At 39.9% G+C, this 212,113-nt stretch carries 203 protein-coding genes, 1 tRNA gene, 3 pseudogenes, 1 riboswitch and 1 other annotated feature; of the genes and pseudogenes, 51 read left to right on the top strand and 156 right to left on the bottom strand.

All coding sequences use genetic code 11. The annotated features are described in order from the left end of the window. The 5 genes from OMU_RS08175 to rpsL all read right to left on the bottom strand — a co-directional run. On the bottom strand, positions 1-484 hold a 484-nt coding region (locus OMU_RS08175), incomplete at its 3' end, for an IS91 family transposase (protein ID WP_040005453.1). Positions 485-652: 168 nt separating this feature from the next. Then, entirely contained in the window at positions 653-1,840 is a 1,188-nt protein-coding gene (tuf, locus tag OMU_RS08170; RefSeq protein WP_016179470.1) for an elongation factor Tu, read from the bottom strand. A 164-nt stretch (positions 1,841-2,004) separates the two neighbouring features. Then, positions 2,005-4,089, bottom strand: a complete 2,085-nt coding sequence (gene fusA, locus OMU_RS08165; protein ID WP_016179469.1) for an elongation factor G — start codon at positions 4,087-4,089, stop codon at positions 2,005-2,007. 80 nt (positions 4,090-4,169) lie between these two features. Then, positions 4,170-4,640 (bottom strand): 30S ribosomal protein S7, encoded by a 471-nt coding sequence (gene rpsG, locus OMU_RS08160; RefSeq protein WP_016179468.1) that lies wholly within the window; start codon positions 4,638-4,640, stop codon positions 4,170-4,172. Positions 4,641-4,684: 44 nt separating this feature from the next. After that, the gene (rpsL, locus tag OMU_RS08155) at positions 4,685-5,098 is read right to left on the bottom strand and encodes a 30S ribosomal protein S12 (RefSeq protein WP_010742744.1); all 414 of its coding nucleotides are present in this window, start codon (positions 5,096-5,098) and stop codon (positions 4,685-4,687) included. A gap of 412 nt (positions 5,099-5,510) precedes the next feature. Here rpsL and rpiA point away from each other — a divergent pair, with 412 nt between their 5' ends. The 3 genes from rpiA to OMU_RS08140 all read left to right on the top strand — a co-directional run bounded on the left by rpiA (position 5,511) and on the right by OMU_RS08140 (position 7,190). Further along, on the top strand, positions 5,511-6,191 hold the full coding sequence (gene rpiA / locus OMU_RS08150; RefSeq protein ID WP_016179467.1) for a ribose-5-phosphate isomerase RpiA: 681 nt from the start codon (positions 5,511-5,513) through the stop codon (positions 6,189-6,191). Between the two features lie 126 nt (positions 6,192-6,317). After that, positions 6,318-7,004 carry a 2,3-diphosphoglycerate-dependent phosphoglycerate mutase gene (locus OMU_RS08145; RefSeq protein ID WP_016179466.1) on the top strand — a complete coding sequence of 229 codons (687 nt, stop codon included), beginning with the start codon at positions 6,318-6,320 and terminating at the stop codon, positions 7,002-7,004. A gap of 102 nt (positions 7,005-7,106) precedes the next feature. After that, positions 7,107-7,190 (top strand) — tRNA-Leu (locus OMU_RS08140). A 49-nt stretch (positions 7,191-7,239) separates the two neighbouring features. On the opposite strand, the gene udk is transcribed toward OMU_RS08140, so the two are convergent. The 3 genes from udk to OMU_RS08125 form a co-directional block, all read right to left on the bottom strand. Then, positions 7,240-7,866 carry a uridine kinase gene (gene udk / locus OMU_RS08135; protein WP_016179465.1) on the bottom strand — a complete coding sequence of 209 codons (627 nt, stop codon included), beginning with the start codon at positions 7,864-7,866 and terminating at the stop codon, positions 7,240-7,242. A 70-nt stretch (positions 7,867-7,936) separates the two neighbouring features. Further along, positions 7,937-8,623 carry a YjjG family noncanonical pyrimidine nucleotidase gene (locus tag OMU_RS08130; protein WP_016179464.1) on the bottom strand — a complete coding sequence of 229 codons (687 nt, stop codon included), beginning with the start codon at positions 8,621-8,623 and terminating at the stop codon, positions 7,937-7,939. A gap of 11 nt (positions 8,624-8,634) precedes the next feature. Next, positions 8,635-9,351 carry a 16S rRNA pseudouridine(516) synthase gene (locus OMU_RS08125; RefSeq protein ID WP_016179463.1) on the bottom strand — a complete coding sequence of 239 codons (717 nt, stop codon included), beginning with the start codon at positions 9,349-9,351 and terminating at the stop codon, positions 8,635-8,637. Positions 9,352-9,833: 482 nt separating this feature from the next. On the opposite strand from OMU_RS08125, the gene OMU_RS08120 reads away from it, so the two are divergent. From OMU_RS08120 to OMU_RS08110, 3 genes are all read left to right on the top strand, one after another. Next, positions 9,834-10,451, top strand: coding sequence for a 50S ribosomal protein L25/general stress protein Ctc (locus OMU_RS08120; protein ID WP_016179462.1), 618 nt, complete (start codon positions 9,834-9,836; stop codon positions 10,449-10,451). A 210-nt stretch (positions 10,452-10,661) separates the two neighbouring features. Beyond that, positions 10,662-10,985 carry a DUF960 domain-containing protein gene (locus OMU_RS08115; protein WP_016179461.1) on the top strand — a complete coding sequence of 108 codons (324 nt, stop codon included), beginning with the start codon at positions 10,662-10,664 and terminating at the stop codon, positions 10,983-10,985. Positions 10,986-11,107: 122 nt separating this feature from the next. Beyond that, positions 11,108-12,496 (top strand): MATE family efflux transporter, encoded by a 1,389-nt coding sequence (locus OMU_RS08110; RefSeq protein WP_016179460.1) that lies wholly within the window; start codon positions 11,108-11,110, stop codon positions 12,494-12,496. Positions 12,497-12,499: 3 nt separating this feature from the next. Here the strand turns inward: OMU_RS08110 and OMU_RS08105 are convergent, their stop codons facing one another. The 4 genes from OMU_RS08105 to rpsO form a co-directional block, all read right to left on the bottom strand. Next, on the bottom strand, positions 12,500-13,033 hold the full coding sequence (locus tag OMU_RS08105) for a hypothetical protein (RefSeq protein WP_016179459.1): 534 nt from the start codon (positions 13,031-13,033) through the stop codon (positions 12,500-12,502). Between the two features lie 176 nt (positions 13,034-13,209). Beyond that, positions 13,210-15,213 carry a KUP/HAK/KT family potassium transporter gene (locus OMU_RS08100; RefSeq protein ID WP_016179458.1) on the bottom strand — a complete coding sequence of 668 codons (2,004 nt, stop codon included), beginning with the start codon at positions 15,211-15,213 and terminating at the stop codon, positions 13,210-13,212. Positions 15,214-15,597: 384 nt separating this feature from the next. Then, on the bottom strand, positions 15,598-17,721 hold the full coding sequence (gene pnp / locus OMU_RS08095) for a polyribonucleotide nucleotidyltransferase (protein WP_016179457.1): 2,124 nt from the start codon (positions 17,719-17,721) through the stop codon (positions 15,598-15,600). A 395-nt stretch (positions 17,722-18,116) separates the two neighbouring features. Further along, complete coding sequence (gene rpsO / locus OMU_RS08090; protein ID WP_010742732.1) at positions 18,117-18,386, bottom strand: 30S ribosomal protein S15; 270 nt, start codon at positions 18,384-18,386, stop codon at positions 18,117-18,119. 268 nt (positions 18,387-18,654) lie between these two features. Here rpsO and def point away from each other — a divergent pair, with 268 nt between their 5' ends. Beyond that, entirely contained in the window at positions 18,655-19,218 is a 564-nt protein-coding gene (gene def / locus OMU_RS08085; protein ID WP_016179456.1) for a peptide deformylase, read from the top strand. 176 nt (positions 19,219-19,394) lie between these two features. Here def and OMU_RS08080 read toward each other — a convergent pair whose 3' ends face one another. The 3 genes from OMU_RS08080 to OMU_RS08070 are packed head-to-tail and all read right to left on the bottom strand — an operon-like array spanning position 19,395 to position 21,510. Continuing rightward, entirely contained in the window at positions 19,395-19,922 is a 528-nt protein-coding gene (locus OMU_RS08080; protein ID WP_016179455.1) for a transcription repressor NadR, read from the bottom strand. A 1-nt stretch (position 19,923) separates the two neighbouring features. Further along, positions 19,924-20,757 (bottom strand): chorismate mutase, encoded by an 834-nt coding sequence (locus OMU_RS08075; RefSeq protein ID WP_016179454.1) that lies wholly within the window; start codon positions 20,755-20,757, stop codon positions 19,924-19,926. A gap of 54 nt (positions 20,758-20,811) precedes the next feature. After that, the gene (locus OMU_RS08070; RefSeq protein WP_016179453.1) at positions 20,812-21,510 is read right to left on the bottom strand and encodes an NAD-dependent protein deacylase; all 699 of its coding nucleotides are present in this window, start codon (positions 21,508-21,510) and stop codon (positions 20,812-20,814) included. 356 nt (positions 21,511-21,866) lie between these two features. Beyond that, positions 21,867-22,040: riboswitch (Lysine riboswitch) on the top strand. Positions 22,041-22,164: 124 nt separating this feature from the next. Here OMU_RS08070 and OMU_RS08065 point away from each other — a divergent pair. Continuing rightward, positions 22,165-23,763, top strand: a complete 1,599-nt coding sequence (locus OMU_RS08065) for an ABC transporter permease subunit (protein WP_016179452.1) — start codon at positions 22,165-22,167, stop codon at positions 23,761-23,763. A gap of 27 nt (positions 23,764-23,790) precedes the next feature. Next, positions 23,791-24,534, top strand: coding sequence for an amino acid ABC transporter ATP-binding protein (locus tag OMU_RS08060; RefSeq protein WP_016179451.1), 744 nt, complete (start codon positions 23,791-23,793; stop codon positions 24,532-24,534). A gap of 17 nt (positions 24,535-24,551) precedes the next feature. Here OMU_RS08060 and OMU_RS08055 read toward each other — a convergent pair whose 3' ends face one another. Beyond that, positions 24,552-25,157: a TMEM175 family protein gene (locus OMU_RS08055; RefSeq protein WP_016179450.1), complete on the bottom strand. Its 606-nt coding sequence runs from the start codon at positions 25,155-25,157 to the stop codon at positions 24,552-24,554. Positions 25,158-25,552: 395 nt separating this feature from the next. Here OMU_RS08055 and OMU_RS08050 point away from each other — a divergent pair, with 395 nt between their 5' ends. Then, positions 25,553-26,803, top strand: coding sequence for an IS110 family RNA-guided transposase (locus OMU_RS08050; protein ID WP_002346915.1), 1,251 nt, complete (start codon positions 25,553-25,555; stop codon positions 26,801-26,803). Positions 26,804-27,098: 295 nt separating this feature from the next. Next, on the top strand, positions 27,099-28,601 hold the full coding sequence (locus tag OMU_RS08045) for a helix-turn-helix domain-containing protein (RefSeq protein WP_016179449.1): 1,503 nt from the start codon (positions 27,099-27,101) through the stop codon (positions 28,599-28,601). A gap of 1,138 nt (positions 28,602-29,739) precedes the next feature. Here the strand turns inward: OMU_RS08045 and OMU_RS08040 are convergent. The 9 genes from OMU_RS08040 to ispE form a co-directional block, all read right to left on the bottom strand. After that, entirely contained in the window at positions 29,740-30,459 is a 720-nt protein-coding gene (locus tag OMU_RS08040; protein WP_016179448.1) for an ABC transporter ATP-binding protein, read from the bottom strand. Between the two features lie 4 nt (positions 30,460-30,463). Then, positions 30,464-32,890: a hypothetical protein gene (locus tag OMU_RS08035; RefSeq protein ID WP_016179447.1), complete on the bottom strand. Its 2,427-nt coding sequence runs from the start codon at positions 32,888-32,890 to the stop codon at positions 30,464-30,466. Positions 32,891-33,044: 154 nt separating this feature from the next. Then, positions 33,045-34,016, bottom strand: coding sequence for a ribose-phosphate diphosphokinase (locus OMU_RS08030; RefSeq protein ID WP_016179446.1), 972 nt, complete (start codon positions 34,014-34,016; stop codon positions 33,045-33,047). A gap of 97 nt (positions 34,017-34,113) precedes the next feature. Then, complete coding sequence (gene glmU, locus OMU_RS08025) at positions 34,114-35,481, bottom strand: bifunctional UDP-N-acetylglucosamine diphosphorylase/glucosamine-1-phosphate N-acetyltransferase GlmU (RefSeq protein WP_016179445.1); 1,368 nt, start codon at positions 35,479-35,481, stop codon at positions 34,114-34,116. 159 nt (positions 35,482-35,640) lie between these two features. Continuing rightward, a complete protein-coding gene (gene purR, locus OMU_RS08020) occupies positions 35,641-36,459 on the bottom strand; it encodes a pur operon repressor (RefSeq protein WP_016179444.1) in 819 nt (272 codons plus the stop codon). Between the two features lie 336 nt (positions 36,460-36,795). Next, positions 36,796-37,626, bottom strand: a complete 831-nt coding sequence (locus OMU_RS08015; RefSeq protein WP_016179443.1) for a metal ABC transporter permease — start codon at positions 37,624-37,626, stop codon at positions 36,796-36,798. Then, complete coding sequence (locus tag OMU_RS08010) at positions 37,599-38,279, bottom strand: metal ABC transporter ATP-binding protein (protein WP_016179442.1); 681 nt, start codon at positions 38,277-38,279, stop codon at positions 37,599-37,601. The genes OMU_RS08015 and OMU_RS08010 overlap by 28 nt, the downstream gene beginning before the upstream one ends. A gap of 17 nt (positions 38,280-38,296) precedes the next feature. Next, positions 38,297-39,262: a metal ABC transporter substrate-binding protein gene (locus tag OMU_RS08005; protein WP_016179441.1), complete on the bottom strand. Its 966-nt coding sequence runs from the start codon at positions 39,260-39,262 to the stop codon at positions 38,297-38,299. A gap of 332 nt (positions 39,263-39,594) precedes the next feature. Continuing rightward, the gene (ispE, locus tag OMU_RS08000; RefSeq protein WP_034875525.1) at positions 39,595-40,446 is read right to left on the bottom strand and encodes a 4-(cytidine 5'-diphospho)-2-C-methyl-D-erythritol kinase; all 852 of its coding nucleotides are present in this window, start codon (positions 40,444-40,446) and stop codon (positions 39,595-39,597) included. A 177-nt stretch (positions 40,447-40,623) separates the two neighbouring features. On the opposite strand from ispE, the gene OMU_RS07995 reads away from it, so the two are divergent. Beyond that, positions 40,624-41,028, top strand: a complete 405-nt coding sequence (locus OMU_RS07995; RefSeq protein WP_016179439.1) for an Hsp20/alpha crystallin family protein — start codon at positions 40,624-40,626, stop codon at positions 41,026-41,028. A 44-nt stretch (positions 41,029-41,072) separates the two neighbouring features. Here the strand turns inward: OMU_RS07995 and mprF are convergent, their stop codons facing one another. Further along, positions 41,073-43,634 carry a bifunctional lysylphosphatidylglycerol flippase/synthetase MprF gene (mprF, locus tag OMU_RS07990; RefSeq protein ID WP_016179438.1) on the bottom strand — a complete coding sequence of 854 codons (2,562 nt, stop codon included), beginning with the start codon at positions 43,632-43,634 and terminating at the stop codon, positions 41,073-41,075. Between the two features lie 391 nt (positions 43,635-44,025). Between mprF and OMU_RS07985 the strand changes: the two genes are divergently transcribed. Further along, entirely contained in the window at positions 44,026-44,325 is a 300-nt protein-coding gene (locus OMU_RS07985; RefSeq protein WP_016179437.1) for a bacteriocin immunity family protein, read from the top strand. 129 nt (positions 44,326-44,454) lie between these two features. On the opposite strand, the gene rny is transcribed toward OMU_RS07985, so the two are convergent. The 8 genes from rny to yfmF form a co-directional block, all read right to left on the bottom strand. After that, entirely contained in the window at positions 44,455-46,011 is a 1,557-nt protein-coding gene (gene rny / locus OMU_RS07980) for a ribonuclease Y (RefSeq protein ID WP_016179436.1), read from the bottom strand. Positions 46,012-46,264: 253 nt separating this feature from the next. Next, on the bottom strand, positions 46,265-47,314 hold the full coding sequence (gene recA / locus OMU_RS07975) for a recombinase RecA (RefSeq protein WP_016179435.1): 1,050 nt from the start codon (positions 47,312-47,314) through the stop codon (positions 46,265-46,267). Between the two features lie 124 nt (positions 47,315-47,438). Further along, positions 47,439-48,686, bottom strand: coding sequence for a competence/damage-inducible protein A (locus OMU_RS07970; protein WP_016179434.1), 1,248 nt, complete (start codon positions 48,684-48,686; stop codon positions 47,439-47,441). Between the two features lie 123 nt (positions 48,687-48,809). Continuing rightward, a complete protein-coding gene (gene pgsA, locus OMU_RS07965; protein WP_016179433.1) occupies positions 48,810-49,391 on the bottom strand; it encodes a CDP-diacylglycerol--glycerol-3-phosphate 3-phosphatidyltransferase in 582 nt (193 codons plus the stop codon). A 34-nt stretch (positions 49,392-49,425) separates the two neighbouring features. Beyond that, positions 49,426-50,289: a RodZ domain-containing protein gene (locus OMU_RS07960; RefSeq protein ID WP_016179432.1), complete on the bottom strand. Its 864-nt coding sequence runs from the start codon at positions 50,287-50,289 to the stop codon at positions 49,426-49,428. 125 nt (positions 50,290-50,414) lie between these two features. Next, the gene (gene ymfI, locus OMU_RS07955; RefSeq protein WP_016179431.1) at positions 50,415-51,140 is read right to left on the bottom strand and encodes an elongation factor P 5-aminopentanone reductase; all 726 of its coding nucleotides are present in this window, start codon (positions 51,138-51,140) and stop codon (positions 50,415-50,417) included. Positions 51,141-51,168: 28 nt separating this feature from the next. Next, positions 51,169-52,467, bottom strand: a complete 1,299-nt coding sequence (gene yfmH / locus OMU_RS07950) for an EF-P 5-aminopentanol modification-associated protein YfmH (RefSeq protein ID WP_016179430.1) — start codon at positions 52,465-52,467, stop codon at positions 51,169-51,171. After that, positions 52,460-53,722, bottom strand: coding sequence for an EF-P 5-aminopentanol modification-associated protein YfmF (yfmF, locus tag OMU_RS07945; protein WP_016179429.1), 1,263 nt, complete (start codon positions 53,720-53,722; stop codon positions 52,460-52,462). Before yfmF ends, yfmH begins: the two co-directional genes overlap by 8 nt. 410 nt (positions 53,723-54,132) lie before the next feature. Between yfmF and mscL the strand changes: the two genes are divergently transcribed. Next, positions 54,133-54,579, top strand: coding sequence for a large conductance mechanosensitive channel protein MscL (gene mscL / locus OMU_RS07940; protein WP_016179428.1), 447 nt, complete (start codon positions 54,133-54,135; stop codon positions 54,577-54,579). Between the two features lie 28 nt (positions 54,580-54,607). Here mscL and OMU_RS07935 read toward each other — a convergent pair whose 3' ends face one another. The 13 genes from OMU_RS07935 to OMU_RS07875 form a co-directional block, all read right to left on the bottom strand. Then, a complete protein-coding gene (locus OMU_RS07935) occupies positions 54,608-54,853 on the bottom strand; it encodes a Veg family protein (protein ID WP_010782106.1) in 246 nt (81 codons plus the stop codon). A 105-nt stretch (positions 54,854-54,958) separates the two neighbouring features. Next, on the bottom strand, positions 54,959-55,516 hold the full coding sequence (locus OMU_RS07930) for a sigma-70 family RNA polymerase sigma factor (protein ID WP_016179427.1): 558 nt from the start codon (positions 55,514-55,516) through the stop codon (positions 54,959-54,961). 69 nt (positions 55,517-55,585) lie between these two features. Then, positions 55,586-56,113: an NYN domain-containing protein gene (locus tag OMU_RS07925; protein ID WP_016179426.1), complete on the bottom strand. Its 528-nt coding sequence runs from the start codon at positions 56,111-56,113 to the stop codon at positions 55,586-55,588. Then, a complete protein-coding gene (gene rlmB, locus OMU_RS07920) occupies positions 56,113-56,943 on the bottom strand; it encodes a 23S rRNA (guanosine(2251)-2'-O)-methyltransferase RlmB (RefSeq protein ID WP_016179425.1) in 831 nt (276 codons plus the stop codon). The genes OMU_RS07925 and rlmB overlap by 1 nt, the downstream gene beginning before the upstream one ends. Then, a complete protein-coding gene (locus OMU_RS07915; protein WP_016179424.1) occupies positions 56,933-57,331 on the bottom strand; it encodes a Mini-ribonuclease 3 in 399 nt (132 codons plus the stop codon). Before OMU_RS07915 ends, rlmB begins: the two co-directional genes overlap by 11 nt. Next, complete coding sequence (cysS, locus tag OMU_RS07910; RefSeq protein WP_016179423.1) at positions 57,331-58,740, bottom strand: cysteine--tRNA ligase; 1,410 nt, start codon at positions 58,738-58,740, stop codon at positions 57,331-57,333. Before cysS ends, OMU_RS07915 begins: the two co-directional genes overlap by 1 nt. Beyond that, positions 58,733-59,266: a serine O-acetyltransferase EpsC gene (epsC, locus tag OMU_RS07905; RefSeq protein WP_016179422.1), complete on the bottom strand. Its 534-nt coding sequence runs from the start codon at positions 59,264-59,266 to the stop codon at positions 58,733-58,735. The genes cysS and epsC overlap by 8 nt, the downstream gene beginning before the upstream one ends. 254 nt (positions 59,267-59,520) lie before the next feature. Beyond that, positions 59,521-59,721, bottom strand: a binding site (T-box leader). Then, positions 59,718-61,175 (bottom strand): glutamate--tRNA ligase, encoded by a 1,458-nt coding sequence (gene gltX, locus OMU_RS07900; RefSeq protein WP_016179421.1) that lies wholly within the window; start codon positions 61,173-61,175, stop codon positions 59,718-59,720. (Overlaps the previous feature by 4 nt.) A 104-nt stretch (positions 61,176-61,279) precedes the next feature. Then, positions 61,280-62,434: a PIN/TRAM domain-containing protein gene (locus OMU_RS07895; RefSeq protein ID WP_016179420.1), complete on the bottom strand. Its 1,155-nt coding sequence runs from the start codon at positions 62,432-62,434 to the stop codon at positions 61,280-61,282. 90 nt (positions 62,435-62,524) lie between these two features. Beyond that, positions 62,525-63,898 carry a DNA repair protein RadA gene (gene radA, locus OMU_RS07890; RefSeq protein ID WP_016179419.1) on the bottom strand — a complete coding sequence of 458 codons (1,374 nt, stop codon included), beginning with the start codon at positions 63,896-63,898 and terminating at the stop codon, positions 62,525-62,527. Positions 63,899-63,926: 28 nt separating this feature from the next. Further along, positions 63,927-64,433, bottom strand: coding sequence for a dCTP deaminase/dUTPase family protein (locus OMU_RS07885; RefSeq protein WP_016179418.1), 507 nt, complete (start codon positions 64,431-64,433; stop codon positions 63,927-63,929). A gap of 109 nt (positions 64,434-64,542) precedes the next feature. Next, on the bottom strand, positions 64,543-66,342 hold the full coding sequence (locus OMU_RS07880; protein ID WP_016179417.1) for a glycerophosphoryl diester phosphodiesterase membrane domain-containing protein: 1,800 nt from the start codon (positions 66,340-66,342) through the stop codon (positions 64,543-64,545). 449 nt (positions 66,343-66,791) lie between these two features. Beyond that, the gene (locus OMU_RS07875; RefSeq protein ID WP_016179416.1) at positions 66,792-67,748 is read right to left on the bottom strand and encodes a cation diffusion facilitator family transporter; all 957 of its coding nucleotides are present in this window, start codon (positions 67,746-67,748) and stop codon (positions 66,792-66,794) included. Between the two features lie 138 nt (positions 67,749-67,886). On the opposite strand from OMU_RS07875, the gene OMU_RS07870 reads away from it, so the two are divergent. After that, positions 67,887-68,258 carry a TIGR02328 family protein gene (locus OMU_RS07870; RefSeq protein WP_016179415.1) on the top strand — a complete coding sequence of 124 codons (372 nt, stop codon included), beginning with the start codon at positions 67,887-67,889 and terminating at the stop codon, positions 68,256-68,258. Here OMU_RS07870 and OMU_RS07865 read toward each other — a convergent pair. Next, entirely contained in the window at positions 68,248-68,994 is a 747-nt protein-coding gene (locus tag OMU_RS07865) for a TIGR03915 family putative DNA repair protein (RefSeq protein WP_016179414.1), read from the bottom strand. The two genes, OMU_RS07870 and OMU_RS07865, sit on opposite strands and share 11 nt — an antisense overlap. Positions 68,995-68,999: 5 nt before the next feature. After that, entirely contained in the window at positions 69,000-70,295 is a 1,296-nt protein-coding gene (locus tag OMU_RS07860; RefSeq protein ID WP_016179413.1) for a putative DNA modification/repair radical SAM protein, read from the bottom strand. A gap of 262 nt (positions 70,296-70,557) precedes the next feature. Between OMU_RS07860 and OMU_RS07855 the strand changes: the two genes are divergently transcribed. Continuing rightward, positions 70,558-70,773: a zinc ribbon domain-containing protein gene (locus OMU_RS07855; protein ID WP_016179412.1), complete on the top strand. Its 216-nt coding sequence runs from the start codon at positions 70,558-70,560 to the stop codon at positions 70,771-70,773. 47 nt (positions 70,774-70,820) lie between these two features. Here OMU_RS07855 and OMU_RS07850 read toward each other — a convergent pair whose 3' ends face one another. After that, complete coding sequence (locus OMU_RS07850) at positions 70,821-72,134, bottom strand: C39 family peptidase (protein ID WP_016179411.1); 1,314 nt, start codon at positions 72,132-72,134, stop codon at positions 70,821-70,823. A 484-nt stretch (positions 72,135-72,618) separates the two neighbouring features. On the opposite strand from OMU_RS07850, the gene OMU_RS07845 reads away from it, so the two are divergent. Genes OMU_RS07845 through OMU_RS07835 form a run of 3 tightly spaced genes read left to right on the top strand, consistent with a single transcriptional unit; the run spans position 72,619 to position 74,463 of the window. Continuing rightward, positions 72,619-73,083, top strand: a complete 465-nt coding sequence (locus OMU_RS07845) for a helix-turn-helix domain-containing protein (RefSeq protein WP_016179410.1) — start codon at positions 72,619-72,621, stop codon at positions 73,081-73,083. After that, positions 73,080-73,829, top strand: a complete 750-nt coding sequence (locus OMU_RS07840; RefSeq protein WP_208855691.1) for an ABC transporter ATP-binding protein — start codon at positions 73,080-73,082, stop codon at positions 73,827-73,829. The genes OMU_RS07845 and OMU_RS07840 overlap by 4 nt, the downstream gene beginning before the upstream one ends. After that, positions 73,819-74,463: an ABC-2 transporter permease gene (locus OMU_RS07835; protein WP_016179408.1), complete on the top strand. Its 645-nt coding sequence runs from the start codon at positions 73,819-73,821 to the stop codon at positions 74,461-74,463. Before OMU_RS07840 ends, OMU_RS07835 begins: the two co-directional genes overlap by 11 nt. A 61-nt stretch (positions 74,464-74,524) precedes the next feature. Here the strand turns inward: OMU_RS07835 and OMU_RS07830 are convergent, their stop codons facing one another. Together OMU_RS07830 and OMU_RS07825 are read right to left on the bottom strand one after the other, a co-directional pair. Then, the gene (locus tag OMU_RS07830) at positions 74,525-74,836 is read right to left on the bottom strand and encodes a hypothetical protein (protein WP_016179407.1); all 312 of its coding nucleotides are present in this window, start codon (positions 74,834-74,836) and stop codon (positions 74,525-74,527) included. 163 nt (positions 74,837-74,999) lie between these two features. After that, complete coding sequence (locus tag OMU_RS07825) at positions 75,000-75,839, bottom strand: aldo/keto reductase (RefSeq protein WP_016179406.1); 840 nt, start codon at positions 75,837-75,839, stop codon at positions 75,000-75,002. A gap of 183 nt (positions 75,840-76,022) precedes the next feature. Between OMU_RS07825 and OMU_RS07820 the strand changes: the two genes are divergently transcribed. Continuing rightward, entirely contained in the window at positions 76,023-76,316 is a 294-nt protein-coding gene (locus OMU_RS07820; protein WP_016179405.1) for a hypothetical protein, read from the top strand. 16 nt (positions 76,317-76,332) lie between these two features. On the opposite strand, the gene OMU_RS07815 is transcribed toward OMU_RS07820, so the two are convergent. Together OMU_RS07815 and OMU_RS07810 are read right to left on the bottom strand one after the other, a co-directional pair. Next, entirely contained in the window at positions 76,333-76,716 is a 384-nt protein-coding gene (locus OMU_RS07815; protein ID WP_171030573.1) for an MmcQ/YjbR family DNA-binding protein, read from the bottom strand. 117 nt (positions 76,717-76,833) lie between these two features. Then, positions 76,834-77,277, bottom strand: a complete 444-nt coding sequence (locus OMU_RS07810) for an ImmA/IrrE family metallo-endopeptidase (protein ID WP_071879937.1) — start codon at positions 77,275-77,277, stop codon at positions 76,834-76,836. A gap of 503 nt (positions 77,278-77,780) precedes the next feature. On the opposite strand from OMU_RS07810, the gene OMU_RS07805 reads away from it, so the two are divergent. From OMU_RS07805 to OMU_RS07795, 3 genes are all read left to right on the top strand, one after another. Further along, positions 77,781-78,959: a sensor histidine kinase gene (locus tag OMU_RS07805; RefSeq protein WP_016179402.1), complete on the top strand. Its 1,179-nt coding sequence runs from the start codon at positions 77,781-77,783 to the stop codon at positions 78,957-78,959. A gap of 1 nt (position 78,960) precedes the next feature. After that, positions 78,961-79,578: a response regulator gene (locus OMU_RS07800; protein WP_016179401.1), complete on the top strand. Its 618-nt coding sequence runs from the start codon at positions 78,961-78,963 to the stop codon at positions 79,576-79,578. 82 nt (positions 79,579-79,660) lie between these two features. Then, positions 79,661-80,104, top strand: a complete 444-nt coding sequence (locus OMU_RS07795) for a hypothetical protein (protein WP_016179400.1) — start codon at positions 79,661-79,663, stop codon at positions 80,102-80,104. A gap of 302 nt (positions 80,105-80,406) precedes the next feature. On the opposite strand, the gene OMU_RS07790 is transcribed toward OMU_RS07795, so the two are convergent. From OMU_RS07790 to OMU_RS07760, 7 genes are all read right to left on the bottom strand, one after another. Further along, the gene (locus tag OMU_RS07790) at positions 80,407-81,123 is read right to left on the bottom strand and encodes an ABC transporter permease (RefSeq protein ID WP_233421593.1); all 717 of its coding nucleotides are present in this window, start codon (positions 81,121-81,123) and stop codon (positions 80,407-80,409) included. Between the two features lies 1 nt (position 81,124). Next, the gene (locus OMU_RS07785) at positions 81,125-82,045 is read right to left on the bottom strand and encodes an ABC transporter ATP-binding protein (RefSeq protein WP_016179398.1); all 921 of its coding nucleotides are present in this window, start codon (positions 82,043-82,045) and stop codon (positions 81,125-81,127) included. A 78-nt stretch (positions 82,046-82,123) separates the two neighbouring features. Then, positions 82,124-83,032, bottom strand: coding sequence for a sensor histidine kinase (locus OMU_RS07780; protein ID WP_016179397.1), 909 nt, complete (start codon positions 83,030-83,032; stop codon positions 82,124-82,126). Continuing rightward, positions 83,033-83,734 (bottom strand): response regulator transcription factor, encoded by a 702-nt coding sequence (locus OMU_RS07775; RefSeq protein ID WP_016179396.1) that lies wholly within the window; start codon positions 83,732-83,734, stop codon positions 83,033-83,035. 664 nt (positions 83,735-84,398) lie between these two features. Continuing rightward, positions 84,399-85,451, bottom strand: coding sequence for a glycosyltransferase (locus tag OMU_RS07770; RefSeq protein ID WP_016179395.1), 1,053 nt, complete (start codon positions 85,449-85,451; stop codon positions 84,399-84,401). Positions 85,452-85,665: 214 nt separating this feature from the next. Beyond that, positions 85,666-87,042 carry an MATE family efflux transporter gene (locus tag OMU_RS07765; protein ID WP_016179394.1) on the bottom strand — a complete coding sequence of 459 codons (1,377 nt, stop codon included), beginning with the start codon at positions 87,040-87,042 and terminating at the stop codon, positions 85,666-85,668. Between the two features lie 80 nt (positions 87,043-87,122). After that, positions 87,123-87,542 (bottom strand): MarR family winged helix-turn-helix transcriptional regulator, encoded by a 420-nt coding sequence (locus tag OMU_RS07760; protein ID WP_016179393.1) that lies wholly within the window; start codon positions 87,540-87,542, stop codon positions 87,123-87,125. 446 nt (positions 87,543-87,988) lie between these two features. Here OMU_RS07760 and OMU_RS07755 point away from each other — a divergent pair, with 446 nt between their 5' ends. Next, on the top strand, positions 87,989-88,990 hold the full coding sequence (locus tag OMU_RS07755; RefSeq protein WP_016179392.1) for a thermonuclease family protein: 1,002 nt from the start codon (positions 87,989-87,991) through the stop codon (positions 88,988-88,990). 107 nt (positions 88,991-89,097) lie between these two features. On the opposite strand, the gene OMU_RS07750 is transcribed toward OMU_RS07755, so the two are convergent. From OMU_RS07750 to OMU_RS07740, 3 genes are all read right to left on the bottom strand, one after another. After that, the gene (locus tag OMU_RS07750; protein ID WP_016179391.1) at positions 89,098-90,174 is read right to left on the bottom strand and encodes a zinc-ribbon domain-containing protein; all 1,077 of its coding nucleotides are present in this window, start codon (positions 90,172-90,174) and stop codon (positions 89,098-89,100) included. A gap of 169 nt (positions 90,175-90,343) precedes the next feature. After that, positions 90,344-91,111 carry an SDR family NAD(P)-dependent oxidoreductase gene (locus OMU_RS07745; RefSeq protein WP_016179390.1) on the bottom strand — a complete coding sequence of 256 codons (768 nt, stop codon included), beginning with the start codon at positions 91,109-91,111 and terminating at the stop codon, positions 90,344-90,346. Between the two features lie 103 nt (positions 91,112-91,214). Further along, positions 91,215-91,601 (bottom strand): carboxymuconolactone decarboxylase family protein, encoded by a 387-nt coding sequence (locus OMU_RS07740; protein WP_016179389.1) that lies wholly within the window; start codon positions 91,599-91,601, stop codon positions 91,215-91,217. A gap of 97 nt (positions 91,602-91,698) precedes the next feature. Between OMU_RS07740 and OMU_RS07735 the strand changes: the two genes are divergently transcribed. The 5 genes from OMU_RS07735 to OMU_RS07715 all read left to right on the top strand — a co-directional run bounded on the left by OMU_RS07735 (position 91,699) and on the right by OMU_RS07715 (position 96,269). After that, the gene (locus OMU_RS07735; RefSeq protein ID WP_016179388.1) at positions 91,699-92,067 is read left to right on the top strand and encodes a MerR family transcriptional regulator; all 369 of its coding nucleotides are present in this window, start codon (positions 91,699-91,701) and stop codon (positions 92,065-92,067) included. A gap of 507 nt (positions 92,068-92,574) precedes the next feature. Further along, the gene (fitA, locus tag OMU_RS07730; RefSeq protein ID WP_016179387.1) at positions 92,575-93,522 is read left to right on the top strand and encodes an iron chelate ABC transporter permease FitA; all 948 of its coding nucleotides are present in this window, start codon (positions 92,575-92,577) and stop codon (positions 93,520-93,522) included. Then, positions 93,519-94,487 carry an iron chelate uptake ABC transporter family permease subunit gene (locus OMU_RS07725; RefSeq protein ID WP_016179386.1) on the top strand — a complete coding sequence of 323 codons (969 nt, stop codon included), beginning with the start codon at positions 93,519-93,521 and terminating at the stop codon, positions 94,485-94,487. Before fitA ends, OMU_RS07725 begins: the two co-directional genes overlap by 4 nt. Next, positions 94,484-95,242 (top strand): iron ABC transporter ATP-binding protein, encoded by a 759-nt coding sequence (locus tag OMU_RS07720; protein ID WP_016179385.1) that lies wholly within the window; start codon positions 94,484-94,486, stop codon positions 95,240-95,242. The genes OMU_RS07725 and OMU_RS07720 overlap by 4 nt, the downstream gene beginning before the upstream one ends. 61 nt (positions 95,243-95,303) lie before the next feature. Continuing rightward, positions 95,304-96,269 (top strand): siderophore ABC transporter substrate-binding protein, encoded by a 966-nt coding sequence (locus tag OMU_RS07715; protein ID WP_016179384.1) that lies wholly within the window; start codon positions 95,304-95,306, stop codon positions 96,267-96,269. Positions 96,270-96,317: 48 nt separating this feature from the next. Here OMU_RS07715 and OMU_RS07710 read toward each other — a convergent pair whose 3' ends face one another. The 11 genes and pseudogenes from OMU_RS07710 to OMU_RS07660 all read right to left on the bottom strand — a co-directional run bounded on the left by OMU_RS07710 (position 96,318) and on the right by OMU_RS07660 (position 105,270). Then, on the bottom strand, positions 96,318-96,977 hold the full coding sequence (locus tag OMU_RS07710) for a Crp/Fnr family transcriptional regulator (protein WP_016179383.1): 660 nt from the start codon (positions 96,975-96,977) through the stop codon (positions 96,318-96,320). 34 nt (positions 96,978-97,011) lie between these two features. Then, a complete protein-coding gene (locus OMU_RS07705; RefSeq protein WP_016179382.1) occupies positions 97,012-97,548 on the bottom strand; it encodes a ferritin family protein in 537 nt (178 codons plus the stop codon). A gap of 1 nt (position 97,549) precedes the next feature. Next, a complete protein-coding gene (locus tag OMU_RS07700; RefSeq protein ID WP_016179381.1) occupies positions 97,550-97,780 on the bottom strand; it encodes a heavy-metal-associated domain-containing protein in 231 nt (76 codons plus the stop codon). A 32-nt stretch (positions 97,781-97,812) separates the two neighbouring features. Next, positions 97,813-99,723, bottom strand: a complete 1,911-nt coding sequence (locus OMU_RS07695; RefSeq protein ID WP_016179380.1) for a heavy metal translocating P-type ATPase — start codon at positions 99,721-99,723, stop codon at positions 97,813-97,815. 278 nt (positions 99,724-100,001) lie between these two features. Continuing rightward, positions 100,002-100,412 (bottom strand): NAD(+)--rifampin ADP-ribosyltransferase, encoded by a 411-nt coding sequence (gene arr, locus OMU_RS07690; protein WP_016179379.1) that lies wholly within the window; start codon positions 100,410-100,412, stop codon positions 100,002-100,004. A 65-nt stretch (positions 100,413-100,477) separates the two neighbouring features. Then, positions 100,478-102,036: pseudogene (locus OMU_RS24065) on the bottom strand (WD40/YVTN/BNR-like repeat-containing protein). Positions 102,037-102,137: 101 nt separating this feature from the next. Next, a complete protein-coding gene (locus OMU_RS07680) occupies positions 102,138-103,028 on the bottom strand; it encodes a sulfite exporter TauE/SafE family protein (protein WP_016179376.1) in 891 nt (296 codons plus the stop codon). Positions 103,029-103,237: 209 nt separating this feature from the next. After that, a complete protein-coding gene (locus OMU_RS07675; protein ID WP_016179375.1) occupies positions 103,238-103,603 on the bottom strand; it encodes a VOC family protein in 366 nt (121 codons plus the stop codon). Then, on the bottom strand, positions 103,596-103,946 hold the full coding sequence (locus OMU_RS07670; protein WP_016179374.1) for an iron chaperone: 351 nt from the start codon (positions 103,944-103,946) through the stop codon (positions 103,596-103,598). Before OMU_RS07670 ends, OMU_RS07675 begins: the two co-directional genes overlap by 8 nt. A gap of 62 nt (positions 103,947-104,008) precedes the next feature. Further along, positions 104,009-104,317 carry a hypothetical protein gene (locus tag OMU_RS07665; protein ID WP_016179373.1) on the bottom strand — a complete coding sequence of 103 codons (309 nt, stop codon included), beginning with the start codon at positions 104,315-104,317 and terminating at the stop codon, positions 104,009-104,011. Next, entirely contained in the window at positions 104,317-105,270 is a 954-nt protein-coding gene (locus tag OMU_RS07660) for a helix-turn-helix transcriptional regulator (protein WP_016179372.1), read from the bottom strand. Before OMU_RS07660 ends, OMU_RS07665 begins: the two co-directional genes overlap by 1 nt. A 166-nt stretch (positions 105,271-105,436) precedes the next feature. Here OMU_RS07660 and proC point away from each other — a divergent pair, with 166 nt between their 5' ends. Then, complete coding sequence (gene proC / locus OMU_RS07655) at positions 105,437-106,249, top strand: pyrroline-5-carboxylate reductase (RefSeq protein WP_016179371.1); 813 nt, start codon at positions 105,437-105,439, stop codon at positions 106,247-106,249. 87 nt (positions 106,250-106,336) lie between these two features. On the opposite strand, the gene lpdA is transcribed toward proC, so the two are convergent. From lpdA to OMU_RS07600, 11 genes are all read right to left on the bottom strand, one after another. Continuing rightward, positions 106,337-107,728, bottom strand: coding sequence for a dihydrolipoyl dehydrogenase (lpdA, locus tag OMU_RS07650; protein ID WP_016179370.1), 1,392 nt, complete (start codon positions 107,726-107,728; stop codon positions 106,337-106,339). Positions 107,729-107,740: 12 nt separating this feature from the next. After that, positions 107,741-108,958, bottom strand: coding sequence for a dihydrolipoamide acetyltransferase family protein (locus tag OMU_RS07645; protein WP_016179369.1), 1,218 nt, complete (start codon positions 108,956-108,958; stop codon positions 107,741-107,743). Between the two features lie 13 nt (positions 108,959-108,971). Then, positions 108,972-109,949, bottom strand: a complete 978-nt coding sequence (locus tag OMU_RS07640; RefSeq protein WP_016179368.1) for an alpha-ketoacid dehydrogenase subunit beta — start codon at positions 109,947-109,949, stop codon at positions 108,972-108,974. Between the two features lie 126 nt (positions 109,950-110,075). Continuing rightward, positions 110,076-111,080 carry a thiamine pyrophosphate-dependent dehydrogenase E1 component subunit alpha gene (locus OMU_RS07635; protein WP_016179367.1) on the bottom strand — a complete coding sequence of 335 codons (1,005 nt, stop codon included), beginning with the start codon at positions 111,078-111,080 and terminating at the stop codon, positions 110,076-110,078. A 15-nt stretch (positions 111,081-111,095) separates the two neighbouring features. Beyond that, a complete protein-coding gene (locus OMU_RS07630; RefSeq protein WP_016179366.1) occupies positions 111,096-112,052 on the bottom strand; it encodes a sugar-binding transcriptional regulator in 957 nt (318 codons plus the stop codon). A 547-nt stretch (positions 112,053-112,599) separates the two neighbouring features. Further along, positions 112,600-112,872 carry a PTS sugar transporter subunit IIB gene (locus tag OMU_RS07625; protein WP_016179365.1) on the bottom strand — a complete coding sequence of 91 codons (273 nt, stop codon included), beginning with the start codon at positions 112,870-112,872 and terminating at the stop codon, positions 112,600-112,602. Positions 112,873-112,881: 9 nt separating this feature from the next. Continuing rightward, entirely contained in the window at positions 112,882-113,619 is a 738-nt protein-coding gene (locus OMU_RS07620; protein ID WP_016179364.1) for an SDR family NAD(P)-dependent oxidoreductase, read from the bottom strand. A 97-nt stretch (positions 113,620-113,716) separates the two neighbouring features. After that, positions 113,717-113,995, bottom strand: coding sequence for a PTS sugar transporter subunit IIB (locus OMU_RS07615; RefSeq protein ID WP_016179363.1), 279 nt, complete (start codon positions 113,993-113,995; stop codon positions 113,717-113,719). Beyond that, positions 113,988-115,400, bottom strand: coding sequence for a PTS galactitol transporter subunit IIC (locus tag OMU_RS07610; RefSeq protein ID WP_016179362.1), 1,413 nt, complete (start codon positions 115,398-115,400; stop codon positions 113,988-113,990). The genes OMU_RS07615 and OMU_RS07610 overlap by 8 nt, the downstream gene beginning before the upstream one ends. A 21-nt stretch (positions 115,401-115,421) precedes the next feature. After that, complete coding sequence (locus tag OMU_RS07605) at positions 115,422-115,886, bottom strand: PTS sugar transporter subunit IIA (RefSeq protein WP_016179361.1); 465 nt, start codon at positions 115,884-115,886, stop codon at positions 115,422-115,424. Next, positions 115,879-118,020 (bottom strand): BglG family transcription antiterminator, encoded by a 2,142-nt coding sequence (locus OMU_RS07600; RefSeq protein ID WP_016179360.1) that lies wholly within the window; start codon positions 118,018-118,020, stop codon positions 115,879-115,881. The genes OMU_RS07605 and OMU_RS07600 overlap by 8 nt, the downstream gene beginning before the upstream one ends. A gap of 188 nt (positions 118,021-118,208) precedes the next feature. Between OMU_RS07600 and OMU_RS07595 the strand changes: the two genes are divergently transcribed. Then, positions 118,209-119,240, top strand: coding sequence for a zinc-binding dehydrogenase (locus tag OMU_RS07595; RefSeq protein WP_016179359.1), 1,032 nt, complete (start codon positions 118,209-118,211; stop codon positions 119,238-119,240). Between the two features lie 158 nt (positions 119,241-119,398). Here OMU_RS07595 and OMU_RS07590 read toward each other — a convergent pair whose 3' ends face one another. The 10 genes from OMU_RS07590 to OMU_RS07545 form a co-directional block, all read right to left on the bottom strand. Further along, positions 119,399-120,046 carry a class II aldolase/adducin family protein gene (locus OMU_RS07590; protein ID WP_016179358.1) on the bottom strand — a complete coding sequence of 216 codons (648 nt, stop codon included), beginning with the start codon at positions 120,044-120,046 and terminating at the stop codon, positions 119,399-119,401. Then, positions 120,040-120,552, bottom strand: coding sequence for a hypothetical protein (locus OMU_RS07585; RefSeq protein WP_016179357.1), 513 nt, complete (start codon positions 120,550-120,552; stop codon positions 120,040-120,042). Before OMU_RS07585 ends, OMU_RS07590 begins: the two co-directional genes overlap by 7 nt. A gap of 29 nt (positions 120,553-120,581) precedes the next feature. Next, entirely contained in the window at positions 120,582-121,952 is a 1,371-nt protein-coding gene (locus OMU_RS07580; RefSeq protein WP_016179356.1) for a PTS galactitol transporter subunit IIC, read from the bottom strand. A gap of 38 nt (positions 121,953-121,990) precedes the next feature. Continuing rightward, positions 121,991-122,275, bottom strand: a complete 285-nt coding sequence (locus tag OMU_RS07575; RefSeq protein WP_016179355.1) for a PTS sugar transporter subunit IIB — start codon at positions 122,273-122,275, stop codon at positions 121,991-121,993. A gap of 13 nt (positions 122,276-122,288) precedes the next feature. Beyond that, positions 122,289-122,762, bottom strand: coding sequence for a PTS sugar transporter subunit IIA (locus tag OMU_RS07570; RefSeq protein ID WP_016179354.1), 474 nt, complete (start codon positions 122,760-122,762; stop codon positions 122,289-122,291). Further along, positions 122,763-124,706 carry a BglG family transcription antiterminator gene (locus tag OMU_RS07565; RefSeq protein ID WP_016179353.1) on the bottom strand — a complete coding sequence of 648 codons (1,944 nt, stop codon included), beginning with the start codon at positions 124,704-124,706 and terminating at the stop codon, positions 122,763-122,765. Positions 124,707-125,274: 568 nt separating this feature from the next. After that, positions 125,275-126,999, bottom strand: a complete 1,725-nt coding sequence (locus OMU_RS07560) for an ABC transporter permease/substrate binding protein (RefSeq protein WP_016179352.1) — start codon at positions 126,997-126,999, stop codon at positions 125,275-125,277. Continuing rightward, positions 126,992-128,191, bottom strand: coding sequence for a quaternary amine ABC transporter ATP-binding protein (locus OMU_RS07555; RefSeq protein ID WP_016179351.1), 1,200 nt, complete (start codon positions 128,189-128,191; stop codon positions 126,992-126,994). The genes OMU_RS07560 and OMU_RS07555 overlap by 8 nt, the downstream gene beginning before the upstream one ends. 179 nt (positions 128,192-128,370) lie before the next feature. Then, positions 128,371-129,711 (bottom strand): FAD-binding oxidoreductase, encoded by a 1,341-nt coding sequence (locus OMU_RS07550; RefSeq protein ID WP_016179350.1) that lies wholly within the window; start codon positions 129,709-129,711, stop codon positions 128,371-128,373. A 193-nt stretch (positions 129,712-129,904) separates the two neighbouring features. Continuing rightward, positions 129,905-130,552, bottom strand: coding sequence for a GntR family transcriptional regulator (locus tag OMU_RS07545; RefSeq protein WP_016179349.1), 648 nt, complete (start codon positions 130,550-130,552; stop codon positions 129,905-129,907). 345 nt (positions 130,553-130,897) lie between these two features. Here OMU_RS07545 and OMU_RS07540 point away from each other — a divergent pair. Beyond that, positions 130,898-132,069, top strand: a pseudogene (locus OMU_RS07540) (NupC/NupG family nucleoside CNT transporter). 49 nt (positions 132,070-132,118) lie between these two features. Here OMU_RS07540 and OMU_RS07535 read toward each other — a convergent pair. The 15 genes from OMU_RS07535 to rbsR all read right to left on the bottom strand — a co-directional run bounded on the left by OMU_RS07535 (position 132,119) and on the right by rbsR (position 144,546). After that, entirely contained in the window at positions 132,119-133,975 is a 1,857-nt protein-coding gene (locus OMU_RS07535; protein ID WP_016179346.1) for a BglG family transcription antiterminator, read from the bottom strand. Positions 133,976-134,068: 93 nt separating this feature from the next. Then, complete coding sequence (locus OMU_RS07530) at positions 134,069-135,373, bottom strand: PTS sugar transporter subunit IIC (RefSeq protein ID WP_016179345.1); 1,305 nt, start codon at positions 135,371-135,373, stop codon at positions 134,069-134,071. A gap of 6 nt (positions 135,374-135,379) precedes the next feature. Further along, positions 135,380-135,670, bottom strand: a complete 291-nt coding sequence (locus OMU_RS07525; protein WP_016179344.1) for a PTS sugar transporter subunit IIB — start codon at positions 135,668-135,670, stop codon at positions 135,380-135,382. Positions 135,671-135,881: 211 nt separating this feature from the next. Next, positions 135,882-137,276 (bottom strand): glycoside hydrolase family 1 protein, encoded by a 1,395-nt coding sequence (locus OMU_RS07520; RefSeq protein ID WP_016179343.1) that lies wholly within the window; start codon positions 137,274-137,276, stop codon positions 135,882-135,884. Continuing rightward, entirely contained in the window at positions 137,269-137,604 is a 336-nt protein-coding gene (locus OMU_RS07515) for a PTS lactose/cellobiose transporter subunit IIA (protein WP_016179342.1), read from the bottom strand. The genes OMU_RS07520 and OMU_RS07515 overlap by 8 nt, the downstream gene beginning before the upstream one ends. A 178-nt stretch (positions 137,605-137,782) precedes the next feature. Continuing rightward, positions 137,783-137,917, bottom strand: coding sequence for a hypothetical protein (locus OMU_RS23895; protein ID WP_002302374.1), 135 nt, complete (start codon positions 137,915-137,917; stop codon positions 137,783-137,785). 43 nt (positions 137,918-137,960) lie between these two features. Further along, complete coding sequence (locus OMU_RS07505) at positions 137,961-139,265, bottom strand: IS91 family transposase (RefSeq protein WP_071879978.1); 1,305 nt, start codon at positions 139,263-139,265, stop codon at positions 137,961-137,963. A gap of 130 nt (positions 139,266-139,395) precedes the next feature. After that, a complete protein-coding gene (locus tag OMU_RS07500) occupies positions 139,396-139,710 on the bottom strand; it encodes a hypothetical protein (protein ID WP_016179340.1) in 315 nt (104 codons plus the stop codon). A 10-nt stretch (positions 139,711-139,720) separates the two neighbouring features. Further along, entirely contained in the window at positions 139,721-140,050 is a 330-nt protein-coding gene (locus OMU_RS07495) for a hypothetical protein (RefSeq protein ID WP_016179339.1), read from the bottom strand. 193 nt (positions 140,051-140,243) lie between these two features. Then, a complete protein-coding gene (locus OMU_RS07490; protein WP_016179338.1) occupies positions 140,244-140,546 on the bottom strand; it encodes a DUF5960 family protein in 303 nt (100 codons plus the stop codon). Positions 140,547-140,597: 51 nt separating this feature from the next. Continuing rightward, a complete protein-coding gene (locus tag OMU_RS07485) occupies positions 140,598-140,999 on the bottom strand; it encodes a hypothetical protein (RefSeq protein WP_016179337.1) in 402 nt (133 codons plus the stop codon). Positions 141,000-141,215: 216 nt separating this feature from the next. Further along, complete coding sequence (gene rbsU / locus OMU_RS07480) at positions 141,216-142,103, bottom strand: ribose/proton symporter RbsU (RefSeq protein ID WP_016179336.1); 888 nt, start codon at positions 142,101-142,103, stop codon at positions 141,216-141,218. A gap of 24 nt (positions 142,104-142,127) precedes the next feature. Continuing rightward, the gene (rbsD, locus tag OMU_RS07475) at positions 142,128-142,523 is read right to left on the bottom strand and encodes a D-ribose pyranase (RefSeq protein WP_016179335.1); all 396 of its coding nucleotides are present in this window, start codon (positions 142,521-142,523) and stop codon (positions 142,128-142,130) included. 16 nt (positions 142,524-142,539) lie between these two features. Beyond that, positions 142,540-143,445, bottom strand: coding sequence for a ribokinase (gene rbsK / locus OMU_RS07470; protein ID WP_016179334.1), 906 nt, complete (start codon positions 143,443-143,445; stop codon positions 142,540-142,542). 108 nt (positions 143,446-143,553) lie between these two features. Continuing rightward, positions 143,554-144,546 carry a ribose utilization transcriptional repressor RbsR gene (gene rbsR / locus OMU_RS07465; RefSeq protein ID WP_016179333.1) on the bottom strand — a complete coding sequence of 331 codons (993 nt, stop codon included), beginning with the start codon at positions 144,544-144,546 and terminating at the stop codon, positions 143,554-143,556. Positions 144,547-144,827: 281 nt separating this feature from the next. Here rbsR and OMU_RS07460 point away from each other — a divergent pair, with 281 nt between their 5' ends. After that, complete coding sequence (locus OMU_RS07460) at positions 144,828-145,754, top strand: alpha/beta hydrolase (RefSeq protein WP_016179332.1); 927 nt, start codon at positions 144,828-144,830, stop codon at positions 145,752-145,754. 201 nt (positions 145,755-145,955) lie between these two features. Here the strand turns inward: OMU_RS07460 and OMU_RS07455 are convergent, their stop codons facing one another. The 26 genes from OMU_RS07455 to OMU_RS07330 form a co-directional block, all read right to left on the bottom strand. Beyond that, entirely contained in the window at positions 145,956-146,918 is a 963-nt protein-coding gene (locus OMU_RS07455) for a sugar-binding transcriptional regulator (protein WP_016179331.1), read from the bottom strand. A gap of 148 nt (positions 146,919-147,066) precedes the next feature. Continuing rightward, positions 147,067-147,420, bottom strand: a complete 354-nt coding sequence (locus OMU_RS07450) for a PTS glucitol/sorbitol transporter subunit IIA (RefSeq protein WP_016179330.1) — start codon at positions 147,418-147,420, stop codon at positions 147,067-147,069. A 27-nt stretch (positions 147,421-147,447) separates the two neighbouring features. Then, positions 147,448-148,521 (bottom strand): PTS glucitol/sorbitol transporter subunit IIB, encoded by a 1,074-nt coding sequence (srlE, locus tag OMU_RS07445; protein WP_016179329.1) that lies wholly within the window; start codon positions 148,519-148,521, stop codon positions 147,448-147,450. Positions 148,522-148,534: 13 nt separating this feature from the next. Then, positions 148,535-149,068, bottom strand: a complete 534-nt coding sequence (gene srlA, locus OMU_RS07440) for a PTS glucitol/sorbitol transporter subunit IIC (protein WP_016179328.1) — start codon at positions 149,066-149,068, stop codon at positions 148,535-148,537. Between the two features lie 18 nt (positions 149,069-149,086). Then, positions 149,087-149,464 (bottom strand): transcriptional regulator GutM, encoded by a 378-nt coding sequence (locus OMU_RS07435; protein WP_016179327.1) that lies wholly within the window; start codon positions 149,462-149,464, stop codon positions 149,087-149,089. 57 nt (positions 149,465-149,521) lie between these two features. Continuing rightward, complete coding sequence (locus OMU_RS07430; RefSeq protein WP_016179326.1) at positions 149,522-150,772, bottom strand: NAD(P)H-dependent oxidoreductase; 1,251 nt, start codon at positions 150,770-150,772, stop codon at positions 149,522-149,524. Positions 150,773-151,296: 524 nt separating this feature from the next. Continuing rightward, positions 151,297-151,938 carry an L-fuculose-phosphate aldolase gene (locus OMU_RS07425; RefSeq protein WP_016179325.1) on the bottom strand — a complete coding sequence of 214 codons (642 nt, stop codon included), beginning with the start codon at positions 151,936-151,938 and terminating at the stop codon, positions 151,297-151,299. Between the two features lie 53 nt (positions 151,939-151,991). Further along, entirely contained in the window at positions 151,992-153,047 is a 1,056-nt protein-coding gene (locus OMU_RS07420) for a s-methyl-5-thioribose-1-phosphate isomerase (protein ID WP_016179324.1), read from the bottom strand. A 90-nt stretch (positions 153,048-153,137) separates the two neighbouring features. Continuing rightward, positions 153,138-154,385: an S-methyl-5-thioribose kinase gene (mtnK, locus tag OMU_RS07415; protein ID WP_016179323.1), complete on the bottom strand. Its 1,248-nt coding sequence runs from the start codon at positions 154,383-154,385 to the stop codon at positions 153,138-153,140. 358 nt (positions 154,386-154,743) lie between these two features. Then, entirely contained in the window at positions 154,744-155,769 is a 1,026-nt protein-coding gene (locus OMU_RS07410; RefSeq protein WP_016179322.1) for an NAD(P)-dependent oxidoreductase, read from the bottom strand. Beyond that, positions 155,762-156,607 carry a rhamnulose-1-phosphate aldolase gene (gene rhaD / locus OMU_RS07405; protein WP_016179321.1) on the bottom strand — a complete coding sequence of 282 codons (846 nt, stop codon included), beginning with the start codon at positions 156,605-156,607 and terminating at the stop codon, positions 155,762-155,764. The genes OMU_RS07410 and rhaD overlap by 8 nt, the downstream gene beginning before the upstream one ends. Before the next feature lie 25 nt (positions 156,608-156,632). Continuing rightward, on the bottom strand, positions 156,633-156,815 hold the full coding sequence (locus OMU_RS07400) for a hypothetical protein (protein WP_016179320.1): 183 nt from the start codon (positions 156,813-156,815) through the stop codon (positions 156,633-156,635). Positions 156,816-156,840: 25 nt separating this feature from the next. Beyond that, positions 156,841-157,536: an L-ribulose-5-phosphate 4-epimerase gene (locus OMU_RS07395; RefSeq protein ID WP_016179319.1), complete on the bottom strand. Its 696-nt coding sequence runs from the start codon at positions 157,534-157,536 to the stop codon at positions 156,841-156,843. A gap of 15 nt (positions 157,537-157,551) precedes the next feature. Beyond that, positions 157,552-158,613 carry a galactitol-1-phosphate 5-dehydrogenase gene (locus tag OMU_RS07390; RefSeq protein ID WP_016179318.1) on the bottom strand — a complete coding sequence of 354 codons (1,062 nt, stop codon included), beginning with the start codon at positions 158,611-158,613 and terminating at the stop codon, positions 157,552-157,554. A 21-nt stretch (positions 158,614-158,634) separates the two neighbouring features. Beyond that, entirely contained in the window at positions 158,635-160,056 is a 1,422-nt protein-coding gene (locus tag OMU_RS07385) for a PTS galactitol transporter subunit IIC (protein WP_016179317.1), read from the bottom strand. A 314-nt stretch (positions 160,057-160,370) separates the two neighbouring features. Then, complete coding sequence (locus tag OMU_RS07380) at positions 160,371-160,673, bottom strand: PTS sugar transporter subunit IIB (RefSeq protein WP_016179316.1); 303 nt, start codon at positions 160,671-160,673, stop codon at positions 160,371-160,373. A 21-nt stretch (positions 160,674-160,694) separates the two neighbouring features. Continuing rightward, positions 160,695-161,153, bottom strand: coding sequence for a PTS sugar transporter subunit IIA (locus OMU_RS07375; protein ID WP_016179315.1), 459 nt, complete (start codon positions 161,151-161,153; stop codon positions 160,695-160,697). A gap of 229 nt (positions 161,154-161,382) precedes the next feature. Then, a complete protein-coding gene (locus tag OMU_RS07370) occupies positions 161,383-163,473 on the bottom strand; it encodes a BglG family transcription antiterminator (protein ID WP_016179314.1) in 2,091 nt (696 codons plus the stop codon). A 252-nt stretch (positions 163,474-163,725) separates the two neighbouring features. Beyond that, positions 163,726-164,784 carry a zinc-binding dehydrogenase gene (locus OMU_RS07365; RefSeq protein WP_016179313.1) on the bottom strand — a complete coding sequence of 353 codons (1,059 nt, stop codon included), beginning with the start codon at positions 164,782-164,784 and terminating at the stop codon, positions 163,726-163,728. A 13-nt stretch (positions 164,785-164,797) separates the two neighbouring features. Then, a complete protein-coding gene (locus tag OMU_RS07360) occupies positions 164,798-166,066 on the bottom strand; it encodes a PTS galactitol transporter subunit IIC (protein ID WP_016179312.1) in 1,269 nt (422 codons plus the stop codon). Positions 166,067-166,187: 121 nt separating this feature from the next. Next, complete coding sequence (locus OMU_RS07355; protein ID WP_016179311.1) at positions 166,188-166,478, bottom strand: PTS sugar transporter subunit IIB; 291 nt, start codon at positions 166,476-166,478, stop codon at positions 166,188-166,190. Between the two features lie 75 nt (positions 166,479-166,553). Then, positions 166,554-167,027 (bottom strand): PTS sugar transporter subunit IIA, encoded by a 474-nt coding sequence (locus tag OMU_RS07350; RefSeq protein WP_016179310.1) that lies wholly within the window; start codon positions 167,025-167,027, stop codon positions 166,554-166,556. Continuing rightward, positions 167,027-169,102 carry a BglG family transcription antiterminator gene (locus OMU_RS07345; protein WP_016179309.1) on the bottom strand — a complete coding sequence of 692 codons (2,076 nt, stop codon included), beginning with the start codon at positions 169,100-169,102 and terminating at the stop codon, positions 167,027-167,029. The genes OMU_RS07350 and OMU_RS07345 overlap by 1 nt, the downstream gene beginning before the upstream one ends. Positions 169,103-169,511: 409 nt before the next feature. Further along, positions 169,512-170,972 carry an aldehyde dehydrogenase family protein gene (locus OMU_RS07340; protein ID WP_016179308.1) on the bottom strand — a complete coding sequence of 487 codons (1,461 nt, stop codon included), beginning with the start codon at positions 170,970-170,972 and terminating at the stop codon, positions 169,512-169,514. A gap of 188 nt (positions 170,973-171,160) precedes the next feature. After that, positions 171,161-171,568: a DUF4809 family protein gene (locus OMU_RS07335; protein ID WP_016179307.1), complete on the bottom strand. Its 408-nt coding sequence runs from the start codon at positions 171,566-171,568 to the stop codon at positions 171,161-171,163. After that, positions 171,561-172,238 carry an HAD family hydrolase gene (locus tag OMU_RS07330; protein WP_016179306.1) on the bottom strand — a complete coding sequence of 226 codons (678 nt, stop codon included), beginning with the start codon at positions 172,236-172,238 and terminating at the stop codon, positions 171,561-171,563. Before OMU_RS07330 ends, OMU_RS07335 begins: the two co-directional genes overlap by 8 nt. 445 nt (positions 172,239-172,683) lie before the next feature. Between OMU_RS07330 and OMU_RS07325 the strand changes: the two genes are divergently transcribed. Then, the gene (locus OMU_RS07325) at positions 172,684-173,724 is read left to right on the top strand and encodes a hypothetical protein (RefSeq protein ID WP_016179305.1); all 1,041 of its coding nucleotides are present in this window, start codon (positions 172,684-172,686) and stop codon (positions 173,722-173,724) included. A gap of 150 nt (positions 173,725-173,874) precedes the next feature. On the opposite strand, the gene OMU_RS07320 is transcribed toward OMU_RS07325, so the two are convergent. After that, the gene (locus tag OMU_RS07320) at positions 173,875-174,447 is read right to left on the bottom strand and encodes a TMEM175 family protein (RefSeq protein ID WP_016179304.1); all 573 of its coding nucleotides are present in this window, start codon (positions 174,445-174,447) and stop codon (positions 173,875-173,877) included. 165 nt (positions 174,448-174,612) lie between these two features. On the opposite strand from OMU_RS07320, the gene OMU_RS07315 reads away from it, so the two are divergent. Continuing rightward, entirely contained in the window at positions 174,613-174,807 is a 195-nt protein-coding gene (locus OMU_RS07315) for a hypothetical protein (protein ID WP_016179303.1), read from the top strand. A 41-nt stretch (positions 174,808-174,848) separates the two neighbouring features. On the opposite strand, the gene OMU_RS07310 is transcribed toward OMU_RS07315, so the two are convergent. Beyond that, positions 174,849-175,667 carry a ZIP family metal transporter gene (locus OMU_RS07310; protein ID WP_016179302.1) on the bottom strand — a complete coding sequence of 273 codons (819 nt, stop codon included), beginning with the start codon at positions 175,665-175,667 and terminating at the stop codon, positions 174,849-174,851. 289 nt (positions 175,668-175,956) lie between these two features. Between OMU_RS07310 and spxB the strand changes: the two genes are divergently transcribed. Then, positions 175,957-177,678, top strand: a complete 1,722-nt coding sequence (spxB, locus tag OMU_RS07305; protein ID WP_016179301.1) for a pyruvate oxidase — start codon at positions 175,957-175,959, stop codon at positions 177,676-177,678. A gap of 38 nt (positions 177,679-177,716) precedes the next feature. On the opposite strand, the gene OMU_RS07300 is transcribed toward spxB, so the two are convergent. Beyond that, positions 177,717-178,094, bottom strand: coding sequence for a PTS sugar transporter subunit IIA (locus tag OMU_RS07300; RefSeq protein ID WP_225844228.1), 378 nt, complete (start codon positions 178,092-178,094; stop codon positions 177,717-177,719). A 139-nt stretch (positions 178,095-178,233) separates the two neighbouring features. Between OMU_RS07300 and OMU_RS07295 the strand changes: the two genes are divergently transcribed. Next, on the top strand, positions 178,234-179,853 hold the full coding sequence (locus tag OMU_RS07295; RefSeq protein WP_016179299.1) for an ABC-F family ATP-binding cassette domain-containing protein: 1,620 nt from the start codon (positions 178,234-178,236) through the stop codon (positions 179,851-179,853). A gap of 48 nt (positions 179,854-179,901) precedes the next feature. Here the strand turns inward: OMU_RS07295 and OMU_RS07290 are convergent, their stop codons facing one another. Next, positions 179,902-180,867, bottom strand: coding sequence for an AEC family transporter (locus OMU_RS07290; protein WP_016179298.1), 966 nt, complete (start codon positions 180,865-180,867; stop codon positions 179,902-179,904). Between the two features lie 352 nt (positions 180,868-181,219). On the opposite strand from OMU_RS07290, the gene OMU_RS07285 reads away from it, so the two are divergent. After that, on the top strand, positions 181,220-182,113 hold the full coding sequence (locus OMU_RS07285) for a LysR family transcriptional regulator (protein ID WP_016179297.1): 894 nt from the start codon (positions 181,220-181,222) through the stop codon (positions 182,111-182,113). Between the two features lie 53 nt (positions 182,114-182,166). On the opposite strand, the gene OMU_RS07280 is transcribed toward OMU_RS07285, so the two are convergent. The 15 genes from OMU_RS07280 to OMU_RS07210 all read right to left on the bottom strand — a co-directional run bounded on the left by OMU_RS07280 (position 182,167) and on the right by OMU_RS07210 (position 200,243). Continuing rightward, a complete protein-coding gene (locus OMU_RS07280; protein WP_016179296.1) occupies positions 182,167-183,033 on the bottom strand; it encodes a DegV family protein in 867 nt (288 codons plus the stop codon). Positions 183,034-183,107: 74 nt separating this feature from the next. Beyond that, positions 183,108-184,400, bottom strand: a complete 1,293-nt coding sequence (locus tag OMU_RS07275; protein WP_016179295.1) for an adenylosuccinate synthase — start codon at positions 184,398-184,400, stop codon at positions 183,108-183,110. Positions 184,401-184,590: 190 nt separating this feature from the next. After that, complete coding sequence (gene dnaB / locus OMU_RS07270) at positions 184,591-185,952, bottom strand: replicative DNA helicase (RefSeq protein WP_016179294.1); 1,362 nt, start codon at positions 185,950-185,952, stop codon at positions 184,591-184,593. A 128-nt stretch (positions 185,953-186,080) separates the two neighbouring features. Continuing rightward, the gene (gene rplI / locus OMU_RS07265) at positions 186,081-186,533 is read right to left on the bottom strand and encodes a 50S ribosomal protein L9 (protein ID WP_016179293.1); all 453 of its coding nucleotides are present in this window, start codon (positions 186,531-186,533) and stop codon (positions 186,081-186,083) included. Further along, positions 186,530-188,494 carry a DHH family phosphoesterase gene (locus tag OMU_RS07260; protein ID WP_016179292.1) on the bottom strand — a complete coding sequence of 655 codons (1,965 nt, stop codon included), beginning with the start codon at positions 188,492-188,494 and terminating at the stop codon, positions 186,530-186,532. The genes rplI and OMU_RS07260 overlap by 4 nt, the downstream gene beginning before the upstream one ends. A 184-nt stretch (positions 188,495-188,678) precedes the next feature. Beyond that, positions 188,679-188,912 carry a 30S ribosomal protein S18 gene (gene rpsR / locus OMU_RS07255; protein WP_010747412.1) on the bottom strand — a complete coding sequence of 78 codons (234 nt, stop codon included), beginning with the start codon at positions 188,910-188,912 and terminating at the stop codon, positions 188,679-188,681. Between the two features lie 23 nt (positions 188,913-188,935). Then, positions 188,936-189,442 carry a single-stranded DNA-binding protein gene (ssb, locus tag OMU_RS07250; RefSeq protein WP_016179291.1) on the bottom strand — a complete coding sequence of 169 codons (507 nt, stop codon included), beginning with the start codon at positions 189,440-189,442 and terminating at the stop codon, positions 188,936-188,938. Positions 189,443-189,486: 44 nt separating this feature from the next. Next, positions 189,487-189,789, bottom strand: a complete 303-nt coding sequence (gene rpsF / locus OMU_RS07245) for a 30S ribosomal protein S6 (RefSeq protein ID WP_010742561.1) — start codon at positions 189,787-189,789, stop codon at positions 189,487-189,489. A 183-nt stretch (positions 189,790-189,972) separates the two neighbouring features. Beyond that, on the bottom strand, positions 189,973-192,486 hold the full coding sequence (gyrA, locus tag OMU_RS07240; protein WP_016179290.1) for a DNA gyrase subunit A: 2,514 nt from the start codon (positions 192,484-192,486) through the stop codon (positions 189,973-189,975). Positions 192,487-192,563: 77 nt separating this feature from the next. Continuing rightward, a complete protein-coding gene (gene gyrB / locus OMU_RS07235) occupies positions 192,564-194,513 on the bottom strand; it encodes a DNA topoisomerase (ATP-hydrolyzing) subunit B (protein ID WP_016179289.1) in 1,950 nt (649 codons plus the stop codon). After that, positions 194,514-195,632: a DNA replication/repair protein RecF gene (recF, locus tag OMU_RS07230; RefSeq protein WP_016179288.1), complete on the bottom strand. Its 1,119-nt coding sequence runs from the start codon at positions 195,630-195,632 to the stop codon at positions 194,514-194,516. It abuts the gene before it with no gap. Then, a complete protein-coding gene (gene yaaA, locus OMU_RS07225; RefSeq protein ID WP_010747417.1) occupies positions 195,619-195,861 on the bottom strand; it encodes a S4 domain-containing protein YaaA in 243 nt (80 codons plus the stop codon). Before yaaA ends, recF begins: the two co-directional genes overlap by 14 nt. A gap of 233 nt (positions 195,862-196,094) precedes the next feature. Further along, on the bottom strand, positions 196,095-197,225 hold the full coding sequence (gene dnaN, locus OMU_RS07220) for a DNA polymerase III subunit beta (RefSeq protein WP_016179287.1): 1,131 nt from the start codon (positions 197,223-197,225) through the stop codon (positions 196,095-196,097). A gap of 246 nt (positions 197,226-197,471) precedes the next feature. Beyond that, the gene (dnaA, locus tag OMU_RS07215; RefSeq protein ID WP_016179286.1) at positions 197,472-198,797 is read right to left on the bottom strand and encodes a chromosomal replication initiator protein DnaA; all 1,326 of its coding nucleotides are present in this window, start codon (positions 198,795-198,797) and stop codon (positions 197,472-197,474) included. Between the two features lie 486 nt (positions 198,798-199,283). After that, complete coding sequence (locus OMU_RS07210; protein WP_002330482.1) at positions 199,284-200,243, bottom strand: IS30 family transposase; 960 nt, start codon at positions 200,241-200,243, stop codon at positions 199,284-199,286. A gap of 235 nt (positions 200,244-200,478) precedes the next feature. Here OMU_RS07210 and rpmH point away from each other — a divergent pair, with 235 nt between their 5' ends. The 13 genes and pseudogenes from rpmH to OMU_RS23355 form a co-directional block, all read left to right on the top strand. Then, positions 200,479-200,613 (top strand): 50S ribosomal protein L34, encoded by a 135-nt coding sequence (gene rpmH, locus OMU_RS07205; RefSeq protein WP_006703104.1) that lies wholly within the window; start codon positions 200,479-200,481, stop codon positions 200,611-200,613. A gap of 137 nt (positions 200,614-200,750) precedes the next feature. Continuing rightward, positions 200,751-201,086, top strand: a complete 336-nt coding sequence (rnpA, locus tag OMU_RS07200; protein ID WP_016179285.1) for a ribonuclease P protein component — start codon at positions 200,751-200,753, stop codon at positions 201,084-201,086. A 17-nt stretch (positions 201,087-201,103) separates the two neighbouring features. Then, positions 201,104-201,925, top strand: coding sequence for a YidC/Oxa1 family membrane protein insertase (locus OMU_RS07195; protein ID WP_016179284.1), 822 nt, complete (start codon positions 201,104-201,106; stop codon positions 201,923-201,925). A 36-nt stretch (positions 201,926-201,961) separates the two neighbouring features. Then, complete coding sequence (gene jag / locus OMU_RS07190; RefSeq protein WP_016179283.1) at positions 201,962-202,726, top strand: RNA-binding cell elongation regulator Jag/EloR; 765 nt, start codon at positions 201,962-201,964, stop codon at positions 202,724-202,726. 254 nt (positions 202,727-202,980) lie between these two features. Then, on the top strand, positions 202,981-204,378 hold the full coding sequence (gene mnmE / locus OMU_RS07185; protein WP_016179282.1) for a tRNA uridine-5-carboxymethylaminomethyl(34) synthesis GTPase MnmE: 1,398 nt from the start codon (positions 202,981-202,983) through the stop codon (positions 204,376-204,378). 15 nt (positions 204,379-204,393) lie between these two features. Continuing rightward, positions 204,394-206,295, top strand: coding sequence for a tRNA uridine-5-carboxymethylaminomethyl(34) synthesis enzyme MnmG (gene mnmG / locus OMU_RS07180; protein WP_016179281.1), 1,902 nt, complete (start codon positions 204,394-204,396; stop codon positions 206,293-206,295). 884 nt (positions 206,296-207,179) lie between these two features. After that, positions 207,180-207,893, top strand: coding sequence for a 16S rRNA (guanine(527)-N(7))-methyltransferase RsmG (rsmG, locus tag OMU_RS07175; RefSeq protein ID WP_016179280.1), 714 nt, complete (start codon positions 207,180-207,182; stop codon positions 207,891-207,893). A 71-nt stretch (positions 207,894-207,964) separates the two neighbouring features. Continuing rightward, positions 207,965-208,732: a ParA family protein gene (locus OMU_RS07170; protein ID WP_016179279.1), complete on the top strand. Its 768-nt coding sequence runs from the start codon at positions 207,965-207,967 to the stop codon at positions 208,730-208,732. Beyond that, positions 208,719-209,609, top strand: coding sequence for a ParB/RepB/Spo0J family partition protein (locus tag OMU_RS07165; RefSeq protein WP_016179278.1), 891 nt, complete (start codon positions 208,719-208,721; stop codon positions 209,607-209,609). Before OMU_RS07170 ends, OMU_RS07165 begins: the two co-directional genes overlap by 14 nt. Positions 209,610-209,645: 36 nt before the next feature. Further along, the gene (locus tag OMU_RS07160; protein ID WP_016179277.1) at positions 209,646-209,843 is read left to right on the top strand and encodes a DUF951 domain-containing protein; all 198 of its coding nucleotides are present in this window, start codon (positions 209,646-209,648) and stop codon (positions 209,841-209,843) included. 29 nt (positions 209,844-209,872) lie between these two features. After that, positions 209,873-210,973, top strand: coding sequence for a redox-regulated ATPase YchF (ychF, locus tag OMU_RS07155; protein ID WP_016179276.1), 1,101 nt, complete (start codon positions 209,873-209,875; stop codon positions 210,971-210,973). 14 nt (positions 210,974-210,987) lie between these two features. Then, on the top strand, positions 210,988-211,692 hold the full coding sequence (locus tag OMU_RS07150) for a DUF1129 domain-containing protein (RefSeq protein ID WP_016179275.1): 705 nt from the start codon (positions 210,988-210,990) through the stop codon (positions 211,690-211,692). Between the two features lie 167 nt (positions 211,693-211,859). After that, positions 211,860-212,113 (top strand): annotated as a pseudogene (locus OMU_RS23355) (ISL3 family transposase); the annotation flags it as partial.

Below are 212,113 nucleotides of genomic sequence, written 5' to 3'. Positions count from 1 at the left end.
CATGCGGATTGTATTCTAGCTGAGAACCGAAGGTGTGGAGTGTTGCCACAACCCCAGCTTGTATATGGTGCTTTCTAAAAAAATCTAATAGTATCCGTGCAGCTTCATCCATTAATCCTTTTAAAAGCTCCTTACGATACTTCTCCTTCAGAAAAATCTCACGTAAACCTTCATCGATCGTGAAGATGACGTGTCGATGCGTCACTGTAAACAGATCATTCGCCGCAACCTCTGCCCACCGTTGACTTTCCCCAGTTGCACAAGTTGGACAAAATTTCCCTTTACAACGAAAAGCCACTTTCTTTACATCATGGCATCCTTCACAGACAAATAGACGATAACCTTTTTTAAGGTCACCACAATCGCGAAACTTCTTCACTTCTCTTTTCACAACGGATCGAATCCTTCTTGTGTACCTTTGATTGAATTTCTCCCAGTTTTGATATTCATCAAAGAAAATGGCGTGTAAAATATTGGGTTTCATATCTCCAGTTTAATAGGAAAAAGACCAGATGAAAAGCGGTCAAAAGATTGATGTATCAATCCTTTGACCGCTTAAAATGTTATACTTCCTTTAATGTTAAAAAAAGAGTCACCGATTATCGGTGACTCTTTTACGTCCGAGCATAATAAATTTAAATTGTAAGGTTGATTAAGCTTTGATTGAAGTTACAACGCCTGAACCAACTGTACGTCCGCCTTCACGAATAGAGAAACGAGTTCCGTCTTCGATCGCGATTGGGTGGATTAATTCAACTTCCATAGTTACGTTATCACCAGGCATTACCATTTCAGTACCTTCTGGTAGATCAACTACACCAGTTACGTCAGTTGTACGGAAGTAGAACTGAGGACGGTAGTTAGTGAAGAATGGAGTATGACGTCCACCTTCTTCTTTAGTTAGAACATAAACTTCTGCAGAGAATTTTGTATGTGGAGTGATTGAAGCTGGTTTAGCCAATACTTGTCCACGTTGGATATCTTCACGTGCAACACCACGTAACAAAGCACCGATGTTGTCACCTGCTTCAGCGTAGTCTAACAATTTACGGAACATTTCAACACCTGTAACAGTTGTTTTAGCAGTTTCGTCAGCGATACCTACGATTTCAACTTCGTCACCAACGCGAACTTGTCCACGTTCAACACGACCAGTTGCAACAGTACCACGACCAGTGATTGAGAATACGTCTTCGACTGGCATCATGAATGGTTTGTCAGTATCACGAACTGGTGTTGGGATATATTCGTCAACAGCAGCCATTAATTCTAAGATTTTTTCTTCGTATGAAGCGTCGCCTTCTAAAGCTTTCAACGCTGAACCTGCGATAACTGGAGTGTCGTCGCCTGGGAAGTCGTATTCAGTTAATAAGTCACGAACTTCCATTTCAACTAATTCAAGTAATTCTTCATCGTCAACCATATCCATTTTGTTTAAGAATACAACGATGTAAGGAACACCAACGTTACGAGATAACAAGATGTGTTCACGAGTTTGAGGCATAGGGCCATCAGCAGCAGATACTACTAAGATAGCTCCGTCCATTTGAGCAGCACCAGTGATCATGTTTTTAACGTAGTCCGCGTGTCCTGGGCAGTCAACGTGAGCATAGTGACGGTTGTCAGTTTCATACTCAACGTGAGCAGTGTTGATAGTGATTCCGCGTTCGCGTTCTTCAGGAGCTCCGTCGATTTGAGCGTAATCCATAGCTTGCGCTCCGCCTTGTTTAGCAAGTACAGTTGTAATTGCAGCTGTTAAAGTAGTTTTACCATGGTCAACGTGTCCGATAGTACCAATGTTAACATGGGGTTTTGAACGGTCAAATTTTTCTTTAGCCATTTAAAATGTTCCTCCTAAGTAAATGAGTTTAGTTTTTTATCTGATAGGTCCGCATCACAAAAGCGATGCGAGCCCATATCATCAGTTAATTATTTTACATGAAACGTTGTTAAAAATACAGTTCTTTTGGAAAAAGCCGTCAAAAATCAATTGACTTTTAAGAATTATTCAGCTTTACCGCCATTTTTCTTAATGATTTCTTCTTGAACTGATTTCGGTACATCTTCATAGTGGTCAAAGACCATCATAAATGTTCCGCGTCCTTGTGTAGAAGAACGAAGTGTTGTAGCGTAACCAAACATTTCAGCTAACGGCACAATAGCGTTAACGATTTGTGAGTTACCATGTGCTTCCATACCTTCAACACGTCCACGACGAGCAGTTACATGACCCATCACATCACCTAAGTAATCTTCTGGAACAGTAATCGTAACTTTCATCATCGGTTCAAGGATTGATGGATTAGCTTTCTTCGCAGCAGCACGTAGCGCCATAGAAGCAGCTACACGGAAGGCCGTTTCATTTGAATCGACATCATGGTAAGAACCATCATAAAGTTTAGCTTTAATATCAACTAACGGGTAGCCAGCTAATACACCATTAGCCATCGCATCTTCTAATCCTTTTTCAACAGCTGGGATGTATTCACGAGGAACCACACCACCGACAATTGCGTTTTCGAATTCGAAGCCAGCACCTTCTTCGTTTGGTGTAAATTCGATCCATACGTGACCGTATTGACCTTTACCACCAGACTGACGTACAAACTTACCTTCCGCATTTGTAGCAGAACGGAATGTTTCACGGTAAGATACTTGAGGCGCACCTACGTTAGCATCTACTTTAAATTCACGACGCATGCGGTCAACCAATACGTCTAAGTGAAGTTCACCCATACCAGCGATTACAGTTTCGCCAGTTTCAACGTTTGTTTCAACGCGGAATGAAGGATCTTCTTCAGCAAGTTTTTGTAAAGCAACACCCATTTTATCTTGGTCAGCTTTTGATTTAGGTTCAACAGCAACTTCGATAACTGGATCAGGGAATTCGATTGATTCAAGGATAACTGGCGCTTTTTCGTCACACAATGTATCCCCAGTTGTTGTGTCTTTCAACCCAACAGCTGCAGCGATATCGCCTGAGTAAACCGTTTCGATTTCTTTACGCGTATTCGCATGCATTTGTAGAATACGTCCGATACGTTCACGTTTACCTTTAGAAGCATTCAATACGTATGAACCAGAATTTAGAACACCTGAGTAAACACGGAAGAATGTTAAACGACCTACGAATGGGTCAGTCATAACTTTAAACGCAAGTGATGAGAATGGAGCAGAATCATCAGCTGGACGTTCCGTTTCTTCGTCTGTTTTAGGATCGAAACCTTTGATCGCAGGTACATCAGTTGGCGCTGGAAGATAGTCAATGACTGCATCCAACATCAATTGAACACCTTTGTTCTTGAAGGCTGAACCACATAGTACTGGGTAGAAATCTACTGCTAGAGTTGCGTTACGAATTCCTGCTTTCAATTCTTCTTCAGTGATTTCTTCACCTTCCAAGAATTTCATCATTAGGTCTTCATCAGTATCAGCGACTGCTTCAACTAATTTTTCACGCCATTCTTCAGCTTGTTCTTGATATTCAGCAGGAATTTCAGTTTCTTGAATTTCCGTACCTAAATCGTTTGTATAGATTTCAGCTTTCATTTTGACTAAGTCAATAATTCCAGTGAAATCATCTTCCGCACCAATTGGTAATTGGATTGGATGAGCATTTGCTTGCAAACGATCATGTAAAGTGCTTACTGAGTAAAGGAAGTCCGCACCAATTTTGTCCATTTTGTTACAGAATACGATACGTGGAACGCGGTATTCTGTTGCTTGACGCCAAACCGTCTCTGTTTGTGGTTCTACACCTGATTGTGAGTCCAAAACAGTTACTGCACCGTCAAGTACACGTAATGAACGTTGAACTTCGATTGTGAAGTCCACGTGTCCTGGGGTATCAATAATGTTTACGCGGTGACCCTTCCATTGCGCTGTAGTAGCGGCAGATGTGATTGTGATACCACGTTCTTGTTCTTGTTCCATCCAGTCCATTTGAGAAGCGCCTTCGTGGGTTTCTCCAATTTTATGAATTTTACCAGTGTAGTATAAAACACGCTCTGTTGTTGTTGTTTTACCAGCGTCAACGTGAGCCATGATACCGATATTACGAGTGTTTTCTAGAGAAAATTCTCTTGCCATTTCTTAGTTTGCTCCTCTCTTAAATTAAATTTAGCGTTGTTTGGTCAGAAATCTGTTGACCTTTGTCAGCAGAAAAAATCTTACCAACGATAATGAGCAAATGCACGGTTGGCTTCCGCCATTTTGTGTGTATCTTCGCGTTTTTTCACAGAAGCACCAGTATTATTAGCAGCATCCATGATTTCTTTTGCTAAGCGTTCTTCCATTGTGTGTTCGCCGCGTAAACGTGCGAAATTCACAACCCAACGCAAGCCTAAAGTAGTACGACGCTCTGGACGCACTTCAACGGGAACTTGATAGTTAGAACCCCCAACACGGCGAGCTTTAACTTCTAATACAGGCATAATGTTTTCCATTGCTTGTTCAAAAACTTCCAATGGATCATTTCCTGTTGATTCTTTAATAGTACTAAAAGCGTTGTATACGATATTTGAAGCAGTACCACGTTTGCCGTCAACCATTACACGGTTGATTAAACGAGTTACTAGCTTAGAGTTATACATAGGATCTGGCAAAACATCACGTTTTGCAATCGTTCCTTTACGAGTCATACGTAACTCCTCCTTCCGAAAATATGTCTTATCTATTCGTTTGATTAAGCTTTAGGTTTCTTAGTACCGTATTTAGAACGGCTTTGTTTACGATCGTTAACACCGGCAGTATCTAGTGCGCCACGAACGATATGGTAACGTACCCCTGGCAAGTCTTTTACACGACCACCACGTAATAGAACAACACTATGTTCTTGTAGGTTATGGCCGATACCTGGAATATAAGCTGTTACTTCGATCAAGTTTGACAAACGAACACGAGCATATTTACGCAATGCTGAGTTGGGTTTCTTAGGTGTCATAGTCCCCACACGTGTACAAACTCCACGTTTTTGTGGTGAGTTCACGTTTGTTTGAGCTTTTTTAAAGCTGTTATATCCTTTGTTCAATGCTGGTGAATTTGATTTTTCCACCTTTGATTTACGAGGTTTACGTACTAATTGATTAATTGTAGGCATTCCTTGTTTCCTCCTTCCTCGATCCGCTTTCTAGTACCACACATCCTGGTGGTTCTTTTTCAGCGATAAAAAATAATGCATCCCTGCATTCTCTATCAAGCGTACTTCGACACAGTCAGCACGTCTCTATCGAGAGACCTGTTCACAAAGCACCTTTGATAGCATACCATGATTGATTTTCACTGTCAACAAACTACTTAAAGTTTTTTTCTTCTTTATTAATATCGTATTTTTGTGTTTTCGAAATGACTTAAAATAAGAAAAAATTTATTCTTAATACTATACTCCCTATCCCATGAAGGAGCGCTGTGTAAAGCACATCCACTTTTTTGGTCTTTTTTACTGAAAAGGCTATCTTTTTTCTTTTTTTGCGATTACAATGGACATAACTTAGCAGAAGGTGGGATTTTCAATGAATTTGAAAGAGTTAGTTGGGATCGAGGCAGCAAAGTTTGTCAAAGATGGAATGACCGTTGGATTAGGAACTGGGTCAACAGCTTACTATTTAGTGAAGGAACTTGGGCGTCGAGTAAATGAAGAAGGTTTAAAAATCACTGGTGTCGTGACTTCTTCTAAAACAGAACAACAAGCTAAAGAATTAGGAATTCCGTTAAAAGCAATCGATGATGTAGAATCAGTCGATCTTACTATTGATGGCACGGATGAAATCAGTGATGATTTCCAAGGAATCAAGGGCGGAGGTGCTGCACTGCTTTTCGAAAAAGTAGTAGCAACTTATTCCAAAGACTGCATCTGGATCGTAGACGAAAGTAAAATGGTCAATAAATTGGGAAACTTTCCCTTACCAGTCGAAGTAGTGCCCTTTGGCAGTCACAATGTCTTCCGTTTATTTGAATCAAAGGGATATAAACCAACATGGCGGATGACTGACTCCAACGAACTTTTAACAACAGATGGCGGACATTATATCATTGATCTACATCTAGAGGTTATCGAAGATCCTCACGCCTTAGCAGCCGAACTGGATAAGTGCGTCGGGGTAGTTGAGCATGGATTGTTTATTGATATGATCTCACGCGTAATCGTCGGGACACCAGAAGGTCCAAAAACTTTGGAAGTTCCAAAGAAATAATAAAAAATCCTTGTAAAGCTTGTGTTTTGATAAAAAACACACTCAATTTAATGGAAATCACGGCAGAAACATTGTACAATGAATCAGGAATTGAAAATTTCAGAAATTTCAAAAGGAGAGAATGTTATGCCAAAATTAGTTTTTTCTCGTCACGGCTTAAGTGAATGGAACAAGTTGAACCAATTTACAGGCTGGGCAGATGTTGATTTGGCGCCAGAAGGTGTCGAAGAAGCAAAAGAAGGCGGACGTAAAATCAAAGAAGCAGGAATTGAATTTGATGTAGCTTATACATCTGTTTTAACTCGTGCAATTAAAACTTGTAACTATATTCTTGAAGAATCTGATCAACTTTGGGTACCAACTGTAAAATCTTGGCGCTTAAATGAACGTCATTATGGTAAATTACAAGGATTGAACAAAAAAGAAACCGCTGAAAAGTATGGTGACGAACAAGTTCATATCTGGCGCCGTTCATACGACGTATTACCTCCATTAATGGAAGCAACTGACGAAGGTTCAGCAGCTCAAGATCGCCGTTACTCTATGTTAGATCCTCGCGATATCCCTGGTGGCGAAAACTTGAAAGTTACTTTGGAACGCGCGTTACCTTTCTGGCAAGACGAAATCGCTCCTGCTTTGAAAGACGGTAAAACTGTTTTAGTTGCTGCACATGGTAACTCTTTACGTGCATTAGCTAAACACATCGAAGGTATTTCTGACGAAGATATCATGGACTTAGAAATTCCTACAGGTCAACCACTTGTTTATGACTTGAACGACGACTTGACAGTTGCTAAAAAATACTACTTATAAAATTTTCTCCCGACTCAATAGCGAGTCGGGTTTTTTGAGACTTATCGACGTTATCTCTGGCACAAAAAAATTTTTGTGCTAAAATAAATAAGTAATTCCCTTGCGGTCGTGGCGGAATTGGCAGACGCGCTAGCTTCAGGCGCTAGTGGTAGCAATACCGTGGAAGTTCGAGTCTTCTCGGCCGCATAACAAATACGTGAAAAGAGCAAAGCAGGAAGTTTCTGCTTTGCTCTTTTTACTCATGATTCAAAAAACTTGCTACTTTAGTTGCAATCAAATCGATCGCTACGTGATTTTCGCCGCCTTCTGGCACGATTATATCCGCATAACGTTTTGTTGGTTCGATAAACTGATGATACATTGGCTTCACCACTGTCAAATATTGATCAATAACCGATTCCAATGTTCTTCCGCGCTCGTTCATGTCACGTTTAATTCGGCGAATAATCCGAATATCATCATCTGTATCTACATAAATTTTGATATCCATTAAATCACGTAAACGTTCATCTTCTAAAATCAGAATTCCTTCTAATATGATGACTTCTTTAGGCTCCTGTACATAAACCTCAGCGCTGCGCGTATGTGCCACATAATCGTATATTGGCACTTCCACTGATTGATATTTTGTTAAATCCTTTAAATGTTCAATCAATAAATCTGTATCAAACGCAAAAGGATGATCGTAGTTCGTTTTTAATCGTTCTTCAAAGCTGATATTGCTTTGGTCTTTGTAATAAGAATCATGCTCCAACATCATAATTGAATGATCGGGAAACCGGTTGTAGATCGCACGGCTAACACTCGTTTTCCCACTACCTGAACCGCCCGTTACACCAATGATGATCGGTTTGTTTTTCATGCAAGTAAAACCTCTTTCGTTTTTCATTAGTCCTATTATAGCGAAACAACGTCAAATTGCTATATAAAACTTAAAAATCATCTAAAATCTGATAGAGGTCCGTCAATTTTTTTATCTGAAACGTTGGTCTAATTTCTTTCGTTTCATTTTCATGAGGATTCATCCAAATCGTGTCGATCCCAGCAACCTGCCCACCTTTAATATCTGAAGTTAAAGAATCACCGATAATCACGGTTTTTTCTTTGTCGAATCGAGGAATTTCCGCAAAAACGATGTCGAAAAATTCTTTCATTGGTTTATGAACACCCATTTCTTCAGAGATAAAGAATTTTTTGAAATAAGGTGCAAGTCCTGATTTTTCTAGACGCTGATGCTGAGTTACAGAAACACCATTTGTTACTACATAAAGATCTTTTTTCTGACTCAAACTTTCTACAACTTCTAGGCTGTTTGAAATCAACTGATGTCCTTGATTCAAATAGTAGCGATAACGCGCCTCTGTTTTTGGCCCATCAACTTCTCGTTCATATTGTTCAAAAAATAGGCGGAAACGATTGTCTAGTAATTCTTGGCGTGATAGCAGTCCTGCTTCATGATCGCGCCAAAAACCTTGGTTCATTTTTTTGTAATTGTTCTTCACAGATAAAGAAGGCTCCACTCCCATATCTTGAAACAATTGACTTAATGCTTGTTCTTCCGCTGCCTTAAAATCCAGCAACGTATCGTCGATATCAAATAAAATTGTCTCGTATCCCATCTTCAAACCTTCTATCTAAAATATGATTTTAATTGTTTAAGCTCTGCCAATGTTAACGAACGGTAATTACCTACTGCTAAATTTGTTGGCAAAATTAATGGCCCCATTGCAATACGGGTCAAGCTCGTAACTTTTTTCCCACAAGCCAAAAACATTTTTTTGACTTGATGAAATTTTCCTTCTTTGATCGTAAGTAAAACTTCCGACTGGTCTGGATCAGATTGTAAAATCGCTAAACGCGCTGGCTGACAACGAATTCCTCCGTGAAAAACAATCCCTTTTTCAAATGCTAACACGTCCTCAAATGTCACTGTATCGTTGATTGTGGCACGATATGTCTTTGCAACTTTAGCATACGGCTGTAAGAGATCGTAACCTAGTTGACCATTGTCAGTCAATAACAACAACCCGGTCGTATCACGATCCAAGCGACCTACTGGATATAAATCTGCTGGACGCTCTCCTTCTTTCACCAGTTCTATAGCTGTTTGAAATTTATTATCCCTTTTCGCTGTTACAACGCCGGCTGGTTTATTTAATAAGTAATACACGTGATCCGTTTGCAATTTCTGCCCATCTACTTGAATCTCATGGAGTTGACTATCGACGTTGCGCCACTGGTTCAGCTCAACTTCACCATCGATTAAAACCTTTTTCATTAGAAATAAACGTTTCATTTCTTTTCGTGTTGTTTTTAAGTTCTGCTCAATCACTTTGTCTAATCGCATGGTAAAACTCCTTCAATATTGTTGGACTCATTATACCGAATTTCAAAAAGAGACAAAACCCTCACACTCTTTCTTGATGTTTTTATTCACTTTCAAAAGCAAAAGTATTGCTATCAAGAAAACAACTCTCAAAAACTAATGACACATTTGAACTTCTAGCCCCGTTAACATACTATTTACCAACTACGAAAAATTCCTTACTTAAATCGTCAACAGACATTATACTTGCATTTTGATTAGATAAGTCCTAGAATTTAATTATACGAGTCAGAGATTCGTATGATTAAGTGAATCAAAGGTTTCTCATACACAGCGTTATGACCTGGTAGAGAAAGTTGAACGTAGACTTTTTTTGGACAGTTGTGTAGACGACTGTCTTTTTGCGTTTTTTCGCAAAGCCATTGTGCTGAGAATAACCCGTCACTTAAATAAAATCTGTCTGAACAACCACAGACAGTCACATTTTAAGGAGGAATTTGGTTATGGCAGTATCATTGAAAGTAGAAGAAAGAGCAACTCGTCCCCGTTCCATTCGCAACAAATTGCGTCACGAAGGAAAAGTTCCTGCAGTCGTTAATGGGTACAAGATAGAAAGTACACCTATCTCAATTGATGAACGTGAATTTTCAAAATTGTTACGTGAAAATGGTGCGAATACTGTTTTCGCCATTGAAATTGGCGGTAAAAAGGTGAACACACTATTACGCGACTCACAAGTTGATACCTTTACTCGTCGTTTAACGCATATTGAATTATTATCTGTAAACTTGTCAGAAGAAACTGAAGCTGAAACAGAAATTAACTTAGTTGGTGAATCTGTTGGTGTGAAAGCTGGCGGTGTATTAACTCAAACGCTTTACACAGCCACTGTTTCTGCAACACCAGAAAAATTACCGGAAGGCATTGATGTAGACATCTCTGGATTAGAAATCGGCCAATCAATTTCTGTAGGTGATCTACCTAAGAATGATGATTACACAATCGTAACTGATGCAGAAGAACAAATCGTTGCTGTCCAAGAAGCGCAAGAACTACCTGAAGAAGATGAAGCTGCTGAAGGCGCTGAACCAGAAGTTATTGGTGAGTCAACAGCAGAATAAAAATTTAATGCGATGGCCTGCTTTTCTAGCCGGTCATCTTTTTTTAAACTACAAAAGTCTGGTTCCTTCCTTTAAAAATTTAGAATTTTTTACTTTTTCTTATAGACTAAGCGTAATAAGTGGTTTTTTCTGAAAAAAAGAATTACAATAAGTCACTACAAAGCTTACTCGTACTTTAAGTAAGTGATTCCAACTAAAGGAGGAAAATCTATGTTTGAAACATTTGATTCTAAAAAAAGTCGTTATGCCTCTGTCGGTGTGGTATCCAGCTTGCCAGGCGAGCTGATTGATAGTATCTGGTATATCATTGACCTAGACTTAAAGGGCTTGATCCCATTAGACAATATCTTAAGTTTTGACCTGATCAATAATGATGGTCGTGTTACGATGCACTTCTCCCAAGAAGGAAGTAGCGTCGAAATGGGAATAGATCTCCCATTTGGTTATTCTAATGACTTCCCTCAAGAAGTTTATGCCTACGATGACGGCAGCCGTCAGACGATCCTTTTGCCGCACGAGATCCGGCAACGTTAATTTCAGAGACAACCTTTCTTAAGGGTTGTCTCTTTTTTCTTAACTTTTTATTCAAGACACTTGCTTTCAGAAAATTTTATGGTAATATCAATCAGAAAATTTTATTAGAAAGCGGGAAAAAGATGAAAGAATTAACTCGAGGAAATCCGGCAAAGCTGATCATTTTATTCGCCTTGCCTTTGTTTATAGGAAATGTTTTTCAGCAATTTTACAGTATGGTTGATATGATCGTAGTAGGTCAAACGTTAGGCAAAGATGCTTTGGCTGCTGTCGGAGCAACTAGCAGTGTCAGTTTTTTAATTATTGGTTTTGCACAAGGTTTAACTTCTGGTCTCTCTATTATTACGGCTCAGCGTTTCGGTGCTAAAGATGCTCAGGGCGTGCGAAAAAGCTTTGCTACTTCGATTTTGATTAGTCTTGGTGTAACAGTTGTTTTGACAACGTTAAGCCTGCTGTTCTTACGTCCCTTATTATTGCTCATGCAGACACCGCCAGAATTGCTAGATCAAGCGCAAGATTTTATCTCTATTCTTTTAGGCGGGATCTTCGCATCAATGGCATTTAATCTTTTGTCAAATATGGTACGTGCCTTAGGAGATAGTCGTACACCGCTATTCTTCTTGGCCTTTGCGGTAGTAATCAACGTTGTCTTAGATCTAATCTTCATTATTTATTTCCATATGGGAGTTGCTGGTGCGGGTTATGCGACGGTCATCGCTCAAGTTGCAGCAAGTTTGATGTGTGTGTGGTTTATCCGAAGAAAAATCCCTATATTACAAATCAATCGTAAACATTTTTCTCTTAACAAAGAGGACTTTCGCATACACTTGAACTCAGCTTTGCCTATAGGATTCCAATCATCAATTATTGCAATTGGTGCTGTCATTTTGCAATCTGCATTGAATACGTTAGGAACAGACGTCGTTGCTGCGCAAACTACTGCAAGTCGAATTGATCAGCTTGCAATCTTACCAATGATGTCATTCGGAATTACTATGGCAACTTTTACTGCTCAAAACTATGGGGCAAAAGAATATGGACGAATTTTACTTGGTGTTAAGCAATGTTTGGTAATGAGCGGTATATTTAGTATTTTCGTTGGTGTTTTAGTGATTACCTGCGGACATTATTTCGTCGCTCTTTTCGTTAATCCTAGCGAAGTACACGTATTTCAACTGACACAAACCTATTTTATTATTAATGGTTCCTTGTATTGGGTCTTAGCAATATTGTTCATCCTCCGCTATACTCTGCAAGGATTAGGGCAAGCAAAAATCCCGACTATTGCCGGGATTATGGAACTTGTTATGCGTTCCTTCGCTGCCATTATTCTGACACACTCTTTTGGTTTTGCTGGAGCAGCCTTTGCGTCACCATTGGCTTGGATGGGATCAACTGCTGTCTTGTTGACTTCCTACTTTAAAGCAATGCGCCACTTGAGAAAGTTAGATCAAGAACAGGCACAAGAACGAGCAATGCAACTAGAACTAGAAATGGAAGGTGAGGCCTAGGCCTCACCTTTTTGCTAACTGTTGATACACATCCAGCATATCCTGTGAAAATCCTGAGGTGAAACCTCTTGCAACATCAATAATTTGGTTACATTTAGCAAAATAGTGGTGGAAAAAAAGTTCCGAACCATCTTCTAAAATCCGCGCTACCGCTGAAGCGTAGTTCGTAATCAGTAATTCTTTCATCTCTCCATCTGATTCTCCAAAGATGCCGAGGAAATCTAGTCCGCATTCGACAAAAAACAATTCAATTTCGATCAATGCTCGCTGATTTTGGCAATTCTTACGAAATTGACGCAACAGCTCTTTAGCTTGTGTCAAAGAACGATCAATTTTACCGTGTGGAAAAAAAGCCCGTTCTAGTTTTTTCTTAGTGGTTTCAGCGAATCGCATTCCATAATCATCATCCAAAAGAGTTGAATCCACGATTTGTTGAGCAACTTCTGAATGTTTGTATATCTGACAGATTAATTCACTTAATTGTTTTTCATCGGCTTCTTGCAGCCTTTCTCGTAACCCCGAAATTGTCATTTCCATCTCTCAGCCCCCTTTGTTCATTCTATTTTAATCTTAATTTAACTTATTTCAAATAAAAAGAAAAGAGTTTTTGACTTCTATCTCAGCCAAAAACTCTTTATTTGAATAAACTTTTTGAACAAATCTTCTAAATAGATGATTCGAATGAGCAAATTATACATTAGACTAGGGACTCACTATTCTTTTCGTTCTTTCAGCCATGTTTTTTTCGTTTCGCCGACAATTAACGGCACTGTTTCATAAGTAACCTCACTATACTCAATACCGAACCAGCGTTCAGGCGTAACTGTATGACGTTTGATTGCTAAACGTGCTTGCATAACTTGTCGATCCCATTTGTCGATTCTAGTCGTATTGGATAATTCTTCCTGAATCATGACAAAACGAAAATCCCCTACCTGACGTCCAGGAGTTAACGAGTAATGCTGCGGTTGTTTAGGCAAACGGCCTTGTTTCATCAAATCATGAATAACTTGACGCAAATAGACGTTTACATCCTGAGCGATTCGAAAACCTAGATACAATTTAACCTTTACAATAAAATCAGTTCCCATCATATCAATACTATATTCTTCTGTATATGGTTCATCTGTTACTTCTACATTTACAAACCAGTATACTTTTGCCCGTTTTAATCGTTTATCCAAAATCGAATAAATAAATTGCTGCGGGATTGCATCGCCTTCTAAACGTGGGACCAAAAAAACGACGTTGGTTTGATAATAGGGAATTCTGTCATCATCATGAAGCTCTTGTAATTGCGGCAGATAGTCTTTGAAATAAACATCTTGGCTCGCATCTTCTTGAACTTGATTACTGCGATGCCAAATATACATCACACTTAATATCAGCAATGCCATTGCCACCGCCACAAAACCTCCATGGAAGAACTTGGTGACGCTGGATATAAAGAAGAAGCCTTCCAATATACCAAAAAAGAGTAGCATTAAACCAGCTAAAATGCGCGAGGTTCCACTTTGTAATAGATAATGATACAACAAGAAAGTCGTCATTAACATCGTTACCGTAATTGATAGACCATAAGCCGCTTCCATATGACTTGATGTGCGGAAAGTCAAAACAATCAATGAACATGCAGCCCACAAGATCATATTGATCGCCGGAATATACATCTGACCAATACTTTTTCCTGGATAAATAATTCGCATTCTAGGCAACAGTTTCAGCTTAATCGCCTCAGACACTAGTGTGAATGACCCAGAAATCAAAGCCTGAGAGGCAATGATAGCAGCAATCGTCGCAAAGATGACACCAAAGATCATCCACCCGTCAGGTAAAATTTGGAAAAATGGATTTAAATTTTCAATTCCTTCAATCGAGGCATTGCCCTTTGAGTGTAAAATCCAGGCTGCTTGTCCTGCATAATTTAACATTAAGCAAAGCAAAACGTACGGCCAGCTAAAATGGATATTTTTCTTTCCCACATGCCCCATGTCAGAATATAAGGCTTCGGCACCGGTCGTTGCTAGGAAGATACTTCCTAAAATAAAGATTCCCATCTTATTGTCAGGATTGAATAATAGGTGGATCGCATAATAAGGATTCAACGCTTTAATTACGCTAAAATCATATGGGATATTTAAAATACCCATCAGCCCTAAAAAGGTGAACCATAAAAACATGATCGGTCCAAAAGCTTTCCCAACAAAATCCGTACCAAAACGTTGAATTAAAAATAGGAAAAGCAAAATAACTAACGTGATGATTACGATGATATTTTGATTGTTCCCAAACTCCTGATAAAAATCAGGAATCCCCCGCAGTCCTTCAATCGCTGTCGTTACCGTTACCGCAGGTGTTAATACGCCATCAGCCAACAGCGCGGCACCACCAATCATAGCTGGAACAATTAAGTATTTTCCACCTTTACGTACTAATGTATATAAAGAGAAGATTCCTCCTTCACCATGGTTATCCGCTCTCAAGGCAATCAACACATATTTGACCGTAGTTAACAGCATGACGGTCCAAAAAACTAATGAGACTGCACCTAGTACAAAATCTTTAGTTACGGTGCTCAGTCCACCATTTTCCTCTAAAATAGCTTTCATCACATATAACGGACTCGTCCCAATATCGCCGTACACGACTCCCATCGCAATCAGCAATCCCGCCGCTGAAAGCTTTTTGATATGATCATGATCTTTCTTTTTTTCCATTCCGCACACTCCTGTTAAGCAACTCATTGAATCGGTATTGATTCTCTATTAAAAAAGTTTCAGGTTTCTTCACCAAAATAGACAAGTTCTTCACATATTTAGACAATAGTTTCTTATCCTCGTACTAAACCTCAACTGAAAACTATTAAATATTTTTTAGCTGATATCACTTAATTACACTGCAAAAAGTACGACTGACAAAAAAAGACCTAAACAACAGTTTTCACTATTGTTTAGGTCTGGCAAATTATCTCTTAGACCAGCGCTGCGCACTAGTTGTTGATCTAAAAGCATAGAGCTTACTCTATGTCGCTACTCCCCTAAAACTTATCAGTATTATCCAGTTTACAGCGAGAATTGTCAAAGAATAACCTCAATGACATACTATTTTTCTGCTTTTTTGCTTTCTTCTTCCTTCAATAAGGCTTTACGAGAAGCATTTACACGACCTTGACGATCGATTTCTGTCACTTTTACTAATACTTCATCGCCTAATTTTACGACATCTTCCACTTTATTCACGCGCTCATTTGCAAGCTGTGAAATGTGAACCAATGCATCTTTGCCTTTAATCAAGTTTACAAAGGCTCCAAATTTCTCGATACGAACAACTTTTCCTAAGTACACTTCGCCGACTTTGACTTCCTTAGTTAACTCTTCAATGATCTTAATCGCTTTTTTGATCATATCTGCATCAGAAGAAGCAATGCTAACGTTACCCTCTTGATCAATATCAATTTTTACACCAGTTTCTTCGATAATACCATTGATTGTGTCTCCGCCTTTACCGATGACTGTTTTGATCTTATCTGGATCGATTTGGATCATTTCAATCTTCGGTGCGTACGGACTTAATTCTTTACGTGGCTCAGCAATCGTTTCAGTTAGGACTTCTAAGATTTCCATCCGCGCTTGTTTTGCTTGCGTTAATGCTTCAGAAAGAATTTGTTCAGTGATTCCTTGGATTTTGATATCCATTTGCAAAGCTGTGATTCCATCTTTTGTACCAGCAACTTTAAAGTCCATATCGCCAAGATGGTCTTCCAATCCTTGGATATCTGTCAAGATCGTATAGTTTTCACCATCGGAAACCAAGCCCATTGCGATACCAGCAACTGGTGCTTTGATTGGCACACCAGCATCCATTAACGCCAATGTACCAGCACAGATACTTGCTTGAGAAGAAGAACCGTTTGATTCCAATACTTCCGCTACTAAACGGATGGTGTAAGGGAAATCTTCTTCGCTTGGAATAATTTGGGCTAATGCACGTTCACCCAATGCTCCATGGCCAATTTCACGACGACCTGGTGAACCAGCACGTCCAGTAGAACCAACAGAGAATTGCGGGAAGTTGTAATGATGGATGAATCGTTTACTTTCAACTGTTCCTAAACCATCAATGATTTGATGTTCACCTAAGGGTGCCAAAGTACAAGCAGATAATGCTTGCGTTTGTCCCCGTGTAAATAAGCCTGAACCATGAACACGTGGTAAAATACCTGTTTCAGCAGCCAACGGACGAATTTCATCTAATTTACGTCCGTCTGGGCGAATTTTATCGATTGTAATCAATTCACGAACCACATCTTTTTCAAGATCTTCCGCGATTTGTTTTACTTCTTTTGTTAATTGCGCTTCATCTTCATGATCCGCAAATTTCTCAGCGTAAACTTCTTTGACCGTTTCTTTGACTTTTTCGATTTCGTCTTCACGTGCCAATTTATCCATTGTCATTACAGCTGTTTTCATTGTTTGATAGTAGCCGTCAAAAATTTCTTTTTTCAGTTCAGGATCAACTTGTAATAAAGAAACTTCCATTTTCTCTTTGCCGACTGCAGCTACGATCTCAGCTTGGAAAGCCACCATTTCTTTGATTGCATCAAATCCGAATAGTAATGCGCCAAGCATGTCTTCTTCAGAAACTTCTTTGGCGCCAGATTCTACCATGTTAATGGCTTGTTTGGTCCCAGCAACTGTTAAATCGATATCTGATTCAGCGTGTTGCTCGACAGTCGGATTCAATACATATTCCCCATTCACGCGACCCACATCGACACCAGCGATTGGTCCGTCAAACGGAATATCTGAAATGGCTAGAGCCAACGAAGAACCAAACATCGCTGCCATTGCTGGAGAGCAATCCTGTTCTACACTCATCACAAAGTTCGTTACTTGGACTTCATTACGGAATCCATCTGCAAACATCGGACGAATCGGACGGTCAATTAAACGGGCAGTCAAGGTTGCGTCTGTACTTGGACGACCTTCACGTTTGATGAAACCGCCAGGGATTTTACCCACTGCATACATTTTTTCTTCATAGTTAATGGTTAATGGGAAAAAGTCGGTATCTTTTGCTTCTTTTGAGGCAACAGCTGCACTCAATACGACTGTGTCGCCATAGCGAACTAAAACTGCGCCATTGGCTTGTTTAGCAAGTTGACCGATTTCAACTTGCAGAGGGCGTCCGCCCCAAGTGGTTTTGAAAACTTGTTTTTCTGACATAACTTCTCCTTTTCCCTTTGACCAGTGCGACGCTACTAAACAAATGGAAACAGCGAAAAACTTCGCTTCTTGCATTTGGTTAGTAGAGTGACAACACGCCAATCAAAGGTTTTTTATTTTTTCTGAGTCAAGCTCAGGATTGTCTCTGCTAAATTTACTATAATCAAACCTTGCGAACTGGGGAAAGTTTAATTAGCAGCTAGCTCATTACTACTGTATGAATTTTTCTAACGTAAAAATTCAGTTGGTTTTCGTACGCATAACATTAGGCTAAACTACCTGTTCAATACAATGGCATAAAACTATTGCTAGAACTCACACTTTCGCTACTGCGAAAAGCCTAACTGTCAAAAAAAGTGAGATTCCTAGGAACCTCACTTTAATAGTAGTACGAATTAACGACGTAGTCCTAGACGTTGGATTAATTCACGGTAACGTTGAACTTCGTTCTTACGTAGGTAAGCCAACAAGTTACGACGATGACCAACTTTTTTCATTAGACCGCGATATGAATGGTGGTCTTTTTTGTGGACACGTGCATGCTCATTTAGTTGATTGATTTCTTCCGTTAATACAGCGATTTGTACTTCTGGAGAACCAGTATCTCCTTCATGGCGAGCAAAGTCATTGATGATTTCGTTTTTACGTTCTTTTGATAATGCCATGTTTTTTCACCTCTTCCTTTTTTTCTTCCTACGACTGAGTAGAGCGTTGGTGAATCGCCCAACCAAGTGATAGGTGGTGCGCTATGCACACTCTAACACTTTACTCGATTTGTATTAAAAAATCAAGCTGTATACCAATTTAACGCTTATTTCTAGAATCATTACAATTTTTTTAAAGAACCGTATTCATGAAAACAGTTTTTTTACCTTACTTACTTTTTGTGTTAAACTAACGTGATGAAATCATGTCTTGAGAGGAGATTTTTTAATGATCACAATGGATGATATTATTCGGGAAGGCCATCCGACTTTACGGGCAGTTGCCAATGAAGTCCCGATTCCTCCAACTGCTGAAGATGTGGAGCTTGGAAAGGAAATGCTGCAATTTCTAAAAAATAGCCAAGATCCTGTAAAGGCAGAAGAATTGAATCTACGCGGAGGTGTGGGTTTAGCAGCTCCCCAATTAGATATCTCAAAACGAATTATCGCAGTTCATGTTCCTAGCGTTGATCCTGAAAAACCGGAAAACGGCATTAGTACGGTGATGTATAATCCAAAAATCTTGAGCCACTCAGTTCAAGAAGCTTGCTTGGGAGAAGGCGAAGGCTGCTTATCAGTCGATCGTGAAGTGCCTGGATATGTCGTTCGTGCCGCGCGTATCACTGTTTCTTATTTTGACGAAAAAGGCGAGAAACATAAAATTCGTCTAAAAAACTATAATGCGATCGTGGTCCAACACGAGATTGATCATATCAATGGCATCATGTTCTATGACCATATCAATGAAAAAAATCCGTTGCACTTAAAAGATGGCGTCTTAGTTATCGAGTAACCGCTAATTCGTTTTTAAGGTGTTCATTTTCCGATGAAATTTGAATGTTTTTCTCACTATGCATATCATCGAACTAAACCACTTGTTTCTTTTAAGGGACTTAAACCGTTAATTAGTCTCACATAAGAGGATAAGAGGTGGCTGTAAAAAAGTTCGACTGTCAAAAACCGTCACGTTTACACGTGACGGTTTTCTTCATATAAAATACCCTTTTCTGAAAGTGCTTGTTTAATTTCGGTTAAATTCTCTATTGCTTCATATGCGATGGTATGTAGATGAATCCCTGCGGTCAACTCAGACAAAAGAGTCACTTCGAGTCTTTTTGCTTCTGCAACAAAGGCCTCCACATCTTGTTGAGTGGTCAAATGCAAGCCTCCAACCAGCTCTCCATACAACGGATGCTCAACTACTACATCAATAACTTCACCACCGTGTGCAACGATTGTGTGTAATTCTTCTGCCGTCTGTTCAGGAGAATGCTGAACGGCAATTTTGCTGATTAATTTCGCCGATTCGCGTTCTAACAAATACCCTCGAGCAGTAGCGATGATATTCTCCCCTGCGGCTCGTAATAAGGCTACATCGCCGACTACGATCTGACGACTCACACCAAATTCTTTTGCAAAGCTTGTAGCGCTGATCGGTTTTTCAGCTTGTTGCAGCGCCTTTAAAATCTCGGCTTTACGTCTATCGCCGTCGATCATATTATCTCAACCGCCCTTCTTGATAGTTTCTTGACTGTTTCATAATATCTTTGAAGGTTTCAACAATTGTCTCACGATAATTCTCATCTTTCACTAAATCCGAAACCTTTTGTAAAACCGCCTCTTCACGACTAGTATCTAAAACAGCTTTCTTTGTTTCAGCTTTATACGCAGTGACTTCGCTGACAGCTGACATCCGTTTTTCTAAAAGCGTCACGATTTCTTGATCAATCCGATCAATTTTTTTTCGTGCATTAGTCAGTGCATCATCTTTGTTTTCCTCTTCGATCGTTTTGATGATTCGCGCCGGATTTCCACCAACCACTACATTATCTGGGAAAGATTTAGTTACAACAGCGCCCGCGGCTATAACTACATTATCCCCTACTGTTACTCCTGGAGTCACTATGGCTGAGCCACCAATCCAAACATTATTGCCGATGGTGATCGGCTTGCCAAACTCCTGCCCGCTATTACGTTTTCCAGGTTCTAACGGATGACTTGCCGTATACAATTGAACATTTGGTCCAAACATACAATTATCACCGATTGTAATCGGACAAATATCTAAAAAGACATTGTGGAAATTACAATAAAAATTCTCACCTACAAAAATATTGTAGCCATAATCAAAAGAAATCGTTGGTTCTACATAGACATGGTTCTTTGTCCCGCCAAACGCTTGTTTTACGAATTCTTCACGTTTTTCTCTATCTGATTCTTGATTAATCGCACGTAATCTTAAACGAGCATCTCTTCGATCGGCCACTAATTCAGGATCGCCTGCAAAATACAATTTACCAGCAATCATTTTTTCCTTCTCCGTTAACTCCACACAGTTCCCTCCCAATTGATCATAAATCGTTATTATCCCGCAGCGACAAAATCGCTATACTTTTTCAAAAACTGCTGTTCCATCCGTCTGGACAAAATAATATTCGCCAGCTAATTGAATCGGGGTTTGGTTGATTACAACTAGTTTCGCATCTTTGCTTTTTTCATAAATTAAATCACAAAATGGATGAACTTGAAAGCTTGTTCCTGCAATCACTATAAGCTCGGCATTTTTTACAGCTCCGATTGCCTGCTGGATGACTGACTCTTCAAATCCTTCGCCGTACAAAACAATTTTCGGACGAATTTGACCACCACAGTCTTTATGACGATCGCTTTGCAGATAATCTTGCCACGCTACTGACCGCTGACACTTGCGACAATAGCACTCGTAAAGCGAACCATGGAAATTCACCAAGTGTTGACTTCCAGCAGCCGCGTGCAGGCCATCGATATTTTGCGAGACCACCCAGACATCCTTCGTCTTCTCCATTTGTGCCATCTCACGATGAATACTATTTGGTCGTGCTTCTTTATGATACAAATGTTTGACGAATTGATAAAATTTTTCTGGTTCACGAACTAAACACTCATTACTTAATAGGTATTCCGGTGCTTCAAGACCATGATAAACGCCTTGTAACGAACGATAATCCGGCACACCTGAAGGGGTAGAAACGCCTGCGCCTGTTAAAAATGTGATTTTTCTGTTTTCTTGAATTATCTTTACTGCTTGATCAACTGTGATCTCCATTTTCGTCACCTCAAGAATCAGTATAGTATAAATTTAGAGGAAAATAAAAAGTCCTTATCTGAATAAATGAATCCTTTGTTAGCGATTTGTGATTTTATCCCTTAATCAACATTTTTTTAGAAAACCGCTCTCGATTAGTCGGTTAAATGGAGAAGGGCTGTCAAAACGATAAAATTTATCTTTTTATTCTTAAAAAGCTTCTTTAACGTATTTCTTTGTCTTTCTGAACAATTCAAATGGAATAATTTAAAAAATTCAACCACCTTTTTTGTTTATTCCAAATAATTTCCATTGACTTTTTCATTCTCAGCCTTTAGACTGTGAAACATAATAACTGAATACGAGATGCCTCAGAACAATGAGGTAGAGGTCGCGAACCTTATTAACCCTATGGAGTGTAGAGACACGTTGAAATAGGACTAGGAAGTTTCGCCGAAATGTACAAAATTCTCTTTATTTTGTATGTTGGGACGCAAGCGAATAACTTGCGGACTGTCTTAGCAGTGATGCTAAGTTGCGCTATGTTTTTGTGAGAGGGAACATCATCTTCTTATTATCTGCAAGCGGCCTTATACACGAATCGGCGGCTTTTTTTGTTGCAGATTTTCAAAGACAGCCCTACCCAATCTCGTAATTTCAAGAAAGGGAGAAATTATGAATAGAAAAAAATTTTCAGTTATCGCACTCATCGCATTATTTATTTCATTTCTAGGAGCCCCATTAGTCACTCGGGCAGATGAAAAAACACCTGAAGGAGAATTGCGGGTCGGCATGGAGGCTGGATACGCTCCTTTCAACTGGACACAAAAGGATGATCGGAATGGCGCCGTGCAGATTCAAGGCGATAAAGCCTACGCTGGCGGCTATGACGTACAAATGGCGAAAAAAATCGCTGATAAAATGCATCGTAAACTAGTCGTGGTAAAAACCGAATGGGATGGTCTGTTACCAGCACTTCAATCTGGGAAGATCGACGCGATTATTGCTGGGATGTCTCCCACAGCTGAACGGCGAAAAGAAGTTGACTTTTCTGATCCATATTATGAATCACAATTAGTTATTGTCACCCGCAAAGATACTAAATATGCCAAAGCAACTTCGATCAAAGATTTTGCTGGTGCAAAGGTCACCGCGCAATTGAGTACGTTTCATTATGATGTTATCCCTCAAATCCCTGATGTCAACAAACAGGAAGCCATGGATAACTTCCCAGCAATGCGGGTCGCTTTGGAGTCAGGCACAATCGATGGGTACGTCAGTGAACGACCTGAAGGCGTGACTGCGGAAAGTGTTAACCCTGATTTAAAAATGGTCGAATTCGACAAAGCCAATGGATTCCAAACTAACCCAGAGGATGTGCAAGTTTCTGTCGGGATGCGAAAAGGAGATCCTGATATGGCCCAAGTTAACCAGATCCTGGCGGACATCTCACAAGACGAGCGTGTCGAAGTTATGGACCAAGCCATTAAAGATCAACCAGCTACCGATGAAACGCAAAGCGCTTCAGGTAAAAAAGAGAATGTATTTGTTCGTATTTTGAAACAGAACGGTTCGATGTTCTTGCGTGGTACGGGTATGACCCTATTACTTGCAATCGTTGGGACGACTGTTGGTACATTGATTGGTTTACTTGTCGGCGTCTTTCGAACCATTCCAGAATCAGACAACAGCGCAAAACGCGGGCTGCAAAAAGTCTTTGGCTGGTTACTAAATGCCTATATCGAGATTTTCCGTGGAACACCCATGATCGTTCAATCTGCCGTAATTTATTACGGAATTGCGATGGCCTTTGGAATTGATTTAAACCGAACCGCCGCTGCCTTATTTATCGTTTCAATCAATACTGGTGCTTACATGTCTGAAATCGTTCGTGGCGGAATCTTCGCTGTTGATCAAGGTCAATTTGAAGCTGCACACGCCATTGGTATGACCCATGGCCAAACGATGCGTAAGGTTGTCCTACCGCAAGTATTACGAAATATTTTGCCAGCAACTGGAAATGAATTAGTAATCAATATCAAAGATACCTCTGTTTTAAGTATCATTTCTGTTTCCGAATTGTTCTTCCAAGGAAAATCAGCAGCTGGAACAAACTATATGTTCTTCCAGACCTACTTCATCATTTGTGTGATCTATTTTGTATTGACCTTCACAGCGACTCGAATCTTACGAGCAGTTGAGAAAAAAATGGATGGTCCATCAGCTTATGTGCGTTTAGACGATGTTGATGTAGCTGTTGGGGAAGATAAATAATCAGTAAATCATTAAGGAGGAACAGTTATGAGTAGTATCATTGAAATCGAACATTTGAAAAAAAGCTTCGGCGATAACCTCGTCTTAAAAGATATCAGTATGAACGTCAACAAAGGAGAAGTTGTAACCATTATCGGTGCGTCTGGTTCGGGGAAATCCACTTTCCTACGCTGTATCAATTTATTAGAAACTCCTACAGATGGTAAGATCATGTATCAAGGAGAGAATGTTTTAGCTCCCGGATACAATTTACCAAAATATCGGACCCATCTAGGAATGGTGTTCCAGTCGTTCAATCTCTTCAACAACATGAACGTTTTGCAAAACTGTATGAGTGGCCAGGTAACGGTTCTAGGTCGCAAAGAAGCTGAAGCGAAAAAGGTCGCATTAGATAATTTGGAAAAAGTAGGCATGGATCGATTTGTCGATGCAAAACCCGCGCAACTATCTGGTGGTCAAAAACAACGAGTTGCAATTGCCCGCGCTTTATCCATGAACCCAGAAGTTATGCTGTTTGATGAACCGACATCTGCCCTTGATCCAGAAATGGTTGGTGATGTGTTACAGATTATGAAAAAATTAGCAGAAAGCGGTTTGACGATGGTAATCGTTACTCATGAAATGGCTTTTGCTAAAGAGGTTTCTGATCGTGTCATCTTCATGGATCAAGGTGTGATCGCTGAACAGGGAGCGCCTGAAGACATTTTCGGCAATCCTAAAGAAGCACGGACTAAAGAATTTTTACACCGTGTATTACATCCACAAGCTTAAAAAAACGGCAGAAGTTCTCAGCTTCTGCCGTGATTTTTTTGCCCCGATACCTTTTGATAGTATTCATCTGCTTTACGATAAGAAACCACCCAAATGCCAGAAACCAAAAAGCGACCAAAGATTCCAATTGGCGGAAAAATAAAAACACCTGCCAAAACAGCTAAGTTAATCAACATGGATAATTTGCTTCGTTGATCTCGTTTTAAAATAGTCGCCACGTGGCTGGTAGGGCTATTTGCTTTAATCAATTGCTTTGATAATATACCGTATGAAAAGCTCCACATCGTGAAGACCACTACATAAGAAAATTCTGGCCAAAAATGGTTTGGATTACGACCCACCCAACTGGTTACTGCTGGGCATAAAGTCAGCCAAAATAACCAAAAAATATTTGCCCAAATAACACGATAATTTATTTTTTCAGTCATTTGCATCATGCGATGGTGGTTCACCCAGATGACAGCAACAAAAATAAAACTAACAATATAGGCGAACAGTGTATTGGTTATGCTTAATAAGGAAGCTAGTGATGGTGCATCTGGTATTTGAATATTTAAAACCAGGACGGTCAAAACGATCGCAACGACACCATCGGTAAATGCTTCTAAACGCGACTTTGTCATTTTTTCACCTTCTCGTAATATATATTTTGAAGAAACTTTCATTCCTTCAATCGCCCTTAGGGGCTATTCCTAATATGTTTAAATAAAATAACGATTACTACTTGGATACTGTAGGATATTCCTGAATAATAAGTCTTGGAAAGGACTTACGGGAAGACGCTATCACCTTCTGCAGTTTTACTGCGACAGAAAGTCTGTGACCCGAACCGTTGGTATAACCTCCAACACACTAGCTGAGTCCATTGACCTCTACCAATCCTAGTAGAGATTGGGTGGCTTAGAGGTTTAATGAATGAAACTCTATTATGCGAGGCTGTCGTTAGACAACGTGATTCTGGGATATCCCACAGTACCCAAGCAATTTCCGAATAATCAATGAAAGGAGGTCCTTCCACATGAAACTATTTGTCGGTTTAGACGTTAGTTCTGAAAAATTAGATGCTTGCTTTATGACAGACGATTCAACTTGCTCTGTTTTAAAAGAAGCATCTTATGGAAATAGTCAACTTGGCGCAAGCCAGATCAAAGAATACATTCTCGAATTTTCTCAAAAATTTGAGATAGAGAGCTTAGTGATTGGAATGGAGGCCACATCTTTATATAGCTTTCATCCAGCTATGTTTTTTAAAGAAGATCTTGAGTTAAATCAATTGAACCTTATGGTTTCAGTTGAACAACCAAATAAAATTAAAAAGTATCGTGATATTTTTGAAGAAAACAAAAACGATCAAATTGATGCTTTTTATATCGCTGACTATTTTCGCATCCAAAGGCAAGTCAACTCCATCATTAAAGAGGAAGAATACCTTGCCCTCCAACACTTAACTAGAACGCGTTATCAGCTAATTAAACAGCTGGTTCGTACAAAGCAACACTTTATCGAAAACATTTATTATAAATGCAACACGCTTTCTAAAGAACTAAAAGCAGAAGGTGGATCCGTTTTAAGTGCCACATTAGTAACTCTAATGACGGAAGATTACACAATGGACCAACTTGCCGAACTGTCATTAGAAGAGTTTGCGAACCTAATTCAAAAACTAGGGAAGTATCGTTTTAAAAATCCCGAAGGAATTGCAAAGGCAATTTCTAAAGCCATACGTAGTTCCTACCGGTTAGGAAAAGTCCATCAGGACTCTGTAGATATTGTTTTGGGTGTTCTAGCCAAAGAAATTCGTAGTCTTGAAAAGTTAATTAAAGACTTAGACAAAGCCATTGACGATTTAGTCGTTGTGCTACCTGAATATCAATGTTTAACCAGTATTCCAGGAATCGGTCCTGTTTATGCTGCGGGTATACTCGCTGAAATTGGCCCTATCAATCGCTTTTCAGATGAAAGCAAATTGGCTAAATATGCCGGTTTATATTGGCGACAGAACCAATCAGGTAACTCTGAGTATGAAAATACTCCTATGGCCAAACGAGGCAATCGTTATCTCCGTTATTATCTAGTTGAAGCCACCAACTCCGTAAGGAGATACGAGCCTGAGTACCATGCGTATTATAAGAAAAAATACGCTGAAACACCCAAGCATAAACACAAACGAGCCATCGTACTAACCGCAAGAAAATTTACGCGTCTGGTGGATACGCTACTACGTAACCATCAACTCTATATGCCACCAAGGAGCGTGATAGATAAATAACAGTATGTTATTGACGCTAATCCTTGGAAGTACCCGAAAAAATTTTTAATTTTGGTCGGGTTTAGTTCAGTGCGCTTCAAAAATTAACTACCTTTAAAAATCTTTTGAAAAATTATCTTGACTTATTACCACTAGACTTTCTTAGAATAGCATGAAAATTGTTTTTCCCTATATAATATTACTCACTTTTTATCGGTTAATAACTGACAGGTTTTGGTAAATAAAGTACAATAAAGAAGAAATATGCTTAAAAAAATTCAGATTAATGACCGAATTTAATAAAGGAGGAAAACAGATGTTATATGAGGAACTTATGTTTGATGCGTCGCTCCTCTTGCGTTTTAATATTTTTAAATACTTAAACCAATCTACCAAAAAGATTTTAGCGATTAGTCAATTGTCAGAAGATTTAGATTTAAATTACCAGCAAAGCGTCATTGAACTGAATGAAGTAGATCAGGAATTAGCAGAAATACGACCGGATCACGAAACAATTATGATGCGTGCCGGCAAACTGAATCTAGAAAACCTCAATGCCACGGTTGATGAATATCGTTATCACTTACTGCAGCAAGCAGTGCCATTCCAGTTCATCCTATACTTCTTAAATGATGCGAATCCAACAATCGAACAATTTTGTGAAAAGTATTTTGTGAGTCGTTCCACAGTTTCTCGGAAAATCGATAAATTGAAAAAACACTTGAAACGATTCAATATTCGCTTTACATATACAGAGGCCGGTATGTCCGGCGATGAACGTTTGATTCGTTTAGCTTTATTTGATCTTTTATGGCTGGGAACTCGTGGAATTGAATGTCCAATAAATGTTGACAAACATCAATTAACTAAAATAATTGATACCTATAAAGACTATTTTCCGTTATCACAAACTTACTTTGGTACTCAAGAAATCAAATTATTTACTAGCATTAATATGGTGCGAGTACAGAAAAAGAAATTCACAAAATATGATCCTCGCTACAATTTTTTGATGAAGGATAATCCATATTATGATTTCACATCATTACGCGATCTAATTGACATGCCAATGACAACACGTCAATTAAAGGGTGAAACCAGTTTTATTTATTTCTTAGCTCATTATTCACCTTTCTATACGATTCGTGACGATCAAAGTATGAAACAAGCACTCCATGATTTTGATTCACGTCCAAATCCAGTAAATGATTTTGTAACGGAATTTCGGAACTTTGCTAAGAAAGTCTTATTCCCGGATCGGCCCGACATCATGGATGATCCATTGGTTGTTTCAAATATGTTGAATATCACCTTTGGTTACTTTATTTTCCGCCAGCCATTCCCAAGCATGATTGAATTAGTCTTAGACCCAAATGCTAAACAAACTCGCGGTGAATATATTTTATTCCAGAACATTCAAAATTTCATGCAAATGACGAAGGAAAATCCATCCTACAGCTTTATAAGTTCGGTTCATCCGATGATTACTCGAGCCTTTAAGCGTTTGTTATTGCCTTACTTTAATCAATTTCCTTACGCACATAATCTAAAAGTTGGTATTGCATTAGAGCATAATGCGATTTTCGTTCGTGACTTGTATCGTTTCCTTGAGGATCTGCGCTTCATTGATGCTGAGCCATACGATGTATCACTGAAGGATGATTATGATTTGATTATCAGCTCTTCCTCACTATTAAGAAAGGAAAAACCAAATATTCCGTTATTCCAACTGGATTTTCCTTATACAAAAAACGAGCTTGTTCCATTATATTTAGAATTGCGTAATATTTACGACAAGAAAAACCGTGTTTATGAATAATTGCTATTAAAAACGAGAGAGCCATGACAAAAGTCTTGTCATAGCTCTTTTTTCTGAATAAACGATGTTCTTGATGTTCCAGAAGTAGCTATTTAGAAAAATAAGCCAAAATCTCACATAAACTCGAAAAGCAACGAGTAGGTACCATTCAACATCCCTTCCTACATCATTGTATTTTTGGAAACTCCTTTTTGAAGCTGACCACTTCAGTCACAACCTCTTTACCTTTTATTTTTCATTTCATAAAATTATTGGGATAAAGAATTATAACAACTCCTTTTAGTTAATATAATTGGATAATTTATAAAATTCTAAAATAATGGTGTGAAACCCTATAAGTTTTTCTGTATTTTATTTTTTATAAATTAATGGTTTCGCTAGTCTTTCGTCATATTTTATTCATAAGTAGTTGCTATTATATAAGCATACCAACAAACAACCCTAACACTTTTTCATTTTTTAACTCCTTTGCTCATCGGCCACCCACCGATGAGCTCTTTTTTTGTTTAGATTTGTTCTATGATTCCTTTAGAAGTTTAGCTGCACAATGAAATAAAGCTTCAACATATGAATGAAATAACTATATAAGGGGATTTAATTATTTTTTTGATCTAACTATTAATGAATAGCTCAATTTTATTTCGACCTATTTTTTTAAATCTTCTACCAAGCTTCGTTCATAAATAATTCACATATCGTTGCTATTATATAAGCATACCAACAAACAACCCTAACACTTTTTCATTTTTTTAACTCCTTTGCTCATCGGCCACCCACCGATGAGCCCTTTTTTTGTTTGCTCCTTCAAATGATCAACAAGGCTAATTAAACGATCCACGTGTACTACGGAGAAACCTCATTTATTTCACTGTTTACTGCTCAATGTCTACTGAACTTTATTTCGACCTATTTTTTTTAATCTTCTGCCAAGCTTCATTCATAAATAATTCACATATCGTTGCTATTATATAAACATACCAACAAACAACCCTAACACTTTTTCATTTTTTAACTCCTTTGCTCATCGGCCACCCACCGATGAGCCCTTTTTTTTGTCTTTTTGGCAGGTTGCCAGTAGTAGTAATAAAAACAAGAGAGCGCCTGATATTCAGGGCACTCTCTTGTTTTTATCTTTCAATTAAACTTCCAACATTTTCTCTGCGATTTGAGCTTCGCTTCCAGCAGTATTGATTAGTCGATCATAGATTTGACCGTCCTTTAAAAAGATGACCTCTCTAGCCGCTTGAGCAACTTTGCTGTCATGAGTGATCATGACAATGGTGATGCCTAATTCTTGATTAATACGCTGAAAAATGTTGATTACTTCGGCTCCCGCATTGCTGTCTAAATTCCCAGTTGGCTCATCCGCTAAAATAATTTGCGGCTGATTTATCAATGCTCGGCAAATCGCAGCTCGTTGTTTTTCTCCTACTGACAACTCGTGAGGAAGTTTTCCCAATAGATGTTCAATTCGCAGCACTTGAAAGAATGGCTGCATTCGTTCTTCCGATTTTGTAACGTCTTGCTTATCCAAAATTGCGGGTAAAAGAATATTTTCCCGCACAGTGATACTTTCCATCAAATTGAAATCCTGAAAAACGAAGCCAATCTTTCTTCTGCGAATGTCAGAAATTTCATCTGGAAAAAGTTCATGCGTTAGTCTTTCCTCAAAAAAGACATCTCCAGTGGTTGGTGGGTGCATCAGCCCCAATATTTTCAATAATGTGGTTTTCCCACAACCAGAACGCCCCATGATACAAGTAAAATCGCCAGGGGCGATCAGCAAATCGATTCCCTTTAAGACTTCTTGCTGTCCATAATTTTTAGTAATATTTGCGGCTTTGATAATTGGCGTCATTTGCTTACCTCCACTTTTCAATTCTGCGGTAGATCAAACTTGCGATAGTTCCCCATACGAATAAGTAAATCCCAAAATCCAATAAAAAGATACCTCCGAACTGCAGCCATTCTGACATCGAGAAGAAGCGCAGTCTTCCCATGATTCCGATAAAACCCAGACTGAGCAGAAAACCAACAGCTAATGGCAAGACTGTGAAAAATCCAACCTGACGTTTCAAAACACTTCGCTGTTCTTTCTGTCTCATACCTAATTGATCCAACAGTCGTCTGCGTTCGATCAAACGAGTTTCTTCGCTTTCAAATTTGGCTACTATCAATCCCACACTCATGAAGATGCAGATGACTATAGTAAAGATTAAAAGCAAGACTTGTAGATAATTTTCAGAGACAACATTACTTTTCCGTTGCGTCTTTTCATATACAGGTTCGATCGTATCATCCCAACGCTTGTCGTCTACATATTTTTGATTTAAAAAATTTAATGCATGAGCAATTTTTTTATCTCTGTGAATCAAAAACAACTGATTTGGTTGATCTTTTTTAGATAAAGTCGCAAATTCTTCATCTGCAACAACTAGAATATTTTCCTGTAATCCACGTTGAAACATTCCAGTTAGTATCAAGCGTTCTTGGCTTTTGATTGTACGCATCGGGAAAATCACATCGACATTGGTTGTGTTGTAGCTCTCTAATGGTGTCCCAATTCGTAACCGCGATCGAACGCTTTGCGGGTCCCAATCGATCGGTTGTCCACGGATACTAATTGCCTGTTGATAAACGACATGCCACTGCCCTTTTTTTAAATGTAAAGGTTGTTTCTCCAAATCATTTGCCTGTCGTAGTTGTTGATAAGTTGTTTCAGACACTCCAATATGCTGTCCTTGAATAAACATCACCGGCCGCACTGTACCAAAAACTTCCCATTCCGGATCACCGTCCACAGACGTTACTGGAAAGAAAGGATAGCTTTTCCACAGGGCCTTTTCCTGATTCAACGATTTTTCAACTTGTTGAAATTCTGTTGATTTGACCTTCGCTACCACATCATACGGAAATAAATTGTCGACAGCAGTTTGTTGAAAAGTGACCACGCGAGGCAGAAAGATCCCCGCTATCAAAACTTGTAAAAGGGACACTAACATGAGAACATTGATACTTTTGTGAAAACGATAGAATAAATCATTGCGAGAAAGCAGGAGGGTGATTTTTTCCCGTCTACGTTTTACATAAAAACCGCCAATACCAAGGAAAAGCCCCCACAAAGCAATGATTAGCGTACTAATAACTAACAAGGTTTCAGCAGATTTTCTTCGATGAAACCACCAGAAAGTAACAGCTAACGCCAGCAAACCGATTAACAGAAATACTGGTGACAAACGATGATTTGGACGGTCTGCTTTGGTTTGCTCCCGAGGTTTAAATTGAATTAAGCGTAAGATTTTTTCCTGATGAAAAGCCATCGCTAAAATAATTAACCCTGTGTACAACAATAAAGCCCAGCCAATACTAGTAAATGCTCTAGTAATTAGCAAGCTAAGGCTTCCCCCAAACACCACACCCGACAAGGCACAAAGACTAAACTCTTCAATCAACATAATTAGAAACGTTTTTTTGCGGATTCCCAGCTGAATGAATAATTCCATGTGCTTTGCCTTAAAATCAATATATAAGCCGTCCATAAATGATAAGAACAATAATAACAAGATTAGAAGAACACCGCCGGATTCGATTAAAATACGTAGGAGTCCCGTTTTATTGAAAACTGTCTCTTGGGTGTGACTGCCGCTAAATTTCTGATAGGCGAAAAAAAGAATTACTAATGAAAAGAAAACTAATGTGTTTGCAAAGATTATCAAAAAATAATTTTTTCGATAGAAATGGAAATTTTTTCGAATAACCTGATGAAACAAAGGCGGATACTTTCCCGGAAAAGCCAAACGTCGTTTACGATCTTCGTTGCGCTGTTTTTCGATTTTTTGCGACTCAGCATATTTTCGATCTCGCTCGATTTTATCATCCAAATAGCGATTTAAAAGAAATTCTAACGCTCCGATTATAAGAAGCAGAACCAACCAAATGCTGCTTGAATAGAATTGAATGAAAATAAAATAGAAGAACATTGTGAAATAGAGCCAGGCAACTTTAGCAGATTGCAAGAGGACGATTTTTCGATGGCAGGTTAACAATAAGCTGTCAAAGACGTAGGCTAGCAGTAATAACAGAAACGCACCTGTGCCAACTAATACACCGATGCCTGAAGAAAACTCCGTTTGCCAAAAATGCAGAAAATTTCCGCTAATCAAGCTGCGAATCCAGACCTCAACCAAGCTGAATCGCTGATTCACACCACCGATTATTTTAAGAAATACAGCGATTATTAGCATTCCATAGCCCGCAGCCATAGAAATCCGATCCATTCTTTTTTGCATGTTGTCCTCCCCAGTTTCCTTCTTCTACTTATTATCATATCAGAAGAAATCAAGTGAGAAAGCGTTTAATCAAATTTCTTTAATCAGCAAAATTTTCAAAAATAGTTTAGACACAAAAAGAGGCACCCCAGCTGGAGTACCTCATACAATAGATTTATTTTTTATGTGTTTCAAATAGTGGGCTAACTGGTTTGTTCTCGTGGATACGTTTGATTGCATCTCCCATTAATTCACCCACACTGATTTCATCGATCTTATCGATTTTACGTTCGTCAGATAAGTAGATTGAATCTGTTACGACTAAATGCTCGATCGCAGAATCTTGGATTCTTTGCATTGCTGGACCTGATAACACCGGATGAGTACATGAAGCGTAGACCTGTTTTGCGCCAGCTTCTTTCAACGCATTGGCAGCTAGAGTAATCGTTCCTGCAGTATCAATCATGTCATCGATAATGACACAGGTTTTGCCGTCTACTTTACCAATAATGTTCATCACTTCCGCAACGTTCGCTTTCGGACGGCGTTTGTCGATGATGGCAATTGGTGCTTTTAAGAATTCTGCTAATTTACGTGCACGTGTAACCCCGCCATGGTCAGGTGAAACAACCACGACATCGTCGCCGCAAATACCTTTTTCTAAGAAGTAATCCGCAATCAATGGTGCACCCATTAAATGATCCACAGGGATATCAAAGAACCCTTGGATTTGCGAAGCATGGAGATCTAAAGTCAATAAACGTGTCGCACCAGCTTTTTCGATCATGTTTGCAACAAGCTTAGCAGTAATTGGTTCCCGCGCACGTGCTTTACGATCCTGACGGGCATAACCATAATAAGGCATTACGACGTTGATTGTTTTGGCACTCGCACGTTTCAAGGCATCAATCATAATCAAAAGTTCCATCAGATTATCATTTACCGGACTACTTGTAGACTGAACAACATAAACATGACAGCCACGAATACTTTCTTCAATGTTTACTTGAATTTCACCATCGCTAAATTGGGTAACAGAACTTTTTCCTAGTTCAACACCAACTTCTTCAGCAATTTTCTCAGCTAAGGGACGATTTGAATTCAAAGCAAAAATTTTCAATCTTGGATCAAAATAATGTTTCGACATGGGGACCTCCACTTTCTTTTTAAGCATACGCTACCGATTATATACCATTTCAAATAAAATACTAGTCATTTCCTTTTAAGAAATCAAGAGAATTCCCTTAAAATGGCAATCGACTCGCATAACCTTCTTTGTTTACTTGGCGAGCACGAGCAATTGCCATGTCGCCTTCAGCAATATCGTCAGTAATCGTTGAACCTGCTGCTGTCACACTATTCTCAGCAATAGTAACTGGCGCAATAATATTGGTTCCCGAACCAATAAAGACGTGATCTCCTACGTTGGTGTGATGTTTGTTCTTTCCATCGTAATTAACAAAAACAACACCGCAGCCGACATTGATATCTTTTCCAAGAGTTGCATCACCAACATAAGTTAAATGGCCTACTTTGGTATTTTCACCAATCGTGGCTTTTTTGATCTCTACGTAATTCCCGATATGAGCATTTTCACCAATATCTGATTTTGGACGCAAGTGTGCGTGTGGACCAACGTCCGCATTTTTTCTCACAATTGCTTCTTCGATGACAGAAGATTTGATTTCCACCTTGTCTTCAATTGTGCTATCAACAATTTTCGAGTGAGCACCAATAATACAGTCAGAGCCAATCACTGTATTTCCTTGGATTTGCACTCCTGGCTCGATAATGGTATCAGAACCGATCTCGATACCAGCATCAATATATGTCGTCGCAGGATCAATGAATGTCACGCCATTAACCATGTGCTGCTTATTAATACGGCGACGCATCAATTCATTCGCATTCGCTAAAGCGATTCGATCGTTGACACCCAGCGATTCTTCAAAATCATCCGTTTTATAAGCTGCAACCGTTTGACCGTCATTTTTTAAAATTTCAACAATATCGGTTAAGTAGTATTCACCTTGTGCATTATTGGTGCCTATTTTTTCTAATGCCGCAAATAACTGTTCATTATCAAAGCAATAGGTTCCTGTATTGATTTCTTGAGTTCGCGCTTCTTCTGGAGTCGCATCTTTTTGTTCAACAATTTTTTCCACGATGCCGACATGGTCGCGTAAAATGCGTCCGTAGCCTGTTGGATCTTCTGCATGAGCAGTCAGAATCGTCGCACTAGCCTTTTTGCCTTGATGATAATCAAATAGATTATTCAATGTTTGCGTGGTAAGTAATGGTGTATCTCCGCTAATGACTAAAGTTGTCCCTTGTTTGCCCTTTAAAAATTCTGCCGCTTGCATCACCGCATGGCCTGTTCCAAGTTGTTCTGCCTGTAACGCATATCGGCTACGATCACCCAATTGTTCCTTAACCATTTCCGCGCCATGACCAACAATCGTTACGATGTCTGTTGGCTGTGTCTCAACCACCCGTTCAATAATGTGTTCCACCATTGGTTTTCCTGCAACTGGATGCAAGACTTTGTATAATTTTGATTTCATGCGGGTTCCCTTACCCGCTGCTAAAATAATCGCATAACGGTTTTCCAAAAGAAGTCACTCCTATTTCATTCTATTCATTTTAAATTTACCATTGATATTTGAAATCCGTAGTCCATTTTACTAGCCACACGCAAAAAAGGCTAGCTCATTAGACTCTCTCAAAGAAAAAAACTAGAGAGAGTCTTAAAAACCTAGCATTCTTATTGTCTATTTATTGAAGCAATTACCAGGTACAACACTGATAGTTTTCGTACTAGTATCAACGTCTTGAACAAATAGCAACGAATTATAGTCGTCAATAGCCCGCTCGCCTTTAAACTTAGACTCAGCAAAGACAGTAATTCCTACAAGTTCTGCTTCAAATTCTTCAATCAGGCTCTTCATTCCATTGACGGTACCTCCGCCCTTCATGAAATCATCCACAATCAAAACCTTTGAACCGCGTTTTAAGCTGCGCTTTGACAGCTCCATTTTTTCGATCCGTTCTGATGAGCCAGAAACATAGTTCACACTAACTGTCGAACCTTCTGTAATTTTCGAGTCGCGACGAACGATTACGAATGGGGCATTCAAATAATAAGAGACTGCTTGCGCGATTGGTACGCCTTTAGTAGCAACCGTCATGACTGCATCAACTTTTTTATCTAAATATTGCGCCGCAATGATTCGTCCAACTTTACGTAATAAGTCAGGCTGACCCAACATATCAGATAGATATACATATCCGCCTGGCAATAAACGATCCTCTTCAGACAAACGCTCAGCCAAAGATTCGATATATTCCTGTGCTTCTGCATCCGTAATACTTGGTGTAAAGACAACACCGCCGGCAGCACCAGGAATCGTTTCTAGAAAGCCTGTTCCTCGTTCCTTGAAGGTTTTCTTTACAATTGCTAAGTCTTCACTGATAGAAGATTTGGCTGAACCGTATCGAGCCGCAAAAAAAGTCAATGGGATCAAGTCATGTGGATGATCCAACAAATATTGTGTCATGTCGATTAATCGTTCACTTCGACGCACTTTCACGTAATTCACTCCTATTTCGTATTAATGTATTTTTTCTTGGTGAAAAAGGTTGATGCTCAAAACGAATACCATTCCACTAATGAACTAAAGTTCAAAGTGGAACTGGCATCCTATTTCGTATTAATGTATTTTTTCTTGATGAAAAAAGGTTGATGCTCAATGCCTATCATCGCTTAACTCTTATAAAGAAAAAGCAGATGATCGCCTATTCTGATTTATCGTTTCCCATTATAAGGGTTTAGCTGATAAAATTCGAGCATTTTCTTGTTTTAAAGTTTAAAAGTTCGGAATTTATTAATTATTTTGCAAAAAAAGAGGAAAAGCTTTCGCTTTCCTCTAATTTTGCATCTGTTTTCGTTGAACCAAGATCCGCAACTGACGGATTCCATTGATTACTAAAAACAATAAGATAAAACCAAGTGTGATCGTCGCACCCGGCGGTGTATCTAAATAATATGAACCAGTCAGACCACCAATCATTCCAATAAAGCCAACAAGCACGCTGACGAAGATCACAATGTTAAAACTTTTTCCTACCCGCATACCGATTGCCGCTGGCAATACCATGATAGCTGAGATTAACAAGGCTCCTGCGATTGGAATCATAATTGCAATAGCTACTCCCGTCACAACATTGAAAATCATCGACATCATACGAACAGGCAGACCATCAACAGCCGCGATATCTTCATCAAAGGTCAATACATACATAGGTCGCTTGAATAGCAGGAATAAAATACCGACTAAAACAAAGAGAATTCCTAAAAAGATAACCTGTTGCCAAGTAATCGTCACGATCGAACCAAATAGATACGATTGGATGCTGACTGCCGAGCTTCCCGGAGCCAGGCTCATTAATACCAATGCGATGGCTAGGCCGGCTGCCATTAAGATCGCAATGGAAATTTCCGAATAAGAGCTATACATATTCTGTAAATATTCCATGATGATTGCGGCAACAACCACTACTAACAACGTTGTTCCCGTCGGATTCAAATTCAAGAAGAAGCCTAATGCTACTCCTGCCAGCGAAACGTGGGATAGAGTATCCGCCATTAACGACTGTCGTCGAATCACTAGAAAGACTCCCAACATTGGAGCGATTCCGGCGATAAAAATCGCGGCTAAGAAGGCACGTCTCATGAATTCATATGAAAGCAACGCCATTTTGAATTCTCCTTTCGCACCAATCGAATGTGGCGATCAATATATTTTTTGGTGTCCTCATGATCGTGGGTAATCATTAAGATACTTTTACCGTGCACATGAGCACTGTGGCGCAGTAAATTATAAAAATCATTGCGGGATTTTTCATCCATTCCCGTTGTCGGCTCATCTAGAACAAATAAATCCGGATCTTTAGCAAATAACCGTGCCAAACTGATTCGCTGTTTTTGCCCACCAGATAATTCTCCTACCTTCTTGTGACGCATATTCCACATATCTACTGACTCCAACGCCTTTTGTACATGTTCATGGTCGCGTTCAGATAACTTTTTGAACCATTTTCCTTGTGGATAGCGGCCAGATTCCACCAATTCTAAAACGGTACTAGGAAAACCGGCATTGAACGATGCTACTTGTTGTGGAATATAGCCGATACTCAATTTTTTCCCTTCGGCATTCTTCTTTGCAATCATAACTTTTCCGCTACTCGGCTTTAATAGCCCTAATGTCGCTTTGATCAATGTCGATTTTGCGGCACCATTTTCTCCCGTTAAAATGACAAATTCGCCAGGGTCCACACGATAGGACACATTTTCTAATACAGGTTCGTTGTCATAATAGAATGAGAGGTCTTCTACCTCGATATACGACATTTTTTTCGCTCCTTTTACTAATGAATACTTTCCTTCAATGCGGTCAAATTCTCACGCATAACAGAAAGATAGTCTTCACCATCTTTGATTTGCTTATCTGTCAAACTCTCTAATGGATTCAAGACTTCCAATTTCACGCCAGTTTCTTTAGACAAAGTCTCGGCAACTTTTGAAGAAGCATTCTCTTCAAAATAAATGACCTTCACTTGGTTGTCATCCACATAATGTTTCAACTCGCTCAGACGACTTGGTGACGGTTCTTGATCGGGGGAAATGCCGGCAATCGCTTCTTGGGTTAACCCATACTGGTTAGCTAAATAGCCAAATGCCGCATGCTGCGTCACAAAGGTTTTATTCTTCGCGTCCTTAAATGCTGTTTGAAACTCTTCATCTAATTTCTTTAATTCATCAATATAGCTTGCCGCATTTTTTTCAAATGCTGCTTTGTCATCTGGATATTTTTTACTTAGCTGATCACGGATTGTTTCGACTTCCTTGATTGCCAAAGCAGGATCCAACCAAACATGGGGATCTAATTCATGTGAATGTCCGTGTTCTTCATGTTCCTGAGTGTCATGATCATGTGCTTCTTCGTGGTCATGCTCTGTGCCTTCCATCAATTTGATATCTTTAGAAGCTTGAATGATTTCCGTTTGTTTCGTATCAATCGTATCCGTCAAATTATCTGTCCACGTTTCTAGCTCTGGACTATTATAGACAAAGACATCAGAATCTGAAATTTTTGCCAAATCTTTGGCTGATGGTTCAAAATCATGGGGTTCGGTACCTGCAGGAATCAGCAATTCTACATCGCCTTTATCTCCTACCACCTGTTTGGTGAATTCGTACATTGGGTAAAACGTCGTCATCACCTGAATTTTTTCATTGGATGAGGCCTCTTTTTTCTCTTGTCCACCGCAAGCAGTCAGCAAAACAGATAGTACCACAGTTCCTAGTAAAAGTAGTCCTTTTTGCATCTTCATCTATCTAAACACCTTCTCTTCTCGTTTTAAGACAAAGATTAATTTAACAGATGTTTTTCTATCCGTCAACACAAAACGTAAAAATTACGATTTGAATACGAATAAGGCTGATAAACCGTAATATAAATGATATTTCATTCATATGAAGGATCAAACCTGTATTCGTTTTTCTTTTCAGCAAACGTTATTTTATCCATTGAATGAAACTTTATCTAACACATCATAGAAGATAGCCGTCTACTTTTTTGTTTAAAAGCCACTTTGTTTCAAAACTGTTAAAATGAAAAAAGCACCTTTCCAAAAGTTGGAAAAATGCTTTAGTCGCAGATTTTTTACTTTAATGTCCGCACTAGATATACTTCATCACAAAAACCTTTCAGTGCATTGAACACATGCTTCGCGCGGGAATACTTATGACACAGCGCATACACCGTAGGACCACTGCCGCTCATCATCGCAGCATCTGCGCCATATTTCAGCATACGATCTTTTAGCTGCTGGATGATCGGATGCTTTTTAATTGTTACGACTTCCATCGAATTCCCTAAGTTTTGGGTCATCTTCTGGTAATCATTTTCTTCAATAGCTGAGACCAGCGCTGGAATATCCGGATGATATAAATCCTCCATTACAATCTTAGCAAAAATCGTGCGTGTCGATACACTCATCCGCGGCTTAACCACCACTACCCAACACTGCGGCATTGGAGCAATCGGGGTCACTTTCTCACCAAAGCCTTCGACTAACGAGGTTTGTCCATATACACAATAGGGAACATCTGAACCAACCTCAGCACCTAAGCTAGCCAATTCCTTAACTGATAATCCCAAATTCCATAAACGGTTTACCGCTCGTAAAGCCGCCGCTGAATCCGTTGAGCCGCCGCCTAAACCGGCCGCTACAGGAATTTCTTTATGAATTTTGACCCGTAAGCCCTGTTTTATCTCAAAGCGCTCCTTAACCAGTTCTAGCGCTTCATAAACATGATTCTTTTTATCGGTGGGTAAAAAAGCCTTATTGGTCTCAATGATGATTTTATTTTCCGGAATTTCTTCCAAATACAAACGATCTGCTAGGTCGATGCTGGCCATGACCATCGCCAATTCATGCAAGCCATCTGGTCGTTTGCCTAAAATATCGAGGCCCAAATTGATTTTCGCTGGGGCTTTCTCCATAATTTCCATTTTCTCACCCGTTCAAATTTTTCACTAGACGATTCTATCATAGCCCATAATAAATGTATAGATAATTCATTCTAGCATAGGCGCCCTAAATTAGTTGAATAATTCCACCTGAGGCTTTACCATGAAAGAAAGAACAATGTTGCACGCCGGGATAATATAAAATAGGAGGAATACCAGATGAATCTACTGCCGAAAAATAATTGGTTAGATGGAGAAGAATTAGTAGGCAAGCTGATGAACACGTTTTGGGATGACCGAAAAATGAGTGTCGATATTCGCGATATGGATGATCACTATGAAGTCAAAGCGGATCTGCCAGGATTTGAAAAATCAGAAATTTCCGTGAACTATACGAATGAGATACTTTCGATTGATGCCGAACACACGAGCGAAAATGAAGTTAAAGATGATGGTCGTTTTGTCCGCCGAGAACGCTCCAGCAGTGCATACCACCGTCAATTTGTAGTGAAAAGCATTGATGAAGAAAAAATTAGCGCAAAATTTGAAAATGGTGTGCTCACGTTGATACTCCCCCGAACGGATTACGAAGAAAAGAAAGGTACATCTATCACGATTGATTGAAGTACGCATGAATGAAAAAGACGAGCCGTAACGGGCTCGTCTTTTTATACTTCGATCATTTCTTCTGAAATCGTGACACCTTTGTTCTTTCCTCGACCAATTAAATAAAGTAATTGTAAGGCTGAGAATAAAAAGCTGCTATCCTTCATATAAGCGAAATATCTTGGTCGCCATCGATCCACATAAACCGTTTTTTCCTCTGTAACCTGTTGAAAAGCATAAATCGAATGACCATATTTATAGATCAAATTCATGATCCGCTCTCCTAAAAAAGCAAAAGAAGTCTCGCCAACTTTGGCTAAAGGCGCCATGCCTTGATATACTTCACAATATCCTTGTCGTTTCAACTCATCCATCAAATGCAGCTTTAGAAAAGTCGGCAGCTCATTCGGTACATCGTTTCGGAAACGTAAAAGATCAAAGGACGCCTTCTCCTTATTGATTGGCTGTTCAGTGATAAATCCGACAATCCGATTTTGCGGATCACGTGCAATTCCAACATTACTTGTTTCAATGTACCCACGATCAAAGCGGCCTACTGAGAAACATTTTTCCTTTTCACCATTCAACCATTCATCTGAAATTTCCTCTAGCTCCTCAAAAACTTCCTCTGGCAGATTTTCAAAATAAATAAATTGATACCCCTCGTTTGTCAAGCGTTTAAATTCAAAGCGATCAGAAAAAACATCATGTTTATGACGAGTGAAATCCGTAACCCCCGTCTCACCGATCTTATCAAAATGAAAGCCTAAATCATGTAGAAGTAGAACGTACTCTTCTGATATTTTATAAAAGGCCAGCTGATAGCCCAACTTATCTGCATGTTCCATAAAGGCAAAAGTAGCCGCCTGCCATTTTTCAGGATTGCCCACAGGATCGCCCAGAACAAAACACTTATTTGCTCGCGTCTGAAAACCAAAAACGATTTGATCGTTGCCGTTTTCTTGATAATAAAAATACTGATAGCCCGATACTCGTAAATAATGACTAGCAGGCGTGCCGCCATAGCGATTGATTAAATAGTTGAAGCGTTTCTCATCCCAAGCAGCTCCCAGTTTTGTCTCACTTTGCGTTAAATATTGATAGAGGATCGCTAAACATAAAATTGATAAAATCAATCCGACTAAACCGGAGAACCATATTTCTTCTGACGGGAAGGCAAAATATTTCGCCGATAACCGTTCCGTACTCCAGATCTGACCACTGTGATAGCCTGCTACCGCATAAAAAATGAAGAGCAGACCGAATAAAATTCCATCAAAAACCAACGCTCCCCAAGAATACACAAACCGTTCTCGGTAAAATTCCCGTCGAGACATCCAGACGATCAATAAAATCACCAGATAAACAACAATCAAACGAACAGATGCTGTCCGCGCTACCGTATTAATAATCCCAAAGATCAATAATAAGATTGTTGGCCAAAATGCCCGCTTTACTTTTTGCGAGATTCCTCTAGCAAATCCCAGAAGCAAGAAACCAATCAATAAGTTCAATGTCTGATCCAGAAAATCAAAGGAGAACGGCAGTAGTACTTGAAATAGGCGGCTGATATTAGATAAGTTTGTTAATGTAGATAATAGAATCATCATAATTCCAGCAAAATAAACGGCACTGACCATAATGACATGAGCAAATTTTTGTGAAAGCACACGCGGCAGATTATCAAAATAACGATTCATTTTGACACTGGTATTAGTCAAAAAAATTATGATACCCGTTATAAAAGGAACTAGGTAATAAAATATTCGATAAAACAAGATCCAAACGACCGCTGTACTTTGATTCAACCCGAGATGCCCCAAACCCAAAATCATCATCACATCAAATGTTCCCGCGCCACCTGGCACCATCGTCAGCATCCCTAGACCAGTCGCAATCACAAACATTGGATAAATATCACCGATATTCAATTTCACACCCATCAAATAGCCAACCGATAAGAAGACTATCAGCGCACCTAACCATTGGCCCAATGATGCTAAATACAATTCAAAAATTTGTTTCAGCCGAAACTCTTTAAAAATCGTACGGCGTCGACTATAAACAAAAATTAATAAAAGCGGCGCAAAAGCACCACCTGCTAATAACCAAAAACGATAACGCACAAAGGGATTTTGTGTTCGAAAAATAATCAAATCTAAAGACGTAATGAAGGCCATGATGGAAAGCCCCGCTAGCATGAAAATAGCAATCTTGGAGATCACAGCCAGTACTTTTTTCTTCTCCATCCCCTTACCGTAAAAACTAGAGCGCAGACTCACTCCGACCACACCGCCGAATCCGGCCAAATTATTGATTGTATTAGTGGTCCAGGCAGAAACTAGCCATTCTTTAAAATTCATTCGCGGACGTCCCGTCGCTTCGAGTGTCGTGATTGCCACGTGATCATATAAAAGCATGGGCAGAACACCACAAAGGCCGATCCCAAACATACTTAATAATGCTACTTGATCCTGTTGCTTGATCGTTTGCCAAACGGTTTGCCAACTCATTCCATGAGCGATATTTTTCACTTGATTCGCCACGAAAAATAAAACAATCCCAAAGAAGATGATTTTTAATAATGTAGCATGCCGTTTGAACCAGCGACTGATTGTCGTCATCCTTTTACTCCCATTCTTTCTTTTCTTGTACTCTATTTTAAATGAATTCTTGCTTTGAAGCTATCCTTTTAAATAAATGAAGCGTTTTTTAAATAGCAGTGTCTATTTTTTCTAAAAACCCATGTTTCTTTGCTGCTATAAGCAACATCACACTAATACAGCGGCTATTTATTAGCATAATGACAGTACTTTTTATTTTAGAATAATTTTCTGACGTTCAAGATATTTGAGTTGAAGCTTTCTCCTAAAATATTGAATAGGCTAACAGTGGCAAATAATGAGGAGTTAGCGTATCTTGTGATTATATCCTTACTCAAGAATTTAGGCAAAGCCAGCAGACCAAAGAGTAATCTACAGTCTCCTCCTTGAGTAAATAATTAAGGAGTGAAACATGATGTCAAAACTAAACTGGTTCTCAGGTGGAAAAGAACGCAGCGATCAAGCTCTCGCACTCATTACAGAAATCCTAAGAGAATTAGACACAGATCAAAATAGTCAAGCACTACAAAAAGTATTAGCTAACTATCAAAATGAATTAAGAAAAGAAGAACGCCCTATTCCATGTATTCTGAGTCAAATGAATGTAGAGATTTCCAACATCTTAAACAAAAAGGCTATTTCCTTATCCACTAAGCAAGCAAAGAAATTAAAGCAGCTACTTACCTTATCATACATTCGTTATGGCTATTAATAGAGATTTTTTTCGCTTGGTTATCAGTCGCTGAGTTATCCAAGCTGAAACGTCTAGAACGAAAAAGAAATAAGAGCTCAATCTTTCCCATAGGCGATTGAACTCTTATTTGGTTACTAAGTCTGTTGACTATTTTGCATAGTCGGTTGCTCGTGTCTCACGAATAACCACTACTTTAATATGTCCGGGGTAATCCAATTCGTCTTCAATTCTGCGACGGATATCGCGAACCAAACGAACAGAATCCAAATCAGAAATTTCTTCTGGTTTGACCATAACACGTACTTCACGTCCGGCTTGAACTGCGAAGCTAGAATCAACTCCATCAAAACTATTTGAAATGTTTTCTAAGTTTTCTAAACGACGGATATAGTTTTCTAAAGATTCACTCCGCGCACCTGGTCGAGCAGCTGACACTGCATCGGCAGCGGCTACTAAAACAGATATCACTGAAGTTGCTTCTGTATCTCCATGGTGAGAGGCAATTGCATTAATCACGACCGGATTTTCACGATATTTCGCGGCTAATTCAGCGCCAATTTCAACGTGAGACCCTTCAATCTCGTGGTCTAGTGCTTTACCAATATCATGAAGCAATCCTGCGCGTTGGGCTAACTGAACATTTTCACCAAGTTCTGCAGCTAACACACCGGTTAATTTCGCTACTTCAATCGAGTGATTCAACACGTTTTGACCATAGCTGGTACGGAAATGCAAACGACCTAAAATCTTGATCAAATCTGGATGCAGGGTATGCGCACCAACTTCAAAGGCCGCTTGTTCCCCGTATTCGCGAATACGTTCATCCATTTCTTTGCGAGATTTTTCAACCATTTCTTCGATCCGTGCCGGATGAATCCGGCCATCTTGAATCAATTTCTCTAACGTCATCCGAGCAATTTCCCGTCTGATTGGATCAAAGCCGGATAAAACAACCGCTTCTGGTGTATCATCAATAATTAAATCGATCCCCGTCAATGTTTCTAATGTTCGAATATTACGGCCTTCACGTCCAATGATGCGACCTTTCATCTCATCATTTGGCAATGTAACCACCGAAACAGTCGTTTCAGAAACAGCATCAGCACCACAGCGTTGAATCGCCATCGCTAAAAGATTCTTCGCCTTGCGATCAGCTTCTTCCTTGGCACGTTGCTCAGATTCCTTGACCATAACGGTTAACTCATGGTTCAATTCCTCTTCGGTTCTCTTCATAATTACTTCTTTCGCTTCATCCTTCGTTAAAGAAGCAACCTGTTCCAATTTTGTTTGTTGTTCATTAATCAGTTGTTCTACATCTTTTTCTCGCTCGTCAATTAATTGCTGTCTAGCACTGATCTTTGTTTCTTTTTCTTCCAGTGAGTGCTCACGCTTCTCTAGAGAATCATCTTTACGATCTAAAGTCTGTTCTCTTTGAAGCAAGCGATTTTCTTGTGATTTTAATTCTTGTCTGCTTTCTTTCAACTCACTTTCAACTTGTGCGCGATACTGCTGGTTTTCTTCCTTGGCTTCCAACAAAGCTTCTTTCTTCAAGGTTTCCGCTTCTTTATTTGCATGCGTAATGATCCCTCTAGCTGTGTTTTGTGCCCCATCAATTTCTTTTTCATGGCGTGCTTTTGCGACCATGAAACCCAAACCAAGACCGACAATTAAACCGATGATAGCGAGGAGAATAGGAACTAACATTAAATCCACCTCCGTACTATCTTATTTACCTATCTGTAGTTTTTTGATAAACGAATGTCAAATTATCAATATGCCTACTTGCATATGTGTGAGAGTCACACAACTTTATTCTAATGTTTGTCTGATAGCGTGTCAACTTTATTTCTCTTTTGCCAGATTCAACAATAAAGCGCTTTGATCCGCTGTAAAATAGTCCGCAAAAAAACACTAATGATCGGACAAATATGCCTCATCATTAGTGTTGATTTGTTTTTTATTCATCTAAAGGCAATTCTTCCTGACCCGCTTCTTCAGCTTCCGTCACATCGCCTTCTTCACCGATACCATAAGCTGCACGTACACGTGTCGCAACTTCTGCCATCATTTCTGGATGATCCGCCAAATATTTCTTAGCGTTTTCGCGTCCTTGTCCAATCCGATCTTCTTTATAGCCATACCAAGCACCGCTCTTGTCGACGATGTCTTGTTCCACAGCCATATCTAACAATTCGCCTTCTTGCGAGATTCCGAAGCCGTACATAATATCAACTTCAGCTACCTTGAATGGTGGCGCTACTTTATTCTTAACGACTTTGATCTTGGTACGATTACCAACGATATCCGTTCCATTTTTCAATTGCTCCGCACGACGTACTTCTAAGCGTACGGTTGCGTAGAACTTCAATGCACGTCCACCAGGCGTTGTTTCAGGATTACCAAACATAACACCGACTTTTTCACGAATTTGGTTAATAAAGACGGCGATAGTCTTTGTTTTGTTGATAGAGCCTGACAGCTTGCGCAATGCTTGTGACATCAAACGAGCCTGCAGACCAACGTGCGCATCACCCATCTCGCCATCGATTTCAGCACGGGGGACTAGCGCGGCCACCGAGTCAATAACGATAATATCGACTGCGCCACTTGAAACTAAAGCATCTGCAATTTCTAAGCCTTGTTCCCCAGTATCTGGTTGTGATAGCAGCAATTCATCAATGTTTACACCTAGACGTTGTGCGTATTGAGGGTCCAACGCGTGCTCGGCATCAATAAAGGCTGCCGTCCCGCCATGTTTTTGAACTTCTGCAATCGCATGCAGTGCAACCGTTGTTTTACCAGAACTTTCTGGACCATATACTTCGATGATTCGTCCACGAGGGTATCCACCAACACCTAACGCAACGTCCAATGCCAAAGAACCGCTTGGAATTGTTGAGATTTGCTGATCGACCTTTTCTCCTAATTTCATGATCGAACCTTTACCATAATTCTTTTCAATCTTCTTCATTGCAGCATCTAAGGCTGCCTTGCGATCATTTGCCAATAGCTGATCCTCCCTATTTCTTATAATCAATATGCTTTACACATCATTATTGCTTTTTCAATATCCCTAGTTTATCGGTTTGAAATCAAAAAAGCAAGCAAAAAACGAACAAACATTCGCTTTTTTAACTTTTGTTTAGAATTGCTCGCCGTACCATGTCTAAGCCCTTCATGACGGAGCTATGGCGGACATACGAACGATCCCGAGTAAAATGATTTTCACTAATCAACGTCTCACCATCTTTTTGAGCCAACGCAATATAAACCGTTCCCTTAGGTTTTCCTTCCAGCTCGTCAGGACCCGCCACTCCGGTAAAGGACAGAGCAAAATCTGTTTCTGCTAAACGCAAAGCTGCTTCTGCCATTTCCTTCGCACATTCTTCACTCACCACGCCGACACTTTCTAGTAGCATCGGATTGATACCTAGAAAGCTTGCTTTAGTTGTCTCGGAATATGTGACAAATCCCCCTGGAAAGACCTCAGAGACGCCAGGAATCGTACCTAAAGTCGCTTGAAATTCACCAGCAGTTAAGCTTTCTGCTGCTGTGATACTCAGCTGTTTTTCTTTCAGCAAGTTCACCACAACTTCGACTAAGCTGTTCTCTTCTCCATAACCATAAAAGAACTCGCCGACTTTTGCCATGATCTCCGCTTCTGTTTGATTTAATAAAGCATTTGCTGAGATCTCATCCTCTGTTTTCGCTGTGATCCGCAAAGTCACCTCGTTTGGCTTTGCGTAAGGTGCGATTGTGGGATTAGACTGGTGTGTAATCATCTCCGCTAAGTCGGTCACTAATTTCGATTCTCCGATTCCGAAGAAACGCAGTACCCGAGAAGTAAGCTTTTCCGTTGTTGGAAATTCTTTTTCTAACAATGGTCGGGCTTGTTCCAAGAACATTGGCTTTAATTCGCTTGGTGGTCCTGGCAATAAGATATAATTGTTTTTCTTGCCTTTATATAAACAACCAATGGCTAAGCCAGTACGGTTCGGTAACGGAATCCCATCTTGCAATGTTTCGATCTGACGTAAATTATTCGGCGTCATCGTACTTTGTCGTTGGATAAAGAAGCTGTTAAGGGCTTCTAATCCTGCTTGATTTTGTACTAATGGCACTCCGACGTGCTCGGCCAAAACATTTTTCGTTAAATCGTCATCCGTTGGTCCTAAGCCGCCGCACAAGATAATCAATTCACTACGTGTATCTGCTAATTGCAGTAACTCTTCTAAACGCTGCGGATTATCCCCTACAACGGTGTGATAATAAACCTCAATTCCCACATCCGCTAACTTTTCTGACAAGAATGTTGCATTGGTATTCACGACTTGTCCTAATAAGAGCTCTGTGCCCACGGCAATAATTTCTGCTTTCATTTATTCCTCTTCTTTCTAAGATACGCAATTTTTCTCCACTATAACAGAAAGTACAACAGAAAAAACAGAAAAAACGACCAGTAAGATAGATTTTCCTATCCTACTGACCGTAATTTTGATTTTTTACATTGAACCTTTAAATATCGCTGTGTTTTTAGCAAAGTAGTCATAACCTGAATAAACGGTAAAGAATAAGCAGATATACAACATAATTTGATCCATTGGGATACCGATAAAGTTAAATGGCACATTGTTTAAATAAAGCAATACAATTCCGACCATTTGTGTCGCAGTCTTAATTTTCCCTGGCATTGCAGCTGCCATAACACCGCCGCCTTGTTCAACAATCAATAAACGTAACCCCGTTACCGCCAACTCGCGACAAACAATAATAGCAATTACCCAAGAAGGGGCTTTTCCTTGTTCGACTAAAATAATAAACGCCGTCATCACCAGCATCTTATCTGCCAAAGGATCTGCGAATTTTCCGAAGTTGGTGACCAAGCCATCGCGACGAGCAATTTTCCCATCAAGATGGTCGGTATAGCTGGCTATCGCGAAAATAATCGCACCCACCAGTTGAGTCACTGCTAAATCAGTATTACCAACCTGCAATGTGCCCCAATCCCACGGAGCTAAGACGACGATCATAAAGATTGGAATCATGAAAATCCGAATGACAGTCAGTTTATTTGGTAAATTCATTATGAATTCCTCCTAATTCAATTTAAACACAGCCCTAAGATGCGTAGGCAATATTCAACGTAATATTCTTTTGCAACAACGAGTTCCCAGGTTGGAAATCAAGGGCTTGATCGTTGATTTTTACTTCTGCGTATTTTGCCATGCCAACAGTGATCACTGCTTGAGCCGTATCAGCAGGAAGCTCAGTTGTTTCAGATTCACCTTTCTCCAAGGTCTTCTGATACGTCAACGCGCCATTGACTTGGACACCGACCCATACGCGTTCTGTTCCAGTGAAACTAATTTTTAACGGTTTTTCCGCATGCTCCACTTTCATCGTCGCCGCGTTCGTCGTATTATTTTCCATCGTGAAGGCCATTTTTGGTTTTTCTGGCTCCTTTGAGGATTCCACTGGTTTCGGTTGTGAAGATGAAACTTTTTCTGCCACGGATGATGAGACATCTGAGCGTTCAACTTGAACGGAACTATTTTCTGGAATAATTGCGGTTTCTTGATGATCCAGCCAAGTCATATAACCGACCACCGAAATAATCGCTAGTGCCACCAATCCCAACAGAATCATCGGCAAGGTCGCTTTAAAACGAGCCCGCGTCGGACTTTCAACATGCTTATTTTTTCTCAGTCCATCAACGGTTTCTAATTCAGGATAAGTCGGCATCGGACGATCCTTACCATCCAGAACATCAATCAAATAATTACCGTCAAGTTTGACCTCATCTGCATATTGACGAATAAATGTCCGCAAATAATAATCACTAGGCAATTCATGGAAGTCATTTTCTTCTATTGCCAGCAAATAACGTTTTTGGATTTTTGTGCGTTGCTGCAGCTCATCTAAACTGATTTTTTTATCGATCCGGGCTTTACGTAGTGTTTCTCCAATATTAATACTAGCCACTTGGTTCTCTACTCCTAATTCATATTAGTGAGATTATCTTATTAAGAAAATAATCTTAGTTTTTCATCACGTCTATCATACTTTTTTCCTATTTAAAGTTAGGCAAAGAATTGATATCTTCGTTCCTATTCCAACCAGCCGCCCGTAACAGGCAATACAATGCCTGTGGTATAGCTAGCTTCTTTTGAAAATAAGTAATTGCAGGCTGCGGCGATTTCTTTGGGGTCAGCCAATCGTCCTAAAGGAATTTCCGAAATCAACTCTGTCAGCTCTTGCGGCTCCCAATTATCATTCATTTTCGTTTGGACAGCACCAGGTGCCACGACATTAACAGTGATTCCTAAAGTTGCGACCTCTTTGGCGTAAGCTTTTACAAACGCTTCTTGCGCGCCCTTTACAGCACTATAGACGGTCTCCATGCTGCTTCCACGATGTCCATAAACTGATCCGATAAATACGACACGGCCATTTCCATTTTTTGCCAATTTCTCCTGCAAACTCTGTAACAAAAGTAGCGGTGTTTTCAAATGAACTTGCCATAACGCATCCATTTGATCTGCTTTCGTCTCTGGAAGCAACTCGTAAAAAGTAAAGCCTGAGGCAAAAACAATCCCATCCACTTGAAATAAGTGTTCAAGAAAGCTCGGAACTTCTGTTTCCTTCAACATGTCTAAGGATACCATAAAAAAATCTTGCTGAGGATAACGTTTCTGTAAGTCTGAAACGAAATTTAAAACTTTTTCTTTTTGTTGATTATAGTGGCAATAGAGGGACCAGCCTTGCCCCGCTAGTTTTTCGCAAACAGCTTGACCGATATCCCCGCTCGCCCCCATTACTAACGCATAAGGCATTCTATCCCTCCTTTTTACTAATACTTTTTTAACTAGGAATATTCTTCTCCATATAAAATCGCGTGAAGGCTTCTTCTTTGATGAATAATTTACCCGCAGCCAAAACATCTGTCAATTCGATTTCTTGAATGATTTCGGGCATATCAAACAGCGTCCATTCACCATACAATGACTGGGTAAATTGATTGGCAACATACTCTAATGAGTTCAAAGATTGGAAATATTTTCCTAACATTTTTTTCTTCAAAAGCGTCAGATTTTTCTCATTAACTTCTGGATCGCTGTCAAAATGCAGTAAAATCTCCGTCAAGCGATCTGCTAGCATTTGCGGATTTTCACTATCGCCGCCAAAATCCGCAAAATGGAAGCTGCGGTCTAATGAAAATTCGTAGCCAAAGCTGTCGTCTAGTAACCCCTCATTATATAAGCGTAAATAGTTTTGTGAAGTCGTCCCTAATATCATTTGGAATAAAAGGTCCATCGAAATTTTGAAGATCAGACGTTCCTTATTGTCTTTTGGTAATTCTGCCAAACCTTTGATCCCGACAATTGCTTTCGGTATTGTAATTGGCATCTTTTCTTCACTGCGTTTAATGATTTCATCAGGTGATTCCTGTGGAAACCGGCGTTGGATCGGTTCTGGAGCTTCAAAAGTTTTCTTCGCTTGGTTTTCCCGAATGAAGGCCATTAAGGCTTCAGGCTCCAGATTTCCCACGACAAATAGCGTCATATTGCTGGGATGATAAAACGTATTGTAGCACGTGTATAGATCCTCAGCTGTAATTTCTGCAATCGAATCAATCGTTCCTGCAATATCAATATGCAGAGGATGCTTCGGATACATATTTTTTAAAATAGCGAAAAACTGCTGCCATCCCGGATCATCTTGATACATTTGAATTTCTTGCCCAATGATTCCTTGCTCTTTTTGCACAGACTCTTCCGTAAAATACGGAGCTTGCACAAAATCTAGCAAAGTTCCTAAATTCAATTTCAATTGATCAGTCGTCGAAAATAGATAGCTTGTGCGAGTAAAGCTGGTAAAGGCGTTTGCCGATGCCCCTTGCTCACCAAACTTTTGAAACACATCGCCATCTTCCTTTTCAAACATCTTGTGTTCTAAAAAGTGAGCGATCCCATCAGGAACTTTGATGTACTCTGTTCCGCCACGTGGGATAAACTCATTGTCGATCGAACCGTAATTGGTGCTAAATAGGCCGTACGTCTTGTGATATCCAGCCTTTGGCAACAAATAGACCGTTAAGCCATTTGGCAAAATTTCCTTGTATAAGATTTCATTGATTTTTTGATAGGCTACTTTATCCATTCTGTTGTCCTCCATCTAAAAAGAAGATCGCCTGCAGACGAATTTTTTTCGCGACTTTCTGTACATCTTTTGGTGTCACAGCAGCTAAACGTCTCAGCCATTCTTCGTCTGTTAATTTACTTTGCGGCAGCCACTGCGCCAAGTAAGTCGTCTCAATCGCATTTTGCATACTGTCTAAGCCTAGTAAGTAATGATTTTTCAACATCGCTTTCGTTTGCTGGAAAGCCAAATCAGTGAAATTACCAGCTTGTAATTCGAGCAGCTGTTCCTCAATCAAGCGTAAAACTTTTTGACGGTTGTCGCTATTAATTCCCGTTTGTACCTGCAAATAACCGCGGAATGTATCAAAAGAGCTTGAGGCATAATAAGCTAAGCTTGCCTTTTCTCTGACATTCATAAATAATTTCGAATGAGGAAACCCGCCGAACAAGCCATTAAAGACCAGCAGTGCAAAACGGTCAGTATCTTCGTAATAAACATCGGTTGAATACGCCAGATTCAATTTCCCTTGTGTCACCGTTTCTTGAACTTGCTGTTCGCGAATCACATTATCACTGGCTTGATAATAATAAATAGCCGGGAAGCTTTCTTTTCGCTCGGCAAAAGGCAGCTCTTTGAACAGCTCGGCTATTTCCGCTTCCTCCACATCACCAATCACAAATAAATCTACTTGATCTTGTGTAATCATCTCCTGATAATATGCCGCAAGACCTTCGTTTGTCTCACTCTCTAAATCATCTACTGTACCAAAGCTTGGTAATTTTTGCGCCTCATCCGTAAAATAGGTCTCTTTGATCTTTAAGGAAGCCATTGTCTGCTTGTCTTCCTGCAATGTCTCGATATAGCTTTGCAAATTTTCTTTTTCCAGCTGAAACGTTTGTTCATCGAATTTTCCATCCTGGATATTAGGGTAAAATAGAATCTCCTTCAAAAAATCCATTGCAGCGGGTAACAGCTTTGGATCATCAACGTATTTTCCATTGACAATGCCTAAACCAATGTCTAACCAATGCAGATTCCCTTTGCGTCCAACATTCAACCCGAAACTGGCACCGTAAAGCTCGGCTAATTGTCCGCTCAATTTGGTTTGATCTGGATAGCGCAAAGAATTGGTCTCCAATAAGTTCGCCAAAAGGGCTCGTTTAGTCATGATTTCTTTGGTTAAACGGGTGGTAAAGCGCCCGTAGATTTGAATTGTTTTGTATTTCTTTGTCGCAATAACGTGCAGCCGCACGCCCTTCTTAAGTTCGATCATTACAAAGCTCCTTTTTTATGCTAATCAATTATTTTTTTCAAAGAAAAATAAGCTTGATTTTCAAGCTAGATATTCTCCGCTAAAAGGAACCCTCCCCAATACTTCTATAAAAACGAAAAAAGGGTCTTCCTTTGTCTTTATCACTAAAGCTAATTATAGCACAGGCGAGCTCCAAGATTCGAAATCTGCGCTAACCGATAGTCTGTTTTATTTCAAATTTTTTTCTTCTTTCGCTATACTAAAAATTAAGGAAAAATTCTCATCCAACTTCGCTGGCTCCATTTCTGTTTTTTGATTATACGAAGTGATGTCTATCGTAAAAAGGAAAGTATATTTGGGAAAAGCTTATCTGATAAGAAGATAGTAAAACGTTGGATGGTATACAATTTGCAAATAAGGAGGAAGACCCTATGATTAAAGAATTTAAAGATTTCTTGATGAGAGGCAATGTCATTGATCTTGCTGTTGGTGTTGTAATCGGTACTGCATTTACTGCAATTGTGACAAATATTGTTAATGGATTAATTACACCGTTGGTTGGGCTGATCGTGTCATTGTTTACGAAAGGAAAAGATTTGAACGAGGCGATGTCCGTTTTGGATTGGAAACCAGTTAAAGGCGTGACCTTTGCGTTTGGTGATGTAATTAGTGCATTGATCACCTTTATTATTACTGGTTTTGTTTTATTCCTGATTGTTAAAGCTGCAAACAAAGCAAAAAGCAGTATTTCTAAAGAAGAAAAAGAAGAAGAGGTACCAGTACCGACAGCTGAAGAATATTTAGCAGATATTCGTGATCTTTTAGTTGAACAAAATAAAGCAGCTAAAGAAACACAAAAGAACGTCGAAGACAAATAAAAACCATGGAGCATACGCTCCATGGTTTTTAAATTGCTTCTGTTAAAAATTCGATCTCTACTGTGCGAGTCAATACATCGGAATAGCTGTATGAAACACGTTCGAAAGAATTTTCTTCTGGGTCCAAATCAACCACAAATACGGAAGGATATGTCTCAGTTAAGATTCCCTTGCGTTGCGTTTGACGCTTGCGTCCCGTCTGAGCAACAAGCATAATCGGAGCACCAATACGGTCTTCCAAGTTTTTCTTGATAGACGCTAAAGTTGTTGGCATACAGTTCACCTCAAAATACATTATAGCACAAATCTAAAACTTTTCAATGTTATCATAAGATAAAAAAATATGCAACTTTATACCTTATTAAGCTGAATGCAGCCCTTATTCATCTAAATCATATAGTTTTTTCTTTAATTTGTTCTTTGCCCGATTCAACGCGTTACGGATCGCCTTTTCTGATTCATTTAGAAGCTGAGCGATCGTCGAGGGCTCCTCACCCTTGAGATAGTAATACAAGGACCGATTTTCTAATGAAGACAGTGGAACTTCTCCAGCTAGTAACATCTCACTAATAAATAGATTTTCTTCCATGTACTCATGATATTGAAAGTGTTCATCAAAAGCCTCCATATCAGCTTTATCCATTGATACAGCCTGTTGTTGGGCAAATCGTTTTTGAGCTTGCTGACGACGCAAGAGAGAACGAATTCGATTTTCAAATATCATCTTGTAGTATAAGCCAAACGTTGTTCCACGACCCTTACAGTAGCTCTGCAGGGCATCATTCAGTGCGATTCGTCCCTCCTGCAGCCAGTCATCAAAATCAAAATCACGAATCGAATAACGGGATTGCATACTATAGACAATCGGTAAATATTGACTAAACATTTCTTCAAAAGCGGCACCATCAATTTTTTCATAACGCGTTGATTCTTTCATTTTTACACCCCTCTCAACAAATAAAAGCATACACGCTTTATAAGTCAGAGAGGGGTGTCGACAATCAATTTATTTTTTTTTGCTTAATTCGTCCAGTTTTTGTGACAATTTTTGCAATTGTTCATTATTCCACGGGGAATTACGTCGAAAATTTTTAAAATGCGTATCTTTTGTATCCCCGGTAATCACAGCCTCGGTTTGCTGGACAGACTTGTACAACTCACGCGCAGAAGTTCGCAATGCCCCCTGCGAAAAAATGGTCCATTGTTCAGCAAGATCACTCGTTGCTACCGTTACTTGAGTCAAGCGATCATTCAATTCTCCAGCAATTCGTTCAATATAACTATCTGCGGTCTCATCCTCTTTTGTGAAAACAACAGTCAGCTGATACTTCTGGTAGCTTTGGGTAATTCCTGGAACAAATTGCGCATCGAAAACAACAATTGTTTCCAATCCTTGGTACTTAGCATAGTTAGACAAACGAAATAGCAATGCTTCGCGTGCTTCTTCTAGACGCTCTTGGTTTTTTAATGCGGTCAACTCAGGCCATGCACCAATCATATTGTACCCGTCAACGATCAACAATTGCCTTTTCATTACAATTCACTTCGCTTTCGGAAAACTTCATACATCAATAGACCCGCAGCAACTCCTGCGTTTAAGCTCTGCACATGTCCTGTCATAGGGATCGTTAACATCTCATCAACTTCCTTTTTCAGTCCAGCACTCATCCCTTTGCCTTCATTACCGATGATTAAAGCGATCGGTCCTTCCACCTTCCATTGACGATAGTCCGTTCCTTCCATGTCTGTTCCGAAAATCCAATATCCTGCATCTTTTAACTGCTTAATACTTTGGGCCAAATTCGTTACTCGAGCAATCGGCACGTATTCTACTGCACCGGTCGAAGCCTTCGTCACAACTGGCGTAATACCTACTGAGCGATGTTTTGGAATAATTACGCCTGACACGCCACTGGCATCGGCCGTCCGCAAAATCGAGCCAAAATTATGTGGGTCTTCTAAACTATCCAAAATCAACAGGAAGGGCGCCGCTTCTGAAGTATTTTTTGCTAACAAGTCCTCCAAGGTCAAATATTCATAAGGAGTAATTCCTAAAACGATTCCCTGATGAACACCGCCGTCGCTTAATGTATCCAGTTTTTGTTTAGGTACCCACTTCACCGGAACCGCTTGTTCCTTCGCTAAAGCTTTCAACTGCTCAATCTTGTCTCCACGCGCATCCTCTTGCATAAATAATTTATTGCCTCGACCAGCTTGAAGTGCCTCCACACTGGCGTGATGACCAAAAACAAAATTATTCTCTTCTGTTTCAACTGTTTCCGTCTCTTTGCGGCGATCTTTAGACCGATCATTTTTCCGCTGATTCCGGCGATCATTTCCTCGACGCTGCTTCTTATCCTTCATTTGTTTCGCCCGCTTTCTCTAAACACCATGCGATCAATTCTTCTAATCGCTCTTTTCGTTCCAATAAGTGTAGATAACCCATTAATGCTTCAAAACCCGTAGACATACGATAGGTCATGATGTTAGTATTTTTTGCTGATGTGTAACTTTTGGCATTTCGTCCACGTCGGTAGATTCCCTGCTCTTCTTCTGTCAGCATACCATCATCGAGCATTTTTTGGATCAACATTGCTTGGGCTTTGGCGGAAACAAAATGAGTCGCCATATGATGCAGCTTATTCGGACGTGTCTGGCCCTCACGGACTAGATAATCCCGTACATAAGTTTCATAGATTGCGTCACCAACATATGCTAGTGCCAATGCGTTTAATTGTTTATAATCTGTCATTATACTCGTCTCCAGCGGACGCCTTGTGGGGTGTCTTCTAAAATAATTCCTTGTTCTTTTAATTGATCGCGAATTTCATCACTGCGAGCAAAATTTTTGTCTTTACGAGCCTGATTCCGTTCTTCAATCAATTGATCAATCTCTTCATCCAATAAACCAGCAGTTTGGAATTCTATTCCAAAAACAGTCAACATTTTTGTGTACTCGTCTAGTGCTGTCGCTAAGACCGCTGCCGAAACCCTTTCTTGCTCACTATAATTATTCAGCCATTTAGCCAATTCATAAACAACCGTGATCCCATTGGCCGCATTGAAATCATCGTCCATCTCTTCAACAAAACGATCCTTCAGCACCTGTAGCTCTGTAAGCTTTTCCTGAGCATCAGCCAACGCTGCTTCCGCTTTATCTTGACGGAAGGCCGCATTTTCAAAGGCAGTACGTAATTTTTGCAGATTGGCCTGAGCATCCTTCATGGTTGCTTCACTATAGCGAATTGGGCGACGATATTGTGTCGTTGCCATAAAGAAGCGTAAAACCTGAGGATCGATTTCTTTGACTAAGTCGTGAACAGTTACAAAGTTTCCTAGCGACTTGCTCATTTTCGCATCGTCTTCTCCAATGGTTACATAGCCATTGTGCATCCAATAGTTCGCAAAACGTTGCCCTGTTTTGGCTTCACTTTGGGCAATTTCGTTCTCATGATGAGGAAATTCCAAGTCTTGTCCACCGCCATGAATATCAATCGTGTCTCCCAAGTGTTTTGTCGCCATCACTGAACATTCGATGTGCCAGCCTGGTCGTCCTTCACCCCAAGGAGACTCCCAAGAAATTTCATCCGGCTTCGCACTTTTCCATAAGGCAAAATCCAATGGATCCTCTTTAATTGCTTGCTCCGCACCAGTCCGTTGGCTCGCACCAACCTCTAATTCATCAATCGATTGATCACTCAATTCGCCATAATGTTCGAATTTCCGAGTACGGTAATAGACGTCCCCGTGTGCTTCGTAAGCATAGCCCTTTTCAATCAGGGTCTCGATAAATGCTAAAATATCAGGAATATGATTGATTACACGCGGATGCAATGTCGCTGGCTTTACATTCAGCGCTGCAGTATCCTCTTCAAAGGCTGCAATAAAACGATCGGCTACTTCTGGTGCAGTAATCGATAACTCCTTCGCAGCTTTGATAATTTTGTCATCAACGTCGGTAAAGTTCGATACAAAATTCACCTCATAGCCGCGATATTCAAAGTAACGACGAATGACATCAAATGCAATCGTACTACGGGCATTCCCGATATGAATATAGTTATAAACAGTTGGTCCGCAGACATACATTCGGACTTTATTTTCCTCGATTGGTTTAAAAATTTCCTTTTCACGTGTCAACGTATTGTGTATTTTAATCATGTTGAACCTTCTTTCCATGTAATCTTGCTACTTTTGCTGGTACACCTACCGCAGTTGCATCCGCAGGTATATCTTCTAAGACAACAGCCCCCGCACCGATTTTACTTCCTGCCCCGATTTCGATTGGCCCTAAGATCTGAGCATTCGCCGAAATAAAAGCACCTTGACGTACAGTGGGATGCCGCTTGCCAGTATCTTTTCCTGTTCCGCCTAATGTTACGCCATGAAACAACACAACATCTCGCTCAACCTCCGCCGTTTCACCAATCACCACACCCATTCCGTGATCAATAAAAACACCAGGAGCGATCTTAGCACCAGGATGAATCTCAATCCCCGTTAAAAAACGCCAAAATTGCGAATGGATTCGAGCCAACAAAAACCACTGATGCCGATAGAGAAAATGTGAAAACTTATGAAAAAACAACGCGTGAACACCTGGATATGTAAGCACAACCTCTAAGCCAGTCCTAACTGCCGGATCATTTTTCTTCGCTGCTGCAATCGCTTCTTGCCACCATCCCATTTACCTCAACTCCTTTTTTATTTTTAGACTTTTATCCATAAAACATTCAACACATTTCCAATTCCCTGCTATTAGGCTATCTCCAATTAAAGAACTCATTTTTCCAAAAACCAGAAAAATGATCTTATAGTCGTTTCGCATACGATTCCGCTAAACTACGCATCTGTTAGTTTAGTTAAAAATCCTTATTTGACCCTTGTACAACACAAAACTGCAAAAAGCGTAACTCGCAAAAAAGCGTCTTTTGAGTTTCCTCAAAAGACGCTTTAACGTGGTCCCACTTTTGTTTGCAGTTTATCTGCCTCAAAACAGGTAACGTCTGTGAAACGTCCTTAGCTACATATCGCTAAGACCACTCGGAGGTGCATTTCGTAAGCGTTGATTTGACTGCTTCCACCACCCGCAGCCTCTCTGAAAAATCGTCACCTACTACTTCTTCTCTTCTTTGTGTTTACATTACTTGATCTAAATGTGCTAAGGCTTTTTCTTTGCCTAAGATTTCTACTGTTTCTGGCAGTTCTGGTCCGTGTACTACACCGCTGACAGCTACACGAATTGGCATCCAAAGATTCTTACCTTTAATTCCTGTTTCTTTTTGAACAGCCTTAATTGATGCTAAAACATTAGCAGCATCAACTGTGTCTAAACTTTCTAGCTGAGCTTTGAAGGCAGCTAAGACAGTTGGGACGCCTTCGCCGGCTAATACTTCTTTAGCAGCATCGTCTAACTCAAGATGATCTTGGAAGAACAAGCTTGAAACTTCGGTAATTTCCGCAGCGTAGCTCATTTGCGGTTGATATAAGCTGACTACACGTTTCACCCAATCCTTACGTTCAGGCGTTGGATTTTCTTCGACTTTACCAGCCTTGATTAAATATGGCAAGCATAATTCAGTTAATTTATCCAAATCCATCGCTTTGATGTAATGGTTATTGACCCATTCTAATTTTTTCTGATCAAATGCTGCTGGTGATTTACTTAAACGATCAGTATCAAAAATCTTGATCAATTCATCTTGCGGGAAGATCTCATCTTCACCAACTGGCGACCAGCCAAGCAACGCAATAAAGTTGAACATCGCTTCTGGCAAATACCCTAATTCGCGATATTGTTCAATAAATTGCAGAATGCTTTCATCACGTTTACTTAGTTTTTTGCCGGTTTCAGTATTGATAATCAAGGTCATATGACCAAATGTTGGACGCGGCCAACCAAAGGCATCGTAGATCATTAATTGTTTTGGTGTATTGGCAATATGATCATCGCCGCGCAGTACATGCGTGATTTTCATTAAATGATCATCTACCGCTACTGCAAAGTTATATGTTGGCATACCATCACGCTTTTGGATGATAAAGTCGCCGCCGACATTATCCGATTCAAAGTTGATCTCGCCTTTAACCATATCCTCAAACGTAAAGCTGGTATTGCGAGGGACACGGAAGCGAATAACTGGTTCTAGGCCTTGTGCTTCTTTTTCTGCTTGTTCCTCAGGTGTTAGATTGGCACATTTGCCTGAATAATGAGGCATTTCGCCGCGTGCACGTTGCGCTTCACGCTCAGCCTCTAGCTCTTCAGAAGTACAGTAGCATTTGTATGCCAAATTGCTCATCAATAATTGATCAATTAACGGCTGATAAACGTCGCGTCGTTCTGATTGACGGTAAGGACCATATTTCCCAGGATTTTCAGGGGATTCATCCCAATCAATCCCTAACCAAGCCAAGTTTTCTAATTGGCTTTTTTCGCCGCCTTCGATATTTCTTTTTAAGTCAGTGTCCTCGATCCGAATGATGAATTCTCCATCATTGTGGCGAGCAAATAGATAATTGAACAAGGCTGTTCGGGCATTTCCGATGTGTAAGTGTCCTGTTGGACTTGGTGCGTAGCGCACACGAATTTTCGACATATAATAGTTCCTCTTTCCCGCTTATTTAGCAAATGGATTGATTGTACAATTTGCTACTCAACACAAATTGTACAATCAATCCATTGTTTAGTAAAGCTACACTGCTATTTTGCTGCTTTCTCATTTGTGTAGTCTAACTTCTTTTCAGGTGAATCATCTTTAATGTTGCGGCTAGAATGAGCCGGTTTAGCAAAAATCATTCGTCCGGCAGCCGTTTGCAGGGCACTTGTTACGACAACTTCGATGTGTTCATTCATATAATGTTGTCCATCTTCCACCACTACCATTGTGCCATCATCCAAATAAGCGACTCCTTGTTGTCGCTCTGTTCCGGCTTTTACAACTAGGACGTTCATGTTTTCGCCTGGGATCACAACTGGTTTCACCGCATTCGCTAAAGCATTGATGTTCAAAACAGCGACATTTTGGAACTCTGAAACCTTATTCAAGTTGTAATCGTTCGTTACGATGACCCCATCCAACAATTTAGCCAGCTTGATCAATTTACTATCGACTTCGCTGATATCTTCAAAATCGCCATCGTACATTTCAACGGCAATACCTTCTTCTTTTTGCAAAGCATTCAGGATATCCAAGCCGCGACGTCCTCGGACACGTTTCAAACTATCGCCAGAATCAGCGATATATTGCAATTCATACAAGACAAAGTTCGGAATCATTAGGACGCCTTCCAAAAAGCCTGTTTTCGCAATATCATAAATACGTCCATCAATAATAACGCTAGTATCTAAGATTTTATACTTATGAAAATGATCATCCGCTTTGCGCTCAAGGACTTCACCTTCATTAGTCTCAGCCTTTTTATTGCGGCCGCTAAAGAATTTTTTCAATTCATCAATTCTAGTCGTTCCCATTCGGAAGCCTAAATAACCCAATAGCAGCATAATCAAAATCGGCAATGCGCTATTAATGAAGGGAATCGGAATCTGGTACAACGGGGTCGTTCCGATCAATCCCAAGGTCAATCCTAAGATTGCGCCGATCACTCCAAATAAAATATAAGTCAAGCTAAGCTCATTTAATTGTTTCTCAATTCTTTTTACCCCAATTGTGATTGGTTCTACGATAGCCAAAGAAATAATATAAAAAATAATTGCACCAATCAGGCCATTCGTAAGTAAATTATTCAACCACATGTTGTCTGCATTGCCAATTGCTGTCCAGGCTGTTGGTAGGAAAGTGACTCCTAAACTAATCCCAACAATCAGGATAATTACTGTTAACACACGTTTCTGCATGCCATCCCTCCTAAGTTCTATTAATCTATTTTTTTATGCAAAAATCTTAGAATAACAGTTGTGCCAAAGTATTTCTGGCACAACCGCTCATTAACGGAATACTTTTCTTAATGTTTCACCTAGTGTCGCCACCGGAATCAATTCGATCCCCTTTGGCGGCGTCCAATCTCCCATGTTGTTCTTAGGGAGATAGATTCTTTTGAAACCTAACTTACTGGCTTCTTTGACGCGCTGCTCGATACTGCTGACCCGACGAATCTCACCAGTCAAACCAATCTCACCGATAAAACATTCAGTCGCTTCCGTGCCATTTTCTTTGTAGCTAGAAGCGATCGCCACGGCTACCGCCAAATCTATTGCGGGCTCATTTAATTTCACACCGCCCGCAGCCTTTAAGTAGGCGTCTTGATTCTGTAAAAGCAAGCCGGCGCGTTTTTCTAAGACCGCCATGATCAAGGATACGCGATTAAAGTCTAATCCAGTCGTCGTACGTTTCGCATTTCCGAAGACTGTTGGTGTTACTAACGCCTGGACCTCAACTAAAATCGGTCGGCTACCCTCCATTGCCACCACAATCGCTGAACCGGTCGCACCTTCTAAACGTTCTTCTAAAAAGACCTGAGAAGGATTAGCCACTTCCACTAAGCCGCTTTCTCGCATCTCAAAAATTCCAATCTCATTAGTAGAACCAAAACGATTTTTTACGGCCCTTAAAATCCGAAAACTGTGATGTTTTTCGCCTTCAAAGTACAGCACAGTATCCACCATATGCTCCAACATTCGAGGCCCTGCGATGTTTCCTTCTTTTGTCACATGCCCGACGATGAAGATCGCGATACCGTTGGTTTTCGCCAGCTTCAATAATTCTGCCGTCGTTTCACGAACCTGACTGACTGACCCAGCTACACTGGTAATGTCAGGCTGCGTCATAGTCTGGATCGAATCAATGATGACATAATCTGGTTTCAGATTTTCAATCGTCCGACTGATCTCGCCCATATCTGTTTCAGCATACAGATAAAAGTCTGTCTCACTCGAACCTAGCCGCTCTGCTCGCAATTTTATCTGCTGAGCACTTTCTTCCCCAGAAACATATAATACATTTCCACCAGTTGCTGCTAATTGGTGCGAAACCTGTAAAAGTAATGTAGATTTCCCGATGCCGGGGTCTCCACCAATCAAAACCAATGAACCTGGAACTACACCGCCGCCTAAAACCCGATTCAATTCTGCTAAATCCGTTTGAATGCGCGTTTCCTTTTTAAAGACAACATCTTTTAGCTTCGTCGGTTGTGCGCGTTCCCCTGTCAGACTCACCCGATTGCGGCGATCTTCAGGGTGATTTTGCTCAATTTCTTCTACCATCGTGTTCCAGTTTCCGCAGTTAGGACAACGACCTAGATACTTCGGCGAAACATAGCCGCATTCTTGGCAGATAAATTGTGTCTTGGATTTTTTCGCCAAACCCTTCGCCTCACTCGTTGATTAAAATTTATTGTTTGTCTGAAGAACCAAATCCACCAGTTCTTTCAGCACCTTCTTTATCATTATCGGCTTTAAGAAATGGCAAGAAAATTCCTTGCCCGATCCGTTCACCTTTTTTGATATGAACATCGGTTAAACCAAAATTTGAAAATTGGAACATAATATGCCCTTCATTGTCTGGGTTATTATAATAATCACTATCGATCACACCAACACCGTTGCTTAACGTTAAGAAACGTTTCAGTGGATTGCTTGAACGATTCGCTAATTGCAAATATTCATCATGCTCCATGTACGCCTTGATCCCTGTAGGTACTAAAACTGGTTTGACAATCTTTTCAGATACCTCAGATTTTTTAGTAAAATGATGGATGATCTGTTTCCAAACCGCTGGAATCACGAGATCCTCTGCAGCTTCAAAATCATATCCTGCCGCATTTTTCGTTGCTCGTTTCGGCAAATTGATGTTTTTATCTTGATAAGCTGTCGTAACTTCAAAACCTCTTTTTTTCATGGTGAACTCCTTTGTGAAATATATAGCTATTCTACCATAGAGCAGGCGGCTGTTCGAAAATCTTTTACGAAAACTCTATGGAAATTTAATGAATTTTTTTCGCTTTACTCTAATTCTCGCTGATCCGCTCATCCAACGCTGGCAAACGATTGATATACATCTCAATTCGCTTGGTATAAGATGGATTTTCTTCATATGTTTTAATCTGTTCTTGCAATGTTTGAAGGTCGTCCGTTACGATTCCGTTAACATTCAAGGAGACCATTCGATCCATCGAATCGGCATCATTAACGGTCCAAGCATAGACATCTTTATTTTCTTCATGGGCACGACGAACAAAATCGCTGGTTAATGTTGTTTCTTCCATAGTATATGCATTCGCAGGCGTTTGCGGGAATACTAAATTATAAGGCAAGACATAACTGACATACAACTTTGGTGCCTTCTCCTTTAACTCAGCTACCACATGATAATCCAAGGAATGAATCCGATGGTGATTAGAAAGAATCGTTGCTTGATACTTATCGATGAATCTATCCATCATCTCTTTAGAATCATCAGCAGTTGTTTTGATCTCAATCAGTAATTTTTGATGGTGTTCATTAGCAAAAGCTAAGTAGTCATCAAAACTCGCGATAGGTGCCACGTGCCCATTCTCAACTGCTTGCAGCTCTTGAATTTCACTTAACGTCAGTTCATGAGTAGTCTTGTCTCGTCCTGTCAATCTTTTTAAATTTTTATCGTGGAACACGACAAACTGACGATCCTTCGTTTCTTGGATATCCATCTCAATATAATCAGGTTTCTCTTTGATAGTAGCCGCCATTGCTGGAATTGTATTTTGTACGCCGTTTCCATTATCGACTCCTCGATGTGAGATGGTTAAGGGAATCGAATCCTCAAGTCCGGCTAGATAAAGAACATTGCTGAGTAAAGTAGTCCCACCTAAAAAAATGAATAATATCACTGCGGCGATCCGTGTCCACAAACTTGGCCTAACTAATCGCAAAGGACGTTCGCCACTAATTACTAATGGATAGAATTTTTGAACCAACACACTAAAATACAAAACCGTTGCCCATGCCAGCATTAATTGACTAAACAATTGGATACTCGATAAGGTAAGCATAGCACCAATTGCTGGAAAGGGCTTCGGAAGTAAATCAAAGCCTACCTGAAGCCCATAGCTTATCCCATATCCAACATAAGAAACCAAGGTCAAAATACCTGTTAAAAAGAAGATTCGCCAGGCATAATGCCAGTACCGATGATGAGTCAGCTTTAAACTTTTTTCAATGGCAGCTTTCGGTGCTGCATCCGAAAAAATCATTAGCGGCAATACAAACAGCAAACGAATTCCAATATAAGAGACAACAATCGAAGCAACTATCAGCAATAGGAGAAACAAAAAATTTTCACTCAAGGCTTCTAAAATAAAAATCGGAATCGTCACTTTGCTTAGTAATGGTGTTCGAAAAATAGCATTTGCGAAGGGCAGAATCAGTAAAAAATAGAAAAGAAAGAAAAAGAATGTCTCTGGTCGCAAGTGTCGCATGTGATAAATCGACTTTTTAAACAAATCCCAAAGAGACTGATTCTCTTTTGTTTGAATACTCTTGATACCAAATAACTGAAAAGTGAACTGGAGAAAAACCAACGCTAGAACAAATGCTAAAAGCAGCAACAATGCTCCCAACACCGCGGGATGTCTTGTTAATATCGTTAATAGATTCGTATTTGAAACATAAGGAATATTTCCTTGCTTCAAAATGAAAGCAATCAAAAATTGAACTAATGGAATGACTAGCATTTCTAACGCAATATTTGTTCCAACGATCAGAAGAATATAGCTTCCCCAATGTCGAAGAAACTCTCGTGAATAAGTAAAAAAGAAGCGCAACGAAGACATTTAATCTCCCTCCTTTTATCCAACAATTTGTGTCAATTGTTTATAAATGGCTCCTTATGTTGATGCTCTTACGAAAAAATGGATTTCAAACATCGCAGACAGCGAAATACATAACTAACAGCTATCTCTTTTTAAGGTTTTCATTTTTCCAAAAACGTGAAAAATGAGGCCGATTTTCGTTTCGCATACCATTATGCTAAACTGCTTGCCTACAATTTTGTTGTGACTGTGAAATTGTAAGTCAAACATCACAGACAGCGAAATACATAACTAACAGCTACCTCGTTCTAAGGTATTCATTTTTCAAAAAACATGAAAAATGAGGCCGATTTTCGTTTCGCATACCATTATGCTAAACTGCTTGCCTACAATTTTGTTGTAACTGCGAAATTGTAAGCCAAACATAATAACCTGCGAAAAGCATAACTGGCAAAAATCGGACACAGGGGTTATGTGTCCGATTGGGTTTGGCGTTTCCGATCATAGTCTGGATCAAACTCATCGGTCTCGATATAGATATATGCTTTTTTATCTGGCAAAGCCTTGCGAATTACTCGCTCGATCTGGTTTACCACATCATAGCTGATCCCTTCATAAGAATCTGCGATGTCAATCTTCGCAGCAATCATCACTTCTGTGGGACCTAAATGGACCGTTTTGATATCGATCAACTTTTTGACTTCATCACGTTTGAAAGCATTTTGAATTTTTACTAAATCATTTTTAGACACGCTTTCTCCAATGATCAAGCTGTAAAATTCCCGAGCTAAAAAGATCGAGGCAAACATCAGCATCATCCCGATCAATAACCCGCTTAAAGCGTCAAACATTGGATTTCCTGTAAGCATTGTCAATAACGTGCCAATGATCGCCAAAACTAAGCCGATCACTGCACAAAAATCTTCTGTAAAAATAATCAATATCTCACTATGGCGACTTTCGTGTAAAAATTTGAACAGCGGCAGCTTCTCTGTATTTAATTCATGAATTTCTTTGATCGCTATTTTTAATGAACTGCCCTCAACTAAAATACCGAAAACCAAGATGCCTAATACGATCAATGGATTCGTAACTTCATGACTGGGATGGAATAATTTTTCCACCGCCTCCCAAATACCCAGGGCGCCACCTCCGAAAAACAGCATCGTCGCTACAATCGTACTAAAAAAATACTTCGCTCGTCCTTCGCCAAATTGATGAAGCTCACTCTGACCACGAGCGGCTCGCCGATCGCCGAATAACAGTAAGATTTGGTTACTGCAATCCACCACACTGTGAATACTTTCATTCATCATTGCGGCACTGCCGCTAAGCATGTAGCCGACAAACTTACTGACAGCTACCAGCACATTCGCCAGTAATGCTGCTAAGACCGCCATTGATCCATGCATTTTTTTCTCTTCCATGTGATTCACTCGCTTCCTAATGCCTCCTATTATAAAGCAGAATGGAAAAATCATAAAAGCAAAGCACCTAGAGCAAATCATTCGTAAATCCCAACAATATATGAAAAAATTCAGTTAACTAAGAACGGAGGAGAAAAAATGCGTCTTTGGCATGAAACGTTAATTCCGCTGCTTCCTAGACAGCAGCTACTTGGCCAACATCGAGAAGTGGCTGCCTTGCGAGGAAAAGGCTGGGGTAAGAAACACGCTACAGTAGATTATGTCTTTACTCACTCTTACTACAAATTGTTTCAATTTCATCTTTTGGTCCTAGCTGAAATGGAAAAACGCAGCTATACGCCTGATCCTTTGTGGTATGACCCATTATACCGCGGGAAAAATCTGCCTAGGACAGATACTGTTGCTCCAGTACCACTTACGCACCCTATCTATCCTGAACATAACGACTCCTATTTAGCAGAATGTTTACTTAATCTAGAACAAAAAGGCATTCTTCTTCCTAGGACTTAAACTCTGTCATATTGCCACGAAAACGCAAAGGCAAATGATTTCGCTGCGCCACATAGTTGGCCCGTTCATTAATCGTGACTGAACGCAAAAAGGTTTTCCACTGCTGACGAATTGCCTGTTCATTACTCGCTTCAGCAAATTCAGGACAGCTGGTATGTTCCATCAAATGGATATCACCGCGATCAATGATGCCTAACAACTCATGAGTCTCGTCATAAATCATGATTTTTTCCTGCGGATAACGCTCCGCAAAATGCGGGCAAAGATAGGGCATCACATAGTGTTTCGGGTTAATTTTACTGAATAGCACGTCACCAACGTATTCAAAACGAACGAATCCTGTCAGTAGATGGTTCTCTCCTAACATCGTTCGAATGCTTTTCCGTAAAGCTAAGATGGAAGGATGTCCTAAATGATTTTCTAATAAATCCTTCGTCTGCAAAGCGATCTCGATGGCATCCAATAAATAGCGTTCTTTTCCTTCAAGAGTGGCATAAAACCCATTTTGAATAAAAAGAAAATTTTCCGGCCTTAGTCGTTGACGTAAACGACGATAGATTTTTTCCCCACGTTCGGGATTTGTTTCGATCCATTCTGCAAAAAACAGACTTTCTACGGCTGTCTCTGGGGTTAAAATCATGACTGGAAATTGCTTTTCACGAAAACTACGATCAACAACCGTCATAAAACCTAGAAAACTCCCATCATATTCCCAATACTCTGTTGATTCTCGCAATGCTCTCACCTACTTTTTGCATGTTCAAACCGTTCTACATCAAAGAGCGTCAATTGCTCGCTGGTCGATTGGGTATTGTGTTTTTTCAACACCTCGTATTGCTTCGAAGAAATTAATGACGTGATGATCCATTCAGGGTCCTTAATCAAACCTGCTGGCGTTTCATGATTACAGGCAATAAAATATTGCGCCCGCTTAATCACGATTCCTAGTTTCTTTAAATCTGTTAAATGCAGTCGGTAGTATTTTCGTGCCTTTACGATATTTTGTGCACTTTTAGGTCCAATACCAGGAACTCGCAGCAACTGGTCATAAGACGCAGTCTGCACGTCAACGGGGAAGCGTTGATAATTCTGAACTGCCCAATTGGCTTTGGGATCAAGATAAAGATTGAAATTGGGTCTATCCTCAGACAATATCTCATCAGCCGTGAATTTATAAAAGCGCAACAGCCAATCTGCTTGATACAAACGATGCTCCCGCAATAATGGCGGTTCGGTCGTGACTGCCGGCAATAAATTATCCTGATTAACCGGAATATAGGCTGAATAATAAACACGTTTCAACTGGTATTTTTGGTACAAATTCTCTGAAATCTTGACAATAGAACGATCACTCTCAGGACTGGCTCCGATAATCATCTGAGTGGACTGCCCCGCTGGTACAAAACTAGGACCGCGCCGAACTGCTGGTAAAAATTCCTGTTCCTTTTTTACCGTCGTGATCTGCTTCATGGGTTTATATAGGTCAAACGGATCTTTATCCGGAGCCAGTAATTTCAAGCTTTCGCGGGAAGGCAGTTCGACATTGACGCTCATACGGTCCGCCAAAAAGCCTAACTCCTCAATTAACTTTTCATCCGCGCCGGGAATCGCCTTGACGTGAATATACCCGCGAAAACCTTTTTCTTCACGCAAAATTTTCAAGGTCTTAATCAAAAGCTCGCATGTGTAGTCCGGATTTTTGATAATCGCAGAACTCAGGAACAGCCCCTCGATATAATTACGCATGTAGAAATCCATTGTTAAGTCCGCTACCTCTTGCGGTGTAAAGGTCGCTCGTGGAATCGCGTTTGATTTTCGATTAATACAATAGTGACAATCAAAAATACAAGCATTAGTAAATAATAGTTTCAATAGCGAGACACAGCGACCATCCGGCGTGAAGGAATGACAGATTCCTGAAACTGCGGTGCTGCCTACCGTTCCTTGACGTGTATTATTCTCCACACCACTGCTAGAACAAGAAACATCATATTTTGCAGATTCCGCTAAAATTTCTATTTTTCTTTCCAGCTCCATCTAAAACCAACTCCTTAACCGAACGTATGTTCTTATTTAACCAAACAAACGATAATTTGTCAAAAAAGATTTCAATAGATACTCCTAAAGACGGAGGAACAAAGCGCTAAATTTGTTATAATTTTAACTATCAAAGAGGATACAAGCCTAGCTTGTCGGTCGCAGTTTATAAAATTGCAGATAGCAAACGTGTGACTATCAATGATTGAAACACATAGCTAGATTGTATACGGCTTGAAAATGAAAAAGGAGTGGAAAAGAGATGGAAAGGAAACAATTTGTTTGTGATAAATGTGGGTGTCAACATTATACTTCTGACCAGTTCCAAGCAACTGGCGGAAACTTCGCCAAAATTTTCGATGTTCAAAACAAAAAATTTACCACTATCAGTTGTAAACAATGCGGCTATACCGAACTTTACCGCAGTGAGACTTCTGATGGCTGGAACATTCTAGACTTCCTAATGGGTGGAAGCTAAACAAAAAACGGCGTAGGCCGTTTTTTTGTTTAGCTTGAGGGATAAGTCTATCTCACAACTACCGCAAATTTTCTTGCATTATAAATCGCTTCAAAAGTCGTACGACTCAACCAATAAGAGCCACTGATCGGATCAGACACATGTACTTGATTTCCTGCCTTATTAAACCCATCTAAAGTGACTGCATGGTTATTATTTGCAGCAACCCCAAAACTCCAATTTCCCCAACGAATTGGCTGAAAATTAATTGTCACCCACGCCACAACAGGATTCCCATTTTTTACTTCATTTATCAAGGTATTCATTGAACTACCAGATATATTTTGAACATTCCCATATTTTTGGCCCCAAGTTGTAAGCGGTGCTGGATAGATAGCAGAATAAGTATACGCATTTTCAACAAATGGTGAACCAACAAACCCATTATTGGGATTTCCATTTGATGACTTCGGAATGGTATTTAAAAACGAGCGCAAACTCCAGCCGCTTAATTTGCCTTTGTATTGTAATGCTTGTAGTAGTGATGCGCCTTCACAGCCACTTGGTGCGCCTAATGCATACTGATTATAATTTCGCACACCTAACAAACGATAATCCTCATGACTCTGTTCTCCATTGCCAACCGCATACCAGGCAATCCCTTCATAACGCCAGCCAGCCTTTTTTAAATTATCTCGTTCAGAAGTAATCGGTGTGTAGTGATGGGACCCTGCTTTGGCATTTGGATTATATAAGCGATATAGGGGTATCCCTGAATTTGGTGAGTACCAAGAGATCCCTTCATCGCGCCAACCGACCTTCTTCAGATGATCGCGCTCGCTCGCAAGTAACGTATAGTGGTGATCTCCTGCGTTCGGATTGTACAAGCGATAAACAGGATTTCCGTTCGTTGGTGCTTGCCAACCAATCCCTTCATAACGCCAACCAACCGATCGCAGGTGATCGCGCTCACTCACCGTCTTTGTGTAAAAATGTTCCCCGCTATTAGGATTATATAAACGATACATCGGAATAGATGAGGCAGCAGCCCTAAATGACCGCGCGTTTCCTTGGACTAAATCTTCTTTGGGCGCTTCGGTCGCATTGGCTTCGGCCTGACCTTCTTTAATTGGAGGCTCCAATTCTACCACTTCACCATTCACCACTGCCGTTTGTTTTTCAATAGAGTTTTCTATATTTTGACCATTAGGTTCACTTGAATTTGATGAAAAAATAGTATTGTTATTTTCACTAGCTGAAGTTGAACTATCTCCAGATTCGATGGGGCTTTGTTCTTGGGTTGCTTCTTCTGCTTTGATAGCAGTAGAGGCACTGAACACAGAGAGTATCGTTAAGCTGATTAATAAAATGTTCTTTTTCATTTAGACTTTCCTTCCTTAATTTGACGAAAACAATAAGTTACCAAAGATAATGAATTAATAATTAACACTCTTTTTCTTCTTACTGTTATATTTTACGTTTTCCCTATTATTTCGTCTTTTAATCAGCTTGTTCATTTATATGTAAGCAGAACCTATCGAATACATCTATTAATTCAAAACACTCTACTGCTCGCTTCTTAAAATCTTATCCGAGTTGTCAGCTGCCGCATCTTTCAGCGCTCTTTTTTTAAAGTAGTCTTATTTTGAAGTTTGCATATTTTTGCATAGACTCTTTCAATAAGACTAGGTATTTTTTTCACAAGGGAGTTGAATTTATGATAACTACGCCTTCTCACTCCTATCTGAACCTTGCCTATTCAAAGCTTTGATATCAATGCAACCAAGCATAACCAAATTCGTTATAAACAGTTGGTTCTTTTTTCTATTTAAGTACGATAAAGTGTAATCAAGGAGGATGAAAAGTATGAATAATCAGAATAATCCGATCGCAAACAACTTGCGATCATTAAGAAATCGAAATAATTGGTCTTTGGAATATGTGGCAGAACGTCTAGAGGTATCTCGGCAGGCCGTTGCTAAATGGGAGAATGGGGATTCTTTACCTGACGTAATGAAGTGCGATGCGTTAGCTAGTCTGTACGATGTTACATTAACCGATTTGATTCGTCATAATGAAGAAACTGAAGGCATCCCGATTGGCCCGGCTGGCAAACACATCTTTGGAATCGTTCCAGTAGGAGCTCGTGGACAGATTGTCCTGCCTAAAAAGGCCCGCGACCTTCTCAATATCGAAACAGGAGATACATTGATTGTTCTTGGGGACACGAACCCTGCCTCTACAGGAATTGCCTTGATTGATAGTGAGGCCTTTATGCGGATGACCGGAAACATGATGGAGAATATTTTTGATCAAAAGGAGGAATCATGATGCATTTACTTGAAGTAACAGAACTTACTAAAAATTATCCGATGTTTTCATTGAAAAATGTCAGCTTTCAAATACCAAAAGGCAAAATTGTCGGTCTGATCGGAGTCAATGGCGCAGGTAAAACGACTATCTTAAAAGCACTGTTAAACTTGATTCCTTTAGATCATGGACATGTCAGGATGTTTGAAACGCTTTTTTTAGAGAATGAGCTTTCCTGCAAACAAAAAATCGGCGTTGTTTTAGGCGGCATCGATTTTTATAAGGAGAAGAAAATTAAAGATATTACTAAAGTTACGAAACGATTTTACGCAGATTGGGATGGAACCGCTTACCAAAAATATTTGAAGCTCTTCTCTTTGGAACCGAACAAAAAAGTCAAAGAACTTTCTGCTGGGATGAAAGTCAAATATTTGATCGCCTTGGCTCTTTCTCATCAAGCACAACTATTTATTTTTGATGAGCCCACTAGTGGTCTTGATCCGGTTTCGCGAGATGAACTGCTCGAAATTTTTCAACAGATCGTTAAAAATGGCGATAAAAGTATTCTTTTCTCTACGCATATTACATCGGATTTAGAGAAATGTGCAGATGCAATCATTTATATCAAAGAAGGTGAGCTGATCAAGGATGCGCCTAAAAAAGAATTTATCGATTATTTTCAGTATTTGAAGCAGCCTGATGAAATGGAAGCTCTTAGCCTAGAAGACATCATGGTACGAATGGAGGGAAAACATTATGATTTCTAACTTACTATATAAGGAGATTCGCTTAGCGGCTCACCCAAATTTATTTGTCTTCACCTTAATGGGACCGCTGGTGTTAATTCCCGGTTATCCCTATACGATGGTCTTTCTCTTTAGTCTGATTGGGAACTTTGTAAATTTGATGTACACCCGTGAAACCAATGATATCTATTATTCTACCCTGCTGCCGTTGAAAAAGGCGGAAGTCGTCTTGGGAAAATGGCTGGTATTACTTGTTTCGCAGCTGCTGACAATCTTGATTTCAATTCCGTTTGCCTTTCTACGCCTGCAGCTGTTTTCACAACCTAATCCAGTGGGGATTGAAGCAAATACTGCCTTCTATGGGTTTGGGTTGATAATCTTCGCTTGCTTCAATTTGATTTTTCTAACGACTTACTTTAAAACTGGTTATAAGGTAGGCGCTTCTTTTCTAAAGGGATTATTTCCAGCGACCTTATTAGCAATAATCTTGGAAGTAATCGTCCACTTTCCTGCTCTTAAATGGTTGGACTCAGTCACTTTTAATGGGCAAATGCAGCAACTTCCAATCTTAGCCGCAGGAATCCTGATTTATATCGTTGCGATGTGGGCAGCCTATAAAATTTCTGTTCAGCGATTTACTCAGGTGAATTTGTAGCTTAACCTAATTCTTGCAGAACAAAAAAACGTTTTGATCAAAAAATTGATCAAAACGTTTTTTATTTTTCGAAATAGGCTGTCCAAGAAAGGCCCTCGCCGTTCGCTTTTGCTCCAACAAATTCCTTATGCGTCGACTTTCTGACTAACTTTCCCTCTCCAGTCAAATCATCCATCATCTCTTGATGGCGTGAATAGGTCACCATTTCCAGCTCATTCAAATCACGATTAGTAAAAAAATCTTCGCTCGGTTCGACTTGCTCCGGCTGCGAAAAGTCCGCTGTCGTTTGCTCCTTCACTTCACCTTTTTGATTGAACCAAAAAAATAGTAATATCGCCGCCAACACACCCATCAATGCCACTACTTTTTTCATTGTGTCCTCCTTGCAGCTTCCTCTTACTTTTCAGTATGCCACAATTGAAAACGTTTTTGAATGAAAAATTAATTGTTCGTAGAATAAACTTTGTCCAGATAAGAATAGGCAGCGTTGGCGTTAACTTCTTATTAAAGATAATACAAAAAAATAGCGATGCCGCTTAGTCAAACTCTTCGTATTCATTTGGATCTTGTCCTTCGATTCGTCCGTCGGCTTTTTCCAATAGATTGATGCGTTCAATTTCTGTTTGCGTCAATTCAAAATCAAAAATAGCCAGATTCTCTCGTTGATGCTGCAAATTCCGTGATTTAGGAATGGGAATAATTCCCCGTTGCGCATGCCAGCGTAAAATGACTTGTGCGGAAGTTTTCCCATATTTTTCAGCCAATTCCGTAATCACCGCTTCTTTCAACGCATCGCTGCCGCGCCCTAGAGGACTCCACGCTTCAGTTAGAATTCCACGCTCTTTATCAGCCTCTACCATTCGTTCCTGAACCCAGTAAGGATGGATCTCAATTTGGTTGATTGCTGGAGTCACACCCGTCTCATCAATAATTTTATCTAAATGCTCTGGTTCAAAGTTCGATACCCCAATAGAACGGATCAAGCCTAGTTTCTGCGCCGTCACCATAGCCTTCCATGCTTCCACGTACAAGCCACGTTTTGGGAGTGGCCAGTGGATCAGATACAAATCAAAATAATCCAAGCCCATTCGGAATAATGATTCCTGAATCATCATCAATGCATCCTCATAGTGATGATATTTACCTGGCAATTTTGTCGTCACAAAAAATTCAGAACGTGGAATTCCTGAGCGGCGGATTGCCTCACCAACGATTCCTTCGCTATCATAATTGGTGGAGGTGTCTAACAGACGATAGCCATCCTGAATCGCCGTCAAGATTTGATCCAAACCTTCCCCTCCGCGAATCTGATACGTACCCAAGCCAACTGCCGGTATTTGGTGTCCATCATTCATAGTAATCAATGGTGCTTTCATCAGTGAATTCCTCCTTATATTTTTTAAATTTAATTCTTTCTAACCATTTCCACCATAACATCAATTTCTCTCTGCTGTTAAATTCTCTGCTCAGCCGCCTATAAGTTTTTTTAAGAATAGGGAGAAAAATTTAAGTGAAAGAGGTATACTACAGGATGAACACGTTAGAAGGAGATCATTGCGATGGATTCGATTATTTGTATAGTTCTAGGCATGTTGTTTGCCAATGGCGTTCCTCATTTTGTTAAGGGGATCACTGCAGAAAAATGGGATGTTCCATGGAAAAAGCCTGCTTCCGCTTCTACAAATGTATTGTGGGGAATTGCAAATTGGCTGGTCGTCGTGATCCTTTATGCGCTCTTCAAGCCAGATGTCAATAGCTTCGACGCTGCCTGCTTTTTAATTGGGATGGGGATTACCGGCTACTACTTGGCTTTACATTGGTCAGAGAAAATAAATGAAAATGACGCTGCATAATTCGCAGCGCCATTTTTTATCCTTCAATTTCCGCCTTTTGTTTCTTTGTCAGCTTCTGATAAACCAGTTGATAAGAAACTTCGATCAATTGCTTGATGACATCATCGGTTAATTCTTCGCTCGCCAATTTAATCGAATTCCAATGATTCTTATTCGTGTAATACCCTGGGATCACGGTTCCAGCGTAAATTTCTCGCAGCTCTTCATTTTTTTCAGGTAGATTTTTCAACGTTATGATGGCATCCTCACTTGCTTGGTTGCTCATCATGCCAAACATCTTCCCCTGCAAATCAAAATAAAGTACTCCCCAATCTTCGCGAAAATAGACTTTCGCACCCTTTAACGTCTCACCGAACACTTTAAAGGTTTCAATCCGCTGCTGCAACACCTTATTCTCAATAGTGTACAAAAAGAAATGAATCTTAAAACTTGATTTGAGGCTAATTCACTAGATTAAAAAGGTATAGTTTTGTGTTGAATTTATAAGGACTGTGATAAATGTGTGATAATTATTTTTTCATTTTAGTAAATTATACAAGAGCCAGTAAAATAAAGTTAAAAATTCATGTTCTCTTCTGTATCTATACTTATTTACTAAATAATGTGCATAATTTGGGTGGCAATTTTTTACAAAAATTAGGTATTCTATCAATCTATTAGATAGTGCTGCTTTACTCATGAAAAAATATTTTGCTACTTTTTCAAAAGAAGAAAATTTATTGAGTGCGTATTTTAAAGCTAAATCGTTTGCCATTAAGGCACTAGCTCCAACATTGGCACGATATTCTTTAGGTAAGTCTTCTGAAGAATACCCATTTTCTGAAATCATGTCAGAAAATGTATGACCTTCCTCAGCATAAGGAATGTCTTTATAAAGATGAACGACTTCATGCATTGAAGTGAAATTTCTTCTTTCATACATTAGATTTTTATTTAGTATTTTAGTAGTAGATCCTAGCATTTTGTTTTTAAGCTGCTTTTTGTAATCATAGTATGATGCACAAACAACTTTAGGAACTTATGGTCATTTATATCCAAATTCATTGAGAGAGATAGCAATGATTTGACTGGTTCTATTCAAACTAATTTTTCTAAAAGTAATCTAACACCTGAAACTAAGAATCAGTTTACGACAGATAAAAAAAGGAATAACGAACACAAGTGTGACCAAACTGTGACTGAGACAAAAGAAATACGCTGGAAAAATCTACAGCATAGTTTTTCTAGCGTATTTTTTCTTGGTAGCTTTTTTGCGATATTATCTGTGCGCCGATAAGTAATTTGTTTTTCTATGTTATTAATATCTAGAGGAAAGAATTTTGCCTACATTTGGGTCTTCTTAACAATTCACAATGTATTTATTTACATATATGGTTTAATATCAGATATGAAAAGTAAAGAATATTTAGTTCAATATGTAGATTCCTTCTTTTAATTATAATTTTTTGTATGGAGGTAAAAGAAATGAAGTGGAACAGCAAAGATTTAAGTTTAACAATTCGTATAGCATTATTGATTATTTTATCTTTAGAAGTTCTAAATTCTTCCTATAATTTTGTTAATATAGTCGGTTTGTTTATTATACTTTCTATGGTAGCCGCAAATGATTTTTATCGGACCAGAGTGATTGATAGAAACGGCAAAAAAATATGGACAAATTTTTCAATACTTCTTTCTGTTTTACTGATAGGATTGTTAGGTCAATTGATAGGTACAGATTTCACCAAACTATATGTATACTTAACAATTCCAGAAATTGTACAGATACAATTAAAGAAAAAAAATAAATGGTTGAGTTTGGTAACATTTTTCTTGTTTTGCTTTTTTTATATTAAAATGATATCAGTCGATTCAAACTCTTTAAGTGGCGTTTTAAAATCATTTATTTACACTGATTTTATTCCTTTCTGGAGTGTATTTTTGATTTCTTATCTTCATTTAAATCTTCTGTATAATAATCAAAAAATCAACAGTTTAAATTCTGAGCTAATTGAGAAAGTTGATCAACTGAAAAGCTACTCTGAAGAAATAAAAGAAATTTCAACTTTGCAAGAAAGACAACGAATTTCACAACAGTTACATGATATGCTGGGTCACTCGTTGGTTGCTTTAAAGTTACACTTAGAAGCTGCTTCAAATATCATAGATGAAGATATTGAGCAAGCAAAAAAAGTACTCAAAAAATCTGAAGAAATCATTGATCAAAGTTTTCTAGAACTAAAAGCAACCGTCAATGAACTGAATAATGAGTCAGGTAAAGATAGTTTGTCGACAGTCTTAGAAGAGATGGCGCTTCGCTTCTCTTTAATTGATAAGTTAACTGTAAGTTATTCCATCGAAACAGATATAGACGGACTAGCAAATCCCTACAAAGAAATGATTTTGAATATTAGCAGAGAAGCCATAACAAATAGTTTAAAACATGGACAAAGCACAAATGCAGCAATCAGAATAGCTGAAAAAAGAAGTATATTAACTCTTGTTATAGTGAACAATGGATATGCACCCAAAGAATTGATTGCTTCGAATGGATTAAATGGGATGAAAAAAAGAGTTCTAGATTTAGGTGGAGATATTCAGTTTATTTCAGGGAAAACAGAAGGCTTAACAATTAAGGTAGCAGTACCCTTAAAGGAGAATTGATATGATCAAAATCATTATTGCTGATGACCAACAGCTCATAAGAGAAGGCTTGAGCTTAGTCTTAGGGCTAAGAAACGAATTTAAAATTGTCTTTCAAGCAAAGAATGGGCAAGAAATATTAGATTATTTGGAAGCAAATGATGCAGATATTATTTTAATGGATATAAAGATGCCTATACTAAACGGAGTTGAAACAACGCGTAAAATTAAAGAAAAATCAGTTAATATGAAAATATTGATCTTAACAACTTTTGATGACTACGATTATATTTTTCAAGCACTTAAATATGGCGCAGATGGCTATTTATTGAAAAATGCCAGCAGTCAGGAGCTAATAGAAGCAGTTAAGAAAATCGTCAATAATGAACAAGTGTTAGATAAGGGAGTAACAAAGCAAGTGCTGAAATTGGTAAAAAATGATGTTACTAAATTAGATAGCTTAACAAATAGAGAAATTGAGATTGCACGAAAGATTTCAGAAGGCAATAGTAATAAGGAGATAGCACAAGAGTTGTTTGTAACTGAAGGAACAGTCAAAAACCATATTTCCAATATTTTGAGTAAATTGGAATTGCATAATCGTACAGAAATTGCTTTGTTTATGAAAAAACATGACTAAAGTAATAGTTAAAGTATGACTTTTCTCAATAGGAAGATAATGAAATACAACATATAATTCATTTGAAAGAGGAGGTCGTATAATGTTCCATTTTACAAATATCGTTCTTTACGCCGCAATATTGATTTTTATATTGTACCGTCAATTAAGAGTAAGAGAAGTAACGAAACAAGCAAGAGTATACTTGATTATCCTATTAGTTGGGTTATACCTGTTTTATCAAGGAATATCTTCGAAACAATTATTTTTAGATACTAAAACCGTAGGGATACTAGCAATTATTTTTATTGTGCTGGCTATGGGTTTAGGAGCCGCACGAGCTTACACATGTAAAATTTGGAAAGAACAAAATACATTTTACAGAAAAGGAACGGCGGTAACACTAGTACTTTGGGCGGTAACGATTGTTGCACATATCCTTTTAGATACACTGATTGATGGTGGACAATTTTCTTCATTACTTTATTTAGGTATCTCATTGTATACGCAACATATCGTAATTTTGAAAAGAACAAAGATAATTTGATAAAAAAGAGTTTGCTTTTAAAAGGCGAACTCTTTTTTCATATATAAAATTTCGAAACTAAGGTCCAATTTATAATAGGTAAAGAAAGGAATAATGAACACAAGTGTGGCCAAACTGTGACCACACCAAAAGAAACACGCTAGAAATCCTATAACATAGGCTTTTCTAGCGTGTTGTTTCTTATTCCCATTCCATAGTTCCTCCTTGATCGTACGTTAGAATGATTCACTATCTTATTCATTCTTCTGATATACCTAGTATAGCGTTTTCAGGTGTGCGCTGCCTACAAAAGAAACCTTTTTTTACAAATCCTGTTTCTTAAATAACCAATAAGCCGCCAATAAACCCACGATACCTGTCAGAAAAATACTCCCCAATGTTAATAGATCATCTTTTAAAGTCAGTTCCATCAAGCTTTGAACAACCACCGCTGACCATGGAATGATTCGCGCAAATTTGAAGGGTATATTCAACGCAAACGTCTGGATTCCGGTAAAAACAAGCGCAACCATGATCGTTGGATAAAATAATTTCCGTTGCACAACGCTAATCGTTAATAAAGGGATAGCAGCAACAAATCCAAGCAAACAGTATTTTAGCAAGGTCGAAACCAGTATTTTTGTTCCAGCTAAACCAAAAGTATCCGGATAGATCAGCCAGCCGCCAATCGTATAAATGGTAACCACACCGATCAACGTCCCAAGATACCAGATAAACCAAATCACCAATTTTCCAAAAAGATATCGCCCTCTAGAGGTTGGTGCGGTCAATACATTGTTGATGGTTCGATCTTCATACTCGCGCTGCATCAAGAAGGTAATAATGAAGCCGCTCATAATGGATAAAACCATCCCTACAACTATATAGATACTAGGCAGCCACATTTGGTAACTTTCAGGTGGATTATCAACAATGACCAAATCCCTAAATACCATGAAGGCTGAGGTGAGTAATGTGAGCAGAGAACATACGGTAAAGATTCTGTTGCTCCTAAGCTTCAGCCATTCAGCAGAAATCACATTAAGCAATGCCAACACCTCCCGTAATCTCCCGGAAATGCTCTTCCAAATTTCCCGAACCGATAAATAAACTTGAAACCTTAATTCCATTTTTCCCAAATAAATGATTGATCTCTTGCGGCTCGTAAGTGAATTCAAAAATTTTGATCGTATTGTTTTCAGCGACCGAATAATTAGTTAGCTGCATTTCCTCTTCTAATAAGCGAGTCGCTTGATGTACATCTGATACGGTAATATGGATGAAGCGTTGATTATGCTGCGCAATCTGGCTCATGTCACATTCTTCTAACAACGCACCATCATGTAAAATACCAATAATATCAGCGATTTGCTCAATCTCCGACAATTGATGGCTAGAGATTAAAATCGTTTTCCCGTGAACCTCCGCTAATTCTTTCAATAGTTTACGAATTTCAGCGATTCCGATCGGGTCCAAACCATTTGTTGGTTCATCCAAAATCAACAATTCTGGATCATTCATCAAGGCATTGGCGATCCCCAGACGCTGCTTCATACCTAATGAATAATTGGCAAAGCGTTTGTGACCTGCTCGAGATAAATCTACCAACTTCAGTGCCTTTTCTACACTGCTTTTTTGAATCTGACCTTTCAGCTTAGAAAAAACACTTAAATTTTCTGGACCTGATAAATAAGGGTAAAAACTTGGCGTTTCAATCATGTTTCCGATCCGTGAATACACTTCAGGATGCTTCTTTGGCGATTGGTTAAACAATCGGACCTCCCCAGAGCTTGCACTTGCTAAACCTAACAGTATTTTCATGATCGTCGTTTTCCCTGCACCATTCCGACCTAAAAGTCCATAGATTTTCCCTTTAGGAATTGACATAGATACATCTTTGACAACGATCTGATCGCTGTAGCGCTTCGACAGCGCGGCGGTCTTTACAATAAATTTTTCCATAGCGACCATCCTTTCTATACCTTTAGCTTAGCAACGCTACCTTGTCCTAACCTTGCCGAATCCTTATTTTTCTCTAGTTTATTTAGGTAACGTCACGTAAAATTTTGTTCCCTCACCTAATTTACTGCAAACGTTGATTTCTCCATGATGTGCTGTGACTAATTCCTGGATGATCGCCAAACCCAAGCCATTGCCCTTTGAGCCGCGCGCTTCATCGCCTTTATATAAACGGTCAAAAATCCTTGGTAAATGTTGTTCTGAGATTCCTCGTCCATTGTCGGAAATTTCCAGTCGTACTTGCTGGTCCTGCTCAAATAATCTAATCGTCACTCTGTTTCCCCGACTGTGCTTCAAGCAATTTTCCAATAAATTATCAATGATTCGGCGAAATGCGGCTGTATCAATCATACAACTAAGTTCCTTTTCAGGAATCTGGATATCAAAACTAAACTGCTGTTCCATTCGAGGAATCCACTCACTGATAATCTCTCTTAACAGCTCACTGATATCGGTTGCTTCAAAGTGATAATGCCGTTCACCAGATTCGAGCTTGACCCATTCAAAAAGTGTGTCGATATAGGTTTCTAATTCAAAAGCTTTCGCCTGAGCTGCCCGCAAATATTCCTGCTGCTCCGCTTCTGTAACCAAACCGTCAGTAATCGCCTCTAAATAACCAATCAATGAAGCCAATGGTGTTCGAACATCATGGGATAAGCTAGTGATCAGCTTGCGATATTCATTCTCCGAAACCCGTAAGCGGCTAAGCTGTTGTTTGATTTCTGAAACAATCTCATTTAACCGAAAACAAAGTGCCGCTATATCAGAGTTTTCATCCACAACAATTTTTCGATCGAGATTGCCCTCTCCGATATTCTCTAATACAACCATTGCTTGTGCAATCTGACGTCTATTTTGCCGCAGCCTCACAATCAGCAACAAACATACTACCGCCAGCAATAAGCAAATTATACTCAACACCAACATCATTTATCCCTCCTGATTAAACCGATAGCCCACACCTCGAACGGTTTGAATAAAAAACGGCTGCGCTACATCTGGCTCGATCTTCTTCCGCAGCTTGCTGATGAAGGACATAATGTTGTTATCATCAAAGGCATACTCCGCGCCCCAGACTTGTTGATATATTTGCCGCTTCGTAAAAATCTGCCCCTTGTGAGATGCCAGAAAATATAACAGCTCAAACTCTTTTCCTGTCAGCTCCAACGGTTTTCCCTCCAATAAAACAATCCGTGTTTGTCTATCAAGGGTTAAATGCTTCAACACTAACGCCGTTTCATCAACAGCCGCTCGACTAAATTTCGTATAGCGTCGAACCAATGACTCAACCCGCGCCATCAGTTCCGCCATGCTAAAAGGCTTCGTCAAATAATCATCCGCTCCTAATTGCAGTCCCCGAATCTTATCCGCCTCTTCATTTTTAGCTGTCAACATCAAGATCGGTACCACACTTTGCCTGCGGATCTCCGCTAAAATACTCATACCATCAATTTGCGGCAGCATAATATCCAAGACAATCAAATGATAATCACCCGACAGTGCCAATTGCAGACCACCAGCCCCCGTATGAACAAGTTGCGTCTCGTAACCAGCATTTTTTAAATAGCGATCTATAATCGAACAAAGCTCCTGATCATCATCAATGACCAATACCTTAGTTTTCTCCTGCATAAGTCTTCTCCTCATGAAAAATAATTATTCTATTATTAATTCTAGCAAATAACTTGAACCTTTCGGACGAAAGTTGCAGAGTTTAGGAATAAAAGAAGAACGGGAAAAGAAAAACACCTTCCGATGTTGGAAAGTGTTTTGGGAAAATTTCGGGGGAAGGGCGGCGGACAAGGGTTTGATTCTTTAATTTGTTTGGTTTTCAAATAGTAAGTGTCATCAACTGGTCTTTTAATCCTTTTTGGATTTGGATTGATGTTTGCCAGTAAACAGGAATCTATACTACAGTATTTATACTCCATTATTTTAGATTTGAACGGGAGGACTTGGCTGTTACCGATATTTTTACCTTTATTTACATTCCACTGTTTTAGATTTCCCATCTTAAATTATACCTGTTACCACTAGGCTTTAGTAACCTATTTCTGTCGATCTCTGCTTTAGATGCTCATTACTAAGCAATCATAACAATCATTTCAATCAAAAACCTTGTCATCTCAACACTTTGCCACTGCTGTCGTAACTACAGGAAATTCCGATTTTCAACGGTCGACAGATTGCCGGCAATGTGAAGTTATTCAGGTTAACTCTAAAGTTATTTGCCCATAACAAATAAAGGTGCAAAATAGCACGCTTTTTTTTGATTAAGCCAATAAAATTTACCGCCCTATTTTCTTCGTCTACGCTTACGATCTTTTGATTTTTTTGGATTACTTTGGCCTTTATTCTTTCTTTTCATTAAATCAGTTTTTTCTTCTATCGCTATTTGCTTCTTGCTTTTGGGCTTTTTGTAGATTGATTGCGGATTCTTTGGTTTCTTGTTTTCCTCAACAGGCTCAGGCGTTTCCTCAACTATAGAAGTTACTGCCCCGCTAGTGGACTCCGGTTCTTGCGACGTGGCGATGGACTTTTCGGGTAGACTGTCAGGATTTTCTTTATGTCCTTCACTACGTGTATCAGCTAATACGATGCCTTCAGGTAGTAACATTTCTACTAATTGTAGTCTCTCTTCTTCACTCATCCTACTGAAATCAAAACTAGGTTTCGCTGCTTCTGTCTGACTCGCTGAAGTTTGCGCAGACTCCTCCACAATTTCGCCTTTGCGAATTTTAAGATGGCGGGTGCAATTGTCAATTTCAGAGTTTTCCAGCTTCACGAATCGACGAACGCCATCTTTTTCAAAAATCGATAATGAGCTCAACAACTCTAATACGGCATCAATTTTCATCGCTGAGGCATTCTTATCGGCATCCCGCAGACTCCACGTATGAATCTTTCCAATCGCATCCTCAAAGGTCGATACTAGTTTATATTGTTGACCGTTTAATTCTTCGATAGGGGTTGTTTTTGCAAATAAGTATTTCTTACAATCACTCACACGATTATTGTAGCGATGATATTCTTTTGTCTTTTTATATAAACGCCTAGTCACCTGCTCCCATTCTTTTCCACTATCAAAGAATTCTCGAAACAGCGGGGCAAATTTACGCAACACGTCCGTCGGCTCAGCAAATAGCAGAATCTCTCGGACTAGATCCTGACAAATCAGTGAAAAATCAGAAATGCACAATGCATTTCGTACAAGGACAGCAACAACGTATTGAATAACCGTATCCGCGTCATCCGAATCCGTATACGCTTTCATTATTGCTTTTTCTAATCTTTCCCGTTTTGTGACAAAAAGTTGTAGCTGAGATAGTGCCCAAGGTTGTGTTGACATCAATTTTTCCTCCCTAACAAAAATGCATATTATTAAATAATCCTTATTTTAAATAATACCGCAATGACAGCTTAATTACTTCCTTACAAAACCCTACTTTTTAATTATTAATAACGAAAATGACAATTAAAAGAATACTTTTCAGTAATACCATGGTTTTCTACTCGCCAAAAAAATACCTCAAAATATCGAGGTATTTCTTTAATTCATCTTATTATTGCTCCTGGAAAGCTGGCAGTTCATTTTTACTTAATTTCTTCAAGTAAGGAATCAGCATGATCACACCAGCAACAAAGGCGATACCTTCTGTAATTGTCATTGACCAGATCAAGCCGTCCAATCCGTAGAAGTGATGCAATAGCAAAACAACTGGGATAAAAAAGGTGCCTTGGATCGTTGACATTACGCCTGTCTGAAAGCCATAGCCAGAGGCCTGGAAGATGCCGGTAAATAGATCGGAAAAACCGTTAAACACTGAAGAGACCAATTGCGCAGCCAAGATCGTTAACCCAACTTGGATCACACGTGGGTCATTAGTAAATAAGCCCAATACAGGCACTCGGAAAAGGTAAACAATGAGTGCGAAGAAAATGGAGATACCTCCGATCCACAATGAAACTTCCTTCAACGACTCTTTTAAGCGTTTCGTATTATGAGCAGAAAAACTGTAGGCGAATAGCGGCATCGCACCTAAAAATAGCCCCATCGTCAAAAATTCTGGCAATTGTGTAATGCGAACGGCGATACCAAAGCTGGCAACAACATTGTCTCCATATTGAACAGAAAAATTGTTCAATAATAGAGTTGTGACAATCATAAACGCCGATTTGAACAGTTCAGAAACACCGATTTTATAGACTTCTAATTGATTCTTGAGCGAGAGCTTGAAATGCTTTAAGAAGCCCTTCAATGATTCACTTTTACTCTCCAAGAACCATACATAATAGGTTGTTGATGCAAGGTTTGCGATCACAATCGAGATTCCTGCACCAATCACATGCAGATTAAAGACTAAAATCAGCAAGGCATCCAGAACAATACTGACAGCAACACTGATAAACATGCCATACATGGATTCTTTTGACGCACCCTCAGAACGTACTAATTGTTCCAAAGCAAAATTCAGGATAAACGCGGCACCACCAGCAAATAGAATGGTTGCATATTGTTTGGTGTAAAGTATTGTTTGACTATCTGCACCCAACAAATGAACAAAGGGATTCATAAAAATGATCGCTACGATGCCGATGATTATTCCTAGAATGATACTTGCGTAGAAAGAATAGCCAGCAACTTTCTTCCCTTTTTGAGTATCCCCGCTGCCTAGTAGCCGTGTGATAAAACTTCCTCCACCGACTCCAAACATATTCCCAACAGCCATTAAAATAATCGTGATTGGCATCGCTAAGGTAATTGCGGACATCATGTTCGTATCGTGGATTAAACCAATGAAATATGCATTGATCAAATTGTAGATTGTTGTCGCTGAGATTCCGATCATCATCGGAATTGATAGATGGACGATGGCTTTACGAATCGGACTTTCTTTTAAATAGTAAATATTTGATTCATTCACTTCAAATTCTTCCATAATAATTCCTTCTTTTATTAGATTTTTAAATGTTAGACTTCTAACTATTTTATTGCAAGCAAGCAATTGTTGCTTGTTGACTAAAGGCTTCGATCAATTTTTCTTAACAGCTCCGTCAATTGTTGGACTTCGTCTTCATTCAGTGCGTGGACCAATTCTTTCTCGGCTGCGTAAAAAGCTTCGTTTGTTTCGTCAACCAATGCTTTTCCTTTAGGTAATACAAAAATATTCTTTTGCCGTTCGTTGTTTTCTGGAATCCGGCGTTCGATGTAGCCTTTTTTCTCTAACCCCTGCAACATACTCGTAATACTTGCTCCACGGCGTTGAAATACTTCTGCTAAGTCCTTTTGAATCAATCCCTTGTCTTCGTTTTGCACGATATAAGAGATCATCCGTCCTTGTTGCGGGCTGATATCCATATCCTTGACACGTTGCTCCATCGATTCGCGAGATTTATTCATAATTGAACGCAGCAAATTTGAAATGACCAATTTATCCAAAAGATTTCCTCCTTCGCAAAATAATTAGGTATCTAACTGTTCGAAAAGAATATACACGCTTCAAAAAAAATTGTCAACAAAAAAATTCCATTTCTAATTATTAGATACCTAACAATAACCCGTCAACTCTATTTTAAAGAAATAAGAGCCTATTTTACAAAATGAAAAGACCTTTAATTTGTCTAATGAGTAGAACCTAAAAACGTATATGGCTGGAAGTGTTTCAGAACCTAGACTGCTTAATTTTTGAAATTTATCTCGGAAAATCTAAATAACTTTTTTAGTCATTTAAAAACATGTGCCTATCTCAATATCCGATTATTAAAATTCTAAAAAATTATTTAGTTTGATTTAATATCAAATTTATAAAAAGATGTAGTATCATTTAAGTACACCTACATGGTTAAATAATTATTTTTAAACAAATTATAGAAGGAGGATAATAAATGAAAAAGCAGATTGGGGTTAAGCTGGGGGTTACATTTGCACTATTATTTAGTTTTCTATTTTCTACGCCGACACCACAGTATCAAGCAGAGGCTGCTAAAACAAAGACTGAGGAAAAGGCAAAGATTAAACGAACTGCCAACAAGAAAATTACGGTCAACGTCAAGAAATATATTGACGGCGACACAACACGCTTCAAACTGAAAAATGGTAAGAACATTACAGCTAAATATTTACTGATTGATACTCCTGAGCTAAAAAAGGAGAGTCCTTACGCAAAAGAAGCCAAAAATCGGACAAAAGAACTACTGAAAAATGCAAAAAAAATTCAGATCGAGTACGACAAGGGCAAGAAGCGTGATAGTAAAAAAAGAGAACTGGTTTATGTTTGGGCAGATGGCAAACTCGTACAAGAAACCCTTGCTAATGAAGGCTTGGGGATGGTACGCAGTACGAAAAGTAAAAATACGAAATATCAAGACAAGATCAAAAAAGCCGAGCAACAAGCCAAGGAACGAAAACAAAATATTTGGAGCATTGAAAACTACGCACAAGCTGATAAAGGGTACAATCAAGCAGCAGTGACGGCTCATTTAAAAGCACTGGAAGAAGAAATAGCAGCCAAAAAAGCAGAAGCAGAACGGCAGAAAAAGGAACAAGAGGCAAAAGAAGCCGAGGAAAAACGTGCAGCAGAACAAGCGGAAGCAGCTAAAAAAGCCGAAGAAAAGCGCATCGCCGAAGAAGCAGCGGCGGCTAGACAGGCCGAAGAACAACGCATCGCTCAAGAAGCAGCGGCGCAAGCTCAAGCAGAGGAAGCTGCACGTGCTCAGCAAGAGGCCCAGGCTCAGCAGGCTGCTGAACCTGCTCAAGGACAAACGGTTTACGTTACACCCACAGGCAGCAAATATCACACTCATAAATGCGGCAACGGTACCTACTCCCCTGCTACCTTAGAAGAAGCTCAAGCTCGCGGGTTAACAGCCTGCGCCAAATGCTATTGATTCAAAAAGAGGAGCGCCTAATTTTTTTAGGCACTCCTCTTCTTCTGTATCATCTGTTACATTACTATAAAGCATTCGATTTGATCAGTCCGCTTCATTAGGTTTAGTTAAAAATCTAGCTTGATTTCTGATTCAGGGCGATTCGCATGATACTCTTCCGCTAAATATTTACCAGCGGCAATTTGATAGGTCGCACTTTTCAATTGATCCTGGTTGTCTTTAACGCTTAATTGAATCGTCAACCCCTGATGCCAGACCATATCTTTGATCTCCGCCTGTCCATTTCTGATCGTAGCAACAGCTTGATCATTTACCAAAACGTTCGCACCATCTCTATTTGAGGTAACTTTGAAGGAAATCTTATGAAGACTGACAGTAACATGGCTATCTGTCTCAAAATCAGGATTCTGATAGCGAATCAGCCTTTGACTAGATACAGACTGCACATCATCTGATTTTCCTGCAACTCGATAACTTCCAGGTGTAAGAGGACCCCAAGTTATCTGATAATTGCCGCTTTTTGAAGTCGCTAATTTCTTATCATCAAGTGCTAACTGAATATCCGCCTGATCTGCCGTAACCGTCAAATAAACAGGCTGGATCACTAATTGATAGCGTGGGAATACCCCGAAGTACCTTCCTCTTTGGTGAAGTGAAAAATCTGCTAATTGTCCCGGATTATTTTTCAAATCGTACAAAAAATCAGCAAATTCACCTTTATGATTCTCCTCTTGATAATAGCTGATAAATTTTTTCAACTCCCCTGCAGTAACTCTATAATTAGGATCTTCTGACGTGACAACCTCCGAGATATTCTTTGGGTCTTGTGTTTTGAAGGTTTGGGCTAAGCGATCCAACTGCTGCGGATAGCTATAATAATAACAACCAAATAAAAGACCGCTTATAAGTAGCACAATTACTGCAAGTGTGCTGCAAAGAGCCATTTTTTGTTTTCTTGAAAGTTCTTTTCTCGATTTAACCATTGAGTTAGGGGACAATTTTAGCTGTTGTCCACAATTAGAGCAAAAGACTGCCTTCGCTTGGATCGCTTCTCCACAATTGGAACAAAAGTGAAAATCCTGGATTTTGCTTTCAGCTATCTCTATCGTAAAAGGCTGACCACACTCTTCACAAAAACGCGCATCGGTCAAATTCTCATGATCGCAATTAGGGCAATTCTTCATGTATATCCTCCCTGTTCCTTGATTTTTCTTCTTTAATCAATCGCTCAATTGTTTATGTACCTGCTCATTGTAGCAAAAATAGGAACGAAAGAGACTCGATCTTGTTAAAATGCTGTGATGAGCGACAAAAAAGCACCCTCTCTTTTGAGAAAGTGCTCCGTTAATTGATTTAAACGATGGATGTTCCCCCATCAACAATGATGAACTGTCCATTTGTATAGCTAGACGCTTCACTTGAGAAATAAAGAATTGTTCCATTCAATTCTCCACGTCTTCCCGGGCGACTCATCGGATTCATCGTGTTGTACATAGTCAAGAAATCATCCGACTTGAATAAGGTATCCTCAGTCATTTCTGATTCGAACAGCCCAGGACCTACTGCATTAGTGGTAATATTATGTTTTCCGTAACTGGCAGCCATTCCTTTGGTTAGTCCAACGACTGCTGCTTTACTGGCATTGTATGAGTGGCGAATGAAAATATCGGCTTTGTCCGCCATCACTGCGTTGATTGACGCTACGTTAACAATCTTGCCGTATTTATTTTCAATCATGTGCTGAACAACATATTTACTAACTAAAAAGATTCCTTTGACATTCACGTCCATTGATTTATCGAAGGCCTCTACGGTTAAGGAATCTACACCGCCATGCACCGCGATCCCTGCATTATTCAGCAAAATATCTAGATGGCCAAAATGATCGTAGGCTTGTTGAATACCCGCTTTAACATTTTCTTCATCTGTCACATCCATTTTGATCGCCAAAACATCGCGACCCATCTTCTTAATCTCTTCCGCCAATTCCTCTAAACGTTCCAAACGTCTAGCTAATAAAACCACATCTGCTCCAGCTTCGGCATACGCAATTGCCGCATCGCGACCTAATCCACTGCTGGCACCAGTTACCACAGCTACTTTTCCACTCAAATCAAACATAACCTATTCCTCCTTTTTTGGTAACGCATTCACTGTTGCTATTCTAACGGTACCTAAGTTGATAGGGAAATGTCAATAGCTTGTGAAAAATTGATGATCACAATCACGCTGATGCGTGATTTCTAGATTCAAAAACCTCCTTGGCGCTTGTGATTGCATTGAGTACCCGCGGAAAACCTACATAGGGAATGCAATGGGTAAAAATCTCGATAATCTCTTCTTCTGTAATACCAACATTCAGCGATCCATTGATGTGCACCATTAGTTGATTTTTAGTATCTCCTTGGGTTAATAAACTTGTAATCGTGACAATCTCCCGTTCACGAAAGGATAAGGTATCACTATTATAGATATCTCCAAAAGCAAATTCTAAAATATAGCGTCCGACATTTGGTGCAATCGTTTCGAGGCTCTCAATCACTCGTTCTCCAGCTTCTCCATCAATCTCCTGCAAATTTTTAATTCCTTGTTCCAATCTTTTATCAATCATAGCAGTTCCTGCCTCCTTTATGATAAAGTACAATAAACTATCAAGTAGGCTTTACAGCAAGTATTTTTTTTAATCACTAGGAAAAAGGAGAAATTTGATGTACAAAATTAGTGAGGTTGCCAAAATAACTGGCTTTAGCGTTCCTACTCTGCGTTATTATGAAGAGCTAGGAATCAGTGCTCCTGCTAAGAATAAAATCGGCTATCGCGAGTATAGCGAAGCCGACATTGAATGGTTACGTTTCATTTATCGATTAAAGCAAACTGGTATGGCACTGGAAACAATCCAACAATATTCAGAGCTACGTAGGCAAGGAGATCAGACGATTGAAGAGCGTCTAAAGCTTTTAGCGACTCAAAGAAATCGCCTATTATCTGAAAGAAGAAAAATCGACGAACACCTAAACTTTTTAGAAATGAAGCAAGCGACGTATAAACAAATGCTTACTGACAGAGACCAGCAATAAATCGGAACCTATAGTTCCTGAACAACTAGAAGAACCTCAGTCTAATACTTTCCGTATTTTACGAAACAATCATTTCTGTTTACGCCCCTCCTTCTTTACTCAGCATATAATGATAAAAAGAGTGCTAGTACATGGAATTCAGGTCATCTAGATGATTTGATTCATAGTCGTGCAATTGAAGGCTGGGAACTCGTAACCCATTCGTATATGCCAATTCTTACTACAACCAAGAGGGCGATTCTTGTCATGAAAAAAATAGAACCTTTTACTTAAAAGATTGGGAAAAACTTCCCAGTCTTTTTTTCAGTAAATTTTGTCTTCAAACGATCACACATAACCCATGCTGTGTTTCGAAATATACGCCCTTTAGTAATAAGCAAAAGATAAATATAAGTAATTTTTATCAAGAAGATCATTAAAAATCACTTGCATTTGTTTGGTTTTTCACCTAAACTTTATAACCAGAGAGAATGAGAATCATTATCAACTATATAAGGAGATGAGTTATTGAGAAAAATAGGGATTCTTTTGGTTTTATTTTTGTTAAGCGCTCTCTCTATTTTTATCGGAGTAAAAGATTTGGTGCTGCAGGCTTTATTTCAAGGAGATTCACAACAGTGGCTGATTCTTGCCACTACACGTGTACCGCGTACCGTCAGCTTGATTTTAGCAGGCGCAACGATGAGTATCTGCGGTCTGATTATGCAGCAGCTCACACAAAATAAATTCGTTTCACCAACAACTGCTGGCACGATGGATAGTGCCCGTTTAGGAATTTTATTGGTCATGCTCTTTTTGCCTAATGCCTCTACGACTGTTCGGACTTTGGCCGCATTTATTTTTGCCTTTCTTGGTACGATGGTTTTTCTGGGATTAAGTCGGTTGCTCCCAACAAAGGAGCCGATTTTTTTACCCTTATTAGGAGTAATGTTCGGTAATATTGTCGGATCAGTCGCTACCTTTTTTGCTTATCAGTTTCAGCTGATTCAAAACATGTCTTCGTGGTTGCAGGGGAATTTTTCACTAGTGGCTAAAGGCAGCTATGAATTGCTTTATCTAACGATTCCACTGTTTTTGGTTATCTACTTATTTGCCTATTATTTCACAATTGTTGGCTTAGGCGAAGATGTGGCCATTAATTTAGGCGTGAATTATCGCTTGATCCAAACGCTTGGGATTGGTCTCGTTGCAGCAGCCAGCGGACTGGTTTTAATCATGGTGGGGACCGTTCCTTTTTTAGGTGTGATCGTGCCGAATATCGTTTCGCTTATTTATGGAGATCATGTAAAGCAGAATCTATGGATTACCGCAGTGAGCGGCAGTCTATTTTTAATGGTCTGTGACATTCTCTCCCGCATCGTCATCGCACCATATGAGATACCAGTCAGCTTGACGGTCGGTATTTTAGGCAGCTTAATCTTTATTTACTTATTGGTTGGGAGGAAACGTGCATGAAATTTTCTCTGCCAAAAAAAGAATTGCTTTTAGCTGGACTCACTGTCCTTGCCCTACTCTTATGCGGACTTTACTTAACCTATAATACCTATGGCAATTTTCAATTTGCTTGGATGCTGCGAGGGAAAAAGGTAGCGGCCTTTTTACTTGTTGCATTAGCGACTGGAATAGCAACTGTCAGTTTTCAAACACTGACTCAAAACCAGTTTTTGACGCCGAATATTCTAGGTTTGGATTCCTTATATGTATTGATCCAGACACTATTGTTCTTTTTCGTGGGTGGTGTCAACATGCTCTCACAAGAACAAACCTCTACTTTCTTAATCAGCATTTTTTTGATGGCTTTATTGAGTTTGCTCTTAGCTAACGTCCTGCTAAAACAGCAGCAAAATAATCTATTTATCCTGTTGATGTTAGGAATGATCCTCGGTACCTTATTCAGCAGCACGAGTAATTTTCTGCAGGTCATCATGGACCCAAATGAATATGATTTGTTGCAGGGACGACTATTTGCCAGCTTCAGCAATATCAATACGACACATTTAGGGTTGGCCGCCGGAATTATCCTGTTGGGCTCTTTGGTTTTATTGGCTGCTAATCGCTATTTAGATGTCCTGCATTTAGGAGACGATCAAGCAACGAATCTCGGGATTCCACTAAAAAAGTTTCAGATTTTGATTTTATTTCTAGTCAGTCTCTTAACTGGAACAGCGACTGCTTTAGTCGGACCAATCACTTTTTTAGGATTTATTGTCGCGAATATTAGTTATCAGCTGATGCCGACTTACCGTCATAGTTATTTGTTTCCTACCGCGGTTTTACTAGGAATCATCTTTTTAGTCGGTAGTCAATTTTTAGTCGAACAAGTTTTCCAATTAAAAACAACTGTCAGTGTCGTCACACAATTCGTCGGCGGCTTGTACTTTATCGGCAAAATCATTTATGAGAGGAGACGACAACGATGATTGATCTTAAAGAAGTGTCAAAGAATTACGGTGAAAAAAAGGTAGTCACCGAGGTATGCTTGCCAATCGAAGAAGAAAAACTGACGGCCTTTATCGGCCCAAACGGCGCTGGTAAGAGTACCTTACTGTCGATGATCAGTCGGTTGATCTCTATCGATGCCGGACAAATTTATCTCGATCACAATGAGGTCAAAGCTTGGCGCTCCAATGAATTGTCGAAAAAATTATCAATCCTAAAACAAAGCAACGGCGTGAATCTGCGCATCACTGTTCGTGAACTCGTTAGCTTTGGCCGCTTCCCCTATTCAAAAGGCCGACTAACTAGCGAAGATAAAGAATTGATCGACTATGCCTTAGAAAAACTCGGTTTAGTCGAAATGGCAGAAGATAGAATTGATACGTTATCTGGAGGTCAGCTGCAACGTGCCTATATTGCCATGATCTTAGCACAGGATACCGAATATATTCTTCTGGACGAACCTTTGAATAATCTCGACATGAACCACTCCGTCCAGCTAATGAAGACGCTGCGACGCTTGGTAGAAGAAGAACACAAAACAATCTTGCTAGTCATTCACGATATTAACTTCGCGGCGACTTATGCTGATGAGATCGTTGCCATGAAGAATGGCGGAATTTTTGCTCATGGATCAATGGAAGAAATAATCCAACCGCAAATATTGAACGCATTATACGAAATGGATATAAAAATCTGTGAACTGGACGGCAAACGCTTTTGTATGTATTTCAATTAAACATGGTATTTAGCCTCATTTAACAGTGAGGAATTTAATAATAAATTAGGAGGAAACAGAAATGAAAAAATATATTGTTGGCTTATCGATGGTGTTGCTTAGTTTAGGATTGGTCGGCTGCGGTTCGACAAATAATGAAGGAAGCAGCGATTCGACGGGGAAAGCAGCGACAAGCAGCACAGCCAAAGAAGAGACGCTTGAAGTGAATGACTCCAACGGAAAAGTAACTGTACCAAAGAATCCTAAAAAGGTGGTCGTTTTCGATAACGGGTCTTTAGATACCTTGGATGCACTAGGAGTAGGTGATAAAGTCGTGGGTGCGGCAACGGATAATTTGCCTGCTTACTTAGATGACTATAAGAAGGTCGATTCAGCTGGCGGGATTAAGGAACCAGATTTAGAAAAAATCAATCAAATGAAACCCGATTTGATCATTATCTCTGGCCGACAAAGCGACTTTTTAGAACAATTAAAAGAAATCGCTCCAACCATGTATCTAGCGGTGGACACTTCCGATACCTGGAATTCTATCAAACAAAATGTTGAAACCTTAGGAAAAATCTTTGGCAAGGAAAAAGCTGCCGAAAAACAATTAGCAGCGCTTGAAACCAGCATCAAAGAAACCAAAGAAAAAGCTGTTGAAAGTAAAGACAAAGCATTGACTGTGCTTGTTAACGAAGGTCAATTGTCTACCTATGGGAAAGATTCACGCTTTGGAATTGTTTACGATACCTTCGGCTTTGCAGAAGCAGATGATGCCATCAAAGCCTCTACACATGGTCAAAGCGTTTCATATGAATATGTCCTAGATAAAAATCCAGATGTATTGTTTGTCGTTGATCGGACGAAAGCAATCGGTGGCGATGACAGTAATAATAATGTCGCTGACAATGAATTAGTCGCTCAAACAACTGCCGGCAAAGACAAAAAAGTCATTTCATTACAGCCGGATGTTTGGTACCTAAGCGGTGGCGGATTGGAATCCGTAAAAATGATGCTTGAAGACGTCAGCCAAGCATTTGAATAATCAGGAAAAGAGGAGGGTGTGGCAAAAGTACTTGTCACACCCTCCTCTTTATAGATCTTCCAATCCATCCTTATCTAATAAAACAATTTGCCGCCTCTCCCGGCTAATCAGCTTCAGCTTTTCTAATCGTTTAAATTTTCTAGACAGTGTTTCTGGTGTCGTTCCTAAGAACAAAGCCAACTCCTTCATTTTCATTGGTAAAATGAAGGTATTCGCTTCAGCAACCTTTGCCAAATCCAGCAGATAAGTCGCTAAACGTTCTTCTACTTTTTCCATCATCAAAAACTGCGTCTGCTGCTCAGTCTTGACCATTTTTGCCGCATTAATCTCCAATAGCTTCAGACTTAATTGCGGATAGTCTAGTAACAATTTAGAAAAATCCTGTTTCTTCAGAATACAAACTTCCGTAGGCTCCAATGCTTCACCAAACAATACCTCATTCCGCACACCAAACAATTGATTTTCACCTTCGTAATCACCAGGCGCTACCACACGCAGAAGTTGCTCCTTGCCATTTGACGAAAGCTGATACACTTTTATATTTCCACGAGCCACAATGACCAGTTGTTCTTCTCCGTCTGGTGTAAAGACCTGTTCCCCTTTATCAACAATCCGATGCTTGATTAACGCGTGAATCTTTTTTTGATCCGCAAGCTCAAGATGGTTAAATAATGGAACTAAAGAAACACATAGATGTTCTTGATGCATGGAGACCCTCCTTAGTTTGTATGATGATCCTCAGCTATTCGTCATCATCCTCTTCAAATTCCTCGTGCACATCATTTCCTAAATAGCGCTGCCAAAGCAATACTTGGTGTTTGATCCATGTATAAAGCTTTTTCAGGTATTCAGCTAAGCCGAACTTTTCTTCCTTTTCTGCTAATGCAATTCCACGAGTGATAAATAAATTCTGAGTAGATAGATCAGTGACGAGCTCATTAAGAATATAATCAGCCGCTTCATATTTCAGCTGACCGCTTTCTTTGATCATCGCATAGCTCGTAAATTCCTCTAGTGTTGTAGGAATGAGCTCCCCTTCATCTAATACCAAGCGACTCAATTCGTCAAACAACTGATCCTCTTCGACAATCATCGTTTTTAATCTAGGTTCGGCAAAACCTCGCACGCTGCCTTTTAAATAATACTCCGCTTGGCGTAATTTCACACGATGGATAAATAAATTGGCTAAAATATGGCTGATCATCGCAGCAGCTGTCGGTGTGTGATGATCAGCTTCGCTTTTTATTCGTTCTGCTTGATACGTTTCCTCTGCGTTCATTTTATGCCAACTCCTTTACTTTCATTGCTTCTACTTCGTATCCTAAATCTTCAATAACCTTTTTTAAAGCATCTGGGCTCGTCTCATCTGAACGAAGATCCACTTTGACTTTACTAGCGTTAAATAGAATTTTTACCTTATCAACACCCTCTTGCTGACCCACCGCGTTCTCAATTTTTTGCATACATGATGGACACGTTAAGGTGCCTAATTGAATAATGACTCTTTTCATGGTTGTTTTCCCCCTCATTTCTCTTGATACTCCTATTCTACTGAGTCCTGTTCCATAATAAATTGATTTCTATCAAGTTTTGAATTTTTTGTGTGATAAGAAAGCAAACGCATCCCATTAATGACCACCACTAGGATACTTAATTCATGGAAGAACATTCCACTAGCCATATAGACATAACCAAAAATCAAACCAATCAGTAAAAATAGAACAGTCCCAATCGCAATCGCAATATTCTCCTTCATGTTCACCACTGTTTTTTTCGTTAGACGATACGCATGGACCAGCTTTTCTAGTTTTGACTGAATCAATACAATATCTGAGGTTTCCACCGCCACGTCTGTTCCGCCGCCCATAGCAATGCCGATATCAGCTAGTGCAATCGAAGGACTGTCATTGATCCCATCTCCAACAAAGGCAACAATCTCCCCAGCTTCCTGTAATTGATGGATAAAGGCTGACTTTTCTTCAGGCAGCAGTTCACCATAAATTTCAGATAAGCCTAATTCTTTCCCAACGATTTCAGATGTTGTTTGATTATCACCGGATAACATGATCAAGCGCTTAATGCCATTTTTCTTTAGCTTATCGAGCGTCTCCGCTGCTTCTGGACGAAGTTGATCTTTGATTCCAATCACCTGCACCACTTGATTTTCTGCTGCTACGAAGACGATTGAATGACCTTGCAGCTGTAATTGCTCGACATCAGACTTCACGACAGCCGGAAGTGAAATACTCTGCTCCTGCATCAGTGCTTTGTTGCCAATTGTTAATTGAACCCCGTCAGCTGTTGCGATCATTCCCTTGCCCTTTTCAACCACTGTATCCGTCACTTTGATCTCTGCTGTTTTTGCCTTATCCTCTACATAATCAACAATCGCCCGTCCTAGCGGATGATCAGATTCACTTTCGATGGCTGCTGCTAAAAGTAAATAGTCACGCGCTTGATTTCCATAAGCTTTTGCGAACGCTACACTAGGTTTTCCGTTAGTCAACGTCCCCGTCTTATCAAAAACCATCGTATTCACACGGCTAAAGGTATTCATTACTTCGCTACCCTTAATCAAGATGCCGTTCTTCGCACCATTTCCGATTCCCGCAACATTCGACACAGGCACCCCGATAATCAGCGCCCCCGGACATCCAAGTACCAGAATCGTGATTGCTAAGCGAACATCTCGTGTCATTATCCCAACAAGCGCGGCTAAAACTAAAATAAGCGGAGTGTAATACTTGGCAAAGCGATCAATAAAACGTTCTGCCAATGACTTGCTGTCTTGCGCCTCTTCCACTAACTCGATAATTTTTCCAAAAGTTGTTTCTTCACCAACTCGTTGCGCTTCGACTTTTAGCGTGCCATTTTCCAAGAACGTTCCAGCAAATACCTGATCGTTCTTTTCCTTAAATACCGGATTTGATTCGCCGGTAACATTTGCTTCATTAAGATAGCCGGTCCCTTCGATCACATACCCGTCCACAGGAACCTGTGCTCCTGTTTTAACTAATAAACGATCACCAATTGTGACTTCATCAATGTCGATTTCTTCTGCGGCATTTCCTATCAGTCTCCAAGCCGTTGCAGGTGCCAGCTTTACTAGTTTTTGTATTGCTGAGCGGGTACGCTCCAATGTTTTTTGCTCAAGTAAATGGCCTAGTAAAAACAGGAAGGTCACGATCGCTGATTCATTGTATTCGCCAATAATGAACGCACCAACCACCGCAATGGTGACTAACAAATCAATACTGATGACCTTCACCTTCGCTGCTTGATATGCTTGAATCGCAATTGGTGCCGCACCAAAAATCGATGCCAGTGCCATCCCACTATCGTAGACTGTCATTTGATGGAATAGGACTTTGGCGGCAATCGCTACGACAATAAAGAAGCCGCTGACGAAGGTGATGGCTTTTTTGTGTGCGATTATTTCCTTCTGATACATCATTTTTCTCACTCCTCTTCTTTTCACTATTAGTTTACAAAGATCCTAAGGAGAAATAATTGACAGCTATCAAGAAAACAAAAAAATCGACCGCAATAACCTACGATCGATCCTGTAAAATTAAATTAAGCTAATATACAACGGAACCATTTCTTCCAAAGCTTGGGTTGTCGTTTCATCGATATTTGGGATAACGGTTGTTTTAAAGTACAATTTATCCAGTTGGAAGCTGCGCTCTGGCTGCGTATTGTCAGATAAAAACACTGACAATGGCAAGTCGATTATTCATTAATGGCCTCGATACCCTGCTGCTTCATTTTTTCGACATGAGCCAACATTGTTTGCAGCTGCTCCTCTGAGTGCCCAGTCCATTCTCTTACCTCACCAACAACCTTTATAGGCTGACGCGTGCGATACGAGCGAGTGGGATTTCCGGGAAATTTTTTATTCGTAACATTAGGATCGTCCTCAAAAACTCCCGTCGGTTCCACTTGATAAATCCGTTGTGGGGAATCTCCTAACGCCAGTTCAGCACCCCAGATTGCCGCATCCATTGTCGCCGAAAAATAAACAAAATTCGCTTTAGCTTGTTTGCCATAGTTTGATTTTTTTCCAGCCTCTAGTAAGTCTCCAACTTGTAAATCAGCTTTTGTTCCATGATAAAACGGGCCTTTATCCAATCTAGCTTCCATCGAATCACTCCATCATCTTTTTTCTGTAACCGAGCAGTATAGCAAGAAAAGGCTAGAGTGTAAACTTATTCAGTCGGCTTTACTTCCGATAGCTGTTCGGCAAATTGCCACGTCTCGCCATTATCAGAAGAACGATACAGGCAAGCAAACATTTTCCCCTGATCAATCCCCGCCATTTTCAATAAATAGAATTTCGTTTCTAGTTGATTGGTACTGACCTGTGTCACCTCGTTGGGCGTTTGGAAAAGATCCAATCCACCGGTCTGATAATCCGCGGGAATTGTCACGACCGCTTCTTTGAAGGAACTGCCGCTATTATTAGTGTAGTATAGGTTCTCCCGAGTAGAAACGAAGCCCAGTGTCGGATTGACAAAGCTAACATTTTGAACCGGCTGATTAATGGTTGTCCCATTGCTTCTAGACCACGTTTTACCAAAATCATTCGTTTGGAAGATTTCTAATCCTTCCGAAGATACCTCTGGTGAAGCATTAGAATAAACCAGTACACCGCTGCCATCAGCGAAAAACTGCGCCTTGCGATAACGAATCCTCTGAGCATTCTCTGAGACGAGGGATTTTTGCCATGTCTTCCCTTGATCGTGGGAAAATAAGAAAGACAACTCTTTTTCGTTATCCGAATAAATAAACCAAGAAAAATCTGGCGCAATATTATAGGTTTTATCCATCCAATAGCCCAGCGGAATCTCGCCGCTAGTTAACAAATAGCTGCCAGAGCGCATCCATTCTGGTTTCAATGGTACAAATATGACCAAGTACTTCCGCTATCGGTCGTCATATATAGCTCATGGGTTTCATTATTCAAATCCAATTGATTGGCCTGATTCGTCCGTTTTTCTGGTGCCGTTCCCTGCTGGACTATCAAATCATCGCTCGAAAGTGGTGCAGCTTCGCTTGATGCTATGGACTTCGCTGGTTCTGAATGACCACCATAAAGATTTTGATGACGATTCAGTCCATCATACGTAAATACCCCGGCTGCTCCTAGAAAAAGCAGGCTGATCATCAGAAGCACCCATTTCTGATTTACTTCCTGTGCTTTTGGAAAGGTCATTGGTAATCGCTCGGGGTCTTCATTGACCACAAATAATTGAACGGTAGAAAAGCCCCAAAACTCTTGATAATTGCCTAAATAGATCGTCGCGCCGTCGAAGGTCGTCGTTAATTCAATACATTCTATTTTTAATAGACGAATCACGGGCTTTCGCTTTTCTTCCGCTAAATAATAGGCCTCCTGATCTTGATAGACGACCGGGTATTTCGCAGCTTTTTTCACCTGTCGTTCCAAAAATCGTTGGAACGAACGGCGCAGCTCGATTCCTTGAATCACGTTTACAATGAAAAAGAGCACCACTGCGAGCACACTAAGCAGTCCCAGCACGAGAGAAAAATGATAAAATCCCCGTAACCAATAGCCGCTGTCGATCGAGCGTACACGCATTTCTAACTGCTGATAGACAAAACTGCCGATTCCAAAAAAGAGCACACTTGCGATTATTAAAAATAAAAAGGCAGACACCAGATTTTTTTGGCGATTCTTTCTTGCTCGCTTGTATATCGGCTCCGCCGCAGAAAGCAATTCAATAATCAATAACTCCTGATCCATAATGTCTCCTATCAGTAATTTCTTTCATTTATTATCCGTCAAAAATCAATGCATGAATAGCTTCTTTCACTGAATTTAAAAAAAGCCCTAGAGATTTCTCTCTAAGACTTCTTCAAACTACCTGTAACCACCTGCATTCCCTTACGGATGTAAGTAAAGCCTGAATAAAGAACTACCGCAATCACAACCCAAGTCAATACGTTCATATTTAAACCAGTGACAAAACGCGTCGCGATAATCACTCCAATGATTCCGCCGATCGTAATTCCAAGGCTGACCTTACGAGAATAATCACCTGATTTAATAAAGTTTGTTCCTGCAACCGGCATCAATCCGGCACAAGAAGCCATCATGATAGGAAAAGCGACTAATGGACTCAAGCCTAGCATGTATACCATTGCCATACATGGTGCGTATAGACCTACACCGATCGTCATTAATGCGCCTAAAATAAAGTTTCCGACAATACCGACAATCAATTTTATCCCCGTCAAGCTGGTCAAATGATTGCCTGTTCCTAATAAATCAAGTAGGCCTAATTGCTTCAACGCCATCAAGGCCGCAGTGATAATCAACGCGATCCCCATATAAAACTGCACTTTTTTCTCAGGCAGCTTGCTGACGGTTTTTGAACCAACATACGAACCTATGATTGCTGCGAGAACTAATGAAAATAAGGTTAGCGGTGCTACTTTGACAACTGTAATAAAAATAAATGCTTCAATAATAACTGGAACTGTGTGAGAAACGTTCAATGTTCCCGGCAATTGACGGTCATTGTCTAATTGCTTCGTCGTTTCCAGCAGCATCGTCGTTGGCGCGAAGCTTCCGATTCCCAGCGTATCCATCGCGTCAGTAATAAAACCAATCACACCAGAAACCAAGAAGTTCCCACCGCCCCAGTTTCCACGTTCAGCAATCAAATCGCGAACAAAATAAAAAAGATAATAAACCAATAGGACGCCTAACAGTCCCAACAAAATTTGTACCATAATACTCTCCTTTAAATAAAATAATCAATGAAAGCTCTTTTTCCTCTTAAGATAATACAACAATTCACAAGAATTTTGACTTAAATCAAGTAATAGTTTGATGATATTCGTCAAATAAAGCAGCTAGGTTTCAATGAGTTTTAATAACGGATTGCTATTTCATAGCTGCATTATGCTTTCAAAAAAAATAACCCTCAATTACTTGAAGGTCATTCACTCAACACAAAATAATTATTTTCAGGATCGGCGAAATTGAATAGACGCTTTCCGCCTTGCTCCATCATAGGATTTATATTCGGACTAAGTCTTTTCAGTCGCTCATGATAGCTGTCTAAATCAGTTACCTTTAATAGCAGCGAAGGAAAGTTATCAACTACCTCCGGTGACACCTCTTCAATAAAGTGGCGATCAAATAGAACCAGCTGGACCGCTTCAAATAATTCTACCGTCACCTGTAAAGAGTCATCCGGCATGGTTTGCTGCGAAGCAATTTTCCCGTCTAATCCTTCCTGCCAAAAAGCTGCGGCTCCCGCGACATCATCGACATATAGCATAATCTCTATTCCCTTAAGCATTTTTCTCCACCACTTCCTTTAGACGAAAACGGACCATCTTTGTAATCAATTCTATCGGCAACTCTTTCGTATATGGAATTTGTAAAGCACCTTTTGATGTTTTATAATCCTTCAGTTGTTTCTCAAATGCCGACATCGCACTTGGTGTCGGATAAAAACCTAGGTGTTTTTTCATCGCGCCAAAGTGAACCAAATTTTCCGTTAAATAGAAGGTTGGCATACCATAAGAGAGTTTTTCAGTGGTTTCGACTGGGAGCATTTCTTTAATAAGTTGATAGATTTCCTTAAGCATTGGTTGTTGGTCCTTTTCAGCATCATTGATGTATTCTTCAATCGGTGACATCACTTCACGCCCTTTTTCTTTTTAGTCTAGCGGAAATCATTGAAAAGGTATACAAACTTGCTTTACTCGTCCTTTAATAAATCACCTAAAGAAAAACCGTCGAAGGTCTCACCATCATAATATTTCAGTAACTGCTCCGGTGTTAATAATGAAGAGGTCATATCTTCCTCTTTATCCTCCACCTGATTCAAGGCTGCATATTCCTGGTATTGCTCCGCTAACTGGCGATACATCGCTTTTTTCGAAGGTCCTTCTCCTGTGATAAACGGCAACTCCTTAATGTGCCCACGATAAAGCGGCAATTCCCTTACCCAGTCAATCGGCTGCTCCACAACGGTCAAATGAACGTCGTCAAAAAGTTCTTCATACATTAGTTTTCTTCCTCTCGCATTTTTCGGTATTGGCGCGGTGTAACTCCTACAAGCTGCTTAAAGCGTTTATAAAAAAAGGCTTTATCCTTGTACCCCAAGCGCTCTATGATTGTTTGAATGGTTAGATCCGTTTGCTCCAAATAGCTTTTACAGCGTTCGATTCTTCTAAACAAAACAAGCTCAGTAAACGTGTGCCCCGTCTTTTCCTTTAACAGACTTGACAAATAATTCGGATGAAAATGAAATTTTTGAGCAACCTCCTCTAAGGTCACTTGTTCTAACCGAGCATCGACATAGGTTAAAATCTCCTCTGTTAATTGTCCATTCGATACGAAGTTGTCCTTTGCGATCAGCCGTTCGGGTGCTGCTTGACTAATTTCCACGATCAAAAGAACAAATGCAGATTTGGTCACTTTATTGTTAAAGTATTCCATCTTAACCACTTGCTTCAGCAGTAACAGCGCGTAAAAATGCACATCCGTTACCTCCGCAAAGTCATAAATCAAAAAACGTGGAACATCGCTCAATTCAACACTCAAAGCTTCAACAAAAAAACGATAAAGCAGCGGCTCTTCAAAAAACTGTCCTAAAAGCGATTCCGTAAAGTAGCCTGCTTTAAAATAAAAAGCAATGATTTCCGTTTCTAAGTTGCCCTGATAGGAAAGAATCGTGCCCTCATTAGCAATGATCAATCCTCCAGTCCTCAACGCCTTTTCTGAACCATCAATCCTGACAGACACAGCTCCTTTCATCACGTACAATATACGTATGAAACCAGTAGGAACCTCGATCCGATCCCTTGTCTCCTTTGTTACAAAGGCCGCGATTTCCCGCTGCGGATTATCAGCAAAGCGTTGAACCTCATCACTCATCTGACCATCCCCAACTAAGTAGCAATCCAATGTTTTTAGAAATTGATAGAAGCTGGTGTACTGCGCTTTTGTTACCTCCATTTTATCCCACCTTAGAATCAAACACTTTCTTCTTTGTCTACACTATTTTAAATAAGGCTCAATAAGCATATAATTTCTTTATTGATTGTACCATATTTAGGCATTTTAAACATTTGATTCAAACACTTTCCGCAGTTAAACGGATTAAAAACAAGGAGGATGTACAATGAAAATTGGTTTTATTGGTGCCGGCAATATGGCATCTGCAATTGTTGAAGGAATGGTTCAAAAAGGCTTTAGCAAACCAGAAAACATTTACTTATATGATATCGCAACAGAGAAAGTCCAAGCATTCGCCGAAAAAATCGGTGCTCATGCACTTAGTGATCCGCAAGAAGTTATTAAAACAGTCGACACCTTAATTTTAGCGGTCAAACCAAATGTTATTAAGGGAGTCTTATTAGAGGCAAAAGACGCAATCCTGCAAAATGATCCATTGATCGTCTCTATTGCTGCTGGGACAAGCACCGAGGCTATTTATGAAGTATTTGAAACGGATCAACCGATTCGAATTGTACGTGTCATGCCGAATATGAATGCGATGGTCGGTGAAGGCGCAGCGGCTGTTTGCGGAAATCCAAGTGCCACAAAAGAAGACGTCGCAACGATTATCGATCTATTTAATGCAGTCGGCAAAGCCTGGCCGCTAGAAGAAAAATATTTCTCCATCTTCACAGCGATCGCTGGCAGTTCACCTGCTTACACCTTCTTATTTATTGATTCGATTGCTCGTGCAGCGGTGAAAAATGGCTTGCCAAAAAATATCGCGCTAGAAATGGCAACCCAAGCAATTCTAGGCAGTGCCGAGACCTTAGCCTACAGTAAAGAAAATCCATGGGAGCTAATCGACCGCGTAAGCTCACCCGGCGGAACAACCGTCGCTGGAATCGTTGAACTAGAAGACAACGCCTTTATCTCAACAGTGATTAAGGGAATCGATGCTACGATTCGTAAAGATGAAGAATTAGGAAAGAAATAGACTAAAAACAGGTGTCTCTCTCAAAACTTAGAAAGACACCTGTTTTATATATTCCCTAAGAAGCAACTTTTTCCGGCATAACCTTTTTTACATATGAATCGGCAAGCCTAACCCAACTTCACAAGCATCCATCACCATCTCGGATAATGTAGGATGCCCATGGATCGTCAGCGAAATATCTTCTAACGTCAGATAAGATTCGATCGCCAGAGTGATCTCAGCCACTAGATCACTGGCGTTGACACCGACGATTTGGGCACCTAAAATTAGCTCCGTCTCCGCTTCAAACACTAAGCGGACAAATCCTTCAGTCGCATTTAAGGATAACGCGCGGCCATTTGCTTGCATCGGAAAATTCGCCGTCTTAGCTTTGATCCCTTCCGCTTTGGCTTCTGCCAACGTATAACCGACTGTTGCTACTTCTGGATCGGTAAAACAGATTGCTGGGATTGCGCGATAATCTTTAGCGACATTTTTCCCGCCGATGACTTCTGCCGCGACCTTCGCTTCATAGCTTGCTTTATGAGCAAGTGCTAAGCCCTCAACGATATCACCAATAGCAAAAATATTTTTTTGAGACGTTCGGTATTGTTCATCTACCTTGACTAGATTTCTCTCCGTCAGTTTGACTCCAGCCTTTTCCAAGCCCAAGTTCTCGGTATTCGGTCTTCGCCCGACTGTTACCATCACGTAGTCTGCTTCGATCATTTGCGTTTTACCTTTAACTTCAAACTCTACTGCCACACCATTTGTCGTTTCAACAGCTTTTTTGGCTTTCGCATTCGTAAAGACTTCTACGCCATTTTGCTTGAAACGTTTCGCCACTAACTCAGAAATATCACTTTCAAAATTCGGTACAATATTCGGACTGCCTTCAATGATCGTGACTTCCGATCCTAGATTACGATAGGCACCGCCGAGCTCCGATCCGACGATCCCGCCGCCGATAATGATCAGCTTCTTCGGAATCTCTTTTAGGTTCAATCCGCCAGTGGAATCCAGCACCCGACCGGCAAACGTAAAGCCGGGAATTTCGATCGGGCGGCTGCCGGTTGCCACGATTGCGTGTTTGAATTCTAATTTTTCTTCACCATTTTTCGTTGTGAGCCTCATGCTCTGCGGACCTGTGAATGTGGCCCGCCCCATAATAACTTCTGCACCGTTTTTCTTTAAGAGCATACCAACGCCGGAAGTCAGTGTTTTTACAACCTGCTGATCCTTCCACTGCTGCGTCTTCGTAAAATCCAGCTGTGCTTCCTTGACACTCAAGCCTAGAAAGTCAGAATGCTGTGCTTCTTGATAGCGATGACCTGCAGTGATCAAGGCCTTTGAAGGAATACATCCGACATTCAAGCACACACCGCCAATATGCTCTGCTTCTACTACGGTCACCTTTTGTCCTAATTGCGTTGCGCGAATGGCTGCGACATAACCGCCAGGTCCGGCGCCAATTACGACTGTATCTGTCTTTTTCGTCATAGTCAGCCTCCTCTACAGCAACAAACTCATTGGATTTTCCAGCAGGTCAACGATCATACTTAAGAACGCTGCGGCTGGTGCGCCATCAGCCACTCGATGGTCAAAGGACAGGCATAGATTCAACGCGGTAATTGTCGCTACCTGTGGTCCTTCTGGCGTATCTTCAACGACAAGCTTCTCATAGCTTCCACCAACACCTAAAATCGCCACTTCTGGCAAGTTGATGATTGGGTTAAAGGTTTGCACCTTGCTGCGGCCTAACGAGCTAATAGTGAAGGTGCCGCCGCTCATTTCCGCTGGCATCAATTGACCCTCACGAGCTTTCTTTGTCATAGCCTTGACCGCTGCTGTCAGATCGCTTAAGCCCATTTGATTGGCTTGCTCTACGACTGGCACCACTAAACCTGCGTCCACGGCCACCGCAACACCAAGATTGACCTGATCAAATTGCTTAATTCCTTCCTCATACGCATGTGCGTTAAATTCAGGATATGCCTTTAACGCCACCATTGCTGCTTTTGCGATGATCTCTAAGAAGGATAATCGTTGATCGGTACGTTCCTCTACCATTGGCAATAATTGCTTCCGCAGTTCGATTACTTTAGTTAAATCAACTTCAGCATTCATGGTGACATGCGGAATCGTCTGTTTGCTCTCTGACATCTTGTCTGCAATAGCTTTACGCATGCCGCCCCAAGGAATCAGCTCGCCTTCTGTCACTGCCGCTTTTGATGCAGCAGCTGTGGCTGGTTCTTGATATCCCTTCACGTCCATTGCTTGGATTCGGCCTTTCGGGCCAGACCCCTGAACCTTTTTCAAATCGATTCCCTTTTCTCTGGCAATCCGCCGCGCTGCTGGTGTTGCCCGAACTTTAGTCGTTGCAGCGGCTGGTTCCTGCGTTGGCTCCGCTACCGCTTCGGCAGCCTTTTCAGGCTCTTCTTCAACTGCCGCCTCGGCTTCACCACTCGGCATTTCCGCAGGAACGTCTTCCCCAGCTTCACCGATGTAGGCGATTACAGAATTTACTGGAGCGCTCTCCCCATCGCCAATATATTTTTTGAGTAAAATTCCTTCATCATAGGCTTCCACTTCGATCGCGATTTTATCGGTCATCACTTCAAAAATTGCTTCCCCGATCTCCACAGAATCGCCTTCATTTTTCAGCCACGTCGTGATCGTTCCAACATCCATCGTGGAACTTAACTTCGGCATCAATACTTCATTCGCCATTTTCCAGTCCCCCCTATGCCATCAATCCGCGACAAGCTTCAACAATGTCTTCTACTTGCGGTACAGCTTTTTTCTCAAGCTCTGGATGATACGGCATTGGAATTTCTTTTCCGGCTAAACGAATGATGGGCGCGTCTAAGAAATCAAAGCATTCTTCCTCTGCGATCACACTGGCTAATTCCGCACTAAACCCACTGCGCTTCACGGCTTCCGTCACAACGACCGCTTTCCCAGTTTTAACCACTGAGTCAATAATTGTTTGCTTATCTAACGGCACCAAGGTCCGTGGATCAACAACTTCAATTTGAATCCCTTCCTCTGCTAAAATATCTGCAGCTTCCAACGCTTTATGCACCATGATTCCAGTTGCTACAACGGAAATATCAGAACCTTCGCGTTTGATATCCGCTACACCGATAGGAATCGTGTATTTGCCTTCCGGTACATCAGAACTCGTTCGGTAGCAAAGCTTATGTTCATAAAACATCACAGGATTATTGTCTTCAATTGCCGCATGTAGGAGACCTTTTGCGTCATATGCAGTCGCTGGCTGAATGACTTTTAGCCCAGGAACATGAGCTGTCCAGTTTTCCAAACTTTGCGAGTGCTGCGCCGCTGCTCCTGTTCCTGAACCGCCAGGCGTCCGCATTACCAATGGAATCTTCGCTTTCCCACCGTACATATAACGAATTTTTGCCGCCTGATTGACAATCTGATCCAAGGCAATCGTAATAAAATCTGAAAATTGTATCTCAAAAATCGGACGCATTCCAGTCATAGCCGAACCAACTGCTGCTCCAGCGATCACTGACTCAGAGATCGGAGTTGAGCGTACTCGTTCTTCACCAAATTCTTCCACCATTCCGCGGCTCACACCGAAAGCGCCACCATAAACGCCTATGTCTTCGCCTAACATGAAAATATCTTGATCTTCCCGCATCGCCTCAGACATTGCTTCTCTGACAGCCTCCGCGTAAGTGATTTCTCTCATCTTCTGCTCCTCCTATTTCGTATTAACGTATTTATTTTTCTAAAAGAAAAATAAGTTTGATTCTCACCACGCATACCATTTTACTAACTTGCTAAAGCAAGAAGTAAAACTGGCATCCTATTTCCTCTAGTCTGAATAAACGTCTTCGTACATGCTTTCGATCGCCGGCATTGGGCTTTCTTCTGCAAAAGTCACTGCATCTTCAATCGCTTGCTTTGCAGCTAGACGAATTTCTTCCGCTTCTTCTTCAGTAAAGATTCCCGCCGCTACAAATTTTTCACGAGCCAGTTTAATTGGATCGCGATTTTTGCGCCAATCCTCTTCCTCTTCCTTCGTACGGTATTTCTTCGCATCAGATTTCGAATGACCCTTCCAGCGATAGGTCATGGCCTCTATCAAGGTCGGTCCCTCTCCGCGACGGGCTTTTTCAACCGCGTCATAGGTAGTATTAATGACTTCAATGACATCATTTCCTTCTATCGTAATGCCCTCAATGCCATAGGCTTTCGCCCGTTCTGACAAACGATCAACATTCATCATAGTTTTAAATGGTCCGCTCATTCCGTATTGATTATTCTCAATGAAGAAGACTACTGGTAACGACCAAATCGAAGCTAAGTTCAATGATTCATGGAAGCTTCCTTCATTGGTCGAACCGTCGCCAGCATACGCCAAAGCAACCGTGTCATTCTTTTTCAGTTTTGACGTTAATGCCGCTCCCGTCGCAATCGGGAAACCGCCGCCAACGATACCATTTGCGCCTAGATTTCCAGTATCCAAATCAGCGATGTGCATCGAACCGCCTTTTCCATTGTTGGTTCCAGTGGTACGGCCGAATAGTTCTGCCATCATTTCATTAATGTTCGTTCCTTTTGCGATTGTTTGTCCATGTCCGCGGTGAGTGGCGGTGATCCAGTCCGTTTTTCTCAAAACCGCTCCGCTACCTGCTGCTGTTGCTTCTTGACCCACCGCTAAGTGAGTCGTCCCATGGATCAAGCCTTTTGCAAAGAGCTGATCGACTTTCTCATCAAAGAAACGGATTTCCCACATTGTACGATAAAGCTCTACTAAGTTTTCATCCGTCAAACCTGCTCGATTTGGAATCGAGATGTTTTTCGTTGCTGTCATCATTTATGCGCCTCCATTTTATTTATCTTCGTCTAGTAACGTTTTCGCTGTCTCTTCATCGGTGATCAACACATTGACTAAATTGCCTTTTAACGCTGCACGAATTCCGCTAACCTTTTCTTTGCCGCCAGACACACCGATACGTTTTGGAATCTTCTTCAATTCCGCCAAACTGATCGCTAACACTCGATCATTCCACGTACAATCCGCAAGTTTTCCCTCCTCATCAATAAAGTTGTAGCAAATATCTCCCGAGACATTCCCAGCAGATAATTCCTTTCTTAATGGCACCTCTTCATTCGGCAAATATGCTTTGGTCATAGTGGAATAGGCTGGTAACCCGCCGATTCCGACTAATGCGATATCTGCTTTTTTGCCTTTATCAAACACGTTTTTGATAAAGGACTGTGCCATGAATACCTTTTTCGCTTCAGCTGAATCTACCGTAATTGGTGCATGGAGCTCTAGCACCGCTCCGCCACTTTTGCGGGCAAATATCTCACAAACCACATTGGCCTGTAATGCTGTATGCTCCTGACCTAACCCGCCAACCAATGGAATAAAACGAATGTTTTCCATTTGATTTTTCGGCAGGAAATTTTGAGCCGCCTCATGAACGACCATCCCGGCAGAAACGCCGATAGTTTCATCACCTTTTAAGATTCGCGACAAGTATTTTCCAGCCGCGATGCCGATCCGTTTATTCAACATTTCAGCCGCTGCCGGCGCAATACAAATCACCTCAGTCAAACCAAATTTTTCTACCAGCTTCTCCTCTAGCAAGCGATAAGGGTGAACCAGATCATCATGAATAATTATTTCTACCAATCCTAGGGAACGCGCCTTTGCTAAATACTTAGAGACCAGCGACCGGCTAATATTGAACTTTTTTGCAACCTCCGATTGTTTGGCTCCTTCTTCGTAATACATTGAAGCAATCTCCGTCAGTAATCGTGCGTCGTCGGAATAACTCATCTTTTATTCCCTCCTAAGGCGAATCTTTCTTAATTACGTCCAATCATTACCATATGTTCCTATATTTAACATATGTTACAATGCCATCATAAGAGGCTTTACTCCGAGAGTCAACGCTTTCAACAAATGTTTTTATTCACAAGCTCATCTTTACAAAATGTTCCAACGACGCGATTTCCGTAACAAATGTCACGACCCTTCACAAACTTCTTTATTTCGGCATTTATCTAAGAGCAGATAAAAAAATTCATAGTGAAAACCATAAATTATTGGATGAAACCAGACCAATAAGGAGGATTTTCACTATGACTTATTTCTAATACACGATAAGAACCTAATGACATCTAGGTATTAGCATTTAAACTTTAGGCAGTTAATCCCACCAAGCATAACGCCCTTACTTCTTCAGTAAGTCCTAGTTCTCCTTCTCATCCTTATCATAATGGATGCCTGTTCCTGATTAAAGACAACCTTTTTTCATCATTAATCATGAAAGGATGAAAGAATCATAGCTGCTTTTTTGTTGTGAAATCAAAAATTGCGCCGCTTAAATTTTCTCCAGCAGTTGCTGGCAACAGGTATCCATATTAAATTTTGTGATAAAGGCTGTGCCATCGATAATTGGAACATCCGTCGTAAATTGCGGCTGACCGATTGCTACGATCGCTGAGATTCCGTCTGCTACTTCCGTTACATCGTAAATACTTTTTCCTTCCACGCTAACAGTCAGCCCTTTGTCTTTCATAAAAGACTCAATGTAATTGACTGCAAAATTGCGTTTATTCTCTGAGGTACCTGTAACAACTAAAATATTTTTCATATGTTCTCCTTAATAGGTTCGTCCACCGTCTGCTAAAATAATCTGTCCATGAATATAGGAACTTTCCGGGCTTGCCAAAAACAATGCCAGATTGGCGATATCTTCTGGTTGTCCGATACGTTGAATCGGAATCTTTTTCAACAACTCTTGTCGGCTTTCCTCATCAGGATAAAGTGTATCTAAAATATCCGTCTGAATCACTCGTGGAGCAATGGCATTGACATTAATTCCTCTCGGTCCAAACTCTTTCGAAGCTGCTCGCATTAATCCATGCTGTCCGGCTTTTGAGGAAGCATAATGCATCCCACCACCAGTTCCTGTGATGGCTGAACCGGAGGTAATGAAGATGATCTTCCCTTCATTGTCGGAAAAATGCTCATAGAATGCCTTCAGTGTATAGAAGGAGCCATCCAAATTAATTCGTAGTACACGCTGCCACTCCGCGATCGTAATTTCTTTTATCGAATGCAGATAACTGATCCCAGCGTTAATCACTAAAATATCAAGACGGTGAAAATACGCCACCACCTGCTCACTGGCAGCCTTCAATGAATCGGGATCTGAGACATCTGTCTTAATGAAGAGCGATTCAGCGAAGGCTTGCGAGAATTCCGCCGCGGTTTGTTCCCCGCTCGTTTGGTCGAAGTCCAAAATCACTGTAAATGCTCCAGCCTCTGCAAATTTTTTTGCAATGGCTTTTCCGATTCCTTTCGCAGCCCCCGTGACTACCGCAACTTTCCCTTTCATAGGTCTGCTCCTTTTTCGTTTTTAAAATTTTTTCCGTACAAAACTATCCAGCTGGTCGTTAAGCTAGACACGCTTCTGTACAAAAATCATTGACTTCCTAGCTTAAAATATCCACGATTTTTTGCACATCTGCTTCGATTCCTACACCTGTTAAAAAGGATAATGCGCGAATCACAGGAATATCATCACTTTCATAAGCTGTAGTAGTAACAACTAAGTCAGCCCCATGAATTTTTGACGGCAGTTCAGCTACTTTGCATTGTTCAACCGTTGCGGGAATATTATTTTTTTCCAATTCCTCTTTTACTCGCATACATACGACCGTTGACGTGGCAACACCCGTTCCACAAGCGATTAAGATATGTTTTTTATTCATTCATCTCGGCTCCTTTAACTGTATTGTCAGGATCGTCTTTTCCTGTTGGGATTCCATATTGCTTTTTGATGTCATTTCGCGTCCAGAACCATAGTCCACCGTACATCACTAAAGCGATGGCGCCTGCCATGAAGGCCGGCAGATTCGATGGATCGATCAATTTCAGCATGATCCATAAAGTAATGTGGGAGCTCATATCGATCCCTGAGATCATCGTTGCACCTTCAGGAAAGGCAAAGCCTACCGCATGGGCCATTGTTGTAGTCAATGCACCTAAATTCGTCGCGATGAATAAAACGATACAAATCGAAGCGATCGAATTCAGCAATCCTCTGAAAATATTTCCCTTTGAAGCCGCCACAGACCAAATCACAGTAAACGGCAACACCGCCAAATCAGCAAATGGCAACAGTCGGTTAAATGGCAATACCGCCGCCAATAAAATCGTGATCGGTACCATTAACAGTGCTACGGTAATAATCGCTGGATGCGCTGTTACAACCGCCGCATCTAACCCGATATAAACCTCTTTTCCTGGGAAACGCTTTTGAATAAAGGTTTTCGCACCTTCAGCAATCGGTGCTAGACCCTCCATTAATAGAGCAACCATTCTCGGCATCAAGATCATTACCGCAGATGTTTGCACGCCTAACTGGATAATCGCCTGTGAATCATATCCTGCCAGTAAACCCATACCAACACCTAGGACCAACCCGATCATCATCGGTTCGCCAAAAATACCCAAACGTTCCTTTAGATTTTTTGCATTGATATCGATTTTGTTGATGCCTGGAATTTTATCCCATAGTCGGTTCAATGCATAAGTCAGCGGCGCAAAGTTGACCGTCTCTCCATGGGGCAGCGAAATTCCCGGTAATCCAAAGAAATGCTCTACCGCTGGTGCTGTCCAATCGGCTAGTTTAAAAATAATGAAGGTATTTACTAAAGAACAAACAATGGCAATCCAAATCGAATCTGTCGCGTAATAAATCATCGCCCCTGGAAAAATCAAATGCCAATAATTCCATAAATCCACATCCATTGTTTTAGTCTGGTTAAAACGCAGCAATATAATATTAAAAATAAAGATAACAGGAATCAAAATGACTGCAATCGGTGTCGCAAAGGTAATCGCTGCACCAATCGGCCAGCCAACATCTAAAATATCTAACTGCAATCCTAAACGTTCAATCATCGCCTGAGAGGATTTTCCGATGGAATCTGATAGTAAGCCAATCACTAGATTTAATCCGGTAAAACCAATCCCAACCGTTAAACCTGCTCGAAACGACTTGCTTAGCTTTTGCCCTAAGATCACACCAAAAATAGTCAGGATGATCGGCAACATCGCTGCCGCACCAAGGTCTAAGATATAATTCACTCCTGCTTTAAGCATATCTAACATTTTTTCTCCTCCTTGTTCTTATCACTGAATGGTCTTCAATAATTGCTCCACCTCAACAACCTTCTCTTTTGCCTTAAGTAACTGTAGATTTTGCTCGTCCTGACATAACAGCATCAACTTTTGCAGCATGACTAATTGGTCTTCCGGCTGTTTAATTGCCAGCATAAAAATAAGCTCCACCTCTAAAAAAACATCCTTACTGGCCATCATTTCAAAGGTCACCGGCTTTTCTAATACTCCCACTAAAAAGCCCTCTTTTTTAACATGAATCGAATCTGTATGAGGGATTGCGACATTGATTCCCTTTGTCGGTAGACCGGTGGGAAAGATACGTTCCCGTTCAATAACGGCTTGTTGATAGCTTGGATGAACGAACTCCGCATCAATCAACACCTCACTCATTTTAGCGAGCAGCGTCTCTTTATCATCCTCATCGAATGAATAATATAAAAACTTTTGGTTTTCTTTTCTCAGTAGTTTATTCATAAGGAAATCCCATCACTTTATCTTCTAATTTTCTTAACTGGTTCATGATCGCTTCTTCCGATTGACACTGATCCATCACGGATATGAAATCTTCCGTTGCTAATATTTCCGTAAAATAATACAAACACGTTCCGATTGAGACACCCTCCGGTAAAGAAAAAGCAATCACATATTTTACCGGATCATTTTTCTGATGATTGAAGGAAACTGGTTCTGCTAACCGAATAAAACTAGCGCCGATTTTTTTGGCCCCATGGGAAAATTCGGCATGAGGAATCGCCACTCCCGGTGAAATGACAATATAAGAATCGAACTCCACGACCATTTGGATCATCGCATCAATGTATTCTTGGGTGATCAGCTTATCCTGCAGGAGCAGATTGCCTGCCTTTTCTACTGCTGCCTGCCAGGAGTTGCACTGCTGATCCAGTGCGATCCGATCAATTGTTAAAATCGCGGTTAATCGATTGATTTCTTGCGTTTCCGTTGACAGGCGTTCATTTAGTTGATTAAAGGACTCAAGATCACCTAGAAAACTTTGATATTCTCCGGCATCAAGATATTTCTGAATGATCGGCAAGAAGTCTTCGATCATTGCTTCTTCCTTCGTAAGTAAATATTCTTGATCAATAAAATGGCGCGGTTTGATTTTGTATAAAACTTTTTGAATGCGAATGATATCCTGCTCTGTCAGAATTGGATTTACGAGGACAACCGGTGATTGATCAAATTGCAGCGGAACAGTAGTTACGATCAAATCCTGATCTTCAGGTTGAATCTTTTGCAGTACATGAGACGAATCGACTGAAATAACGTCAATCTGGGGAAACGCTGATAATAATTTCACTTTGATCAATTGAGCGGTGCCGCTGCCAGAGTTGCATACAATGCGTAGCCGAACCTGTCCTTTTGATTGCGTATGGTTGCTGTTTTCTACAATTGCCATCACATACATAACGATAAAAGAGAGTTCATTTTGCTGAATCTCAACCTCTAAATACTCCTCGATCTTATGCAAATTACGTTTAACGATTTCAAACATCTCGGGATATGATTGATAGATTTCATCAAACAAAACATTGGTAACGCTATCATTTAATGAAAGACGGTAGATCAGAAGCTTCAAATGATTTTCCAATAGATCAAATAGATCACTATTCAAGTAATATTTGATATCCATTTCTCTGGCCAAGTTGAAAATAAACTCATTGATCAAAATTTGAATCTCAATCGAATCAATCTTGCGTCCATTGTTTTTAATGTAGCTTTTTCTGCGCAGCACCGAAATCAAGTAATCCAGTTCCCCAGTCGTTGTTGTGATAGCAAAGCGTTCTTCAATTTTTTTCAGAATCGTTTGAGCAAAACTGGATTTTGAGCTCTCCCGAATTTCCTCCAGCATGTCAGATGCCTCAATAAATCGCTCAAATTTAATGCGCTCGATCATGATAATTAAATAGCAAATCACTTCTTGATAAGAAAAATCAGATAATTGGAGCTGCTCTTCTTTTTCTGCTTCCATTAACAGTTGACTGACGTCCTGATAACGCGTATCAGGATCAATGATTTCTAACAGAAGATTTTGGAAAATATTATTTTCCCATCCCATAGCGTAATCATAGCCATAATCGAATAGTCCATTAAAAATCACTAGCTTGGTCATTGCCGAGCGAATATCAAGCTCATCACCCACCACTTTATAGCCCTTTCCGATATGGGAAAGCAAAACCAAATTATTCTTAACAAACCATTTTTTCAATGCTTCTATATCACTAACAAGTGTATTACGACTAACTAAGAGGTATTCAGAAAGATAGTAAGTTGTCACATAATCATGACTTGTGACCAGAAGCAACGCGAGAATCGTTCGTCTTTCATCGAGGGTTAAATGATAGTGTTGGAAAGACGCGTAGGTTTTGAATAATTCCTTTAGATTAACCTCCTTCGGTATTTGTAAAAAACCATCCTCCAAATAGATTGCTTTGTTTCCATTATTACTTTCCAGTTGAAAGTTGATCTCTTTAATATCGTTGCGAATCGTCTGCTCAGAGACATCAAACAATTTGGCATAGTTCGCCAATGAATCTTCCTTTTCGTGCAAAATATCCAATAAAATTTTATTGATCCTTCTGTTCATTACTATCACCTCTACACTTTTAATTGTATCTGCCTCCTATTATTTCACAAGACCAATCCTTTTTGTTCGTTTCTCAAAAGAATTGTGATAGATGGCTACTAAACATCTATGATAGGCTTGGCATACAGAGAACAAAAACTTTTTTAATAACAACTTCTAACTAATAAACAATCAAGGAGGATATTAAATTGAAGGCATTGAGAAAATTATCAGCTGGCTTTGGGAATGTAGAATTGTGCGATGTAGAAGCACCCTCAATTAAAGATGATGAAATTATAATCAAAGTAATTTATAGTGGTATCTGCGGCTCAGACATCCATGCATTAAAGGGAGAATATAACAAAAAAATACCATTAACTCTCGGACATGAGTTTAGTGGTATAGTCTATAAAAAAGGAGATAAAGTAACAAATTTTTCTATTGGTGATCGGATAGTTAGTGAGACAACCTATGAAGTTTGTGAAATTTGCCCCTACTGTTTGAAGAAAGAATTCAATCTCTGCAGCCACCGAAAAGGGCTGGGAACACAAGTCGATGGAAGCTTCGCAACGTTTGTTTCAGCAAAAGCCAACCGCTGTCATCACCTGCCGGACTCACTGCCGAATGAAGTCGCTGCACTATTGGAGCCACTAGCTTGCTGCATCCATGCCGCAATGGAAAAAACCACCATTAAAGCAGGTGAAAAGATCGCGGTCTTTGGCCCTGGACCCATCGGAGTTTTACTCGCCTTAGTCGTAAAATCTTTAGGTTCGGAAGTCACTTTGATCGGGATTACGAAAGATGCTAGTCGTTTGGCAAAAGCTCAAGAACTCGGTATTGAGCACGTTATTGATAGTCAAACAACAGAACTAAAAGCGCTCATTAAAGAAGCCACTAACGATTTAGGCTTTGATCAAGTGTTTGAATGCTCCGGCAGTCCGCAAGCACTTCAACAGGCATTGGAGCTTGTTAAGAAAAAGGGAACAGTTATCCAAGAAGGGCTCTTCGCAAAAAATCCTGTTCCCATCGATATGGGCTTACTATTGAACAAAGAGATTCAATTAATCGGATCACGAACTCAAAAACCAAGCTCTTGGTACAAGTCGCTTGAATGGCTAGAGACCTCAAATGTCGATCTCACGCTAATGATCACCAAAATTCTGCCATTGAGTCAGTGGGAGAGAGCCTTTGAGTTGGCGATGAACGGGGAAGAATTGAAGGTTCTGCTGAAACCTGAGTGAGCCCAATAAGTTTTTCCTGATTAATCGACAAGTTGGTTAAATGAAAAGAAGAAGACACAAAAACTGCCTGCCGAGTTTCGGCAGACAGTTCACAATAAAGTGTCTTCCAATCGTCCCTTCAACATAAAATCCAAATTCTCATGATAACAGCTGATTCTTTAGCCCTTCACCTGTCCATAATCTTTAAAGACTTCAACTGCCGTTTGGATCTGTTCCTCATTCAGTTTGGCGACTTTCCCGCCATAGGAATGAGCGACATACAATGTTTTCGCGGCTTCTTCTAAGTAGACGGCCGCATACAACGCCTCTTTCAAGCTCTTGCCGATGGTTACAACACCATGATTTTTCAACACGACAGCTAATTGATCACCAATATGATCCACTACCGCATAGCCCATATCAATACTGGCAGCTGAGCTATATGGTGCCACATTGACATGCCCCTTTGCTGTATTGGCAAGTGTTGTAACATCGCAATCGATGCGATCCACTACTAAACCGATCCCAGTCGCATAGGGCTGATGCGTATGAATCACCGCATTAACCGCAGGTAGCTTTTGGAAAATGTAGCGGATCGCGATTGTATCAACACTTGGACGACGTTTACCTTCGATGATCGTTCCATCAAGTGCCATCACCAAGACATCTTCTGGGACCATCTCTTCATACATCATCCCGCTAGGAGTCACCAGTAGCGTTTCTTTATCGATTCGCATACTGACATTTCCGCCGGATAAAGAGATCAGACCATAGCGATCCAATTTTACACCTGCAGCAATAATTTCTACTTTTTCTTTTTCTAACATCCGCTTGCCTCTTTTTTCTTTTTGACTTTAGTATTGTATTCAGTATTGACCCTTCTAGCACGCGCCTTCAACGATTCAGGATGTTTTTCATACTCCATATCTAGCAGTAATCGAAATAGCTCCTGTCCGTCGTTATAATTTTTCGTATTCAACCAATAGCGACCCTTCAACAACCCGCCTCCATCCATTCGCAGGTACATTTTTCCTGCAGTTGGAAATTCGCGGATTTTAAAGCTTTTAAGCTGCGACAAATGATAGTCATCCGTCCGATTGAAAGAACGAAGCATTAGCGTATCGCCAGTTACATCCACTTCTTTTGGCGTTACTCTGGCCACCAGCGCATTCCAAAAGCTATAAAAAGCGACAATCCCTACTAAAAACATCAAGGCAGGCATTCGATTCGTGACAATTAAGGCGATCGCAATAAGGAAAACGATCAATGAGACTACTCCTGTAAGAAGAACATCTATAAAATACAATGTTTTATCGTATTCAAATCGCTTCATTCGTTCCTCCTCCTTTTCATAGGAAATACTTAGGCAGCTCCTCCGTCATGTAATTGTGCAGCTTCTTTTTTGATCCGGTTACGATTCCAGACAGCCATCGCTAATGCTACGACAGCGCCAATTCCAGTCCCGATATAGCCCAGACCGTTCAATCGAACCAGCACCCAAGTCAATGGGTTTGCCCCATCACAGATAGAAGAAATCTGTGAAGCTCCTTCTGGCATTTCGAAATTCACATTTTTAGCAGCCGTCGTAATCATCGGTGCCAAGTCAGTTGCGATCCATAGCCCGAATACTAATACGACCAGCCCGACAATCAAACCTCTAAATCCATTTTCTTTTACAATTGGTGTAATCAAAACGAACATCCATGGGATAACAGCCAAATCGGCAAATGGCAATACTGTGTTCCCAGGTAAAACAACGGCCAAGAAAATCAATAACGGTACTAAGATAAAGGAAATCGCCAATGTCACTGGGTGTCCGACACCAATTGCTGAATCCAATCCGATATAAATTTTCCCGCGATTTTGAAATCTTTCTTGAATAAAATCACTGGCAGCATCACTAATCGGAATCAAACCTTCCATCAATAAAGCGGCCATTTTCGGAATCAAGACTAATACGGCACCTAGTGAAACCCCTAAGGTTAAAACATTTGTTATGTCGTAACCGGCGATGGCCCCGATAACGATCCCCATCACTGTTCCAACTAAGATAGGTTCCCCAAAAACACCAAAGCGACGTTGGACAGTGTCCATATTAATATTGATATCGCGTACACCGGGAATCATATCAATGATTTTGTTGATAACCATTGCGATTGGCGCATAGGCTGTCGTGAATCCATGAGGTAGTGAAACCCCTGGCAGATCCAATGATTTTTCTACCTCTGGAGCAGTAACATCGCCTAGAACCATAATAATCACCATGTTTACAACAGCCGCCAGAATCCCTAACCACAACGTATCTGTAATAATCGCAACTAAAGCACCAGTAAAGGCAAAATGCCAGTAATCCCAAATATCCACGTCAACTGTCTGAGTCGTATTTGTAAAGAGCATTACAATATTCACAACTAACCCTAGTGGGATAATAATCAGCCCTACTGTTGACCCCATGGCAATCGCCGCCGCTGCTGGCCACCCAACATCAATCGTTGAAAGGCTGAGTCCAAAACGGTCAACCATCGCTTGAACAGCTGGCGACAGACTTGTTCCTAACAACGAATTGATGACTAAATTCAATCCAATAAAACCAACACCTACCGTCAAACCTGCTCGAAGACTTTTCCCAACACCTGTTCTGAATGCACAGCCAATAATAAAGATCACAATTGGCATTACAACGGATACTCCTAAGCCCTGAATAAATTGAAACACATTAATAATAGCATCCATGATTCTTCCCCCTTATTACTCCTAATAGTTACTGCCGCTTACTTTTCCATCAACGCTAAAATTCGATCAATCGTCGGTTTCGTATTCACACCTGTCAAAAAGCACACACCTGAAACAGATTCACAGTCCAAATCCTTTGGTATCACCGTTGTGGAGATCAAAAAATCATAGTTGGAAGCTTTGTTAGGTGCTTCCGAAATCTTACATTGGGTAATTTTGTATTGCCCTTTATAACCATTTTCATCCAAAATTTTTGAGATTTTTCCGTTCACCGCTGTTGATGTCGCGATTCCTGAACCACATGCCAATAAGATATTTTTCATTTTTCCCACGTCCTTAATTTAGATTCTGTTTCATTCTTTTTACGGCTTCCGCTGCCGTTTTTGCTTGAACAATTGCTAAGACTTGTTCGTCTTTTTGGAACATATCGATCAATGCTTGGAGAAATTCCAACTGTTTCTTCGGCTCCTTAATCGCCAGCATGAACATGATCTTGACTGGTACCAAGACTTCAGGCGACCCCATCATTTCAAACATTACGGGTTCCTTTAAAATACCGATTGCCATCGATTGCTTATAGACATATTCAGAATCCGTATGAGGAATCGCAACCCCCACATGTTCAAGCGGCAGGCCAGTTGAAAATTCTTTTTCCCTTTCTTGAATCGCTCGACTAAATTCGCCATTCACACATTGATTTTTTTCAAGACAGCCTGCTAATGCTGCCAACGCTGAAAAATTATCTGATGCCTCTATTTCTAAATCTACCAAATGTTCGTCTAAGTACATTTCATCCCAAAAGTCAGCCACTTAGATTGCACTCCCTTCCCCCATCACTAATTCCAATAGTGTCTCTTTATCCGTTACTTGAATTAACTGCTCCACGTTCTCCTCCTTTTCGATGAATTCAAGCAAACCTGTGATTTTACTCTTTGCCACGTCGATATCTGTATCTGAAATTGCAAAAAACAGAATGACATTTACATTGTTGATGCCCCAACTGATTTTTTTAGCCAAGGTCATAATTCCAATGGATGTTTGATTGACCTCACTAGGGTCGGCGTGGGGAATTGCCACACTGACTGAAAAACTGGTATCGCCTAATTTTTCTCTGACCCAAACTGATTCACCAAATTTTTCCTTCGCGATTCCCAATGCCTGATATTTTTCGATCATGAAGTTCAAACATTCCTCTTTGTTCTCTACCTGTTCTCGGAGAAAAACAAGTTCAGGATTGATCCACTGGTGTCGGACCTGTGATTTCTCCTTTGTGGTTGCATGGTAACGTTTATAATAGGTATGAACGATTCGACTAATTTCCTCATCCTTAATCATTGGGGAAATATACACGACATTTCTCGCCTTTACAGTGGCATCCGTAGTCACAACAACGTCATTTGAATTCAATGTCACCTGCTCAAATTCCTTCGTAGTTAATTGAATTACTTTATCTGTGTGGGGAATGATTCGCCGAATTTTTGTATAAATCAAATCACTGGTAATCAATCCACGAGACAAAACAACATAAATATTTCGAAAACTAACGCCATACTTACGTTCTAATGACACTTGGAAATAAATGACCAAAAAAGAAATTTCATCACCAGTAATCTCAATCGAGAAGCGCTGAGCTAAGCTGCTGGTGGCATAACACATCATGGAATACAATAGTAGATAACGGTTTTTGATTTCCTCCATAAAAGGATTTTTGATCAGAATGTTGCGTCGCAAACGATAAATCATTGGGATAATGTGACTCATTAAGGATTCGTGCAGCTCTTGATCACCAGAAAAATCAATATTTAATAAATTCCCTAAATCTGCTATAAGTTCTTCAACTGCTTCTTGATAACAGTCACTGTAACGTTTAGTCGATTTATAATATGGCTTCAAGTTCATGGCATACAACGTTTCGGATAAATGATAAATGTCTGGGTACCATAATTCGATCGCACTATTGGCGGAAATAAAGGCACAAATTTCATAAGTTTGCGTATAAAGTGCCAGATCTTCCAACTCGCTCTTTTGCTTTTCTTCGATAGTTATATGACAGCCTTGTTCTGCTCGTGTCAGTAAACATAAAAATGTAAGAAAAATTGCTGGAAAATATTTATTTGAAATATCGCTGGAAAACATGTCTGAAAACTTCTCTAAAGTTTCTTTGACTAACTGAATCTTTGTCTGAGAAAAATAATTCTCTAATTGAAGCAGCAGCTCTTCATTATTTACAAGTAGCGCATCAGGAAACTTAGTCATCAAAAAATTCTGATAGGCTTGTTGGATGTCGGCCTCTGCACCAGCAAGCGCTACTTTTCGTCGGTTCTGAGAAATCTTCACCTCAAAGTGGCGGAGATATCGCTGGAGATAGTCTAGGTCTTTTTTTAGCGTAGAATCCGAAATAAAAAACGTGCTCTCTAGATCTTCTAGTAATTGTCCTTTTGAATGCATAAATAACTTTCGAAAAATGGCTTCTCTTCTTCCCAATACATCATAAACATCCCCGTCATTTTCAATTGCCAGCTCTCCGATTTGATTGACAGTTCCCTTGGTACCCACTAGCTTGATGCCATGCCGTGGCACTTTAACGATCTCAATCTCTTTTTTGACTAACTCCTGATTTAAAAAATTTACGTCATTCAAAATTGTCCGAGTTGAGACTTCCAATTTCTCACTGAAATAATCCGTCGTTTTGTAATCGCTTTCAGAAAGCAGTAAAGATAGTAATTGATTTCGGCGCCGCATACTCTTATCCATTTTCTCACCTCCTTGTCTGTTTGGTGACAGCTTATTTTTCTCAGCTTTTTAGAGAAGTCCTATCCTTCTACTAAACTGCTTGTTCAATACAAAGAATAACTTCAAGAATAGCTGAACCTGTCGAAATCACTGAGAAAAGCATCACTAGCAACCTTGAACCGACCTCTTTACTATTTCTTATATTCATCTTAATCAATTTTCTATATCCTTTAAAGGCATCCTTTTTTCATCATTAATCATGAAAACACTAATGAACAAGAAATATTTCTGAAAAGACTGCTTAGCATTTATTTGAAACAGCTCTCCTGATTTTTCACTATAACTGTTTTCACCTCAGAAATTTTGCACTTTGTATCCTGCACCTTTTATTTGTACAGTGACTTCTCTAATCATAATCTTTATAAGCAGCATTAAAACAATTAAGTTATCTTAAGACCTTGATTTCATGACAGATTCTCTACTTAAATTGGTTGAGTAACTACTCTTACATCCTTTTATTAACGGTTCCGTACTTTAATTCTAACAAAAAAATTGCTGATCAATGCGACCAGCAATTTTATAATTATGATTATTTTTGCCACCCATCAACTTCTTTTTGATGGTCCTTAATCCAATCTTTGGCTGCCTGTGAAGGGTCCTTCCCTTCATTGATTGCCAGCATGACACTTTCCATGTCTTTTTGGGTCCAATGGAAGTTGTCCAATACTTTGTAAGCCTCAGGATGATCCTCTTTCAAGCCTTTACGAGCCATAGTATGGATCGCTTCTTCCGTACCCATAGCTCCTTTAGGGTCTTCTAAATATTTCAAACCATATTTAGCAAACATCCAATGTGGTGACCAGCCAGTGATTACGATTGGTTGTTTCTTCTTGATTGCTTGGCCAAGTGCCACAGTCATCGCACCTGAAGAAGACGTAGCAACCTTCCAATCCGCTAAGTTTGGATAAGCCTTCAACGTATTTTCCGCCGCGTTCACTACACCGGCACCAGGTTCGATTCCAGTGATCGTTTTATTGGCTTGATCGCTCAAATCTTCAATTGAATTGACATCCATATAATCAGGAACAACGATCCCGACTTTGGCACCCTTCAAATTGACGCCTAAATCATCCACTTGATCTTTGTATTGAGCAAATTGAGACTTGTGGGTATTTGGCAGCCAAGCAGCCACCATCGCGTCCGATTCTCCTTTTGCGACAGATTCCCACATAATTGCATTATCTAATGGCGTCATCTTGACATTGTAGCCCATTTCTTTTAAGACTTCTCCTACGACATGGGTAGAAGCAACTTCGGTATCCCATTCCACATAAGTTAGATTGATCGTGCCTTTGTTTTCATTAGATGATCCGCCAAAGCCAAAAGAAGCAAGCAGTACGATCGCTGCTACGACACCTGCCGCAATCCCGATTTTACGTTTTTTGGTTTTCGGCATTTTTTCCGCCGCCTGTTGTTTTGGTTTGTTGATGTTTTGAGTGAAGCGGTCAATGATGATAGCCAGAATTACTAACGCCAAACCATTCACAAAACCATTTCCGACCTGTGCTCGTTGCAGTGCGGACAATACGCCACGACCTAGACCGGGAGCTCCGATCATTGAAGCAATAACAACCATTGATAAAGCCAACATCGTCGTTTGATTGATTCCTGCTAAGATCGTGCTTTTGGCTAACGGCAATTCTAATTTAAATAATTTTTGTTTGCCGGTTCCGCCAAATGAATCGGATGCTTCCACCAATTCTTTCGGAATTTGACGAATCCCTAAATTGGTAAAACGGACGGTTGGCGGCAAAGCAAAAATCACGGAAGCAAATACGCCGGGAACCATTCCGATTCCAAAGAAAGCAACGGCTGGAATCAAATACACAAATCCAGGCATCGTCTGCATAAAGTCCAGAATTGGCGTAATGATCTTTTTCGCTGTCTCATTTTTTGCCATCAAGATTCCTAAGGGAACCCCAATGACGATAGAAAGTACACTAGATAAAAGAACTAGCGTGACCGTACTCATTAAATCGATCCACAGTCCTTGATTGTAGATAAAGAGCAAACCAATCAGCGTAAAACTCGTCAATCCCCATTTTTTATTGGAGATGAAAAATGCTGCAATGGTCAAAACAAGAATCAATAATAATGGCGGAATCATCGTTAATAGATTGGTCATCCCATCCATCAAAAATTGACCAGCATGCTGCAAGGCTGAAAACAGTCCTGCAAAGGTGCCTGTTAGCCAATCAGTAAATCCTTCAACCCAATCTGCAACGGGCAAGGCTTGTTGTAAAAAATTAAACATGAGCAATCACCTCTTCAGTCTCTGTATCTGCCAACGCTTCTAAGACACTCCCGCGGATAACGACCCCAACTAAACGGTCGCCTTCAACGACAGCCAACGGTGCTGGCGAATCAAAAATCAGATTGAAAATATCAGTAACCAGCATATCTTTTGGTATGCGTCGGACATTTTTATCGATGACGTCCTTCAATGTTAGGTTATTTTTACGAGCTTCCCGCGCCTTTTCCGCTGTCAGACTTCCTTTCAGCTTGCGCTTGCGATCAACCGCTAGAAGCATGCTGACTTCTTCCTTACGCATCCGGTTCAACGCGACATTCGGCCCATCAACTTCGATATTGGTCGTTAATGCTGGAACCATGATGTTTTGTGCTGTTAGTACTTTTGAACGATCGACATCTTCCACGAAGTCACGCACGTATTGGTTCGCTGGATGAGTCAGAATTTCTTCACCAGTACCGATCTGCATGATTTGTCCATCCTTCATCAAAGCGATCCGATCACCGATTCGCAAGGCTTCATTCAAATCGTGAGTAATGAAAATAATCGTTTTCTGCACATTCGATTGCAAATCTAATAATTCATCCTGCATTTCCCGACGAATCAATGGGTCTAATGCTGAAAAGGCTTCGTCCATCAATAAAATCTCTGGATCATTAGCTAAAGCCCGCGCTAAGCCGACCCGCTGCTGCATCCCACCGGATAATTGATTTGGATATTGATCCTTGAAGGTCAATAATCCTGAGTTCTCTAATGCTTGTTCAGCCAATGCCTGACGTTCAACTTTGGGAACACCTCGCACTTCCAAGCCATATTCTGTATTTTCTAAAATCGTTCGATGAGGAAACAAGCCAAAATTTTGAAAGACCATATTGATTTTATGGCGACGCACTTCCCGCAGTGCCTCTTTATCCATTTGGGCAATATTTTTCCCGTCGATATAGATTTCACCAGATGTTGGATCGATCAAACGATTTAATAAACGAATCATTGTAGATTTTCCGCTGCCGGAAAGTCCCATAATGACAAAAATTTCTCCTTCTTCGACTTCAAAACTTGCGTCATATACACCAACAGTTGCACCTGTTTGCGCCACGATTTCATTCTTATCGCGGTTTTCTTGAATCATTGCAAGTGCTTGTTGTTGCTTCTTACCAAATATTTTAGTCAGATGTTCTACCTTAACTTTACTCAAAAAATATCCTCCTTTTAAAAAAAGTGACCATACAACACTAACACCATGTGGTCACTTTGTCAAAGGAGATGCAGAAAATTTTCAGTAAATCAGCATTAATTTCAACAAAATTCACTGCAAAAAAAGAATCTCAACGATTCCTTTGAGATCCCTCTTAATGCTAAGAAGCAGATATTCACCTATAATTGACGATTTTGATCAAACAGATTCGTCGGATCATATTTTTCCTTTACTTCTTTTATTTTCTTTCCTGTTGCACCTGGCCAAACTCGCGCATTCTCTTCCTGACTCGTGTCACTTGAATAAGCGCCGTACACACCTTGCCCAAATTCTTGGATTGGTTGAAATAATTGAATTGCTTGATCGGTATATTCCTTATTAAAAAAATAAGCAATCATAATTTCAGCCTCTCTAAAGGGCCACGCATTAAAATCAGCAGTTTTTTCATTGACTGCGCCGCCAAGCGCTCGTAATTCTACACCATAAACAAATGACAGCTCCAACAGTTTTTCTATTTCTACCGCGATTTCTTGCGGGATATGTGTCACTAATGTATTTTTCGCGAATACCGGATTTTTTCCTTCAATACGAGCATGCTCATCCGGAAAGAAATCAGAGTAGTTCATCAAAATTTCAGTAGTTGCCGAAACAGTACCTAGTCGAAGCGCTTGTTCCAATACATTCTTCGATTCACTTGTTTCTTCTCCATACCAAAAATTTCGTGTTTGTACAGTAATCGTTTGATCGGGTCCCTTATTTAAAAATAACGTACTTGTTAATTTATTTGAAGCAGTTTTAAACCAATTGTGCCATCCTTGAATAAATTCAAAAAGATCCGTTATCGAGTAGTTAATCGTTTGTACAATCATTGGATTGGCAATTTTCGAATTCACTGCAGTTGCCTTATCTGCTTGGAAAAGAAATTCGGTCACTACACCAAACTGCCCACCGCCCCCACGAATCCCCCAAAAAAGGTCAGATTCGTTCTCTTTATCCACAATGTGTTTTTTACCATCTGCCGTTATAATCGTTGCTTCGATAACTTTATCAATGGTTAGTCCAAAGGAGCGTAAAATGGTTCCCATACCGCCAGATACTGCTAATCCACCCACACCAGTGTCTCCGTGGTCACCACTGGAAATAACTAATTGATCAGAATGCAGCTTTACTGCGACATCACTCCAAAGAGCACCCGCTTGAACGTTGACAAGCCCTTTCTCTTTATCAACAACACTTATCTGATTCATTTGCGAAAGATCCAGAATCACTCCTTGATCATTTACTGAGGTAGCAGCCAAGCCATGCCCGCCGCATCTGACTGATAATGGAAATTTCTCGTTCTGATCCTGCCTGATACTTGCTGTATAGTTAATCGTTTCTATGACTTGTTCTTCTGTCTCGGCTAAAATAACAATTTTGGGCTGTCCTACTTTAAAATCATTTGAGCGAACTTTGTCATAACGTGGGTCTTCTGGAAACACTGCAACGTCCTTCAGAGACTGCGGTAATTCTTTCTGCATAGTAAATCCTCCATTTCGCTATAATTATTAGTAGACTTAGTCAAGTCTCTCATGTCATGAATAAATAGTAAAAAGATAGCTTCTATAAGGTAGTAAGCGTTATCATTTCTTAATGTTTTGTCGCTATAAAGCTGCTAACATAGAAAAAAATCGCACATAAAAGAACCAACGTATTGGCTCTTTTATGTGCGATTTATTTAGACCCATTTTCTGGGTAAAACAAGTGTTGCATTCGTTGCAATACCAGTTCGTCTCCAACGAAAAACAAAGTATCGCCAGCACAAATTTTAGCATATGGACCAGGAGACAATAGCAGCTCATCCTTTTGCTGAATGGCAATGATCGTAGCTCCCGTCTCATGCCAAATATTTAGCTCATTAACTGTACTATTCAAATGAACCGCCTCATTGGTCAAGGTCAGCTCATAAGGAACGAAAGGAGCAACGTTATGAACACGTTTAGTTTGAGCTAATAATTGATTCAACAACTGACTCACATGCTCCAATTCTCTTTTCTGTTTTTCAACACTTTCTTGAAGCTCATTTTTGATTTCTTGGACTGATTGTACATCCTGATATTTCTCAAAATAAACTTTAGCTTTTTCCCGTGACAACACATATGCGCCGCTGCCGTGACGTACTTCCATAATCCCGAGATCAACCAGCACATTGATCGCCTTGCGAGCTGTCTCAGGAGAAACATTAAAATTACTGGCTAACGTTGAACGTGCGTGAATCTTTTCTCCTACCTGATACCGCTGGTCTGCAATCCGTTCAGCAATCTCTACTGCTACTTGCTGATAGCGTGGCAGCAAGATTCGCTTCTTGTTTTCCCCGTCCATCTACATCCCTCTTTTTCTGCAGAATTCTGTTCAAGCATAGCATATTTTTTTAGGAAAAGCTGTAATCATCAAAAATCCGTAAAAATGAAGTTGTTAGTGTTTTCGTTTTTAGAATTTGTTCATAGAAGCGCTTTTTTCATAGTTAATCTTCGCAAAATTTTGAAAAACAAGCTAAGCTGATTCAGATTATTTTTAAACTATGAAGCCCGTTCTGCAGTAATGAAGCAGCTTCGAAATCAGCTTTCTAATTTCGGCAAGCTGCAAAATGAAATATGGGTGAACATCGAATTCATTTTACTGGTTTGCAGATGAATGAGGATATTATTATGAACTAGGAGTGATTTTTTGCGTTTTATTGGTATTATTGGTTTGATTCTTATCTTGGCATTGAGCTTTGTCATTAGCAGTGACCGAAAAAAAATTCGGTATTCACCGATTTTGATTATGCTGGTTTTGCAATTTTTATTAGGATTTATTTTGTTGCGAACGACTGCGGGAACAACGATTGTTAGTGGTTTAGCCGGTGTGTTTGATGCACTGCTGCGGTTTGCTGGCTCTGGGGTTGATTTTGTTTTTGGCGGAATCGCCAACAAAGGCAGCTTTCCTTTCTTCTTAAATGTCTTAATGCCGATCGTCTTCATTTCTGCAATCATCGGAATTTTGCGTTACGTGAAGATTTTGCCCCTCTTCATGAGAGGTGTAGGCTTAGCCCTTAGCAAAATCAATGGCATGGGCAAATTGGAATCCTACAACGGAATTGCTTCAGCAATTTTAGGACAGTCGGAAGTCTTTATTTCTATTAAAAAGGAGCTGCCTTCTTTGTCTGAACAACGTTTGACGTCCATGAGTATCTCGGCGATGTCTACGGTTTCGATGTCGATTGTCGGATCCTACATGGCGTTGATTCAGCCACGTTATGTAATTACTGCGCTTGTCTTGAACTTATTCGGCGGCTTCATCATCGCATCGATCATTAACCCCTATCAATTGGCAGATGACGAATTGGTGATTGAAGAGGATAAGGAGCAAACCTTCTTCCAAATGTTGGGGAATATATCTTGGACGGCTTCCATGTAGCGATCACTGTGGCAGCGATGTTGATCGGTTTTGTGGCTTTGATCGCAATGATTAATTTCATTTTCGCTAAGATCACCGGCTTGACCTTCCAAGAAATTTTAGGTTACATTTTCGCTCCATTAGCGTTCATTACTGGGATTCCTTGGAATGAAGCAGTCGATGCAGGGAGTTTAATAGCTACGAAATTGGTAACGAATGAGTTTGTTGCCATGACAGAATTAGCCAAAGGTAACTGGGACTTCTCCCCTCGCACGACAGCGATCATCTCTGTTTTCTTAGTTTCTTTCGCCAACTTCTCCTCCATCGGGATTATCTCCGGTGCTATGAAGGGCTTGAATGAAGAAAAAGGCAATTTAGTTGCTAAACATGGGTTGAAAATCTTGCTAAGCGCCAGTCTGGTCAGTTTCCTGAGCGCTATTATTACAGGATTGATCTTTTAACTAAAACAACCGTCAAGATCCAGCATAAATGGGTCCTGACGGTTGTTTTTCAATTTGGGCAAAGCTCCATAAAATCTCGAAATGAGGTTTGCTTCGCCAGTTTTTTCACCCGAGAAGCATCGCTCAACATCTGTACAAGTTCTTCAAACAGCTGTTCAAAGGAATTATCCCGTTCCTCCTTAAGCGCTAACAGCAAAACCAGCTTAACCTTCTTTTCCTTCCACTGCACCGGTTTTGCCAATGAGCAGATCGCTACCGCATTTTTCTTCGCTTCACGTTTGATGGCATGAGGCAGCGCGTAAAAATCGCCAAACGCCGTACTAGATAATGCCTCGCGCTTTAAGACCTTTTCCACATAATCCTTCTCGCAGTAATCTTTTTGGTATAATTCCTGACAAAGAAATTGAATCACTTCGTCTCTATTGGCAAACTCTTTTTGCGGGAAAAATAACTCTTCCTTGAGAAATGTCGCTAAAACAGAGGGCGTTTGATTTTCTGCAATCAAGATCTGCTGAATCTTTTCCAAATCAGTCTCTGTCAAAAAGGCTTCATAACGATAGATCGGAATGGTTGTTTTCAGCTCCAAGGGCTCCGTTGTTAAAATCATCGATTTGTCTTCTGTTATTTCACTTGTCACAGCAAAAATCGATTCGGCAACAGACAACTCGATATCGAAGTCTTGGATCTTATTCAACTGATTCCTTACGACTCGTTGATTTCCCACGCCATAAGGTGATACTAGTAAAATCCGCTTTTTCTTATGGGCACGAATATTATCCAAAGCTGAAAGAAAGTGCAAGGAAAGATAGGCCACTTCGTCTTCTGGAAATTGAATGTCTAGCTTCTCTTGAAGAAATCCTGACGCATAAACACTTACGTTATACACAAAAGGAAACTTGCTTTTGATTTCATCCAATAATGGATTCACTAAATATTGCTGATGAGCAGAACGCTTGTATAAAGCCGAAACATGAGTCAATAAGTAGTCATTGATTTTCTCGTCTTGAGTAAAATCAATCAAAAAAATCGAATCAATACTGGCCAGTAAGCTTTTAATAACCTTTTTTAACTCCTTATCAGCTAAATCCTCGTCAGAAACAATCGAACCAGAATAGAGACGATAAATATAGGCATATTCTTTTTCCGGGATCTCAACATCAAAGCTCTCCTCTAAGCGTTTAACCATCGTCAGCGTCAACTGCCAGCTCTGGTTCTTTTCCAATACGCTCTGAGAAGCATTCAAATAGCTTTTTTTGCTCACTCGCTCTAACAATACCGCGAGATGTAAAATAAATGAAATCGTCGAGAAGTCATTGATAGCAAAGCCCTCTTCTTGGTGAACTTGAACAACCGTTTTAGATAATTTCGCTAAATCAATTTCCTCAAAGTAATCCGAATAATTGTCTAAACTTAACTTGTTCGTCTCGATTTCCTGATTTAAAAATAACGTAAAAATCCGACGTTTAGCAGCTTCATCGCCTTCGATAAATAATTGATTTTGCTTTCGCTTAATCAAAAACCGCTGATCATTTTTAGCGATCAAAGCATTCAATTCTTTGACCATTCGATCAAGGGTGGATTCACTGATAAAAAACTCATCTGCTAATTCGTAAAAGTCACAAGCCTTTTGATCCAATAAACGTGTCAGCAACTCAAAAGAAATATTAGCGGGTTGTTTTTCCAGTTTTACTTGTTGAAACAAGGTATTCTCTGGATTTAAAGAGAACCCTGCTCCCGCCTTTGAAAGAACAAGCGGCAGCTCCGAAAGTTGGTTTAGTTGTTGAATATCATTCCGTATCGTCTTCGAAGAAACACCCAGCTCTTTTGACAACTGGCCCGCAGTAGAAGGTTGTTGATTTAGGGACAATTTCTCTAGAATTTTTTCTTGCCTGTGAGAAATATTCACTAGGGATCCCTCCTGTAAAATAAGTGGCTTTTGCTTTATTAATTACCCCAATAAAAGCATAGAGGACTCAACCCTCTACGCTTTATTATAACATCATGCTGATTCTGACTCGCTCTCTTTTTCCAGTTGAACGAGATTTTTCTCGTAAACTTTCAGGAATGGATAGTACATGATCCCATCAAGAACAATTAAAACCAAAACTAGAACAACTGCTCGCCAATCCATCGTAGATAAAAATGCCCCGATCGGTGACGGCATCTGCCAAGAAAAGACGGCGAAGGTTTTTCCAACGATTCCCCACGACATACATAAATAGGTGACAACCGCATTAAAGACCGAAGTAAAGATGAACGGGAAGAAGAAAATCGGGTTTAGCATTAACGGCGTCCCAAAAATCATTGGTTCAGAAATCCCAAAGAAGGAAGGAATCAAACCGATTTTCCCAACCGTGCTCAACTGCTTAGACTTCGATCGCATCATTAAAAAGGCTAAGGCTAACACAGAACCTGAACCGCCGATAATGACGAAATAAGTCCAAAAAGGTGTCGTGAAAATATTGCTTAGATCAGCACCCGCCATTTTTTCCGCCGCATTAATCGATAGATTGCCATCGCGGATCGGTCCTAAAATTCCGGCCAAGGCCGCATCGTGAATACCAAAGAACCAGAACAAATGAATCAAAAAGACACTGATGATCGTAAACGGTAAGCTGTCGGCAGCCTGGAAGCTCGGCGCCATAATATTATACAAGAATTGAACGGCTGTCGTATCAAAGGCATGGAAAATAATGAAGATCACTGAAAAGAACGTCATTAGAATCAACCCAGGAACTAAGGCAGCAAACGTCTCTGAAAGGGACGCAGGAACACTATCTGGCATCTTGATCCGTCCTATATTTCTTTTGCGCATCCAATGATAACCTTCTACTGTAACGATCGCCACAAACAGTGACAGCAAGATTCCTCGGCCATCCAAAAAGCTGATTTCAACTTCTTTGCCGTCCCAGCCCATTTTCAATGGCGTCAATACTAGCATTAGGAAACCAACTAGAGCAAACATCATTGGTCGCAAAACATCTTCTTTATAGTGACGACACAAGAAATACGTCACTCCTACGCAGATAAACAACGCCATGGCACTCAAGGTCACACCGCTGATCCAGTTCAAAACCAAGCCGTTTTTCTCAGCAAAGCTTGCCCAAGCCAGCAGAAACCCATTTTTCGTATCTTCAGTCACTGGCGGAGCATTCAAAATAATCGGAATCGATCCAAACAAGGTGATCGGCAGCATGGACATAAAGGCATCTCGGGTAGCCTTTAAATGGCGTTGCTGACTCAATTTATTTGCTAATGGTGAGATGTATTTATCCATCGTATCGCTAAATGTACTAAATCCCATGACTACTTATCCTCCAATCAATTTCTTGATATCCTCATACACGCCTTTACCATCCATGATTCCGTATTTCATTGGTGAGATCGCTTCAACCGGTACATCAACCGCTGCTTCGATCTGAGGCTTTAAGAAGCGAATTTGCGGACCGATCAATACAAGATCCATACCCTCCAGAAAATCTTGATATTCCGATTCACTATAGGCACTGACTTCTAAAGTATGATCTGACGCTGCCTCAATTTTTTTCGCTAACATCCCGGTTGACATTCCCGCGTTACAAACCAACATGATTTTTTTCATTTTCTCGTCTCTCCTTATTCAGATTAATGGATTTATTTTTCTTCCAGAAAAATAAGTCTGATTTTCATGCCGTATACCATCCAACTATGTTGTTCCATGCTTTTTGTTGATTTTGACGCTATTTTTTATCACTAGCTAAACAGACTGGGAAAAGTTGGACTGGCATCCTTATTCAGATTAATGGATTTATTTTTTCTACAAGAGCCGTATTCTATTCAAATGCTCTTCTTTGGATTTTCTCGCCATTGCTTTCAATAATATCCTTGAACCAATAATAGGAAGCTTTTGGTTTTCTGATTTGATCCTTTTCAAAATCAACTGCAACTAAGCCATAGCGTTTCTCTACACCATTTTTCCATGAGTATAAGTCAAACGATGCCCATGCATAGTAGCCACGAATATCCACACCTTGATCCATCGCATTCATAATAGCGTTAATGTGATCATTCATAAATGAAATTCGGTAATCATCTTTTACTTGATCGACGGTCACATCTTCTCTGACGCCAACACCATTTTCAGTCACATAGATTGGCAAGTGATAGCGATCCCACGCTTCAAGCAAGCCATCCTGTAAGCCTTTTGGATAGATTTCAGTATCCCATGCAGTAAATTCACTGTTAGGGTCCTTCACCTGTTCAAACCAACCTTTAATAACAACCTTACTCTCACCTTTTTTCCCGGAATGATTGAACACCAACTGTGTTTCGCCTCCGGTATAAGGTTTCACTAATGTGCGTGCATAATAATTTAGTCCGATAAAATCGACGGTATTTTCTTTGATGATCCTTAGTTCTTCGGTTTTCATGAAGCTGATATCGTAATCTTCCGCCAGCTTAGCTACTAGATCAATTGGGAACTCACCTAAAGCCGCCGTATCTAAAATCCAGTTATTGCAATAATTATCTGCATAGCGCATCGCGACCCTTGTTTCGATCGTATCATCAACCCCATTAACTGGTGTATAGCTATGAACGATTCCGATTTGGCCTTGATAATCTCCTTCTCTGAACGCTCGTACACCTAAGGCACTAGCTAGCATGACATTGTATGCTCCGACCATTGTTTTCTGAACATCCTGAAGTCCCGGAGGATAGTTGCCGATAAAGTAGCCATTTGCGATAAACCATTTCGGTTCATTAAAGGTTGTCCAGTTGCGTACCTTATCCCCAAAATGCTCGAAGCAAACCTTTGCAAGATGCTCAAAAGCGTAAGCCACTTTATTATTCAGCCAGCCACCTTCTTCTTCCCAATACTGAGGAAGATCCCAATGATAGATCGTCACGAATGGTTCGATATCGTATTTATGACAAGCATCTAGTAAACGTTGATAGAAAGCGAGGCCTTTTTCGTTGATCTCACCTTCTTTGTTTTTAATGATACGTGGCCATGAAAGTGAAAAGCGATAAGAATTCTGTCCGCCTTCTTTCATCATCCGAATATCCTCTTCAAAACGATGATAATGGTCACTGGCAACATCGCCATTTTCCAGATCGTTCTCATGTAAATAGCGATCCCACATTGATTCGACCTTTCCATCTACATCCCATGCACCCTCACACTGATAAGAAGCTGTTGCGCCGCCCCACAAAAAATTTTTATCCATTAATAGTCTCCTTCCACTTATATAACTCGCCAAATTCACCAATCATGTCCACTGCGATATCCGTTGATGTTAAATGCCCTTCTGCGTGTACCAGCAGCAAATCAACCTCATCCATCCGCTCTTCGGCAGAAAGCCTACGAAGCATCTCCGCATGCGCCTTATGTGCCATTCGAATTTCAGTTTTTGCTGATTGATATTTTTCTTCAAAGGTCTGAAAATCTCCTTGTTTAACTGCCTGCAGCGCTTCGTATGAATCACTTTTTGCATTGCCTGCATGTAAAATAATGGCCATCGAATCCATTTCTGTTCCCATTTGTGCTTCTTCCAAGTAAACTCCCTCCTCGTTTTCTATAATCCAACTATAAAGTGTTTTCTAAACAAATTAAATTTTTTATTTTCCACATTGAAGTGGAAATTCTCTTCAAAATCCGTACTAGTATAATTTCCAATTAAGAAAACCTCAGGAGAAAACCGCTCCTGAGGACTTTTTGTTTAGATAAATCATTTTATTGTCGATCACTGATTCTAAATTCGTATCCAAGTACGTTCTTATAGTATTCTGGATACATCTCTCCACCACATTTTTCGCAATCAAATTGCGGAGCGTTCTCAGGATCAAATGCAACATCTCCTGCATCCAAAAATTGAACTACTTCCTTTGGAATTTTTTCCTTTATCCCACATTCAAGACAAATGTAATGAACCACTCCATTGGAATCGAAGTTTTTTAAAAGCTGCTTCTTTTTCTTTTTCATACTTACGTTTCGATGCTTCTTCCCCAATTTTTTTATTCTCCTCTCGCATGAATCGTTCCGATTCTTTATTCTTCGCATATTTCACTACAAGTCGTCCATTTTTAGACACACTAACTCCACTAAATTCATAATATTCGCCACATCTAGTACATTCCAATGGATTTACTCCGAATTCTTCGGCTATTCGTTCACACCATGATTTTGGTTTAAGTGCTTTCTTCACATTCACAAGCATTCGTTGAATCTCTTTCTGGTAATTACTTAATACTTTTTTCATGATTGTCTTGATCCGCCGACTATAAATGCCGTATCTACGAATTGTTTTGAACTGGTTCTCTGGAATATGACGAATCAGTGCACCAATAAATTCCTCTGCCGACATCGTCTTTATCTTATCCGTGTTAGTTCGTTTATCATGATACTGAAACATCACTATTTTCCCATCGTACAAAAGGATACGATTTAAAGCAATGGGACCACGTTTCATATAACGACTGATATATTCTAATATCTTTTTGAGAGAAGTTCGGCTCCTTTTGGGTGCATGCACGTAAAAACCCTCTGCATTTTTCGTGTACGCCGCTTGTAAAAGCGGCTGGACTCGTGCCTTATCCCATTGGGATAAGGTTCTTCGAATGAGCTTTAGGACCGCATTCTGCCAATATTTCCTCAACATTGCGAACGGAAAATAGTCATAGTCCTTCCATTTTCCATCCTTCGTCAGTCCACCCATGGTGACGACTAAATGAACATGCGGATTGTATTCTAGCTGAGAACCGAAGGTGTGGAGTGTTGCCACAACCCCAGCTTGTATATGGTGCTTTCTAAAAAAATCTAATAGTATCCGTGCAGCTTCATCCATTAATCCTTTTAAAAGCTCCTTACGATACTTCTCCTTCAGAAAAATCTCACGTAAACCTTCATCGATCGTGAAGATGACGTGTCGATGCGTCACTGTAAACAGATCATTCGCCGCAACCTCTGCCCACCGTTGACTTTCCCCAGTTGCACAAGTTGGACAAAATTTCCCTTTACAACGAAAAGCCACTTTCTTTACATCATGGCATCCTTCACAGACAAATAGACGATAACCTTTTTTAAGGTCACCACAATCGCGAAACTTCTTCACTTCTCTTTTCACAACGGATCGAATCCTTCTTGTGTACCTTTGATTGAATTTCTCCCAGTTTTGATATTCATCAAAGAAAATGGCGTGTAAAATATTGGGTTTCATATCTCCAGTTTAATAGGAAAAAGACCAGATGAAAAGCGGTCAAAAGATTGATGTATCAATCCTTTGACCGCTTAAAATGTTATACTTCCTTTAATGTTAAAAAAAGAGCCGCACAGCTGTGCGACTACTTTTAAATGGTTTTTATTACTTTTAACTTGATAAAATACCCTGCGGCAGATTCGACGACTTGTTCTATTTTATGATGCGGAACAAATGTTGGTTCAGCTACTTCTAATAGCGTGACTTCTTTCCCAAATCCGGGAACACCTACGACTAAATTCTCTGTCTCTAAATGTAGCTGCATCACATGCTGAAGCTGCTCAGATAGCTCTAGCAATGCCCTTTTTTCCTTGTTTTGGCACCAAGACTGTTGTTGCAAAAGTCGTAATCCACTTCGTAAAATCGTATTTTGGACCGTCTTTTGGTGAATCACTTCTTTCCACATGGCTAATTTCCTAAGCAGCCTTCGCTTCCACCGTAACCGTTACTCTAACGCCTAAAGCACGTCCGGCTTCGATGAGCTGTTCTGCGACTTCATTTGGACAGTCTACATAAAAGACAAAAGCAGAATAATCCTTTGAGAATTTGTCTAAAAATCGTTTTCCTTCTTCTACCAACGATCGTCCAGTCAGGCTTTCATAAAAAATAACTTGCTTATTTCGTAAGAAGGTTTGTGGCAATTGCTTCTCGACTCCAACAACTGCTACTTTCTCCCCCTGATAGTGACGTTTGATGTGTGTCCATATTTGTTGTGCTGGTTCCGCTTTCTTTTCAAGAATAAACAATTCATTAACTTCCTTTCAGTTTTAATTCATTGCTTGCAGGAAATAGCCCTGCTGCTAGTCGATCATGCAAGACCATCACCTCCCATTCTTGCTAAAAAATAACAAACCATATTGTATCTATCATACCAGCTTCTACTTTTAAAGCAAGTCAAAAAAAGACCTTCAAGCATTTAAACTTGAAAGCCTTGCATAATTAGCGTTGTTCTTCTTCTAAAACTTCGTATTCGTACGGTGATCCTTCATAGAAAAATTGCGTTGAAACTGTTGCATCTTCATCCATTGCGATCAATTCTTTCCGGAAGGGAAATCGGACTGCTTGCCCGTTAGCCGTTTTATCACCAGGTAAAATGTAATAAAGCTGATCGTCTGGTGTCGGTTTGTTCAATTCTTCCATTACATCATCGACCACTTGTTGCTGGTCAATCGTTGCTGCTTTAGCAACTTTTTGATAATCCTCTAAGAATGCTGCTTGTCCTTCAAAATATGTGAGTTCCATTTTCTTCACCCTTTCAATTTAACTGTAACATCTATCTACGTTTTAACAAACTTATTCGCCCAAATCCAGACGCCCAGCTTCTGTTTGAAACACTGGCCAGCTTCCGGCAAGCTCGACACGAATCAACTGCATATCAGGATATTCTCGAATCGTTGCTATCACAGAATCAATCAAATTAGCCTGATAAGTCAAATGCTGCTGAGAGGATAAAAGCTGATCCTGATCCAACAGCTCACGATATTCCTGATTTGCTTCCACAATCTCATGAAAAGCTGTTTTAAATGATCGCTCAACCTTACGCGCGAACTTCACTTCATTTTCTGTAGTGTAAGCCACCTGCGCTTTTTCCATTAAAAAAGTCGCGTAAATTAACGGAACTGTCGATACAGGCTTAACTGGCGAAACATAATAGAATGTTTTTTCTAAAATATCTAACGAAACTGTCAGCTTCATAGTTTTCCTTCTTTCTGCTAATAAAATCAAGATGCCCGTTTATTAATCCAATAAAAGCGGCATGCTCTTTTTCATGCTTTGATTATAGCATTCACATAAGAGATACTTGTCTTTTTTACCTCATCAAACAATTTTCAAACTTAATTTAGACGAAAAAATAGGCCAAAGCTTACCAAGCTTTTAGCCTACTTTTCGTCTGAAAGTTATCATTAATTTTTAGATCATTACCGTCATCGCAGCGGCAGCTAGAATCAGTACCAATCCAATGATCGTAATGGTCATTTCTTTTTTCGTTTTCTTTTGTCCTAGGAACCAGATACCCGTCAATGTTGCTAGAACAACGGAAGTCTGAGACAGGATGAAGCCTGTTGCTAATCCATTCATATCTGGTTGGGCTGAAATCAAATAAGTCAATGCTGCAAAGGCGAAAAAGAAACCTGAAAAAATATGCTTATAAGAAACGGCTTCTGCAAGTGCCGATTTTTCTTTATCCTTCACACTTAAAATTACTGAATAGACAAGAGCTACTAGAAGCATTCCGATCGCTTGCGGTAAGAATGCATGCATCCCATCAATATTCGTTGCTTGAGGGGCAGCAGAATAAGCCCAGTAGCCGATCTCACCAACGGCTAATAAGAGAACCGCTTTCTTTAAGACGTTGGCTTTTTCCTGTGTTTTCTCTTCTGTCCAGACCGTCATCCATGCACCTAAAATGATGAGAACTAAAGCAAGTCCACCTAATAATTTAGCGTTCATGCCTGGCCAATCACCTAATGCAAATACCCCCCACAAAGATGCTCCCAATAATTGAAAAGCTGTCGTGATCGGCATCGCCCGTGAGGAACCGATCAGCGTAAAGGATTGAAAGGTAATGATTTGGGCAATCGCCCAACCAACTCCTGAGAGAATCGAGAAGACTAGATCCATCCCTGTTGGTAAACTCATTCCGTTAACTAATGCGAAAACGAAGGCAAAAATCAAGGTCCCTAAAGTTGAACCTAAAATTTGATTTACTGGACGACCACCGATTTTTGAAGCAATCGTTGGGTAAAGTCCCCAACCAAGTAACGGGCCTAATCCGATTAAAATTGCTGTTGTGTTCATAGTATTTCCTCCTTATGACAATTCTTAAAATACGACGCCGCTCTCTAATAGAATATTCGCGTAAGGAGTCATTTCGCCTGTTCGAATAAATGCTCGACTATCATGCAACGCTACCTTCATTTCGCTATGAGGAATAAACGTCACAGGAGTTTCAGGTAAACGTTCTTGAATTTTCTTCAACATGTCAGGATTTTCTGTTTTGATTTCCTCAGCTAAATAAATCCGTTGAACTTCCAATTCTTCCAGCACATTATTCAAAACATCCATAAAGCTTGGGATACCATTATCAACTGCTAAATCAATTTTTTCTGTCGTCATGGGAACCGGCATGCCGGCATCGCCAATGCTTAATTGATCAAAGTGACCCATCTGTGCGATCACGCGTGAAATATCTGAGTTAATGACTTTACTTTTTTTCATATTAAAGATCCTTTCGTTAGTTTAATTCGTTTTTATAGGGAATAGATGGTTGTGCACCAAAGCGTTGAACAGTTAGAGAAGAGGCTTTGTTTCCGTATTCGATCGCCTGCTCCAAATTGCTGAAATCTTTGGCTAAGATACTACTCATCGCGCCAATAAAGGTATCGCCTGCTGCGGTTGTGTCCACTGCATTGACCTTGAATGCTGGTACGATACCGCTACGACCCTGTACATCATAAAATGCACCTTTACTACCGATGGTGATAATTACTGCTTCAATTCCTAACTGATGCAAATGATCCGCTGCAGCCTTTAAGCTTGCTTCATCTGTGACCTTGATTCCCGTCAAAATTTCGGTTTCCGTTTCATTTGGAATGATCATGTCGGTTACCTTCAATAATTCTTCAGGAACATTTTCTAGAGCCGGAGCAGGATTTAGAATCGTTTTCACTCCTGCTTCACGAGCGATCGTAAAGGCTTCAACCGTGCTTTCTAAAGTGCTTTCAAATTGAGCAATGATAAAATCACTCGCCTTAATTAGATCCGTATGCGCTTGAACTTGTTTGGGTGTAAAGGCATTGTTGGCACCAGAATGAATCATGATGCTATTTTCTCCTTGATCATCCACGATGATATAAGCTTGCCCTGTCGCTTGCTTTTCCAATGTTTGTACACCAGCTAATTCAATGCCTTCTTCTGATAAAAGTTCACGCATCATTTCGCCAGCCTCATCATTGCCGATTGCCCCAATAAAATTTGTAACAGCTTCAGAACGTTTTGCTGCCACTGCTTGATTTGCACCCTTGCCTCCGCCAGCTGAAAAAATTTCCTTGGTATGCATGGTTTCACCAGGTTTTGGCATTTGCTTTACACGAATTGTCCGATCAAGATTGATGCTCCCAATGACTGTAATCGTATTCATTTTCTTCACTCCATTTCTCGTTCTTTAAACTCATTCATTTGCTTTTAAGTTAAAACGTTTTATTAAAACGTTTTAACTCGACACCAAAAATATAGCACAGCTTGAAAGCTATTTCAAGTGTGCCGTTGAAAAACGTTGAATCAGCTGTACTGGGAGGGTCTTCTCCTCCCAATGCTTCTCGGGCTGTTCAATTCTTTCCAGTAATAATCGTGCGGTCGTTTGGCCTAGCTCGTAAATCGGTTGCGCAATTGTCGTTAGTTGAGGCGTCACGTATTCGCACATATCGATATTGTCGTAACCAATCACACTATAATCCTGCGGAATTTTCTTATTCAGATCTGCCAAACCCAAATAAAGTCCAAAAGCCAATTCATCATTGATCGCAAAAATCGCAGTCGCCTCAGTTTTAATGATCTCTTTAGCTGCTTGGCGTCCGCCGTTTTTAGTTAAGTCTCCACGAATCAGAATAGCATCAGGATAAATCTCCTGAAAACCTGCCAGTCGTGTCTGAATATTTTCTGTCGCATCCTCTGGCAAAACAACAGCCGCTTTTTGATGACCTAATTGGCTTAAATGTTCGCCTGCAAGTTTTCCGCCTGTAAAGTCATCAGTCAAGACCGCATCACTGAAGCCTTCTGCCTTCTTTTGATCCAAGACGATATAGGGCAGATTTTTTTTTCGTAAAGAGTCATTGATCGCCTGATTGGAAATCGCTGAGCTGGCGATGATATAGCCATCAACACCGCGACGACTAAGCTCTTCTAGATAAACTGTTTCCTTTTTCGTGTCCAGATCTGCGTTGCAGAACATAGTCACGAAATTTTCGCGGTATAGTACACCCTCAATACCGCGCACCAAAGTACTAAAAAAAGGATTGGTGATATCGGGAACTAAGACACCGATCGTCTTGCTTTTTTTCATAATCATACGGCGTGCAAAATAATCTGGTTCATAATTCAATACATCTTTGGCTGCCAGCACCTTTTCGACAGTTTTTGGACTAAACTTTTGATCGTTGCCATTTAAAATCTGAGAAACCGTTGCGATGGAAACACCTGATTGCTTCGCAACGTCTTTAATCGTAATTTTTTTATTTTTCATTTGCTTACTCCTTGCTCATAAATAAGGTAATGATTTTTATAAAAATCACTTTGTCTTCGTGACGTATATCATTCTGCTAAATTGCTCCTGCTCAATTGTTCTAAGAATTCAGGATTATTGCTCGAATTTTTTTATCTGGGAAAAGCAGAACTGATATCCTTGCTCTAAACTCTGCTACATTTTCTCATGAATATATACCTCTGTAAATACGACAGTGTGTGAACTTGTTATGAGTCGGAATTTTCTTTATACTGCTTATGATACATTTAGAGGAGGCAAAAATGAGTAAACCAATAAAAATAATTTTAGGAATTGTCCTGGTTATAGTGATTGCACTAATTGCAGCAGGAAATTATTTCTATTCATACGCCGTGGTTCCGGCCAAAAAAGATTTCTTGGCGGAGAGTTCAGATAAAAAATCGAAGGAATTGATCGCCGCTGAAGATTGGTTCAATAATAAAAATAACCGTACAGATTGGCAGTTGACATCCACAGATGGGCTGAAATTATCTGCTTATTATTTGCCAGCTGAAAAAGAGCAGCACAAAACAGCCATCATTGCTCATGGGTATATGGGACAAGCTTCAGACATGCCGCAATATGCAAAAATCTATCATGATCTCGGATATAACGTACTAATGCCGGATGCTCGTGGTCATGGCAAAAGCGAAGGCGATTATATCGGCTTTGGCTGGCCAGAACGAAAAGACTATCTTCAATGGATCAATCGAATCGTCAAGCAAGATCCTCAATCAGAAATCGTCCTTCATGGTGTTAGTATGGGAGGAGCAACGGTTATGATGACTAGCGGAGAAAAATTGCCGGATAATGTCAAAGCTTTCATAGAAGACTGCGGCTATAGCTCTGTTAATGGGGAATTGAGTTATCAGTTGAAACAAATGTTCAATTTGCCGGCATTTCCTTTGATTCCTGTTACCAGTGTCGTAACAAAAGTACGTGCGGGCTATTTTTTTGGCGAGGCAGATACCATCAAACAGTTGAACAAGAACAAGCGGCCAATGCTCTTCATTCATGGTGACAAGGATGACTTTGTTCCTTATTCAATGCTAGATGAGGTTTATAACGCGACAAATGGCCCAAAGGAAAAATATATCGTTCATGACGCTAAACATGCAAAAGCTCTGAGCAGCGATCCTGCCATGTATCAGAAAAAAGTTACGGCGTTTTTACAAAAATACGTTCAATAAGAAAGGCTTTGCCAACTCGCTCAGCTTTTGAGCAATATTTTTGCTTATTACCGATATGCTAGTTCTGCTTAATGGAGTTTAGCAGTAACCGTATGCTTAGTTTGCGTAGAATAGCTAGTTCGTAAAGTCGGACATGGATATAGCGATTTAATCATGTAAAAATTTTATATTTTCCCTATAAATAAAAAACGAGACGTTTCATCAAGACGTCTCGTTTTTTGCTCGTTCTAATAAGTATTCAGCTAAGCTATCTGTCACTGTAATATGGGTAAAAATTTTAGTTTTCGCCCCGACGTACAGCACTTCTTTTTTGCTTTCCTCGTAGCAGGCAACTGCGACATTTGAAATTTTCCGAACATCCTCAACACCTAGACCAATCACGTTTTCGTTGATCTCGCAGGTAACTTCCTGACCATTCTGATCAATAAATTTTGAATTAACATCTCCGATCACATCTAGTTTTTCCAGTTCATCAATATCCTGCTGATCAACATAACCGATCTCCGTCATCGTATTATTTTTAGAAAACGGACTAGCAATTCCCACTAATGCAAAATCAACATTTTTTCCCGCTTCCAAGACATCGCGGATTCCGTCATTTTCAATCAAACTTTTTTTAATAAATGCATTGTCCACCAGTGCAGGTGCATAGAGATATTTACATTTCGCTCTAAGTTTTTTCGCTAGATCATAGGCCAACTGATTGGAATGAACGTCTACCATCTCTGACCCTAGTCCGCCGATTAATGGGATAATCGTGGTATCTGCTTGATTTTCATATGGGTACTCATCAACGATTCCCCGCAGCATTTTCCCCCAAGAAAGACCGATCGTTTGAGCTTTCGTGATCTCCTTTTGAAAGGCCGTGATCGCTGTTTGGACTAATAAGCGTTCGGTCTCGTCTTTTCGCAAACTGCTGGTATCTAAGACCGCGGCTTTTTTCAACCCGAATGTTTCCTCTAAAGCCAGCTCCAGTTCGATGGAATAGGCGCTCTCGCTTTTAATAAAAATATCAACGATCCCTTCATTCTTTGCATCATTCAAATATTTTGAAACAAGTGAACGTGAAATACCCAAGTATTTAGCGATCTCCGACTGTTTCAAATTCTTTTTGTAATACATCGTAGCCACTTTTACGATGTCGCGATTATGTTTTATAGCCATTTTTTGATCCCACCTTCTGAACTACTTTGATCCCATTCACTATACGGTTGATCCTGCGCGCCTGCAAGTACGAAAATTATACAGAATTGCTCTATTTACTAAAAAAGCCGAGGATGACCTATTTTCGGCACATCCTCGACCTTTTAAACTAAATAATTTCGATCACGCCACCGACTTCAAAGCTTGGGAAATTGCCAGGACTGACAATGATTGCCCCTGGAAGGATTTCGCCAATTGCGTTACGAAAATAAATCGAAATATGTCCCAATTCTTCAAAATTTGCATTTGCTTGCGAACCTACCTCTTCGATCGTAAATTCTTGATCGCCGAATTTGATTTTCCCGCCGACCTTCAACGCATCCTTGGGCTGATCCTCGAACTCATGAATCACACAAATATCTTTTAATTCTGCCGTTGCAGAAGGACCAAACAAAATAACTAAGCGTTCTTCTTCAAAGGCTGGCACCATGCTGCCGATTTCAATAATTTTGGTTTTTACCATCTATCCATTCGCTCCATTCAAACAGTTTTAATACATTCCGAAACTAGCCAACCATGCCAAGATTACGGCAGTAAAACCAGTCAGCATCCGTCCATATAAAATCGCTGGCACTCCGATTGCTACGGTTTCCGGTTTGGCTTCACCTAATGATAACCCTACCGGAATAAAGTCACAACCTACATGAGCATTAATTGCAAATAATGCCGGCAATGCATACTGTACTGGAATTGAGCCATTGGCGATCTGGGTACCGATCAATACTCCGATAACCTGTGAGATTACTGCTCCTGGTCCTAAAATCGGCGATAGGATCGGAATACTACAGATCAAAGCCAACGCAATCATACCAGGCAGTGAACCAGCTAATGGTGAAAGAACTTTCGCCAACCAATCACCGATACCTGTGTAGTTAATGATCCCAACGATCATACTGATGAATGCCATGAAAGGAATAATATTTTTCAACAGCATATCTAACGCGTCGCGACCAGATTGGTAGAAGGTACTCATCACTCCGCCGATACCACGGGAGAAACGAACTAAGAAGCTGTCCTTTTTCGCTTGTTCTTCTTTATGCTCTTCTTTGATTTTTGAATATCTTTCTCTGAACTCTTCTTCAGACTCACGGCCTTCGTCTTGTTTTGTCACAATTTTTTCTGTCGCGGCTGCTGATTCCGCATCCTGTGCATGAGCGTGATTAATCGCTGCCATTTGTTTTTCTTCTAAATTCGCCTCTTCTAAGATAGAGACATCTTCTGGACGGACCCCTGAAACAAAGATATCTTCCGTGATATGTTTAGATAATGGACCCGAAGGAGAAGACGGCAAAACATCCACTGTCGGAATGCGTTTCATCGGATATACACCGATTCGAGCCGTGCCGCCACAGTCAATTACGGCACATAGAGTTTCATCTTCTGGAATTTGATTCTTAAAGCCATCACAAGCCTCACAACCGGTTAAATCAGCAATTTGCTGCGCCACCGGATGAATACCTCCGCCTGTAACAGAAACAACTTTATTTTTTTGCTCTGATGGAACTAATGTTAGACCAACACCCCAACCTTTACTTCCAGGTTTTACAAATACTGTTTTGTACATTACGATTCCTCCTTTACGCAGTCGCTTTCTTCGCTTCTCTAGCCATCATGAATTTCGTTAGTCTTTCCGTAACAATTCCGCGAATCAGGATAACCACGATCCCTACTAAGAAATACCGGACAGCTAAACTTGATTGGCTAAATCCGGCTTTCGTTACGCCGTTGGCAATTCCTAAGTAAACAAAAAGCTCTCCGGCATTCGCATATGGAAATAGACCAGTAACTGGGTGAACAAAAGAAACGGCTGCATCGTAAAACGCCGGTTTTTCCTCTTCCTTAACAAATTTTCCAAAGGTATACGCCATTGGATTTGTCAGCATCAAAACAGCTAAAATCGGCATTAACGAATAGCGTAAAATCATATATTTCGAACAATAACGGATCGCTCTATCTACACGTTCTTCACCAATAAATGCAATAACTGAATAAGTAAACGTTAAAAGTACAATCAATAGTGGAACGATTCCAGTCATGTAACCCATGAACTGTTCGCCGCCGGCTTCAAACATACCAATAAAGTTTTTCCCTGCCCATTCGATATATTTCATTATAAAATCCTCCTCTTTCTAGGTAACCGCTTCCAATTTTCGTGTGTAAATCTGCGATAATGCTTTTTCTGTTTGAGATGCGCCTTTTTCTTTTGCAACATTACTGTAATTAACCAATTGCGTTCCTTTATACGATTGGTCCTCTTTAAAACGTGCAAATATCGTCAAACCTTTACAGACATAACATTGAATAACTCTGCCTTCTGCATCCACAACTACCGCGACGATCGCTCGTAAAAGTCTTCCCTTTACGACCTCGGTATAAAACTCATACTCTGTACCTGCTTGTTCTGTCGTAATTTTTTTAATAAAACGCTGATAGTATTTTACCTGAACAATGCTCAACAGGCTCTGGCTAAGCATCAAAACGATTAAAACAATTACTAAGCCACTCATAAGCTACATCCTCTCCAAAAGCAGACGAGGGTATCCCTCATCTGCTTTAAATTTGCCTTAATCACCAAACGTTGAATCCTGAAGTTTCCGTAAACGATAAACCGTCGTTGTTTCATCAATCTCAATATCATCATAGGTTAAGAAGGTGCCATCCTTGATATCACGCTTCGCTACAGAAGAACCACCAACTAAACCAATTGGTACATTATTGTTTTTCACCAGATCTGCATGGGTTTCTAACACACCGCGTACGCAATAACCGCCAATGCCATCAATTTTTTCGCCTGCTTTAATATCCTTTTTAGCTACCGCAACAGTTTCTGAAATTGGAGCACCTAATGGAACGATTGCATGATCGTGATTCAAGACTGCTTTTGCAATCGTAATCGGTGTTTCTAAGCTTGCTAAATGGTAGGGACGATACAAGATATGATGATCGCGATCACCCTTTTTCATCAAGTAACTTAACTCATGACGTGCCCCGTCATTTTGTCCCTTGACGATCACGAACACTCCAGGCGCCAATCCATCGACATATTCAACAACGCCATATTTATCCAAGATACCGCCATTTTCCTTCAAGTCTAAATCCTTAATAACTGAATCCACATCTCCACTGATTCCGTGCATTCCTACTTTGTCAGGAATGAATCCAATCGCATTTGACAGTAGATTCATTTCAGCCATAGTCTTCGTACCGTCTTGGAACGCAGCTAACATATGGCTAGACATCTGTTTAGAATCCGCTTCTGCTTGCGCAGTATCTGGGTTTGCACCAACCTTCAGCTTGTTGTTCTTGCCTTTACCAGCAACTAAGACTTCCATCCCCATGCTTTTTGCAAATTCAAATAATTCTGTCGTAGCAGCCGGCTCATCACCGTCAGATCCTGTATACACTAAGTCTGCCGCATCGTACATTTTCTTCATCAATGGCCCAATTGTGATATCCACTTCCACATTTAGCAATACAATGTGTTTTTTCGCTAATAAAGTTTCTAATGAAATTTGGGCGCCAACTTCTGGGACACCTGTCGCATCAACAATAACTTCTACCTTGTCTGAATGAATGATTTCTTTAAAATCTGAGCTGACCAAGATATCCACTTTTTTCTCTGCACTTGCATTATAAGCATCCGCTGCTCGCTGCGCGGCATCCTTATTGATATCACTGATACCAGTCACTGCCATTCCTGGAATCGTCGAAATCTGAGCAATCATCCCAAAACCCATTTGACCTGCACCAATTACCCCAACTTTGATCGGTGCGCCATTTCTTTCTCTTTCCAAAAGCTTCCCATAAAGTGTCATTGTTACCCCTCCATACTTTTTTGACATATGACAACACATTTGACATATGCCTTAAATCACTTTTAGTATAACATCGTAAAAATAAGTGTCAACGCTTTCTTTTCACAAACTACCGTTTTCTACCAATTGGAACATATGTTACAAAAGTAAAAATTACCGTAAAAAACGTGATATATCAATATCTAAAAAATATTATCTATTAAATCGAAATAATTCAAACAATAAAAAAGCCACAATTGCACATTCTTAAAATAACGATATATAAAAATGGGAAAGAGGTCCTAATTTAGAAATATAATAGAAAAGGAGATGAGCATGAAGGTTCGTTCACAATCTATCCAGAAGAAAAAAATTTATACATATAGGATATTCAGCTATAAAAAAATATTAGACCAATCAAAAATTCTCACAGACTATTTTAATTGTGAATAAACGAACAGCGGAGTTTTCACTTGACCAATCTTTTATTTACTTCTACGAAAAACAAAAACCGCCGCCTTGACTCCCGTCAAAGCAGCGGTTTATTATTGTTGCCCATAGGTTTCGAACTTTTCTAGAACTTCTTTCATTTGTTCTTGATTTAGTAGTTTCGGTGTTCCAATGTAGCGAGCACGATAATCGAGTTTAGCAAGAAACTCGATGTCTTTCGCCACACCAAAGGCGCTGGATAAGTCTGGGCCAATGGTCAAAACGCCATGGTTGCCTAGCAATATTCCGTTGTCTTCATGAATAAAGTTAAAGGCTTCCTCGGCTAATTCCCGAGTACCGAACGTTTTATACTCGCAGCAACGAATTTTCTCCCCTACAGAACCAATGATGTAATGCAATGGTTCGATCTCCTGCTGCAGACAGGCAAACGTCGTCGCATATTCTGAATGAGTATGAACAACTGAGCGAACGTCTGGACGATTCGCGTAAAAAATACTATGAAGATCATATTCACTTGAAGGTTTACGATTGCCCTCCAACACATTGCCATGAAGATCCATTAGTACAATGTCTTCTGGTTCTGTTTCAAAATAAGGAATGCCGCTTGGGCTAATCAGCATCGTTTCTTCTTCAGGCAGATAAATGCTGATGTTGCCGCCAGTACCTGTCGTTAATTTTTCAGTGATAAGCTTCTTGCCATAGTCAACGATCAGCTCACGCTCTTTTAAATGCTTCATCTTCTTCTCCTCACTGCTATTGATGATTCTATTTTTATCACGTAATCATTCAATCAATAAAAATTATTTTCCGGCTGCTCTTTGATATAGCGTTTCAAGTCATAGGGTGAAAAAAATCCACGATCCGTCACAACTGCTCCAATTAATTCTGGCGGTGTGATATCAAAGGAAGGATAAATGGCCTTGACCCCGGCTAAAGTATGCTTGATCCCATTTAACTCCATGACTTGCTCAGGATCGCGCATTTCGATTTTGATGCTTTCATGACTTGTTTTATCTGTATCTGGAATACCTGTAACAAAGTAAGGAATACCAAATTTTTGCGCCAAAATTGCGATTTGATACGTACCGACTTTATTGGCAATATAGCCATCTTGAGCGATCGTATCCGCCGCCGAAGTGAATAAATCGATTTTTTCATGCGCCATTAAATAAGCGATCATGTTATCAGAAACAACGGTTGTGTCAAACCCCATTTCTGCACAGCAGCTGGCAGTTAATCGCGCACCTTGCAGATATGGTCGCGTCTCCGCACAAAAGAAACGCAGCGTTTTGTTCTGTTCGATCGCTTCTCTCAGCAGCATCCCAATGATCGTTTCACCAAAGCATTGCGTAAGAACGGTTCCATTATCCGGGATTTTTTCGATCAAGTATTTAGCCACCTGATCCATTGTATAATAACGGCGATTTAAGGAATTGATCGTATTTTGCTTGATCGCTTCGGTTGGATCTTCCCCTTTGTCCAATGCTTGCTCTGCTACTTCTACACATTTTTCTGTGATCAGTGTCATGCGATTTGCTGTTGTCGGACGGGCGTTGGCAATCGTGTGAGATGCTTTTTTTAGATAAGCGATCTGTTCTTCTGGTGCGAAATCGCGGCTCTCTTCCGCCGCTAACGCCATACCCATACCTGCCGCAGTATAAGGTCCGGCACTTTGTGTAACCATGTCCGTAATCGCCTGCGCTACAGCTTGATGCGTTTCACACTCCACAAATTCGAGCTGCGTTGGATAAATCCGCCGATCCAAAATACGGACTTTCCCCTTCTCGTACCACGCGACATTCTCATATTGCAGCAATGTTGGCATCGTATAATCTTGTCTTTCCAAATTGTTCACCTGCTTCTGTTGAAGGAATCTTGTTCTAATACCTTTTAGTGCTGAACGTGCCGCTAAATTTGCAGCAATTCCTCATCTTTCTTAATTCTGCATACTAGGAAAAGCCGAATTGACAGCTTCGTCAATTCCAGCGACTAGCTGACTGCCGCTAATAACATGTTGTCGATTAATAATTAATTGAATGCCTATTTTCAATAAAATCCTTTCAGCCGTGACCTTTTTATCAGAAGGAATCAAGGATAATTCCCTCACCTTTGAATCTCCTACCACGCGGCGAATGATCTCGGTTCCAGCATAGCCGATCGCATCTTCCATGATTTTTTGCAACATTATCTCCTTAAACGCGTGATTCCGATACAACGGAAAAGTCACTGCTTCATCGTAGACTGTCTCTAATTTTTCCTGCACCTGATCGTAAACAGCGGCAATCGTTTCCTTGCACCACTGGTGGAATTCTTGATCGCTCGTCGAATCAAACAAATTTTTAATCATTGGAAAATAAAGATGAGCCAAAACATTGCCGATATCATAGCCCGCTGGACCATAAAAAGCAAACTCTGGATCAATCACCTTCAACCCCGTTTGATTAATAAAAATCGATCCCGTATGCAGATCGCCATGCAGCAATGATTGGGCATTATTCATAAAGTTATGACGCAGCAATGCAACTTCTACTTGCAGCGGTTCATTTTCATATAGGTTTTCTCTGATAAAATCTTCATTACCTGCAGTCACGATATTCCTTTGCTTATAATCATCATATGGCTCAGTAAATACCAGGTCTTCACTGATATCGCACATTTCAGGATTGATGAAGTCTTTGACGCGCTGCTTCTTCACGTCGCGATCTAAGACCAAATCACTTGTTAAAAGTAACGTACGTGCTAAAAATTCCGCGATCTTTTCGCTAAAATCTGGAAAAATCTGCTTGTCAATCAATTCATAGCGCATATTTTGATAGGCTGAGACATCTTCCATTGTCAAAGCATACATCTTTTGGTCATAATAATAAACCTCTGGTACAAACTGCGGTGCCAATTCATTTTGCAGTCGTAATATTTCCGCTTCGATCCGGTTTCGCTCAATGTCTAATGGTCGCCCAGAAGAACGTAACAGGATATCTGCCTGCTTGATGATCAGACTTTCCTGTGTCGCCTGATTCACCACGCGAAAAACATAGTTGATATTCCCATCACCAATCTCCGATACTTCAATTGGTGTCCCTGAAGGAAAAGCGCCCAATCTTTCCACAACATATTGTTTGATTGCTTCTGTATCCATTAAAAAATGTTTTTGATACGCACCTGATTCCTTTGGTGTAAGCTTCATATTATCGCCTCATTCATTAAATTTCCCAGATATCTCCATGTAGTTAGGTGTTTTTCTAACCTGCAAAGGCAAGAAAAACTGACAGCTAGCTCATTACTGTTGTATTCATTTTTCAAAAAGCGTGAAAAATGGTTTTATTTTCGCACGCATATCATTTTTCTAACCTGCAAAGGCAAGAAAAACTGACAGCTAGTTCATTGCTGTTGTATTCATTTTTCAAAAAGCGTGAAAAATGGTTTTATTTTCGCACGCATATCATTTTTCTAACCTGCTAAAGCAGGAAGAAAAACTGACAAAAACACCCATCTAAAAGTTTACATTTAAAATTGTTAAATGCAACTCTTAGATGAGTGAAAATTCACGCTTTTCCTAATATTCGATTCATTTCTACTTGCAATAATTGCGGCGAACGGTCTATCGCGTCGATGGTGTCTCCTGCAATATGTGAAGTGATGACTACGTTGTCCAATGCTAGCAAGGGCTCATCAGAAGCGATTGGTTCTTCCCATAGGACATCGATACCCGCTCCCGCGATCTGATTTTTCGTCAAACAGTCAAGTAAATCTGCTCGATTAATAATATCCGGTCGCGCGGTATTAATCAAATAGGCACTGGGCTTCATCAAACGCAACAACGAATGATTAATCAAATTCTGGGTCTCTGGTACTACTCTCAAATGTAGAGATACTAAATCTGAATCACTGAAAATCTCCTTCAAGCTTTTTAATTTGATTTGATAGCCTTCTTGATCTAGGCTGGCTTGATCGATAAACGCATCATAAGCACTGACCTCCAGCCCTAAAGCAGTTAAGCGTTTAGCAACGATTTTTCCAATATGTCCTAATCCCACTAGCCCGACTTTTAGATTGGAAAAGGAGGTTTTATATGCATCGTTTGGAAAATTCTGCGGCCAATTTCCCTGCTTTACTTGAATAGCAGAAGCCGCGATATTGCGAACAGTCGCATACATCAAACCAATCGTAAAATCCGCGACTGGTTCCGCATTTCGAATAACATTGATTACCGAAAGTCCAGGTCTCTCTTTCACTGCCTCCAGATCAATATGCTCTAGTCCACCTCGGCAGGTGCCGATCATCTTTAGCTTTTTTGCTTGAGCTAATAGTTTTCGTGAAACAGGCGCCAAATGTACGAGCAAATACTCGGCCTCTGCTACTTCTGCCAAGATCTCAGCAGACCATTCAAAACCATTCGGTCCATCATGTTCCAGAATTTTGATAACTTCGCGAAATTCTGACCGTGTTTTTTCAGACTGCCACTCGAAGCTTTGAATAATAACGGGCTCTTCAAGTAGTAGTCCTTTTGCAGCATTTGCCAAATTTGCTGCTGAAACGAAAGGATCACCAATCACGACTACCTTAGTCACTGCGCAGACCTTCTTCCAATAAAATCCCGGATTTCGGTTTCACGTGAAACTTTTCTGCTAAATCCAAAAGCTGCTGGTCTGTGATCTGCTGCTTAATTTCTTGTTTGGCTGAGCAAATTTGCAGATAGATTTCTGCAGCCTTTTCCGCCGTTTCCACTAGACCAAAAGCATCGTCCATCGTTTGACCGGCACCCATAATTCCATGATGCGGCCAAATCACAATTCTAGAATTCTGCATTTTGTCAGCTGAAGCTGCTCCAAGTTGACTCGTTCCTGCAACCATCCAAGGAAGAACCGACACCCCATCTGGAAAAACGACTAAACATTCTGTGATCATTTGCCATAGCGTCTTAGAGAATTTCTTTTCGTCTAGGTCGTGAATAAACGTCATCGCCGATATAGCCGTCGCATGAGTATGCAAAATGACCCGATGCTCTGGATCTTGTGCAAGACGAACTTCATGACATTGAAGATGTGACGCCAGCTCACTCGTTGGCAAATCACCACCCTCTAGTCCCCACAGCAGCTCATACCTGTCGCCTTCTGCACTTATTCGAATGATGGCTAAACTATCAGCGGGATTCTTTTGAATATTTTTGAAATATTTGCCTGATCCTGACACGAGAAATAGCTCACCTGCTAAGCTTTTTACAGTAAAATCCAATGGAATAGTTCTTTTAACCTGATCACTATCGAGATAATATTGAACCTCCTCTTGCGGCAGGCGATAGCTGATATTTCCACCATTTCGCTCTGCCCAGCCGTACGCCCATAATTGACTGGTGGCTTCACACATTTCTTTGATAAAAGGAGCTTGATTGATCTCATGAAGTTTCACTTTATCATCCCCTGTTGACTATAGATTAGAGGAGAATCGTAATTAGTCGTGCCACGATCATAAAGGCCACACCTAACACACCATGAATCAGATACGTTTTGCTCTTAACAACATCGCCATTCGCTCCAATCACGAGTTTTTTGGCGCCATCAAAAAAGATTTTGATAAAAAAGGCCAATCCAATCAAAACAAACAAATCGCTAATCATCGTAATCCTCCTCCCAAATTAATAACTACTTTTGCCCATAATAAGCATTTGCTCCATGCTTACGTAAATAATGCTTGTCCAAAACACGTTGCGGCAGCTCTTCAGCAAAGGAATTTAATTGCCGCGTCAGTAGGTTCATCTTACAAACCTCCTCCAATACTACGGCATTCATCACGGCACTATGAGCATCCTTGCCCCATGTAAATGGCCCGTGACCATGAAGCAGCACTCCTGGAACCTCTAAGGGTTTGATTTCCCGTTGCTTAAAGGTCTCTACGATGACACAGCCCGTTTCGTGTTCATAGCCTTCATCGATTTCATATTGACTCAAATAACGTGCACATGGAACAGACCCGTAAAAGGTATCCGCATGGGTAGTTCCCATTGCCGGAACGTCTAACCCTGATTGTGCCCAAGCAGCTGCCCACGTTGAATGGGTGTGAACGATTCCGCCAATTTCCGGAAACTCTTTATATAAGACTGCGTGAGTCGGTGTGTCAGAAGATGGATTCAATCGTCCTTCGATCACATTGTTTTCCAAATCGACAACGACCATATCCTCCGCTGTCATTTCTTCATAGCTGACACCGCTGGGTTTGATCACAAAATACTTCGTCTCAGGATCGTAAGCACTGACATTGCCCCAAGTGTATTTAATTAACCCTTGTTTAGGTAAATCTAAATTTGCTTGAAATACTTCTTCTTTTAATTGTTCTAACATTGATTCGGCCCTCTCTTACTCTGGATTGACAGCAACAACGATTTTGTTATAGGCAAGCTCGCGTTTGAACATCTTAGGCAGCACCTCTGGCAAATCGTTTAAGGTAATTTCATTACTCACCATTTCCTTGAACTTGATTCGACGTTTAGACATTTCTTCTAATGTCGCCTCCCACGCGCGGCCAGGATAAGGTGCCGTATAGGAATTCCATGAACCGGTAATGGTTAACTCTGCCCGCATGATTCGTTCTGCTTCGTGCTCTGATAATGGCAGATCTTGGTGAGAGATTCCTACTAATACGACCGTTCCGTGCTTACGTGTAATCAAAAGTGCCTGCTTCTGAGTGAATTTACTACCCGCAGTCTCAATTACGACATGGACCCCTAAACCTGTTTCTGCCTTGATTGCAGCTTCTAAATCTTGCTCTTTGCTGTTGATTGTTACATCCGCGCCCAAATTCTTTGCTAAAGCCAATTTCTCATCAAAAATGTCGACTGCAATCACTTTTTTCGCGCCAAATATTTTTGCGATCTGGATGGCAAATTGACCAATCGGTCCGCAACCAAGCACCGCTACAGTGTCGCCAACCTTCATGTTCGATCGCTGCATCGCATGCCAGCTAATCGTTGCCGGCTCTACCCCAGCTGCTGACAACAAATCCAAATCCTCCGGCATTACCACACAATGCTCTTCTGGAACTTTCACGTATTCTGCAAAGGCCCCATTACTGCCGGTACCGATTATGTTATAATTATCACTGAGACCGTAAGACCCTTCTTTTGTATATTCAGAATTTGGGTCTGGGATCAGTGGTGCAACTGCGATCTTATCTCCGACTTGAACTTTAGTGACCTGTGATCCTACCCGATCTACAGTACCGCTAAACTCATGTCCTAAAATGAGCGGATACATTCTTGCACCATCTTCTAAGTTTGCGCGGGGCACATCTGAGCCACAGATCCCCGCGTAAGCGACTTTAACTAATACTTCATCTTCACCAATATCGGGAACATCCACTTCTTGAACTTCCAACACACCAGGTTTTATCAGCACACTTGCTTTCATCTTTTTTGTCATGATTTCTTTCATCCTTCTCTATTAAGCTACCTTTGTTTTGCCTTCAGGGATCTCACCACTATTTTTCGCTGCAGCTCGTTCAACATAGCCATAAAAAGCTTCTTTATTTTTACGGAATAAGAAGTAAACAACAAAATAAGCGACAATCGTTAAACCAATCCACAATGGATTCTGACTTAAAAAGGCCAGGAAGATCAGCCCAAAAATCGGTTTTCCTAAGATATTAAAGCTGGTAACCATCAATGCGCCAGCCGGCAAAGTAACCCCTACAGTTTGTGCTATTTCAGTAAACATTGGCGCAGTGTATGAACACATATATAATCCTAAGCTGAACCAGATCACACCATTTAACAATGTCTTCGCAATATTTCCATTCGATAAGCAGACTAGCGCCTGAACCATGTATGGAATCGCTAACAAGTCAACGACTGGTAATGTTTGATTTCCAGGTAAGATCATTGCGATGAACACCATGATCGGAATTAAAAGAATTCCTGAGATCAGCGTAGCAGGTTCACCGTAGCCAGTCGCATCATTTACTCCTAGATACCATTCTCGGCCTTCATTATTGCCACGAACGTTTTTACTAGCTGCTTGTGAAATCGGATTGAAGGCTTGTGAGAAGATTCCCGCCACTTTCGGAAAGATTGCCATTACCGCACTTGTTGCGATCGCTACTTCTGTGATTTGTCCCCACGCCGATAATTCCGCTAAGTTGCTGATATTTCCTAAAATTCCTAAAAACAGACCTAAGAATAATCCTAATGAGATCGGTTCTCCTAAAAAGCCCAGCTTCTTCTGCAACCCTTGAGGATTTAAACGAACTTTATGCAGACCAAGCATATTCCAAATCGGGTCCATTATTAAGGCAAAAATTCCCGGCTCAATATTATGCATCGCGATGATCGTACAATTGGGATAATGATAATAGCTGGACCATCTTCTGGCTAACATTTCTGACAATAACAGACTGTACATATTCAACAAGCACATCAGGACAACGGCTAAAATTATGTTTTTCGTAGCCAAATATACCATCGAGCCCCAAACCATGTAAGAATAGTTATTCCACAAATCAGAAGGCTGGAACACATTCGTCCATTTGACTAAGAAAAGAACGGTTTGTAACACTAAGGCAATCACTAAGTAAATCATGCCCGCTTCTGTCGAATAGGCAACTAACGCCGTCGCCTGCCAGCCTACGTCAAATGCTGGCAAATTGATTCCGGTTTGATCGACCATCTGTTGTACAACTTTAGAAATAATCGGAGTGTAGGAATTCAAAATCAAGGTGAAACCCATCAAACCTACGCCTGCATATAAACCAGATAAAAATGCCTTTTGAGTCTTCACTTTTAATACTTTGGCAACAACAAAAATCATTACCGGAACAAAAACAGCCGATCCAAACGTATCAAAAACGCTCTTTAAAGTTTCTAACATCTCATTACTCCTTTTTCGTTTTAATGTATTTATTTTTCTTTCTGAAAAATAAGTCTGATTCTCAAGCCGTATACTATTCCTCTAATATGCTAAAGCACCAAGAGGAACTAGCATCCTTTTTCGTTTTAATGTATTTATTTTTCTTCCTGAAAAATAAGTCTGATTCTCAAGCCGTATACTATTCCTCTAATGTGCTAAAGCGCAAAGGGGAACTAGCATCCTTTTTCGTTTTAATGTATTTATTTTAGTTCTGCCAAATACTGGCAAAACAAATTATCTTCGCAAGAAACCAAATACAACCTTTTCTCAAAAGCTTATTTTTCTAATGCTAACAAGACCTCATCTACTTCTTCCAAAAACTCATCTTCGCCAAATCCAGTTAAAAAGCCAATTGCGTTCACTACGGGAATACCATAATCACCATCAGGTAGCGGACTCGTATAGGTAATAAAATCAAATTTACCAGTCTTCGCTAACGACAATGCTTCATTAGGATTCGCTTCTGTCGTATCAACGATATAGCCTTTTTCCTCCAACGTTTCTCTTAATTTTTCCGCCACCATTGAAGATGTCACTGTTCCTGATCCACAAACCGACAATACATTGTATCTTTTCATTACTGCTTCCTCCTTTTTTCTTTATGCGATTTCTAACTCCATTTTTTCCACAATACTATACATTTCTTCTACAGATGACGCTCGCTCCAACCGCTTCAACATTTCGACATCTTGAAAAAGTCCCATCAATTTGCTGAGCATTTTCACCTGTCCATCTGGGTCCTCTACGGCCATTAAGATTACTAACGATACACGAACCTTTTCTTCTGGATTAATCATTGAACAAACCTCGATGGGTTCTGCTAGGGTCGCGATTGCTAAAGCGGATTGATACACGTGTTCACGATCCGTGTGAGGAATCGCAATCCCATAATCCCCCATCTGCAATCCAGTCGGAAAGCCCTTCTCTCTTTCTAATACCGCGGGAACATAGGTTGATTTGACATAGCCTAATTCTTCCATTTTTTTCCCTAAGAACGTAATCATCTCTTCATAATCTTGCGGCTTCATTTTGCTAAAAAGTAACTCACGTTTGATCACTCGATCCCTCCTACTTCTGTTGTTTTGCTTCTTGCTTACCCAAAAGATAACACGGAAACGCTTTCTTTTAAATTTCTTTTGAACTCATTTTTTACTGAACCTATTCCTGAATATTTGTATGACTTGCTGAAAACGTTGATTTCACAAGCGTTTCTCCTTCTGTAATAATTGCGGAAATAGACAGATAATGCAAAAATCCCATTCGTGAAATGAATGGGAAATCGTTTTATTACTTTTTGAATGCTTGGATAATCGCTAGAAGCGATTCCTTGTTCTGCGCCTGATCCAAACGCTCAATCGCTCTAGGATCACTAGCGATTTTAAGCAGCTGCATCATAGGCTGAATATGCAATTTTTTATCAATCGCTGAAATCACAACAACATATCGATATGTCTGACCTTGACTGCTAAATCCTTTTGAAACTTTAGCCAAGCACATCCCCAGCTCACGCGCTCCATGTTCCGGAATAGTATGAGGGATGACGATTTGATTCCCCAACACAATACTGGGGGTAACCTCAGGAAATTGCTCCTCAAGATGAGATAAATAGCTTGGTTCAACAATCTTACGATCAATCAAATTTTGCGTCGCTGCTTGAAGAATATCTAACCAATCCAACTCATCTGGTAAAATGATGATACTCTCCTTTGTGATCAGATCGCTCAAATTTAACTTTGTTTCATTGGTCAAAATCTCTTGATCCTGAATCTGAAAAATAGAATTATAAGAGATCATTAATTCTTTACGAATCTTCCCTTCAATCTCATCATCCATTGACAGATGTTTTTTGACGATCGATAAAATATGATCCGGCTGCAGCTTGTAACTATCAATTTTATAGATCAGCTGGATCACTTCATTGACGATCAAGGTTTTGTTCATTGCAGATAGGTCATTTCCTACAACGATCACAGGGAATTCAGTTGTTAACGGATTTGTAGAAAATATTAATTGAACATCCAATTGCTTTTCTTTTTCATAGAATTCACGAATCGAAAAAGAACTGACAAAATGAATCATGGGGAACCAATTGTCTAACGTCTTTTCCAAAAGTTTTGAACTAATGATACCATTGGGGCAAACCACTGCTGCTTTGACAATCGTACGCTCAAGATTGATCGGCTTTTCTTTTGGCATGTATGCTCCAATGAACATGGTGATCAGATAAATTTCATCATTCGGAATCCGCTCTTCAAAAAATTCCTCTAAGGGCGCTACCGATGATTTCACAATAAAAAATAAAGGGTCCAACTGATTTTTAACAATATCCGTCAGTGTATAGTCAGAAGTTAACCCATAGCGAATGCGATAGTATGCTGGTGTTAGATGCAATGCTAAGTTTTCAATCAGCTGTTCTTTATCATTCAGCTGAATAATCGTATTTCTCTCCAGCATCGCAATAAACAGTTCAATATGCTTTCTGAGATCTTCTTTATTTAGGGAAAAAATATTGCTTAGATCGGTTATTTTCAACGAAAGAATGTACAGACACAGATAAAGGTGCTCCGTATAGGACTTCGGCAGCATTCCTTGCCCCGCCAACACTTTGACAATTGCCGCATATTCGTTGGTATCCATAATTTCCTTTGCCAACAAGCCAAAACGTTGCTCAATGATATGACCATTCTTAACTCGGCGATCTAGCAATACCAAAAAGTACGGCGCTGTTTGAATCCGATTATCTGTATACTGAACTTGCAGCTCATCTTCCACCATGCGCAGCATTTTTCGCTGTTCTTCGATTTCTGTCGCTTGGATGGCCAAATACTTCTCAAAAATAAGGCGATTATAAATAGAATCCATCACTTGATCTGTCACTACAAGAATCAAGCCACGAACCGCTTCTTCATCCCCACGAAAATAGTATCCGCCTTTTCTGGAATAATCGATCGTTAACTTATGTTTTTTTAGTTGCTTTTTGAGTTTCTTGATATCCGATACGATCGTGTTTTTACTAACCTCTAAGCTTTCTGAAAAGTGATACAGCGATAGATAATCTGCAGAAAAAATTAACAATAAAATAACTAGCAAACGATGATCCTCATCCAAAAAACTGTTTTCATCTGCTTGCAGCTGACTTTCACTATTCATAATTCCAGAGAAAACATCGACCACTTTCGTATCAACGATAAAACTACCATTACGTGAGCGAATGATTTTACGATAATTATTTTCTTCAAGATAATCATTGATTTTTTTTATAGCATAGTCTAATTGATTGCGAGTCAGATCATATTTTTCCATGATTTCTTTGGAAGAAATTTTCACCGTAGAAGCGACTGCCTGCAATATCTGGACGCTTCGATTATCAAGATCCATCTAGTGCCCTCCTGCTTACATTTTTTCCTATAGTCTAGCTTGAACAGGATGAATAGTAAACGTTTTCTTTGTGAATTCACTTTAAAATAACAATGATTGGAATATCTCGATACACAATATTCTTTTACAATTTCTTGCTAATGATTATTTATTACACTGTTCTCATGAAAATAGTATCAAAAAAATCCTCCTATAAAACAAACTCACAAAAAAGCTGCACCAAAAATTCTGGTACAGCTTCCTTGATTCAAATTAAAACTCTTCTGGATTGGATTCGATCATTACCTTGATTTCGTTGCCTTCCATCACTTTATCAAAGGCTTCCCGCCATTTAGTCAATGGATATTTTTTCGTAATCATCTCATCGATATTGATCGCACCTTTTGCTAATAAGTGGATCGCAATCGGCCAGTCATAAGGATTTTGTGAACGACTGCCGATGTATTCGATCTCTCGTTGAATGATCGATTCAGTGTCTAAATCCACCATTTTATTAGCGAACAAGCCTACTTGAATAAATTGCCCCTGCTTGCGAATCAATGGCAAACTAGCATTAACAGCAGGAACTGCTCCTGAGGCATCGTACACCTTATCCACGCCATAGCTATCCGTGATCTCATTGACGACTTTCGCTAGATCTTCCTTCATCGTATCCACGATCACATCCGCACCTAGTTTTTTTGCTAATGCTAAGCGATGAGCATCTTTTGTGATCCCCGTCATAATGACGAAGGCTCCAATTTCCTTGGCAATCTGCAAAAGATACAGTCCGATTGGTCCAGGGCCCATGATAATGATCGTGTCTTTTAATTCCAAGTGACTCTTTTGATACATCGCGTGGACACAGCACGCTAATGGTTCGCTCATCGCCGCACCTTCATAGCTTAAATGATCCGGCAGTAAATGAATGCTTTCTTCTCGAGCCAACACATAGTTCGCCATGGAGCCATTTTGCTGCGTGCCGATTCCTTTTCGATGGGGACACAAATTATACTGCTTTTCCTTGCAATAATCGCATTCGCCGCAGACATAAAAGGTCGTCTCACTGGTTACCCGATCGCCCACTTTAACTTTTGTTACATTGGCTCCGACTTCAACCACCTGCCCAGAAAATTCATGCCCTAGGACGACGGGGGTGGTGGGATTTTTGTATTCACCTTTAAACGTATGGATATCTGATCCGCAAATACCTGTATAAGCGACTTTAATCAAGACCTTGTCATCTGTTGCTTCTGGTACAGGTAAATCGATAAATGCCATTTGGTCATAACCGGGTGCCTGCTTGGAAACACCCTTCATTGTTTTACTCATTTACAAAAACCTCCTACATCACTGTGGCAACTAATTCTGAGAATTTCAAGAAGATCCATTTTAAGAAATTTCCGCCTGTATCCAAGTTCGTAATTTCAGCAGCGCCTTCTGGGAACTTCACGATCCCTTGCGCCATTTCAGTAATCACTGGCGCAAAATTGGTCGCCATTAACAAGGCAACAGCCATCACGACTGTCAATGAAATCACTGAATGTAAGATATTTCCTTTACGACTAGGCACAACTAACGCTGCGAAAAATGGAATTGTTGCTAAATCTCCGAAAGGCAGCACGCGGTTTCCTGGCAGAATAACTGCTAAGAATAATGTGATTGGAACCATCAAAAGACCTGTAGATAGTGCAGCCGGTGAGCCAGTCGCTAAGGCGGCATCCATTCCTAGATAAATTTCGCGATCGCCATAGCGGCTTTGCAATAGTTTTTGTGCTCCCTCTTGAATAGGAATTAACCCTTCCATCAGGATTTTTACCATCCGTGGCATTAAGAACATTACACCACCCATGTTCATTCCAATTTGTAGGATACCAATGAAATCGTAGCCGCCTAACAAACCAAGGAACATCCCGATGATGATGCCCATGATCATTGGTTCGCCAAAAATACCAAAACGCTTTTGGATCGTTTCAGGTTTTACATCTAATTTATTGATACCAGGAATCTTATCGACTAGCCAGCCGATCGGCAATGCTAAAACCGCATAACCTTGTGCTGAACCAGTCGTAATACTGATACCTTCTAACCCATAATATTCTTGTACCTTCGGCGCAGTCTTATCAGCGATAATTTGAATAATGATCGTAAACAGAATTCCGCACAGGATGCCAAAGAAAAAACTTTTTGTTACAATATAACCAGTTGCTGCCACAGAACTAACATGCCAGTAGTTCCAGATGTCAATGTTTAGTGTCTTGGTCCGATTTAACGCCAACATAATTAAATTCACGATCAAGATTACTGGAATCATCACAGCCGCGATTGGTTGCGCCCATGTCCCGGCTGAGACTGCTGGCCAGCCTGCATCAATGATCGTCAGGTTCAAGCCAAACCGTTCAACCATCGCTTGTGCCGCTGGACCAACGTTTGTGGTCAATACATTAATAACCAAGTTTATCCCGATCATCCCGATACCTACAGTAATTCCGGAAATAATTGCTTTTTTTATTGGAACCCTAAAAATAATCCCAACAATAAAGATGATGATGGGCAGCATCACACTTGCGCCGGCGCCTAAAATACTTTGCACCACATTCATTAAACCATCCATTTAATACATTCCTCCTAATTTGTTTTGATCTATTTATTTTTAATGTTAAAAATAAACCTGACTCCTCTTCACGCACATCAAATCCGCAAAGCGCGGAGTTGACCTACCTGAATGTAAAAAATTATTGAATACCCTTTGCTGCTTCGATGATTTGATTCTCAACTTTTTCCGTTCCAATCCCAGTTAAGAAGGCCATGGCTGAAATTGCTGGAATCTTGTATTGAGTTGGAAGCATCGTGGTTGAGATCAACATATCTGCTTCATCCTGTTTCCCAGCTGCTTCAGCAATCTTAATCTGTGTGATTTCCACTGGCAGATCATTTCTGGCAAATAAGTCCTCGACTTTTTTCATAACTACCGTTGAGGTTGCGATTCCTGCTCCACATGCTACTAATACACGAATTGTTTTCATAATGATTTTCTCCTTTTAATGTTTTTTTATTTTTTGTTCTGTCCTATTTGCAAAAGGTAGAACGAGCTTCCTTTTTCATAGCTGATTTTTTTTAATAGTTGTCACTAATTCATTTTCAGTGGTTGCTAACAATAATTCTGATAAAACCGTTTCATTTTGTAAAAGCCCCATCAACGATTGCAGCATTTCTAACTGTGCGTGGGGTTGATTTAACCCTAAAACAAAGATGATCTGGGCTTTGACCTGCTGGGTGTTATCTTCCATACTGTAAAAAGTCACCGGCTCCTGCATCGTAATCACTGCGACAAATTCTTCCCGCACACATTCGGCATCAGTATGGGGGATCGCCGCGCCAAAATTCATTAATTGAATCCCGGTAGGAAACTCTTTTTCCCGCTTCACGATCCGTTCCAGAAAATCCTCTCGGACCCAACCTAGGTCTAAAGATTTCTGATACACTTGCTCAAATAATTCTTCCTGTGACGTAAAGTTCTCTTGCGCGAAAACTAACGGTTCTTTCACATAAGAACTTAGTGTCGTTTCTGTCATCAATTTATCCTCCAATACTCTTCGTTAAAACGCAGCAACGCTTTCCGAATCTCATCCTTCGTTTTTGCTTTTTCTAACTGTGCCAATTCATTTGCACCAGCCAAACTCATCATTTCAAAAATCAAATCCAAGTGTTCCTCTTTATCGTTGGACCCCAGCAGAATAACGGTATGAATTCGTCTGCCGTCCTCTGAAAGAATCCCTTTTTTCACTAAGCCTAGACTGATTCCAACTCCGATTGCTCCCGCTTCTGTTACGGTATGAGGCAAAGCGATCTTATGACGTAAAACGGTATAGGCCGGCAGGATCGGCATCTCTTTTTTCAAAGCTTTCACGTACTCTGGCGTGATCACATGCTGACGTTCCAGCGGTCGCGCTAAAGCTTCTAAAACTTCGGTCCAGCTGGTCGTTTCCTCAAAAATTTGAATCGTTTCGCCCTTTAAAAGATCAATCAAATGCGGTCGCTTCTTTTCAAGAATCTTGGATTCTTTCGGTGCGAACAAACTTAACAATTCTTCGTACAAGCTTGTCTCATCCACAACATCGGCATGCTTTTTTACTACTGCCAAAATTTTTTCTGGCGTTACAACTTCTGTCTGAATAATCGCCGTTGATCGCAAAACACGTTCTCTTAATTGACGTTTTTCTTGTTCAGATAAAAAATTATTTACGACAAAGACTTTCTTTTCTGTTTTCAGCGGAACCGCCGAAAAAATGAAATCCGCATCAACCTCTGTTCGATAAAATTCCCGTGCCGACATCGATCTCACAAAGTCAATTTCCGGAAGCAAATTTTTTAAGGTGTTCTCCAATAAAACAGCAATTGAGATACCGTTAGGACAAACGATGACCGCTCGTTTACGATTTTCGGGGTGAATAATTTCCGTGCTCTCAACGATGTGGCTGCCGATAAACAACGAAATAAAAAATAATTCGGCATCAGGAACCGGCTGTTCAAAGTACGTTTCCAAAGGACCACTAGCTTCCTTGACTAAGTAAAATAATGAAAAAAGGTTGGCATCCTTATTCTCTTGATAAAAACGCGTCTGCAAATTCAAGTGGTATTTGATTCGGTAATAAGCTGGCCGCATATGAACGAGCAAGCGCTCTAATAACTTTTCTTTTTCCTCAAGATTGACACCCGCGATACGTTCAAAATTCGCAATGACCTTCTCAAGCGCCTCTTTCATCTTATTGATCGCTTTAACCGATAAGATATCGCCTCGCGAAAGATTCGTCGTCAACAGTAGCATCGTTACATACACACGTTCATTCTCACTTAAGCCGTCTACATCCCAAATAACTCGATCCGCTGCAAGATACTCCTTCGTGTCAGCAAGCTCGCGATAATTGACCTTAAAGCTATAAGAAATCAATTTACCCTTTTGCGCTCGGCGAATCATCAAAATGATTAATAGCGGCAACGTTTTTAATCGTTCATCGGTAAATTGAACATCCAATTCCTCTTCTACCAACTCCACTCGTTTGCGAAAAATTTCGATCTGTTGTGGATCGATATTCGCAAATTGAATAATCACATTGATTCCGTTATACATCACCGCGAGATTATTCAATAAATCAGACAGAAGATTTCGCTTATTCCACTCGTCGCCTTGGATAAAATACCCCTTTTGTCTGGTATACTTCAAAGCCAGTTCATGTTGCCAAAGTGCGTGATCCACTTCCTTCAAATCCCTTAGCACTGTATTTCGACTAACCTTTAGATCCTCAATGAAATGGTTTAAGGATAGATACTCTTCCTTGCTTAGTAACATCAATTCGATTATGCCCACCCGTTCCTTACCGGAAAATACATAGCTTTCTGTTGATTCTCCGAATTGCTCATCACCCCCCTTATAGTTTGAAAGAATCTCATTTGCAATCAGAAAGTGCCCATTTTTCGTTCGTTTGATCTCACTTAATTTCTCATCTATTAAAGAATCATTAATCTTTTTCAACGCATAATTCAATTGCCCTCGCGTCAAATCGAATTTCTCACATAACGCTTTACTGGTGATTTGCGGATTATTGACTAATTCAACAAAAATCTGATTTGTTCGTTCTTCTAAATTCATTCTCATCCCTCTTCACATCTTCAATTTAGACGAAAAACGCTTACATTTCCATCTTCTTTGTTCCCAAATAATTCAGTGTTCTTTATGCAACTTGGTGCTTACAAATAATTTTTTTCGCAAAAAAAAATGAACAAAAACTAGAAATACCTAAATAACGGTAAAAAAGCATGTCAGCATTCCTGTTTTTGATCACCTATTATGCAACTTGGTACTCTTATTCTTCATTCATTTTAACAAGAGTCTCATTAATTGTCTGTTTTTTATGTAAGCTAGACTTTTCTGGTTTCGTTAATAAATACAAGAGCTATTCCTTAAGCTCATACAAAAAAGTACTGAAATGAACAATTTTCACTTCAGTACTTTTTGTAGCAGCTCTACTTATAAGAATTATTTGCGCTAATTTCAAAATTTAAAATGGATACTGCCCTTTTCCTGAATTTGTCGTTACCCATTGAACTCTAGTAAATTCTTCTAATACCCATTCACCGTTAAAGCGTCCGATACCCGAGTTTTTCTCGCCGCCGAACGGTGCATTCGGCTGATCATCGACAGTCAAACCATTAATATGACACATTCCAGCTTCGATTCTATTTGCCAGAGCGCGTCCTTTAGCTAAATCTTTAGTGAATAAGGCACTTGATAGACCATATTCTGTATCGTTGGCCGCTTCGATTGCTGCTTCTGTGTCCTTCACTTTCAGAATCGGAAGTACCGGTCCAAAGATTTCTCGATGAAAAATTTCTAAATCAGGATCTTCAGAAACTATAACGAAAGGCTCGACGAGTTGTCCTTTAACCGTGCCTTCAACTAAAAATTTTGCTCCAGACTCCTTCGCTTGTTGAATGATTTCTTGAATTTGATCTGTCTGTTTTTGATTAATGATTGGTCCGATCACCGTCTTTTCGTCAGTAGGATCGCCCGAAACTAACTCTTTTACACGTTCCTCTACTTTATGGACAAATGTATCAAATACCGCTTCAACCACTATTGCACGATTAGCTGCCATACAGATTTGTCCTGAATGCATAAATTTGCTGACGATCAAAGCATGAGCTGCCTCTTCAATATCTGCATCATCGAGTACAATAAAAGGAGAATTCCCACCTAATTCTAAAGCCACTTGCTTAATCTTTTTACCACTCATCGCTTGACTGGCGATATTTTTTCCTACGGGAGTAGAGCCTGTAAAGGAAATGAATCCTGGTATAGGGTGGGCAACAAAATAATCTCCAATCTCACTGCCGCTGCCGACAGTCACATTGACCAATCCTTTAGGAACACCTGCTTCTTCAAAAATGCTTGCCGGCAATAGACCTCCAGTTACCGGACTATCACTCGCTGGTTTAATCACCACACCGTTTCCTGCTGCTATAGCAGGCGCTAAAGAACGCATTGTTAAATGAAAAGGAAAATTCCACGGACTAATAATTCCGATTACTCCCACAGGTCGATGGATCACAAAGCTTTCTTCTGCTGGCGTATTTGTCGGCAAAACTCTCCCTTCTGTCCGCATTGGAAAGCTGGCAGCTTCTTCAGTAATTCCTTTTGCTAAACGGACCTCGAGTCCTGCCTTTATTTTGGTGGCTCCACCTTCTTTAATTAGCCATTCGATAATCTCTGTTTGTCTTTCTTTCATTATCCCAACAGCCTTCTTCACGATCTCACTTCGTTCCTGAGGTGTTTTATCCATCCATTCTTTTTGAGCCTTTCGAGCCGCTTGATAAGCTTCGTCAACATCTGCTGTATTCGCGCCTTGGATTTTCAGGAGTGTCTCTTGGGTATAAGGATTTTTATCCTCATTCACATGTTCTACATCATTTCCTAGCTTCCATTCTCCGCCAATAAACTGTTTTTCAAATTGTTTTACCATATTCTCCACCTCTCCTATCCTTTCATATTAGAATACGCTTTCACAAAAAAGCAAAAATCCGGCTCAAAAAGTTGAGGCTCTGAATTTGTCTACACTTTTAAAGGCTATCTTTTCCTTATTCCACAAAAAAAGTCGTAGTAACAAGTTTTTTTGTCACTGCGACTTTTTCCGATTCTATCACAACCTATTTACTCAACGGCTATCTTTATCTCATAAGGCTCAAGTTTAAACAGTTGCACCAAAATACTGTTTACCTGTTCAAATAATACGTCATTATCATTGAAGCGTTGCTTCATTTGAATTCGTTCATTCCCCTTCTGATAGCTGATTTGATCACCAAAATAGACTGGTTTGATTACCTCATTTGCTTTTTGTAAAACGATCTCTTCTTCGCCAATCCCTACAGGAATAGCCTTTTCTCGCCATCCATTCTTTTGAGCAATCACTTGAACAAGCGATGGAACATCAAAATGATCCAACACAGCGGATCGTTGATCTTCAAAATGAATAGTAAAAGTCTCTGTATTTTGTAGCCCACAGGCATTACAGCCGCCTTCAATTAAAAACGCTTTACTGGAAATAGCTGCTTTAGGCATGAGACGCCCTCACTTTCTGATAAATTTTCGTTAACGAATCCGCATCTAGCTCAGAAAAAGACGAAACCACTCTATCTGCGAATGCCAAATCTTGCTTCGGAAATGCCGGGTTAGCAAAGCCTACACAAACCATGCCCGCATTGCGAACGGCTCCCGTGCCGTTTTTTGTATCCTCTATGCCTAAGCAATTTTCAGGCATTATACCTATCCGTTCTGCCGTAGCCAAATAAACATCTGGCGCAGGTTTCGAATGCTCTACCTCCTCCGTACTGACGACTTCTGAAAAATACTCCGACAAACCAATTTCTGCTAGATTTACTTTAATTTCTGCTAATGAGGAAGAGGAGGCTACTGCTAGTTTCAAGCCTGCCTGAGACAAACCTTTTACAAACTCTTGAACATGCGGAATTACTCTAATGCCATCCCTCTTGATCATTGCCTGGCGCAAAGCTGTCATTTGTTGAATATATTCTGCTACAGATAAGGGCAAGGAGAATTCCTGCTTCATTTTTTCCCACATATAGTCACTGGTCGTACCCATGAATTGAAAATGATAGCTGTCTTCTACCTCATGACCAGCTTCGCTTAAAATCTGTGATTTACTTTGAAAATACGTATACTCTGAATCAACTAAGACACCATCCATATCAAAAATAATCGCTTCTAACATTGATATCCTCCATTTAAAACGTTTGCTTAAACTCTACCATAGATAAAGGACCGAGTGTAGCTATTATGGAAAAATCCCAGCTAGACTGAGAGCAGCTCTTGGCTTAGACAAAAAATTAATATTTAGTCTTAAACACGATTTTCTTCAAAAAAAATTGTAACAATCAACGAAAACTTAATAACGCTATAGATTTAAAATATAAAGTAAAACGCCCCATTGCTTATTTGATAAATTCTATTTTTCGTTAAGTTGTTTTAAACTCTATCATTTCAGTTAGCTATTTATCAAAAAGACACCAAAAAAATTATTATTCAAAAGGTTTATTTTTTTTAACAGAAAAAGGTATTTGCTAAAGCTATTTACTTTTTCGTTATCTAATATTATCATTTTTGTGAAAACTATTACTTGATAATGAATAAAAATGGATGGTTGGAGGATGAAATTGATGGATACAGTGAAGCTTGGACAAAGACAGATTTTTGGAATGAAAAATGTAAATCTTATGAAGCGTGTGGCGAAATACTTTGAACAAACTAAGAATGCTTCACAGGTTGTTGAGTATTTGGTTGCGATTCTTTTGCGAGATGCTTTATGCGTCGGGGATTTTTCACTAGAGTCATTAACAGAGCTTATTCATCAAATTTTTCTTACCACAACACCGAACGATACATTGCGGAAGCACTGTGTCTTTTTTGAGTCGTTCTTTTCACTTGAAGAGTGGCAAAACGTCGTGAATCGTCTGTTTAAAAATAAAAACGAATACCACCAATTTACCAAAGAAACCTGTCTCTATCAAAAATTCCTAGAGAAAAAGAACCGTGAACAGCCGGAACCTTCCGAATACCAGTACACCTTGATATCAAGCTTCAATGATTCAAATGGCAAAAAACATACCTGGACGCTGCGTAATACCAAACGAATCCCTAAACATTTAGAAAATGAAACCGCTAACGTCTTAAAAATCTTAACGAGCTTAACAGTTTTTCAGTCTCCCACTGCTCGTCGCTTTGCTGAATATTTGAATTTTTATAGCCATGAAGGCCGGATTGATGCACAGCATAAAGAGGTTCAAGAAGAAGTTGTTCCAACCGAAACTATCGAAGAGACAACGATACCAGAAGCTTCGATTGAAAAGAAAACACCGCAAAAACAAGCTATAGCTACGTCCACAACGCCTTATTACGATGAAGAAGCCGCTAAAGTAGAAGCGAAATATCCACCACTGTCGAAAGAAAAAACGCCAACGAGGCTGGAGCTGTCTACTCTGGAATCTGCTTCTGCCATTGAATCCGCCGAAAATTCGCATGAAATGGATATCAACTACTTACGCTATGGAAAAACCAAAGAACAAATCGATGAAGGTCGAAAAAACAAAACATTGAACAGAAGGGCTACCAAAGCTTCGGGGAATAGTGGAAAGAAAAAAACTGGAGGAAATCAAAAGAAGAAAAAAGGGAAAAACAAGAGAAATAAGAAAAAGAAATGATCTTAGGAATTTTTTTCGGTAGCCTATAACGGAAGCTTCTTTAGTATGTCAGTATGTCCGAAAATCCCCTAGTTAAACCTGTTCGACAAATTTTTTCTCTGAAATTAAGGTATTGCAACGAAAAAAAAGCGCAACACCTGGCTGCACTTTTTACAGGATTTTCTCGATGGATTTTTCCGGAATAAACCACATTAATAAAATCAAGACATTAACAACTAATACCGCAATCGGGGCAATCAATTTCCCTAAAATTAATGCTACTATCGCTAAGCCAATGGATAGATAAGACTTCGGATAATGCTTAAACAATTGGCCAATTTTAGACTCTTTCCCATTTGCTCTTACGAGTGCCCGCACTAACAGATAGTAAGCAAAATCTGTTCCTAACGTCACCAAGCCGTACAAAGCTTGCGGCGGCCAAGAAAAAGGATAATCTCCGACCCAAGCAGTGACATAAGGAAAGAGCGTCATCATTAAAATCAAAAAATTATTAGCCCACAATACCCAGCCATCTACTTTTCGGACTAGCTGAAAAAGATGATGATGATTATTCCAATAGATTGCCAAGCTGACAAAACTGATCAAATAAACGATAAATTTATGCTCCATTTGTAAAAAAGCGGACCAGCTAGGACCATTAGGCTCATGTAGTTCTAACACTAATAGGGTCATGATAATGGCGATAACTGCATCTGTAAAAGCCTCAATTCGTGACTTTGGCATTTTCTCTTAACTCCATTCGTTACTTACTAAAATTTAGTATCTCAGCTCCTATTAAACAAAAAAACAACAGATTTGCCAATAAATACGTCTTAAGTTGGACGTAAGTGAGAAAATTGTTTGCTAAACTATGTTTAAGTTAAAACAAATGGAAAGAAGGAAATTAAAATGATGAAAGATTACCCTATGGTTGTACGAATTTTAGCTGTTGTCGGCTTTTTCTTAGTTGCTAGTTTGATTTTAAGTATTGTTGGTCCCCTTATTTCAGGCCTGATCGGTTTATTCTTTAGAATTGCCATTCCGTTAGCCATCGCTTACTTCTTAGTCAACTGGTTGACCAAACGTCGCGGGCGGACCTATTAAAATAGCAAACGTCGAAAGCTTTATTAGCTTTCGACGTTTTTTTATCCCAACGCAACATCTAAAATCATCATAATAATGAATCCTAACATCGCTCCAAAGACTCCAAAGTGATGTTTGCTGTCTGTTGTTGCTTGAGCTTCTGGGATTAATTCTTCCACTACAACATAGATCATTGCACCGGCTGCAAAAGAAAGAGCATACGGCAGCAACGGTTGAACACTTGTTACTAAAAGTGCTCCGATTACTGCCGCGATCGGTTCTACAAGTCCCGACGCTTGTCCGTAAATAAATGATTTTGTCCGGCTCAGCCCTTCTTGACGCAAAGGAATTGATACTGCCGCACCTTCTGGAAAATTTTGAATCCCGATCCCTAATGATACAGAGATTGCAGCCAAAACCGCCGCGGTGGGATTCGTTGCTTCACTTGCTGCCCCAAAAGCCACACCAACTGCCAAGCCTTCAGGAATATTGTGTAGCGTAATGGAAAACACCAATAAAATTGTTCGCTTTAAATGACTAGGAAAGCCTTCTTTTTCTTTATTAGGACCAAAATGCATATGAGGAATAGTCTTATCCGCTATATAAAGAAACAGGCCGCCAAGACCAAAACCAATACTGACCACCAACCAAGGAATCGAACCATTCGACTCAGCTGCTGCAATCGCCGGATCTAACAACGACCAAAAGCTTGCCGCAATCATCACCCCAGAGGCAAAACCCAACATCAAATTCAACACATTGCGGTTAATATTTTTAAAGAAGAAGACCAATGCAGCTCCCAACGCGGTCATTCCCCAAGTAAACAGCGTTCCTACTAACGCTTGTTGCCAGGCTGACAGGCCCAATAACCATTCAATCATACAAACCTCCATATTAGTTATTCTGATATTTCTCTTTCTATGGATAACCTAGCCATTTGCTGATCCATTGAAAATTTATTTTCTCTGCATCCGATTTCATTTAACTCTAAAAAGCTTAATGAAACTAACAAACTTTAGACTGGTATCCTGAAAACGGTTATTCATATTCACTTTAGCATATTTTAGGTATACCTGTAAACTTCTTGTGAGACACTTTCTTTGCTGGTTTTTTTTAGACGCGTTATACTTTTTAGGTAGGTAACTTACAAAATGAAAGTGAGTGAAGAAGATGGCAAAAATTAATGCAGGCGTAGCGATGGTCAATGTTTTAGAAGCTTGGGGAATCGATCATATTTACGGGATTCCTGGCGGTTCATTCAACTCAACGATGGATGCGTTATACCATGAACGCGAAGCAGTAAAGTATGTTCAAGTCCGCCATGAAGAAGCAGGCGCTTTAGCAGCCGCAGCTGATGCAAAATTAACAGGTAAAGTAGGCGCTGTCTTTGGTTCTGCAGGTCCTGGTGCTAGTCACTTGATTAACGGTCTTTATGACGCGCAAATGGACCATGTTCCAGTCTTGGCTTTACTGGGACAGGTAGCCTCTACTGCTATGAATTACAATGCATTCCAAGAATTAAATGAAAATCCAATGTTTGCAGATGTCAGTGTTTATAATCGTACAGTGATGACACCAGAAAGTTTGCCTCACGTAATCGATGAAGCGATCAAAGCAGCGTATCAGCAAAAAGGTGTCGCAGTTGTTACGATCCCTGTTGATTTCGGCTTTGAAGAAATCGAAGAAGCAGAAATTGCAACGGCAAAAAATCATAAAACAGGTGTCGTTTTCCCTGACGAAACAGATTTGAAAGCTGCTTTACCTTTGATCGAAGCAGCGCATCAACCAGTTCTTTACATCGGACAAGGGGTTCGCGGCAACTTCGATGCCATCAAAGCCTTTTCTGAACATTTTTCAATGCCCGTTGCAGCTTCTGTTTTAGCCAAAGGGATTGTACCTGATTTATATGAAAACTTTTTAGGTTTTGCTGCTCGTGTCGCTACTAAACCAGCAAATGAAGCGTTGGCTGATGCTGACTTGATCGTCTTTGTCGGCAGTGATTTCCCATTTGGCCGGAATTTCTTCAATCCATCTGCTAAGTTTATTCAAGTTGATATCGATGCTGCTAAATTTGGCCGCCGCCACAATGTCGATCAATCAGTATTAGGTGATGGTGCAACAGCACTTCGCCGTTGGGTTGAACTCGGAACAGCTCGGCCTGCGGATGCTTGGTTAAAAGCCAACCAAGAAAATATCCGCAATTGGCATGCTTGGCGTAAGAGCTTTTATAATGACGAATCGACACCGTTAAGGGCGGAACCTATCTTTAAAGAAATCAATCGCATTGCTGAACAGGACGCTGTGTATGTTGCGGATGTCGGAAATGTTACGTTGAATGCGATCCGTCATTTGGAAATGAATGGGGAACAACAATTCACAACCTCTGGTTGGTTTGCTACGATGGGAAATGGGGTTCCAGGCGGAATCGCCGCTCAATTGACTTACCCAGATAAGCAAGTCTTTACCTTCAGCGGTGATGGTGGCTTTGCGATGCAAATGCAAGACGTCATTACACAAGTAAAATACAAGTTGCCAATTATCAATGTGGTCTTTTCAAATGATGCCTTTGGTTTCATCGAAGCTGAACAAGAAGATACAGAGCAACAAAAATTCGGTGTCTTTTTAGAAGGAGCTGATTTCGGCAAAGTCGGAGAGGCGCTTGGAGCTGACGGCTTCACGATTACTGAATATAGTCAATTAGAGCCGGCCTTCACTGCGGCAAAAGCTAGCAAACGTCCAGTCGTGATTGATGTTAAGATCAAAGATGAACGTCCATTACCGGTGGAAGCCTTACAATTAGAGCCTGAAAAATTCTCTGTCGAACAAATTAACGCCTTCAAAGAAAAATACCAAGTTCATGATATGCCGACATTACGTGAACTCTTGAAATAGAATAAAAAGGTTGGGCCATAAATTTTGACCCAACCTTTTTACATTCTACGAATCGTTTGTTTCGCTTCTATTTCTAATTGCTTCGTCAATTCTGCTGCGGACAACTCTCGGTTTACCAAAGCCTGCAGGACCATCGGCAAATTGACCCCTGTCACTAAGGACTGGCGCGAATCATCCATCACACAATAACTAGCATAACGAAATGGCGTTCCCCCAAACATATCTACCAGCCAAACCAGCTCGTCGACTTTTGTTAATAAGTCTTTGGCATAATCCTCAATTTTTTCTTGCAGTCCTGTAGCACCTGGCTCGATATTTAAAGTTTCCACACAGCTCTGTTCGCCCAAAATAGATTCAGCCGTTTTCAACAGGCTGTCCGCTAAATGGTCGTGGGTCGCGATAATTATCCCGATCATACTGACACATCCCTTCAAAGCCAAGTCTATCCTATTTTAAATCCCAAGTAAATTCTTAACGGTTGACTTGAAACTTCAGATGTTCCCCGATATAATGCAAAGAGGCCTTGCGCCAATACTGATAAAGCGAGGAAAATCATTGATTACAGTAAGTGACGTTAGTTTACAGTTTCCTGATCGTAAACTTTTTGATGATGTAAATATTAAATTCACTCCCGGCAATTGTTACGGGTTGATTGGTGCCAATGGTGCTGGCAAGTCAACCTTTCTTAAGATTTTAGCAGGCGATATCCAGCCTTCTACTGGCTCTGTTACTTTAGGTCCAAACGAACGAATGGCTGTGTTAAAACAGAACCATTTTGACTTTGAAGAATATACCGTTCTTGAAACAGTCATTATGGGGCATGAGCGCTTATACCAAGTCATGCAGGAAAAAGACGCCATTTACATGAAGGAAGATTTTTCTGACGAAGATGGTATTCGCGCAGCAGAACTTGAAGGTGAATTCGCCGAACTGGACGGCTGGGAAGCAGAACCAGAAGCAGCAGTTCTATTACAAGGATTGAACATCCCAGAAGAGTTGCATCAGCAAAAAATGAGCGAACTGACGGCTGGACAAAAAATCAAAGTCCTATTAGCTCAATCTCTTTTCGGTAAGCCAGATGTTCTGTTACTAGACGAACCAACAAATGGTTTAGATATCCAATCGATCAATTGGTTAGAAGAATTTTTAATTAATTTTGATAATACCGTTATCGTCGTTTCCCATGACCGCCACTTCTTGAACAAAGTGTGTACTCATATGGCCGACCTAGATTTCGGGAAAATCAAATTATACGTCGGAAACTACGACTTCTGGTTAGAATCAAGCCAGTTAGCAGCAAAATTACAATCTCAGCAAAATGCGAAAAAAGAAGAACAAATCAAAGAATTGCAAGAATTTATTGCTCGTTTCAGCGCTAATGCGTCAAAATCAAAACAAGCGACTTCTCGTAAGAAAATGTTGGATAAAATCACCTTAGACGATATTCAGCCTTCTTCACGCCGTTATCCCTTTGTACAATTCAAACCAGAACGGGAAATCGGAAATGACTTGCTGCAAGTCGATAATGTCAGTGTAACAATCGACGGCAAAAAGATTCTAGACAATATCTCATTTACCTTGAATCGTGACGACAAAGTTGCTTTCATCGCTGAAAATGACTTGGTAACAACTACATTATTCAAAGTTATTATGGGTGATCTAGAACCCGATACAGGAACGGTTCGTTGGGGTGTAACAACCAGCAAGGCTTACTTGCCAAAAGATACGACTAAGGAATTCGACAGTGATATGCCGATTCTTGATTGGCTGCGGCAATACGCCAGTAAAGAAGAAGACGATAACACCTTCTTGCGCAGCTTCTTAGGTCGTATGCTGTTTTCTGGTGATGAAGTAATGAAGCCTGTCAACGTCTTATCCGGTGGTGAAAAAGTTCGTTGTATGCTATCAAAATTGATGCTGTCAAAATCAAATGTCTTAGTCTTAGATGATCCAACCAATCACTTAGACTTAGAATCCATCTCAGCATTGAACGAAGGTCTGATTGCGTATAAAGGTTCCCTTCTATTCGCCTCTCATGACCACCAGTTCATTCAAACGATCGCAAACCGTATTATTGCGATTTCCGAAAATGGCGTGGTTGATCGTGCAGAGACAACATATGATGAATTCTTAGAAAATCCAGAAGTACAAAAACAATTGAGCCATTTGTATTAAAAAAAAGCATTCGCAATTCGCGAATGCTTTTTTGATTGAGGAAGCAAATTAAATAAATTGAACGAGCTGCATTAAAATTGGAACGACCACTACAAACAAGATTGTGCTTGTCGTTACTAAGTTCGTCGCGTATTTAACATCACCATGTGCTTCATTTGCTAAGATTGGTAAAACAGCCAACATCGGAGTGGCAGATTGTACAATCAGCGTTTGCTTCAACAATGGTGCTAAATTGGCGCCAAAGGCATTTGAGCCGAGAGCGATCAAACCGATCAACACAGCAGGAGCTAAAACAAAGCGTCCCAGTAATGCCACGACTGTATCACGATCAAAGCGAATACTCTTCAAACCAGCATCGTACAAAACGATCCCAATATAAAGAAGTGATAGCGGAGTAACGATACTGCCAACATAACCAAGCGTTGCATTAATAAAGCTTGGCACAGGAATTCCTATTAACAAGAAGATGATGGCTGCGATAAAGCCTAGTAATGGCGGCGGCAATAGTTTCTTCCAGTTTAATTTGGCTTTAGTTTCACCTTTGACTTTAGTTGGATCATCGTTTGAGATCAAGAAGACTCCAAATGCCCAAGTTGAAACTGTGTTGGTTACATAATAAACCAAGAAATAGGGCAACGCTTTTTCACCAAATAGAGCAATATTCAAAGGTAACCCAATAAAGATCGTATTAGCATTCACCACAGCATTCATAAATATTCCGCGGCGTCCTGGGCGAATCTTTAAAATTTTAACTAGTCCATAGGCCAAGAAGTAAGAGATAATGACGGCTCCAACTGGATAGATTAAGCTACCCGATAACTGAAATAAACTTTCTTTGGTTAAATTCTTTAACACGGATACAAAAATAGATGCTGGCAGTGCCACTCGCGTGATCAGTGATGAAATACTTTTTCCAAAACTTTCATCAAACCAGCCCTGACGCTTTAATAGATACCCTAAAGCAATCATAATAATGATACTCAATACACTTTGAATTGATTGAAAGAAAATCATCTTTTTTCCTTCTTCCTTTTAAACTATTTTTTTCGCTAACCAAACGATTATCTTCATCGTTCTCTTATTCAAAATCAAGGGGTTAAGAAAGTCTTCGTGAAACCGGACATGGATACCCTGCTGTAAAGCGATTTATTCATGTGAAAATTTTATACTTTCCTTACAGTTGAGTAAATTTCATTAATTTTGAAACTTATGGCAATACTAATGCCCCGGTTTACTTATATAATTTAGTTGCCTCTATCGTTGTTTACATTTAGGACGATACACGCCCCCACAAACTATAGTCAAAACAAAAGCTTAGGATAAATTTTATTTATATGATAATCTAATTTCACAAGAGGAGATTATTATGAACTTTAAAGACCTAGAATATTTCCAACGATTAGTACGTGAGAAAAATTTTACAAAGGTTGCCAATGCCTTTCACGTCAGTCAACCAACCATTACCTATGCAGTAAAACGTCTAGAAGATGAATTAGGAACGCAGCTCGTTTATCGTGATCAATCTCACAAACAATTAATCATTACCCAAGCTGGCTTAATCCTATCCCGACACATTTCAAATATCTTGAAAGAAGTAACCATCGCCGTTACAGAGATTGATCGCTTGAAGGAAGAGACCTTAGATTTTGGGTTGCCACCGATCATCGGGAATTTTTATTTCCCAAAGCTTTCTTCCTATCTTTTCAAAAATAATTTGATGCGACACATCCATCTAGTAGATGGTGGCTCGCGTGATCTCTACGGACTTTTGCGCCGTGGAAAAATTGATCTTGCTTTGTTAGGATCAACACAGCCGATTCGTGATGATGAACTGACCAGTGAACTGCTGATTGAAAAGCGTTTTATGATTGTTGTTAGCCCAAATCATCCTTTGGCTAAACGCAAGGAAGTGTCTTTTTCTGAATTGAAGGATGAACCCTTTGTCCTATTGAATGAGCATTATGTCCATCCGACTGCCTTCAAAAAAATGGCTCAGCAAGCTCATTTCGAACCACATATTATCTATCAAAATAGCAATTTGAATATTTTAAAAGGGATGATTCGTGAACAGATTGGTATCGGTTTTTTAGCCGAACTAGCAGTTTCATCCGATGATCATTTGGTGATGATCCCGATTACTGATGAACCTCAACCAACCTTCATGATTTCATTGGTACAACGGGAACAAATTTTAGATTCTACGATTCGAGGACAATTAATTGAACTAATCCGCGACTTCAGCCAACAAAAAGAACACTAAAAAGAAGAGGTTGTGACAATTGATTTTGCCACAGCCTCTTCTTTGAATGATTTCTATTTTCGTTTTTCACCACGAGTGAAGACCGCGATACAGCCAAGGCCAGTATGACTGGCGATAGTCGTCCCTAGCGGAAAGATTCGAACTTCTTTTGGCTGAATACTTTCTTCTAGATGACGTTTCACCTCTTCCGCGCCTTCTTGATCTGCGCTGGTCGTGATAAAGATCGTTTGATTTGCTGGATCTGATGTTACTTCGCTAATTTTATCGGCAACCAACTGTAAGGCTTTTTTACGTCCGCGAATTTTTTCAACATTTTGCAGCTTGCCTTCAACATCCACTGTAATGATTGGCTTGATATTCATCAGTCCGCCGATCGCAGCACTTGTCTTTGAGATGCGTCCGCCACGTTGTAAGTGATTTAAATCGTCCACAGTCACCCAATGATGATAGGTCAGCTTATTTTCTTCCAACCAGTGATGCAGGTCTGCTAAAGACATTCCTGCTTGTTGTTTCAGTGCCGCTTCATAAACCATCAGGCCTTCACCGCCACTAGCAGCTAAAGAATCCACTACGTAAACTTCCGCATCTGGCAGATCTTCTTTTAAGAGCTCAACTGCCTGCATCGCACTTTGATACGAACCGCTCATTCCAGATGTGAAGCAGATATACAAAACTGGTATATTTTTCTCCGCATAGCCGCGGAAAAATTCTACATAACGACCAACATTAACTTGTGACGTCGTTGGCATCGCTCCATCTTTAATTCGTTGATAAAAATCATCAATCTTAAAATTACGACCCAAATCATCTGCGAATTCCGTGCCATCTATTGAAACATACATCGAAATAAAATCAACGTTGTTTTCTTCCAATACTTCATAAGGCAAATCACAACATGAATCTGTCAGAATCTGATACATTTTAAAATCCTCCAAACACCCACTTAATAGTAAATCCATTTTACTAGATAATTGGTTGCTTGTCTCACAATAAGTTAGATTTGCGCCCAAACACTTTCCATAATATTCGTTTGTGTCCGATCTGGTCCTACAGAAAAAGTAGAGATTCGTACGCCAACAAGCTCTGAAACACGACGAACATAGTTCCGAGCATTTTCAGGCAAGTCTGCTAAATCACGACAGCCAGTAATATCCTCACTCCAGCCAGGTAGCTCTTCATAAACTGGTTTGCAGCGATTCAATTCCTTTAAGCTTGCTGGATAATGATAGATTAATTCTCCGTCTAACTCATAAGCGGTACAAATCTTGACCGTTTCCAAGCCGCTCAACACATCGATTGAGTTCAAAGATAGATTGGTAATCCCAGAAACGCGTTTTGAGTGCCGCATAACCACAGAGTCAAACCAGCCAACTCGACGTGGACGGCCAGTTGTTGTTCCATATTCACGACCAACTTCGCGGATCTGATCGCCGACTTCGTCAAATAATTCCGTTGGAAAAGGTCCATCACCAACGCGTGATGTATAAGCTTTACATACCCCTACGACTTTATCAATCTTCGATGGTCCAACACCGCTACCGATCGTGACACCGCCGGCAACCGGATTAGAAGAGGTAACAAATGGATAAGTCCCTTGATCAATATCCAGCATTACACCTTGTGCCCCTTCAAATAAAACACGTTTTCCTTGATCCAACGCATCATTTAAGATTACTGAAGTATCTGTTACGTATTGCTTGATCTGTTGACCATATTCATAATACTCTTCAAAAATATCATCAAAGCTCATCGCCTCGTCATCAAACATTTTGACGAATTGACGATTCTTTTCTTCCAAGTTGATCATCAAGCGTTCTTCAAAAATTTCTTTATCCAATAAATCAGCCACGCGAATACCGACACGAGCTGCCTTATCCATGTAAGCAGGTCCGATCCCTTTGATGGTCGTACCGATTTTATTATCACCTTTTGCATCTTCCTGCAATTGATCCAACTTGATATGGTATGGCAAGATGACATGGGCGCGATCTGAAATACGCAAATTATCCGTCATAACCCCACGTTCATGTAAATAAGCCAATTCCGTAACTAATGATTTCGGATTGACGACCACACCGTTTCCGATAACACTGATTTTTTCTTTGTAGAAAATCCCAGAAGGAATCAAGTGTAATTTATATGTTTCATTGTCAAATTTGATTGTATGACCTGCATTATCTCCACCTTGGTAACGAGCAATGACTTCCGCATTCTCACTTAAAAAATCCGTGATCTTTCCTTTACCTTCATCGCCCCACTGCGTCCCTACAACTACTACAGATGACATCTGAACACCTCATTTTATTTTATTTAATCCTGAACCATTGTAACAAGAATAGCGCTATACTTCAATGAAAATTCGAATATTAAAATATAAAGATTATAAAAACAAGGTAAATCACGAACATTATTTTTCAATAATCGAAAAATCAATACAAATTTCGAATACTAAAAAAAGCGCAAGTTCAAGACCTGCGCTAGAAATCTTCTCTCGGTGATAAAGAAGAAAATTTATTGTATTCCTTGATAAAGAGCAGTTCTACGGTTCCTCGTGCCCCGCTCCGGTTTTTCTCAATGATTACTTCGATTACGTTACGGTTAGCTAATGATTCTTCCTCCTCTTCACCTTCACGATCGTAATAATCATCACGATATAAGAAAGCAACGATATCGGCATCTTGCTCGATTGATCCTGATTCACGGATATCACTCAACACCGGACGCTTGTCTTGCCGTTGTTCAACCCCACGAGAAAGCTGTGACAAAGCAATGATTGGTACTTTTAGCTCTTTTGCCAGCTTTTTCAATTGTCGTGAAATTTCAGAAACCTCTTGTTGGCGATTTTCTCGTCCGGTTCCTTCAATCAATTGCAGATAGTCAATTAGGATCAAACCAAGATTGCCTTTTTCCTTGGCTAATTTGTGACATTTTGCTCGAATCTCAGATACTTTGATTCCGGGGGTATCATCAATAAAGATATTCGCACGAGACAGGCTTCCCATTGCAACGATCAGGTTTTGCCATTCTTCTTCAGACAGCTGCCCTGTTCGTAAGTGACTCGCTTCAATTGATCCTTCTGCACACAGCATCCGGTTCACTAAGGATTCTGCCCCCATTTCCAAACTGAAAATAGCGACTGATTTATCAGTTTTAGTTCCAACATTTTGGGCAATATTCAAAGCAAAAGCTGTTTTACCTACCGCTGGACGAGCAGCTAAAATAATCAGCTCTTCTGCCTGCAGACCCGCAGTCATTTTATCTAACGCTGCATAACCAGTTGGCAAACCAGTAATTTCTTCATCATTTCTAGCTAACTGGTCGATATTTTCAATCGCAGTATTCAAGACCTCACTGATGGTCAAAAAACCGCTCTTATTGCGTCGTTCTGATACTTCCATGATATTACGCTCGGCAGCATCTAAAATCGTTTGTACGTCGTCTCCTTGCTCAAAACCCTCGGTCACGATATTGGTAGCCGTTTGGATCAGATTTCGCAATAAGGACTTTTCTTCCACGATTTTAGCGTAATAGCCTACGTTAGCCGCCGTCGGAACGCTCAAAGCAAGTTCAGATAAGTAACTTAAACCGCCAGCATCTTCCAGCTGGTTTTGTTGTTCTAGTAATTCTTTGACCGTCACTACATCGATTGCTTCATTGCGATCGTTTAGTTGAATCATTGCTCGAAAAATCAGTTGATGACCGCGACGATAAAAGTCTTCTGGAACTATGTACTCCATGGCCGTGATTAAAGCATCGGTCTCCAAAAAAATAGAGCCTAAGGTCGCTTGTTCGGCTTCAATACTTTGGGGTGGAACACGATCTTGTAACATTTCGCTCATGTCTGTTTACGCTCCTCTTCGTCCATCTATTTTACAAAATCTGCTCACTAAATACAATAAAGAGTATAAGAGATTCTCGTAATTTCAAGAACTCTCATACTCTCTTGTAATTATTCCGTTTAAATAAATTATTCTTCCACTACATGGACTTTAATGATTCCCTCAACCTCTGTATGAAGTTTTACCGGAACTTTCGTATAGCCCAAAGTCCGAATCGGATTCTCCAATTCGATCTTGCGTTTATCAATTTTCAAATCATATTGTTTTTTCAACCCTTCAGCGATTTGTTTTGAAGGAATTGAGCCAAACAAGCGTCCGTCCTCGCCGCCCTTAGCTTTGATTTCTACCACAGTCTCTTCTTTCGCTAAAAAGTCCGCCAGTTTTTTAGCTTCAGCCAAAACTTCGGCCGCTTTTTTATCCTGGGCTTTCTTTTGTCCACTCAATTCAGAGATACTGCTTTTCGTCGCTTCTTTTGCTAGTTTATTCTTTAGCAGATAATTTTGCGCGTAACCCGTTGGGACTTCCTTGATATCGCCTTTTTTCCCCTTGCCTTTAACATCTTGTAAAAAAATTACTTTCATTCTTCTGTCCCCTCCGTTAACTGTTTATTAATGGCATCCAATAATTGTTCTTTCGCTTCAGCGATCGTACTATTCGATAATTGAGTAGCAGCATTTGTAAAATGCCCGCCGCCACCTAAAGCTTCCATCACCGTTTGGACATTAATCGTCCCAGAACTTCTAGCACTGATAGCAATCACGCCATCAGTTCTTTTGATGATCACGAAAGCCGCATTAATATCCACCATTGATAACAAAGTATCCGCGGTTTTGGCTGCCGTTACACTATCATACTCATGATCATCCGTCCCAGTAGCGACAACGATATCTTCTCTGACATAATCGCTCTCACCCACTAGCTTACTAATTTCCAAATAGGATTGGATATCGGTACTCAATAGATATTGTACTAAAGAAGCATCCGCTCCACAAGTCTTTAAATAACTAGCGACATCAAACGTTCGGGCTGTTGTTCGAACAGCAAAATTCTTAGTATCAACCGTAATACCAGCTAATAACAGTGTCGCAGCCATCTTACTCATTCTTTGCCGTTCATTACTCTCAAATTGGATCAGCTCTGTAACTAACTCTGATGCCGAAGATGCCGAAGACTCAATGTATGTGAGTAATGATTTTTCCGGGAATTCTTCTCCTCGTCGATGATGATCGATAATAACGATATTTTCAAATTGTTCATACAGATCCTGATCAATTGATAACGATGGACGATGATAATCTACCATAACTAATAAATCACCGGCTTTGCGCTGTCTTTTGGCGGCATCCGGAGAAATCAGTAAATCTTCCAACTCCCCGTTTTTATGAATTTCTGTCAAACAGCGTTCGACATCTGGAATTGTTTCATCCTCATTAATGACGATTCGAACTTTTTTATCATGATAGCGAGCTAAACAAGCAACGCCAAACGCAGAACCGATCGCATCCATATCTGGAAAACGATGTCCCATCACAAATACATTGCCTGTTTGATTAAAAACATTCTTCAAGGCTGTTGACATTGCTCGTGAACGCACGCGTGTCCGCTTCGCAGCACTTGCAGAGTTACCGCCATAGAAAACCGGCTTTTGGCCTTCTCCAGCATTTTTAACCACCACTTGATCGCCGCCACGAACCAATGCAATATCTAAATTATTTTGGGCTTCGTCACCAATCACTTCTAATGATTCTGTTCCATAGCTGATACCCATACTGACAGTAATCAGCATGTCTTGCTTTTCAGCCGAAACACGAATATGTTCTAGCAAATCAAAATTATTCTCGATCATTTTTTCTAAATCATCATAGCGAGCAAATAGAAAAAAGCGCTCTTCATTGACTCGTTTATAGAAAATCCGATAAGAATCCATCCAATCAGAAATAATCGTTGTAATGAAGGAATTTAAGTTTGATACTTCCTTATCGTCTCGACGATCAATTACATCATCATAATTATCTACTGAAAGAATTCCAACCACAGCTTGTTGTTGCTTTTCCTTATTTTCTAACGCATATTCCTTCGTGATATCAATTAGGTAAACAACGCGTCTCTCTTTGTTTAAATCAAAATGATAAAGAATATTATCTATTTTATAAATACTCTTCCCTTTTTCAGCCCGCTGCAGCAATTCATTGACCATATCTTGCTGGTCTTCTTTCGTTAAATGCTGAACTTTTTCTGTAATTGCCGGATTCGACCAAATGAAAGTATTGTCATCATCCCAAGTAATAATCCCTACAGGCATGTCATCAGATACATATTCTAATGCCTCTTCAGCATATCGAGAAGCATCTCGAATTTTCTGTTGATTGGTAATCTCAGTTTGTTTACGTAAAACAATCATATAAAACCATAGTAAAAGATCGATTAATATAACGATTGCCGCTGATAAAATACTGAACGGCAATACGAAAATTGCGGCTAATTGAATCAGTAGTATGCAGAACAAGAAAAAGGACCATTTCATTCTAGGATTCCTTTTCATTTAGAACCTCCTAATTCATTTTACCTATTCATCCTGCTTTTCTATGCTAAAACCCTAACAAGCAAAATGATTAGACTAACAGTGTAATTTTATCACAATCTGCCTCAGCAGGCGACTTTCCTGAATGTTTCACGTGAAACACAAAAAAGAGACTTCGCGTTCGAAGTCTCTTTAAAATGACAGTTTAGTCTTCAGAAACGAATGCTAATAAGCCCATAATACGTGCGCGTTTAATAGCGATCGTTAATTTACGTTGGTTTTTAGCGCTTGTTCCAGTTACACGACGAGGCAAAATTTTACCACGTTCGCTGATGAAACGTTTTAGTAATTCAATATCTTTATAATCGATATATTCGATATGATTAGCAGCAATATAGTCTACTTTACGACGTTTGCGACCTCTTCTTTGTTGTGCCATTCCGTTTCCCTCCTATTCAATTGTTAGAATGGTAAATCATCATCTGAAATGTCGATAGAGGATCCACTAAATGGATCTGAATCTCGATCGAAGTCAGGCATAGTGTTCTTAGCTGACTGAGAGGATTGATTATAATTGTTGTTAAAATTATTTCCCCCACCTTGGAAGCTATCACCGGAACTTGGGTTCTGTTGACGTTGTTCACTTGCAGTACGAGATTCCAATAATTGGAAATTCTCAGCAACAACTTCTGTCACATAGACACGTTGCCCTTGCTGATTTTCATAATTTCTTGTTTGGATACGGCCAGTCACACCTAAAAGAGTTCCTTTGCGCGCATAATTAGCTAAAGTTTCTGCTGATTTCCGCCAAATTACACAATTGATAAAATCCGCCTCGCGATTCCCGCTTTGATTCGTAAAATTACGATTCACAGCTAAAGTAAACGTGGCAACACCTGTACCATTTGCGGTGTAGCGTAAATCAGGATCCTTTGTTAAACGACCAACTAGTACAACATTATTAATCAAAGTAAAGCCAGCTCCCTTCTCGTCAATTGTTTCACGTGAAACAATTATTCTTCAATCTTAACGATCATGTGACGAATAATATCGTCATTGATTTTTGCAAGACGATCGAATTCGTTAACTGCACTAGCTGTTGTTGGCGCAGTTGCATTGACGATATGGTAGATGCCTTCACGGAATCCGTTCATTTCGTAAGCGAAACGGCGTTTTTCCCAATCTTTTGAATCGATAATTTCAGCTCCATTATCTTTCAAGATTGTATCGAAACGTTCTACTAAAGCAGTTTTTGCTTCTTCATCAATGTTCGGACGAATGATGTATGTGATTTCATACTTCGTGTTTTGACTCATTGATTTTCACCTCCCTATGGACTATAAGGCTCTTAATTCTATTAAGAGCAAGGAGAGCGATCTAAATTTTATCTAGACTACTCACAAATATTCATTATACATAATCATCCTGCAAAAATCAAATGTTTCTTTACTTTAAGGTACGAAAAAAGACTGGAATTGCTCCCAGTCTTCAAACTTTTTTTACTCTTCTGTATCATTTTGTGCTTCTTCAGTAATTTCTGTTGTTTCTGCAGCCTCAACTGCCTCAGTCTCTTCGACTTCTTCGTCTTCTTTATCAACGATAGCCATCGTCACAACTTTCGTGTTTCCTTCCATCTTCATTAATCTTACTCCTAAAGTTGCACGACCTGTTTGTGAAACACTGCCAGCGTTGAAACGAATGATTACACCCTTATCTGTAATCAATAAAATGTCTTCATCACCAGTGACTGTCGTTAGTCCTGCCAGTGGACCATTTTTTTCTTTGACGTTAGCGGTCTTGATTCCTTTACCCCCACGACCTTTGACAGGATATTCAGAAGCTTTCGTCCGCTTACCATAACCTTTTTCGGTAATAACTAGAACTTCTTGATTTTCTTTCAGTACAGCTGAGCCGATTACATAATCCTCGTCTCGTAAACGAATCCCGCGAACTCCGCTGGCTGTCCGTCCCATATCACGAACAACTGCTTCTTTGAATGTTACAGAATAGCCATCATGGGTACCAATAATGATCGTTTCGTCACCTTCAGTGGACATTACATTTACTAATTCATCACCTTCACGCAATCCAATCGCAATCAGTCCATTAGCACGAATATTTGAGAAGGCCGTAACAGTTGTACGTTTGACCGTTCCTTTCTTTGTAACAAAGAATAAGAAATGACCATCTTCTGCTTGTCCATTCACCGAAATTACGGCTTGAATCGTTTCATTCGAATCAATTCCCAGTAGGTTGATAATTGGTATCCCTTTAGCTGTCCGTCCATACTCAGGCACTTCATACCCTTTCGCCCGATATACGCGTCCGCTATTGGTAAAGAATAGCAATGTATCGTGAGTCGAACATGAGATCAATGTTTTCACGAAATCATCATCGTGAATCCCCATCCCTTGAACTCCACGTCCACCACGACGTTGTGATCGAAACTCAGTTGATGCTACACGTTTGATGTAACCATTATTTGTGAGTGTAATGACAACATCTTCTTCTTCGATCAAATCTTCATCTTCAAGACTCAATACTTCACCGACTAATAATTCTGTACGACGTTCATCACCAAATTTAGCAGCAATTTCTGCTAATTCCGTACGAATGATTTCTTCCACACGTTCAGGACGCGCTAAAATGTCTTCTAAGTCGCTAATTGTTTTTAACAGCTCTTGGTATTCATTTTCAATTTTCTCGCGCTCTAAGCCCGTTAAACGGCGTAAACGCATATCTAAGATTGCTTGTGCTTGACGATCAGATAATTCAAACCGTTCCATTAATGTCGTTTTAGCGACATCATCTGAAGCCGAATTACGAATCGTTGCAATAATCTCATCTATATGATCTAACGCGATACGTAAACCTTCTAAGATATGAGCACGTGCTTCGGCTTTTTTCTTATCAAAGATTGTTCGACGAGTAATAACAATTTTTTGATGCTCAATATAATTCTCCAAAATTTGCTTCAAGTTCAAGATTCTTGGTACACCTTTTTCAATTGCTAACATATTGAAACTAAAGGATGTTTGCAGTGATGTCATCTTGTATAAATTGTTCAAAATAACAGAAGCACTAACATCACGACGAACTTCGATGACAACCCGCATTCCTTCGCGAGAAGACTCATCACGTAAATCAGTAATGCCTTCTACTCGTTTATCTCGATGCAATTCAGAAATTCGTTCGATCAGTTTAGCTTTATTAACCATATACGGCAATTCGGTAACGATAATTCGTTCCTTGCCGTTCTTTTGTTCTTCAATCTCGATCTTCGCACGAACTGTAATTGAACCTTTACCTGTTTCATATGCTCGACGAATCCCTGATTTCCCCATAACTAAACCGCCAGTTGGAAAATCTGGTCCTGGAATGCACTCCATTAACTCTTGTGTCGTTGCCTCAGGATTTTCCATCAATAGTTCAATTCCGGCTGTCACTTCTCTTAAATTATGAGGTGGGATATTTGTCGCCATACCAACTGCAATCCCTGTTGCTCCGTTCACTAATAAATTCGGAAAACGTGCTGGTAATACCACAGGCTCTTGTTCACTGTCATCATAGTTTCCTTGAAAATCAACGGTATCTTTATTGATATCCCGCAGCATTTCCATCGCGATTTTACTTAGACGAGCTTCGGTATAACGCATCGCTGCAGCGCCATCTCCATCGACAGAACCAAAGTTTCCGTGTCCATCTACTAACATATTGCGGTAACTGAATGATTGAGCCATCCGTACCATTGATTCGTAAATCGCACTGTCACCGTGAGGATGATACTTACCCATTACATCCCCAACGATACGTGCCGACTTTTTATGCGGCTTATCGGGAGTGACTCCTAATTCATTCATTCCATATAAAATCCGACGATGAACGGGTTTTAAACCATCCCGTACATCTGGTAAAGCACGTGCCACAATAACGCTCATTGCATAATCAATGAAGGATTCTCGCATTTCACTGGTTAGATTGACGTCATGTATATTCTCTCTACGATCTTCCAAAATGATCCTCCTAGTTCGTGTTGCTAAATTTATTTTTCTTAAAAATAAATCTGATATTCATCACATCTATCGTTTCTCTAAATATCCAAGTTTTTAACATAATGTGCATTTTCTTCAATGAAGGCGCGGCGTGGTTCTACTCGATCTCCCATCAGCATTTCAAAGACTTGGTCAGCTTCGATTGCGTCATCGACACTGACACGCAACATCAAACGATTTTCTGGATCCATCGTTGTTTCCCATAATTGATGGTCATCCATTTCCCCTAAACCTTTATATCGTTGGACATTCGGTTTTGGTGACGCAGGTAATTCAGATATTTTCTGGGCTAATTCTTCTTCCGCATTTTTACCTGGTTGAATATAAGTAATATTTTTCCCTTGTTTGATACCGTATAAAGGAGGTTGAGCTATATAAACATAGCCTGCTTCTACGATTGGGCGCATATAGCGATAGAAAAGCGTCAGCAGCAGCGTCCGAATATGTGCTCCATCGACATCGGCATCGGTCATGATGACCAATTTATGATAACGTGCCTTTGATACGTCAAAATCGGCACCAAATCCAGTTCCCATTGCAGTAAACAAGGATCTAATTTCTTCGTTGGCTAAAATTTTATCCATCGAAGCTTTTTCCACATTCAAAATTTTTCCGCGGATCGGTAAAATTGCTTGGAACTCACGACTACGTCCTTGTTTCGCTGAACCGCCGGCAGAGTCTCCTTCGACAATAAACAATTCACATTTTTCTGGATCGTTACTTGAACAATCGGCCAATTTACCAGGTAAATTGCTGATTTCTAATGCACCTTTACGACGAGTGACTTCACGAGCCCGCTTGGCTGCTAAACGTGCTTTAGCCGCCAATATTCCCTTTTCAACAATTCGACGACCAACAGAAGGATTTTCCATCAAGAATTTCATGAAATTCTCTGAGAATAAACGATCTGTCACCGTACGAACTTCAGAATTTCCTAGTTTTGTTTTGGTTTGCCCTTCAAACTGCGGTTCTGGATGTTTGATCGAGATAACAGCTGTTAAACCCTCACGGACATCTTCGCCAGAAAGATTCTCATCGTTGTCTTTCATGATTTTTTGTTTGCGTGCGTAGTCATTAATCACCCGAGTCAAGGCCGTTTTGAAACCAAACTCATGTGTTCCGCCTTCGTAAGTATGGATATTATTGGCAAAACTCAAAATATTTGTATGATATCCATCGGTATATTGCATTGCGACTTCAACAGTAATATCCTGTTGCTCACCTTCTACAAAGACAGGCTCATCAAAAATAACTGCTTTATTGTGATTTAAATGCTCTACATAGCTTTTAATTCCGCCTTCGTAATGGTACTCCCGCAAGACTGGTTTTTCTTCCCGTTTATCTTCAATCGATAGCTTCAAACCACGATTCAAGAAAGCTAATTCTCGCACCCGTGTTGCTAATTTTTCGAAGTTGAAAACTGTTGATTCAGTAAATATTTCAGGATCTGGTATAAAATGAACCGTTGTCCCGTGCTTTTCAGTCTCGCCAATTACTTTTAGATCATCTACAACAGCACCGCGACGATAATCTTGGAAATAAATTTTACCTTCTTTGAAAACACGAACGTCTAAACTTGTAGACAAAGCGTTAACAACAGAAGCTCCTACACCATGAAGACCACCAGATACTTTGTATCCGCCGCCGCCGAATTTACCGCCGGCATGTAAGATCGTAAAGACTGTTTCAACAGCTGGACGACCTGTTTTGGCTTGAATCCCAACAGGAATACCACGCCCATCGTCACTAACAGTAATACTGTTATCCTCTTCAACTACTACATGAATGTGTGTTGCAAATCCGGCCAAAGCCTCATCAATGGAATTATCTACGATTTCCCAAACAAGGTGGTGCAAGCCTTCTGTGCTAGTGGAGCCAATATACATCCCTGGACGTTTTCGAACAGCTTCTAATCCTTCTAAAACCTGGATCTGACTGGCGTCATACTCTTGAGCGCGCTCTAGTAAACTCTTTTCCTCTTCTGTCATCTACATTTCTTTCCTTTCTATCTGCCCTTGATGGACATAAAAAATATCCGGATGGACCGTCATTTTGCCCTTAACATGATTCAACGTTGTTGTTGTTAAAAACGTTTGAACCTTATTTTCGATCGTCTCTAATAAATGGATCTGACGATTGTCATCAAGTTCACTCATAACGTCATCTAAAAGTAAAATCGGATATTCGCCTGTTTCTTCTTTCATCAAATCAATTTCTGCCAGTTTGACGCTTAATGCAGTTGTTCGTTGTTGTCCTTGTGACCCATAGGTCTGAACATTTTGCTGATTAACCTTAAAGATCAAGTCATCTCGATGGGGACCTAAAAAAGTATTTCCTTTGAATATTTCCCGCTTGCGATTTTTCTGTAGTTCATTTAGAAAAACATAACGAATTTTTTCAACATCTTCACTCTCTAGCGGGAGGCTAGCGTCATATTCAATTGCTAGAGTTTCTTTTTGATTGGTAATCTTACCGTGAAGATCATTGGACCAATACTCCAGTTTTTTAACAAAACGCAGTCGATTTGCTAAAACTTTACTACCAAAATCTACTAGCTGTTCCGTTAAAATATCGAGATATATCTCATCTGTCTGCTTCTTCTCAGATAATTGCTTTAGATAAAGATTGCGCTGTTTCAAAGTCTTCTGATATTGGGCCAAATCATAAAGATAAACCGGATTGATCTGTCCTAATTCCATATCAATAAAACGACGTCTCATTTGCGGACTGCCTTTTACTAAAGAAAGATCCTCTGGTGCAAACAAGATGACATTCAACTGACCGATATAACTACTCAATTTCTTTTGTTCGATATGATTGACTTTAGATTTTCGGCCTTTTTTCGTCAGCAATAATTCTAATTCTAGTTCACTCGTTCCGCGTTGTATCCGACCTTTTATCTGGGAAAAATCATCTTCCCAGCCGATCAACTCTTGTTCGCTACTAGTTCGATGACTGCGAGTCAAAGCCAACACATAGATGCTTTCTAAGAGATTTGTTTTCCCTTGGGCATTCTCTCCTAAAAATATATTCAGCCGATTAGGAAATTCCAAAACAAGTTCTTGGTAATTACGATAATTTCTCAACTCAAGCTTATTCAGCTGCATCTTGCTCTTCCTTATTTTTGACCATAAAAAAAGTTCCTACCTCAGGAATCTCAATCATCATTCCCGGATAGAGCTTTCGGCCGCGGCGGTTTTCCAACTCGCCATCTACAAATACTGTTTCTTCTGCAAGAAACCACTTGGCTTGTCCACCACTAGAGATTAAATTGATCTCTTTCAATAACTGGCCAAGCGTCATGAACTCTGTTTCTAAAAAAATTTTTTGTTTCACATTCATCCCTCATTTTCATGCTAGAAACACCTCTTCATTATACCCCTTTTTAATCGATAAAACAAATTAACTCGTTGTATTTTTCGTTTTAAGAAGTTCTAAGCTGTTTTAATTAATTCACTCAAAAAAAAGTAAAAGGTCTTAAAATCGATTTTAAGACCTTTTACTGAAATTGCATCTTTTGCAAAATATTTTCATATTTTTCTAAAAACTTGTGAAACTCGCTAAATTTTCTAATTTGTTCGTACTGGTGTAATTAATTGAATAAAGGAGACATCTCCTTCACTCGGTTCCAAAGTAAATGGACGAATTGCCGAAATAAATTGGATCTTGATACTCATATCACCAAAAGCTCGTAAAGCATCCTTCATGTAATCAGGGTTAAAGGAAATTTCTAGCGGGTCTCCGCTAACTTTTTCATAAACCAATTCTTCCTCTACTTTACCGATTTCCGGTGAATTTCCATAAAGAATAACTGAATTATCGGCAATTGCTAAACGAACAATATTATTACGGCCTTCATGAGACAGTAACGAAGCTCGTTCGATTGCTGCTAAGAACGTTGGTACGGAGAAGGTAATCTCCGTATTGAAACTAGTTGGAATTAAACGATTAGTATCAGGATAGTTTCCTTCTAGTAAACGAGAGTAGAAATACATCGTTGGCGTTTTAAATAAAACTTGATTTTCCATGATACTAATTTCTACTTCAGCTTCTTCATCAGATAATGAACGAGAAAGTTCAACTAAGCTTTTACCTGGAATAACGATATCAAAATCAGTATTCGCGTTTTCTACAGGTACGATCCGTTGACTCAAACGATGAGAGTCTGTAGCAACTGCTAATAATTGGCCATTAGACATCGTGAAGTGAACCCCTGTCAAAATCGGACGACTTTCATGTTGTGAAACAGAAAAAACCGTTTCACCAATTAATTTTGTCAACATGTGGACAGGTAATTTCAACTGATTTTGTTCTTCAACAACTGGCAGATGTGGATAATTATCTGCATCTAATCCATTAACCGTAAAGTGAGCTGCTCCAGATGTAATTAACACTTGATGGTTTTCTTGGACTTCCAAAGTAAAAGTTGCTTCTGGCAAACGGCGAATAATTTCACTGAAAAAACGAGCCTGTAAAACAATTGTACCTATTTCAGCAATTTGTAATTCCGCTTTCTCATCATCAGCGGCTAAAAAAGTTTCAATTGAAATATCGGCATTACTACCTGTTAAATTCAGTCCTTCATTATTTAATTCAATTTTTACTCCTGTTAAGATCGGAATCGTTGTTTTAGTAGAGATTGCTCTTTGAACCGTTTGTAATTCTTGAATAAAGCGTGCACGATTAATCGTAAATTTCATAATGGAACTCCTTTTTTATTTTAATTGGTGTTACTAAAAAAATGAATCAGCTACTCTCAATCAATTAGATCAGCCCTTAAGTTTTTCAGCTGTAAGCTTTTTTTATTTATTTAATAATTTAAGTAATAAAAGTAGTAGGGCCTGTTAATGATGTGGAAAAAGTGAGTCAAAGCTTGAAATAATAAGTTTTACACTTGTGGATAAGCTGTGGACAAATAAGATGTACTTTGTCTTGTTTTCCACAAACTAGCCTAACAGCAGATTTTTGATTTCTGCGATTTCTTGTTGAATGTTGCTATCGCTTTTCATTAATTGACTGATTTTTTCGTGTGCGTGAATGACTGTTGTATGATCCTTTCCACCAAATTCAGCGCCAATTTTTGGTAAGGAACTTTCAGTCATTTCTCGAGCTAAATACATAGCGATTTGTCGCGGAACAACAATTGTTTTGACACGTTTCTTTCCTTTTAAATCTTTTAATTGGATATGATAGAACTTAGCGACTTCATCTTGAATTTTACTGATGGAAAGTTGTGAATTGCTGGTTCCTTTCAAACTTTTTAGAGCGTCTGCCGCGATACTAGTCGTGATATCAGCGCTATTCATCGTAGCGAAAGCCTGTACTCGAACCAGAGCTCCTTCTAGTTCACGGATATTAGAATCAATTTGCCCAGCAATATAACTTAAAGTATCATCTGGGATTTCAAGATTTTCTGCCTGCGCTTTTTTTCTTAAAATTGCTGTACGCGTTTCTAGATCTGGTGGTGTGATATCTACTGATAAGCCCCAAGCAAAGCGAGAAACTAATCGTTCTTGTAACTTAGGTATTTCATTTGGTAGACGATCACTAGTTAGAACGATTTGCTTATTATCATTATATAAATTCTCAAAAGTATGGAAAAACTCTTCTTGAGTCGCCTCTTTGTCAGCAAAAAATTGAATATCATCTACTAATAATAAATCCACTTTTCGGTATTCCTGTCGAAATTCCTCCGAGGTTTTATTCTTAATTGAATTGATAAAGTCATTTGCGAATGTCTCACTAGAAACATATTTGACTTTTGCTTGCGGATTTATTGCAAGCATTTGATGTCCAATAGCATGCATCAAGTGGGTTTTACCTAACCCCACTCCTCCATAAAAGAAAAGCGGATTATAGATTGATCCTGGTTCTTCAGCAACCACTAATGCTGCTGCATGAGCCATTTGGTTGCCTTTTCCGATTACAAAGGTATCAAATGTATATTTGGGATTGAGCATTGCTCGTTTTGTTGTTTCCATTTTTGGTGGTTCTTCTTTTTCCACAATGCTAACGGGCGGAGCTTCATCCGGTGTAACAAATAATGGCATAATCTCGTCCCCGGTCACTTTAAAGCCGATTTCGACGATTTTTGCAGCTAGATGTTTTTCCCAATAGCTCTTATGTAAGTCGCTCGTAACTTCGATCGTCAATTGATTATGAGCTAATGATAAGGGTTTAGCTGTACCTACCCATGCATCATAACTGGCAGGATTGAGGTCATTTTTATAACTGTCCTTCAATTCCTGCCAGAAATTGTCCAATGAGGTCAAATAAGTCGCCTCCTATTAATAAATTCAGATAGACATACTTTATCATTTTTTTTAAAAGTTTTCCACAACCAGGAACAAAATAGAAAGAAATTTCTCTTTTTCCACATAATGTATAAAAATACAAAAAACTATCCACGTCTATGCAAAAACATATCCACAACTATTAGGAAAAATGTGGACAAATCACTTTTTCCACTGGAAAATGCACAAAACCGAAAAAAAGAAGAGCTTGATAGAAAAAGAATATAGGAACTTATTCACACAATTTATCCACCTTGTGGACAAGTTATCAAAAAGATAAAAAAGAGTGGAAAAAGCATTTGAAAATTCTATGCAAGTTTTTTTGTGGAAAAAAGTTTTACACAATTAGTTAGAGTTTATCCCCAGATTTTGTGGATAAATTTTTCTTTTTGGTAATAAAAGAATCTTCAAATGAACAGCGTTTTTGCGAAAAATAAAGAGCTGATTTTTTGATCTTCTTAATTGTCAAATTAAGTTAGACAAATCATCAATACTTACGTAACTCAAAAATACTTCCAAAGGTGTTCGATAATCCAGTGATTTTCTAGGAATATTATTTCGTTTAGATGTGACAGATTGAATAAAAGATTCATCTACTGAATTGAAATCCATAGATTTCAATAAACCATCTCTACGTAACAATCCGTTAGAATTCTCGTTTAGGCCTCTTTGAGACGGCGTTCCTGGATCAGCGAAATAAATGGCAATATCATTGGCATTACTGATTTGTTTCCAATTTGAAAATTCCTTTCCACAATCAAAAGTGATGGATTTGAATAGATTTTTCGGTACAGATTCAAACCAATGATTTAATTTTTTTTCAATATCAATCGCTTGTCTACCACACGGTTTCAATGTGATGATAACTTTTGATAATCGTTCAACTAAGGTAATTACAGCACTTTTATGTTTCAGACCTACGATAGTGTCACCTTCAAGGTGACCAAACTCATTTGAGAATTGGCTATAATCTTTTTCACGTTCATGAATAGAGCGGCGGAAAGCTTGTTTTCCACGCCTTTCTTGATGTCCATTCGGTTTACGCTTGCCTTTCATCGGTAAGTCAGAAGGATTAAATAGCCCCTTTTTGAACATACGATAAATGGTACGAGCAGAACAACGAATAGGAAACGCTGCACGACCAACAATCACATCGGGTGTCCATCCTTGAACAACCTTTCTTTGAATATATTCTGATTGTTCCTCGGGTAAAACAAGCGGGCGTCTACCACAGTTTGATTTGTTTTTCTTATACTGTTGATAGTATTCTAAGGCTGATTTTCCTTGCTTGAAGAATAGGTATACTTTATGGATCGTTTGTCTTGAACGATTCAAGCAATGCGCAGTTTTCGCAACAGATTGATTTATTTTGAAATAAGACTCTATCATTACAAGTTCATCCGTTGTAAGATGGGTATAGGTCATTTGTACTCACTCCTTATAATTCTTTGGTCAGAACTATTTTGAGTGTAGCACAAATGGCTTTTTTAGTTGTCTAGCTTAATTTTACAATCGGCGTCTGATAAAAAAATACAAGATGAAACATAAAATTTTAGCGAATTTCACTCGCTGTTTTCATTTCATGATTGACAAAGTAGGGAATGAGTCGTTATAATATTCGGGTATGTCTATGTAAAGTTAGCTATGGAGGTGTATTTTAATGAAAAGAACTTATCAACCCAATAAACGTAAACGTCAAAAAGTTCATGGATTCCGTAAACGCATGAGCACTAAAAACGGCCGTCGCGTATTAGCAAGCCGTCGTCGTAAAGGAAGAAAAGTACTTGCTGCTTAAGCCACTGCCGGTCAGTGGTTTTTTTTGTATCCAAAATGTGATTCTTAAGGAATTTTTCTGATAAATAAGGATGATTCCTTAATTTGAAGTATGGTATTATTGTCAGGTATAGATTTAAAAGAAACGAAGGAAACTAGATGCAGAAAAAATATCGGGTCAAAAAAGAACGAGAATTTCAAAAAGTGTTTGAAGAAGGTGCTTCTTTTGCGAATCGAAAATTCGTAGTTTACCGTCTAGAACCTTCTGGTCAAAAACATTTTCGAGTAGGTTTGTCAGTCGGTAAAAAAGTTGGGAATGCTGTAGCACGAAATCAAGTAAAACGACAAATTCGAGCAGTTTTGCAGGAATTGAAAACCGACTTACCACCTATAGACTTTATCGTGATCGCTCGCCCAGCCACGAAAGATCTGCCTCATGATGAAATGCGTTCGAATCTTATACATGTCTTAAAATTAGCAAAAATATTAAGTTAGGAAGGAAACAGATGTAAGTGAAGAACTATAAAAAAATACTATTAATGACAGGATTGCTGAGTCTCGTCTTCTTGTTATCCGCCTGTGGAACTGGTGAAGTCAGTGCAAGCAGTAGCGGCGTGTGGGATCGTTATGTCGTTTATTATTTCGGCCAAGCGATTAAAGGTTTGTCCTTTGGTAATGTCGGAATAGGGATTATTCTATTTACAATCATCATTCGCATTATTTTAATGCCGCTTATGCATTTTCAAACAAAGAGTATGCGTAAAACACAAGAGTTACAGCCTAAGATCAAAGCACTCCAACAAAAATACAGTACACGTGATCAAGAGACACAACTGAAATTGCAAGAGGAAACAAAAAAGCTCTATGCAGAAAATAATGTGAGCCCTTACGCAGGCTGTTTACCGTTGTTAGTACAAATGCCCGTAATGATGGCTTTGTACCAAGCAATTTTACGAATTCCTGAACTGCGGTCTGGTCATTTTCTATGGTTGAACTTGAGTCAATCCGACCCATACTTTATTTTACCTATCCTTGCAGCAGTCTTTACTTTTGCAAGTAGTTATCTATCTAGCATGAGTCAGCTTGAATCTAATGCTTCATTGAAAATCATGAATTTTGCGATGCCAGTGATGATCTTTGTTATGGCATTAAATTTGGCAAGTGGTTTGTCATTGTACTGGGTAATTTCGAATGCTTTCCAAGTAGTTCAAACGTTACTAATTAATAATCCTTTCAAGATTCGTCGTGAAAGAGAAGAAGCAGCTCGTCAAATTCGTGAAAGAGAACGTGCGCTTCAAAAAGCCAAGCATCCGAAGAAAAAACGGAAAAAATAAGACTATCCATCAACTATAAATAAGGAGGTTTAGAAAATGCCTGTTTATGAAGGACCATCGATCGACGAAGCAATTTCAAAGGGATTGCACGCTTTAGGGTTAAAGAAAGAAGCGGTCGATATCGAAATTTTATCAGATGCGAAAAAAGGGTTTCTAGGAATGGGAAAAAAAGATGCTCGTGTCTCGATTGAACCAATTATTGTTGAAAAAAATATCGTTACTTCCGAAGCGGCTGAAGAACCAATAAAAGAACAGTTTGTCGAGGAGAAGCTTGAAGAAGAAGTATCGAAGCCAATTGAAACAACAGACACACCTAGTCAATTAGTTGAATTAAATGAAGATGAGGCCGTCAAAGAATTGGCGCTTTACTTAACGAATATTACGAATGATATGGGTGTGCCTGCTTTGGTTAAGATTCAGCATGAAGCAAGTGGTTTGATTGTCATGAATCTAGAAACTAGCAAGCAGGGGATGCTGATTGGTAAACATGGTAAGATATTGAATGCTTTGCAGTATTTAGCTCAAGTCTTCTTACATCGCGTTGCAAAAGAAAAATTATCAGTAGTAGTAAATGTTGGAAATTATCGACAAAAACGTGAAGAGGTTCTAACGCGTTTAGCGCAACGAACGGCGGAAAAAGTTAAGGAAACAGGTCGTCCGGTATTTTTAGAACCAATGCCTGCCTTTGAACGAAAAATGATTCATTCTGCTTTGAGTAAAGATGAATACATCAAAACTCATTCTGAAGGTGAAGATCCTTATCGTTATTTGGTTGTTGAACCAGCGAAAAAATATTTCTAATTCTGTTTAAAATGAATAGTGCGGAGCAGTTGACCTGCTCCGCACTTTTTTGTGATCTTTTTTAGTTATAGAAGTTCTTAAACAAAATTTGAAAAAGCAGGTATTTTGGTAAGAAAACTTGAATTGTTGAAAGATCTATGCTAATCTAACACCAGAATTTTGTAGAAAAAGCAGTCAAAGTGCTCAATCTACTCCTTTTTCAAGGGGTGGAGTAGGCACTTTTTTTATGTTCTTAATTAATAGGAGGAAAACAAGTGGCAGAGATCACCTTAGAATTTGATACAATTGCAGCAATTTCGACTCCGCCAGGTGAAGGCGCGATCAGTATCGTGCGATTGAGTGGCGACCACGCAGTAGCAATCGCAGATAGTGTTTATCACAGCGGAAAAAAAAGTTTGTTAGATGTTCCATCACACACGATCCATTATGGACATATCATTGATCCAGAAGAACAAGAAATAGTCGATGAAGTCATGGTAAGTGTGATGCGTGCACCGAAGACCTTTACACGTGAAGACATAGTGGAAATTAACTGTCACGGCGGTATTGTGGTAGTAAATCAATTGCTGCAACTAATTTTGCGCTCTGGTGCACGTTTAGCTGAGCCAGGTGAGTTTACTAAACGAGCATTTTTGAACGGTCGTGTTGATTTATCACAAGCAGAGGCTGTTATGGATCTGATTCGTGCCAAAACAGATCGAGCGATGAGTGTCGCGATCAATCAATTAGATGGCAATTTATCTCATCTAATTCGTCGTTTACGTCAAGAAATTTTAGAAACACTGGCACAAGTTGAAGTAAATATTGACTATCCAGAATATGATGATGTCGAAGAATTGACGACTCAATTATTATTGGAAAAAGCCCAACAAGTGGGTCAACAGATTGACGCGTTATTATTAAATGCCAAGCAAGGAAAAATCTTGCGCGAAGGTTTAAGTACCGCAATTATTGGTCGTCCAAATGTGGGGAAATCGAGCTTACTCAATTATTTATTACATGAAGAAAAAGCAATCGTAACAGAAATTGCCGGAACTACACGCGATGTCATTGAAGAATATGTTAATGTACGCGGGGTTCCTTTGAAACTGATTGATACAGCAGGAATTCGTGAAACAGATGACGTGGTAGAACGCATTGGAGTAGAACGCAGCCGTAAAGCATTAGGAGAGGCAGATTTGATTTTGTTAGTCCTAAATCAAAGCGAAGCCCTAACTGCGGAAGATAGAGAACTATTGGAAGCGACACAAGGATTAAAACGCATTGTTTTATTGAATAAAACCGATTTGCCGAGTCATCTATCGCAAACGGATCTTTCTGCATATTTGAGTGAAGATGAAGTCTTTTCAATCTCCGTTTTAGAGAAAGCTGGACTAGATCAACTTGAAGAAGCAATCGCAAAACTTTTTTTTGGCGGTCAAACTGGAGAAAAAGATGCCACTTACGTATCGAATACTCGTCATATCGCACTACTAGAAAAGGCTGGACAATCATTAAACGAGGTTCAAAATGGCATTATGGCGGGTATGCCTGTAGATCTTGTCCAAATTGATATGACACGCTGTTGGGATTATTTAGGTGAAATCGTTGGAGATAGTGTGCAAGATGAATTAATCACACAATTATTTAGTCAATTTTGTTTAGGAAAATAGTAAAGGAGCGACTATATGGAATATCAAGCAGGAAATTATGATGTGATTGTTATTGGTGCGGGTCATGCGGGTTCTGAAGCGGCTTTAGCAACAGCGCGCATGGGACAAAAAACCTTGTTGATAACAATCAATTTAGATATGGTAGCATTCATGCCATGTAATCCATCTATTGGTGGACCGGCTAAAGGAGTGGTCGTCCGAGAAATCGACGCACTTGGAGGCGAAATGGGACGTAACATTGATAAGACATATATCCAAATGCGGATGTTAAATACAGGGAAAGGTCCAGCAGTACGCGCTTTGCGTGCTCAAGCAGACAAGCATGCGTATGCAGAGGAAATGAAACACACGATCGAAAAAGAAGAAAAATTAACTTTGAAGCAGGGAGTCGTCGATCGTTTAGTTGTTGAAGAGGGTATTTGCAAAGGTGTTGTCACTTCAACAGGTGCAGTTTATTCAGCGAAGGCTGTAATTATTACAGCAGGGACGGCTTTGCGCGGGGAGATTATTATCGGCGAATTAAAATATTCTTCAGGTCCTAATAACTCTCAGCCATCAATCAAACTAGCTGATCATTTACAGGAATTAGGTTTAGAAATTCATCGTTTTAAAACCGGAACACCGCCGCGAGTGAAATCTAGTTCTATCGATTACAAAAAAACAGAGATTCAACCTGGCGATGAAAAACCTAATCACTTTAGTTATCAAACGCCAGATAGTCAGTATTTAACGGAACAAATTCCTTGTTGGTTGACCTATACGAATCCCAAAAGTCATGAAATCATTCAAAATAATCTGCATCGTGCACCGATGTTTACAGGTATTGTAGATGGGGTAGGGGCTCGTTATTGTCCATCAATTGAGGATAAGATTGTACGCTTCGCAGACAAAGAACGTCATCAATTATTCTTAGAACCAGAAGGACGTAATACAGAAGAAGTATATGTCCAAGGGTTATCAACTTCACTGCCAGAAGATGTTCAAAATGACGTTTTACATTCGATTGAAGGTTTAGAAAACGCTGAAATGATGCGGACAGGCTATGCCATCGAATATGACATGGTAGCTCCTCACCAATTACGCCCAACTTTAGAGACGAAAGTGATCGAAAATCTCTATACTGCTGGACAAACCAATGGAACTAGCGGATATGAAGAAGCTGCTGGTCAAGGATTAATGGCTGGAATCAATGCTGCTTTGAAGATTCAGGGGAAAGAACCATTTATCATGAAACGTAGTGATGGATATATTGGTGTCATGATTGATGATTTAGTAACTAAAGGAACCAATGAACCGTATCGTTTATTGACTTCACGAGCAGAATATCGTTTGATTTTACGTCATGATAATGCTGATTTACGTTTGACTGAAATTGGACATAAGATCGGCTTAGTTGAAGAAGAAAACTATCAAGCATACCTAGTTAAAAAGGCGCATATCGAAGCTGAGATAGCTCGTTTACAATCAATTCGCATAAAACCCACTGCTAATGTTCAAAGCTTTCTAAGAGCTAAAAACAGTGCAGAATTGAAAGATGGTGTTTTAGCGAGTGATTTCTTGAAACGGCCAGAAATCACTTATCAAGAATTGTTACAATTTATTCCAGCAAATGATGATTTGACAGGAAAAGAAGTTGAACAAGTTGAGATCCAGATAAAATATGAAGGCTACATAAAAAAAGCGATGGAAAAAGTTGAAAAGCTGAAGCGGATGGAAGCCAAACGCATTCCAGAGCGAATTGATTATGAGGCAATCAATGGGTTAGCAACAGAAGCAAAGCAAAAATTACAAAAAATTCAACCTGAGACAATCGCTCAAGCCAGCCGTATTAGTGGCGTAAACCCTGCAGATATCAGTATTCTAATGGTGTATGTGGAGCAAGGAAAGATAGCGAAGGTTGATAGTGAAACGATCTAATGTAATAGTATATTAAAAGAGATCAGCCCCGTAATATAAAGGGTCTGATCTCTTTTTAAAAGCGTAGTTAAGTTAATTGGATGTTCCATGTGAAACACGCAAGTTATTTTTAAGGATCAAGAGTCAAATTTGCTTGTAAACAACGTTAAAAATAACGATTTTCTAATGAGAGAGTTTCTTATTTCCCTCAATTAATCACTTTTGATTCTGCGGCAATAATCTGCTCTGGGGTAAAAGCCACTATGTAGAATAGAAACAAAGAGCTGATCAGAAATACGGTTATTCACCTCTAATAGAGAGTTAAAGGAAATAGTAATTAGAGTATCTTCAGTGTAATTTTCGCGCTTTTTTGTGATGCAAACAGTAAAATCATTACTTCAGCACATCTCTAACATTTATGCCATCACTGCGATTTATCAGATATTATAGCTTTACTTTCACCTTGAACATAAAGAAATCTATGATAAAAAACCGCTTTGTTCAACCATTCTCAATCTAAGCGCTTTCTAAAATGCGTTTTTGTGAATAAAGACACATTCATTCGTCTCTGATACAGCATTTTATTTGATAGGCAATTATCAAAATTAGAATAAGGATAGGTTGATTGATTTTTTGCTGATAACTCGTTTGTTCAATTTGAATATTTTTATGAAAAAGTATTCCTCATATAGACTTTAATGATCTAGAATCTAGCAAGGGAAAACAAAAAATATAATAAAAAAAATCCATGACAACGTTCTAGGAAATATTAAAAAAGGAGAGTAAAGCTTTCTTAATCTCTGTGTGAAACATACGTAAACCATTGCATGTAAAGCAATAATGCGTTAAAGTAGAGAATAGTCTGTGAAACATTTTTCTGTTTCACGAAAATGAAAGGATTTCTTATGACACCAGAAGAATTTCAAGCGAAATTAGGCAAGCAGGGAATTGAATTATCTGCAAAGCAGATGGATCAGTTCGCGTCCTACTTTCACTTATTAATTGAATGGAACAAAAAAATGAATCTCACTGCGATTACTGAACGTGAAGAGGTCTACCTAAAACATTTTTATGATTCCATTACATTGGCTTTTTCTGAAGCGTTCACAGCGAAAGGAAAGTTATGTGACGTTGGTTCAGGTGCTGGGTTTCCTAGTTTACCATTAAAAATTGTTTTTCCAGAGTTAGAGGTCACCATCGTGGATTCCTTAAATAAGCGAATCACATTTTTGACAACGTTGGTAGAGACTTTAAAATTAGAAGGTGTGTATCTTCATCATGATAGGGCGGAGTCTTTTGGGCAAAATTCTGAGTTTCGTGAAGCTTTTGATTTTGTGACCGCACGAGCAGTGGCACGTCTGAATGTTTTAACAGAATTATGCTTGCCGTTAGTCAAAAAGAATGGCTACTTTTTTGCTTTAAAAGCAGCAAAAAGTGAAGAGGAATTAGTAGAAGCGAAACCGGCAATTGCTTTATTAGGCGGTAAGCTCCTCCAAGCTGAAGATGTTTCATTACCAAATGGAGATACACGGCACATTATTACAGTGCAGAAGAAAAAAGATACACCGAAAAAATATCCACGTAAACCAGGCCTACCAAACAAACAGCCATTAAAGTAGTTTAAATGGATAAACATCACTTATTTTCTTTTGGAAAATAAATACTTTAATATGAACTAGGAGGAAATTAGATGGCACGGATCATATCTGTTGCAAACCAAAAAGGCGGAGTTGGAAAAACAACTACAACTGTCAATTTGGGAGCGTGCTTAGCTCAAGACGGAAAGAAAGTCTTATTGATTGATAGTGACGCACAAGGGAATGCTACAAGTGGTTTAGGTGTGCGCAAACCCGATGTAAAACAAGATATTTATGACGTTTTAGTCAATGAGGTTTCCATTAAAGAGACGATCATTAAGACATCACGAGAAAATTTGTCAATCGTTCCTGCGACTTTACAATTAGCTGGAGCGGAGATCGAATTAACTTCTATGATGGCTCGTGAGTCACGCTTAAAAAGTGCTTTGGCAGAAGTAAGTGATGAATATGACTTTATTTTAGTAGATTGTCCACCATCATTAGGACATTTAACAATTAATGCCTTTACAGCTAGTGATGCGATTTTGATCCCGGTTCAATGTGAATATTATGCGTTAGAAGGGTTAAGCCAATTGTTGAACACGGTTCGTTTAGTTCAAAAACATTTCAATCCTGGTTTAGAGATTGAAGGCGTATTGTTAACTATGTATGATGCTCGAACAAATCTTGGTGCGGAAGTGGTTGAAGAAGTTCGTCGTTATTTCCAAGAAAAAGTCTACGATACAATTATTCCGAGAAATGTCCGTTTATCTGAGGCACCTAGCCATGGCAAACCGATCATCGATTATGATCCACGATCAAAAGGTGCTGAAGTTTATCAAGCTCTAGCAAAGGAAGTGTTAGTTCGTGAGCAAAAATAAAGGATTAGGTCGAGGAATTGATGCTTTGTTTCAAGATCTTTCTGAAATTGAAGAAGTCGATATAAAAAACGATCAAGTGGTTGAAATACCTTTGAGTGATTTGCGCCCCAACCCTTATCAACCGCGAAAATCATTTGACGAAACGTCTTTGCAAGAGTTAGCTAATTCAATCGAGCAATCAGGTGTCTTCCAACCGATTATTGTGAGAAAATCAGCTGTAAAAGGGTATGAACTAATTGCTGGTGAACGTCGTTTTCGTGCTTCAAAATTAGCAGGAAAAGAAACAATCCCTGCGATTATCCGCGAGTTTGATGAAGAGGCAATGATGCAGATTGCTGTATTGGAAAATTTACAGCGGGAAGATTTGAATCCATTGGAAGAAGCCGAAGCTTATGAAATGCTGATGAAAAATTTGAAATTGACGCAAGCGGATGTAGCCAACCGATTAGGGAAAAGCCGTCCGTATATCGCCAATTATTTACGCTTATTGACCCTGCCTAAACTGGTGAAAGAAATGGTACAGGACGAACGTTTGTCAATGGGGCAAGCTCGGACCTTACTAGGGTTAAAGAAAAAAGATCAAATCTTGAAACTAGCGAATCGCGCAGTAAAAGAGAATCTGACAGTGCGTCAATTAGAACAGATTGTTACTGAATACAACGAGGGGAAAGCGAAAGATAAGAGAAAAGGTCCTCGATTAACCAAGGAAAAACCTTACTATTTAAGAGAAAGCGAAGATCGTTTGATGGATAAATTTGGAACAGGTGTTGAAATCGTTGAGAAAGACGGTAAAGGCAAAATTTCAATCGAGTATTTGTCACCATCAGATTTGACGCGTATCTTAGATATTTTGAATATTCATTTTGATGAATCTTAGACAATATATATGAATACGAAATGGGAGGTTTGCCAGATGTATGATTTAGGTGATATCGTTGAAATGAAAAAACCGCACGCTTGCCAGACAAATCGCTGGGAAATCATTCGTATGGGAGCGGATATTAAAATTAAGTGTATCAATTGTGGTCATATCGTCATGATGACAAGACGCGATTTTGAGAAGAAAATGAAAAAAATCCTTGAGAAGAAAGTTGATCTATCTCAGAAATAATTCTTAACAGAGAAAGAGTGAAGTAGAACATGGCCTTAACAGCCGGAATTGTGGGATTGCCAAATGTTGGTAAATCTACCTTATTTAATGCAATTACGAAAGCAGGAGCGGAAGCTGCTAACTATCCTTTCGCGACGATTGATCCAAACGTTGGGATGGTAGAAGTTCCTGATTGGCGTCTAGAGCGTTTAACTGAATTAGTCCATCCGAAAAAAACTGTTCCAACAACATTTGAATTTACGGACATTGCTGGAATTGTGAAAGGAGCTAGTAAAGGTGAAGGGTTGGGAAACCAATTTCTAAGCCATATTCGTCAGGTAGACGCCATTTGTCATGTGGTGCGTTGTTTTGACAATGAAAATATCACGCACGTTGAAGGACGAGTAGATCCATTAGAAGATATTGAGACAATCAATTTAGAATTAGTTCTAGCCGACTTAGATTCTGTAAATAAACGCTATACTCGTGTAGCAAAAGTAGCTAAAACTAAAGAAAAGAATGCGGTGGCAGAACTAGCAGTTCTGGATAAATTAAAGCCTGTTTTAGAAGAAGGACAATCTGCTCGTACGATTGAATTTACTGAAGAAGAGCAAAAAATTGTTAAGGGCCTTTTTTTACTAACAAGTAAACCAGTACTTTATGTAGCAAATGTTGATGAAGATACTGTTGCTGATCCTGACAGCAATGAATATGTGCAAACCGTGCGAAATTTCGCTGCTAGTGAACATTCAGAGGTGATCGTTGTTTGTGCCGAAGCGGAGGAAGAAATCGCTGAGTTGGACGATGAAGACAAAGCAGAATTCTTAGAAGCAATGGGAATTGAAGAGTCTGGATTAGATCAATTGATTCGAACAGCTTATGACTTATTAGGGTTAGCAACATATTTCACTGCAGGTGAGCAAGAAGTTCGAGCATGGACGTTCCGAAAAGGTACTAAAGCTCCTCAAGCAGCAGGTATCATCCATACTGACTTCGAACGTGGCTTTATTCGAGCTGAAACAGTATCATTTGATGATTTAGATAAATATGGCAGTATGCATGCGGCGAAGGAAGCTGGACGTGTGAGATTAGAAGGAAAAGATTATGTTGTGCAAGACGGCGATGTCATGTTGTTCCGTTTCAACGTTTAGGGAGGAAAGAAACAATGGAACCAGAAAAGTTACAAACGTTGCAAGCAGAAAACAATCAACTTGAAGCGAAGTTGACTAAACGTAACGAACAGTATATTTTTGACTTGAAAAAAGCTTTAAAAGCAGCGAATTTAACAGATGAACAAACTATCGTAGCCTTAAATGAGATGCTGCCAATTTTAGTCGAGGAACAAAAAACTGGGAAAACCGCGCGTCAATTATTTGGAACAGTTTCAGAGCGACTGGATGCAATTGTTAACAAACCAGCTGAACAGAAAAAATCGACTACCGCATCACTGATGTGGCTTGACAATTTCCTACTGTTATTTGGTCTATTAGGAGTTGTTGCAGGGATCATGGGATTGTTTGTTTCACGTGGAACACAAACTGTGACCTATGGTTTAACAACATTGATCGTAGCTTCTGCCGTCGGCGGTTTAGTGTTCTATATGATGTATTTATTTGTTTACCAATTCGAGCAGCCTGGAGCGGATAAATCGAAAAAACCGAAAACGTGGAAAACAATACTTATGTTGGCCTCAGTTACGATTGTCTGGTTCTTGGTTTTTAATGGAGCAGCATTATTACCGCCAGCGTTAAACCCAATCCTTGATCCAATGGTTATGATTATACTATCGGGTCTGGCATTGGCGTTACGTTATTACTTAAAGAAACGTTTCGGTATTATTAGTAGTTTAGCAACGGCGCCAAGAAGATAATAAAAAGAAGCAAAAATCCCACAAGGGACTTTGCTTCTTTTTTAGGTTCTATAATATTTGGTGTTGTTACTCTTTCTGAGTGAGAACACCAAGTATTTTTTTATACAAAAAGACATTTGGTTGTCCTATAATTAAATCGCTGAACCCAATCATAGGAGGCGAACCAAATGTCCAGTATTAAGAATATCAAATATAAAGATAATTGCCTAGACAAAACCATCAAACAAATCCTAAATATTCATGATTCCAATATTACTTTTCCTAAAGACGCCGTCTCAAAAGAAAAAGTCCATGACAGAATGGCCACCGTCTTTACTGGTCGACTGAGCTATCCCTCTCCTCGGTGTGAGTGTTGCGGCTACGACTCCGTCATCCATCATGGCTACAAAGATAGCTGGATTCAATTACTCCCTTATCAAGA

It is taken from the genome of Enterococcus avium ATCC 14025 (assembly GCF_000406965.1).
Taxonomy (GTDB): domain Bacteria; phylum Bacillota; class Bacilli; order Lactobacillales; family Enterococcaceae; genus Enterococcus_A; species Enterococcus_A avium.
This window is presented reverse-complemented; position numbering and strand designations above follow the sequence as displayed.

Coding starts and splice junctions, on each gene's coding strand:
- jag (WP_016179283.1), top strand. CDS start 201,962: ATGCCTGTTTATGAAGGACCATCGATCGACGAAGCAATTTCAAAGGGA.
- rnpA (WP_016179285.1), top strand. CDS start 200,751: ATGCAGAAAAAATATCGGGTCAAAAAAGAACGAGAATTTCAAAAAGTG.
- OMU_RS07395 (WP_016179319.1), bottom strand. CDS start 157,536: ATGTTAGAACAATTAAAAGAAGAAGTATTTCAAGCAAATTTAGATTTA.
- OMU_RS07675 (WP_016179375.1), bottom strand. CDS start 103,603: ATGCTTAAGGGAATAGAGATTATGCTATATGTCGATGATGTCGCGGGA.
- OMU_RS07725 (WP_016179386.1), top strand. CDS start 93,519: ATGAAATTTTCTCTGCCAAAAAAAGAATTGCTTTTAGCTGGACTCACT.
- rbsR (WP_016179333.1), bottom strand. CDS start 144,546: ATGAAAAATAAAAAAATTACGATTAAAGACGTTGCGAAGCAATCAGGT.
- rpsF (WP_010742561.1), bottom strand. CDS start 189,789: ATGAGTCAAAACACGAAGTATGAAATCACATACATCATTCGTCCGAAC.
- OMU_RS07740 (WP_016179389.1), bottom strand. CDS start 91,601: ATGATTGATAAAAGATTGGAACAAGGAATTAAAAATTTGCAGGAGATT.
- OMU_RS07810 (WP_071879937.1), bottom strand. CDS start 77,277: ATGCTAGGATCTACTACTAAAATACTAAATAAAAATCTAATGTATGAA.
- srlE (WP_016179329.1), bottom strand. CDS start 148,521: ATGTACAAAACAGTATTTGTAAAACCTGGAAGTAAAGGTTGGGGTGTT.
- OMU_RS08060 (WP_016179451.1), top strand. CDS start 23,791: ATGAGTAGTATCATTGAAATCGAACATTTGAAAAAAAGCTTCGGCGAT.
- OMU_RS07785 (WP_016179398.1), bottom strand. CDS start 82,045: ATGGAAAAATTTATTGTAAAGACCGCCGCGCTGTCGAAGCGCTACAGC.
- OMU_RS07660 (WP_016179372.1), bottom strand. CDS start 105,270: ATGGAGGTAACAAAAGCGCAGTACACCAGCTTCTATCAATTTCTAAAA.
- OMU_RS07700 (WP_016179381.1), bottom strand. CDS start 97,780: ATGAAAAGAGTCATTATTCAATTAGGCACCTTAACGTGTCCATCATGT.
- gyrB (WP_016179289.1), bottom strand. CDS start 194,513: ATGACAGAAGAGGAAAAGAGTTTACTAGAGCGCGCTCAAGAGTATGAC.
- rpsR (WP_010747412.1), bottom strand. CDS start 188,912: ATGGCACAACAAAGAAGAGGTCGCAAACGTCGTAAAGTAGACTATATT.
- OMU_RS08105 (WP_016179459.1), bottom strand. CDS start 13,033: ATGGAAATGACAATTTCGGGGTTACGAGAAAGGCTGCAAGAAGCCGAT.
- OMU_RS07830 (WP_016179407.1), bottom strand. CDS start 74,836: ATGAAAAAAGTAGTGGCATTGATGGGTGTGTTGGCGGCGATATTACTA.
- ispE (WP_034875525.1), bottom strand. CDS start 40,446: ATGGAAATTATGGAGAAAGCCCCAGCGAAAATCAATTTGGGCCTCGAT.
- OMU_RS07160 (WP_016179277.1), top strand. CDS start 209,646: ATGTATGATTTAGGTGATATCGTTGAAATGAAAAAACCGCACGCTTGC.
- mtnK (WP_016179323.1), bottom strand. CDS start 154,385: ATGAAGCTTACACCAAAGGAATCAGGTGCGTATCAAAAACATTTTTTA.
- OMU_RS07995 (WP_016179439.1), top strand. CDS start 40,624: ATGAATCTACTGCCGAAAAATAATTGGTTAGATGGAGAAGAATTAGTA.
- OMU_RS07970 (WP_016179434.1), bottom strand. CDS start 48,686: ATGAAAGCAGAAATTATTGCCGTGGGCACAGAGCTCTTATTAGGACAA.
- OMU_RS07545 (WP_016179349.1), bottom strand. CDS start 130,552: ATGGACGGGGAAAACAAGAAGCGAATCTTGCTGCCACGCTATCAGCAA.
- rbsD (WP_016179335.1), bottom strand. CDS start 142,523: ATGAAAAAAAGTAAAGTCATTAACTCAGATATTTCACGCGTGATCGCA.
- OMU_RS07360 (WP_016179312.1), bottom strand. CDS start 166,066: ATGGATGGTTTAATGAATGTGGTGCAAAGTATTTTAGGCGCCGGCGCA.
- OMU_RS07580 (WP_016179356.1), bottom strand. CDS start 121,952: ATGGATGCTATTATTAATGTGTTTCAATTTATTCAGGGCTTAGGAGTA.
- OMU_RS07735 (WP_016179388.1), top strand. CDS start 91,699: ATGTACAAAATTAGTGAGGTTGCCAAAATAACTGGCTTTAGCGTTCCT.
- OMU_RS07400 (WP_016179320.1), bottom strand. CDS start 156,815: ATGATTAGCGATTTGTTTGTTTTGATTGGATTGGCCTTTTTTATCAAA.
- gltX (WP_016179421.1), bottom strand. CDS start 61,175: ATGTCGAAAATTCGTGTGCGCTACGCACCAAGTCCAACAGGACACTTA.
- OMU_RS08040 (WP_016179448.1), bottom strand. CDS start 30,459: ATGACGCCAATTATCAAAGCCGCAAATATTACTAAAAATTATGGACAG.
- OMU_RS07210 (WP_002330482.1), bottom strand. CDS start 200,243: ATGACCTATACCCATCTTACAACGGATGAACTTGTAATGATAGAGTCT.
- def (WP_016179456.1), top strand. CDS start 18,655: ATGATCACAATGGATGATATTATTCGGGAAGGCCATCCGACTTTACGG.
- ymfI (WP_016179431.1), bottom strand. CDS start 51,140: ATGCCTTATGCGTTAGTAATGGGGGCGAGCGGGGATATCGGTCAAGCT.
- OMU_RS07750 (WP_016179391.1), bottom strand. CDS start 90,174: ATGAAGAATTGCCCTAATTGCGATCATGAGAATTTGACCGATGCGCGT.
- OMU_RS07835 (WP_016179408.1), top strand. CDS start 73,819: ATGATTTCTAACTTACTATATAAGGAGATTCGCTTAGCGGCTCACCCA.
- OMU_RS07290 (WP_016179298.1), bottom strand. CDS start 180,867: ATGATTTTCTTTCAATCAATTCAAAGTGTATTGAGTATCATTATTATG.
- OMU_RS07590 (WP_016179358.1), bottom strand. CDS start 120,046: ATGTTAGAAAAAGAAAAAGTAGAAATTATTGCTGCAGGTGTAAAATTG.
- OMU_RS07460 (WP_016179332.1), top strand. CDS start 144,828: ATGAGTAAACCAATAAAAATAATTTTAGGAATTGTCCTGGTTATAGTG.
- dnaB (WP_016179294.1), bottom strand. CDS start 185,952: ATGAGCGAAATGTTACAAGATCGTGTTCCACCCCAAAGTATTGAAGCC.
- OMU_RS07680 (WP_016179376.1), bottom strand. CDS start 103,028: ATGGTACAAATTTTGTTGGGACTGTTAGGCGTCCTATTGGTTTATTAT.
- OMU_RS07820 (WP_016179405.1), top strand. CDS start 76,023: ATGGATTCGATTATTTGTATAGTTCTAGGCATGTTGTTTGCCAATGGC.
- OMU_RS07585 (WP_016179357.1), bottom strand. CDS start 120,552: ATGAAGCGATTTGAATACGATAAAACATTGTATTTTATAGATGTTCTT.
- OMU_RS07715 (WP_016179384.1), top strand. CDS start 95,304: ATGAAAAAATATATTGTTGGCTTATCGATGGTGTTGCTTAGTTTAGGA.
- OMU_RS07490 (WP_016179338.1), bottom strand. CDS start 140,546: ATGGAACTCACATATTTTGAAGGACAAGCAGCATTCTTAGAGGATTAT.
- mscL (WP_016179428.1), top strand. CDS start 54,133: ATGATTAAAGAATTTAAAGATTTCTTGATGAGAGGCAATGTCATTGAT.
- OMU_RS08125 (WP_016179463.1), bottom strand. CDS start 9,351: ATGCGATTAGACAAAGTGATTGAGCAGAACTTAAAAACAACACGAAAA.
- OMU_RS07630 (WP_016179366.1), bottom strand. CDS start 112,052: ATGAGTTATTCCGACGACGCACGATTACTGACGGAGATTGCTTCAATG.
- OMU_RS07915 (WP_016179424.1), bottom strand. CDS start 57,331: ATGACAGATTATAAACAATTAAACGCATTGGCACTAGCATATGTTGGT.
- OMU_RS08145 (WP_016179466.1), top strand. CDS start 6,318: ATGCCAAAATTAGTTTTTTCTCGTCACGGCTTAAGTGAATGGAACAAG.
- OMU_RS07985 (WP_016179437.1), top strand. CDS start 44,026: ATGATGTCAAAACTAAACTGGTTCTCAGGTGGAAAAGAACGCAGCGAT.
- OMU_RS07315 (WP_016179303.1), top strand. CDS start 174,613: ATGATGAAAGATTACCCTATGGTTGTACGAATTTTAGCTGTTGTCGGC.
- rplI (WP_016179293.1), bottom strand. CDS start 186,533: ATGAAAGTAATTTTTTTACAAGATGTTAAAGGCAAGGGGAAAAAAGGC.
- fusA (WP_016179469.1), bottom strand. CDS start 4,089: ATGGCAAGAGAATTTTCTCTAGAAAACACTCGTAATATCGGTATCATG.
- udk (WP_016179465.1), bottom strand. CDS start 7,866: ATGAAAAACAAACCGATCATCATTGGTGTAACGGGCGGTTCAGGTAGT.
- OMU_RS08110 (WP_016179460.1), top strand. CDS start 11,108: ATGAAAGAATTAACTCGAGGAAATCCGGCAAAGCTGATCATTTTATTC.
- OMU_RS07640 (WP_016179368.1), bottom strand. CDS start 109,949: ATGAGAGAAATCACTTACGCGGAGGCTGTCAGAGAAGCAATGTCTGAG.
- ychF (WP_016179276.1), top strand. CDS start 209,873: ATGGCCTTAACAGCCGGAATTGTGGGATTGCCAAATGTTGGTAAATCT.
- OMU_RS07505 (WP_071879978.1), bottom strand. CDS start 139,265: ATGAAACCCAATATTTTACACGCCATTTTCTTTGATGAATATCAAAAC.
- OMU_RS07825 (WP_016179406.1), bottom strand. CDS start 75,839: ATGAAAGCACCATTGATTACTATGAATGATGGACACCAAATACCGGCA.
- OMU_RS07880 (WP_016179417.1), bottom strand. CDS start 66,342: ATGTCTTCGTTGCGCTTCTTTTTTACTTATTCACGAGAGTTTCTTCGA.
- OMU_RS07615 (WP_016179363.1), bottom strand. CDS start 113,995: ATGAATAAAAAACATATCTTAATCGCTTGTGGAACGGGTGTTGCCACG.
- OMU_RS07500 (WP_016179340.1), bottom strand. CDS start 139,710: ATGTGGAAAGAAGTGATTCACCAAAAGACGGTCCAAAATACGATTTTA.
- OMU_RS07805 (WP_016179402.1), top strand. CDS start 77,781: ATGAAGTGGAACAGCAAAGATTTAAGTTTAACAATTCGTATAGCATTA.
- OMU_RS07435 (WP_016179327.1), bottom strand. CDS start 149,464: ATGAGTGGCTTAGTAATTGTTTTAATCGTTTTGATGCTTAGCCAGAGC.
- OMU_RS07380 (WP_016179316.1), bottom strand. CDS start 160,673: ATGAAAAGATACAATGTATTGTCGGTTTGTGGATCAGGAACAGTGACA.
- OMU_RS07860 (WP_016179413.1), bottom strand. CDS start 70,295: ATGGAGCTGGAAAGAAAAATAGAAATTTTAGCGGAATCTGCAAAATAT.
- OMU_RS07335 (WP_016179307.1), bottom strand. CDS start 171,568: ATGCCTAAAGCAGCTATTTCCAGTAAAGCGTTTTTAATTGAAGGCGGC.
- OMU_RS08035 (WP_016179447.1), bottom strand. CDS start 32,890: ATGCAAAAAAGAATGGATCGGATTTCTATGGCTGCGGGCTATGGAATG.
- OMU_RS07550 (WP_016179350.1), bottom strand. CDS start 129,711: ATGCAGAAAGAATTACCGCAGTCTCTGAAGGACGTTGCAGTGTTTCCA.
- OMU_RS08015 (WP_016179443.1), bottom strand. CDS start 37,626: ATGGCGTTGCTTTCATATGAATTCATGAGACGTGCCTTCTTAGCCGCG.
- OMU_RS07150 (WP_016179275.1), top strand. CDS start 210,988: ATGGAACCAGAAAAGTTACAAACGTTGCAAGCAGAAAACAATCAACTT.
- OMU_RS07455 (WP_016179331.1), bottom strand. CDS start 146,918: ATGGCTATAAAACATAATCGCGACATCGTAAAAGTGGCTACGATGTAT.
- OMU_RS07775 (WP_016179396.1), bottom strand. CDS start 83,734: ATGCAGGAGAAAACTAAGGTATTGGTCATTGATGATGATCAGGAGCTT.
- OMU_RS08055 (WP_016179450.1), bottom strand. CDS start 25,157: ATGACAAAGTCGCGTTTAGAAGCATTTACCGATGGTGTCGTTGCGATC.
- OMU_RS07925 (WP_016179426.1), bottom strand. CDS start 56,113: ATGAAAAGGCAATTGTTGATCGTTGACGGGTACAATATGATTGGTGCA.
- proC (WP_016179371.1), top strand. CDS start 105,437: ATGAAAATTGGTTTTATTGGTGCCGGCAATATGGCATCTGCAATTGTT.
- OMU_RS07345 (WP_016179309.1), bottom strand. CDS start 169,102: ATGAATTTAGAAGAACGAACAAATCAGATTTTTGTTGAATTAGTCAAT.
- OMU_RS07710 (WP_016179383.1), bottom strand. CDS start 96,977: ATGCATCAAGAACATCTATGTGTTTCTTTAGTTCCATTATTTAACCAT.
- OMU_RS08080 (WP_016179455.1), bottom strand. CDS start 19,922: ATGATCGACGGCGATAGACGTAAAGCCGAGATTTTAAAGGCGCTGCAA.
- OMU_RS07635 (WP_016179367.1), bottom strand. CDS start 111,080: ATGATGACAGCAACGAAAAACATCTCGATTCCAAATCGAGCAGGTTTG.
- OMU_RS07875 (WP_016179416.1), bottom strand. CDS start 67,748: ATGGAAGAGAAAAAAATGCATGGATCAATGGCGGTCTTAGCAGCATTA.
- OMU_RS07260 (WP_016179292.1), bottom strand. CDS start 188,494: ATGAAAAGGAATCCTAGAATGAAATGGTCCTTTTTCTTGTTCTGCATA.
- OMU_RS07170 (WP_016179279.1), top strand. CDS start 207,965: ATGGCACGGATCATATCTGTTGCAAACCAAAAAGGCGGAGTTGGAAAA.
- OMU_RS07600 (WP_016179360.1), bottom strand. CDS start 118,020: ATGAACAGAAGGATCAATAAAATTTTATTGGATATTTTGCACGAAAAG.
- OMU_RS08100 (WP_016179458.1), bottom strand. CDS start 15,213: ATGGAAAAAAAGAAAGATCATGATCATATCAAAAAGCTTTCAGCGGCG.
- OMU_RS07330 (WP_016179306.1), bottom strand. CDS start 172,238: ATGTTAGAAGCGATTATTTTTGATATGGATGGTGTCTTAGTTGATTCA.
- OMU_RS07485 (WP_016179337.1), bottom strand. CDS start 140,999: ATGAAGCTGACAGTTTCGTTAGATATTTTAGAAAAAACATTCTATTAT.
- OMU_RS08045 (WP_016179449.1), top strand. CDS start 27,099: ATGTTATATGAGGAACTTATGTTTGATGCGTCGCTCCTCTTGCGTTTT.
- OMU_RS07530 (WP_016179345.1), bottom strand. CDS start 135,373: ATGGGATTTAGTACATTTAGCGATACGATGGATAAATACATCTCACCA.
- rpsO (WP_010742732.1), bottom strand. CDS start 18,386: ATGGCATTATCAAAAGAACGTAAAAACGAAATCATCAATGACTTTGCT.
- OMU_RS07425 (WP_016179325.1), bottom strand. CDS start 151,938: ATGAAGCATTTAAAAGAGCGTGAGCTGATCGTTGACTATGGCAAGAAG.
- cysS (WP_016179423.1), bottom strand. CDS start 58,740: ATGATTAAAATACACAATACGTTGACACGTGAAAAGGAAATTTTTAAA.
- pgsA (WP_016179433.1), bottom strand. CDS start 49,391: ATGAATTTACCAAATAAACTGACTGTCATTCGGATTTTCATGATTCCA.
- OMU_RS08005 (WP_016179441.1), bottom strand. CDS start 39,262: ATGAAGATGCAAAAAGGACTACTTTTACTAGGAACTGTGGTACTATCT.
- OMU_RS07280 (WP_016179296.1), bottom strand. CDS start 183,033: ATGTATCAGATTCTGACAGATTCATGTTGTGATTTGCCTTATGAAGTA.
- OMU_RS08065 (WP_016179452.1), top strand. CDS start 22,165: ATGAATAGAAAAAAATTTTCAGTTATCGCACTCATCGCATTATTTATT.
- OMU_RS07275 (WP_016179295.1), bottom strand. CDS start 184,400: ATGTCATCTGTAGTAGTTGTAGGGACGCAGTGGGGCGATGAAGGTAAA.
- mnmG (WP_016179281.1), top strand. CDS start 204,394: ATGGAATATCAAGCAGGAAATTATGATGTGATTGTTATTGGTGCGGGT.
- OMU_RS07930 (WP_016179427.1), bottom strand. CDS start 55,516: ATGAAAGAATCAACGCGTTATGAAAAAATTGATGGTGCCGCTTTTGAA.
- OMU_RS08120 (WP_016179462.1), top strand. CDS start 9,834: ATGGCAGTATCATTGAAAGTAGAAGAAAGAGCAACTCGTCCCCGTTCC.
- OMU_RS07840 (WP_208855691.1), top strand. CDS start 73,080: ATGATGCATTTACTTGAAGTAACAGAACTTACTAAAAATTATCCGATG.
- rsmG (WP_016179280.1), top strand. CDS start 207,180: ATGACACCAGAAGAATTTCAAGCGAAATTAGGCAAGCAGGGAATTGAA.
- OMU_RS07745 (WP_016179390.1), bottom strand. CDS start 91,111: ATGTTTGATTTGAGTGGAAAAGTAGCTGTGGTAACTGGTGCCAGCAGT.
- OMU_RS08050 (WP_002346915.1), top strand. CDS start 25,553: ATGAAACTATTTGTCGGTTTAGACGTTAGTTCTGAAAAATTAGATGCT.
- OMU_RS07705 (WP_016179382.1), bottom strand. CDS start 97,548: ATGAACGCAGAGGAAACGTATCAAGCAGAACGAATAAAAAGCGAAGCT.
- OMU_RS07845 (WP_016179410.1), top strand. CDS start 72,619: ATGAATAATCAGAATAATCCGATCGCAAACAACTTGCGATCATTAAGA.
- rbsK (WP_016179334.1), bottom strand. CDS start 143,445: ATGAATACGATTACAGTCATTGGGAGCATCAATCTTGATCGGACAATT.
- OMU_RS07670 (WP_016179374.1), bottom strand. CDS start 103,946: ATGTCACCGATTGAAGAATACATCAATGATGCTGAAAAGGACCAACAA.
- OMU_RS07795 (WP_016179400.1), top strand. CDS start 79,661: ATGTTCCATTTTACAAATATCGTTCTTTACGCCGCAATATTGATTTTT.
- OMU_RS07645 (WP_016179369.1), bottom strand. CDS start 108,958: ATGGCGAATGAAGTATTGATGCCGAAGTTAAGTTCCACGATGGATGTT.
- OMU_RS07575 (WP_016179355.1), bottom strand. CDS start 122,275: ATGAAAAATATCTTATTGGCATGTGGTTCAGGAATCGCGACATCAACA.
- OMU_RS07850 (WP_016179411.1), bottom strand. CDS start 72,134: ATGAAAAAGAACATTTTATTAATCAGCTTAACGATACTCTCTGTGTTC.
- OMU_RS07935 (WP_010782106.1), bottom strand. CDS start 54,853: ATGCCAACAACTTTAGCGTCTATCAAGAAAAACTTGGAAGACCGTATT.
- arr (WP_016179379.1), bottom strand. CDS start 100,412: ATGGAAGCTAGATTGGATAAAGGCCCGTTTTATCATGGAACAAAAGCT.
- tuf (WP_016179470.1), bottom strand. CDS start 1,840: ATGGCTAAAGAAAAATTTGACCGTTCAAAACCCCATGTTAACATTGGT.
- OMU_RS08010 (WP_016179442.1), bottom strand. CDS start 38,279: ATGTCGTATATCGAGGTAGAAGACCTCTCATTCTATTATGACAACGAA.
- rbsU (WP_016179336.1), bottom strand. CDS start 142,103: ATGAACACAACAGCAATTTTAATCGGATTAGGCCCGTTACTTGGTTGG.
- OMU_RS07525 (WP_016179344.1), bottom strand. CDS start 135,670: ATGAAAAAAATCATGTTGGTTTGTAACGCGGGAATGTCAACCGGGATG.
- OMU_RS07855 (WP_016179412.1), top strand. CDS start 70,558: ATGGAAAGGAAACAATTTGTTTGTGATAAATGTGGGTGTCAACATTAT.
- OMU_RS08030 (WP_016179446.1), bottom strand. CDS start 34,016: ATGTCGAAACATTATTTTGATCCAAGATTGAAAATTTTTGCTTTGAAT.
- OMU_RS07610 (WP_016179362.1), bottom strand. CDS start 115,400: ATGTTAGATATGCTTAAAGCAGGAGTGAATTATATCTTAGACCTTGGT.
- OMU_RS07885 (WP_016179418.1), bottom strand. CDS start 64,433: ATGAAAAAAAGAGGTTTTGAAGTTACGACAGCTTATCAAGATAAAAAC.
- lpdA (WP_016179370.1), bottom strand. CDS start 107,728: ATGACGAAAAAGACAGATACAGTCGTAATTGGCGCCGGACCTGGCGGT.
- OMU_RS07450 (WP_016179330.1), bottom strand. CDS start 147,420: ATGGTAAAAACCAAAATTATTGAAATCGGCAGCATGGTGCCAGCCTTT.
- recF (WP_016179288.1), bottom strand. CDS start 195,632: ATGCAGCTGAATAAGCTTGAGTTGAGAAATTATCGTAATTACCAAGAA.
- spxB (WP_016179301.1), top strand. CDS start 175,957: ATGGCAAAAATTAATGCAGGCGTAGCGATGGTCAATGTTTTAGAAGCT.
- OMU_RS07620 (WP_016179364.1), bottom strand. CDS start 113,619: ATGAAAGGGAAAGTTGCGGTAGTCACGGGGGCTGCGAAAGGAATCGGA.
- OMU_RS07770 (WP_016179395.1), bottom strand. CDS start 85,451: ATGTCAACACAACCTTGGGCACTATCTCAGCTACAACTTTTTGTCACA.
- OMU_RS07665 (WP_016179373.1), bottom strand. CDS start 104,317: ATGTATGAAGAACTTTTTGACGACGTTCATTTGACCGTTGTGGAGCAG.
- OMU_RS07300 (WP_225844228.1), bottom strand. CDS start 178,094: ATGATCGGGATAATTATCGCGACCCACGACCATTTAGCGGACAGCCTG.
- OMU_RS07355 (WP_016179311.1), bottom strand. CDS start 166,478: ATGAAAACAATTCGTGTATTAGTAGCATGTGGAGCAGGAATCGCAACC.
- rpmH (WP_006703104.1), top strand. CDS start 200,479: ATGAAAAGAACTTATCAACCCAATAAACGTAAACGTCAAAAAGTTCAT.
- dnaN (WP_016179287.1), bottom strand. CDS start 197,225: ATGAAATTTACGATTAATCGTGCACGCTTTATTCAAGAATTACAAACG.
- OMU_RS07520 (WP_016179343.1), bottom strand. CDS start 137,276: ATGGATAAAAATTTTTTGTGGGGCGGCGCAACAGCTTCTTATCAGTGT.
- OMU_RS07870 (WP_016179415.1), top strand. CDS start 67,887: ATGCGTCTTTGGCATGAAACGTTAATTCCGCTGCTTCCTAGACAGCAG.
- OMU_RS07385 (WP_016179317.1), bottom strand. CDS start 160,056: ATGTTAGAAACTTTAAAGAGCGTTTTTGATACGTTTGGATCGGCTGTT.
- OMU_RS07895 (WP_016179420.1), bottom strand. CDS start 62,434: ATGCAGAAACGTGTGTTAACAGTAATTATCCTGATTGTTGGGATTAGT.
- OMU_RS08130 (WP_016179464.1), bottom strand. CDS start 8,623: ATGGGATACGAGACAATTTTATTTGATATCGACGATACGTTGCTGGAT.
- OMU_RS07430 (WP_016179326.1), bottom strand. CDS start 150,772: ATGACACTTTATGGGAAGCTTTTGGAAAGAGAAAGAAATGGCGCACCG.
- OMU_RS07560 (WP_016179352.1), bottom strand. CDS start 126,999: ATGTTTAATTTTTTACAACAAGCCTTGCCCGTTGCAGATTGGGTTGAA.
- OMU_RS07285 (WP_016179297.1), top strand. CDS start 181,220: ATGAACTTTAAAGACCTAGAATATTTCCAACGATTAGTACGTGAGAAA.
- OMU_RS07720 (WP_016179385.1), top strand. CDS start 94,484: ATGATTGATCTTAAAGAAGTGTCAAAGAATTACGGTGAAAAAAAGGTA.
- OMU_RS07780 (WP_016179397.1), bottom strand. CDS start 83,032: ATGATGTTGGTGTTGAGTATAATTTGCTTATTGCTGGCGGTAGTATGT.
- OMU_RS07350 (WP_016179310.1), bottom strand. CDS start 167,027: ATGACAGAAACGACACTAAGTTCTTATGTGAAAGAACCGTTAGTTTTC.
- epsC (WP_016179422.1), bottom strand. CDS start 59,266: ATGGGATGGTGGCAAGAAGCGATTGCAGCAGCGAAGAAAAATGATCCG.
- OMU_RS07565 (WP_016179353.1), bottom strand. CDS start 124,706: ATGGATAAGAGTATGCGGCGCCGAAATCAATTACTATCTTTACTGCTT.
- OMU_RS07325 (WP_016179305.1), top strand. CDS start 172,684: ATGGATACAGTGAAGCTTGGACAAAGACAGATTTTTGGAATGAAAAAT.
- rlmB (WP_016179425.1), bottom strand. CDS start 56,943: ATGAAGGATAAGAAGCAGCGTCGAGGAAATGATCGCCGGAATCAGCGG.
- mprF (WP_016179438.1), bottom strand. CDS start 43,634: ATGACGACAATCAGTCGCTGGTTCAAACGGCATGCTACATTATTAAAA.
- OMU_RS07605 (WP_016179361.1), bottom strand. CDS start 115,886: ATGAATAAACTACTGAGAAAAGAAAACCAAAAGTTTTTATATTATTCA.
- OMU_RS07310 (WP_016179302.1), bottom strand. CDS start 175,667: ATGATTGAATGGTTATTGGGCCTGTCAGCCTGGCAACAAGCGTTAGTA.
- OMU_RS07390 (WP_016179318.1), bottom strand. CDS start 158,613: ATGACAAAAAAGATGAAAGCAAGTGTGCTGATAAAACCTGGTGTGTTG.
- OMU_RS07340 (WP_016179308.1), bottom strand. CDS start 170,972: ATGGTAAAACAATTTGAAAAACAGTTTATTGGCGGAGAATGGAAGCTA.
- OMU_RS07800 (WP_016179401.1), top strand. CDS start 78,961: ATGATCAAAATCATTATTGCTGATGACCAACAGCTCATAAGAGAAGGC.
- rpsL (WP_010742744.1), bottom strand. CDS start 5,098: ATGCCTACAATTAATCAATTAGTACGTAAACCTCGTAAATCAAAGGTG.
- OMU_RS07755 (WP_016179392.1), top strand. CDS start 87,989: ATGAAAAAGCAGATTGGGGTTAAGCTGGGGGTTACATTTGCACTATTA.
- yfmF (WP_016179429.1), bottom strand. CDS start 53,722: ATGATCGAACTTAAGAAGGGCGTGCGGCTGCACGTTATTGCGACAAAG.
- rpsG (WP_016179468.1), bottom strand. CDS start 4,640: ATGACTCGTAAAGGAACGATTGCAAAACGTGATGTTTTGCCAGATCCT.
- pnp (WP_016179457.1), bottom strand. CDS start 17,721: ATGTCAGAAAAACAAGTTTTCAAAACCACTTGGGGCGGACGCCCTCTG.
- srlA (WP_016179328.1), bottom strand. CDS start 149,068: ATGAAATATATCGAATGGGCAGGGAAAAACTTTATTGGTATGTTTGAA.
- OMU_RS07320 (WP_016179304.1), bottom strand. CDS start 174,447: ATGCCAAAGTCACGAATTGAGGCTTTTACAGATGCAGTTATCGCCATT.
- OMU_RS07370 (WP_016179314.1), bottom strand. CDS start 163,473: ATGGATCTTGATAATCGAAGCGTCCAGATATTGCAGGCAGTCGCTTCT.
- OMU_RS07625 (WP_016179365.1), bottom strand. CDS start 112,872: ATGAAAAATATTTTAGTTGTTACAGGTACCTCAGAGAATAAACGCAAT.
- rpiA (WP_016179467.1), top strand. CDS start 5,511: ATGAATTTGAAAGAGTTAGTTGGGATCGAGGCAGCAAAGTTTGTCAAA.
- OMU_RS08070 (WP_016179453.1), bottom strand. CDS start 21,510: ATGGAGATCACAGTTGATCAAGCAGTAAAGATAATTCAAGAAAACAGA.
- OMU_RS07365 (WP_016179313.1), bottom strand. CDS start 164,784: ATGAGTAAAACAATGAAGGGTGTTTCCAAGCAGGCACCCGGTTATGAC.
- OMU_RS07765 (WP_016179394.1), bottom strand. CDS start 87,042: ATGGAAGAATTTGAAGTGAATGAATCAAATATTTACTATTTAAAAGAA.
- OMU_RS08115 (WP_016179461.1), top strand. CDS start 10,662: ATGTTTGAAACATTTGATTCTAAAAAAAGTCGTTATGCCTCTGTCGGT.
- OMU_RS07695 (WP_016179380.1), bottom strand. CDS start 99,723: ATGATGTATCAGAAGGAAATAATCGCACACAAAAAAGCCATCACCTTC.
- rny (WP_016179436.1), bottom strand. CDS start 46,011: ATGTTAGTTCCTATTCTCCTCGCTATCATCGGTTTAATTGTCGGTCTT.
- yfmH (WP_016179430.1), bottom strand. CDS start 52,467: ATGGATAAAGTAGCCTATCAAAAAATCAATGAAATCTTATACAAGGAA.